Origin of the sequence: Flavobacterium praedii, from assembly GCF_026810365.1 — a bacterium.
GTDB lineage: Bacteria > Bacteroidota > Bacteroidia > Flavobacteriales > Flavobacteriaceae > Flavobacterium > Flavobacterium praedii.
Genome location: NZ_CP113948.1, coordinates 1,877,746 through 2,108,431 on the forward strand (window position 1 = coordinate 1,877,746; position 230,686 = coordinate 2,108,431).

The window sequence follows — 230,686 nt, forward strand, 5'->3', positions numbered from 1 at the left end:
CTGCCTTTTTTGAAGGGAAAGGTATTTGCTTTTTACACGAATTAAATTCAGACAAAAAGTTTTCTTTTTCTAATAATTTTGAATTGGACGGAATTACTTTTCTAGAACCCAACGTTCATTTATTTAGCTTCAACAATCCATATGGAGCTTGCCCTGTTTGCGAAGGTTACGGAAATATTATAGGAATCGATGCCGAATTGGTCGTTCCCAATACTTCACTTTCTGTTTTTGAAAATGCCATTTTCCCTTGGCGTGGCGAAAGTATGGGTTGGTTTCGTGATGAATTGGTCAACAACGCCTACAAATTTGATTTTCCAATTCACAAGCCTTTTTTTCAACTTACTGAAGATCAAAAAGACTTGATCTGGACCGGAAACAAATATTTTCAAGGTCTAAATAGCTTTTTTAAAGAACTTGAAGAAAAAAATTATAAAATTCAAAATAGAGTGATGCTTTCGCGTTACAGAGGCAAAACCAAATGCCATGTTTGCAAAGGTAAACGCTTGAGAATTGAAGCTTCGTATGTGAAAATCAATGGTAAAACCGTATCCGATTTGGTAGATTTACCAATACAACATTTGGTTACTTTTTTCAAAAATATTGATTTGGATGTGTATGAAAAACAAATAGCCAAGAGATTATTAATCGAAATCAACAATCGATTGTCTTTTTTAACCGAAGTAGGTTTGAATTATTTGACTTTAAACAGAAATTCTTCAACACTTTCTGGAGGAGAATCCCAACGAATTAATTTAGCGACTTCACTGGGGAGCAGTTTGGTGGGATCGATGTACATTCTAGATGAACCAAGTATCGGTTTACATCCAAAAGACACCGAACGATTAATTAAAGTTTTACTCTCTCTACGAGATTTAGGCAATACTGTAATAGTAGTTGAACATGATGAAGATATAATGAAAGCGGCCGATATGATCATTGATATCGGACCCGAAGCAGGTACTTTGGGAGGTAATCTAGTCGCTCAAGGAACTTATGATGAAATACTCAAATCAAGCTCGCTAACCGCAAAATATTTGAATGGTGAACTTGAAATTGCTGTACCTAAAAAACGCAGAGCATTCAAGAATTTTATTGAAATAAAAGGGGCTAGGGAAAATAATCTACAAAATATAGATGTTACTTTTCCGCTCGATGTTTTAACGGTAATTACAGGAGTTTCTGGAAGTGGAAAAAGTACTTTGGTCAAGAAAATACTTTTCCCTGCTATGCAAAAAAAACTGGACAATGCAGGAGAAAAAGCGGGACAATTCAGCGAAATTTCAGGCTCATTTTCACAAATTAAACATATTGAATACGTAGATCAAAATCCAATTGGAAGAAGTTCACGCTCTAACCCTGTTACGTATATAAAAGCCTATGACGATATAAGAGAATTGTATGCAAAGGAAAAACTTTCGAAAGTAAGAGGGTATCAAGCCAAACATTTCTCTTTTAATGTAGATGGAGGTCGTTGCGAAACCTGCAAAGGAGAAGGATCAATAAATGTAGAAATGGTATTTATGGCAGATGTGCAATTGCCTTGCGAAACCTGTAACGGAAAACGTTTCAAAAAAGAAGTTCTCGAAGTCGCTTTTGATGGCAAAAACATTCACGACATTCTAACAATGACCATTGATGATGCTATTGCTTTTTTTGAAAAAAATAAGCAAACAAAAATCACTCAAAAGCTACAACCGTTGCAAGATGTTGGTTTGGGTTATGTACAATTAGGACAATCCTCATCTACACTTTCGGGAGGAGAAGCACAACGTATCAAACTTGCCTCTTTTTTAGTTAAAGGAGCGACCAAAGAAAAAGCCCTTTTTGTATTTGATGAACCTACAACTGGATTACACTTTCATGATATCAAGAAATTATTGAAGTCTTTTGACGCTTTGATAGAAAAAGGACATTCTATCCTTGTGATCGAACACAATCTTGACCTTATAAAATGTGCCGATTGGGTTATTGACCTTGGTCCAGAAGGAGGCGAAAACGGAGGTTTATTACTCGCAGTGGGAACTCCAGAGGAGATTGTGAAAAACAAAAAATCGATTACAGCCAAATATTTAAAAGAAAAACTATAAAATTAAAATCTAATTTATTTCAAACTAAAAAGCCACTGAACAATTAATAAATTATCGTGGCTTTTTATGTATTATACCTTTATATAATATTCCTTTAAAATTTATGATTCTTATCCCAAATAACAATTTTCTTCAAATACTTTACCATCCTCATCTATAGCTATCAAAATTTTTTTATCCTTTGCTGCCACTTGAGATAAATATAGCCATGGCAAAGACCACATTCCTAATGTTGCGCAACAAACTAAAAAATTCAACTTATGATTTACTTTCATACCTTGTTTATACAAAATGGTAAAAGGCATTTTATCATTTCGTTCTACAACCACAAAACCATCTTTAATTTTGTTTGAAATCACTTTAGTAAAGAGATTCAACCTTTTTTGATTAAGTAATTTACTTTTCATATTTAGTATATCAATTTTTATTATGCATTAAACAAATACTTGAAAACATTGCAAATTTAAAGCCAACATAAAAACTACACAATACCCACTTTTGGTGATATTAAAATAATAAAATACTAAATTACTCAAAAACAATAGGTTACAATCAACAAAAACAACAACAGGTCAATATACTCGTTGGAATGTCTATAAAATGAAAATAAGGAATAAATTACTTGCAAAAAAAAAGAGTACAAATTAAATATTAACACGTATATATGTGTGAAAAAAATTATTTTTCAGATTTAAAATTAAATGAAGGAGATTCATAGTCTTTATTCAAATAGTTGCCAGGTATAGTAGTTTTATTCCCATCTCGTAGAGAATTATAATGTGGTGACATAATTTCAATCCCAGCTTCATTAAAACAATCTTGAATATTTTGGTGCAAATTGGAATAAATTAATGGTTGTTGGTTGGGATGTTTAGTATACACATTAATTTCATAAGAAACATAAAAATCATCTAGACTGTTTTGCAAAACAAAGGGGACTGGAGTTTTCTCTACTAAATCTGTTCTCAAAGCTGCATCAATTAGCGCTTTATGAATTTCCTTCCAAGGACAATCATAACCAATTGTTACATTGGTATGAATCAGTAATCCATTACCATTTTCATAGGTATTTGCAGAATAGTTAACACTGGAGCTTGACAAAACTGTTGCATTTGGTATTGTAATATCTTCCTGTTTTGCAGTTCGAATCCTTGTTACCAAAGTAGTTTTTTCAATTACAGTTCCTTTAACATCCCCAATTTTTATAAAATCTCCAATTTTAAAAGGACGCATATAGGTAATAACCAATCCAGCTATCATATTGGCAATTGCATTTGAAGAACCTAAAGAAAATAAAACTCCAACAAAAACTGATACCCCTTGAAATACAGGAGAATTAGAACCTGGTAAATAAGGAAAAATAACAACAACCATAAAAGCATAAATCAATACTCTTATAATATTAAAAGTTGGTTTAGCCCAATCACTATAAAAACCTTCAATTTTTATCTGACCCTTCTGTATCTCATCTACAAAAAATTTAATAGCTTTTAACAAATAATGGAATAACCCTACAATAACCAAAATCGAAAATAAATTGGGCAGAAAATCAACAAATCCTATTAAAGCAGCCCTGGCAGGAGAAAAAATCCACTTTAAAAGAGTAGATGCATACGCTTTTGTCTCAGGAAAAACACTAAATATAGCAGGCAAAGAAATATAAAAAACAAAAAGTAAAACCAGCAAACGAATCAACAAAATGAATTTTATAACAAAATCTAATTCTTTTTCTGGTGTAAAAATATAAGATTCCTTAATTTTAATTCCCGCAAAATAACGCTCTTTTCTCTTTCTAAGAAAAAATTGAATCCATCTAAATAATTTATTGATTGCAAATACGATTATTCCAACAAACACAACTAATAACAAAACAAGTCCAATTCGTTTTAACCAATTTTCAGCAGAATTGTTTTCTTTTTGAAAAAGAATCGATTTCAGGATAATCGAAAGATTTTTATGTGCAAGTTGAAATTTTTCACTCCCAACAGATTTAGCATCTAAATCAGTTACCGACATCACTACAAAATCATCATTATAAACAATATCAACGCTGATATCAGATTTTATCAATACTATAGAATCGGGATAAAAATAGGGTTCCTCATATAAGGATTTTATTCTATCGCTAATTGCTTTTGCGCGTTCCTTAGCAGTAAATGAACCAATTTTATTATATATTAAAAACAGAGTGTCTTTAAATGGTACAACTGGATAACCACTTAATTCAGGATTTATTTTTTCTTTTTCTATGCTATCTGTAACAGTTCCTTTTCTGATCTGATTTTGAGAAAAAAGAACTGTCGAACTAATAAGTAACAAACAAATTAATTTTATTATAAATTTAATCATCGCTATAATATATTAGTATTAAATCCTAAATAAGAGCCCATCACTATAGACACATATAAGAAACATCCTTACAAATATAAAAAAACTAAGCAACTAAATTTAAAAAAACAACTAGAAGATATAATAATCAATTAGTTAGTTATTTGATTATTCTCAATTTTACAAGTAATTTATCAAACGTTTGATTAATTTCAGGCGAAACTATCATTTTATAATTGATAAAACCATATACAATTGTTACCAGAATAGATTTTAACACTATACCAACGATTGGATGCAAAGGAAACTGCCAAAAGTAAAACAGCAAAAATACGAACAAAGAAATTCCTGCTGAAATCAAGTTTTGTTTAGTAAAAGGAAACAAATGCATGCGTTTTACAACAAAAAGCAATTTAGCTAAACTATAACATGTTATCGATAATAAAGTAGCGAATGCGGAGCCAATAATTCCAAATAACGGTATAAAAATCATATTCAAAACTACTGTTAAAACTACTAAACCTACACCCAAAAACAATACGGCACGATAATATTTTGAATTAAAGATGATCGCATTATTATTGCCTAATATCAGATCAAAATATTTTGAAAGCCCAATCATAAAAACTACCAATATACCTCCACAATACTCTTTCGGCATCATTTCATACAATTGATCGATATTAACAAAAATACACAACATAACAAAACCTCCTACAATTTGAAGATTAATCGAAGTTTTTTTATACAAAACATTTAGTTCATCATGCTTGTTTTCATGCATCAGTTTTGCTGTAATAGGATATACAATTTGGTGCATCGCTCGACTTGGCACCGAAATTACTAATGCAATATATGTGGCTACAGAATAAAAAGCAATGTTCCCAATATCCATATATTGATTAAGCATTATTTTATCGCCATCAAGAAGCAAATTTGCAACACTACCCGACAAAATAATATACGAAGTATACACTAAAATTTCTTTTACATTCCAAGGTATTGTAAATTGAAAAACAGGCTTTTTTATCCTAAAAGCATAAAACATGGTAACCAAAAATGCTACAAAGTATATTCCAGCAGTCAAATAAATAAAGTCAACAACTGTAATCCATTTAAAATATATTCCCAAAAGAGCAATTAATGAAAATAAACGCAAACCTACCTCCTTTATAAAGTTACCAAAAACGGAAAACATATGTACCCTAGCCCAAGCATAAAAAATCTCAAAATAAGCCATACAGATACCTACAAAAGGAATAAGCCAAATAAAATCTTTTACAATTGGATTTTTCTTTGTTACAAAAAAGGCAATTTCATCATAAAAAAACAATCCAATTAAAAGGATTGGAATAATTAACAAAATAGGGAACAAAACCGTAAATGACAGAAACTGATTTTGCTCTTTTTCAGATTTGCATTGCGAATAAAACTTCACCAATGTATTTTGCATTCCAATTGCAAATAATGGCATAATTACATTGGCACATGATAAAATATAATTAGACAATCCATAAAATGTTTTACCTAAAATTGGAGGAAACAAAAACAGTGTACTTATTCCCCCTATTGCAAAACCGATATAGGTTATTATTGTATTTTTTAAAGACTGATTTAATACTATACCCATTAATAGGAGTTTAAAAGTTTAAAGTTGAAAAAGTTTAAAGTTGAAAACCTTAAACCTTTGAATGTATCAATTTTGATAATTCTTTGGTTAAATTTTTTCTGGAATATTTTTGCAAACCTACACCATAAGATTGTAATTTCCCTTCCAAAAATTGATTGTAATACGATTTAATGGTGTGTTTTAGTTTTTCCTTCTCTGTATATTCAAAAAATACACCTGTATTGGTTTCTGTTATGATTTCGGCAAAATCAGAATCTTTTGGGCCAATTCCAATAATTGGTCTATTAGAAACCATATATTCAAATAATTTTCCGGGAATAATACTTTTGGTTTCCGCAGAGTCAATTTCGATAAGCAACAATACTTGAGAATTCCTTTGGTGCGCCACCGCTTCCGAATGGGAAACATATCCTAAATTATTCAAATACCTTTCCAAATTAAATCGTGAAATAGTATCTAACACTTCCTGACTAACGGCTCCTATTAATTTAAGTTCTAAATGATTTTTAAAATCAGGTATTTCCTGAAGCAATTCGGTTAAAGATTCCCACAATATAGTTGGATTTCGTTCTGACAAAAAAGAACCTATATGCGCCAAACTGAATTTAGAATCTAAAGTAACGGGTGTTAGGGGTTCTGTATCAAATCCATTGGTAATAACAGCGATTGGTTTGTTTGTTATTGCTCTAAATTCAGATTTAGTTGTTTTACTGGTGACAATAATAGTATCGGCAGTATTCAAGACACGAAATTCCAATGCTTTGTGTTTGTTTTCTGCTTTGGCTGATAATTTTAACGATTTATGATAACCGATAGTTGTCCAAGGATCCCTAAAATCAGCAAACCAAGTTACTTTTAATTTTTGCTTTAAAACCAATCCAATTAGATGTAAACTATGTGGAGGCCCAGATGTAATTATGGTATCAATTTTATTCTCAACAATGTATTTTTCCAAGTACTTTACAGATGGTTTAACCCAAAAAACTCGTGCATCAGGAATAAATAGATTGCCGCGAACCCACAACATAGTCTTTTCCAGAAAAGTTTGTTTCTTCTGATTTGGAATAATACCCGAACTAATTTTTTTGGTTTTATTTTTAGAAAAAACCGAAGCCAATTGATACGGCTCGAAAATTTTTTGCTTTAAAACAATCGCTTTATCCGATACTTCTTTTCCTAAATTGGCATCAACAATTGGATAAGTTGGATTCTCAGGAATATAAACAATGGGCTGAATATCAAAATCCGGCAAATATTTTACAAACTTAAGCCAACGCTGAACACCAGGCCCTCCAGCTGGTGGCCAATAGTACGTTATAATAAGGATTTTTTTTGTGTCCAAAATGATAAGGATTTGTATTAAATAATTAAATCAAGAATCAATTCCGAAAATAATCGGGAAGTTAATTCATGTTCTTAAATCCATTCTTTTTCTCAAAGTAAATCCCACCAATCAAAAGAAACAACATTCCAATCGAACTAACAAGCGTAATTACACTTCCTGTTTTCACTACTTGAGGCTCAAACTTGAATTCGATGCTATGTTTTCCTGCTGGAACTACAATAGCTCTCAAAGCATAATCAGCTCTCATGATTGGAGTCTCTTTACCATCAATTAAAGCTTTCCAGCCTTTTTCATAATACATCTCAGAGAAAACAGCTAAACCTTCATTAGAATTGTTTGATGTATATTTCAATTTATTAGGCTGATAGTCATCCAAGGTTATGGTAGCCGAACTGTCTTTGGCGAAAGCCTTATTCTTTATTTCCGAAAATTCATTCCCATTGATAATAGCTAGGTTTTTAGAATTCACTTTATCCAAAGCTTTCATTTCTTCATCTGGATTAGTTACCAATTTAACTCCACTTACAAACCAAGCGTTTCCATTGGCATCTGGGTTAATAATTGGATATTCCTTTCCATCTTTATCTAATTGAATCACATACTTTACATTCAACATATTAAGTATTTCCACATTGTTTTTGGCAATTTGATAATCAAATAATTGTTGCATTCTTTGAGGCTTGACAGCACTATATCCTCCAATTGCTTTATGAAAATAAGAAGTTCGTGCTTGCATTAGACCTTGTATATCAAAAACACGATAATTAGTAGTGTCTTTTAGAATTTCTGTATCAGTTGGTGTTTCTTGAAAAGGCACTTCAACTTCTCTAGCGCTTATAAAATCTTTGTTCGAAACATAATTTTTGTCCACAAAAAATAAATCAGACACCATAAATAAGCCAACCAAAATAATAGCCGTGTTTTGGGCAATTTTATTTTTAACGAACAGCCATAAAGTACCAGCAGCTATCAAAATAAAAAAACCAGATCGTAATAAATCTGCACTATACAATGATCTTCTATCTGCTTTTAAGGCATCTACAAAACTCGGCCCATAATTTTCAAGAAAAGAACTATCATTTACACCTGAAAAAGTAAATAAACTTTTGGACAAGAACAGAATCAAAATCAATCCTAATCCAATTGCCCCTGATTGCAACAACGGTTTTAATTGTTTCTCTTTTTCTAATTTAAAAAAAGATTGCAACCCCATAATTGCCAAAACCGGAAAACACAATTCCAGAATAACTTGAATAGATGATACTGCTCTAAACTTATTATACATAGGAATATGATCGATACAAAAATCCGTCAAAGCAGGAAAGTTTTTCCCCCAAGAAAGAATTAAAGTAACTAGAGCTCCACCTAAGAATGCATATTTAATTTTCCTTTCATCAATAAACAAAGCCAAAATTCCCAAAAAGAAAACCACTGCTCCTATATATGCTGGCGCAGATACAATAGGCTGATCCCCCCAATACGTAGGCATACCCGAAACAAAATCGGTGGCTTGAGCTTCTGGTACTCCCTGTGAAATCATAAACTCAAACATTTCACTATCTGTTCCAACCTTTTCATTATTAGATCCTCCAAATAATCGAGGTGCAATAAGATTAAAACTTTCCGCGATACCATAACTGTATTCTGTAATATAGTCACGAGACATTGCAACATCAGTAGTTCGTTTTGAACCGTCTGGGTTAAAGCTTAAATCGCTTTTTCCACGAGTACTAAAATTGGCATATTCGACGGTCGCCAATAAATTTGTTGCGTTGGAACCAATGGCTATAATACCAGCACCTATTAGAGTTCCTATCGAATACAATAAAGACTTATATTCTTTTGATTTAATCCCTTCATAAATAAAATATCCCGAAAGAATTAATAATAAAATCAATAAATAGTAAGTCATTTGAAAGTGATTAGCATTTATTTCTAATGCCAAAGCAAACATGGCGAGCAATCCACCTAAAATATATTTCCGTTGAAAAACCATTACAAAACCAGCCACAACCATCGGCATATAGGCAATTGCATGCGCTTTGGCATTATGTCCAACTCCAAGAATTATAATTAAGTAAGTAGAAAAACCAAATGCCAATGCACCAAAAAAAGCTTTTAACGGATCCGCTTTTAAAACCAACATTAAAATATAAAAACTAAGAAAATATAAGAATAAATAATCCGCTGGTCGTGGTAAAAAACGCAATACATCATCAATGGCGCCTACATAATCGTGAGGATATTTAGCCCCCAATTGATAGGTTGGCATTCCCCCAAATGCAGAATTTGTCCAATAAGGTTCTTCGTGATGAGTTGCTCTAAAATCATTTTGCTCTTTGGCCATTCCAGTATATTGAGCAATATCCGATTGAAAAATCTGTTTTCCTTGTAATACTGGAAAGAAATAAAGTGTAGAAACTAGAATAAAACCAAAAATGGCTAGTGCGTGCGGAAAGAACTTTTGAAGTTGCTTCATTAATATGGGTTTTGGATTGTGGATTTTGGTTTGTAAGTTATAAAAAGTAAAGCTATTTTAATTTAAATTTAAACTATCAACACTTTACAATCCCCCTTTGGGGGTTAGTGGGCTAATCAATTTCTTCATAATCGACATAATCACCCACTTTTTTGGTCTCACGTGGGTTTTTACTATTGGCAGTGTCAATTATAATTTCATCATTATTCGATGTTTTCTTCCAAGTTGTTTGCTGAGAGCGCTGTTGCTGTTGTTGCTGAAAATTTTGACCAGCCTTTTCTACAACTTTTTTTACTACTATTGGTAAAAATAGTTTAGCCAAAAATTTAAATATATAATAGAAAGCTATCATATAAAATATCATTTCTATAAAACCCGAAAAAGAGGCTGTTTGCATAATCTAATAATTTTTAGGCAAAATTAATAAATCAATATGGAAACTTCGGAGCATTTTAAAAATATCATTCTTAAAGAAATGATAAAAAATGAAGAAAAGGTGCAAAAAACAATTAAAACCCAATCACTCTAACGCAAATTAAACTCAACAACAAATTGTAATACAAATTAAAAACATTTTTTTATTCCTTTTTTTAACAAAAAAAATAAAATTCAAGACATAATTTCACAGTAAAAATCAAATTTAAAAATCAAAAATCAAATTTAATATTATAATAAACTGATTATCAAAAGCTAATAAAAACCCAATTCTTAAAATACCATTAGTTTATATGGATTATAAACAGTAATTTTGCACCCTATTTTAAAAATATATATGAATAAATTTGAACAATTAGGATTGAGTGAATCGTTACTGAAGGCGATTTTAGATCTAGGATTTGAGAATCCGACCGAAGTACAGGAGAAAGCGATTCCCCTATTATTGGAAAAAGACACAGATTTAGTTGCGTTGGCTCAGACAGGGACAGGGAAAACGGCAGCATTTGGTTTTCCAGTTATTCAGAAAATTGATGCCAACAACAGAAATACGCAAGCATTGATTTTATCTCCAACACGTGAATTGTGTTTGCAGATTACCAACGAACTTAAAAACTACTCTAAATACGAGAAAGGTATTAATGTGGTAGCAGTATACGGCGGGGCTAGCATTACAGAACAAGCGAGAGACATTAAGAGAGGCGCACAAATTATAGTAGCGACTCCGGGTAGAATGCAAGATATGATTAATAGAGGATTGGTAAACATTTCTCAAATTAACTATTGTATCCTTGACGAAGCAGACGAAATGTTGAACATGGGTTTCTACGAAGACATCGTAAACATCCTTTCTACAACGCCTGACGAAAAAAGCACATGGTTGTTTTCTGCAACTATGCCTGCTGAAGTGGCACGAATTGGAAAACAATTCATGACGGATCCTATTGAAATTACAGTAGGTACCAAAAACTCTGGTTCTGCTACCGTATCACACGAATTTTACTTAGTAAACGCACGTGACCGTTACGAAGCATTGAAACGTTTAGCAGATTGTAATCCTGATATTTTCTCAGTAGTTTTCTGTAGAACAAAAAGAGACACACAAGCTGTTGCCGAAAAATTAATCGAAGACGGATACAGCGCAGCTGCATTGCACGGAGATTTATCACAAGCACAACGTGATGGTGTAATGAAATCGTTTAGAGGAAGACAAATCCAAATGCTTGTAGCGACTGATGTTGCTGCACGTGGAATTGACGTTGACAATATTACTCACGTAGTAAATTACCAACTTCCTGACGAAATCGAAACCTACAATCACCGTTCTGGTCGTACAGGTCGTGCAGGTAAATTAGGAACTTCTATCGTAATCGTTACAAAAAGCGAATTGCGTAAAATTTCTTCTATCGAAAGAATTATCAAACAAAAATTCGAAGAAAAAACAATCCCTTCTGGAATTGAAATCTGCGAAATCCAATTATTACACTTAGCTACTAAGATTAAGGATACCGAAGTGGATCACGAAATCGACAACTACCTTCCAGCAATCAATAATGTTCTTGAAGATTTATCTAAAGAAGAATTGATTAAGAAAATGGTATCAGTTGAATTTAATCGTTTTATCAACTATTACAAGAAAAATAGAGACATCTCTAATCAATCTTCTGGTTCTGAAAGACGTGATCGTGACGATAGAGATGGCGCTCCAAGAGAAAACAATAATGGTGGTGCTACAAGATACTTTGTAAACATTGGTTCTAGAGACAATTTTGACTGGATGTCATTAAAAGATTACTTGAAAGAAACATTAGACTTAGGTCGTGATGACGTTTTCAAAGTAGACGTAAAAGAAGGTTTCTCTTTCTTTAACACGGATCCTGAACACACCGATAAAGTAATGGAAATATTGAACAACGTACAACTAGAAGGACGTCGTATCAATGTTGAAATTTCTAAAAACGATGGTGGCGGAAGACGTGACCATAACGGAAGAAGCTCTGGTGGTGGATTCGGTGGTGGAAGAAGTTCTGCTCCAAGAAGAGAAGGAAGTTTTGCTCCAAGAAGAGAAGGATCAGGCGGATTTAGAAGCGACAGAGGTACTGCTCCTAGAGAAGGTGGTTTCAGATCTGAAAGAAGTTCAGCTCCAAGAAGAGAAGGTGGTTTTTCATCAGACAGAACTCCTAGAGAAGGTTCGTCTGACAGAGCACCAAGACGCTCTGAAAGCTTTGGTGATGCACCAAGACCAAGAAGACCAAGAAGAGACTAAAGAAAATAGAGGTTAGAGGTTAGAGGCAAGAAGTGAGAAGTGAGAAATAAGATTTAAATCGTATTTTTCTAATTTCTAACTTCTATTTTCTGACCTCTAATTTTTTTTCGATTGTTAATTTTCTTATAATTATACAAGAACTACAAAATATTTAATACCGTTTTACTACTTTTAAAGTTTTAAATCAGTTTATGAAATATTTTGTAGTTTTTTTATTTTTAGTCACATCCATAAAATCAATTGCACAAACAATTGATACTCCAACAAAAGTCTCTGGTTCTATAATCAGCGATAATACCGGCACCCCATTAGCCAACGTAAACATCATCAATATCAATCAAGTCACAGGAACCACCACAGACAACAAAGGTAATTTTGAAATTACTGTAACACAAAGTGACACTTTACACATAACACTTTTAGGCTACCAATCTTTACGTGTAAGAGTGACCAATGACTGGATAAAAAACAAAAAAACAACCATACAACTTACCCAAAAAGCTATTCCCTTAAATGAGGTCGTAATTAGCCCATACTATCTTACCGGATATTTAGAAATCGATTCCAAATTAATTCCAATAAAAGAAGATTATCGCTATAGTATTTCGGGCTTAGGACAAGGATACGAAGCAGGTCAATACGCTCCAGAAGCCTTTGGAAAAGTTTTAGGCTCTATATTCAACCCTGCAGATATGCTTTACAATTTCTTCGGAAAAAAACCGCAACAGCTCAAAAAATTAAAAGAGATGCGAAAGGATGATACTGTTAGGAATCTACTGGAAACCAAATACGACAGAGAAACCATCTCGCTGCTTCTTGGCGTTTCACAAGATGAAATCGCCGAAATATTAGGACGATGCAGTTACTCAGAAGCTTTCATAAAAACCGCCAACGACCTTCAAATCATGGACGCCATAAGCGGTTGCTACGAACAATACAAAGTCTTGAAGAAAAAGTAAAGTTAGTTTTCAACGACAACTTTAAACATCATTTGGGCGTGTCACCATAAAAAAAAGGGACCAACTAATCACACTAATTAGTCGGTCCCTTCTTTTTATGCTGCCGGGCTATCTGGGCTACTTCGGTAGCTTCCGTCTATCCCTCACGCGTATTTTCGTAATCTAACAGTTATAGTATAAATACAGAAAATAAATTTATATTAAAGCAATAATTCAAAAACTATTACAATTATTTTTAGGTCAAAATCAAAGATTTATCTAAAAAATGATCGAAACATATTTGAAAACATTCAAAATCAATCTTTTTTGTGTTGTTGCTCAATGTGATTTTGATTACCGTTAATCAGAGTATCACCGCCATTCATACTGTTTGACATTCCAACCATAAGCGCCGTAATAACAAGAATAATTTTTCTTTTTAACCAAAGAATAGGGCGTTTAGATTCCTCCAAACGTGTTTTGTTAGGTTTATACATTTTGTAAATGATAAATGATTAGACATTATAATATCATCTTATGCATTGAGTTGCATAAATGCTTAAAAAATATTTTTAAGCTATGTATAAATTTTTATAAGTTATTCTCGAAGTAATCATCTCATTTATAAAGATGGACTGAGATAAGATTGAACTTACTTCTTGATGAAGCAACTTCTGAGTTTTTAAAAGAACCCAAACTTGAAGACTATAACTATCTTTAAATTCGAGGCAAGCAAATAAAATTGGAGACGAACCCTTTTTAGATGAATTTACCTCACCGAACACATATAATTTGGAATCTTTATTATTCGATTCTCCTCTAAGAATTACGCTCGAAAATTGATAGTAATCTACTGAATTGGATTGAAAATATAAATCACAATCATTAACCATCAGGCCAAAAACCAGAAAAAGAGAAATCAGATATTTAAAACATTTTTTCAATCTATATAATTCGAATTATCAATTTTGGCAAAACTGGAAACTGTATCGCTTAGTATTTTTTTCCTAAACGAAAATACAAATAAAACTAACAATACCAGACTTAAAATTTCAATGGCAATACTAAAATGTACTTCAAACTAAAACAGCTTTATAAGTTTTAGAATTTGTAATTGCTCTTGAAATTGAATTTGCATTTGAAATAGAATTTTAAATTTGTGGATTCTCTTCATAATATCTTGCTTCAATCCTTTTTATATCTTTAATAGACTTTCTCGCCCAATCCAATCTTTTCACCAAAATCTCTTCTTCAGTCAATTGCCAATCAACATCCGAATTGCGCAAACGATTCGTTAGATTCTGAATAATAATCGATGCCGAAACTGAGATATTCAAACTCTCCGTAAAACCAACCATCGGAATTTTAAGAAAACCATCCGCTCTCCTGAGAATCTCTTCTGACAATCCATCTCTCTCGGTTCCAAAAAACAAGGCGCTTGGTTTCGTGATATCAAAATCCTCCATCAAACAATCATTCTCATGTGGTGTAGTCGCAATAATTTGATAGCCTTTACTTTTTAAAGTATCAATACAATTCGTAACACTATCATAAGTCGAAATATCAACCCATTTTTGGGCACCCATTGCAATTTCTTTATCGATCCGTTTTCCATAACGTTCCTCGATAACATGCAACTCCTGAATTCCAAAAACCTCACAACTGCGCATCACGGCACTAGCATTATGCATCTGAAAAACATCTTCAACCGCAATGGTAAAATGTTTGGTTCTGTCTTTCAAAACTTTTAAAAATTTTTCCTTCCTATTATCTGTCAAAATATTTTCAAGAAAAGCAAGGTAATCGAGATCAATCATTGTATATTAGTTTTGGCAAAAATACTAAAAAAGAGTAGTTTTATTTTCTATAAAAATTTCAAAAAATGAAAAAGAAATTAGTTGTTCTTACTGGCGCTGGAATTAGTGCCGAAAGCGGCATCAAAACATTTCGTGATAGCGACGGATTATGGGAAGGCCATAACGTAATGGATGTCGCAACTCCAGAAGGTTGGTATAAAAACCCTGCACTGGTTCTTGATTTCTACAACCAAAGACGACAACAACTAAAAGAAGTACACCCCAATTTAGGTCATCAGATTTTGGCCGAATTAGAAAATAATTTTGACGTTTATATCATCACCCAAAATGTAGATGATTTACACGAACGAGCTGGAAGTTCGAATGTAACGCATTTGCATGGCGAATTATTAAAAGTACGAAGTTCCAAAATCGAAAACTACATTTTGGATTGGCCCAACGATTTGAATTTTGGTGACGTTGACCAACAAGGCAATCAGCTTCGTCCTCATATAGTATGGTTTGGAGAACAAGTACCCGCTTTGGATGAAGCGATAGAAATCACAGAACAAGCTGATTATTTTGCAGTAATTGGTACTTCATTACAAGTTTACCCTGCTGCTGGCTTAATAGATTTTACCAAAAGAGAAACACCCATTTATTATATCGATCCAAAACCCATAAAAATTCCAAATCTTAAAAACCCTCTCGAAGTAATCCCAAACATCGCTTCCGAAGGTGTTCGTATTTTAAAAGAAAAACTACTCGCTAATCCATAAGGACTTTATCAAACGAATTTAACAGACCCAAATCCAGAATGGTACTTTTGTTATTATCACTTCGAGTATACATTGATTTAAATTTGGCACCATAAACGACTTCTTCAAAAGTATAGGATGTGCGCGTTGCAACCGTAGTACTGAACATGTCATCAAAAGTTTTAATAATCACAATAATTTCGCCCAAAATCGAATCATAATCCGAAGCAACCAATTCCCACAAAGGACTTTCACTGGTTATCGGATGAACCAAAGTCCAACTCAATGCCAACGAATTTATTCTTTGATATTCCAAATCCAAAGTGTAAAATTTATTGGTCATCACTCCATTTTCTTCAATTCGCATTCCAAGAGTTACATTCACTTCGGCATCAATATAATTGGTATTTTTATAAGGAGCCAACCGAAACATTAATGCTTTACCGTCATTAAAAGGAGCAATGACCGCATTTTTTGAAAATTTTATAAAAATAGAAGGCTTGCTAAATCTCCCAAAAAACAAACCTGTAGCAATAGCAAAACTCAATAAACCAATTAGTGCTTCTGCCGAGGACAATGCGCTGGTATAAAAACCAGTCGGACTAATATGCCCATAACCAACTGTGGTAAACGTTTGCGCACTAAAGAAATAAGCCTGCCCAAATTGTACCCATTCATTATCGGTAGTTGCAATTCCATTAAGATGTTCAATCCCAATTGCAAAATACAGCAACGCAAACACAAAATTAATAGTAACATAAAACAACAACAGTATCGAAAGGAATTTCCACGAAGACATATCCAGCATCGTATGATACCAACTAATTCTATCTAGAGCACCAACTCCTTTTTTCACCGCATTGACCGAGCCGTCCTTATTAATAAATCGCCCACCATAACTGGATGCGCTGCTACCAAAGCCCGTATTTACAAGAGCCTTTGCCTTTAAATTTAAACGATTAAATAATGCCATAAGATTAATAACTAATAACCTGCAAATTAGTCAAAAAATCCGAAACTCTAGTCTGCCATAATACTTTGGGCGTGACCCCATTGAAAAAAGGGGCTTACTTATAGCACCGCCCATTAAGCCCCTTTCTTCAACGCGGTCGGGTTATCACGAGCGCTTTGGCGCCTTGCTCTACCCCTCACGCAAACCCGTATCTCAAGATCAGAATTATACTTTTCAAATCAAAACGAATGACAACAAACTGAACAAAAACAGAATGAAAATTAGCATCAAAAAAGTTGAAAAATACTTCAAAATAAGAAACTAAAAACAAGAAAAATAAATTATGTTTGTAATCTAAACCTTAACCGCTATGCTATTTTTTCTTACCTACTGGTGGATATTCTTAATTGTATTATCCTTTCTTTTTTACAAATTTGTTTTACGTGTTTTCTTCGGAATGGTTATCGTTCCAGAAAACAAAATTGGCTTAGTTACCAAAAAATTCGTGCTTTTTGGCGCTGATAAATCATTGCCAGACGGCAGAATTATCGCAACCAAAGGAGAAGCTGGTTACCAAGCCAAAACGCTTGCCCCAGGATTATATTGGGCGATGTGGCCATGGCAATATTCGATAGACATGGCATCCTTTACTATTATTCCAGAAGGTAATATTGGATTGTTGCTAAGCAAAGATGGAGCAGAAATTCCAACTGGTCGTATTCTTGCTCAAAAAGTGAGTTCAGACAATTTTCAAGACGCCACTTTATTTCTTGACAATGGCGGACAAAAAGGAAGACAATCTGCTTTTATTACAACGGGATCGTATCGTATCAACACCCATTTGTTTGAAGTGGTTATTTCTCCACAAATAGTAATTTCCGAAAACATGGTCGGTATTGTAACTGCAATGGATGGAGAACCTATTCCGATTGGACAAATTGCCGGTAAGTTTGTGGACAATCACAATAACTTTCAAGATTTTGATCAATTCTTAAAAAACGGTGGAAACCGTGGATTGCAACCGCAAGTAATGCTGGCTGGTTCTTACTATATCAATACATGGGCGATTCAAATTGAACAAACCCCTATGACAGATGTGCCAATTGGTTATGTTGGTGTAGTTATATCCTATATTGGAGAAGATGGCCAAGATGTAACCGGCGATACCTTCAAACACGGAAATATAGTGTCAAAAGGACAACGTGGTGTTTGGATGGAACCTTTTGGCCCTGGAAAATATGCACTTAATAAATACACTACCAAACTCGAACCAGTACCTACTACTAACTTGGTATTAAACTGGGCAGATGCCAGAAGTGAATCTCATAACTTGGATCAAAACCTTTCAACAATTACGGTTCGTTCCAAAGATGGTTTCCCTTTTAATCTAGATGTATCACAAATCATTCATGTTCCTGCTAATGAGGCACCAAAAGTAATTGCCCGTTTTGGAAGTATGAATAACTTGGTTTCTCAAGTATTAGAACCAACGATTGGAAATTATTTTAGAAATTCGGCACAGGAAAGTGATGTAATTTCATTTCTTTCGACTAGAAAAGAACGTCAGGAATCAGCAAAAAATCACATCAAAGTGGTTTTAGACGAATACAATGTTAACGCAGTTGATACATTAATTGGAGATATTGTTCCACCTGAATCGTTAATGAAAACATTGACAGATAGAAAAATTGCCGAAGAAGAGCAAAAAACATATCAAACCCAAAAAATGGCACAGGAACAACGCCAAGGAATGGAAAAAGAAACCGCCATTGCTGATATGCAAAAAGAAATCGTAAAAGCATCTCAAAGTGTTGAAATTGCACAACGTACTGCAGATGCAACTGTTAAGAAAGCAGAAGGAGATGCAACAAGTTTGAAACTTAATGTAAATGCCGAAGCAGAAGCTACAAAAATGCGCGCCAATGCAGAAGCCGAAGCTACCAAAGCAAGAGCAGGTGCACAAGCTGAAGCAACCAAATTGACAGCTAGTGCCGAAGCCGAAAGAATCTCCAAAACGGGTCTTGCCGAAGCCGAAAAAATTATGGCAATTGGTAAGTCAACAGCAGAGGCCTATCAACTGCAAGTTTCCGCAATGGGTGGAGATAATTTTACAAAATACAAAATCACCGAAGAAATAGGAAAAGGAAAAATCAAAGTCATTCCAGATGTCCTTATTTCCGGAAGCAACGGAACAGACGGATCTATGAGCGGATTATTGGGTCTAAAACTCATGGAAATGATGGATACTGAAAAAAGCAAAGTAGTTATCAAAAAAGAGCTATAAAAATTGCAATTCCATTTTTAAAAATCTGCTGTAAAAAGCAGATTTTTTTATTTAATAAAAACACCTTTTTTAATTTTTTGTTATTAAATAAAAATAAAATCCTATAATACATAGTTTAATTGTAAGACTTGTAAATTAAAAAACATATAAATTTAAATTTTAACCAAATTTAAAAATAAAACACACATAAAAAGTTAAAAAAATGAAAAAAAAGTTATATTTGTAAAATCCAAAATTAACCATAACTAACCAAATACCACATTATTATGAATATAAAGGTACCATTTGTAATTATTTTTCTTTTACTAACACAAACTTTCTTTGCTCAAGAATCCAAAAATGAAACTGTAAGTTCCGAAAGTTCTACAGCAACAACAACTGCTCCAATTGATTTTAAAAAACAAATGCAAGATTTAAAAGATCAAGAAAAAGCATATTTAGCAAAAATTGAAGCCGAAAAAAAAGCAGTTGCAGAAGCTAAAATAGCCGAAGAAAAAGCGGCTAAAGCAAAAGCCGAAGCAGACAAAAAAGCAGCAGAGCAAGCAAAAATAACTGCGGCAAAAGAGGCTGCCATAGCTGCTAAAGTAAAAGCTGAAGCTGAAGCTAAAGGTGCCGCTGAGGCAAAAGAAGCTGCAAGAGTAGCTGCCATCGAGGCAAAAGCAAAAGCCGAAGCTGAAGAAAAAGCAGCAAAAGAAGAAGCAATAGCATTGAAAGCAAAAGCAGAAGCCGATAAAAAAGCGGCTGATGAAGCTGAAAAAATTTCTAAAGAAAAAATAGCGGCTTATGAAAAAGAAGCTGGGAAAGCTAAAGATGCACAAGAGAAATTAATCAAAGATGTTGAAAAACTAAAAAAAGAAAAAGCAGAAGCTGACGCAAAACTAGCTGAATCTGCGAAATTAGCTTTACAAAAATCTACAATGCTAGATGAACAAATTGCAAAAGCAACAGCTGAAGCAGAGAAAAAAGCTGCTGCTGAAGCAAAAATTGCTGCTGAAAAAGCTGTTAAACCAAACTAAACATTGCTCTGAAATAAACACTAATACCCAAACAATAACATAAAAATATCCATTGAAAAATGGATATTTTTTTTTCTTTTTTACGAGCTCCAAACCAAGAACTACAGTTTTTTAAAAATGTTTATATTTGCTCAAAAATAAATACCATGCAACATATAATTGACCGTTTCATAAGTTATGTAACAATCGACACTGAATCAGATGCAAATTCAAGTACCACTCCAAGTACTTCAAAACAATGGGATCTAGCCAATATACTAGTTGAAGAATTAAAAAACATTGGTTTACAAGATGTAACCATAGACGACAAGGCTTATATAATGGCAACATTACCCAGTAATGTAGATCATGATGTACCAACAATTGGTTTTATTTCTCACTTTGATACCACACCAGATTTTACAGGTGCGAATGTAAAACCACAAATTATTCCAAATTATGACGGTAAAGACATTGTCTTGAATGCTGCACAAAATATAATTTTATCACCTACCTATTTTAAAGATTTACTCCAATACAAAGGACAAACCTTAATTACAACAGACGGAACGACTCTCTTAGGTGCTGACGATAAAGCAGGAATCACCGAGATTGTAACCGCAATGGAATTCTTAATCAAGAATCCTGATATCAAGCATGGCAAAATCAGAATTGCTTTTACACCTGACGAAGAAATTGGCCGAGGAGCGCATCACTTTGATGTGGAAAAATTTGCCGCAGAATGGGCTTATACTATGGATGGAAGCCAAGTAGGTGAATTAGAATATGAAAACTTCAATGCAGCAGGAGCCAAAATAACCTTTAAAGGAAAAAGTGTTCACCCAGGTTATGCTAAAGGAAAAATGATCAATTCAATGCTAATCGCTAATGACTTTATCAATGAATTACCAAAAGACGAAACTCCACAGGAAACCAAAGGATATCAAGGTTTTTTTCATGTGCATCAGTTAACAGGAAGTATTGAAGAAACGGTTTTAGAATTAATAATCAGAGATCATAACAAATTAAAATTTGAAAAACGAAAAGATTTAATTGCTAAAATCGCAAAAAAAATCAACAAAAAATTTGCCAAACAATTTGGTGAAGATATTGTGATTGCAACTGTTAAAGACCAATACTATAATATGAAAGAAAAGGTAACTCCCGTAAAACATATTGTTTTTATTGCAGAAAAAGCGATGAGAGAATTAGGCATAAAGCCACTTATAAAACCTATTCGTGGCGGTACTGATGGCTGTCAATTATCATACAAAGGATTGCCCTGCCCTAACATTTTTGCTGGCGGACATAACTTTCACGGAAAATACGAATATGTTCCAGTAGAAAGCATGCAAAAGGCAGTAAATGTCATTATAAGAATTGCAGAATTGACTGCCAAAGGTGAATATTTAAATAAAGAAATCATATCAAGAAAAAAATAAATAAAATTATATATTCCTATAAAGCCTATCTATTTTAAGTTTAATTAAAAGTTTACACTTGACCCCATTGCATTTTAAACAATAAAAAAACTTTTAATCATCATAAATAAGAGTAAGCGCTTTATTAGAAAATGAATTTAGCTATAGTAGATTTCTAATTCGAAATCTATGTTTAAATACAGGCTAAAAATGAATTTAAAACAAAAAAGAGTTTCGAAATTAATTAGATTAATTTTGAAACTCTTTTTTGTTAAAATATGTATTTAGAATCACCATAAAAATTATACCTCCTAAACTAAACACACAAAATAAAAAATCAGCAAAACCTTAACATTACAACATTCATATATTCATTATATTTGTTAATGTAAAACTAACAATTTATTAATATTGAGATATTTACAAACCACTTCCTGATTTTACAAAAATACCAAAATAAAAATAAAACATTAACAATATACAATTATGATAGAAAAAAAAGATGAAAATGTAGTGACTGAGAAAACAGAGAATACAGACATTTCAAAAACCGAAAAAACTGAAATAGTAAAACCTGCAATAGCAAAACCATCCGCCGTTAAATCGACAACTGCAAAGACAGCTGTTACTAAACCAACTGCTGTTAAAGCAATCAGTACAAAACCAGCTGTTGCAAAACCAGCTGTTGAAAAATCAGCTGTTACAAAATCAAATTCTACAAGGACCACTCCAAAATCCAACAAAACAAAAATTCCATCTACATCAACTGGAGTTATAGCTAGCGCAGCTAATGAGCCAATTATTGAAAAAATTAAAACTCAGGATAAAGCAATTATTTCTGAAGATGAAGAAAAAAAGAAAAGCAAAAAGAAAAAATCCAAAATGAAAGAAAAAGAAAAAGAAAAAGCTAAAAAGGCAAAAGAAAAAGCGAAAGCAAAAGCAAAAAAAGCTAAGAAAGCCAAAAAAGACAAAGCAAAAAAAGCAAAGGTAAAAGCGAAAGCCAAGGAAAAAAAGATGAAAGCAAAAGCAAAAAAGAACAAAAAAAATAAAAAAAACAAAAAGAAATAAGTTTTTTATTTTAAAAATAAAAACCCCAAATTTCAGTCTGAAACAGACAGAAGTTTGGGGTTTTTGTTATTATATCGAATAAATTATGCCTTTTTATTCAAAGTAGCACTAAATTCCATTGAAATAGAAGAACGTTCCATTTTTATTTTTCCAGCCATAGTTTCAATAATTACTGTTGAATCTCCTAGCTCAGCAATCTTACCGTGAATACCACTTTTTGTAATTATTTTATCTCCTACTTTTAATGCGCTTTCAAATTCTTTTTCATTTTTAGCTCTTTTTTGTTGTGGTCTTATCATAAAGAAATAAATGACTACGAACATTAATAGAAACGGCAAGAACTGTTGTAATTGTCCCATAATTTAAATATTTAGTTTTTATGTTAAAAAATTATTGCGCAATTCCTATTCTCGGAATTACGTTTGCTTTTATGTTTAAAATTTCAGTGCCTTTTGTTGTATTTGCTGTAATTGTAACAGATTTATTTTGTATCCCCGATCTATTAGTAGAATTAAATAAAACTTTAATACTACCGTTTTCACCAGGCTTAATGGCATTTTTCGGAAATTCCGGAACTGTACAACCACAAGATCCAACAGCGTCTGTAATTATTAAATCCACATTTCCCGAATTTGTAAACTCAAATTCTGTACCTACTTTATCTCCTTGATTCACGGAACCAAAATCATGCATTTTTTCTGAAAAATTCATATCGGTTACTCCACTATCTCTATCTAAAACATTACTGTTCTTTTTACAAGAAAAAATGGTTATCAATACAAAAAAAAGTAGTGTGGGTATTGCTTTTTTATCCATTATAATAGAAAAATTAAAATTACATCAATCCTCTTCCTATCTTAACAATTCTTTTATTTCCTTCAAGTTCTTTAACCAAATTATCCAATATTCCATTAATAAAAATACTGCTTTTTGGAGTTGAATATTCTTTAGCCAATTCTAAATACTCATTCAAAGTTACTTTTACAGGAATTGATGGGAATTTCAAGAACTCACAAATGGCCATCTTAAGGATAATCGTATCGATTTCAGCTATACGCTCACTATCCCAATTAGGTGTTTTATCTACATATTCCTTAGCCAATTCGGTTTCGTTTAGAATTGTTTTTCTAAACAAGTCTTTTACATAAGCTTTATCTTCATTGTCTTTGTATAATTTCGGAACTCTAAAATTATCATCTTCACCTTGCTTAATTGCTTTTAGTTGCTTAACAATATGAGTATTTACCAAAGGAATATCATCAATCCAAGTTAATTTATCGTCTTCTAAATAATCATACAACTTTTCGTTAGGAACAATAACTTCCGAGAATATGTCAACAATAAATTCTTTATCTTCTTCAAAAGTAGAAGCAGGATTACTCATGTATTTTGCATACAATTCACTTTCCTTTATTGCATTTAGTAACAGAATTATATAATCATCATTTAATTCCCAATTATTGATGGAACGATTTTCAAGCGCAATACTTAATGAATTGTTTTCGGCAAGAATTTGAAAAATTCTGTTTTTAATGAATTTTTCATTTGGGTTACGCTCTTCTTTTGTAGCCAAATGTTTTTGGCTTGATAAATGTAAAAAAACTGTTTCTTTTTTACATATCTCTATCAATGAAGAAAGCATTATTAGGTATAAATCTTGAATAGCGTCAATACTATACATAAGGAATTTCTCTTCCTTTTCTAGATTGTCAGAACCATTTTGATGCATTGCATAAATGGATTGCATGACTTTAACGCGAATGTGTCTTCTATTTACCACCTTGTAAGAACTTTTAAAATTAGTTGGCAAAAATAAGAATTTCATCTATTAAATGAAAATTTATACCTGCTTTATTTGAGAAAATAATCAGTGATCAGTGGTCAGTTTTTTAGTGATCAGTATTTACACGTAAAAAAAGTGTTCAGCATTTTCAAAATAAAAATACTGAACACTCTTTCAAAACTGAATACTAAGAAACTGAATACTGACTACTTCTTTTCGTTTTCTATCTTTCTTAAATCAATACGATTTTGTGCAATTGTCAACGCTGCTTGATGCGTTGTAATTCCATTTGCAACAGCATAATCAAAAATCTCTAATGTCGTATTATAAATATTTTCTGTTTTGCGCATTATTTCTGCTTTGTCATAATGAGCCAATTCAGCATACACATTGATAATACCACCAGCATTGATCAAGAAATCTGGCGCATAAAGAATTCCTCTTTCTTGCAAGATCAAACCGTGAGTATTTTCGTTTGCCAATTGATTATTTGCAGCACCAGCAATTACTTTAGCTTTAATTTTGTTTACGGTAATATCATTTATGGTTGCTCCCATAGCACAAGGTGCATAAATATCGACATCAGCACTATACAAATCGTCGCCTGTAAAAATTTGAGCATTATATTTCTTTGCTACTTCGTATAATTTCTCTTCATTAATATCAGCAATAAATACAACAGCTCCTTCTTTTGTTAAATAATCTACCAACGTCTCCCCTACGTGTCCAATTCCTTGAACCAATATTTTTTTACCTTCTAAATTATCGGTTCCAAATTGCTGTTTCGCAGCAGCTTTCATACCCATATAAACTCCAAAAGCAGTAACTGGAGAAGGATTTCCCGCACCACCTCTTTCTTCAGAAATCCCAGTGACATAAGGTGTTACATCTCTAACCAAATCCATATCTGAAGTTTCCATTCCAACATCTTCAGCTGTAATATATCTTCCACTTAAAGAGTGAACAAATTCGCCAAATTTACGCATTAACTCAGGTGTTTTCTGTGTTTTTGCATCACCCATAATAACAGCTTTTCCACCACCAATATTCAATCCCGTGATTGCAGCTTTATAGGTCATTCCTCTAGAAAGACGCAAAACATCATTCAAGGCATCCCATTCATTTGCATAATTAAACATACGAGTCCCCCCCAATGCTGGTCCCATAACCGAATTATGAATACCAATAATTGCTTTTAATCCTGTATCTTTGTCATTGCAAAAAACAATTTGTTCATGATCATTAAAAGATAATTGTCCGAAAACAGGATCCATTTTTTGAAGTTCTTTCCCCGTGGTAACAGTAGCATTCATAGTACTATTTGTTTTTAGTTAAAAATTACGAATTTATCAAAAAGACATCTCAAACATACGTAAAAAATAAATATACTTTATTAAAATTATTTAAAAATAAATATATCACAACAAAAACAAAACTACAAATTGACAAAACAATTGTTAAATTTTAAACATTTAATAAATAACAAAAACAATTCAATACTGAATACATCAAAATATGAAAGAATTACGCTATTTAAACAAATATTTCATCAAATACAAATACAGCTTTTTACTTGGAATAATTATCACAATAATCGCACAAATATTTTCATTATTTACACCTAAACTCATCAGTAAATCATTTAATGAAATTGAAGCTTTTTCAAAAAGTAAAGCAGTTGATACCAGTATAATAAGTCAACAATTGATTTCAAATATTTTATTGATAATTGCCACTACAATCGTTGCTGGATTCCTAACATTCTTGATGAGACAAACACTAATCGTGATGTCTCGCCACATTGAATTTGATTTAAAGAATGAAGTCTTTCGTCAATATGAAAATCTTTCTCAAAACTTTTACAAACAAAACCGAACAGGTGATTTGATGAATCGCATCAGCGAAGATGTTTCTAAGGTACGTATGTACGTAGGACCAGCTGTAATGTACACCATCAATACTTTTATTCGCTTTTCGATCGTAATTGGCTACATGTATAATGTATCTCCGCGACTTACTTTGTACACTATTTTACCTTTGCCTATTTTATCTTTTTGTATTTTTAAATTAAGTTCTGAAATCAACAAAAGATCTACAACTTTTCAGCAGTATTTATCAAAAGTTTCCAGTTATACCCAAGAAGTATTCTCTGGAATACGCGTTATAAAAGCGTATTCACTAGAAGACCAAAATCAAACACTTATAACCAATTTAGCAAATGAGAGCAAAAGCAAAAGTTTAAGTTTAGCCAAAGTACAATCACTATTTGGACCGCTAATGCTTGCACTTATAGGAATAAGCAACTTAATTGTAATCTACTTTGGAGGATTAATGTATATAAATGGAACTATAAAAAATATTGGAACCATTGCTGAGTTTATTTTATACGTAAATATGCTGACATGGCCAGTTGCTTCTCTAGGATGGGTCTCATCAATGGTTCAAGAGGCTGAAGCATCACAAAAAAGATTGAATGAATTTTTGAAAATTGTGCCCGAAATACAAAACAAGAATACCAATAGATCTAAAATCGAAGGAAGTATTTCGTTTGAAAATGTGAGTTACACGTATGAAGACACTCATATAAAAGCACTTCAAAACGTAACTTTTACAGTTAAGAAAGGAGAAACCTTAGCTATTTTAGGAAAAACGGGGTCTGGAAAATCTACTATTATATCTTTAATCTCCAGATTGTATGACACTACCACTGGTAAAATTTTGATTGACAATAAAGAAATCAGCCAACTCAATTTATTTGATTTACGAAACAGTATTGGAGTAGTTCCACAGGATGCTTTTTTATTTTCAGATAGCATCAAGAACAACATCAAATTTGGAAAAGAAGATGCAACTGATCCAGAAGTGGAAGCTGCCGCAAAAAGCGCTGTTGTTCACGACAATATCGCTAGTTTTAACAAAGGGTATGACACCATTTTAGGAGAAAGAGGCATAACGCTTTCCGGAGGTCAAAAACAACGTGTTTCGATAGCAAGGGCGATCATAAAAAACCCGGAAATATTACTTTTTGATGATTGCTTATCCGCGGTTGATACTGAAACTGAAGAGGCGATTTTGAACAATCTCTACCAAATTTGCAAGAACAAAACCACCATAATTGTCAGCCATAGGGTCTCATCAGCAAAAAATGCGGACAAAATAATTATTCTGGAAGATGGCAAAATAATCGAACAAGGTTCTCATAATCAATTAATAAACCAAAACGGACACTATTCAGCTCTCTACACAAAGCAACTTTCAGAAAAAGAATTGCTTTAATTGTTGTATAATACATATATTTTTATGATTTTTGATTGCTATTAAATAAAAAAAATGACGAAAAGATTATGAGAGAAAATGATATGTTAGAAAAAGAAGAAATATTTTCAAAAGTTTTAAGAGCTGGCAGAAGAACCTATTTCTTTGATGTAAGAGCTACTAAAGCTGATGATTATTACATTACAATTACCGAAAGTAAAAAATTCACTGAAGAAGACGGTTCTTTTCATTTCAAAAAACACAAAATCTATTTATATAAAGAAGATTTTACCGCATTCTCAGAAATTTTAGAAGAAATGACTTCTTATGTTTTAAACCACAAAGGCGAAGAAGTAATCTCTGAAAGACACCAAAAAGATTTCAAAAAGGAATATGCTTTAGATAAAACAAACGAAGATAATATTCCTAGTACCTCTAGTTTTACCGATATCGAATTTGACGATATTTAAATCAAAATTAAAACAAAAAAAAGACCGACAAGAAGTTCAAATCTTGTCGGTCTTTTTTATTTATAGTAAATAGAAGCACTATTTTTAAAGCGCTATTCGAAACGTTTTTCTTCGACAATGAACTACTGGATTAAAATTTTTCCATAGCAACTGAATAGCAATATTGTCTGCCAATTCTGGAGTCCTAAAACAGTTTTCAATTCCTTTTTCAGTAAATGTTTTATGGTATTCATTAAAAATAATAGCCGTAACCCCTTTGTTTTGATAATCTGGATGCACTCCGATAAGGTAGAAAACAACATCTTTACTATTGCGTCTTGCATTCAATAAATGAAGAAAGCCAAAAGGAAATAATTTACCATTAGCTTTTTGAAGTGCTTTTGAAAAACTCGGCATCACAATGGCAAATGCCACTAAATTTCCATTTTTATCTTCGACATATTTTATGTATTCCGGATTGATGAAACTGATGTATTTTTTCTTGAAATATTCCTTTTGAATGTCGGATATTGCTACAAATGAAGACAAGTTAGCATAGGATTCATTAAACAAATCAAACATTTTATCCACATACGGCATTACTGCTTTAGTCGATTTGAAATTTATGGGTTTGAGTTGGTATCTGGTTTTGACTAACTCATTTATTCTTTCAAAAAATTCCGGTTTAGCATTAGCGAAAGGAAATTTATTTTCAACATATTCTTTCTCGGTACTATAACCCAATTGTTCAAAATGAGCAGCATAATAGGGATGATTGTACCAAGTAATCATAGTTCCCAGTTCATCAAATCCTTCTGTCAAAACTCCAACTTTATCCAGATTTGAAAATCCCATAGGGCCTTCTACATATTCCAGATTATTTTTTTTTCCCAGTTCATATACTTTTTCCAGCAACGCTTTGGTCACTTCAATATCATCAATAACATCAAACCAGCCAAAACGAACTTTCTTTTTTTGTTGGTAATTGACTTCGTCCCAATTTATGATTGTAGCAATTCTACCGACCAATGCATTGTTTTTATATGCAACATAAAAATTGGCTTCAGCACTATTAAACGCCGGATTTTTTGTTTTATCGAAAGTTTCCAACTCATCCGCAATTATAGGAGGAACCCAATACGGATTGTCTTTGTATAAGGCAAAAGGGAATTTTATAAATTCTATTAACTCATTTTTGGTCTTGGCTTCTTGTATGGTAATCATTGTTGTTTATAGGGAATTGCTATTACTTTTTATTAAATATTCTAAATCCTTTTTTGGTTTTTGTTTTTTTTGCCATTTTTTGTGCGGCTTGCTCTTCTTTGGTCAAAAGTTGGACTTCTTTATATCGGCCATCCCATCGCCAAGACATTCCAACCCCTCCATAAAGAATAGAGGGTGTATCTTTAAAATTAGTACTTATAGAAGCATCAACTTGCAAATTCTTGTTGATTAAATAAGCTGCTCCACCTCTTACAATGGCATCACTATAAAAATCACTTTTAATACCTTGATTTTCCACAAAGGCAGACCATTTATCATTAATTCCTTTAGTCAAAGTCAAGATATAACTCAAACTTGGATAGTCCGTAGTCATATAGTTTGAAATAATATTGGTTACAAATACCCAAGAACCATCACCTAAATGATTTTGCAAAATAACAGCTACTTTTGGAGAAATACTTGATTCTGGAGAAAAATAAAATGGATTGTCAGCTCCTGTAAAATTGGCACCGGCAAAAACAGCGACAGCGGGAATTACTTGATGCCAATTGAATTTATGGTTGGCATTCCAACTGTATATATTCACCTCTTTTTTATATCCTTTATTAGGATCATAAATTAAGTATTTCGCTCCTAAAACAGTTTGTTTAAAATCGGCTCTATCGTCAATTTGCATCGGATAGGTAAATCTTTCATTTACAAATTGAACATCTGCAATGAATTCTAAATTTTCTAGAAAAGCACCATATCGCACCTCAAAATCAATTCCAAAACCATTGGCATCATATTTCAAAAGATTATGATTTTCTTGAATTCCAAACACTCCTGTCTCTACTTGAAGTACTGTTTTTCCAACAGCAAAAGCCGACATAGATTCACCCGGTCTATTCGAATTGATCTCGTCTGTGTGTTGACTATAATGAATTGTTGGAATTAAAAAAAGAGATACTGCAACTACTGTTTTGACATTGAACATACTGAATTATTTGAGTGAAAAGCTATAACGCATTTCAAATGTACTATATTTTATTGTAACTATCATTTGGTTAAAAAATTCTTCAGAATATTAACTTTAAAAAAGTATTATTACAAAATACCCAATTATCTAAAACAGATTTTACATCGGATTTTGATTCAAAAAAGAAATCAATTCCTGAGTCGCTTTTCCTCTGTGGCTAATTCTATTTTTTGTGTCTAATGACAATTGAGCAAATGTTTCTTGGTACCCTTGTGGTCTAAAAATGGGGTCGTAACCAAAACCTTGATTACCATTTTTTTCTAAAGTTATTTCACCTTTCGCAATTCCAGTAAATAAATATTGTTTCCCTTTAAGGTTTAGTGTTATTACAGTTTTAAACTGAGCATTTCTATTGGTTGAATTTTCTAAATTCAAAAGTAATTTATCCATATTATCTTCGGAAGAACGTTGTTCACCAGCATACCGAGCGGAATATACCCCAGGTTCGCCATTTAAAGAATCAACTTCGAGTCCAGTATCATCTGCAAAACAATCATAACCATATTTCTCTGTAATATAATTGGCTTTCATAATCGCATTTCCTTCAATGGTATCAGCAGTTTCCGGAATATCTTCTAGACAACCAATACTTTCTAAACTAATAATTTCGATACTTTCTGGAAGCATACTTTGTATTTCGAGAATTTTATTTTTATTATTGGTAGCGAAAACAATTTTCATTTATTAGAATATTAAAATTTTAAGAATGCAAATGTATTGGTTTATTAAATTCTAATAGACTTCGAATTAAAAATAGTTCCATTCTAAAAACAGATAATAAGACGCCGATTCTAAAAACAGTTATTATCCGAGTTAAACTACTGTTAATCTACTAATCTTTAATAATTTATACAGCATTTAATTGTATATTTGATTGTGGTTTTGATTAATTACTTGAGGTATAATATCATAAATATTTCAATATTAGAAAAAGTATCTCAATAGTCAACTATACGACATATTGTATAAGTTTGATAATGATAAATCAGAACTTACAAATTAGAGGGTCTTGAAAAAGCCCTCTTTTTTTGCTCAATTTTTAAGTGTATCTTAATCTAACATACACGTGTTTGATGCCTTTTTTATCCGAATCCCTTTCGTCAATTTCTAAAATATCGGTTAGGGATTTAAGCATTGGAGTAAGTTTGGTAAAACCATAACTTCTTGGATCAAATTCGGGTTTATTTTTTACAATTAGATTCCCCACATCACCCAAAAATGCCCATCCAGCATCATCACAAATAGCATCAATGGCATCTTCAATCAAATCTATTGTTGGATTATCTATTTTTATCGATGGTTCTTTTTCAGGAATCTTTTTGGCATCTTTAGTTTCTGTATTTGAATTTGCAGCTGAAGGTTTAGGTTTTTTCTTTTTGATAGCACCATCCAAAACTTCAATATAAATAAATCGGTCACAAGCTACAATGAAGGAATTCGGTGTTTTTTTCTCGCCAATCCCAATCACTTTCATTCCCGATTCTCGCAAACGAATAGCCAAACGTGTAAAATCACTATCACTGGAAACAATACAAAAACCATCTACTTTGTCTGAATACAACAAATCCATTGCGTCAATAATCATCGCCGAATCAGAGGAATTTTTCCCTACGGTGTAACTGTATTGTTGTATTGGTGTTATAGCATGTTCGAGCAAAACCGATTTCCAACCGTTGGCATTGGGTTTCGTCCAATCAGCATAAATACGTTTGGTGGTAGGTGTTCCATACTTTGTGATTTCCTCCATCATTCCTTTGACATTACTATAAGGAACATTGTCGGCATCAATAAGCACAGCGAGTTTTAGTTCTTTTTCGATTTGAGACATCTCTTTTTATTTTAGACTTTGAATTGTAGATTTTAGATAATTGATTTTATCCTTTTTATATTACTATTTAACCTGATTCAAATATACGTGTTTTTATTAAAGAAAGTTGTTGCATGTGCTTTAGCCCTGATGGAAATGGAAAGCCTCAACGGAATAAACCTATTTTTTCTTTTGGCGCAAGAGCGACTGGAAGAAGCTCCTTGCGACACAATAGAAAAAAAGGTTTATGACGGAGAGCTTGTAATGGACAGCAGGAAATAGCTTCACCTTTCGACTTCGCTCAGGATGACAGGATTGCTATTAATAATGGCTTTGTTTTAGAAAAATAAATATACTTTCAAGATGTTAATACATTATAAATATTTATTTTTGCTCCCGATTCCGAAACTTAGGAACGGGACTTAAAATTAATAGTAGTACAGACATATATTATGGTAAAAGATTTATTCGAAAGAATTCAAAACAATAAAGGACCATTAGGAAAATGGGCGTCACAAGCAGAAGGTTATTTTGTATTTCCAAAATTAGAAGGAGACTTAGGACCGAGAATGAAATTTCAAGGAAAAGAGGTATTGAACTGGAGTTTGAATGACTATTTAGGTCTGGCAAACCATCCAGAAGTGCGTAAAGCAGATGCAGATGCTGCTATCGAATATGGTGCTGCTGCCCCAATGGGAGCCCGTATGATGAGTGGCCACACGAAATACCACGAACAATTAGAGAACGAATTGACTGCTTTTGTAAAGAAAGAATCGGCTTATTTATTGAATTTTGGTTACCAAGGAATGGTGTCTATTATTGATGCTTTGGTAACTCGAAATGATGTGATTGTGTATGATGTAGATGCGCACGCTTGTATCATTGACGGTGTTCGTTTGCATAGCGGAAAACGTTTTACGTACAAACACAACGACATCGAAAGCATGGAGAAAAACTTGGATCGCGCTACAAAACTAGCCGAAACAACTGGCGGTGGTATTTTGTTTATTACTGAAGGTGTTTTTGGAATGCGTGGCCAACAAGGAAAGTTGAAAGAGATTGTAGCCATGAAAGAAAAATATAATTTCCGTTTGCTTGTAGATGATGCGCACGGTTTTGGTACACTTGGTGAAACAGGTGCCGGAGCTGGTGAAGAGCAAAATTGCCAAGACGGAATTGATGTTTACTTCTCTACTTTTGCCAAATCAATGGCGAATATCGGTGCATTTGTTGCTGCTGACAAAGACATAATCGATTATTTAAAATACAACTTACGTTCTCAAATGTTTGCCAAAGCATTGCCGATGATTCAAACTATTGGTTCTTTGAAACGTTTGCAGTTGTTACGTGACAACCCAGGGTTGAAAAACAAATTATGGGAAAATGTAAACACTTTACAAAATGGTTTAAGAAGCAAAGGATTTAATATTGGAGACACTAATACTTGTGTTACGCCAGTTTACTTGGAAGGAAGCGTACCAGAAGCGATGGTGATGGTAAACGACTTAAGAGAGAATTACGGTATTTTCTTGTCAATAGTAATTTATCCAGTTATCCCAAAAGGAATGATTTTATTGCGTGTTATTCCTACTGCTTCTCATACATTGGAAGATATTGCGGAAACACTTACTGCTTTTGAAGCGATTCGTGAGAAATTAGTAAACGGAACGTATAAAGAAATTGCAAGCAGAACTACAGTAGATTTGGACGCTTAATAGTTAGCAGTTCTTTTGAATATAGAAAATCCATTGGTCGAAAGGCCGATGGTTTTTTTTTGGAGCAAACCACTGGTATATCGCATCACGTTCAGTCCCGCTGTCCGTTGCAATTCCCGATCAAGAAAAACTACGGCTAAAAAACCTTGTTTTTCTAAATCGGGAGATTTTCCCTCCCATCGGGGCTATGCTACAACTTTAAATTTTCATAAGAGCCAATGCAAACAACATATAAAAAATCTGTATTTTTATGATTTCAAAATAAAACCATAAAATGAAAAAAATAGTCCTTTCATTAGTACTCCTGTTGTCTGTAACATTAGTTTCTGCCCAAAAAACAGAATATACCACCGTTAGCAATATCCATTATTACAACGAAGCAACAGCCAATAGTGATGCGTACATCAAAGAACGTTGTGTTCTCGATATCTATTACCCAAAAAACACCAAAGGATTTACCACTGTAATTTGGTTTCATGGTGGTGGTTTAACCTCAGGCAGTAAAGAACTTCCAGAAGGACTCAAAGACAAAGGATTTTGTGTGGTTTCGGTAAACTACCGATTGTCCCCCAAAGTAAAAGCACAAAAATGTATTGAAGATGCAGCAGCAGCCGTAGCTTGGACATTCAAGAATATTACCACTTACGGCGGAGATGATTCTTTAATTATGGTTTCAGGACATTCGGCGGGGGCGTACTTATCATTGATGGTGGGATTGGACAAAAAATGGCTGAAAGCTGACGGAATTGACGCCAATTCCATAGCAGGATTGATTCCGTTGAGCGCTCAAACCATAACCCATTTTGAAATCCGAAAAGAAAGAGGTATTCCAGAAACCCAACCCATAGTCGATGAATTTGCTCCGTTGTATCACATTCGCGCTGATGCGCCCCCTTTATTGCTAATTACAGGCGACCGAGAAAAAGAAATGTTGGGTCGTTATGAAGAAAACGCCTATATGATGCGAATGATGAAAATTGCCGGCCACAAACAAACGACTTTGTATGAATTACAAGGTTTTGGACACAATATGACAGAACCCGCTTTTCCGTTGGTTGTTCAAGAAATTAAAAGAATTACAGCTTTAAAAACAAAATAAAATGACACCACACTTATTAATTATACCTGGACTTGGTGATTCTGGCGAAAAACACTGGCAAAGCTTTTGGTTACAAAAATTCAACAATTCGACCAAAGTCATACAAGACAATTGGGACGAACCTCAACTCGACGAATGGCTGGACCGACTTGACAATACCATTCAGAAAATTGATGAACCGATTATTTTAGTGGCTCATAGTCTAGCGGTTTCCCTAGTGATGCATTGGGTTTCCCAAAACAACAATCCAAACATTGTGGGTGCTATGCTTGTCGCTCCCGCCGATGTGGATTCTCCTGAACACACACCCGATTTCCTAAGACACTTTGCTCCCATTCCAACCCAAACTGTTCCTTTTCCGTCGCTGGTTATAGCGACCGAAAACGACACGTATATGTCTTTGGAAAGAGCACAAGAATTGGCAACGTACTGGGGAAGTGATTTTATAAACGTTGGTTTTAAAGGACACATCAACTCCGATTCCAATTTAGAATACTGGGAAGAAGGGCAAACTTTTTTACACCAACTAATCGCAAAAATAAATTAATTCTATAAATAACGCTATTCAGTCAAATACATTGACAAACATAGAAGTCATATAAGTTTTTAATTTAAAAAATCAAGTTAAATCAAAAGTTCATTTAAGCAAAGGCACTTAAGCCTATAAAGATTTTTTTAGCTTATATTCCCTTTAAATCACTGTTTTGACAAACTAATAACTTTATACTTATATGACTTATATGTTTAAAATTAAATACTGTTTATTTAGAATATAACTACAAAAACAAAAAACTAAAATGACAAATCCAATAGTATCCGCAGCCTGGCTTCAAGAACATTTGAATGATTCAAATCTAATAATTCTCGAAGCAAGATTAGACCAAAACCAATCTAACTTAGAGAATCAAAATCCCGATTTACAAATAAAAGGTGCCCGCTTATTTGATATCAAAAATAATTTTAGTGACACCAGCAATCCGTTACCAAACACTTTCCCTTCTGAAGAAAAATTTACAGCGGAAGCCCAAAAATTAGGTATCAACAAAAACAGCATCATTGTCGTTTACGATACGTTAGGAATTTATTCGAGCCCGAGAGCTTGGTGGATGTTCAAAGCAATGGGACATTCTAATGTTTTTGTTTTAAATGGAGGATTGCCGGAATGGATTAAAGAAGCATATCCAACAGAAAAACAACAACCTAGAACTTATCCGAAAGGAGATTTTGAAGCTAAATTTCAACCCGAATTAATCCAAAACAAAGAACAGATTCTGGAAAACATCACTACCAAAGAGGCAGTATTAATGGATGCCAGATCTTCAGACCGATTCTATGCCAACAACGAAGAACCAAGAGCAGGTTTAAGAAGTGGACATATCCCTGGTTCCATAAACATTCCTTTCACTGAGTTGCAACAAGACGGAAAGTTCAAATCAAACGAAGAATTAAAAGAAATCCTAAAACTAAACGATCAGCCATTACTTTTTACCTGTGGTTCTGGAATTACCGCTTGTATTGTTTTATTGGCCTGTGAATTGATTTCGGACAATCCAAAAGCCGTTTATGATGGTTCTTGGACCGAATGGGGTTCTAGTAATTTGCCGATTGAAAAATAGACAAATCGAAAACATTGATAACCTGAACGCTATTAATCATTAATCTTTTATTCTTTGAAAGTCCTGCAAGGTTTTTTTAACCTTTTAGGTATAATCACTATTGACAAAATACCTACAAGGTCTCGAAAAAGACCTCGCCGGAATAGTAAAGCACATAATTTACTATCCATTTTTTATGCAACCTTTATCGAGCTAAGGTTGATAGTTTTTCACTTTGCCCAACACTACCCAATTCGCAATCCGTTTTCTATTTTAAAATCAGGAGCCAACAAAATAACATCTCCCTCCTCGCCTACTGCGCCAAGCACTAGACATTCGCTCATAAACTTTCCGATTTGTTTTTTGGAAAAATTGATAACCGCCACAATTTGTCTTCCAACCAAAACTTCTTTGGTATATCTTTTGGTTATTTGCGCAGACGTTTTCCGAATTCCAATAGCGGAACCAAAATCAATAGTTAATTGAAAAGCGGGTTTTCGCGCTTCGGGGAAATCTTGAGCTTCAAGTATCGTTCCCACTCTCATTTCTACTCTTTCAAATTCTGACCAAGTTAAATCCATAATGATATGATTATTATTTAATTATAAACAAACATATCAATTTTACAACTATAGCAACAAATTATATAACTTTTTTTTTAAAAGTTCGCTCTAATTTTACTGTAGAACAAATAGGTTCTTTTAATTTACAAAAACATGGAAAACATTCAAATCAAACCAGATGAGTTCATAAAAGAATCCAATGCTGCTATTTTAACGCTTAATACGGATAAATATATAGAAACTGCTCCAAACGTAAAGCTTTACCTGAAAGATTACGGAGAAGGCAAACCTGTAATTTTAATTCATGGATGGCCATTGTCTAATGAAATGTGGGAATACCAAATTGCCTCATTAGTCGAAAATAATTTTAGAGTAATTGCTTATGATCGTCGAGGTTTTGGTAAATCCTCACAACCCTGGGACAGTTATAATTATGATACATTGACAGATGATTTACAGTCAATTATTGAACAATTGGAATTAAAAGAAGTTACACTTGTGGGATTCTCGATGGGAGGAGGAGAAGTCGTTCGGTATTTTAGCCGTTATGCCGGAAAACAAGTGGTAAAAGCGGTATTGATTTCTTCAATAATTCCTTTTTTATTACAAACAAAAGACAATCCTGAAGGACATCCAAAAGAGAAAAACAAAGCGACAGCTCAAAAAATTAAAGACGATAGAATTGGCTTTATAGATAATTTTGGCAAACTTTTTTTTGGAGTAAACATTACAAACAACCCAATAAGCACTCCATTACTTGAATATTATAGAATGTTATGTTCATTTGGATCTCCACGAGCTACATTAGAATGTGCAAATTCTTTTTCTACAACAGATTTTAGAGACGAACTGAATACCATAAATGTTCCCACATTAATCATACATGGAAGTGCAGATGAAATTGTTCCAATCGAAATTTCTTCTGATAAAACCGCAAAATTAATAACAGACAATACGTATCTGATTTATAAAGATGCTCCTCATGGATTATTTTACACTGAAAAAGACAAATTAAATAAAGATTTGGTTGCCTTTTTAAAATTATAATTTGAGAAAAGGCTAATTAATTCCAATAAAAAATCCCAAAACATCTTACCGTTTTGGGATTTCCTGTTTATTACAATGATTTCTGAATATTATTCAACGTCGAAAATCAATTATTGATCTATAGGTGGGATTTGAGCTTCGAGTAAATCTTGAGTTTCGAATATCGTTTCAACTCGATTTCAATTCGTCTAAATTCAGTCCATTTTCATGAAATTAGAGTATCAGTAGTCTTATTTTTTTTAAATAAAAATAATTATTTTAAAAATAATCAAAAAAGAGTTTTGTAAAAATAAAAAATAAATTATAATTTTAGAAAGAATCTTAAATATTTAATTATGAGTAATTTACAACAATACCCTCGAGTATTTTCACATATTGGAATTTCTGTTCCCAATATCGAAAAAGCGATTGAATTTTATAAAAATGTGATGGGATGGTACATTATTATGAATGTCACTACAGTAAATGAAGAACAAGAAACTGCAATTGGTCAAATGTGTATTGATGTTTTTGGAACAGGATGGAAAACATTTAAGATTGCACATTTATCTACAGGAGATCGTATTGGAATCGAGTTGTTTGAATTTCCACAAAACATAAAACCACAAGCTGAATTTGAACCATACAAAACTGGTATTTTCCATTTTTGTGTTCAAGACCCCGATGTAGAAGGTCTTGCCAAAAAAATTGTTGAAGCAGGTGGAAAACAAAGAATGCCAATAAGGGAATATTATCCAGGCGAAAAACCGTATCGAATGGTCTATATGGAAGATCCTTTTGGGAATATAATCGAAATTTATTCGCATTCGTATGAACTACATTACGGAGCAGGAGCTTACCAACATGATATCAGTTAGAATCAAATACAATCTTTTCAAAGATTAATTAAAAGATTTCCGAAGAAACATCATGCTGTCATTTTTTAATATTTAACAATTGAATTAAAAGTAATACTTCTATTTTTTTTAAAATAGTCTATTTTATCTGTTGGAGTACAGTCGAGAAACAGTTGTACATATCAAGTACGCTCGATAATACAAAAATAGGATTGAACTATTTTGAATTCATTGGTAAAAAAAATCCCAAAACGTTAATAAAACGTTTTGGGATTCCTGTTTTTAGTCTTACATACTCGGACCATAAAATAAGGACCAGTAAAACTTTTTATTTCACGTCCATCAATTCAACATCGAAAATCAAAGTAGCGTTTGGTGGAATAACGCCACCCGCTCCTGCTGGTCCGTATCCTAAATCAGATGGGATCACAAAACGAGCTTTGTCTCCAACTTTCAATAGTGCAATACCTTCGTCCCAACCTTCAATTACCTGACCTTGACCCAAACGAAATTCGATTGGTTTTTTTCTTGGGTACGAAGAATCAAAAACTTTACCGTTCTCCAATGAACCTTCATAGTGAACTGAAACAGTTTTACCACTTTCTGCTTGTTTTCCTTCACCTCTTTGGATGAATTGGTAACGCAACCCACTTTCTGTTTTTTCAAAACCAGCTGCTAATTGTTCCATTTTCGCTTCAGATTCTGCTTTCAAAGCGGCTAATTTTTTCAAACGAGCTCCTTTTAAACCAACGAAAGCTTCAATAGCATTCCATTTTTGAGCTTCTTCACCAACTCTGATGATTTCAACTGAATCTAATGAATCCCCTTGAGCAATGGCATCTACAACATCTTGTCCTTCTACAACATTACCAAAAACGGTATGTTTGTCATCTAACCAAGGTGTTGCAATATGTGTGATAAAAAATTGAGAACCATTAGAACCTGGACCTGAATTTGCCATAGACAAAACACCTGGTGCGTCATGACGCAAATCTTGATGGAATTCATCATCAAACTTGTAACCTGGATCACCAGTTCCAGTTCCTAGAGGACATCCCCCTTGAATCATAAAATCTGGAATAACTCTGTGAAAGTTTAAACCGTCATAGAATTTTTGACCTTGAGGTTTAATTTTGTTTTCCATATTCCCTTCGGCAAGAGCAACAAAGTTACCAACTGTTCCAGGAGTTAAATCGTGTGTTAGTTTTACCAAAATCGCCCCTTTTGCGGTGTTGAATTTAGCGTATATTCCGTTTTCCATTGTGTATATTTTTTATTGAGGTGCAAATTTACGAATAAAATTATAGAATGAGAAAATTTGAGGATTTGATTGCTTCAAATGTATTTTTCCTAATTATTTTTAAAAACATTGATTAAACAAAATCCGATTTTAAAATCGAGTACAAATTCAAATCAATAAAGGTATCATACAGCAATTCACCTTGTCGAATCACTCCTTCTTTGGTAAAGTTTAATTTTTCGGGAATGGTTTTACTTTTGAAATTTTCGGTTCCGCATTTAATTTCGATTCTATTTAATTGCAATTCCGAAAAACAAAAATCAATAATCGCCTTGCAGGATTTGGTCACACTACCTTTTCCTTGAAATCCTTCAATAATCCAATATCCAATTTCTCCAATTTTGTTTTGACCGTCTATTTTATACACGCCTATTCGGCCAATTACAATTGAATTTTCAACAATTACAAAAGCATATTCGTTTCCGTCTTTATTTCTTTGCATCGTTCCATTTACAAAATTTTGAGCAAATTCAACAGTTTGCATTCGGTCAACGAAAGGCAACCAAGGACGCAAATGAGTTCTGTTAGCGTCAACCATTTCAAAAATGGGTTGTGCATGATTTTCGTTAATCAATTCAAGTTTTAAGGTATTATCGATGATAATTGTCATTTTACAATATTTTAAAATTATTAAAATATAAATATTTTATATTGGAATAAACAAATTTAGAAAAAGTAATAAATTTCAAATAAATTCTCACTAATCGTCAAACCCAGATTCTGTATTAAAAATTTTCCGCATCTGAATCCAGACACCTTAAAAAAATTACTCAATATATTCCAATATATCTCCCGGCTGACAATTTAATGCTTTACAAATTGCCTCAAGAGTACTAAAACGAATGGCTTTTGCTTTTCCAGTTTTTAAAATGGAAAGATTAGACAGAGTCACCTCCACTTTTTCGGAAAGTTCGTTTAGTGAAATTTTACGTTTGGCCATCATAACATCTAAATTAACTACTATTGCCATAACTTAAATGGTTAATTCGTTTTCAGCTTGTATTTCTGCTCCTCTTTTAAAGACTTGTGCAATAACCAAAAGTATGATCCCCATAAACAACCAAACGTCTGCGCCTCCTAATCGTAAACTCTGAATATCAGGCATTGTTATCCCTTTTGCAATTAACCATTTTGTATATTCAACTCCCCAGTTAGAAAACAAACCAATTCCTAATGCCAAATAAGACATATTAGAAATAAAATGCTGTATTTCGGTACTAAATGGTTGAGTTACATTTATTTTTTTGTTGTTCAGGATTTTCACAATTAAATAAAAAAGAAAGGCTTGCATGATTGCAACGATACTCATTAGTGAAATTTCAGTAATAAAAAAGCCTTTATCAAAATCATATAAGCTTGACAAATCAACATGTTGCCAAAAGTTTTTTGCAGCAATAGAGTTGATAAATAATGCAAAAAAAGCATTGAATAAAACTCCACCAGCGTTTATACAAAGACCTATAAAAATAATCCATGAAAGCACATGCAGCACTTTCAACATCTGTTTTGTTGTGATTTTAATTTCCATAATTACTTTTTATGTTTAAAATTATAGAACAAAAATAACATATATTTATTGATAAACAATAAATATATAATGATAAAAAACAAAAATGTTTTATTTTTTTTTTAAATATGCTCATTTATTATTTAAGTCTTAAGCCATGATTCCGCATTAGAAATCTACTGTATCTTAATTCTTCTCCAAAACAAAGCACTTAATCCTGTTTTAAAATTCGATAGAAAAAAGTCTCCTTTCATCAAATTAGTTCGTAAGCATTTGCTTTTATTGAAATATCCAACTACAGTACGAAGTCTAATACTGAATCTGGATTAAAAGTAGAATAGTACTTTTTACATTTAATTCCACTAAAGCCTAGCCCAGATGGTAATGAAAAGCCCGGAGTGCAAAAAGCTAATTTTTCTTGTCCTAAAAGAGCGACCAAAGGAAGCTCCTTTTAGGGCTTAGAAAAATAGTTTTTTAAGCGAGGACTTGAAATGAACAGCTGGATTAGCTACTGAATGGTATAACTTTTAGAGTCAATTTCGGAAAGATGAAAATAGCCAAATGGGTAATCATCGGGATTGGTTTTATTGATTATATTTCCACGCAATGTGGCTGGGGGAGTTGAAAAAGGATTACCGCCCTCTGAACCTGCAATATTGATTAATTTAGACATGTAATTGCTGTATTTTTCAGTGATTCCTTCTACACTATAGGCTAATACATCGCCTTTTTTGAGTTTGTCATCTTGATAAATGGCAAACATTAGATTTCCTTGAGTAAATTCATCAGTAAGTACACCATATTCAGGATGAACGAGGTTGCTGTTTTTTAATCCTACGAGATAAAAATTATTTTCAGTTGGATTGTCTTGAAAATAATATTTGATTTCATAAATGTCTTTCCCGCCAAAACCTGGTTTTATGGTTTGTTCTGTTTTTTCTATTATTGGAGTAGACATGAATTTGGACGAAGAGGTGTAATTTTGTCCTTTATAGGCTACACTAAGTTCATATACATCATCGATAATTGGGTTGAAATTGGTGCAAATGTATTCTCCTGTTTGCCCGTCTTCAATAAATTGATAGGTAACTGGAGTACTCAAGGTTGTATTAGTGACAGTAACTATAGCTCCTGTTGCTACTGGGATTGTATTGGAATAAAAATCTGTAGAATTTGTTAATTTAATTTTTTGAAGACTTCCTGTGGTTCCCTTTTGCCATTGTATAGAGGCATCGATCACTAATTTTGGAGTACCTGTTTCTAAATTGACATTGACAACATCTTCACAACTTATTAGGGATATTGATGTGATTAGTATAGCTATGTAAAGTTTTATCTTTTTCATTTTTTAAAATTTAAAATTATAAGAAACAGATGGGACAATTCCAAAAATGGATAGTTTGACAGCTTCGTTTACACCTGTTTCTGCATTTTCTCTAAAACTGATAGAAGCAGCATTTTTTTGATTGTAAATGTTGTAAATACTAAAAACCCATTCGCTTTGCCAGCCTTTCTTTTTGTATGGTTTTGGGATGTAAGTAGCTGAAACATCCAAATGGTGGTATAAAGGAAGGCTATTTTTGTTGCGTTCCCCATAATCGGGTACTACAAGGTCTTTGTATTCATATTGCATATTTGGATATGTCACGGGTTGTCCGCTTTGTAAAGTGAAGTTTCCTCCAAAATTCCATTTTTCATTTAAAGTGTAATTGGCTGTAACGGCTATATTATGCAATTTGTCATAGGCAGAACGATACCATTGGCCGTTATTGATTCCTATTTCGTCAGGGGTTCTTCCCGGTGTTCTTTGTTGGGATTTTGATAAAGTATAAGCAATCCAACCATTAAATTTTCCTGTGTTTTTTCGAAGTAATATTTCTAAGCCATACGAGCGCATTTCGCCATTAAGAATTACTTGTTCAATGGCTTCGTTAGCGATTAAATTGGCGCCATCTATGTAATCCATTCTATTTTTAATTTTTTTGTAGAAACTTTCTACTTCTAAGGTGTATTTGTTGGCCGAAAAATTATTGAAATACCCAATCGCTACTTGATCTGCAATTTGCGGTTTGATGTAAGAATCACTTGGCGTCCAAACATCAAGCGGAGTCGGAGAGGCCGTGTTAGAGACCAATTGAAGGTATTGCACCATGCGATTGTAACTTGCTTTTACGGATTGGTTTTCGTTTAACTCATAAGCTGCTGAAAATCGAGGTTCAAGATTGTCAAAACTGGCAATGGTTTTGTTTTTGTTGTAATAAGTAGTTCCAATGGGTTTTGCTTTTTCGTAAATTTTTAAATCAGAATCATAGAATACAGGCTGATTGTTTTGATATACATTAACGGTTGAATTTCCCAATCGGTTAAACATACTATACCGAAGACCATAGTTTATGGCTAATTTATCGGTTAGAATTTGTTCGGCTTCAAAATAGATCGCATTTTCAAAAGCATATTTTCGGTCTAATTGTTTGTATTTAATATTAGAACTTGAATTGATAGGATCTATAGTTCCAGGGTTAAAGTCGTAATAAATAGAGTTAAACCCGTAGTTTAGTTTTAGCTTATTGGATAAATAATGCTTGAAATCATATTTTAAATTATAATTTTTAATACCAGAATCCCAATTAAATCCAATGAAATCAAGTGTTAATCCATAATAATAATCGCTATAGATTACGGATAAATTTGAAAATAATTTGTCACTAAAAAGATGGTTCCATCTCAAATTCAGTGTTGTATTGCCGTAAGTATTAGAAAAGCTTTTGTTTAATGAAAATATATCACGACCAAAATATCCAGAAAGAAATAAATTATTATTGGTATCGAGTTTGTAATTCAACTTTGTATTAAGATCATAAAAGTAAGCGGAATTCTTATTGTCAGTTAGTTTTAAAAACAGATGGGCATAAGATGCGCGACCTCCAATTAAGAACGAGCCTTTGTCTTTTACAATAGGGCCCTCGGCAAGAATTCTACTTGAAATCAAGCCAATTCCCCCATTCATGTGAAAGTCTTTGCTATTTCCATCTTTTTGATAAATATCCAAAACCGAAGAAGCACGACCTCCAAATTTGGAAGGTATTCCGCCTTTGTATAATTTTAAATCTTTAATGGCATCGGGATTAAATACAGAGAAAAAACCAAAAACGTGTGAAGAATTGAAAATAGTAGCTTCGTCAAGAAGAATTAAATTTTGATCCGCACCTCCACCTCGGACATTAAAACCAGATTGCCCTTCACCAGCATTTGTAACTCCCGGAAGAAACAAAATGGACTTTATTACATCAACTTCACCTAATACAACTGGCATTTTTTTGATAGTCGAAATTGATAGTTTATTGACGCTCATCTCTGGTTTTCGAATGTTAGCAGTGGTTTTTTCGGTAGTAATTACAACTTCTTTAAGTTCTTGACCAGATTCACTTAACGAATAATTTTTTTTGATGTTTTGTGTCAAAGAAATTTTTTCTGAAATACTGGTAAAACCGACATAGCTTATGACAATTTCGTAATCTCCCTTGGGTAAAGTAAGGGAATAAAAACCATATTCATTGGTAATCGCATACGACTTTGTTCCGTTTGCAATGATGTTTACACCAATCAACGTTTCATTGTTGTTTGTGTCTGAAATAGTTCCACTGATAGTGTATTTCTCTTGTGAAAAGGAATAAAAATGAAAAGTTATAAAAAGAAGGAATACGAATATTTTTTTTATTGAAATCATTGATTGGATTTTGAGGTACAAAATAAATGAATTAACATTTGTTAAGTAGAAAAACAAGTGTTAATCTAACGTTAAGATGCAAATTTTTGATTGAACACGGATTCAGCATTAGACATTATTACGCAGAGTCACACGAAGAATTCGCGAAGAATCACAAAGTTTTTTAAGCCATTCAAAGAATTCGATTTCCCTTTGCGTGTCTTTGCGAATCCTTTGCGCATCTTTGTGAAATTTTTCCTATTGCGGAATCTCGGTTGAACTTACGTTGTAATTCATTTTAAATGGGATCTGATTTTTATCTTCTATTCCAAATAATAGTATATGGAATTATGTTTAAAAGTGTTAGTCAATAATAGTAGTAAAAAGTTACATTTTGAAGAAAGTAAAAAAAAAGACAACCGTTTCTGGTTGTCTTTTAAATATATAAAATAGAATAAACGAATTGAATTAAGCAATTTTAGCCAAAATACTATTGAAAGTTTCGCTTGGACGCATAGCTTTGTCCGTTAATTCTGGATTTGGTTGGTAATAACCGCCTATGTTTTGAGGTTTACCTTGAGATCCTATTAATTCGGCATTGATTTTAGATTCATTAGCAAAAAATTCGGCAGCGATTGGCGTGAATGTTGCTTTTAATTCGGCATCTTTGTCTTGAGCTGCCAAAGCTTCTGCCCAGTACATTGCCAAATAAAAGTGTGATCCACGGTTGTCAATTCCTCCAACTCTACGAGAAGGAGATTTGTCTGTTGCTAAGAATTTTTCAGTAGCTGTGTCCAATGTTTCAGCCAAAACCAATGCTTTTGGGTTGCGTAAAGTTTGTCCTAAATGCTCTAATGAAGCGCCTAGTGCTAAGAATTCACCAAGAGAATCCCATCTTAGGTATCCTTCTTTTATGAATTGCTCAACGTGTTTTGGAGCCGAACCTCCAGCGCCAGTTTCAAATAAACCTCCACCATTCATTAATGGAACAATAGAAAGCATTTTGGCTGAAGTCCCAACTTCTAAAATTGGAAACAAATCGGTTAAATAATCACGCAATACATTTCCTGTTACCGAAATAGTATCCAATCCTTTGATGATTCGATCTAAAGTAAAATTGGTAGCTTCAATTGGGTTTAGGATTTGGATGTCTAAACCAGTTGTATCATAATCTTTTAAGTATTTCTGAACTTTAGCGATAATTTCTCTATCATGTGCTCTGTTGTTATCCAACCAGAAAACGGCAGGAGTATTAGATAAGCGAGCTCTGTTTACAGCTAGTTTTACCCAGTCTTGAATAGGAGCGTCTTTAGCCTGACACATTCTAAAAATGTCGTTTGCTTCTACTTCTTGTTCCATCAAAACATTTCCGTTTGTATCGACTACACGAACAACACCATCGCCTTTTAATTGGAACGTTTTATCGTGAGAACCATATTCTTCTGCTTGTTGTGCCATAAGTCCGACGTTTGGAACACTTCCCATTGTTGTTGGAACAAAAGCACCGTGTTTTTTACAAAAGTCAATAGTTGCTGTATACACACCTGCATAACATCTGTCTGGAATAATAGCTATAGTATCTTGTTGTTTTCCGTCTTTATCGTACATCTGTCCCGATGTACGGATCATGGCCGGCATAGACGCATCCACAATTACATCTGAAGGTACGTGAAGATTGGTAATTCCTTTGTCTGAATTTACCATTGCTAATGCTGGTCCATTCTCGATAGCTTCTGTAATTGCAGCTTCTACTTCAGCTTGCATTGGGTGACCTGCTATTTTTGCATATACATCACCTAAACCATTGCTAGTGTTGATGTTTAATTCTGCAAATAAAGCAGCATATTTTTCAAATACATCAGCAAAGAAAACTTCTACTATTGCACCAAAAATAAGTGGATCAGAAACTTTCATCATCGTAGCTTTCAAGTGAACAGAAAGTAAGATGTTTTGTTCTTTTGCCTCTTTTATTGTTTTAGCAACAAAAGTTTTTAATGCGTTTAAGTGTAAAACAGAACTGTCTATAATTTCACCAGATTTCACAGGAGTACTTGCTTTTAAGACTGAAGCCGTACCGTCTTTGGCAACAAATTCAATTTTGACATCTGTTGCATCATTTAATGTGATTGATTTTTCACTTCCGTAAAAATCACCACTTTCCATAGATGCTACTCGAGTTTTTGAATCTGCCGACCATGCACCCATTGAATGCGGATTGGCTTTAGCGTAATTTTTAACCGCTTTTGGTGCTCTACGATCTGAATTTCCTTCACGTAAAACAGGATTTACAGCAGAACCTAAAATTTTTGAGTATTTAGCTTTGATTGCTTTTTCTTCTTCACTTTGAGGGTCTTCTGGGAAATCTGGCAAAGCATAACCATGTGATTGTAATTCGGAAATGGCAGCTTTCAATTGTGGTATTGATGCTGATACATTCGGTAATTTTATGATATTTGCTTCAGGTGTAGTAGCTAATTTTCCTAATTCTAGTAAAGCGTTTTCCGTTTTTTGATCTTCTTTTAAAAACTCCGGAAAATTGGCAATGATTCTACCTGCAAGAGAGATGTCTCTTTTTTCTATTTCTATATCCGAAGTAGCGGTAAATGCCTGAACAATAGGTAAAAAAGAGTAGGTTGCCAATAGTGGAGCCTCATCTGTTAGTGTGTAAAAAATTTTAGCTTTTGATGTCATTTTTTTATTTTTTAAAATCTAAATCACAATTTATAAACGGTATTTTGCCCAATTACAACGATTGAGTTAAGGCGGGCAAAGATATGAAAACAAGTTGTAATAGAGATTGAAATTGTCTATAAAAAAATAATTATACAAAGGTATTCTGTGATATTTTTAAATATTTAGAATTTGATATTTTTAACGCCTTTTAATTTCTAAATTCTAAATTCTGAGGGGGTATAATTGTCAAAAAAAAGTCCCAATTTCGATTTTCATCGTATTGGGACTTTTTGTAATAAAGAAAATAATATAGATTATCTTCTTTTATCTCTAATTTTAGCTTTTTTACCAGTAAGTTCTCTGAAGTAGAAAATTCTAGCTCTACGTACAGCACCTTTCTTGTTGATTTCAATTTTTTGCAAAGCTGGCAAGTTAACTGGGAAGATACGCTCTACTCCAACTGCTCCTGACATTTTACGAATTGTAAAAGTTTCTGTGTTTGCAGAACCTCTTCTTTGAATAACAACACCTTTAAAAAACTGTGTTCTTGTTTTTTCACCCTCTTTAATTTCGTAGTAAACTGTGATAGTGTCTCCAGCTCCAAATACAGGGAATTCTTTTCTTGTTACGAATTCGTCTTGAACGAATTTCATTAAATCTGCCATGATGTTTTTTTATTATGGTTTTTATCAAATCAACATTCGCGGACTTCGCCAGAGGTTAATCTAAATTTGGGTGCAAATGTAGAAAAAAATGTTTAAAGTTTAAAGTTTAATGGTTTAAAGTTTAAAAAAAAATCAGGCTAGTTTTTTATTCCCCCTTCGGGGGTCAGGGGGCTTATTCCTCAAGCAAATCCGGTCTCCTATTCTTCGTATGTTCGTAAGCGGTATCTTCTCTCCATTTGTCAATTTTGGCAAAATGGCCGCTCAATAAAACATCGGGAACTTTCCAGCCTTTGTAATCGGCAGGTCTAGTATATATTGGACCCGAAAGTAATCCGTCTTGAAAACTATCTGTCAATGCAGAGGTCTCGTCACTCAAAACACCTGGAATCAATCGAATTAAAGCGTCGGATAAAACCAAAGCGCCCAATTCTCCTCCAGACAAAACATAGTCGCCTATTGAAATTTCCTTGGTGATAAAATGATCACGTACCCTTTGATCCACTCCTTTATAATGTCCGCACAATATGATAATGTTTTCATACATTGACATGGTATTGGCCATTTTTTGGTTTAATGTTTCCCCATCAGGAGACATATAAATGATTTCGTCGTAGGTTCTTTCACTTTTAAGGTGAGTGATGCAAGCATCTATGGGCTGAACAGTCATTACCATTCCAGCACCTCCGCCAAAAGGATAATCATCCACACTTTTTTGTTTGTTGGTTGTATAATCTCTTAAATTATGAAAATGAACTTCAACAATTCCTTTGTCTATAGCGCGTTTCATAATCGAAGCTTCAAAAGGACTTCTTAATAACTCAGGTAATACAGTAATGATATCAATTCTCATGTTGCTTTTTTAAGAATGGCAAAGGTATAAATTTTTTAGCCGAAAGCTACAAGTCCTCAACACACAAAGCTTGGCGAACTTAGCGCAATTCTTTGCGGGCTTTGCGGTTAGATTGAAGCTATCTAAAACTCCAATCTTTGTAACTCATTTCTTTTTGTATTTTTTCTTCTATTTTTTCAGATAGTTTATGATTGAAATCAATTCCAGTGATTTGTTCAATGGCATCAATGGTTGTGGCAAAAGTGTAAAGTGGTGCATCCGATTTTTTATTGGGAACTAAAAATGGAATCATAACCAATCCTTCATTTTGAACCCGAACCACAATTTTAAAAAAATAATCGGGAACGGATACTTCTTCTTCGCCAATAGTAATCAAGTTATCATGCAAAATGCTACCTGTTACAATAAAAAGGGCGCTGTATTTATCGGCCCAATACCTTATTTTTTGTTCCAATCTATTCCAGACACCAGCATTGAATGCTCTATTTTGAGGTGCTACATTCGAAGTTAAAAAGGTTTCTTGGTAGGCTTCTTCAGAGAATTTCATATCTGCTGCCGGAACGAGATGCCCTTTGTCAAAACCTGTATCTTTATAGTTTTTCCAATGTGCTGAATCAGTATCGACTAACGGATCTTGTTTGAAATAAGGTCTTTCAAGATGATGTTGTGATTTAGAATTGGCTGTTAAATAATAGGCAGCCCACTCTGCTTGTTCGTGTTTTTCGGAGTACGACAGGAAAAAATGTTTATGTCTAATAATAGTCATCGACTAACTTGTTTTTAAAGAAATGTAAACTAAACTCCAAACTGTTTTAAGTGGTGATCCACATGTTTCCACATTAATTTGTCCCAATCTTCATAAGTCATTTTGCCCCAAAACGGATGGTCCATTATTTTGATTGCTTGATGTCCTTGCGCAAATTGACTAAAGCTTTCAATAAATTCCTTTTTGGCAATTTCAAGATCATACTGATTGGTAAAAACAAACTCTTTGGCAGTAGGGCTGTTTTTTTTGAATTCACTATTAAAAACTTTGCTTTTAAGCGTTTTGCCAAGAAAACGCATCAAGAAATTCACTTTTACATCTTGTTTGTCAAAAGCTACATTAATAGCGCTGGTACAATGTTTGCACATTTGGTCGACTGTCATTTTCCCCCATAATGCTTTAGATTCAGTAGTAAGCGAATTAATTCTGGCAATTATAGCATCATTATCTGATTTGTTAAAAATAGAGCTCATATTGTTTCCTTTTGTTATTTTAACAAATATAGGAGATGTTATTTAAAATTTATTCTTAATTTTTTATACATACATTGTTTCGGTTCTAAATTAAGAGAATATTTTGCATTAATTATTTTTTTTAAACAGTTAAGTTCTTTATTTAGTTAATTTTATAACCAAAAATTAAACTATTATTAACTATGCAAATTTTTTCAAAACTATTTATTACTAGTTCGCTGTGTTTTGTTTTGTCGCTCCAAACACAAACAACTAGTGCTCAATCCAATGAAGTAAAAATGACAAATCCATTATTACAAAAAAGTACTTTACAGTATCAAGCGCCTGATTTTAGTCTAATTAAAGACGAACATTTCAAACCAGCTTTTGAGTATGGCCTTAAAATTCACGATCAAGAAGTTGATGCTATTGCAAATAATGTTGCAAAACCTACATTTCAAAATACGGTTTTGGCCTTAGAAACGTGTGGTGTTGACTTGACAAGAGCAGTTGGTCTTTTTTATAATCTAACAGGATCAAATACAAATCCTACCTTACAAGCTATTGAAGCAGAATATGCTCCCATATTTTCAGGGCACAACGATAAGATTTATTTAAACAGTAAATTGTACAATCGATTTAAAGCAATTGATTTGAATAAATTAAAAGGGGAAGACAAAAAACTAACTCAATATTATTTGCAACAATTTGAATTGGCTGGAGCTAATTTGTCTGATGCAGATAAAGAAAAAATGAAAAAAATTAATGAAGAGTTAGCTACATTAAGTACTCTTTATGGAAATAAATTATTACTAGCTCGTAAAAATGCTGCTGTTGTATTTGATAATGTTACCGATTTAGACGGACTTGGAGCAGATGAAATTGCAGCTGCCAGCGCAAAAGCAAAAGAAGCAGGTCTTGAAGGGAAGTATGTAATTGGTATCATGAATACTACGCAACAGCCGTTATTGTCAAGTTTAAAAAACAGAGCGTCTAGAGAAAAAATCTTTAAAGCCTCTTGGTATCGTGCCGAAAAGAATGATGAAGGAGATACTCGAGAAGTATTAGAGAAAATAGCAAAATTGCGTTTGCAAAAAGCCAATTTAATGGGTAAGAAAAGTTTTGCCGAATGGAAATTGCAAGATCAAATGGCCGAAAAACCAGAGGCTGCAATGGAGTTATTAGCCAAAATTGCTGGTCCAGCAGTTGTAAAAGCCAAAGTGGAAGCTAAAGAAATACAAGATTTAATAGATTCTCAAAATGGAGGGTTTAAACTGGAGCCATGGGATTGGAATTTCTATGCAGAACAAGTACGCAAAGCCAAATATGACTTAGACGAAAGCCAAATTAAACCGTATTTCGAATTGAATTCTGTTTTAGAAAATGGGGTTTTCTTTGCTGCCAAACAAATGTATGGGATCACTTTCAAAGAAAGAAAAGATCTACCAGTTTACAACCCAGACGTAAAAGTGTATGAAGTTTTTGATGACAAAGGAACTTCAATCGCCATATATTACCTTGATTTTTATACCAGAGACAATAAAAATGGAGGAGCTTGGATGAATAATATCGTGAGCCAATCCCATTATTTAAAACAAAAACCGGTAATCGTAAACGTGTATAATTTCTCCAAACCTGTCGATGGAAACCCATCATTAATCAGTTTTGATGATGTAATTACCATGTTTCATGAGTTCGGACATACACTTCACGGATTGTTTGCCAATCAACAATATGTTACTTTATCGGGAACATCGGTTCCTAGAGATTATGTAGAGTTTCCTTCTCAAATCAATGAACATGCAGCATTGGATCCGGTAGTTTTGAAGAATTATGCATTGCATTACCAAACCAAACAACCAATACCACAAGAGTTAATTGATAAAATTAAAAAAGCAGAAACATTCAACAAAGGATATGATGTAACCGAATTGCTAGCTGCCGCGACTCTTGATATGGCTTGGCATAGTGTCGAAAAAGAGTCTGATTTCAAACCCGCTTTAGTATTCGAGAAAGAAGCACTAGAGAAATACGGATTATTGGTCAATGAAGTGCCTACACGTTACCACACGCCTTATTTTGCACATGTTTGGGGAGGCGGATACTCAGCTGGGTATTATGCTTACACTTGGTCAAAAACCTTAGATTACAACGCCTTCGACTGGATGCAAGCCAATGGTGGTATGACAAGGGCAAACTGCGAACGTTTCAAAAAATACATTTTGTCAGTAGGAAACAGTGTTGATTTAAACAAAGCTTTCAAAGATTTTATTGGTCATGACATGCAAACAGAACCGTATTTGAAAAACGCGGGACTATCAGCAAAATAATTTTAAAATATTCATAATATCAAAATGGCATTCGAAAGGATGTCATTTTTTTTTTGGAGCAATTTCCAGCTATCCGTTGCAATCTTTTTTGGTCTCGTTAGAAAAAAACGAGACCAAAAAAGGATTTCCTCTTCTATCTGGGCTATCGAGATCCGTTAGAAAATTAACACCTTTAGAATTTAGATTTTTTTATACTTTTACAAAAAATAAAACGCATTTGTATTAACTCTTTTTTCTATCTTCTAACCTCTACCCTTAAATGTCTTCACACCATATCGTTCGCGACGACCAAGAACCCGCTTTAATAATTGCAAACGGAGCTGCTTGTCACCCAGAATTACTAGGACAATTACTCGAATGGTCTCCTTTGGTTATTGTATTGGACTCCGCTATGGAACGCGTCATGGAATTAGACATCAAAGTCGATGTGTTATTGGGTGATTTTGATAGAGGATTTGAACCCGAAAAATATCAAACCACACAATATCCAATAGAAATCATTCACACTCCTGATCAAAACAAAACTGATTTGGAAAAAGCCTTAGATTACCTAATTGAAAGACAAATCCCAGCTGTAAATGTCATTTGGGCAACAGGCAGAAGAGCCGATCACACCATTACTAATCTCACCAATATCGTTCGTTATAGAAATTTAATCAAAATTGTTATTCTCGACGATCACTCCAAAATATTTTTACTCCCCAATACCTTCGAAAAATGGTACACCGCAGGAACGCCAATTTCCCTAATTCCTATTGGAGTTGTAAACGGAATTTATTCTAAAAATTTAGTTTATCCTTTAGAAAATGACACCTTGACCATGGGCTATCGAACAGGAAGCAGTAATGAAGTTGAAAAAGACGGAATTGTAACTATTAATCATCGCGATGGTGATTTGTTGTTGATGGAATGCATAGATTAGTAAAAATCTAGAAATCAAAGCACTAAAACGGCAGTGATTTTAAACTTTATATAAAAAAAATCAATCAAATAAGTAAACTTTATTTTTATTTGAAAACATTTTTTTCAAACACATAATTCTTAACACATTTACTTTCAAGTACTTTAAAATAATCATTCTAATATATACAAACAAAAACAGCTGTATATAGACGTTATAACGATAACAAAAAAGGATTGACTATCTTTGCAGCGAAATTTAGGAAATGAAATCAACAAAGAATACCGAAAAAACAACTTTACATCCAAGAAATCTACATAGATTCGGATATAACTTTGAACAATTAGCACTAAATTACCCCAAGTTGGGCGAATTTGTTTCTATCAATGAACATGATATTGAAACAATCGATTTTAGTAATCCAGAAGCGGTAAAAGCACTAAATAATGCTTTATTAATTACTAATTATGAGATTCAAAATTGGGATATTCCAAAGGATTTTTTATGTCCTCCCATTCCTGGCAGAGCAGACTATATACATTACCTTGCCGATTTATTGGCAACAACCAATAATGGCGTAATTCCTGAAGGAGAAAATGTAGTTGGACTTGACATTGGTATTGGAGCCAATTGCATTTATCCTATTCTTGGGAATGCTATTTATGGATGGTCATTCGTTGGTACTGATATTGATGAAAATGCAATTCAGAATTGCAAAAAAATTATCGAACAAAATCCAAAATTAGTAGAAGCGGTAAGCTTACAATTACAAGTAAACTCCCGTTTTATTTTCAAGAATATAATTGAACCCGAAGACAAATTCACTTTTACTATCTGCAATCCTCCTTTTCATTCTTCCTCCGAAGAAGCAACAAAAAGCAGCATTCGAAAAGTTAATAATTTGACTCCAAATACTCCCAAAACTGCAAAACCAGTCCTTAATTTTGGTGGACAAAATGCAGAATTGTGGTGCGAAGGCGGTGAATTGGGTTTTATCAAACAGATGATTTATGAAAGTGCCAAATATCCAATGCAATGTCTTTGGTTTACGACTTTGGTTTCCAAACAATCCAACTTGAATACAATCTACAAAACGCTGAACAATGTAGCCGCTATTCATAAAACTATTGAAATGGCTCAAGGCCAAAAAACAAGCCGAATCGTTGCATGGACATTTATGACCGAAGCACAACAAAAAGCTTGGAAATTTTAAAAAAATCCCATAACACAAAAAAAACAGAACCCAAAGATTTCGAATTTTTCAATTTTATTTTTAACCCATATTTATGAAATCTAGGGTATAATTTAAACTGAAAACTTAACAAATTAAATCGTTTTCTTTATAAACATTAATAATAGGCATTAAAAACAAAAACCCTTCGAGTGCAAGACTTCAAAGGGTATAAAATAAATCATTTCGAACTAAAAGTTCCATATAATTGTAAAGCAAATTTAATCTAAAAGGTTATACAATTTTAATTGACTACAGATTAAAAATATTACACAAATTAATCGATGATAATACATTTAATCTGTAGTCAAAGATTTTTTTATTATAATTTAACTGTCAATCCAAGCCCTCCGGTTCCTCCTGAAGCACTTCCTCCACCAAGTTCCAAGTAAACACCCCATTTATCATTCCAAAACCATCTTCCACCAACTTGAAGCCCTACATCAATATCATTGTCTTTATTGTCATTTCCATTGTAAATTGCATAACCTGCAACTGCTCCACCATAAACGTCCCAAGAACTGTTGGTAATTCCAAATAAATTATCAAAATAATAATTAGCTTTAAGATGTAATGTTAACCAGTCAAGATTAAAATTGGTTGATGCACCAGGAGCAATGGTTATGTCCTTATGAACTGGAATTTCATAATTAGCACCTACAAGTCCAAAATTTAATTCCTTCCTAGCTTGACTAAATACATTAATAGTCAAAAATGCAAAAATTAACGAGCAAAATAAAGTTGTTTTTTTCATGATTACTACTGTTTAATTGTTAATACTTAGTGTTTTAACAAATTTATAAAAAAACTACTTATTAAATATATTAGTACCATTAAAATATACAAACAAAGAATGAGTTTTAGTATGTTTTAATTAGTAACTAAACTCTTTTATCAAAATTTCATTTGTAACTTTGTTTTTCGAAAAACACTAAATGAAATTCCAAGTCGTATCCGAATACCAACCCAAAGGTGATCAGCCACAAGCCATTGAAAAATTAGTTCAAGGCATTGAAGCAGGCGAACAATTTCAAACTTTACTGGGTGTTACTGGTTCTGGAAAAACATTTACAGTGGCCAATGTCATTCAGGAAATACAACGCCCTACATTGGTTTTGGCACACAATAAAACCTTGGCAGCTCAATTATACTCCGAGTTCAAACAGTTTTTCCCCAATAATGCGGTGGAATATTTCGTATCCTATTACGATTATTACCAACCCGAAGCTTTTATGCCTGTAACTGGTGTTTTCATCGAAAAAGATTTATCGATCAATGAAGAGCTAGAAAAAATGCGTTTAAGCACCACCTCTTCCCTACTTTCTGGGCGAAGAGATATTTTGGTAGTCGCTTCCGTTTCTTGCATTTACGGTATTGGAAATCCTGTAGAGTTCCAAAAGAATGTGATTGCAATCGAAAGAAACCAAATGATTTCCAGAACCAAATTATTACACAGTTTGGTTCAAAGTCTGTATTCTAGAACTGAAGCCGATTTTACACCTGGAAATTTCCGTATCAAAGGAGACATTGTTGAAATATATCCAAGTTATGCAGATGATGCTTTTCGAATTCACTTTTTTGGAGATGAAATCGAAGAAATGGAAAGCTTTAATGTAAAAACATCCAAAGTCATCGAGCGATTCGAAAAACTCACCATATATCCCGCCAATATGTTTGTGACCTCCCCTGATGTGTTGCAAAATGCGATTTGGGAAATCCAACAGGATTTGGTCAAACAAGTGGATTATTTCAAAGAAATTGGCAAACATTTGGAAGCCAAACGACTCGAAGAACGCACTAATTTTGATTTGGAAATGATTCGGGAATTGGGTTATTGCTCTGGAATTGAAAATTATTCTCGTTACCTTGACGGAAGAGAATCGGGATCAAGACCTTTTTGCTTATTGGATTATTTCCCAAAAGATTATTTGATGGTTGTGGATGAAAGTCACGTAACCCTTTCGCAAGTGCACGCTATGTACGGAGGTGACAGAAGCCGAAAAGAAAATTTAGTGGAATATGGTTTTCGTTTGCCGGCAGCAATGGACAACCGCCCTTTGAAATTTGACGAATTTGAAGCGATGCAAAATCAAGTCATCTATGTATCAGCAACACCGGCTGACTATGAACTACAAAAATGTGAAGGTATATATGTAGAACAAGTTATTCGCCCAACAGGATTATTGGATCCTATAATTGAAATACGTCCTAGCTTGAACCAGATTGATGATTTGATTGAAGAAATTCAACAACGTTGTGAATTGGATGAACGAGTTTTGGTCACCACTTTAACCAAAAGAATGGCAGAAGAACTCGCCAAATACTTAACGAAAGTTTCTATTCGTTGTCGTTACATCCACTCTGATGTCGATACATTGGAACGAATCGAAATCATGCAGGATTTACGAAAAGGATTGTTTGATGTTTTGATTGGAGTCAACTTATTACGTGAAGGATTGGATTTACCGGAGGTTTCCCTAGTAGCAATACTCGATGCTGACAAAGAAGGTTTCTTGAGAAGCCATAGATCGCTAACACAAACCATAGGTCGTGCCGCGAGAAACCTTAATGGAAAAGCCATAATGTATGCTGATAAAATCACCAACAGTATGCAAAAAACCATTGATGAAACCAATTATCGTAGAACCAAACAAATCAATTATAACACTGAAAATAATGTAGTTCCACAAGCATTGAATAAAAAAATTGAAAGTGCCTTTACCAATAATAAATTGGTAGAATATGAATTAGGACATATTATGAATGCAGCTGCTGAACCTGAAACAGCGTATATGTCTAAACCTGATTTAGAAAAACTCATTCGCGAAAAACGAAAAGCAATGGAAAAAGCTGCAAAAGATTTAGACTTTATGCAAGCTGCAAAATTTAGAGATGAAATTAAAGCTTTACAAGCAAAAATCCATTAATTCAACTGCTCTTGAAAATGATTTAATAATACCTGAGGTGAAATTAATGCACTTGGAGATGTTTTCATTAGTTTAAGAATACGATTGGTGGCACTTGGATTCAATCCCATATTAATTGCAATTTGACGTATAGCCTCTTCTTCTTTTTGATGTAGCACACCATCAACGTGCATCAACAATGCCAAACGATAAAATTGTTGAATCCTTTCAAATTCAGATTTTATAACACCAGTTGGTAATTCTTGATGAAACAACTCGTTGAACTCTTTTTTGCTGATTCCTAATTCTTGAGCAACAATCCATACAAATTGATATTCGCGTTCATGTAATCTACCATCAACAACTGAAAATGCAATCATTTCAGACAATAAATTGATTTTTTGTTCGTGTGTATTCATACTTATCATTAATTTTAGCTAAAATATTCTTTTTTTCTAAATCTAAAAATTAAATCGCCTTGAAATTAATTTACTTCCTACCACTACTTCTATTTATTTGCAAAACTAAGGCACAGGAAAGCACCGCGTCTAAACAAGTTTCTACTTTTACAATTGAAGCTCCACAATTGAAAACGAGTAGAAAAATTTGGTTGTACTTACCTAAAAACTACGAAACTTCTACCAAAAAATATCCTGTGATTTACATGCATGATGCTCAAAATCTTTTTGATGCTAAAACCTCTTTTGCAGGCGAATGGAATGTAGATGAAAAGTTAGACAGTATGAGCGCACAAGTAATTGTGGTTGGTATTGAAAACGGAGGAGAGAAACGCTTGGAAGAATTAACACCTTATAAAAATGAAAAATACGGTGGAGGAAATGCCGATAAATACCTTGAATTTATTGTCAATACCTTAAAACCTGAAATTGACAAAAAATACCGAACCAAACCCAATGCCAAAAACACCATCATTATGGGCAGTTCTTTGGGTGGATTAACTTCTTTTTATGCCGTTGTCAAATATCCTGAAGTGTTCGGGAAAGCAGGTGTTTTTTCTCCCGCTTTTTGGATCAACCGAAAAGACATAAATGATTTTATGACAGACAGCAAAAAACTAAAAGCTAAAATTTATTTCCTTTGTGGGGATTCTGAAGGAGATGATGACGATATGGTAAATGATCTCAACCACATGGAATTACTACTGAACACTAACCGTTGTTATTGCTTAAATTTAAACAAAAAAGTAATTGTAAAAGGCGGCCATCACAACGAAAAATTATGGCGGGACGGTTTTGCAAATGCCATTGTTTGGTTGGGATATTAATGACTTTCATTTATTTCCAAAAAAAGATCTTGAAATGTGCGTGAAGGATAGAAGCAAACTACCGAAGTAGTGCGTATAGCCTGACAGCATAAAAAGAAAGGGCCAACTCATCAGTACGAAGAGTAGGCCCTCTCTTTTTATGGTGGCACGCCCAAAAAAACATTCAATGAGTAAATAGTTTACTTTTTGGTTGAATATTCTTTTTCCATTTGGGTAATGATACTTTTTATGGCTTCGGAACCAATTCCTTTGGCTTTGATTACTTTGTTTTTATCCAAAATATAAATCACAGGAGTGGTTACCACATCATATTTATCTTTGAGATTATTGATATGAACGCCATCGTAGACATTGATCCAATCGATTTTATTGTCAATTATGTATTTCTTATATTTCTCAAAATCGTTTTGAGTGTAGACTCCAAAAATCTTGACGTCTTTATTTTCTTTTAGAAAATCGTGGTACATTTCTAGAATTTTCGGCACTTCTTTTTGACAATGTCCACAGTCCACATCCCAAAAAAGTAAAATCAAATAATCGGCTTTTATGCTGGATAAAGTCACATAGGATTGTTCAATTTCCGGTTTATTATCATAGTAGATTTTGGTTATTTCTTCGCTAGTTTTGGCAGTATCAAAACCCATTTTGGCAATTTTATCATGAGTAGGAACATCTATCATGTAGAGTTCCGGAGCTATTTTTCCGAGTTGTAATGGTGCCAAAACGTTGCCTCTATCAATAATAATTTTGATCACACTATCATCATAAACCCCTTTGGCTTTGCCTGTTTTAAAATAATTATCAACCATGTACACAAAAACTTTATCCATTCCCATGATTTTTGGAATTTCATAAGTTTGGGTAAAATAGGCCAATAAAAGCATATTCATTTTGGTATCTTGTTTGGTTTTGAGCATCATTCGATCAATTTCAACACAAATAGAATCAGGATGTTGCACCACAACCGTATTGAAATATTGTTTTAATTTATTGGTAAAAAAGGGATTACGCAACATGGCATCATCTTGAAAATTGACACCGTCCCAAAAATGTTTTTTGTAATAATGATAGGCAAAAATACTGTCAGGTCTGCCATTGGAAGCTTTTGGAATGTCTTTGGTTGTTTTATCCGTTTTTAAATTGATGATTTCAGAAAGATAAGTTCCTCTATTTTGACCTATAAAATTCAAATCATTTTCTAGAATTGCGTCATTTAATACTTTGAATTCTTTGGTCAAAAGTGCCGTAGAATCAGGTTTCTTTTGCTCTTTTATATTTTTTTTAAAAGCATCAAATTCCTTGTTTTTGGTAGTTACAAAACGAATATAGTTAAAGAAACTTTCGTTTTGTTTGGAATTAACCGCTTTTAAATTCTCTAGTAAATTGTTTTTATCCGAAATTATTTGTTGCTTTTGGGTCTGCTCATCAACAATAAAATCAAAATAATTTCCTTTTTCCTGACTTAGCAGAAAGTAAACTCCTTTGTCTAAATTTTTTTTTCCTTTGAAAACAATATTTCCGTTGACCACTTTTTTGCACGTATCGGAAACGTACAATTTGTCAAACTGATAAAAGGCAAGATAAGCAACTGTATCTTTACAATTGCGCAAATTAATTTTAATTTCATGACCTGATTGTGCTTGCAAAGAGGTTAGCGTCAATACAAGGATAATACTCCATACCATTTTCTTCATAATTCTGAATCTTCGTAATACTATTAAGGTTGATAAATCAAATTTTATATTTTGAAATCAAAAATAAACCATTTAGAATTTATTTTCAAATTATTGGCTTTGTGTTTTTTTATTGGGAAGCAAACAATAAGAAGTAATTCACTTTGTAAATGCTTATCTTTGCAAATTAAATACAAATAAAATGACAAATAACGATATATTCAAAAAACTTCGAGTAGCCTTGATGTTACGCGACGATCAAATAGTAGAAATTTTAGAATTGGTAGATTTTAGAATTACAAAATCAGAATTGGGAGCTTTTTTCCGTGATGAAAAACATGAAAACTATATGGAATGTGGCGATCAAGTATTGCGTAATTTCCTCAATGGTTTGGTAATTCATTTGAGAGGAACCAAAGAAAACCCGAAAAACCCAAATGAAGTTTTGGCCAAACACAAAGCTCAAATTCCAGCAAAAGATAGCGATTCTAAAAGAGCAGAATTCAAGCCAAAACCGAAAGATGAAGAAAGAGCAAGAGGTGATCAAGCCCCTGGAAAATCTAGCGCAGCCAAAAAACCAAGTAAAAAACAATTTCCAAAAGGAAATGATAAAATACAAGTGGTAGAAAAAGTGAAATACAATTTTGGTAAAGGAAAAAAACAATAAGGTATTTTGAAAACCGCTTTAATTATAGGCAGTACCGGTCTTATTGGTTCACAATTACTGCAACTTCTTTTGGAAAGTGACCAATATTCTAAAGTTATCACTTTCGTGAAAAGAGATGTGGGCATACAACACCCAAAATTAAAACAACATATTATTGATTTTGACAAACCCGAAAGCTATCAGGATTTAGTTGAAGGTGATGATTTCTTTTGTACCATTGGAACAACCATAAACAAAGCTGGCAGCAAAGAAGCGTTTAGAAAAGTAGATTTTGAATATCCTGAACAATTTGCAGAAATTGCTATCAAAAACAAAATCAAACAATTCCTGATTATTTCTTCCCTTGGCGCAGATGCAACTTCCTCTAATTTTTATTTGAAAACAAAAGGCGAAATTGAAAATTTTCTTAAAGCTTCAACACTTGAAAAAGTGAGTATTTTGAGACCTTCCCTACTTTTAGGCAATCGAACCGAATTTAGATTTGGAGAGAAAGTTGGTGCTTTTTTTATGAAAACATTTTCCTTTTTATTTATTGGAAAATTAAAAAAGTACAAACCTATAGAAAGTGCAATAGTTGCAAAAGCTCTTTTTGCAATAGCGCAAAAAAATAATAAAGGATTTACAATTTACGAATCGGATTGGATTCAAGAAATTGGAAAATAACAAACAATAAAGCCTGAACATTCGGGCTTTATTATTTATTATTAAAAAATTTAATAATAAATAATAAAAATATTCTTCAGCTACTTTTCAAAAACAAACGCTATTAGATACGAAATAAAAAATCTTATTTATGATTTCTCGTAGATTCCTAAAAAAATAGCAATTATTGGATTTAATAGAATAACAATTCAGTTAAAGGTTCAATTTAAAAGAATATTATTTCTTTATTAATTTGAAAATCAATTTATTTCATTCCATTATACATTAAAATAAACCTAAAATTCCTATCGTGGATATTTATTTTTTATTTATTTTTAATCAAAAATGGTTTTGCTATGCTACTGTTTTTTTTTTATCTGAGAATTTAGTCATTCACTTTAAAAAGAAATCATGAACAATTTAAATAAATTTTTGCTATTTACTTTTTTATTTGTGGTATTAAACACTTGGGCACAAGGCACCCCTTCTTCAGTTTTACAAACGAAATTCCAGAAAGAGAAAAAACTAGATTCCTTAATGCAAATACTTCATGCTGAAAATTTAAAAGAAAATAGGGAAAACTATGATTTAAATGTATTACTGAGTGAGCAAAATTCGAGCTTTAACGGGATTAATCAACAAATTCAAAAAGCAAAAGTAATACTCAAAGAAGGTATAGATTATAAAGGTTTTACATCTGAATTAGCATTACTTATTGAATGGAAAGAGAAGTGCGTTAAGGGAATAATAAATGATAAAAGCAAAATACAAACGGTACGTGAGCTTACCACTACATCAATATTATTGAATGAATTGCTTAAAAGAACTAATTTTCAATTGCAACAAATATCAGTAAACAATCAAGCACTTAGTGGAATTCAAAGACGAATTGATTCAATGGCGATTAGCAAAGTATTTTATCAAATTCCCATTCAAGAAGTTCCTAAAAAGAACTATTATCAGCAAATGGCATTAATGACTAAAGATTTAAGTTTTGCGAACCAAAACTTAAAAAATGCTATTGACAGCATACAAAAGTTAGAAGTAAAAGGGAATAAATTTAAATTTGATTTAGAGTCTGATATTGCATTAGTCAATTTTGCTAGAAAGGAATTGAATCTGAAAATGAAAAGTGGAATTTCTGATGTAGTGGAATCTAAAGAAGCATATTTGAGTTTAGTAGAGAATTTTAAACACTCATTTGTAAAAGGCTATTTGTTGTTTGTTTTTTATGTGGCCAACCAAAGTGGAATTCTTGGTCTTTTAGTATTTTTTATAATTGGTTTAACTTTTTATCTAAGAGTTATACGTTCAAAATATAAAGAAGTAAATCTTTTTGGAAATTTAAAATATCCAGTCCATGCTTTAAATTATCCTTTACTTTCAGCAATATTGATTATGATTTCAATCTTTCAATTCTTTTTGCCATCACCTCCATTTGTTTTCATGGCTTTCTTGTGGATAATTTGTGGAATTGCATTAACAATTATTTTAAAAAAAGCAGAAAATAAATATTGGTATTGGATCTGGATAGCATTCTTCATACTAAACAATATAGTATTTCAAGACAATCTTTTACTGCTTTATTCACAAAACGAAGCTCGTTTTATCGCTTTTTTAAGTCTAATTGGTATAATACTTGGATTATTTATTTTTTCAAACAGAAAAAAAACAGGGAAAGAAATTACAGAAAAAAGCCTTCGTGTAGGTCTAATCATTTTTATAGTCTTTGAGTTTATTGCTCTTATTCTTATTCTATTTAATAATTACAATTTGGGTAAAATTTTGATGGCTAATGGCTATTTTACGATTTTTATTGTTTATCAATTAAGATGGGCATATCGTATTAGTAACGATATTTTGAATTTGTCTTTATATTTTTCGAAAAGTGAGGAAGATTTAGAAAAAGATCCTAACAACGAACTTAATGCCGAAAAAAACTTAAAAGTATCAGGTTTTACATATGCATTATTTGCGGTGGGTTGGTATGTTTTGATAAGTAGAAATTCGTATTCCTTCCAAAATTTCACCGAACCTATCATTGAAAGTATTTATCAAAAAAGACAGTTTGGAGAATTTACATTTTCATTTGACAATCTCTTTCTATTCTTTTTTATACTGTTCATGTCGGGACTAAGTACAAGAATCGTTTCATTTTTAACAACCGAAAGTAATTCAAATGGTAGTAGTGCAAAAAAATCAGGTTTAGGAAGCTGGTTATTATTAATTCGAATTGCCATTATCACTTTAGGCGTTTTAATTGCATTTATTTCCATAGGAATCCCAATGGACAAAATTGCTTTAATGATAAGTGCCTTAAGTGTTGGTATCGGATTTGGTTTGCAAAATGTAATCAATAATTTAGTAAGTGGTTTAATTATTGCCTTCGAAAAACCAATCAATCTCGATGATATTGTTGAAGTTGGTGGAAATATGGGTAAAATGAAGTCTATTGGTATTCGAAGTAGTGTCATTACAACTTGGGATGGAGCAGATGTTATAATACCAAATGGCGATTTATTAAGCCAGCATTTGGTAAATTGGACAATGGGTAGTAATAGACGTCGCTTTGAAATTGATTTAGGGGTGGCATACGGTTCCGATTTAAACCAAGTTAAAACGATAATAACAAACGTATTAATGGAACATGAATTAATCTTAAAAAATCCTACACCAATGGTTTGGGTAACTAAATTTGGAGAAAGTTCTATTGATTTTGTGATAAAGTATTGGGTGCCCCACTTTAATTTCGGTAACGATGTTCGAAATGATATTATTATTGCAATTGATATTGCGTTTAAAATTAATGGAATTGAAATTCCCTTTCCACAACAAGATGTACACATTCAATCAAATATAGGAATTGATACTGAAGGAGATACGAAAGAAACAGAGAATTAAATTAAAACTAATAAGTACACTAAATAGCTTTTTATAAATATCATAGGAACATAATATTAAACTCTTTAAAAGCATTATATCTCATCATACACAAGACAAACTAAGGATTTATTTTTAAAATTTATCCTAATTTTAAATATAGAGATGGGTAAACTAAACAAAAAAAAATAGACTGTAAAAATTTAGACAGCCTATTTTTTTTGTAAATACCAGATAGATTGAAAAGACTTTTATAAAAAGCTCTTTTTTAACTATTCAACTTATTTTTATTGATTACAGTTCGAAGAAGGCTCTATTTTGGCAATTAATTTGTTTCGACTGGTTGTTTTTAAACATTGATTGGAATTATCATTAAACCAAATTTTATAAGTATTGCCACCTTGTTGATGTGTCTTTTGAAGCTGAAAACCATTATTTGACAATTCTCCATAAGCCCAAACTGCCTCTTTTTGAGATAAATAACCGTAATTAAAATTACCTTTATTATTGTTGTATTTGTTACTATTATTATGATTATTATAGTTGTTATTATAGTTATTACCATTACTGTATCGCCCTTTCCCACAATCTTCTAAAGTGGAATTCACAATGGATTCTATACGACCGTCATAAACTTTTACAGTAACACATTTATTCTTACTACTATTGTACCAATTTTGGTAAGCACTATCACCAGATTTATCTGTTTTAATAAATTGATAACCTCTGTCTCTCATTTCTTGATCGAGATATGAAGCTTTCATATCAATTAAGCCGTTGAAGTCTCTTTGTGCGAATGAAATCATTGTAATAAAAAACATTACGCACACACATGTCAATTTTTTTGTGATAGTTTTCATAATTGATTTTTTTTAATTTATTAAATAAAGTTACTATTTTTTTTCAACACAAAACAATAGTAATCAGTGATTTAAAAATATATCTTTAGTGTTTTTGAACTCAATAAATTATTAAATAACTAAATTGAATACAATTTAAAAAATCGAAGTTGTAAAACTTTTAATTATTTAATGAATAAATTTTGTGGTATTGCCTCTTCATTAATACATAAAAAAGTCGAAAGAGAAAACTTTCGACATAAATAAACTTTTAAACGTATTAAAAAAGTAAAATAGAGATCCTACATAGTTTTTATTTATTTTTACAACAAAACAGTTAAAATAAAAATGTTACTTTATTTCAATATCTAATTAATATCCTAAATAGTCAAATACTTTTTCTGAAAAGTCTCTATTTATTTGACGGCATTCTTCAAGTACTCCAGAATATCTTTCTGCCTTTTTAAAATCTTTTTCAAAATTTTGAAAACTGGAAAAAATAGGATTGTATTTAAAACTATAAAACTTTGAGGATATAGGAACTACAACTACTTTTTTTTCCATTAGTATCCCCCAATACATTGCATGATAACTATCCGTTACGATAGTATCGGTTTTTGAAATGAATTCAATTATGGATTCCAAACTAGAACTATTGGATATAGAAGGAAAATCTTTAAACTGTTTTTGAATCGTTTGATTTGTCATTGATTTTCGATGAAAAATTAAGCCAATTTCATTTACAACGGATGACTTTGTATCTAAAATGGGATGCATACAACTCACACATGGCACCCATTGTGCTTTCATATTATAATCACGAACTCCCACTAATCCAAATTTTGATATATCTATATTGTAGTTAGTAACTTTTCCGAATGTCTTTTTATTTTTTTCATTATGTCCAACCCCCCATAAAACTGATTTCTTCCCTTTTTGACCAAGTGCTTCAAATAATTTTATTTGGTTTTCAAAACTTGACCTATTCAATAGTCCTCCTCCTCCTATGATTAAAGAATTGTCACAAACTTTATTGATAAAATTATCCTTTGAAGAAAGATCCAATGTTTTATAATCAAAAATATCTAAGGAGTGATTTATTCTTTCAAAATAATGATGTGGACCACAATAAAAATCACCAACATTGTTTTCATCTAGACGATGAATATTAACCACCCCTGTATTACATTGACTGCTTGTTGCAATTTTTTTCAGTACAGATCTTTTAGAAAAAGATTTTAAAACAGAATTTTTAATTTTTTGTAATAACATCGCAGGAAATTTAAAGAGTAGTAATGGCTATTAAAAAAAATTGTTTTTTAATATACCACCAATGAACTCATACTGATTATTTGAAAAAATTTTAACTATCTCAATGATAAATTTATAAAATTTTATCTATTAATAAACATTTTTATTTTATTTTTTTTACATTCCATTATTTATAAAACACAAATAGTAACTTCACTGAGATCTGAAGTGTTTTTAAATATTATCAATCTCTTTGAGCTATTATCCTAAATAAATAAACTCTATTGAGTTTTCATATAAAAATTATCCTTTCCAGCATTTTTCTCTTAATTCCATTTTAGATGGATTTAAAAAAATATAACCTAATGTATCTACATAATTTATTTTTGCTTTTACTCTTAATTATATTTTACCCATTACGATCTACTTTTATAACCATTGATTTTCCTTCCTTTTGTTTATATACGCCTCCAAAAATACTCATCAGATCTGAAGTTTCTAATTTCACATCGTTTATACTTAGTATAATGTCATTATTTTGCAGCCCCATCGCATTAATAAATTCATTTTCATTATCTGGAACCTATGCAACTCCTTGATTATTTTCTTTATCGATTTTCACATAAGGTTTCTTGCCTACTACAAATGCAAACATAACAGGAGTTTTCACAATTACTTCACTAACACCAACTAATTTCAAGTATTGATTATAATCAATTTCTTCTCCTTTTACCACATATTTTTGTAAAAACTAACCCACTTCTGGATAAGAAATTTTAGTCTCAACCGAAATTAATTCATCGTCATCAAAAGACCTCTTTTACCATTTTTTTTTAATTTTAATATCTACAGACATTGCCAAAAAATTCCTTTTTGATACACATTGGGATAAATAACTTTCATTTTGGGATTTACTATATTTTTACTCATTTCAGTAAACGATACTTATTTTGGAAATTGAGATTTAGAAATACTATTTTTTTAGTCATTTAGATAAAATTTTTTGATTCGAAACAAAACCTTCATTAACTTGGAGTAATTGTACAAAATATTCTGTTTTAGATAAAACTCATAATATTTCCCAAAGCAGAGTAATGTCACTATTTTTTTTTACACTTTAATCTACTGAATTTCATAATTTTACATCTATTTATAAAAAATATTGTAATTCAATATAAACATGAAAAAGTGTTTTATCTTTTTTATAATTTGCTATAGCCTTAAAGCTCAAATACCAAATACTAAGAATGTATATAATACCGATATTGTAATTTATGGCGGAACATCATCAGCTATTATAGCTGCTGTAAAAGCTAAACAATTAGGACATTCCGTTCTGGTAATCTCGCCTGAGACTCATTTAGGAGGAATGACTTCTTCTGGGCTGGGCTACACCGACTCGGGTAACACGCGTTTAATTGGAGGCTTAGCAAAAGATTTTTATAAAAGAGTATATTCAAAATACCAATCAAATACAGCATGGAAGTGGCAAAAAAAATCAAGTTTTAAAAGCAAAGCCCAATCAAATTCTGCCGTGAACAAAGAAGATAATACAATGTGGCTTTTTGAACCCCATGTAGCCGAAGCCATTTTCGAAGATCTTGTTAAAGAAAATAATATACAAATACTTAGAAACGAATGGCTAAACAGAAAACAAAAATTAGAAAAAACAGATAACACAATAACATCGTTTTATACACTAAGCGGAAAAAAGATAACCGGAAAAATTTTTATTGACGCAACCTACGAAGGTGATTTAATGGCATTAGCAGGTGTTACATATCATGTGGGTCGAGAATCCAATACGGTTTATAACGAAACTTTTAATGGAGTTCAAAAAAACATTTTTCAACACAGTCATAACTTTCACAAATTTCATATTGATCCTTTTCGAATTAAAGGGGATAAAAATTCAGGTTTATTACCAAAAATTGGACCAACAACTTCAGAAAAAAATGGAGAAGGTGACAATCGGATTCAAGCCTATTGTTATCGATTGTGTTTAACAAAAAAAGCGAAAAATAAAATTCCGTTTGCAAAACCTACAGTTTACAATCCTTTCGATTATGAACTATTAGTTCGTTTGTATAAAGCAGGATGGAATGAAACTTTTAAAAAATTTGATGCAATACCAAATCTAAAAACGGATTCTAATAATCATGGTCCTTTTAGTTTTGATAATATTGGTATGAACTATAGTTATCCCGAGGCTACTTATGAAGAGCGTAAAAAAATTGCCGAAGAACATGAATTATATCAAAAAGGCTGGCTTTATTTTATTACTACTGACCCAAGAATACCTAAAAAAATACAAAATAAAATGCGACAATGGGGGTATGCAAAAGATGAATTTGTTGATAATGGAGGATTCCCTTTTCAATTATATATACGCGAATCAAGAAGAATGATTGGAGAATATATAATGACTGAACAAGATGTTTTAGGCAAAAAAAGCAACTCAAGATCCATCGGTATGGGATCCTATAGTTTAGATTCACATAATACACAACGTTTTGTTACTGAAAAAGGATTTATTGAAAATGAAGGAGATATTGGCGTACGTACCCCAGAAGCATATTCAATTGACATGGGAGCAATATTGCCCAAAAAACAGGAATGCTCTAATTTAATTGTCCCCGTTTGTCTGTCTAGTTCCCATATAGCTTACGGAAGTATCCGTATGGAGCCTGTGTTTATGATTTTAGCAGAATCAGCCTCTCAGATCGCAAGCTTAGCTATTAAAAACAAAAGTTTTGTTCAAGACGTTTCTTATGATGAACTACAAGTGCATCTGCTTGAATCAGGACAGATATTAAATAAAAATTAATTGATTTTTTAACCTAATAAACAAACCTGCTTTAAAGTTTAATTATTAGATTTTTTATAAAATTACGCCTCTTAAAAAATCTTAAATAACTTACTATAAATAGATTACACTTGTTTTTTATTATATTTACTATGAAATAAAAAAATTAAAAAAGATGAAAAAAGTAATTTTAACTATACTTTGCGGATGTTTATTTTACAATTGCAATAAAAAACCAGAAGTAACGCCAAAGATTAATAATTCTGATACTATTGTTTCTACAGAAATAAAGACAGATACTGTTCCTGCTTTTACAAAAGAACTGAGCTTAAACAAAATTTCATTCAAAATAGCGGTCACTGGAAATCAAATGACTATCACTCCTACCGGATTGTCAATAGATAATAGGCCTTTAGTGCGAAAAATTGAAGGTAAAATCACAAACGCAGAAATAGGCGATTTGAACAGTGATACTTTTCCAGAACTTTTTGTTTACACCATTTCCGATGATAGCAACAAATATGCAAAAGCATACGGCTTTTCTGTAAATAACGGAAAATCAGTAAGCGATATCAGCATTCCTAATATTACTGATGACCCCAAATTAAGTAAAGGTTATAGTGGACACGACGATTTTGCAATCGTAGAAGGAATTCTAGCACAACGCTTTCCTATTTATACTGAAGAAGGGGCTACTAGCAAACCTACAGGCAAAACACGACAAATACAGTATAAACTTCGCAACGGAGAAGCCTCAAGAATTTTAGTAATAGATCAAACAATTGAATTTTAATTTAATATTTTACAACATGAAAAAAGTCTTTTATTTAGCCGTTTTATTCCTAGGAATAAATACATTAGCAACTGCTCAAGACGATGCGCTTAGTTCAATTAAAAAATTCTTAAAAACTACTTATCCGACAACACCTGAAGACAGCAGAAATTTTATTTACAATGAGATAGACCTCAACGATGATGGTAAAAACGAATATGTTGTTGGTCTTATTGGTGGTGAATGGTGTGGTTCTGCAGGTTGCACAATGTTAGTCCTTACCAATGCATTTAAACTAAATACTAAAATGACCGTGGTAGAATTCCCCATCTATATTGGAGCACCTGCATCAGCCGAAGTAACAAAAAAATATTCTAATCTTTATATCGTAAATAGAGATGGAAGTGTTGCTAAAATGGCATGGAACGGTACAAAATACCCAACTAATCCCTCTATAGCACCAAAAGTAAATAAAAAAATTATTGAAGGTAAATACAAGTTTTTAAATGAAACAGAGTTAGCCAAAAATAAATTTTAATCTTTTAAAACTATGAGAAAACTATTTACATTTATTTCGCTACTTGCTTTTTTGGGAATGAATTCCTGCAAAAATGAAGTTAAGGCTAATGAATCCATTTCAGACTCAACAGCAGTTATGATAGACACTTTACAATCCAAAAAAATGATTGATCCGGATCCAACTGATTCAATTTCTGCAGATCAGTATGGTATAAATTCATCAAATCCAAAAACTACAGAACTAGTTCGATTAACTTTAAATAATCGCTACAAAGAAGATTTAAAGAAAAATTTTATTAATGATTTCAGCAAAAAATTTATCTTTTTTGAATATGATTTAAAAGAAGATGATAAAAATGAAATTCTTGTAGGCTTAAGAGGCCCATACTTTTGTGGATCTGGCGGATGTACCCACCTTTTGCTCGATTACCAAGGAAATGTTATCACAACTTTTTCAGTATCAGGAAACCCGATTATAATTGACACAAAAAAACCAATGGATGGAAAGATTTATTCATTTGGAGTGGAGGAAAAAATAGAATTGTAAAATTCGATGGAAAAACATATCCATCTAACCCATCTACCCTACCAGAATTAAAGTTGATTCCGGGTGATGGCTTACCAAGAGCACTTGATTTTGAAAATGAACCCTATGCTTGGTTTTCATTTTAACACAAACAAAACCTGATTGAATCAGGTTTTGTTTTTTTGGCTTTATTCTATGATTAACAGCATTAAATTTTAACCATATAAGCCATATAAGTTATTTTTTACTGTGCTTTAAGCGAGCACCCTAAAGAGAATATAAGTTAAAACCCTTGATCCGACTACGAGCTTTGACTTAAATGAACTTAATTTTATGCGCTTTCTTAAAAAAGAAAACTTATATGACTTATATGGTCGAAAAATAGTAAACAAATGCTGTTGTTTATAGAATTAAGCGATTTTTTTTACAATTCGCAAAACAAAAACAAATTAAGAACTACAGCTTAACATAGAACAGCCCACTTTATCTCTGGCCCAATCGGGTCTTTTGGCAAACCATTTTTGGCTTTCAGGTTGTTCATCATATGGTTTTTTGAGCAATTCGAAAAGTTCATTTACCAAAGAATAATCACCTTTATCTGCAGCATCAATACTCAATTGAGCCATATAATTTCGCAATACATATTTGGGATTTACCAAATTCATTTGCGCTTTTCTTTCAACATCCGTAAATGATTCTTGTTTGATTCGATCAGTATAATGATTCAACCAAGCATACCATTTGTCCAAAACAGATTTGTTACCCTCTTTTTCATTATAAAAAGCATCTTTAATGCAATCCAAAGCAACTTCTGCGTTATCGTCTTTTTGAACATTGCCCAGATTTCTAAAGAAAATAGTCATATCGGTTTCAATCAATTGAAGCAGTTCTGTCAGACTTTCGATTAAAATAGCATCTTCCTCAGTTTCTGTTTTTAATCCGAGTTTATTACGCATCATATTCAAATACTCCTTTTGATAATCACTGCCAAAAACATTCAAAATAGTTTCAAGAGGTTTAGCATCATTAATCAAAGGGTACAAAGCATTGGCTAATTGATACAAATTCCACAAAGCAACATCAGGTTGATTACCAAATCGGTATCTTTTATGTTGTATATCGGTTGTATTGGGAGTCCAATCGAGGTTGTAATCTTCCAACCATCCATAAGGCCCATAATCAATAGTGACACCATGAATCGACATATTATCGGTATTCATAACACCATGAACAAAACCCACGCGTTGCCAATGCACAATCATATTTAGAGTAGTTTGAGTTACTGCTTGAAAAAAGTCTAGATATTTTTTTACACCTTCACTTTTAATATCTGGAAAATGATGTTTAATAGTATAATCGGTTAATAACTGTAGTGTACCATGATCTTTCCTGGAAGCAAACAATTCAAAATTTCCAAAACGGATAAACGAAGGTGCCACTCTACAAACAATAGCTCCTTTTTCATAAGCGGGATTTCCATTGTACATTACATCTCTTAATACTTGATCGCCAGAAAGCATTAGTGAAAGCGAACGGGTTGTTGGAACTCCCAAATAATGCATAGCTTCTGCGCACAAATGCTCGCGTATGGAGGAACGCAATACAGCAAAACCATCTGCTGTACGGGAATATGGCGTAGGACCAGCTCCTTTTAATTGCAAAGTATATAACTTATTATTATGAGTAACTTCGGTTAGATTAATGGCGCGACCGTCTCCTAATTGACCCGCCCAATTCCCAAATTGATGCCCCGCATATGGCATAGCATACGGTTTGGTGTTTGGATAAACCGTATTCCCAGAAAAAGTATTAAAAAAATCATCCGAAAGAATATCATCATTAGACAATCCTAAAAAATCAGCAACCTCAACAGACGCGTGAATCAAAGAAGGATTCGAAGGCTTTTTGGGTTCTACATAAGAAAAACAAGCTTGCTCAACCTGTCTCGGTATATTGTTTTCAATAGGATCAGCAGGTAATTCGGCGGTAAAATTATTTTGTATGTGAAGTTTCATTGAAAAAACGCTTTTATATAAACTAGTAATAGTCTTCGTAAAGATATTCGATACCGTAGACATAAAAGGGTTCTTATGATAATTTTAATTTATAACCTAAATCATTTTATTTATAAAAATATAAAACAAAAAAACCTGAGCTTTCACTCAGGTTCAAATAAATATATAAATTGTACTAATTAAGAAAGCGCCGCTGTAACTTGATCTGCAGCCTCTTGAAATTCAACAGCAGATAAAATTGGCATTCCTGAATTATCAATTAATTCTTTTGCAATTGCAGCATTTGTACCTTGTAAACGAACAATGATTGGAACATTTATTGCATCACCCATATTTTTGTAAGCATCAACAACTCCTTGTGCTACACGGTCACAACGAACAATTCCACCAAAAATATTAATCAAAATTGCTTTTACGTTTGGATCTTTCAAGATGATACGGAAAGCAGTTTCTACACGTTTTGCATCTGCAGTTCCACCTACGTCAAGGAAGTTTGCAGGTTCAAAACCAGCATACTTAATTAAGTCCATAGTTGCCATAGCAAGACCTGCACCATTTACCATACATCCTACAGTACCGTCAAGATCTACGTAGTTCAATCCTACTTCTTTTGCTTCAACCTCGATTGGATTCTCCTCACGAATGTCACGCATATCAGCATATTTCTTTTGTCTGTATAAAGCATTATCATCGATATTTACTTTAGCATCTACAGCCATTATTTTATTATCAGATGTTTTCAAAACTGGGTTGATTTCAAACATAGAAGCATCTGAACCGATGTATGCATTGTATAAAGAAGTGATAAATTGAGTCATTTCTTTAAAAGCATTTCCAGAAAGTCCTAAATTGAAAGCAATTCTTCTAGCTTGAAAACCTTGTAATCCAACAGCTGGGTCTATTTCTTCTGTAAATATTAAATGTGGAGTATGTTCTGCCACTTCTTCAATATCCATTCCACCTTCAGTAGAATACATAATCATATTACGACCTGTAGCTCTATTCAAAAGAACAGACACATAAAATTCTGAAGTTTCACTTTCGCCAGGATAGTAAACATCCTCAGCAATTAATACTTTGTGTACTTTTTTACCTTCAGCAGAAGTTTGAGGCGTAATCAATTGCATACCAATGATTTGCTCTGAAATCTCCAATACTTGATCTAAGTTTTTGGCCAATTTCACACCACCACCTTTACCACGTCCACCAGCGTGTACTTGTGCTTTTACAACGTACCAACTTGTACCCGTTTCTACAGTTAATTGTTTTGCAGCAGCAACAGCTTCTACAGGGCTATTAGCCACAATTCCGCGTTGAATGCGAACTCCGTAACTTGCTAAAATTTCTTTTCCTTGATATTCGTGTATGTTCATAATATAGAATTTGTCTGGATTCTGAATTTATTTCAGAATAAAAGTGGGACAAAAATAGCAAAATTTAATTTAATTGAAATTATTTTTAATTATAATAAAATTAATTGAGTAAAATTTAATTATTTCAACCACTCAATCGATGTAGGGAGTAAATTTTAAAAATAAAATGAAATTTTGTTATAATAATCACCTCAAAAAAGTATAGCACTATATTTATTACAAAATATGAAGGTTTTAAAATTTTGAGTTTTGTTTTTTTGACGATATATCAATTCCGAAGTGTAAAATCAATATTATTATCATTTATACATGATTTTTTTACTTTTATAGCAAAAATATAACCTAAACGACGTATTCATTCCATATATGTTATGAAATATTTAATTTTGTAAAAAAAATATCAAGCATGAGAGTTAAAGAACAAGGCCTTTATTTACCCGAATTTGAACACGACAACTGTGGCGCCGGATTTATCTGTAATTTGAACGGAATTAAGTCTAATGACATTATCCATAAAGCTCTAGACATCCTTATAAAGTTGGAACATCGTGGAGCAGTTAGCTCTGATGGACGAACTGGAGATGGTGCCGGAATCTTATTTGATATCCCACATGCTTTTTTTAAGAAGGTTTGTGATTTTGAAATTCCGGAAGTAAGGGAATATGCAGTAGGAATGGTTTTTATGCCTAAAAGCCAAAATCAAGTAGATTTTTGTAAAACTAGTTTTGAAAATGCAATAAAAGATCAAAACCTATCTATTTTAGGATGGAGAGACGTTCCTGTGGATGTTTCTAATTTAGGTCAAATTGCAGCAGAAAAAGAGCCAACCGTTAAACAAGTATTTGTTGGTAAAAACGGCTTGGATATTACCGAACAACAATTCAATGCCAAATTATTCTTGGCTAGGAAAATAGCAGAACATACCATTCGTAATTCTAGAACTTCGGAAAGTCATATGTTTTACTTTTCAAGTTGTTCTACTACGACTATTATATATAAAGGACTATTGATGCCAGAAGACATCAGCAGATACTATACTGATTTATTAGATAGCGATTTGGTAACCCGTTTGGCTTTGGTACACCAACGTTTCTCTACAAACACTTTCCCTTCTTGGGATTTGGCACAACCATTTAGATATATGTGTCACAATGGAGAAATTAATACTTTGAGAGGAAACGTGAGCAGAATGCGTGCTCGTGAAGAATTGATGAAAAGTGATGTTTTCGGAGAAGATTTGAAAAAATTATTCCCAATTATATTAGAAGGAAAATCGGATTCCGCTTCTATGGATATGGTGGTTGAGTTATTATTAATGACCGGACGTTCTCTTCCGGAAGTTATGATGATGGTCGTTCCTGAAGCATGGGAAAAACACAAAACCATGTCGGACGAAAAGAAAGCATTCTATGAATACAATGCTTGCATCATGGAACCATGGGATGGTCCTGCATCTATTCCATTTACAGATGGAAATGTAATTGGAGCATTATTAGATAGAAATGGATTGCGTCCATCTCGTTATACTTTAACTAAAAGCGGATTTGTTATCATGTCATCAGAAATTGGTGTTCTTGATATCAAACCAGAAGATGTTGTACAACACGGAAGACTCGAACCAGGAAAAATGTTCCTTGTTGATATGAACGAAGGCCGTATTATTGAAGACGAAGAAATCAAACATTCAGTGGTGACTAAACGCCCTTATAGAGAATGGCTTGATAAAAATCTATTGCAGTTGGCTCAAATCCCATATACCAATAATCCAATTCCAACAGAGAAAATTGATTTTGAGACCAGACAACGTTTATTCGGTTACACAATCGAGGACTTAAAAACCATTATCAACCCAATGGCTGCCCAAGGCAATGAGGCATTGAGTTCAATGGGTAACGACACTCCTCTTGCAATATTATCAGATCAACCTCAATTATTGTACAACTACTTCAAACAATTATTTGCACAAGTTACCAATCCTCCATTGGATGGTATTCGTGAAGAAATAATTACAGATACCAGTTTGGCAATTGGAGGAGATTACAACATCTTTGACATCACTGATATTCACTGTAAAAAAATTAAAATTCAAAATCCCGTTATATCAAATGAGGATTTAGACAAAATAAGAAGCATCGACCATGCTGACTTCAAATCGGTTACTATTTCTACTTTATATAAAATAGAAAAAGGTGTTAATGGATTAGAACGTGCTTTAGAAAAATGCGTGCAAGCCACTTTCAAAGCAGTATCAGAAGGATGTAACATTGTAATACTTTCAGACAGAGGAGTTACTAAAGAATTAGCACCAATACCTATGTTGTTGGCTACTTCTTATATTCACCACACCTTAAACATCTTAAAAGTCCGTTCTAAATTTGGAATCATAATCGAATCCGCTGAACCACGTGAACCACATCATTTTGCTTTATTATTTGGTTACGGAGCAAGTGCCATTAATCCATATATGGTTAATGAAATCATCCACAATCAAGTTAAAGAAGGATTTATAACAGGTGTAAAAGCTGATTATGCAATTACAAACTATAATAAAGCGATTGCAAAAGGAATTCTAAAAATCATGAACAAAATTGGTATCTCTACTTTACATTCGTACAGAGCGGCACAAATTTTTGAGATTTTAGGTTTAAACAAAGCATTTACTTCAAAATATTTCCCATATACTCCGTCTAGAATTGAAGGTATTGGTCTAATGGAAATTGAAAGAGAAGTTAAGAAAAGATACCAAAATGCTTTTCCAAAATCAGAAATTGCAAACCTACTGCCATTAGAAATTGGAGGTATTTACAGATGGAGAAGAAATGGCGAAAAACACATGTTCAATCCAACTACCATTTCAAAACTGCAACAAGCGGTTCGATTAAATAGTCCAGAAAGTTATAAAGAATACTCTAAAATGGTAAATGATCAAAGCGAAAACTTGATGACCATAAGAGGTTTATTCGAATTTAACAATTTGGATCCAATTTCAATTGACGAAGTAGAACCTTGGACCGAAATTGTAAAAAAATTCAAAACTGGCGCCATGTCTTATGGTTCTATCAGCCAAGAAGCACATGAAAATCTAGCAATAGCTATGAACAGAATTGGAGGTAAATCTAACTCTGGAGAAGGAGGAGAAAATCCAAAACGTTTCCAAAAAGAATTAAATGGTGACTCTAAAAATAGCGCTATCAAACAAGTTGCTTCTGGAAGATTTGGTGTTTCTATCAACTATTTGACAAATGCTCAAGAGATTCAAATAAAAATGGCTCAAGGTGCAAAACCTGGGGAAGGCGGGCAATTACCTGGAGAAAAAGTAGTGCCTTGGATTGCTGAAACAAGAAATTCTACTCCTTATGTAGGTCTTATTTCACCTCCTCCTCACCACGATATTTATTCTATTGAAGATTTATCACAATTGATTTTTGACTTAAAAAATGCCAATCGTGAAGCAAGAGTTAACGTTAAATTGGTTGCCGAAGTTGGTGTTGGAACAATTGCTGCGGGTGTTGCTAAAGCAAAAGCGGATGTTATCTTGATTTCAGGATATGACGGAGGAACTGGTGCAGCACCATTGACATCCTTACAACATACTGGTATTCCATGGGAATTAGGACTTGCGGAAGCACAACAAACTTTAATCTTAAATGACTTAAGAAGTCGTGTAGTTTTAGAATGTGACGGTCAATTGAAAACAGGTCGTGACGTAGCTATTGCTGCCTTGCTTGGAGCTGAAGAATTTGGTTTTGCGACTGCACCTCTTGTTGCTTCAGGTTGCATCATGATGAGAGCTTGCCACTTGAATACTTGTCCTGTAGGTATTGCGACACAAGATCCTGAATTGAGAAAAAATTTCAAAGGAACTCCAGAACATGTTATCAACTTCATGTACTTTATTGCTGAAGAATTAAGAGAAATCATGGCTCAACTTGGCTTTAGAACATTAAAAGAAATGGTTGGACAATCACAAAAATTGAATGTTAACAAAGCGATTAAACATTATAAAGCAAATGGATTGGATTTATCTACCATCCTTTATAAACCAGAAAAAGCAAAAACGGTACCAAACCACAATACTTCAAATCAAGATCACGCATTAGAAAATGTTCTTGACTTTGACATTATAAAAGCTGCTATTCCTTCTATTTATAGAAAAGAAAGAACCAGAGTCACATTCGATATCAAAAACACTGACCGTTCAGTTGGTGCCATTTTGAGTAATGAGATTTCAAAAATATATGGTGCGCAAGGATTACCAGATGATACCATACTTGTTGATTTTACAGGTTCTGCTGGTCAAAGTTTTGGTGCATTTGCAACAAATGGATTATCGTTTAAAATACACGGAAACTGTAATGACTATTTAGGAAAAGGACTTTCTGGAGGGAAACTAATTATAAAAGTCCCACCTACAGCTACTTTCGTTCCTGAAGACAATATTATCATTGGTAATGTGGCTCTTTATGGCGCAATAACTGGTGAGGCTTATATCAATGGAATGGCAGGAGAACGTTTTGCTGTTAGAAATTCTGGTGCAACCGCTGTTGTCGAAGGAATTGGAGATCATGGTTGTGAGTACATGACTGGTGGAACTGTAGTTGTTCTTGGAAAAACGGGTAGAAATTTCGCAGCAGGTATGAGCGGAGGTGTTGCTTACGTTTACGATGCCAAAAAGAAATTTGAAAATGGATTGTGCAATATGGAAATGGTTGCCCTAGAAACATTGGAAGAAGAAGATTTAGACAAATTAAGACGTTTGATCAGAAATCATTCAATGTATACCAATAGCCCTTTAGCAAAACGTCTTTTAGGAGATTGGGAAAACGAAAGCAAACATTTCATTAAAGTAATGCCAACTGATTACAAAAAAGCATTGCAAAGATTGGCAGCAGAAAAGCAAATTGAAGAATTAATAGCACAATAGTCATGGGTAAAATAGGTGGATTTAAAGAATATAATAGAGCCGACGAGAGTAACGTTGCTGTTCTAGAAAGAGTATCAAATTATAATGAATTTACGATTCCATTATCAAAAGAAAAAATCAAAGAACAAGGTTCTAGATGTATGGATTGCGGAATTCCTTTTTGCCATAGCTCCTGTCCATTAGGAAATTTAATTCCTGATTTTAATGACATGGTACATCAAGAAGAATGGGAAAGCGCTTTGCGTATTTTACAATCAACAAACAATTTCCCTGAATTTACAGGTCGTCTATGTCCTGCTCCCTGTGAAAAATCATGTGTATTAGGCATCATTAAAGAGCCCGTTGCTATTGAGAATATTGAAAAAAACATTATCGAAAGAGGTTTTGCTGAAGGTTGGATTAAACCACAAACTCCAGAAAAAAGAACTGGTAAAACAGTAGCAGTAATTGGTTCTGGCCCTGCAGGATTGGCGGCAGCTCAACAATTAAATCGTGCCGGTCATACCGTAACAGTTTTTGAAAGAGATAACGCAATTGGTGGCTTATTACGATATGGAATTCCAAATTTTAAATTAGAAAAAGGAATTATAGACAGACGTGTAAAAGTTTTAGAAGCAGAAGGGATAACCTTTAAAACAAATGTAAACGTAGGTGTAAACTACAGTGTAGACCAATTAAACGATTTTGATTCTATCGTATTATGCGGTGGAGCTACAGAAAGAAGAGGTTTACCTACAAAAGGGGCTGATAGCAAAGGTGTTGTTCAAGCAATGGATTTTTTGACACAACAAACTAAAGTATTGTACGGAGAAAAAATCGAAGATCAAGTAATGGCAACTGGAAAAGACGTAATCGTTATTGGTGGTGGAGATACTGGATCGGATTGTGTGGGAACTTCAAATAGACACGGAGCAAAATCGGTTACAAACTTCGAAATCATGCCTAAACCTCCTGTAGGAAGAAGCGAATCTACTCCATGGCCTTTTTGGCCGTTACAATTGAAAACATCTTCTTCACACGAAGAAGGTTGCAATAGAAACTGGTTGATTAATACCAAAGAATTTCTTGCCAATGAAAAAGGAGAGCTTGTAGGATTGAAAACCGTAGAAGTAGAATGGAAAATCGTACCAGGCCAACGTCCTGAATTAATTGAAAAAGAAGGTTCAGAAAAAATTTGGCCTTGTGATTTGGCTTTACTAGCACTAGGATTTACAGGTCCAGAAAAAACCCTTGCAGAACAATTAGGATTAGAAATTGATGCCAGAAGCAATTATAAAGCAACTAAATTTCAAACTAATGTACCTCATATTTTCACTGCAGGTGATATGAGAAGAGGCCAATCCTTAATTGTATGGGCAATTTCAGAAGGACGTGAAGCCGCTAGAGAAGTTGATTTATACTTGATGGGTTATACCAATTTACCAACAAAAGGTAATGGTGACTTACCTAGTTTATAACAATTGAAATAATTTTATAAAATCCCTTGATATCATTTTTATCAAGGGATTTGTTTTTTAAAACCTATCGAAATTCTAAATTTGTTAAAACTTTAATTATTTAATAAAATAAATGTTAACGAATCAGAATTCACACAACTAATAGGCATGCATACTAAATTAATAACACAAAACCTGATTTTTAATAAAAGTTAAAAAAAAGCACAAACAAGAACTATTTGTTGTATTTTAAACAATTTGTTATAATTTGTTAAATAACAACAAATTGTTTGGTCGTAATACGAAAGAATAATAAATTTGTCAAAAATAATAAGCAATAACAAGATGCAAGCAAACGATTTACTACACTTAGCAGAACAATTTGGAAGTCCACTTTATGTGTATGATGCCGAAAAAATACAATCTCAGTATAATCGATTAACGAAGGCTTTTTCTAAAGTACCTAATTTACGCATCAACTATGCCATGAAAGCTTTGTCTAATGTCGCTATACTCCAATTATTGAGAGATATGGGATCTGGACTAGATACTGTTTCTATTCAAGAAGTTTTATTAGGATTACATGCAGGTTATGCTCCCGAAAAAATATTTTACACTCCAAATGGTGTTTCTTTAGAGGAAATTGAGGAAGTACATGCCTTGGGAGTACAGATCAATATTGACAACTTATCGATATTAGAACAATTTGGTGCAAAACATCCTCACGTACCAGTTTGTATACGTATCAATCCACACGTAATGGCGGGCGGAAATGCCAATATCTCAGTAGGACACATTGATAGTAAATTTGGTATTTCAGTACATCAATTACCACATTTAGTTCGTATCGTAGAGAATACAAACATGAACATTGTAGGGATACACATGCATACGGGTTCAGATATTTTGGATATTGAAGTATTTTTATACGCTGCCGAAATTTTATTTGACGCTGCTAAAAACTTCAAAAATTTAGAATTTTTAGATTTTGGAAGTGGTTTTAAAGTACCTTACAAAAAAGATGATATTGCTACCGACATTGATGAATTAGGTAAAAAATTATCCAAAAGATTCAATGCTTTCTGTGTAGAATATGGTAAAGATTTAACCTTGATTTTTGAACCAGGCAAATTTTTAGTAAGTGAAGCAGGTTTCTTTTTGGCTAAAGTTAATGTCGTAAAACAAACGACTTCAACGGTTTTTGCAGGTATTGACAGCGGTTTCAATCACTTGATTCGACCAATGCTTTATGGATCACAACATTTTATCGAAAATATCTCAAACCCAAAAGGAAAAGAGCGTTTCTACTCTGTTGTAGGGTATATATGTGAAACTGATACTTTTGCAACAAACAGAAGAATTTCAGAAATAAAAGAAGGGGATATTTTGTCTTTCCGCAATGCAGGAGCTTATTGTTTTTCAATGTCTTCTAATTACAATTCCAGATACAAACCTGCAGAGGTTTTGTGGATGAATGGAAAAGGTTATTTAATAAGAGCACATGAAAAATTTGAAGACTTGCTTCAAAATCAAATTCCATTGCCTGTAGAAGTTAACGCTACAGTTTAAAAAATATATAAGATTCCCATTCAAATTTGAGTGGGTTTTTTTTTAATCAGTGATACAAAAACTAATTAAAACATACTACAATAGTCAACTATTTTAAAATCAAACAAATATCTCTATACTAATACTTTCTCTCATCCTTCCTAAAATGGCATAAACCCTAGCTACTTGAAATGCAATATGTTTATTTTATAACGTAAATACTATTCGCATTGTTTAAAATTCAGATTTTACAAACTTCTTCTTATTTATTTAAAAAAATTGAGTTATATCATATTTATTACACTTTAAATTAATTAGTTTTACATAGAAACCTAAATAATTTAAAAATGAAAAAATTTATAATTTGGAGCGTTACAGGTATCGTAACACTTATGACTTTCATACAATGTAAACCTAATAATGAAAATCCAGAACCAATAAAGAAAATTGAAACTTCAAATTCGCACAAAATTGTAGTAAAAGAAATTTTAAATGCAACAGCATATACTTATGCTTTAGTAACCGAAGAAAACAAAGAATATTGGATAGCAATTCCAAAAGCAGAGGTGAAAATCGGAAAAACTTATGAGTATGAAGGCGGAATGGAAATGAAAAAATTTGAGAGCAAAGATTTAAAAAGAACTTTTGAATCTGTATTTTTTGTAGAAGGATTAATAGATCCGTCTATAATCCAAGCAAGTACAATTCCACAGGAAGATAAAACGAAGAAAGTAACTAAAACAGAATTATCTAAAGGAATTACTTTAGCCAAAGGGGCAATATCATTATATGATTTGTTTTCTAAAAAAGACAAATTAGCTGGCACAACGGTTATTTTAACAGGTAAAGTGGTGAAATTTATGCCAGAGATTATGTCAAAAAACTGGATACACATGCAAGACGGATCAAGCTTCAATGGAATAAATGATATTACCATAACCACTTTATCCAAAGTAAAAGTGGATGAAATTGTTACTTTTAAAGGTACTGTTGTTTTAAATAAAGACCTAGGAGCAGGCTATAAATATGATGTTCTTATAGAAGACGCTACCATTTTAAAATAGAAACAAATTATATACGAGAATTTTAATATAGACCAACTAAGAGTTTCTATTATTGTCTCCAATAAAAAAACCCATTCTACAATTAGAATGGGTTTTTGGTTTTCAAAATTACTGGATTATTTTTTCACTAGAAGTTCTTCCAGAACTTCAGCTTCTGTACCATTAGGAAAAGTAATTTTTAACATTTTAGAAAGCGTAGGAGCGATTTTTGTAATGTATTCTTTTTTATAGGATTCACCAATAGGGACATTCCAGCCGTAAAAAAGTAATGGTACATTCGTATCATAACTATTAGGAGTTCCATGTGTAGTTCCTGTAGCAATACTTTCTAAATATCCAGTACCTTCAAGAATAACAAGATCTCCATTTTGCTTTGGATCATAACCTTTAAAAATAAAATTTAGATAATAATCTTGTCCTGTAGCGGCCAAAATCTCTTCTTGAGTATAGACTCTTTTTATTTGTACTTGGGTCATCAAAAAGTCTTTAAAACTTTGCTTCACTTTTGTTAATTCCAACCCTTTGTCCTTTATAACATCCCTGTCTAAATAAACATTAAAGTTAGAGTAATTCAAAACTAAATTAACTCCATATGTATCTGTTGAAAACTTGCTCAAAGAACTAAAAATATCTTTCGCTGGAACATTAGTAACATTGTATTTATGATCATTCAAATAAATTGGGTTTTCGGCAACTGCGTGATCAGCAGTTAAGAAAAGTAAGTAATTGTCTTTTCCAACAGTGGCGTCCAAATAATCCAAAAATGTAGCAATTGTAAGATCCAAACGCAAATAAGTATCTTGAATTTCCATAGATCTAGGTCCAAAAGTATGTCCTACATAATCTGTTGAAGAAAAACTTACTGTCAAGAAATCTGTAATATTATCTTTTCCTAATTCTTCTTTATCAATAGCTCTCATGGCAAAATCAGCTAATATATCATTCCCAAATGGAGTAGATTTTATAACTTCTAATCCATTTTCTTTATATATTTTATTCAAATCATAAGGAAAAACAGGTTTTGTAGTTTTATCTAATCTTCCTTCATAAGGATTATCATCAGGAAGACTTTCATTGTAGGTATCTAGAGGACGCAACAAATTCCAACCTTTCTCAACATATTTCATATATGTTTTTTCATTATTATAATCAGTTACCCAATTTGGCATTTTATCTCCATAAAAAGAACTAGAAATAAACGAACCTGTTTTTGTATACCAAAATGCCCAATTAGCAAAATGACCCGCAGGCAAAATAGCACCACGGTCTTTGATGCTCAAACCAATGACTTTCCCTTTGAAATTTGTCGCCATACGCAATTCATCAGTAATAGTAGTACTCAAAAGATTTTTTGGAGACATTGCACCCTCTTTTTCTGTACCTTCAACTAGCGTCTTCACACCAGCATCATCTGTACAATACATACTTTTCCCAATTGAACGAATGTACCAATCGTTACCAATAATCCCGTGTGTTGCAGGAGTTGTCCCAGTATAAATAGATGCATGCCCTGGAGCAGTAAATGTGGGAACGTAATTATAATTCATGTTATAAAAAGTAAAGCCTTTATCCATTAACCTTTTAAAACCTTTAGTTGAAAAGTCATCCGAAAAGCGATACAAATACTCCATTTTCATTTGATCGACAACAATACCAACAACCAATTTAGGACGCTGTTGTGCTTGACCTTGAATTGAAAAAACAAATACTAAAAACAAAACAATTTTTCTCATATTACATTTTATATAGTACACAAAAATACACTTTATCCTTTAAAAAAAGAAAAAACGCAACAAGCAATGCAATTATTTAATCTATTCTTAATCAAAAAATAGTAAATCATCAAAATCATAAGGGCGTGACCCCATTTGAAAAAGAGGCCAATTTTACTATGCGCTCATTCGGCCTCTTTCTCAAATACGGTCGGGCTAACCATGCTACTTCGGTAGCTTATTTTTATCCCTCACGCTCACTGCGACCTAGAACTTTTGTTTAAAACTAGAACTTTTGTCTTCTTAATTTTAAAATAAAAAAAAGAGAGACAACATTAAAATACTCACTTTAATTAATACCATTACATTATTCTATATTCTATTTATAAAAATAAATATGTTAAATTTGATAATTAAAACACTGATTATGAATATGTACGACAACGAAAATACGGTTCAAAAATCATTTAACGACAAGTATCTGTCCGATGATTTATTACAAGCACAATGGGCTGAATTTACAGCACTCAAAAAAGCCATCGCAGAAATATATCAAAAAAAAGGAAGTCCACTCACCCTATTAGACATCGGAATAGGAAATGCTAGAATTGCACGTCACTTGAGTGCAATTCCCGAAATGTGGCAGATGATTGAACATTATGATGGGACAGATAATGCTGAAACTTGCATAAAATTAGCTAAAGACACTGCTAAAGAACTACAAATTGAAGACAAATTAAAAATATATCTACTTGAAGCTACCCATTTAGACCAATTAAGCAAAAGATACGATGTGATTATTTGCACATGGTTTACACCTGGCAATTTTTATCCTGATAGTTTTGCATTCGATAAATACAATGACAACTGTACCAGATTAGACTTATCCCACAATGAAAAATTTACGAATATTTTTTCAAAAGCATATTCATTGCTTCATAAAAACGGAGAAATAATTCTTGGCGCCTGTTATATTGACAATGATAACACCCGAAAAAAACAAGAGCAATCGTATATTAGAATGGGAATGAAGATAATTACAAACGAAAATGATAGTTTTATAGCTACCAAAGAAAATTTTTGGTCACAACGTTTTACTGAAAAAAAAATTAAAACCTATTTACCTTTTGTAAGTCCAAAAAAAATAGATTTTTATCTGCTTGATCCCTATAATTATGCTATGCAAATTAGAATTAAAAAATAAAATACAACCTATTCAAAATTAACAATATTATAAACCAGTACTCTATCTTCATATTTGATATACAACTGTTTTCTATTTTCTTGATTTTTCCTAGTAATAATTGAAAGACTACAATCTTCACCATTTGTATCTTTACAGACAAAAGAATAAATTAAATCCGTATTTGTATTTTCTTCAGGTAAGTAATCTATGATTTCAAAAAGCTGAATTACTTCAGAATAAATAACAAATCTATTTTTATTGGTGTCTAAATTGATCAAAATATTCACCAACTTTAATTCGCTCCAATCTCCAAATTTACCATTAGCTTCTTTCAATGCTACACTCAATCCCGTTGTTTTAAATTTGTAAGTTTGACCAAAACTTTGATTCAATCCGATAAAAAGAAACAACACTATAAATCCAATTTTTAACTTATTCATTATCTGAAAATTTGTATAAAAACAAAGGTAACTATTTTAAAAATCAAATAAAACTACTTCACTCTTTGCTTGCTCAAATTCGGCTATCATTTTGTCAATTATTTCTTTTGCAGGCAAAACATCTTTAATTAACCCTGCAATTTGGCCAATCTCCAATTCTCCTTCTTTCAGATCTCCTTCAAACATGCCGCGTTTGGCTCTAGCTCTCCCTAATAATGCAATCAGATCTTCTTTAGTTGGACATTTTTCATATAGTTGTTGCACATCTTGATAAAATTTATTTTTGATTAAACGAACAGGAGCCAGTTCTTTTAATGTCAATTGTGTTCCTCCTTCTTGAACCTCAATAATAGTTTTTTTGAAATTTTCATGCGCCGAAGATTCAACAGAAGCAGCAAATCGACTCCCTACCTGCACACCATCAGCCCCGAGAACCATAGCAGCTAGCATACCACGACCCGTTGCAATTCCACCAGCAGCAATAAGAGGAATTGAAATCTTTTCTTTTACCATCGGAATTAAAGTCAGCGTAGTCGTTTCTTCTCTACCATTATGACCACCGGCTTCAAAACCTTCGGCTACAACAGCATCTACACCAGCGTCTTGAGCTTTTAATGCAAATACCGAACTACTCACTACATGAACTACGGTTATTCCATTTTCTTTCAAAAAAGGAGTCCACGTTTTAGGATTACCGGCTGACGTAAACACAATTTTCACTCCTTCGTCAATAATAATTTTCATTATTTCTTCAACATTTGGATACAACATCGGAACGTTTACTCCAAAGGGATTATTTGTTGCTTTATGACACTTTTGAATATGCTCTCTTAATACTTCAGGATACATAGACCCAGCACCTATGAGACCTAACCCTCCAGCATTACTAACGGCGCTTGCTAATTTATAACCACTATTCCAAATCATTCCGCCTTGAATAATTGGATATTTGATGTTAAAAAGATTTGTAATTTTATTCATAAGAAGCTATTTATTGATTTTTATGAATCATATGCAATTCACATATCTTCACGGGTGTATGCCACCAATTTACTGACACACTCCTTTCGTAAAAAATCAAACTTATTGTTTTATTAGTTTTCCGGTAGTTATGGTTCCATTACATTCCAATTCATAAATATAGATTCCGTTTTGAAATATTTTCAAAGAAATTGACGATGCAGTTTTGCTGATATTTTGTTCCATAATTTTTTGTCCCAACAAAGTAAAAACACGAATAATTCCTGAGTCAAAATTTCCAGAAAAAGAAATTGTACCTAAATCTGAAATTGGGTTTGGATAAACAAAAAAATCTTTATTTGTAAACTCAGTTACTTTTAAACCATTGGACAAAGCCAAACTAAAATCAGGAATTCCATACCCATATTGATTATTTGCACTAGCATATCGATCTGCTGATTTTATAATTAAATCTTTAATTTCAGCATTGGTTTTGTTGGGAAAAGCTTGCCACAAACTGGCTACCAATCCCGCTGTAATTGGACTGGAAAAAGAAGTCCCATTTGCAGTTATAATATTGCCGGAAGGATCAGATAAAACAGCCAATTGACCTTGCGCCATTACATCTGGTTTTATTCGCCCATCATACGAAGGGCCAATGGAACTAAAACCAGTAACTGTTTTGGTAGCATTCACTGCACCAATGGTGAGTACTGAAACACCATCTGCGGGAGCAGCAATATGCGGATTTGTGGTTGCTCCTTCATTTCCTGCAGACACCACTACAATCATTCCTCGAGAAAAAGCAATATCGGCTCCTCTAGTTATAAAAGCAGTTTTACCATCCATTTCATTATAGGTATGACTGTATGATGAATTATCATAATCAAAATAACCCAAAGAAGTATTAATGACATCTACCCCCAAACTATCTGCTTTCTCTGCCGCTTCTACCCAATAGGATTCTTCTACTGGGTTTTCGGATACAGCATCTTCTGTTCGAAACAAATAATACGAAGCATCTGGAGCTGTCCCAACCAAAGAATTTTCTTTATAGCCTCCCATTGAAGACAAAACCATTGAGCCATGAGAATTACCCGAATAAAAATTAGGACTTCGATTCACAAAATCATACCCTCCTAATATTTGATTATTATCTCTTAATCGTTGAAAGGGTTGAGTTGTATTTACTCCAGGAAAACCAGCATCTATAACAGCAATAACTACACCTAAGCCAGTATAATTTTGTTGATGCAACACATCACCATGAAGCATTTGAATTTGATTGGCAGAATTACCATAAGCGAAATCAACTTTAGTTTCCAATGCTTTATTTACGGCCTTTGTTTTAAAAACAACTGTATTCTTCCCTGTAGAATTAAGTACTTTATTCGCAAAATCGATTTTATTAACAAAGGATAACGATTTCAAAGAGTTAATATCGGATATGCTCCCTCTAATATGCAAAGCATTAAGCCATTTGGATTGTGCCATAACGACAATTCCTGTAGCCCATTTTATTTGATTAATAAGATTTATATCAATAGGAATATCTTTGGAATCTAAAGGAATATTTTGTCTAACTCTTCGATCAATTGCCTTTTGCGAAAGCATTAATAAAGGATTGTCTAAATAAGCTTGAGAATTATTTTTGGCGTTGAAATATACCCAAGCATCTTCTTGGGAATACCCAACAAAACAAGAAAAGAATAAAATAAAAAAAAGTATTTTTTTCATGCCATGTTCAATACTAAGGTTATAATTTAAGAGATAACTCCAGAACCTATTAATTCATCATTTAAATACCAAGCTGCAAATTGACCTTCCGTAATTGCAGATTGTGGTTCTTCGAAAGAAATATACATTCCGCTTTCAAATTGATATAAAATAGCTTTTTGCAATGGTTGTCTGTATCTAATGCGAGCCATTACATTCATCGTTTCTCCATTGGCCAAAACCAAATCTTCGCGAATCCAATGCACTTCAGATTTCTCTATAAACAAAGCCCTTTTAAACAATCCCGGATGTGAACTCGACAAACCAGTATAAATGGTATTAGTCTCGACATCAGTAGCAATTACAAACAACGGATCTGTGGTTCCTCCTACATTCAATCCTTTCCTTTGTCCTACCGTAAAATAATGAGCCCCTTGATGTTTTGCCATTATTTTCCCCATCTTTGGAGTATAAGGCAGTCTTCTGGACGCAAAAAGCAACTGTTCTTCAACCGTTAATTCATCTTGCATTTCATACGCATAAACAGGATCATTTTTATCAATTTGAATAATCAAACCTTCTTTTGGCTGTAATTTTTGCTGCAAAAACTCGGGTAAACGAACTTTTCCAATAAAACAAAGGCCTTGAGAATCTTTCTTTTCGGCAGTAACCAATTCCATTTGAGCAGCAATTTCTCGAACTTCTGGTTTGGTCAATTCTCCAATAGGAAATAAAGATTTTGATAATTGCTCTTGCGACAATTGACATAAAAAATACGATTGATCTTTATTATCATCAACACCAGCAAGAAGTTGGTAGACTATATTACCTTCAACTTCAATTTCTCCTTTTCGACAATAATGACCTGTAGCCACAAAATCGGCACCAAGACTTAATGCAATTTTCATAAAAACATCAAATTTTATCTCGCGATTACAAAGTACATCGGGATTTGGAGTTCTTCCTTTCTCGTATTCGCTGAACATATAATCAACAATTTTTTCTTGATATTGCTCACTTAAATCAACGGTTTGAAAAGGAATCCCTAATTTCTCAGCTACTAACAAAGCATCATTACTATCTTCCAACCAAGGACATTCATTCGAAATGGTAACCGAATCATCGTGCCAATTTTTCATAAAAAGACCAATTACCTCATACCCTTGTTGTTGCAACAAATAAGCAGCAACACTTGAATCTACACCACCAGAAAGACCTACAACTACACGTTTCATTATCAAAAAAATTGAATGTTTACATTTTATTCTTTTGCAAAAGTACAAATAATAAACCTAGTTCAGGCTAATTGAGATTGATGAAAACAATACTACAATAACATGAACTAATACAACATGAAATCGAGATAATACCATTAGCACATATAAAATAGTCCAATCTACTTGTTCTTTTTCTCAATCCATTTTAACTTTATCTTTTTTGAATTGTGGTTTTTTAGGTTTATCCATATTCTCTTGACTCGTTAATTTTCCATTGACAAAAAACTGCCACATACCAACTTTTTTACCATTTTTGAAAATTCCTTTAGCAATAACAAGATCATTTGGATCTTTGTAAATTGCTTCACCTTCATATTCTCCGTTTTTAAAAAAACTACTTTCTAAAACGATGCCTTTTTCAGAATATTTCTTATAAACGCCTTCTTTTAATCCATTTTTATAAATAGTCTCATCTACAATTTTACCACTTGGGTAATATACCGTTCGGATTCCCTCAAGTTTTCCTTTTTTATAATTCTCTAAAGTCATAATAGATTTTGAGGACTTATGATAATATTTCCATGGACCTTCTCTCCATTTATTCACCTCCTTACCTTCGCTTACAACATTTTTATTTTGATCGTAAAAGATTGTATAACATGAATTTTCCTTCGCATTAAACGTACGGGTTGCAATTACTGATTTCGCTTTAGTATCATCAAAAAAGTTAAAAACACCAATTTCTCGGCCATGTTCAAAAGTTCCTTCGTATCTAGGTCTTCCAGATTCTTGATAGAACCCTTTCCAAACTCCATGTTTATTACCCCTATCGTCAAGTGGATTTGATTCTACTTGAGAAAAGACAGTTTGAAAGCATAAAGAGACAAGTAAAACTCTAAAAATAAAATACATACTATTCTAATTTATTTTAATAAAAAACACAATACACATAATAGAAAACTAAATTTTACTATGATATATTATCATATAAAAGTACACAAATAATTTTATTTCGAATTCAATAAAAAAACATAAACTTTGATACAGTAATTTGTGAAAAAAATAAAAATTACAACAATTAAAGTATTTTTTTCATGAGAAGTTATCGCAATAAATAAATTCTAAAAAAAATATCAGGAAAAGAAAAACCCTAGATGAAATTTTTCATCAACAATATCCTATTTTTTAAAGACCTTACGTTTTTTATTTAACACTTAAAAAAAGTCATTCTATTACAATCTAGATTCTAAAACATAATCCTTTCATACTAATAAAAAAATCTATTTGTAAATCATATAAATATAAATATAAAGCAAACTAGTGAAAACTAACCCTAATCATAGCGTTAACTTTTTAATCTAAAACTATAAACACAATTTTTAAATACTGTTTAATATACTTACTATTAAAAAGAATAAAAAAACTCAAATATTACCTTTTTTACTTATAATCAATTAGTTATGTGTCTTTTTATTCTATTTAAACAAAATTAAAAAAAATCATAAACTTTTATTTTTGTTCATCATTTATCGCTTTTAAATAAACAATATTAAAATTTAATTCAATAGTTTTGTTCTAGTATTTAAAAACAATTAACAAACAAAAAACAAACAACAAAATGAAAAATCTATTAAAAATCAGAAAGTTAGCCCTTATTGTATGTATTATCGCATTCGGAATATCATGCGACAATGACGACGACAAACCTGTAACACCAGTTGCAGATACAACCATAACAGGAATTGCTGCAGGAAATAAAGATTTCTCACTTTTGGTTGAAGCTTTAACAAAAGTAGATTTAGCAAAAACACTACAAGGAGTTGGTCCATACACCGTTTTTGCACCCACAAATGCCGCTTTTACCGCATTTTTAAAAACCACACCTTACACTTCAATAAAAGACGTACCAGCAGCAGCATTGACTCAAATACTATTAAACCATGTAGTAAGTGGAAAAGTAAAATCAACAGATTTAAGCACAGGATATATAAAAACCCTTGCCAAAGGAAGCGCATCTAGTACCAATACTTTAAGCATGTATGTTAACACCACATCTGGAGTAAAACTGAATGGCATCTCAAAAGTAGTAACTGCAGATGTTATGGCTTCAAATGGAGTTATTCATATTGTAGATGCAGTAATCGGACTTCCTACGATTGTGGATCACGCTGTAGCAAACCCAAACTTCACCACATTAGTTGCTGCATTAACTTACAACCCTGCATCGGGCTTTGCAGGAATATTATCTGGAACAGCAAGTTCTCCTTTTACCGTTTTCGCACCAACAAATGACGCCTTTGCAGCATTCTTGACAGAAACTGAATATTCTGGATTAGCTGCTATTCCAGCAAATGTATTGGAAAAAACATTAAAATATCACGTAGTTGCCGGTGCCAATGTACAATCAAGTCAATTGACAAATGATCAAATTGTAACTACTTTTTCTGGACAAAATGTTACCGTCAAATTTACTCCAACACGTTTGTTAGATGTAAGTGGCAGAAATTGTAATATCATTGCAACAGATGTCCAATGTTCCAATGGAATCATTCATGTACTAGATAAAGTTTTATTACCTACATTCTAAAAAAATATTAATTGGTTGTTAATTTAATTTGTTAAAAACGAAAAAGCTCCTATTTTACTAGGAGCTTTTCTATTTATATTCGATTTATTTTTTATTTCTTCTTTGCTTTTTGAGCTTCTGCCTGTTCCATTGCTTCTTGCAATTTTTGTTGGAATTTACCCGGTTTTTTAGGCTCTTTCAATTTATTTTCTTGAATTTGGGCATGAATTTTATCAGGATCAACAATGTGATTTTTGATTACAAACATAATTCCTATTGTAATTAAATTCGACATAAAGTTATACAAACTCAATCCTGCACCATATCCATTAAAGAAGATTAACATCATAAGAGGCGAAATATAAATCATATACTTCATCATCTTTGCCATATCTGGCATTCCTTCTTGCTGTGGAGCTGCCATTTGTTGGTCACCAGAAGTCATTTTCATATAAAAGAATATCGCAACAGCTGCCATTAAAGGAAATAAACCGATATGATCCCCATACATTGGAATATGAAATGGTAATTTATAAATAGAGTCAAAGGAAGACAAATCATCCGCCCAAAGGAAACCTTTTTGTCTCAACTCAAAAGCAGATGGAAAAAACTGAAATGACGCATACATAAATGGTATCTGAATCAAGGCTGGTATACATCCCGCCATAGGATTCACTCCCGCTTTATTGTATAATTTCATAGTTTCTTGTTGCTTCTTCATTGGGTCTTTTTTAAACTTCTCTCCCAATTCTGTAATCTCTGGTCTCAATACTTTCATTTTGGCCTGAGACAAAAATGATTTATAAGTAACTGGAGACATTGCTATTTTGATTATTATTGTAAAAATAATAATCGCTATACCATAGGAAATATAACTACTTAAAAAACCAAATAGTGGAATAAAAATAAATCTATTAATCCATCCAAAGATACCCCAACCTAGTGGTACTATATGCTCAATATCTTTATCATACGCTTTTAAAGTATCATAATCAGTAGGCCCAAAATACCAATTCATTTTATAATCCAACTCACCATTTTGAAAAGCCAATGGTACCGTAGCATTGAATTGTTTGGTGAAAACTGTGTCTTTAGTTTCGTCCAAAACCAAATTATTTGATTTTAAACTTGCTTTATCAAACGCTTTATTAGTCAACAAAATAGTAGAAAAGAAGTGCTGCTTGAAAGCTATATAATCGACTTTTTCAGGAGTTTCTTCTTTGTTTTTCCCGGCCCCAACATAATCATACTTTCCTTCATTATACTTAAAACGTAATTCTGCAAATCTATTTTCATAAGAAACGCTTTTCTCATTTCTATATGCTTTCATATCCCAAACCAAATCCAATGGTTTTGCAGTGTTTAAAACTTTATTCAATCCTTGAGAACGAACATCAAAACCAATCATATAATCGTTTGGTTTCAAACTGTATTTATATTCTAAATATTCATTGGCTCCGGCTTTCAATTTCATCGAAAGAACCTGATCAGCTCCCACTTTAGTTAATGTAGGCTCAAAATACAAGTCTTTTGTATTCAAAACTCTATTATCACTAGTTTGCAATTGAATATTCAAATCGGCATTATTATCTTTTATCAAAGAAACCAATTGACCAGAATTTTTTTTGAATTTCTCAAAATTCTTCAATGTCGCTTCTACAATATAACCTCCTTTATTGGCAATTTTTAATATTACATAATCATTTTCGATTGTTGTAATATTATTTTTTGCAGATGGTAAAGTAGCAGAATAAGCAAAACCACCTAATGTTTTTTGCAACTGAACCAATTGAGTAGAATCACCCGCTACGATTGCAGTAGGCAATACAACTGGCTTTACCGCAGAAGCTTTTGCCAACGCTTCTTTTGCAACCAATTCCTTTTTAGCCTTTTCTGCGGCAAGAGTTGCCTCGGAAGGTTTGTTTTGGTACATCATCCAAAGAAAAATACCTATAATCAATACAATACCTATAACCGAGTTAAGGTCTAATTTTTTTTCTTCCATTTTTATTTATAATTATTTTTCTTCTTTCTAAATATTGATGAATTAGAAATTGAATCCATTAGTCATTACAACAACTATATTGTTACATCTTGACTACATTCAATATTAATAAATCTAATTTTTATTTTTTTTTCCTTTAACAGCCGCAGCTACAAAACTCACAAAAATTGGATGTGGATTAGCAACCGTACTTTTATATTCTGGATGGTATTGCACGCCGATAAAGAAAGGATGGTCCGCTAATTCTACAATCTCAACCAAACCAGTATCAGGATTTACACCCGAAGAAATCAATCCTGCTTTTTGTAATTGATCTACATATTCGCTATTGTATTCGTAACGGTGACGGTGACGCTCTGAAATTTGTGTCTTTCCGTAAATCTTAAATGCTAATGAATCAGGGGTAATATCACATTTCCAAGCACCAAGACGCATTGTTCCACCTTTATCAGTTACTGTTTTTTGATCTTCCATCAAATTCACTACAGGATGAGTAGTTTTTTCATTCATTTCGGTAGAATTGGCATCCGCATAACCGAGTATATTTCTGGAATATTCGATAATAGCCATTTGCATTCCCAAACAAATTCCGAAAAACGGAACTTTATTTTCACGGGCATAACGAATTGCTTCGATTTTACCTTCAATTCCTCTTTCTCCAAAACCTGGAGCAACAAGAATGGCATCCAATCCAGATAATTTTTCTTTAATATTCTCAGGATCTATAAATTCTGAATGTATCGAAATCACATTTACTTTGGTTTCATTAGCAGCACCGGCATGAATAAAAGCTTCTAGAATTGATTTGTAACAATCTTGCATTTCAACATATTTGCCAATCAAACCGATATTTACGGTATGTTTTGGAAATTTCAATCTGCGCAAGAAAGTATTCCAGTTTTTTAAATCTGGAGCTGCTTTTTTAGGCAAGTCTAATTTTTTCAAAGCCACAACATCCAATCCTTCTTCCAACATTAAATTAGGAACTTCATAAATAGTTGCTGCATCTATAGATTGAATAACTGCCTCTCTTTTTACATTACAAAACAAGGCTAATTTATTGCGAATTTCATCTGAAATTTCGTGTTCTGTTCTACAAACCAAGATATCCGCTTTTATACCGCTTTCCATCAAAGTTTTTACAGAGTGTTGTGTTGGTTTTGTTTTTAATTCACCAGCAGCAGCCAAATAAGGAACCAATGTTAAGTGAATAACAATTGCATTATGCTCCCCTAGATCCCAAACTAACTGACGAACCGACTCTATATAAGGTAAAGATTCAATATCCCCAACTGTACCACCAATTTCAGTAATAATAATATCGTAATCACCCGAATTACCAAGCAATTGCATTCTTTCTTTAATCTCGTTGGTGATATGAGGAACAACTTGAACCGTTTTTCCTAGAAATTCTCCTCTACGTTCTTTTTCAATAACAGAAAGATAAATTCTTCCAGTCGTAACGTTATTAGCTTGAGAAGTAGGAACATTCAAAAAACGTTCATAATGTCCTAAATCCAAATCTGTTTCTGCTCCATCATCAGTTACATAACATTCCCCGTGCTCATAAGGATTCAATGTGCCTGGATCCACATTTAAATAAGGATCAAATTTTTGAATAGTCGTTCTGTACCCTCTCGCTTGTAACAATTTTGCCAAAGATGCTGCAATAATTCCTTTTCCTAAAGAAGAAGTCACACCGCCTGTAACAAAAATATATTTCGTTTGATTCATTCTGTTGTTGTTTGTTGTAGTTGTATAAAAAACGTGGCAAAAGTACAAATTTAATTGGAATACTAAACTTCTTAGCGCACTAGATTTTAAGACTTCTTAGAATATTGGACTCCTTATTTTTTTATAATAATTAGAATTTTAAACATTTTATTTTTTTGGGCTTTATAAAATATTAGATAATTATTGATAAAATCTTAAAAATAGATTTGAAACAATTCAAAATTTGTAAACTATTATACAATTTTCTAAGAAAGAAACCAAAATTATAAAAATCTAAGATAACTGAAATTCTTAATTATCTACACTACGGTTTTGGATATTTCTTTTTTATGTTTCGGATCAATTCTTCAAGTCCGTTGAGTTTTAGTTCATAAATCAATTTCAGTTGATCTCCCAGCTCTCCTTTTGGAAAACCTTTGTTACTGTACCAAACAATATAATATTCGGGAATATCGATAAGAAACCAGCCTTCGTATTTCCCAAAGGGCATTTTGGTATGCGCTAGTTTTATAAGTTGTTTTTGGTTTTGATCCATTTTTTAAGAGAAAAGAAAATAGAGAATAGACGTAATGAAGAAATCTTTATTCTATACTCTGTTTTCTATATTCTTAATTTTATTTAATTCCAATTAAAAGTAATTCGTTTTTCGATATCTGTATTCAAACTCAAGAAAACTGGACAAGTCATTGCGGCTCTTTCTAGAATTGTTTTGTCTTTTGGATCGGAAACTCCAACCATTTCAAAAACAATTTCGATAGCTCCAATTCGTCTTGGTTCAGCATTCATACTTTTGGTAACCGCTGCTGTTGAACCTTTAAAATCAATATTCATTTCTCTTGCTTTTATTCCTATAATTGTCATCATACAGGTTGCTAAAGCGTTGGCAACAGAATCCGTTGGAGAAAAAGCTTCTCCTTTTCCGTTATTGTCTACGGGAGCATCTGACAAAATTTCACTACCCGATTGTATGTGTATAGAGGAAGTTCTTAAATCCCCTAAATAAGTTACTTTTGAAGTCATTCTATTGAATTGTGAGTTATGATTTTTTTTTGAATCTCAATAATTTGCTAACTGAATACTATTTTCACTTCGCTTCTTTGACGGTCAAATCAGTGTCATAATACAGAATGTAAACTCCTTTATTAGCATATCCACCCTCTTCTTTTTTATAATACTCAAACTTGTTTTCTATCTGTTCGGTTATCATAGTTTCAGCAGTTTCTTGATAGGTCTTGTATTGTGCCAAACGCATCATCGTATCAAAAGTGATATCAAAACCACGTATGGCAAATGTGCTTGGATTTACTTTATTTTTCTTTCTATAACTCTGCATAAAAATCTGTGCTTCTGGTGAATTATTATCTCGAGTAGCAGAAGGATACATTAAATTTAATTTAGTTAAATTTTCAAAACTTATTTCATCAGTATCCAACGTTTCATTGGGTTCTAAAATGACCAATTGTACTTGAAAAGTATTTCTAACACTCAGCATTGCATTCATAGTGTATTTTATCATACCTGTATTTGCTGTTTCTAGAATTACATAATTCATCTTTCCTTTGACCATTAATCGTTTAAAACTTTCAACATCCAAACCACCTGATGCCGTCAAAGGCGCTATTTTAACTTCCTTTTGATTTTCAAGAATATACTTTCTGATCGTTTCTTTTTTCTTATCAATCACAGCAATCATATTCCCTTCTTTTGATTTCATATATTCAAACATTGCCGTTTTTAGAACCGCTGATTGAACTATAGATTGATACAAATTTGGCATCGGATTACCGATATCTTTTGATAATGGAGAAATTACAGGCACATTATTGGGCGTAAACAAACTAGCTGCCTTTTCGACATTACTTTGATAAAAAGGCCCTACTACAGCATCAACATCGGCAAGATTATTGTTGTTATAAATTGACACCACATTTGATGTGCTTTTTATTTCATTGGAATCAAATATTTTAACATCCAAATTAACGCCTATTTGTTTAGCAGAGTCAATAGCCATCATGGCACCCGAATAAAAATCCAAAGTCATATTTAGAAACTTATCACTGTTCAATCGATTTACCATTGAACTAATAGTATCACTACTGCTTCTACCAATATTAAATGGCAATAATAACACTAAAGTTTTTTTACTATTATTGTTTATTTTACTTAAATCCACTTTTTGTTTTACTGAATTTAATGTAATCTGATTTGGTTTTGAAGGCACTTTCAACACCATTCCTTCTTGAACTCCACTAGATAGAATAGGATTTAGCTCAATTAATTGTTGTTGTGTTAATCCAAAAAATTTAGACAAACTATAAAAAGTTTCTTTTGCCTTTACAACATATTCGACATAACTTATTTCTTTGGGTTCTAAAGCTTCCATTGGCTTTTTAACCGACACTTTTGTTTCACTAGAAGCAATTTTGGCAACTGGTTTTGCACCATTACCTTTAATTAGCAACTGAAAACCAACCGGTAAATTTACTGCTATTTCTGGATTTTTTTTCTCCAACTCTTCAACAGTCATATCATATTGTTTGGCTATAGAATACTTTGTTTCTTTTGACAAAACAGTATGATAAACCACTACATTCTTAGCAGCTACAGCCGTTTTTACATTATTATTGGAAGGAATATTCAAAATTTGACCTACCTGCAAACCATTTTTTTCTAGATCTGGATTTATTTTTTTTAAAGCATCTTCACTAACATTGTATTTTTTTTCTATTCCAAATAAAGTTTCTTTAGCAAGCACTTCATGCGTTTTCGGATTCGGTTTTGTTGCATTTGAAGATGCAATCATACTCTTACTACCTTTTTTAGGAATTAACAAAATACTATTAGGTTTCAAACCCTTTTGAGCATCTGGATTGAGTTTGTAAATATCATAAGGAGTAACATTAAATTTTTGTGCAATTTGATTTACTGTTTCCCCTTTAATAACAACATATTTTTCAATTTTTTCTTGACCGAAAATTGACGAGACAGAAAACAAGATTGTACAAAAGATTATTGAAAAATAATTCATATTAGAAGTATTCATTTGTGTTTTTTAATTTCAGTAAAAATACTGTGTTTATTATAAATATCCCTTGATAGACTTGTTAATTTATTCTTCTGTAATTTTAACATCCAGAAGCAATAAAAAAACATATAAGTAATCTTAGTGTATTTTAGAAAAGCACAAATTACTTCTCTTGAACATTTCTAATTTACTTATATGCTTTAATTATAATTGCTTTGATTCTAATAAAACGAAAGGATTAATTTATTCCTTATCTAACACTTCAGGAATTACATGTGCTATATACATTTTCTCAAAAAGAGGCTTTCCTTGATTTTTAATACATTCATATTGTGCTTCTACCTTGGTTGGCAACATTTTGGAATATACTTTATAGGAAAGTACATTTATATCGTAAAAAAAGTTAGCATCCAATGAGCCTGAATCTGTTAATTTTCTAAAAAATTCATCTCTTTCACTTGCTTCTTGAAAAACTCCCACAATTAGATAAAAACCTTCTTTAACATCTTTTAAATTGTCTAAGGTTATTATTTTAATAGCTTTTACTTTAGCAGGTTGCTTAGCTAGTTCTTTTTTCATTTGATCCAAAGTAAGGGATTTTGAAACAACACCTCCTTTGGCAAAAGTTTGAGACTCATATGCTTTATTCTGATAGCTTTGATTTTTCACTTTCGCTAAATTATCGTCAAACATACGAGCTTGTTTACTATAAAAAGTAGCTTTACTGATATGCAATCTCAATTCTGCTTTGCTTTCATTGTTTAAGGAGTCCAACTTTGAAATTAATCGAATATTCTTTAAATCACGAACACGTTGTTCTACTTCCATGTTAGTCAATTCTTTTGTAGACAATTTTACTTCTTTTGCATCAGTTGGTTTCGATTTACTATTTTCACGAATACTTTTTTTGTACTCTTGATTTTCTTCAACAACAATGCGCTCTGCTTTGTCCATTAAACCAGTATACACTTTTCTGTTATCCGCTAATTGTTTTTTGAGTTGGTAAGAAAGCATATTTGTTTTTTGAATATTCTCATTTGATATTTTTTGTAAACGTACCGATTCATCTAGGTCGACTAACTCTGTTTTTTTCAAATCAATTAAATCTTTATTCATGGTACTGACTAAAGAATCTAATTTGACCAAAAGAATTTCTTGAATGTTTTTATTGGCTTCCAAAACCAATTTTAGTTTTTCAGCAGAACCTTCTTTCGTATTTTCAATCTCTTTTAGATTTATCAAGAGTCCGTTTACATTAATCACCTTTTGATTAATTTCTTCTTGCAATACTAATTTTTCTTTTAAAGTATTGATCTCTTTTGTATTGGCTTTCGATTTTTCGACAACGACTTGTTTTTCTGCTAAAGCAAGCATTAACTCTTCGTTTTCGTTGGTTGGTTTTACTTCTCTTACATTAATTGCCAATTTGTTTCCTTCTGTCAAACCGCTGACAATCTCAGGATTTTGAGATTCTAATTGTTCGACTGTAATTCCAAATTGTTTGGCAATTGAATATTTAGTCTCTTTTGCTTTTACCACATAGAAAACTGTTTCCGAATTGATGACTCTCACTCTACCGTCTAAGGTTTTCTTTTTATTAGGGATTTTAATTTCCTGCCCAACCTGTAATCCATCTTTAATTAGAACCGAATTTTCTTTATCTAAATCTTCAACAGACACATTATAAAGTCTAGCAATACTAAATAATGATTCTTTAGGCTGAACTAAATGGGTGTTTTTAGAAGTTGTATTTTCTGTTTTTAGATTCTGAGGAATAACTAATTCCTGCCCTACTTTTAGTCCATCAATAAGTACAGCAGCATTAGCATTTTGAATATCTTCAACTTTTAGATTGTATTGGGTTGCTAAACCAAAAAGAGTTTCTTTTGGAGCGACGATATGTGTGATGGTATTTTTAGTTTGAGGAAGTAATTCTGGAATCGTTAGAATTTGGTTTTCTATGATTCCGTTTTGAGCTTCTGGATTTAGTCTATAAATTTCAGAAGGTGTAGTTTTGTAATTTTGGGCGATTTGGGTAATCGTTTCTCCTTTTAAAACAGTGTGATTTGCTAAAGATTGCTGTGCAAAAGACACATTAGAGACAAAACTAATAAATAATAAAACTCTTAAAAATCCTTTCATAAATATAATTTTAAAAAATTAAGTCGCTACAAATGTAACGACTTAATGTTAAAAAACTAATATTATTCCCACTCAATTGTTGCTGGTGGTTTAGAACTTATGTCATAGACAACTCTATTGACACCTTTTACTTTATTGATAATATCATTAGAAACTTTCATTAAGAACTCATAAGGAAGGTGTACCCAGTCAGCGGTCATTCCGTCAGTAGATTCTACAGCACGTAGCGCAACTACTTTTTCGTAAGTACGCTCATCCCCCATAACCCCTACACTGTTTACAGGCAACAAAATAGCTCCTGCTTGCCATACTTTATCGTATAAACCCCAAGATTTTAATCCGTCAATAAAGACTTTATCAACATCTTGCAAAATTTGAACTTTCTCTAAAGTTATATCTCCCAAAATACGAATAGACAATCCAGGCCCTGGGAAAGGATGTCTTCCTAATAACTCTGGATCAATACCTAATGTTGCTCCTACTCTACGTACTTCATCTTTAAAGAGCATACGCAAAGGTTCAACAATTTTAAGTTTCATATAATCTGGCAAACCACCCACATTATGATGTGATTTGATTGTTGCTGATGGTCCTTTTACCGAAACAGATTCTATCACATCTGGATAAATAGTTCCTTGAGCTAACCAAGTAACATCTTCAATCTTATGTGATTCATCATCAAAAACTTCGATAAATGCGTTACCAATTGCTTTTCTTTTTAATTCTGGATCAGTAACACCAGCTAAGGCATCATAAAAACGTTGAGAAGCATCTACTCCTTTGACATTCAATCCCATTCCTTCGTATTGATCTAAAACGCTTTGGAATTCATTTTTTCTAAGCAATCCGTTATTAACAAAAATACAATATAGATTTTTACCAATTGCTTTGTGTAATAAAACAGCAGCTACTGTAGAATCTACACCACCCGAAAGTCCTAAAACAACTTTGTCATTTCCAATTTTTTCTTTCATTTCGGCTACTATCTCTTCAACGAAAGCATTTGGAGTGAAATTTTGAGGAACTTCGGCAATTTTTACCAAGAAATTCTCTAGCATTTTTGATCCATCGGTAGAGTGAAAAACTTCAGGATGGTATTGAATTGCATAAGTAGTTTCTCCTTCAATTTTATAAGCAGCAAATTCTACATCATGAGTACTAGCAAGCTTTACCCCATTAGTTGGTAATGCTTTGATACTATCACTATGGCTCATCCAAACTTGGCTGTTTTCTGAAACTCCTTCAAAGAAAACCTCACCTTCTTTGATATAAGACAAATTAGCCCTACCATATTCTCTAGTATTCGAAGCTGCTACTTCACCACCACTAAAATGAGATAAGTATTGCGCTCCGTAACAAACTGCTAAAACAGGAAGTTTACCTCTAATTTGTGATAAATCTGGATGTGGAGCATCTTCTCCTCTAACAGAAAAAGGGCTTCCTCCAAGAATTACGGCTTTATAACTTGACAAATCACTCGGAAAATGATTGTATGGGAAAATTTCGCAGAATATATTTAATTCGCGAACTCTACGCGCAATAAGCTGTGTATATTGCGATCCGAAATCTAAAATAAGTACGTTGTGTTGCATGCGCAAAAATACTTTATATATTTTGATTTCAAAAATTGTATTTTGAAAAATTTTAGATTAATTCTATTCAACACCTTTTTGAATAAATAAAGTAATGATTTTAAATGCAAATTTACTTACTCTTTTATTATAACAAACCTCCCTTTAACTCCTGCATCCCAATTATCCCAATAATCATGTCTAATCAATTTTCCTTCAGCATCATATATATAAAATTCGCCTGTATTACCTCCTAAAGTACCTTTATTCAATGCTTCTAGTTCAAAAATATTTATTCCATCTTTAAAATAAATACGAAATTCTTTGAAATAGCTTTCCAATTCCAAGCTACCCCTTATTACGTTTTCATTAAGAGTAGACTTGATAAAATCTCCATCAATCTCACCGTAATCTCTGCATTTTATCAAAAAATACTCTGATTTTGTCCGTATATCACCGAAATTAACATCAATCTTTACCAAATATCTAGAATCTTCTTTTAGACCTTCCTTAATTAACTGCCCATCTAATCCCTTACTTAGTCTGTCCCTTACTTCATCTCCAGGATTGACAAACTCATTTTTGGGAATCATAGAAATTTCACTTTTTATATCTAATTTATAATCCGTAATAGGATTGGTTGGGTTTGGATTTTTATATACATTAGGCGGTATTATAACCGGAAAATCAGTTGTGGCTGGAGGAACTAGCTTTTTTTCTGTTTTTGGATTTACTTTTGCAGGAGGTATAGCCTTAAACTTCGTATTAAACTCACTTTGAGCATTCGCCGAAGAGGCAAAAACAATTAGGAAAATAAAAAAATAAAATTGCTTCATAGTATTAAAAAAGTAGGTTTTTATTTTTAAAACATTTTCAAAAATAAAAAAACCGCTTTTATATTATCACAAAACTAACATAATTTATGTTTCTTGATTTGTTAAGAGATTCTAAATATACAAAATAAGAATATTAACAATTAAACAAAACTCTTAACAATTTATTACCCTTTTAATTACAATCTATTTGAGAAACTATTCATTTTAAAATATAGATTTGAAAAAAAATTAAAAAACAAAAATGAGAACTTTTACATTTAGCATTTATACATTGCTCTTCTTCTGCAGTTCCTTTGGACAAACAAAAAATGAAATTAATTTTCAAGCGAAAATAGAAAACAGAAATTGGGATTATCTCTATATCAAAGACGCCAATTATAATACCGTACAAATTATTGACATTGATACAGATGGTTTATTCAAAGCAACATTAAACATACAAGATGGTATTTATTTGCTTTTTGATGGAGTTGAATATTTTAAAATTTACCTAAAAAAAGGATATAATCTTCAACTTACGATGAATACCAATAATTTCCGAGAATCTATTGTGTTTACTGGAATAGGGGCTGAAGAAAATAATTATTTAGCCAAAGAATCTATTTTTGAAGTGAATTATAATTATGGAATATTATCGAATGCCAAAACGCCTAAGAAAACACAGAAATTAATTGAAGAAAAGGAAAAAACCTGTATTCAAATGTTAAAAAATAATACTTCGTTTGATAAGACATTTGTTGATCTTGAAATCGGTTTCTATAAAAATCATTCAGAAGAATTAAAAAAATATTACGGTGAACTTCGGGAAATGAATTAGCCTCAGAAATTAAAAGAAATCTATTATTTTGTTATAAAAAACACAATACAACCTCAGGAAGGCCTCTATTAAAAAAGAGGTCTTTTTTTTAAATCTAAATTTTATAAATTGCGGTCTCTAATAACAAAACCAAAAGAATAAAAGGAATCAAATCTGACCTTTTTTTTTAAAACTAAAAAATTAAATTAATGAAAAGAGAAAACATATTAACAGGTTCTCCGTGGGAAGACAAAATGGGATATTGTCGTGCAGTTCGAATTGGGAACATTATCGAAGTCTCAGGAACTGTAGCTATAATTGATGGAGAAAAAGTAAAAGCTGATGATGCTTATGCTCAAACTTTCAACATTTTAGAAAGAGTAGAAAAAGTTCTTCAAGATCTTAATGTAGGAATGAAAGATGTAATTCGCACACGAATTTTCACTACCGATGTAACTACTTTTGAAGAGGTTGCAAAAGCACATGCTACCTTTTTTAAAGATATCAAACCTACGACTGGATTTTATGGTATAAATCAATTAGTAGCACCCGAGTATTTAGTTGAAATTGAATTTACAGCCATTGCTTCTGAATAATTCTGACAATTGTAATACTTTAGCATAAATATTAGTTTTTAAAAAGGTATTATAGTTCATGGATTTTCAAAAAATAAAAAAAACAATGCTTATCCTACTCAAATGGTTATCTATTTGTGGTTTGATAGGCATTTTTTCTGGATCGGCTTCTGCTTTTTTCTTGGTTGCATTAGAATATGTTACCCAAGTTAGAAATCACAATAGTTGGATTATTTGGTTTTTACCATTTGGAGGTTTACTAATCGGTTACTTGTATTATTATTTGGATGCAAGAATTACTAAAGGGAACAATCTATTATTAGAAGAATACAATAAACCCGAAAAAAAAATTCCCTTTTTGATGGCTCCAGTTGTTCTATTGGGTACATTAATCACGCATCTTTTTGGAGGATCTGCTGGTAGAGAAGGAACTGCAGTTCAAATGGGAGGAGCAATTGCCGATTTATGTACTCCCCTTTTCAAATTGAAAGATCCCGAAAGACGAATCCTAATTATACTTGGGATAAGTGCTGGTTTTGCATCTGTTTTCGGAACGCCATTAGCAGGAGCGTTATTTGCCTTAGAAGTTGTGTTTTTCAGTAAAATCAATTTCAAAAGTATTATCCTATCTTTTACAGTTGCTTATGTTGCTTATTTTACAGTTGAATTTTGGAATATAAAACACACCCATTATTCTATTCCTTTACAACCCGAATTCAATTTTACTTCTTTGTTTTGGATACTAAATGCGAGTATATTATTTGGATTTGCCGCTTTGCTTTTTTCCAGAACTACTCATTTTTGGGGAAAATTGTTTTCTAAAACAATAAAATATCCTCCATTAAGACCTTTCATTGGCGGAATAATAATAGTTTTGGCGGTCTATTTCTTAGGAACTACAAAATATATTGGATTGGGGGTTCCCATGATTGTTGAAGCCTTTTCTATACATAATGCTCCTTACGATTTTCTCTTAAAAATTTTATTTACTGGTTTTACACTTGGAGCTGGATTCAAAGGTGGTGAAGTAACCCCATTATTCTTTGTAGGAGCAACATTAGGTAGTGCATTGTCAGTAATCATACCTTTACCAATTGCTTTTTTGGCAGGATTAGGATTTGTGGCAGTGTTTTCTGGAGCTACCCACACTCCAATCGCTTGTACCGTAATGGGAATAGAACTCTTTGGATTGCATAGTGGATTTTACATCGGATTTGCTTGTATCATCGCCTATTTTTTCTCAGGTTCAATCGGTATTTACAAATCGCAAATTGTAAAAGGTCCCAAATCCATTTTATATCAAAGCATTCGAAAAAAAGGATTGAAATATTTATAAATCTATAATATTCGTTAATTTCATAAATGATTTCAACTTTTAGTTTAAAAAATGTAATTTCGCAAACTATGAATACACTAGACATACAAGCGATACAGTTGTTATTATCAACTCCAAAAAAAATTGCCATAATTCCGCATCGAGGTCCAGACGGAGACGCCATGGGTTCTACATTAGCATTATATCATTTTTTACTAAAAAATAATCATTACCCTACAGTAGTTTCTCCTAATGATTTTCCAGATTTTCTAGCCTGGATGCCAGGTTCTGAAACGGTTAAGATTTACGAAAAAGACAAAGAAAATTGCACAAAAATTCTACAAGAAGCTGAACTTATTTTTACTTTGGATTTTAACACACTTCATCGAGTAGGCGAAATGGAACAGGTTTTAGAAAAACTCACTGCACCATTTATCATGATTGATCACCACCAGAAACCAGATGATTATGCAACATACACGTATTCTGATGTTGCATTTGGTTCTACTTGTGAGATGGTTTATAATTTTATTTCTTTTTTGGATAAAAAACAAGATTTAGACAAAACTATTGCAACCTGTATTTACACAGGAATATTAACAGATTCTGGCTCATTTCGTTTTCCAAAAACAACAGGAACAACCCACAGAATTATTGCAGAGTTAATAGATCTTGGCGTAGAAAATACCGTAATTCCAACATTATTATTTGACAACAGCTCATACAATCGCCTACAATTACTTGGTAGAGCATTGCAGAACATGAAAGTGATGATGGATCACAAAACGGCATACACCACATTAACCCAAGATGAATTAAATTCATTTGATTATATAAAAGGAGATACTGAAGGCATTGTCAATTATGGATTAAGTATAAAAGGAATTGTATTTGCAGCAATTTTTATCGAAAATAAGGAAGAAGGAATTATCAAAATATCCTTTCGTTCGCAAGGCAATTTTGATGTCAACCAGTTTGCCAGAGACCATTTTCAAGGAGGAGGACACAGTAATGCAGCTGGAGGAAAATCTGAAGTTTCTATGGAAGAAACTTTAACTAAATTTGAAAGTTTAGTAAACAATTTAAAAATAGAATAGCCCATGAAAATTTTTAAAATCTTAGTAATTCTAATTTTTACAACTTTATTATTTTCGAGTTGTAAACAACAACAAGAAGCCAGAAGACCTATATCGCAATCATCGGGAAGCTTTATGAAGCAATCAATTGCCAGAAATAAAAAAATGATTGCTGGAGAAGAAGATCAAATTCAAGCCATCATAAAAAGCAACCCAAAAATACAATATATAGCATCCAAAAAAGGGTATTGGTATTACTATGAATCTAGAAATTTAACGAATAGTCTTACTCCAAAAAAAGGTGATATTGCTTTTTTTGATTATGAAATAAAAGATTTACAAGGTAATATCATTTACTCTCAAGAAGAATTAGAACCGCAAATTTACAAAGTAGACAAGCAAGAAATCATGATGGGATTAAGAGATGGTATAAAATTGATGCGAAAAACAGAAAAAGTAAACTTCCTTTTTACCTCACATATGGGGTATGGCTATCATGGCGACAACAACAAAATTGGCACGAACCAACCCTTAATTTGCACTGTAACGCTAAATGATTTCATGCCCGAATCTGAGTATACAGAGCAAATCCAAACCAATACTGTCGCAAAAATCAATACTCCTATTAAAGTCAAAGCTATAAAAAAAGACACCATAACTAACTAATAAGAATAAAAAACTAATAGTAATTAAACATGAAAAAAAATATTTTATTTGCACTACTACTAATTACATCATTCTTCTCTTGCAACAAAGAACACAGCAATTTACCTGACGGGTTATATGCCGAAATAGAAACAAATAAAGGAAGTATTTTATTAGTATTAGATTATAAAAAAGCACCTGTAACTGTAGCTAACTTCATAACATTAGCTGAAGGTGAAAATAATTTTATTGTAAATGATACTTTAAAAGACAAACCTTTTTACAATGGATTGAAATTTCACAGAGTTATCAAAGATTTTATGATTCAAGGAGGAGACCCTTTAGGTACAGGATCAGGAGATACTGGTTACAAATTCAAAGATGAGATTACTGATTTAAGATTTGACAAAGGTGGTATTTTGGCTATGGCGAATAATGGTCCTGGAACTAATAGTAGTCAGTTCTTTATAACACATTTAGAGACACCGTGGCTTGATGGCAAACATACTATTTTTGGCCATGTAGTAGATTATAATCTTGAAGTAGTAAATAAAATAGAACAAGATGATTTTATAAAAAGTGTAACCATTATTAGAAATGGAGAAGAAGCCAAAAAGTTTAATGCTAAAAAAGTTTTTTCTGACTATTTCAAATTAGAATCGGAAAGCCAAAGGCAAAAAGTAGAAGCTGAAGCATTGGCAAAAAAAGAATATGAAGCTAAATATAAAGCAGTTTGTCAAGAAAAAGTAGCTTATTATAATTCTATAAAAGGAAAATCTATTAAAACTTCAACTGGCCTTCAATATGTGATCACCAAAAAATCAGGCGGCAAAAAGCCAGCTAAAGGTTCAAATATTTATATTCATTATGCTGGATTCTTAGAAAATGGAACATTATTTGATTCCAGTCTTGAAGATGTTTCCAAAACTTTTGGAAAATTTGACCCAGCACGAGCAGCTGCAAACCAATATACCCCAATTCCTTTTCAGGCAGGAAAAAAAGATGGATTGATACCCGGTTTTATTGAGGGAATAGAAAAATTGGCAATAGGAGACAAAGCAGTACTATTTATCCCATCCCATCTTGCGTATGGTGAAGCTGGAGCTGGAGATGTAATTCCTCCAAATTCAAATATCATTTTTGAGATTGAATTATTAGACAAAATGCCTAATTAATTCAACAAGGCTAATATACTAATTATCTTAATGCATATTTAATATCAAAAATAAATCCATTAATTTTTAAAAAAAATGAAATCTAAAATCGTATTATTATTCTTTTTAGGGCTATTTAATTTACATGCACAAAATGCGAAGAAAACCGTAACTGCAAAAAAACCGAGCACAAACGTAAAAGCCCCAGTTACAGAAGGGATTTTTGCAACAATCGCTACCAATAAAGGCAACATTACTATTCAATTATTTTATACAAAAGCACCTATCACAGTTGCCAATTTCATAAGTTTAGCAGAGGGTAAAAATCCATTTGTAACAGTTGAAAGATTAAAAGGAAAACCTTTTTTTGATGGTTTAAAATTCCATAGAGTTATAAAAGACTTTATGATACAAGGTGGAGACCCAGACGGCAATGGTTCTGGCGGACCAGGTTATGCTTTTAAAGATGAATTTAACGAATCTAAATTTGATAAAGCAGGAATTCTTGCCATGGCCAATTCTGGTCCTGCCACCAATGGAAGTCAATTTTTCATTACTCATAAAGACACTCCTTGGTTGAATGGAAAGCACACAATTTACGGACAAGTAACTCAAGGAATGTCAGTCGTAAACAGTATTGCCCAAGATGATGTTATCGCAAAAATCACTATTGTAAGAAAAGGCGAAGCCGCTAAAAAATTTAATGCTGCAAAAGTATTTACTGATTATTACGCTAATAAAGCGATTGAAGAAAAAGCCAAATCAGAGAAAGAAGATAAAGAAAGATTAGCTACAAATGAAATTGCACTAAAAGAATTTGTAAACGGACAAACAACTACAAGTGGTTTAAAATATATTGTTTTAAAAGAAGGTACTGGCGCAATCCCAACATTAACAAGCAATGTAAAAGTTCATTACACAGGAACCTTTACAAATGGAACTATTTTTGACAGCAGTGTTAAACGTGGAGAACCAATTGATTTTAATTTAAACCAAGTAATTAAAGGTTGGACAGAAGGCCTTCAATTGATGAAAGAAGGTTCTAAATACAAATTTTATATACCTTATACTTTGGCTTATGGAGAACGAGGCTACCCTGGTGCAATTCCTCCAAAAAGCGATTTGCTTTTTGAAGTGGAATTGATTAAAATAAATCAATAAATACAAAAAACAAACCCTTTCAGAGTTTAAAACTTTGAAAGGGTTTTTTATAGGAAATAAAAGGAATGACTACTTTTTAAACTTCCAGTCAAATTCATCTTTGGCATTTATTATAGCTCCAATTTCGAATTTAACAACTTCTTCGAATTCTGTTTGTAGAATTATCCAATTTTCTTCATTGAAATAATTTTCAAAAGTATCAAACTCTTCTTGAGTAAATTTAGTTATGCCTTTTTGAGCCAAATCTTTTTTTACTTCTGTAATTTTTCTATTGATTACTTTATTACCAAACAATTCCAAATCTGGGCTTGACGCAACAAGATATCCCAATTTCAAATCTTCCTCTTTATAGAATGTCAAACGAATTTTAAGTGCATTGTAAGCAAAAATCACATTATCATCTTCGTCTTTGTAGTTTCTATTAGGTTTACCATAAATGGCAATAACATCATTTTGTTTCATTCCAAAAATGAGTTTATCAATACCGTTTTTAGGATTTATTTTCATTGTATACTTTTTTCTAATTACTTTATTATTTCAGCAAAGGTATTCTTTTTTAAATAAAATATATTCTTAAACTTACTCGTTACCATTAATTTCAAAATCCAATTACAGGCAATCGAATTACTTAAAAAACAAGATTAAAGTTTATGAAGCTTCAATAATTAAACCAGAGAGAAAGATAAAAATTCTACTTTAACGCAGATTTCAAAAAAGGTAGCCATCATTTGTTAAAGATACTCATTCACTTGAAAACTGGGTTTAAAAAACAACAATACTATTAAATTACAAAGAATATACAATTAAGAAATTAACATAAGGAAAGTTCAAAATAGTAGTCTATTAAAAAAAATTAAAATCTCTAAATTTATAATTGAAATTCAAAAAGTAGAAATAAACAATATTAACATAAACAATATTATATTAAGATATTAAACACATAATCTTATAAAAAAAAATCCAGGATGAAGTTAAAAATTACAAAAATGCAATTTAAAACAAACACAACAGAAGATTCGGATTTAAATTGTAAAAAATAAATTTTAACCATAAAAAAATAGATACTATGATCTGAAAATGAGGAGCAAAAATGTTCTACTTTTTATATTAATTTTAAACATGCTATTTCATAAATTAGTGTATTTTTGAAAAAAATATCATTAATGATTCAAAAAAATACTTTAATATTCCTTTTCACTCTCCTGTTTATAATTACTCAAGCCCAAAGTCAAAATACTAACACCAAGACAATTGATTCTTTAAAATTAGAATTAAAAAAAACAAATAGTATTTCAAAAAAAACAGATTTATTATTATCTATTTCTTCCTATCCTGATTATATTGATACTGATGAATCATTAAATTACGCAAAAGATGCACTTATTTATGCAAAAAAAGAAAATAATCTATTAAAAATGGGAGATGCCTATGGGAAAATGGGCATTACTTATGAAATCAAATCTGATTTTGTTAGCGCATTAAAAAACTTTTATAAAGCACAAGTTATTTTTGAAAAATTAAATGACACAAAAAGACTTGTCGGTTTATACAATAACATTGGACTGATATATGTTGATCTCAAAAATTACAATCAGGGCCTTTATTTTTATGACAAAGCACTTCAACTAAGCTACAAATCAAAAGTTCACCGTAACATTTCTTTATTATTAAATAATATTGGTGATGTTAATTTACAGAAAAAACAATATAATAAAGCGCTTAATTATTTTTACAAAGCGCTAATTATGAATAAAAAATTGAATGATATTGAGGGTATAAGCTTAAATCTGACTAACATTGGTATTTGTTATGTGAATTTGAAAAAATATGATAAAGGATTGGAAATGATAAATCAATCTGTTTTGACATACACGGATAAAAACAATTTTTATACAACCTATAATACTTACGAACTTGGTAGAGTTTATTACTTCAAGTCGCTAGAAGAACAGAATAAAGTTGACAAAAAAAAGTACATTGAAAAATCTATTGGCTACTTTAATCAAACACTGGTCAATTTTAAAAAATATAAATCTTTAAAAGACATTCAAGATACCTATTTTTATTTAGCTAAAGTGAATAAAGAATATGGTAATCCAGTTATTGCATTAGATTATTATGAAAAATATTTTGCCATAAAAGACTCTTTGTTTTCAAAAGAAAGTGAAAAAAGACTAGCTAATCTAGAGTTTCAAAGAGAAATTGATTTAAGAGACAATCAAATTGAAATTCAGAAACTAAAAATAAATAGAAATTCCAGACAAGTATATTTTCTTATTACAATAACAATTTCAGTACTGTTACTTTTGATATTGCTATTATGGCTGTATTTATCTAAAAGGAAAGCAAATAAAATAATTTCGAATATTAATACACAAAAAGACCGGTTTTTCTCCATAATTGCACATGATTTAAGAGGTCCTTTTAATGGTTTTCTGGGTTTAACCGAATTAATGGCTGAAGAAATTGAGAATATGTCTTCAGAAGAAATAAAATTTGCCGCAATAAATATGAGAAGTTCTGCCAAGAATCTTTTTAACCTGTTGGAAAATTTATTGGAATGGTCTCGTATGGAACAGAATTTAATTCCATTTGATCCAAAAAATTTAGAATTAATTCCTCTTTTATCTGAAAGTATACTAACAATGTATGACAATGCTTTTAAAAAAGAAATAACCATAAATACTGATATTAAATCAGTTAAAATGATTTATGCAGATAAAAATATGTTTCAAGCATTAATTCGCAACATTGTAATGAATGCTATAAAATTTACGCCTAAAAAAGGGAGTATTGATATTTACACAAAAGAAAACTTTACTGACACCATTATCTGTATTAAAGATTCTGGAATTGGTATGAATCCGAAAATATTACATAATTTATTTAAACTAGATATTCAAAACAATCGAATAGGGACAGAAGAAGAACCAAGCACAGGATTAGGATTGATTTTATGCAAAGAATATATTGAAAAACATAAAGGGAAAATTTGGGCTGAAAGCATAGAAGGAAAAGGAAGTACTTTTTATATTAGCTTTCCAAAAAAGTAATAAATCAAGGTTATTGATTCCATTTCACTTCATGCTATAACTTTCGTTTTAAATTTTCTTTTACCTCATCAAACCATTCTTTTTTGAGGATACTCAATACAATACTATCTCTACGAATATCACTATCTAGCGTTGGCATGTGACTTCGAAGAACTCCTTCGATTTTGCAGCCAATACTTTTCATTGCCGCAATACTTCGCTGATTGTTGTTATCGGCACGAAACTCTACGCGCTCCATTCCAAGGGTTTCAAATGCAAATTGTAACAATAGGAATTTGCAATGTTTATTAAGACCAGTTCCCCTAAAGTCTTTTCCGTACCAAGTATATCCCAACTGCAGGGTTTTGAATTCCAAATTAATATCATAAAACCGAGTACTTCCAGCATATTTTTGCGAATTTTTATCGAAAACAATAAAAGGGAATTCGGTTTGATTCTCTTTATTTTTTATGGCTAACTGAATATAGTTTTCTAAATTTTCTTTCCCATTGGCGCGAACTAAAGAGTATTCCCAAGTTTCGGGCTCATGAAGTGAAATATCCAGAAGATTATTGACATCCGTTATTTGAAGTGGACGAAGCAAAACCATTTCGTCTTCGAGTATAGTATCTTGAATGAAAGGAGAAGTTGTCATTATTCTTTTTTGGGCTAATGTATAAAAACAAAGACAAATCACAGCCTTTTTTGCTATTGTTCACTGATGCCATAGCCCAGATAAAAATGGAAAGCCCACAGTATAAAACACTAATTTTTCTTGTTATAAAAGAGCGACCAAAGGAAGCTCCTTTTATGACATAGAAAAATAGTGTTTTATACGCGGACTTGTAATGGATAGCTGGATAAGCTCCTGAAAATATTATTCACTCATTTCATCATAACGCTCGGGAACTTGAGGGTCATATAGCGGGCATTTGAATTCGGCCATGGTATCTACAAGAAGATTCATGGTTTTTCCTTCGGTCCCGTAACAATCTATTTTGATGCTTTGTGGTGTTGTTTTTATTTGAAAAGCGCCTTTTCCGTTGGTGTTTTTCCAACTATTGTCATCTACTTTTTCCCATTTTGAAAAAACGGTATTGAATCTATTAAGAATTACCTCAATTGGAAGTATTTCCAGACCTTCAACTTCTAGTTGCTCATCGATGGCTTCATACACTTCATGATGGTTTAAGTACACTTCTTCTAAGTATTTCCAAAACAGTAATTCGTACATTTTAAAAAAGTTTAATGGTTTAAAAGTTTAAATCGTTTAATCTATAATACAGTTAAACCTTTAAACGATTTAACAACTAAGCGATTTAATATTTTTTAATACTCAAAAGTACCGTATTCACTTGTAATTGTAAGTTTTTTTGAATCACAAGCTTCTACCCTACCTACTATTTGTGCCTCTACATTGAATGATTTTGAGAGAGCAATAATGTCCTGAGCAATGGATTCCGGTACATAAATTTCCATACGATGACCACAGTTGAAAACTTGATACATTTCTTTCCAATCAGTTTTGGACTGTTCTTGTATCAATTGAAACAAAGGCGGAACTGGAAATAAATTATCTTTTATGATATGCAGATTTTGTACAAAATGCAAAATTTTGGTTTGAGCACCACCACTGCAATGTACCATTCCGTGAATATCTTTGGACGTATATTTATCTAAAATTTTCTTGATTATTGGTGCATAAGTCCTGGTTGGAGAAAGCACTAATTGGCCTGCATCTATAGGTGAATTTTCAACAGCATCGGTCAATTTTACTTGGCCTGAATAAATTAATTCCTCTGGAACGGCTGCATCAAAACTTTCTGGATATTTGGTTGCTAAATATTTTGAAAAAACGTCATGACGAGCAGAAGTTAATCCGTTACTTCCCATTCCGCCGTTATATCCTTTTTCGTAAGTTGCCTGACCAAAAGAAGCCAATCCTACGATAACATCCCCTGCTTTTATATTTGCATTATCAATTACTTTGGAACGTTTCATTCTAGCTGTTACGGTAGAATCTACGATGATCGTTCTGACCAAGTCGCCCACATCGGCAGTTTCACCACCTGTGGAATGAATGGTAACGCCAAAAGAATTCAACTCTTGGATCAATTCTTCGGTTCCGTTGATAATTGCTGATAGAACTTCACCGGGAATAACGTTTTTATTTCTTCCAATAGTCGAGGAAAGCAAAATATTATCAGTTGCTCCTACACACAATAAGTCATCAATATTCATAATTAAAGCATCTTGAGCAATGCCTTTCCAAACCGAAATATCTCCAGTTTCTTTCCAATACATATATGCTAAAGAGGATTTGGTACCAGCGCCATCGGCATGCATAATCAAGCAATAATTTTCATCCTGCGTTAAATAATCAGGAACAATTTTACAAAATGCTTGAGGAAATAATCCTTTGTCTATATTTTTGATGGCATTGTGTACATCTTCTTTGGATGCCGAAACACCGCGTTGTGCATATCTTTTTGAAGTATCTGAACTCATTTTTATGTTGTGTAGTTGTGGGACAAAGATAATTTTAATGTGACAATTAAACAATTATAAAAGGAATCAATTTCAATGGCAATAAAAACGGCAATATCAATTGAAATTTCAATAGCAATTGCAATGGAAATAGCAATGGTAAATTTCAAAAAGGCTAAGATTAGCAATCTGTAATCTTTAATAATCTGCTAATTGGCAACAATTTCAATCTCTACACGACGATTTGCTTCCCGTTCTTCTTCCGTTTTTTCGGGCAAAGGAAACAATGGTTTTGAGCTTCCAAAACCTATAAATGTCATCCTACTTTTATCAATTCCGTTGAATTCTAAAAACTTATAAATCGCTTTGGCTCTTTGAGTACTTAAATCCCTAATATCTTTTTGCACACAACAAATATGGCCTTGTATTTGAATTTTTAAATCGGGACAACTTTTCATTACGGTCAGAAGTTCAAACATAACTGACCTGGATTGAGGCATTATGGCAAAAGTATCGACAAAAAAATTCATGCTTTCTAATTTCAGCTTCTCCCCAACATTGGCTAGGCTTACTTTTTTCATAAAGACGGTATCTATTTTAATATTCAACGTTGAACCATCTGGGTTTTCGAAAACATAAACATCTGAGAATTTAACTTTAGGTCTTATCTTTTCAACTACAACTTCTTTCTTTTTTGCAATTATTTTTTCTTCATTTACAAAATCTTTTGGCTGAATGAAGTAAAGTGTAACTTTTCTATTTTCAGCTTTAATAGCAGATGAAGTATGTTGCTCCCCAAAGTTAATTGTCTTGAAATCCTCTCTTATTTTTACTCTGTTTTTTATGATACCAAAAACGTAATCGATTCGTTTTCTGGCCAAAGTATCATTGTACCCAACGGATCCTTCTTCATCACAAAAACCATATACACCTATTACTTTAATCTCTTTATTAACAGTCAACCATTTGTTTAATTTTGATAATTCTTCTTTTTGCAATACAAACTTATTACTTTCAAAAAAATACGAAACTTGTTCTTGTGCCATGACACATGATACTGAAAAGCAAACGAACAAAGTGATAAAAAACTTCATAATTTGAGGATATTTTACTCAAATTTACAATAAAATTAATTGAAAAATAATTAGCCAAAATAAAATTCAAATTTAGCTCTATTACTAACCAAAAAAGAAATACGTCTAAATTATTCTTGACTGCACAAGAAAAACTCAAACGTATTCCAACCTTTATATTCTAATAATTTAAACTATATTTACTTCCATTCTGGCATAGATCCTCCTGTAAAAAGTGTCGTTCTACTGTTACTTGTATTCCCACTACTGGAAGTTGATGTTTTCAAAATATTTTTTATGGATATTCCGTCATTCGATGTGTTTGTAAAAATGACTTCGGCTTCATTTGGTGAAAACTTCACATCCAAATCATTATATCCATTTGCTTTACTGCTGTTTAATTCCGTTGATGTATTTGTAGCTTTATCGTAGATAAATATCCTTGAATCGAATCTTCTATAGATTGAATTTTCATTACCCGAAACGTCTCTTGTGTACACAATTTTCTGCATATTAAAAGACATATTCAAACCACTAACAGCACCTGTTATCCCTGACAACACACTATACAGAACTTGACCATTCCACTTAATTACATAAATTTCTACATTATAACCTGATATATCATTTACTTTTAATACAATTTCTTTACCATCTTGACTCCAATCACATTCTGAAATAAATTTACCATTTGGTGTTTTAAACATTTCAATTAAACCACCACCATCAATATTTATTCGGTATAATTTATCAAAATTGGGATAAATAATCTGACTTCCATTCGTACTCCAACAAAAGTTAATATTCTCCATATTGAAGCCTGCGATAGGAACCGTATTTGTAATTTTCTTTACACCCGAACCATCAAGTTCCATGGTATAAATTTGATTTTGAGATCCATCGGAACTAATATATGCAATTTTATTGGTTTGCAAATTTTTTCTTGGTCTATAACTATTTACAGAAGACGAAGTCAATTGCAATTCATTACCTGCTTCATCAGCTGTAAAAATCACATTATTAGTGTTTACTTTTTTGATATATAAAAACCTAGGATTTGGGAAAGGTAACGTCGTAAAAGAACTTGTGAGACTATTAGTTGGAGTATTTATAGCATCAGATGAAGCTACTTGCCAATAATATTTGGTACTGTATTTCAGGTCTTTCAATTCCAAACTTCTTGTTGTTAAGTCTTTATACGTTTTAATTTCGTCTGTAGTTCCATTTTTAACTGTAACTACATAGGTTAATGAATCTTTATCCACATCGGTTGCGGTCCAAGTTAACTTTAGATTTATGGCTTGATTTTTTGATAAATCTGTTGGCGAAGTCAAAACTGGAATATCTGGCGGCCTATTATCGGCAGTAGAAACTTTCAATTCAAATATAATTTGATTGGTTTTATTCAACTCTACAGTTGCAGCTTCAAACTTAGCAATGTATTTATCTTTTCTGGCTTCAAATGTGTATTTTCCAATTGCTATTTTATCAAAAGTAAAATAGCCATCTTTATCTGTAAAATAGGTACTTGTTGAAGGATTTGAAGAAATCCTTGCATTCTCAATAGGTGCAAAAGTAACAGCATCAACTACTCTTCCTTTTACAGTACCAGTTCCGCCATCTGAAATTTTTTCTTCAGAACAGGAAGTTACGATAACTAAGCATATTAAAATTCCAATTTTTAACTTTTCCATTTGTAGGCTTTTTATAAATAGTATAGACTTCACTATAATCGAATTACAATCACTTTACTTAAAAATTCTATTTGCTTATCCTTTTGCTAAATCGCTGCGGTAAATAATAGCTCAACCCTAATCCGAAACAATAAAAATAATCGTCTCTTTTACCTGCTTTCATATAATCAACATTGTCTGAAAAACACATATTAAACTCGCTATATGCATTAATACCCAAATTATTTGTAATTAAATATTCCAAACCTAATCCCCCTTGTATTTTACCTTGTATATTTTCGTAAGCACTATTAAAAAAAGTACCAGTTCCTACATAAACAAAAGGGCTAAAACTATCAAAAGGGAGAATTAAAAAATTTAGATTAATGTCAATTGAACCATAACCAACATCCAATCTGTCTTTATTTCCAACACGAAAAACACTGGCAGCTCCATTAATGCTAAAGTTTGGGGTAAAAAAATATTTGACACCTGCTTTTACTAATGGTTTAGGAACAGGATTAACATAATCACCATCAATATAGGCCGCACCTCCATCAATTTCGAATCCTACTTTACCTCTTTTTTCATAACGATCACGACCATAAAGCAATGCTAAATCTGCAGCTTCTTTTTCTTTTTCATACGCTGTTAAAAAATCTGTAACTTCTTTATTTGTAGCTTTAACTTCCCAAATTTTATCTTTTATACCATCAACAACTAGTCCTTCAACCGCTTTTTCTATAGCTTCAGTCACTGCTAATTGTACAGGCTCATTTCTGGTAAATCCAGTTTCAACTTCTAAAAGCCTATTGAGATTTACATATCGAAACAAACTAGCATCAATACTTTGGGAAAGTATAGTCTTAGAAACATACACAGTGTTAAGAATTTTACCGTTTGATGTTGATACTAATCGAAGATAAATAGAAACTCGATCTTGCCTGTATTGTGTAGAAGCTCCCGCGCCAAAATATCGTGCTCCATATCCCCCCGTAATAATATTGGAATCATAGGATATAATTCCTCCTTCCAATAGTACTCCCGCAAATAATAGAGGGGTTAACGGTGCATCTTTTGTATTGGCATCTGTTGCATATTCTTGACGAGTAGACCGAATTATATTTCTCTCATTTAAGAGATTACTCAAATTCTCTCGCTCAATAGGAACAAACCAATTTGAATCCTGAAGGGCTTTAATTAATATCGAAGTCGCTCCTTGAGTTACTGCTGTACTAAAGGTGCTTCCTATCTCTGTAGGTTTATATTGACCCGTTTGATCTTTAAACTTATAGACACCAACAACTACTTGTTCTTTTGGTGGTGGTAAATTTTTTAAAGTAATTGTTGCCGGAGTGTTTTCTCCAAAAACAGCTTTTTGAACTCCAACAGGCTGATTAAAGTAAGCACCACAACTTGTTAAAAGAAGTACATAAAAATACAGTATAATAATTTTTTGTTTCATGAATAAGGCTATTAAAAATGAGGCTATAGAACAGTATCTTAAATATTCATAAATTAAAAAATCAATTACCTGGAACAATCACCTGTGTTTGTTCTCCCGTTTCTATGTCCAGAATATCCACAATCAATCCTAGATTTGAAGGATAAACATCAACAGATAATGTTCCAAAATCATAGGTTCCTACAGAAATTCCATTACTTCCAAACTGTTCATCAAATAAAGAATTTGAAATTTTATTCAACAACTGATTGTTTAAATTTTCTTTGAATCGTTCCAATTGCGTGGGCTGTTTGAATCCAGAATTTGCGGTTTCTTTAAAATCATTCTGAGCTTCAGCCGAACTCATTAACATTTGATAATTAAATGTATCACCTCCAAAATTTGGATTCATCGGTTTATACACTAAAGCTTGAGCGTTTACATTAAAATAGAATCCTAGAATACAAACTAAAAATAAATATGATTTCATGATATTCTGATTAAGTAATTAAAACAATACTAGTTTTTTTTTATGTGAGTTACTATTTTTCAATACCTCATTATCAATTTATTTTGTTTCTCAATATTTTTAAAATATTTAAAAACATCAGAAGAAACTGTTTCCGCCATGTACTTCAAGTAATCTTCATCAGGTCTTGAAATAAACTCATTGATAACTTCACCATCCACCAAAACCATTATTTTTGTAGTTCTACCAAATGTTAATTCTTCCTGAACAGCCACTATTTTACTTGAATTTAGCTTTAGCTTTGTGTATTCTTTATAAAATAATTCATAAAAATCATTCCCTAATTTTGTCTTAGTATCATTGGACACAATACCCATCATTTCTAAACCATCTTTAGGCTTAGTTTCTCCAACTTTAGATTCATCATCAATTCCTATTTCAATTCTATCTTTCCCAACAATCGCATTATTCTCATCATAGATAATCAACAGTATAATAATTTGATCGTCTTTACTTTCATTTATTTGTGTTTTTGACAATGTTACTTTTTGTTGCGGATCTAAAATTACTCTCCCATCTTGAGCATTTTTCGAACTATTTGAATTGAGTTTGTTTTTTTTAAACACGGTCAACTTATAGGATATACTCTTATAAACAGTTTTTAAATTCTCTGCAGTTCCACGTATAAAAAGAATATTTTCAATTTTTTCTACTTCAATTTTGGCTTTAACTTCTTTATAAACAACCTGAGAATAACTAAGTTGGCAGCAAAATAGTAAAGCGAATAAAAAATATTTTACTTCAAAAAGTTTCATCTTTTATCTATTATAAATGTAAACCGTTCCAGAATTTCCTGTTTGATTGATTTGCAAGTTTTTAGAAATTGAATTGGACCCATTACTAATAATGGTCAAATTATTACCTTCTTGATTGTATGTGGTATTTATTGGATCTTCTGAATACATAGAAAAATCACTAATAAAATTATTGTTACCGGTTTGAATAATATTTTCATTTAATTCATATGCATTTTTATAGACAGATGCATAATTATTGTTACCAAATTGATTGACATCCACACTCCCATTATAGGTACGGACACTTATATCAGCATAATTGTAATTACCAATTTGTTTGATCTGAACTAAATTATTATTTTGAAGAAATTGGTTGGTATTTTGAGACTTATCTAAGTATATTTTATTTTGATTATCCAAGTATTCTTTTGTAATCAAATTTGTTTCGTTTAATGAAGTACGAATAATTTCTTCTTGTGCATTTATTTGAAATGTACAAAAAGCTAAAAGAAAAAATAAGATTATTTTACATTTTAATCTCATGACTTTTTATTTATCTAACAGTTTTTATTTATGATTTAAAAAAAACCACAAGCCTTATATATTATTATTTTAAAGTATTCTTCAAACATTGTATACTGTAAATATTTATTAAAATCCTGTTTTATCTGTTTTTATAAAATTATTAAAAACAAAAAAAGGTAGAACCTATACAATTCTACCTTTTTTCTACAATTTTAAATTAGTTTGATTGATAAACCAATGCATAATTACCTTCACCAACTTGAGTAATAGTACTTACATGACAATCTCCATATTGAAGTGTCAAAGCATTATTATCCATTCCCCACTGAGTAACTTCAGAAAAGTTGTCAGTACCAAATTGACCAGTACCTGCTCCATTATCTTCTCCAGTTTGTGAGATGTTTGATGTATTAAACCAATCTCCTTGCAAAGAATAAGCATAATTACCATCACCATCTTGTACTATTGTAGAAGAGTTTCCTACCCAAAATTGTAATGAAGTTGCATCATTATCATTTCCAGTTTGAGTAATAGAAGAATAGTTAAAACCTCCTAATTGGCCTATAACTGCATCATTGCCTGTACCAGTTTGATCAATCATTGCTAAGTTTGCCAATCCTAATTGTCCTACATAAGCATCATTTGAAGTTCCATCTTGAAAAACTGCAGCTGCATTAAACAGACCACCTTGATTAATGTCGGTTTCATTTGAATCTCCAGTTTGATCGACCAATGCTAAATTTGCAAGCCCCATTTGCAATATATCAGAATCATTCATTGTTCCTACTTGAGAAACTGCTGCTCCGTTAATAAAGCCATACTGACTCACATTACTTACGTTTGCTTGTGCAAAACCTACTACTGAAACGAGCATCGCGGAGATGCTTAAAATAACTTTTTTCATAATAAATATATTTAATTGGTTGTTAATACAAATTATTATGTAGGTTTTTATATAATAAAAATTGGGTAATTTTATTATAATACAAGTAGGTTTATGAACAATGAAATTGGGTTTTTCACTATGGTAATCTTAACTATAAAATTGCTTTTATCGAATTATTACATGACAAATTTATAAAATGTTTTGAATAAAAAGAAAAGATAATACGCTATTTAATAGATAGTTATTACTTTTTCGATGAAGTGCAAAACTAAACCGATGAAGGGTTAAAGCATCAAAAATAAAAGTAATCATTACCTTGTTAATGCATTTGGTTTGCAAAAATAAAAAAAGAGGCATTTCTAAAAACACCTCTTTAAAATAATAAATAGAAATTATTTAGTCAATAATAGTTCTCGGTATTTTGTTAATGTCCACAATTCATTATCTACCAATAACTCTAGTTTATCACAATGGTTTCTAATAATTTCGAAATATGGTTTAACATTATTGCAATACGCTTCGGCCATTTCTTGAGCATCAGTCATATTATTGGCTTTTTTTCTTTCTTCAGTCATTTCTTCTACTTTAGAATTGATGCCTTCTATATGTCCTGAGATTTCTTTAATCAATACAATTTGCTCTTTGGCAATAGATTCAAATTCAGAACCAAAAATATCTTTTAATCCTTTTACGTTTTCAATCAATGTATTTTGATATTTGATTGCCGTTGGAATTACATGATTTTTAGAGATATCACCAAGAACTCTACCTTCAATTTGAATTTTCTTAGTGTATTCTTCCAATTCAATTTCATATCTCGCTTCAACTTCAATATGATTCATAATACCCATTTCACTAAACAAATCGATAGCTTGTTTAGATGCTCTTGCCTTCAATGCTTCAGGAGTGGTTTTAAAGTTGCTCAGCCCTCTTTTGGCTGCTTCCTTTTGCCAAGCTTCGCTGTATCCATCTCCTTCAAATAAGATTTTCTTAGATACTTTTATATATTCTCTTAAAACATTGAAAATAGCATCATCTTTTTTCATGTCTTTCGATTCTATCAATTCATCAACTGCCACTTTAAAATCTCTTAATTGTTTTGCAACGATAGTATTCAAAGTAGTCATGGCGTTCGAACAGTTGGCAGAGGAACCAACAGCTCTAAACTCAAATTTATTACCAGTAAATGCGAATGGCGAAGTTCTGTTTCTATCGGTATTGTCCAAAAGAACATCTGGAATTTTACCTACTACATTTAGTTTCAAATCGGTCTTTTCTTCTGGAGACAATTTCCCTGTAGACACGCCTTCTAGTTCTGCCAATACTTTTGTTAATTGTTCTCCAATAAAAACAGAAATAATTGCTGGCGGAGCTTCATTGGCTCCCAATCTGTGGTCATTACTTGCTGTGGCAATAGAACCTCGCAACAAAGCTTCATAATCATTTACCGCTTTTATTGTATTGATAAAGAATGTCAAAAACTGCAAATTAGTCATTGGTGTCTTACTAGGACTTAACAAATTAACTCCGGTATCTGTTGCTAATGACCAGTTATTGTGTTTTCCCGAACCATTTACACCTTTAAAAGGCTTTTCATGAAGTAACACTTTTAGATCATGACGCTCAGCCACTTTTTGCATAACATCCATCAACAGACAATTATGATCGACGGCTAGATTTGTTTCTTCAAAAATAGGGGCAAATTCAAATTGATTGGGAGCTACTTCATTATGACGCGTTTTTACAGGAATCCCCAACAACATACATTCTTGTTCCAAATCTCTCATATAAGTTAAAGCCCGAGTTGGAATTGAACCAAAATAATGGTCATCTAGCTGCTGCCCTTTTGCAGAAGTGTGTCCTAACAAAGTTCTTCCTGTCATTACAATATCGGGGCGAGAATTTGCCAATGATTTATCAATAAGAAAATATTCTTGTTCCCATCCTAAAGTAGCTGTCACTTTTTTGACATTTTTATCAAAATATTTACAAACCTCGGTAGCAGCCTCATCCATTGCAGATAAAGCTCTTAACAATGGAATCTTATTATCCAAAGCCTCTCCAGTATAGGAAATAAAAATAGTAGGAATACATAAAGTTGTTCCAAAAATAAAAGCTGGTGATGTAGGGTCCCACGCTGTATATCCACGAGCTTCAAATGTATTTCTTATTCCACCATTAGGAAAACTAGAAGCGTCTGGTTCTTGTTGAACCAATTGAGCTCCGCCAAATTTTTCTAGCGGATCGCTTCCATCGTAAGAAGTTTCAAAAAAAGCATCATGTTTTTCGGCAGTAGTTCCGGTCAGTGGCTGAAACCAATGTGTATAATGAGTCACACCTTTAGACAAAGCCCACTCTTTCATCCCCATGGCAATATAGTCTGCTAATTTTCTATCAATTTTAGTGCCATGTTGTACAGCACCTTGTACTCCTTTAAAAGCATCTGAAGTCAAATAATGCTTCATTGCTTTATCATTAAAAACATTATTCCCAAAAAGAATTGATTTTCTACCTGATTCATGAAAATCGATTAACTTTCTATTGGAAGCTTCTTTTAAAGCTTGAAAACGAATTGACGACATAATTATATAATTTTTAATTAATACAAATTTCTAATACCCTCACAAATATAATTCATTCTTTTTATAAATAATGACACTTTGAAATAACTCAAACTTAGTTTTCTAAAACTAAAGCGGAATAACATTTAAACACCATTAAAAAGCACAACTCAAATAAATTAGCAATACAAATCTTAACTTTTTATTAATATATAAAAATTTACTATTATGAATTTAATTTTATAACCCCTCTAAAATTATATTTTTTTACAATATACCCTACCTAAAATGCAGTAATGTCAAAAATAACAAAGAGTATAATAAAAATCACCCCCTAATTTCTAGACCTAAACAAAATATTTTATATTTGCAAAAGAAAAAAAAATCAAAAAACAATTTATAATATTATGGCTAAAATAAAATTAGAATACCTTTGGTTAGATGGTTACGAACCAACACAAAATTTAAGAAGCAAAACTAAAGTTGAAGAGCATGAAAATTTTCAAGGAACTTTAGCAGAAATAGGAAACTGGTCTTTTGACGGTTCTTCTACAAGACAAGCAGAAGGTGGTTCATCTGATTGTTTATTAGTTCCTGTTGCTATTTATCCAGATCCAACTCGTATCAATGGTTACCTAGTAATGACTGAAGTTATGAATGCAGATGGTACTCCCCACCCTTCAAACGGTAGAGCAACTATCGAAGATGATGGAGATTTCTGGTTTGGATTCGAACAAGAATATTTCATCATGGATACTAAAACTTTATTGCCATTAGGATTCCCAATTGGAGGCTACCCAGCACCACAAGGAATGTACTACTGTTCAGTAGGTGGAAAAAACACACACGGAAGAAAATTAGTTGAAGAGCATGCAGATTTATGTATCGCAGCAGGAATCAACTTTGAAGGAATAAATCAAGAGGTTGCTTGTGGACAATGGGAATTCCAATTATTCGCACAAGGAGCTAAAAAAGCGGGTGATGAAATCTGGGTTGCTAGATATTTATTAGACCGTTTGACTGAAAAATATGGTTACTATATTGAGTACCACCCAAAACCACTAGGAGATACTGACTGGAACGGTTCTGGAATGCACGCTAACTTCTCTAACAATGTATTAAGAACTTGTGGTTCTCAAGAAATTTATGAGAAAATATGTGAAGCTTTCCGTCCAGTTACTGCAGAACACATTGCAGTTTATGGCGCATACAACGACCAACGTTTGACTGGTAAACACGAAACTGCTTCTATTCATGATTTCTCTTACGGAGTATCTGATAGAGGATGTTCAATCCGTATTCCATTAATGACTGTTCAAAAAGGATGGAAAGGATGGTTGGAAGACAGAAGACCAGCATCTAACGGTGACCCATACAAAATTGCTGCAAGAATCATCAAAACTGTAAATTCTGCATTATAATTGTAATCAAATAATACTAAAAGTGCCTTCCAATAAGAAGGCACTTTTTTTATACAAATAAATCTATCAAATCTTTACTCATTTCTATAGTAATTTAGAAAATCAAATCTACATTTGCACTACATATATAAAAAATACAATTATGACAGTTTGGATCTTATTTATAGTTTTAATTTTAATTTTTCTAGCCTTAGATTTAGGAGTATTCAACAAAGACCCTCATATTATAAGCTCCAAAGAAGCCAGTAAATGGACCGCAATTTGGTTTACCTTATCCATGTTATTTTCAGGTGTAGTGTATTGGCTTTATTCAACAGATTATGTTTTAAATCCAACACAAATAAAACCATCTGTAGCTGCAATGAAGTTTATAACTGGATATCTTATAGAATTGTCTTTAAGTATTGACAATATATTTGTTATAGCATTAATTTTTGCTTCATTTAAAATTCCAAAAAAATACCAACATCGCGTTTTATTTTGGGGTATATTGGGAGCGATAGTCTTTAGAGGATTAATGATTTATTTTGGCGTTTTAATCATTAATAAATTTACATGGGCAACCTATATATTCGGAGCGTTCTTGTTATTTACCGCCATAAAAATGCTTTTCACAAAAGATGATGATGAATTTGACCCAAAAAAATCTATAGTATATAAGATCCTAGGAAAAATAATTCCAATCTCGACACATACAGAAAAGGAACATTTTTTTACAAAAACAGAAAGAGGCAATGCAGCCACCCCTCTATTTGTTGCATTAATTATAATTGAAGTAATGGACGTAGTTTTTGCGGTAGATAGTGTGCCTGCTATTTTAGCCATTACCTCTGATCCTTTTATTGTATTTAGTTCTAATATCTTTGCAATATTAGGATTGCGTTCCTTATATTTCTTTTTAGCTAATATGCTAGAGAAATTCAGTCATTTAGAGTATAGCTTAATTGCTATTTTGAGTTTTGTGGGCTTGAAAATGATATTCCACGATTACATTGAAGTTCCCGAATGGGCTTCATTGGGTTTTATTGCTTTGTCCCTTATTATCGGAGTAGTTGTTTCTTTACAAATTAGTAAAAGCGAAAATAACTTAGAATAGGAAATTGTTTGAAATCTAATCTATATGCATTTTATAAAAAAAAGGAAATCTCTCGATTTCCTTTTTTTTATTCTAAAAATCGGGTATTATAGATCAATTTTTTGAATTTGACTTTCACTTATTTTTAAAACTGACATCACTTCATTATAATTATTTTTATTAACAGCTGATGCTAAATTAGAAGGAATGATTACAACTCTAAAAGTTTGATTATTTATATAACTTGGAGTATTCAACAAATTATAATTCCCCCTAGCGGTAATTATAAAATCTACTTTACTAAAATCATAATCATAATCCAATTCATCACCATTACTAAAATAAATTGTTCTTGGAATCAATTGCCAAATCGGGGTATTTGAATTAATAAGACCTGTTAGTCTGTATACCAAAACTGTTTCATCATCAAATAAATTTCCTCCAATTTCAAATTGAAAAGTACTTTTTAAATTATACTCATTATCAGCAACCTTCCCTAAATTAACATTTTTAATTTCGAAAGCTTCTGGCACTAATGCATCCGATCCCGGAGGCCCTTCTGGTCCCTCACAACCTTGAAAACCAAACATTCCTATAACCGCTAAAAGTGTAATTATTTTTTTCATCTTATTTATATTTTAAAGTTCTATAAAGGTATTTCAAAAATCAAGCCAAAAAAATTATTTTTTAGAATTTCATTCAAAATAATTCAATATTTTTTTATTTATAAATACAATAATGAGTCAAAACCTAGAATTAATTATGAAAATGGTTTTTGGTAAAACTCCTTGTTTATTTGTAACTAATTCATATTTAAAATTTTAAAATACAAAACTATGAAAAATTATGCTTTTCAAAAAGTAACTTCTTAATTAACAGCAACTCCATTACTTTTTAAAATTTTACTAAAAAACAAAACTTGATAGGACAACGCATTTTCCCAATAGTCCCATGTATGTGCTCCAGGACGTTCGGCATAATCATGTGGAACCTTATTATACACTAATCTTCTGTGTAATTCCCTGTTGGATTCTATAAGAAAATCATCAACGCCACAATCAATAATTATAGCTAGTTTATTGGTTTTAATTTTATCAAGCATTCCCATTACTGCATTTTGTGTGTATAATTCAGGATTATTGCTTTGATCACCAAAAACAGGCTGCATTAATTTTATAACTTGGTCATTTGGTTCCCGCCCTAACATTGTTCCCATATCTACAGCTCCACTCATGCTTCCTGCTGCGCAAAACAATTCGGGGTGTTTAGCAGAAAGAGACAAAGCGCCATGACCTCCCATAGAAAGTCCAGCAATGACGCGACCTTTTCTATCATTTACCGTTCGATACGTCTTGTCAATCTTTTGGATGACTTCTTCTGTTATATAGGTTTCAAACTGACTTCCTTTATTTACAGGACTATTGAGATAAAAACTAAACGTTTCTCCTTCAGGCATCACAATAATAATATTATATTGGTCGGAAAGATTTTTTACGGTATTCTTATTTGGAGTACTTGACAACCAATCCGAAAAATGTCCATAAGCACCATGCAAAAGATAAAGTACAGGGTATGTTGCCTTTCCCTTTACATATGAATTAGGAAGTACTACCGCAGCCTTATAGGTTTTATTCATGGCAATACTAGGAATTTGCAAAGTATCAACTGTTGAAGCGTAAGACAATATTGTATTGCAAAATAAAAATGCAACACACACAATTAGTATTTTTTTCATAACAATCATTTATATTGATGAATTGTAAATATACAATTTCAAAAAATGAAAAGATAGCATACTCCTTTTTTGATTTCAAAACAAAAAAACAGTAACATTCTAAATTACAACACCTTCCTTTAAAATTGATTTGTTTTTGTAGTATAAAAAATTTGAAACCTAAATTCTATTTCATTTTAAGCTTTTCCTAAAAAACATATTAGATTAACCCAATGTGGTGCAATTATTTTTTAACACCTATAATTTTTAGTATTTAAAAGAATAAAATATGGATATAACAATTCACATAGCTACTCCATGTAAGAAAAAAAGCTTATTCCCTATTTATTCTTTACATTTTTAGATTAAATCTATACTCCTTTTTGATTTCATTTTATTTTAATTTCAACGAACGTGTTATGTTACTACAAAATTAGTTCATAAAAGTTTTCAATTCTTGTCTGTATTGAGAAGCGCTTTTACCGGTATACGCTTTAAACGATTTATTAAAATGACTAAAATTATTAAATCCGCTTTCAAAACAAATTTCAGTTATACTTTTTTTATTCTCTGCCAAAAGTTTTGAAGCATGAACCAAACGGTATTCATTGACAAAAGTGGTAAATGTTTTTTTTGTGATTTTTTTAAAATAGCGACAAAAAGAAGGGGAAGTCATACTCACCATTTCCGATACTTCATCCAAATGAATGGGTTCTTGAAAATGGTCTTTTACATGATTAAAAATAACATTAATTCGATCATTATCCTGGACTTGCAATTCCAAAGAAAACCCATCTGCGTTCAAAATAGTATATTCGTTGGTTGTTTCTAAGGTATTGAGCACTCTAATCATTCTCAATAATCTATCAAAATGAGATTGATTTTCCATGTCTTCCATTAAAGTTGCTACAAGCTTTTTGGTATTAGGTCCAAAAGCAATTCCACCTTTAGCTTTTATTAATAGATTTTGAATGTTTTTTAATTCTGGGATACTCAAAAAATCATTTCCTAGAAAATCAGGAGGCATCTGAATTACGGTTTCATTTTTATTACCCGTTTGCTCATTTGTAAATCCACAATGTGGCAAATTACTCCCAATAAGCACTAAATCACCATCTGAATAATAAGAGATATGACTACCTATTTGACGTTTTCCAGAGCCGCCATTTACAAAAACCAATTCGATTTCAGGATGGTAATGCCATAAATCGGATTTGCAATTGGAGTTTTCGACAAACCTTGAAAAAGAAAATGAACTCCCAAAAGTAGGAGTAATAACTTCGAGTGTTGGATTCATTTTTTTCATTTGCACAATTTTAAAACTATTCAAATTTAGCTAAAATAGAATCTATATTATCATATTTTAACATACAACGTTTTCGTAAAGACAAAATAACACATAAATAAGAAAAAACAGTTGTGTTATCAATTGAATATAGTCTCTAAGTTTGTATCAGAAATTTAAATACAAATTTAAAACAACAGTATTATGAAAACGATCTTAAAATTAAGTCTAGCAGTATTAGTAGGATTGACTTCTATTAATGCTTTTGCAATCAACGGTGATTTTTTACTAAACGTAAAAAACGGAGCAAACAACGAAATTAGTTTTTCAGTAAATGAAATTCAAAAAGCTAATATAACTATCACAGATAAATTTCATAATGTAATTTATACTGAAATAGCAACTGGAAAAGGCGGAATATTAAAAACATATAGCCTTGAAGAATTTCCAGAAGGAGTTTACTTTTTGGAAGTAGAAACAAATTCAAAAAAAGTAACACACGAAATTGTTGTATCTAAAGAAAAATCAATATTATCAAGAAAATCTGTAGCTGAAGTACAAAAAACAGATTTAAAAATGAAAAATCAAAACGTAGTTATCAACTAATAAAATATTTTCCACTTACTAATTCAGGAATATTTATAGTTATTAAAACAGCTCCAATAACGGAGCTGTTTTTTTTTATACAGTATTGAAAATTTTAATATTTAAAAAAAATAACACCAAAAAACAGTCTTAAAAATTACTAGCCCATAAAAAAACACATTCAGTCAACATTAGTCAACCAAATGTGTTTTTGAATATAATTTCGATCCCATAAAGCAACAAACATTACTTTATCGTATAAATAATCAATTTTACATATTCCTTCTGTACTGCCCGCCTACTTCAAACAAAGCTTCGGTGATTTGCCCCAAAGAACAAACTTTAGTTGCTTCCATCAAGTGTTCAAATAGATTTTCGTTTTTAATGGCTGCTTCCTGTAAAGTATTCAAATGTTCAATCACTAAATCCTGATTGGCTTTATGCAAATGATCCAACATTGTAATTTGGTATTGTTTTTCTTCTTCGGTGGCGCGAATTACTTCGGCTGGAATAACCGTTGGTGAACCTTTTGAACTCAAAAAAGTATTTACACCTACAATTGGGAATTCCCCAGTATGTTTTAATGTTTCGTAGTACAAACTTTCTTCTTGAATTTTAGAACGTTGATACATCGTTTCCATGGCACCAAGAACTCCACCTCTTTCTGTAATTCTGTCGAATTCCAATAAAACTGCTGCTTCAACCAAATCTGTCAATTCTTCTATAATGAAAGAACCTTGAATAGGATTCTCGTTTTTGGCAAGCCCCAATTCTTTATTGATAATCAACTGAATCGCCATAGCTCTACGAACAGACTCTTCGGTTGGAGTTGTAATCGCTTCATCATACGCATTGGTATGCAATGAATTACAGTTGTCATAAATTGCATATAACGCTTGCAAAGTGGTGCGAATATCATTGAAATCAATTTCCTGTGCATGCAAAGAACGTCCCGAAGTTTGAATATGGTATTTCAACATTTGGGCTCTTTCGTTAGCGCCATATTTATTTTTCATGGCTTTCGCCCAAATTTTACGAGCTACACGACCAATAACAGCATATTCAGGATCGACACCATTCGAGAAAAAGAAAGATAAATTTGGTCCAAAATCATTGATATCCATTCCACGACTCAAATAATATTCCACATAAGTGAAACCGTTGGAGAGTGTAAATGCCAATTGCGTGATTGGATTAGCACCCGCCTCTGCAATATGGTATCCTGAAATAGAAACCGAATAAAAGTTTCTTACTTTTTTGTCAATAAAATATTCCTGAACATCTCCCATTAATCGCAAGGCAAATTCGGTAGAAAAAATACAAGTATTTTGAGCTTGGTCTTCCTTTAAAATATCGGCTTGAACCGTCCCTCGAACTTGCGAAAGTGTTCTAGCCTTGATCTCATTATAAATATCAAGAGGCAAAACTTGATCACCTGTTACACCCAAAAGAAACAATCCCAAACCATTATTCCCCTCTGGCAAATCACCTTGATAATGGGGTCTTTCAACACCTTTTTGGGTATAGATTTTGTTGATTTTTTCAGCAACCTCATCTTCTAGATTGTTTTCTTTTATATAATATTCACACTGCTGATCAATGGCTGCATTCATAAAAAAACCAAGCAACATAGGTGCTGGGCCATTAATTGTCATACTTACCGAAGTCATGGCATGTACCAAATCGAAACCGGAATATAGTTTTTTGGCATCGTCCAAGCAGCAGATAGAAACTCCTGCATTTCCGATTTTCCCATAAATATCAGGACGAATGTGTGGATCATTACCGTATAAAGTCACACTATCAAAAGCGGTTGACAATCTTTTGGCTGGTAAACCTGCACTTACATAATGAAAACGCTTGTTGGTTCTTTCTGGACCACCTTCACCAGCAAACATTCGCGAAGGATCTTCTCCTTCTCTTTTAAAAGGATACAAACCAGAAGCAAAAGGAAATTCACCAGGAACATTTTCCTGTAAACACCAACGCAAAATATCACCCCATGCTTTATACTTTGGCATGGCTACTTTTGGAATTTGAGAATGAGAAAGTGACTTGGTATGCGTTGCCATCTTAATTTCTCGATCGCGAACTTTAAACGTATAAACTGGATTTTTATATTTATTAACTTTTTCATCCCAAGTCAAAATCATTTCCCAATTATAAGGATCCAAATCCATTTTTACTTTATCGAATTGATTCAGTAAAAGATTTAAAAAGATTTTATTCTCAGCCGCACCTTGCTTTTCTATTTCTAAAGCATTTGGCAAAACCGAATCTTCATCAATTCCAGCTTTTGTTATTACTGGAATTTTTCCAGAAACACTTTCTATGGTTTTGAAGATTCCGTAAAGTTTTTGAGCCACTTGTTCTTGACCCAAAGCCGTAGCATCGTATTTTCTGTTGCTTTCGGCAATCTCAGATAAATAACGTGTTCTATGTGGCGGAATAACGTAAATTTTCTCACTCATTTCACGCGTAATTTGAAAAGTCGATTTCAAATCAGAATTGGTTTTTTCAACGATTTTATCCATAATAGATTTATACAACGTATTCATCCCTGGATCATTGAATTGAGAGGCGATTGTTCCAAAAACTGGCATTTCATCTGGATTGACATCCCAAAGATTATGATTGCGCTGGTATTGTTTTTTTACATCCCGAATAGCATCGAGAGCACCACGTTTGTCAAATTTGTTTAAAGCTACCAAATCGGCAAAATCAAGCATGTCAATTTTTTCCAATTGGGTTGCTGCACCAAATTCCGGAGTCATTACGTATAAAGAAACATCGGAGTGATCCATAATCTCCGTATCGGATTGACCTATTCCTGAAGTTTCAAGGATGATGATATCGTATTTAGCCGCTTTTAAAACCTGAATGGCTTCCGCTACGTATTTTGACAAAGCCAAATTGGATTGGCGAGTTGCCAACGAACGCATATAAACTCTAGGATTATTAATAGCATTCATACGAATTCTATCGCCAAGTAATGCTCCACCTGTTTTACGCTTTGATGGATCGACTGAAATCAATCCGATGGTTTTTTCAGGGAAATCAATCAAGAAACGACGCACCAGTTCATCAACCAATGATGATTTTCCTGCGCCACCAGTTCCTGTAATTCCAAGAACTGGAGCCCCGACAGCCCCCTCCGCCCCCGAAGGGGGAGCTGCTGATAGTGGTGTAAAAACTTTATGGAAATCTTCTGGATTATTTTCTGCTAATGAAATTAATCTTGCAATTGTATTTACGTCTTTTTTAAGTAAATTATCCGCAATCTGAGAAACTCCCCCTTCGGGGGCTGGGGGGCTAGTATCAGCTCTTTGTACCAAATCATTGATCATTCCTTGCAATCCCATGGCTCGACCATCATCTGGCGCATAAATTCTGGTGATTCCGTACCCTTGCAATTCGGCTATTTCCGATGGAAGAATTACTCCTCCTCCTCCACCAAAAATTTTGATATGACCCGCTCCTTTTTCCTGAAGCAAATCATACATGTATTTAAAGTATTCATTGTGTCCTCCTTGGTAGGAAGTCATCGCAATTGCGTTGGCGTCTTCTTGAATGGCGGTATTGACCACTTCTTCGACACTTCTATCATGACCCAAATGAATTACCTCAACTCCTGTGGACTGAATAATTCTTCTCATTATGTTAATTGCTGCATCGTGACCATCAAATAGCGATGCGGCAGTTACAATTCGAACTTTATTTATGGGTACATACGGTTTTACTAATTCCATTTTATGAATATGATAATTTATGGGTGCAATTTACATAATTTTTAAAATAAAAATCACTAATAACAACATAAAACACAAAATATGATAATGATGTTTTTTATGTTAAAAATAAGCTTAGTTTTCATAAAAATTTGGTATTTTCGAGGAATAGCCCCGATGGAAACGAAAAGCCCGGAATGGGTAAAATTAATTTTTCTTGGACCAAAAAAGCGACTAACAGAAGCTCTTTTTGGAACTTAGAAAAATAATTTTACCCATGAGGACTTGCAGTGTACAGGGGGATAAAGCTCCTAATTATTTTTTAGAAAACTTAAACAAATGCAAAAGATTACGATACTTATCCATTGTGAAGACAAAAAAGCAATTATTGCCTCGGTGACCAATTATATTGCTTCAATAGATGGAAATATTATTTACCTAGACCAACATGTGGATGCCGATGAAAATGTGTTTTTTATGCGATTGGAATGTGAATTCAGTAAAGCCACTTGGAATCTAGAAGCCATAAAAGAACATTTTCAGGCCAATCTTGCAACTCCCTTTAATATGACTTGGGCAATGTATCCACAAGCACAAAAACCAAAGATGGCGTTGTTTATCTCGAAATATGACCATTGTTTGTATGATATTTTGGGACGATATTGCGCAGGTGAATTACCTCTAGAAATACCATTAATTATAAGCAATCACGAAGATTTGAAACCGATTGCACAGCGTTTTGATATTCCGTTTTTTCATGTTCCTTTTACCAAAGACAACAAAGAAGAAGGCGAAAAAACCCAAATTGAATTATTAAAAAAATACGACATCGATTTTATTGTTTTGGCGCGCTATATGCAAATTATCACGCCCAATTTGATAGCCCTTTACCAAAACAAAATCATCAATATTCATCATTCTTTTTTACCGGCTTTTCCAGGAGCCAAGCCTTACCATTCAGCTTTCAAGCGTGGAGTCAAAATTATTGGTGCTACTAGTCATTATGTTACAGAGGGTCTAGATGAAGGACCAATTATTGAGCAAGATATTTCGAGAGTTTCGCACAGCCATTCGATAGAAGATTTTATTATGAAAGGGCGCGATCTCGAACGTATGGTTTTGGCAAGAGCAATAAAACTGCATGCAGAGCGAAAAACGATGGTGTACAACAACAAAACGGTTGTATTTTCTTAGGGATATGGCCGTTTATTTTGTCCGATTCCGTAAAAAATTGAAAAACATTTGCATTTTTTTGGGAAAATTTCAAATTGACAGAACCCTTCATTTCCCTACTTTTGAAAAAAATTAAAACCCAAAATGAAAAAAGCCTTAATCCTACTCCTTATTCTTCCTGCAATAAGCAATGCACAATTCAAAAGCATTCTGACAAAAGCTAGCGAAAAAATCAATTCGGTTTCAAAATCCAATAGTAGTCTAGATATTGCAGCTGGATTAAAAGAAGCACTTAACAAAGGAATCACCGAGCAAGTTTCCAAACTAACAGCTACCGATGGATTTTACAAAAATGAAGCCGTGAAGATCCTAATGCCCGAAGAATTAGCCAAAGTCGACAAAACCCTTCGAAAAATAGGAATGTCAAAATTGGCCGATGAAGGCATATTAGCATTGAATAGAGCCGCAGAAGACGCTGTAAAAGAAGCAACACCCATATTTGTATCGGCTATCAAAAACATAACAATAACGGATGCCAAAAGCATTTTGCTTGGAAAAGAGAATGCCGCAACAGCATATTTGCAAACAGCAACTACAACACCTCTTTATGCAAAATTCAGTCCTGTAGTCCAACAATCCATTGGAAAAGTTGGAGCCGATGTGGTTTGGACAACAATTATCAAACAATACAATACAATTCCTTTTGTATCCAAAGTAAATCCAGACATAACCGATTATGTTACAAACAAAGCACTGGATGGTGTCTTTAAAATGATTACCGTGGAAGAAAAAAACATCAGAACCAACTTGAATGCCAGAACATCGGATGTTTTAAAGAAAGTTTTTGCGATGCAGGATAAGAAATAAAAGGAGAACCCATTTTTAATACCAATTTCCAATCTTTAGGAAACACAATAAAGGACCGAAAAAAGAATAAACAACTATCAATCAAACAATTAAGCAATCACATATCTAAATGTTAAAATTGATTTGCAAAACTTAACTTTTTTCAAATAACTAATAACAATTCCTTAACAACAAAAATTAAACATTATGCTGATCTTTGCAATGTAATAAACTGGTTATTTATTACTTTGGTTTTGGTTAGTTATAAAAATGCCTGCTATCGTTAAGATGCAGGCATTTTTTAGTTGGTGTAAATTGTATTTATTTAGTGGTATGTATAAAAGATAAAACAGCCGAATTAAAAGCATTGGGTTGCTCCACATTGACTACATGTCCACAGTTTTCAATTACAAATAACTTTGATGATTTATAATGACTCTCCACCACTTTGCGAACTGAAGGCAAAAACATATAATCTTCTTCTCCCATGACATAAAGAGTTGGAATATTCAACTCTACTTGTCGGAACCATTTTAATACTGGGTTAATTTCTGCTGTGAGTTTAAACCATTTGATAAATTCTTTTTGATATAATTTTTTGGCTTCGTTTATAAAAAGTGAGCGGGATTGTTTGTGACTTTTTTTGGGCATGATCACAAAAGCGAAAAACTTGTATAAAACCAAATAAGGCAATACATATTTGAACGTATTTCCCAAACGCATTAATATTTGAGATCTAAAATTCATTTTCAGGATAGCCCCTCCCAATATCATACTTTGCACTCTGTTTGGATACATTTCTGCCAATTGTCGGATAAGAATGGTACCTAATGAAATTCCAACAAAATGTGATTTTTCAATTTTAAGATGATCCAAAACCTCCAGAATATCATTGGCAAGAGCCGAAAAAGTATACTTTTGTTTGAAGGCCGTTTTCAAAGTCGCTTTGGATTCTCCATGTCCTCTTAAATCCAATAACAAAATATTGTAACTTTTTTTAAAATCTCTAATTTGTTTGAACCAAATAGATGAACTTCCACCTGCGCCATGCACAAAAGTGACCCATTCCGTACTATTTTCGTTCTTATATATTGTGTAATTAATCACTTAGCTTTTTTTTATTCGACAAATATAGTTTTTTTTCAGACTTAATATCGACTTCTTCGTTTTTTAGACTTTAGGATTTGATTGACTAACTATCAATATTTGATTCACTTTTTTGCTATTTCCAATATTAAATACTCGTATGCAAATATTTAAAATAATCAAAAGCTTTGAGCAGCCTACTTCCATACCAAGAAAACATTTCACCATCTACTAGAATCGTTCGGGTATTATTTGTGTAACTGGCAATTTCATAACCGTCATCGGCTTTAAAAGGATACGGTTCTGAGGAAAGTAAAATTAAATCCAAAACACCTTTATCATCCATTTTTTCAAGATCAATTTCAGGATAGCGCTCTTGGTTTGAAAAGTGGTTTTGAAAATGATTCAATCGTAATAATTCGTCTATAAAAGTCCCCGAACCAGCCGCCATATATGGATTTTTCCAAATAAAATAAGCAACTTTCTTAACTGGAATGTCTTTGATAAAATGTTTAAAATCGCTCAGGGCAAAAGTCAATTTGTCGTTCCACTTGCGTGCTTCAATTCGCTTATCAAAAAGCTGACCGAAGTCGGTTATCATTTGGAAATTATCCTCGAGAGTAAAAATATCGGTTACCCAAACTGGACAAATTTTACGCAACTCTTCTACTATTTCCTGTGTGTTTTCTTCTTTATTGCAAATGATAATATCGGGTTCTAGCAAACGGATTTTATCATAATTAACCTTCTTGGTCCCTCCTACTATTTTCTTGGTTGACTTGAGATGGTAGGGATGCACACAAAATTTAGTGATCCCCACTATATTTTCTTCTAAGCCTAAATCGTATAACAATTCGGTTTGGGATGGCACAAGAGAAATAATTCGCTGAGGCGAAAATTCAAAAGAATGCGAAGTTCCAAGTTGATCTGTAAATAGTTTCATTTTTTTTTACCGCAAAGAGCGCAAAGGTTTTACGCAAAGTTCACAAAGCTTTAAATTATTTCGTTTAAAATTCAATACAGAACTACTTTAAACAATTTAAATTCTTAAAACTTTAAACCCGTTAAAATCTCCTCCATCTCCTTTTGCATTTTCAAGGCTTCGGCTCTCGCTACTTCGACATAATCAGTTCCATTGGAAGCATAAATAATCGCTCTTGAAGAATTAATCAACAAACCTACAGTATCATTCATACCATATTTACACACTTCCTGAAGACTTCCTCCTTGCGCTCCAACTCCCGGAACAAGCAAGAAACTATCCGGAACAATTTTACGAACTTCGGTAAAATATTCGGCTTTGGTCGCACCAACCACATACATTAGATTTTCGGAATTTTTCCAAGTTTTGGATGTTTCTAGTACCTGTTTGTACAATTCTTTACCATTCACTTGTAACGTTTGAAAATCAAAAGCACCTTCATTTGAAGTTAAAGCCAACATAATGGTATGTTTATTTTCGAATGCCAAAAATGGCTCCACTGAATCTTTTCCCATATAAGGAGCGACAGTTACGCTATCAAAGTTTAAGTCTTCAAAAAAAGCTTTCGCGTACATTGACGAAGTGTTTCCAATATCTCCACGTTTAGCATCGGCAATGGTGAAAATCTCTGGATATTTTTCATTGATATAGTTAATGGTCTTTTGTAATGACATCCATCCTTTTATCCCATAGGCTTCAAAAAATGCAATATTGGGTTTATAAGCAACCGCCAAATCATGTGTGGCATCAATAATAGCTTTGTTAAACTCAAAGATTGGATCTTCAGTTGCTAATAAATACTGTGGAATTTTATTTAAATCTACATCTAAACCAACGCATAGAAATGATTTTTTTATTTTAATTTGATCGATTAATTGTTGTGTAGTCATTTCTATATATGTTAAATGCTATTATTTTACGAGAATTGGTTCTCTTTTTGAAAGCATGCAAAAATAAAAAAAGCCATTCAATAATGAATGGCTTTTTTTTAGAATTAAAAACAAATTTACAATTTGCCTTCATATATAGTTCCTACGTGTATCACTTCGGTTCTTCTGTTTTGGGCTCTTCCTTCGGCAGTTTTATTATCTGCCACCGGCTTAGTCTCTCCATAACCAACATAGGTTAAATTTGCGGGGTTAACTCCTTTGGCTACTAAAGCGTCCATTACCACTTTGGCTCTAGCTTCAGAAAGTTTTTGATTTGCCTTGTCATTTCCTACACTGTCGGTATGCCCTTCAATAGAGAATTTTGCATTTGGATAATTTTTGATAATATCTTTAATTGCATCCAATCTACCATCTGTTTCTCCTTTGTCAGCCGTTTTCAAAATCGCTTTTCCAGTTACAAAGAATACGGCTCTTGCCTGAACTTTAAGTTCTTTCAACACTTCTTGAGTTACTTCGGGACAACCTTTATTACTTACAGGACCAGGAACTGTAGGACATTCATCCTCTTTGTCCACTACACCATCTTTGTCTGCATCATTTTCTGGACAACCAAAATTAGCTACCAATCCTTTTTCGTTTGGACATTTATCGTCTTTATCCAAAACAGAATCTCCATCCGTATCTGGCCATGGGCAACCTTTGTTTTCAACAGGCCCTGCAACGGTTGGACATGCATCAACATTATCCATCACAGTATCTTTGTCGGCATCTCCCCAAGGACAACCTTTGTTCTCAACTGGTCCAGCAACCGTCGGGCATGCATCATCTTTATCAACTACAGTATCCGCATCGGTATCTGGCCATGGACAACCTTTGTTTTCAATAGGTCCAGCTACTTTTGGACAATCGTCGTATTTATCTAAAACTCCATCCTCATCGGTATCTTTAAATTTATGCTGATATACTGGAATTTTCAAACCAAAATACACATCTGCTCCTTTTGATTCTTTCGAAAGCCAGTTGGTAATTACAGAGCTTGAACCCACAAACATTGGTCCAAATCGCAATCCCGTCCCAACTTGCATTCCGCTGTATTCCATATAATTTACTGGAAGAGAAAACGTAAACCATTTGGTTTCGTATCTTGGTGTCAAAATATAAGTATTTGCTGAACTGGTTTTACCCATAGCTGATTTGTCTACCATACTAATATTCCCATTCAAGTTCAAATAGAATTTTTTGTACATATTCCAATCTGCATCCAAGTGCAATACGGTTGGCAAATTGGCTTTTATATTTTTATAAACCGTTTCAGGAGTTCCATAATGAAGTTCAAGAAAATCACCAAGATTATCTGCGTCATCAATTTCTTGTTGAGTAACCACACCATTAATAGTATACAAATCTTCTTTCGAATTTTTATATGTAATAGAACCAATATCTGTAATAGACAAACCAAAACGCAATTTGTATTTATTTAGGTCTTTAAAATTATTATCTACCGCTTTTGCATTATTCAAATCATAAGATGCATAATCCGGTCTCCATTCGTAAATAAAACCCAAATCAGCTCCGAAACCAGTTGAGTTTGTATCAAATTTATAATCTGCATCTCCAACTATAACATCCTGACTGCTTCCTATTGTAAGAGTCCCTGTTGTAGCCAAAAAACTTGTCAAAGGATTGCTTGTCTGAACAAATGCTGATGTTACGTTACTCCCTTTTACATACGAATTAAAGCCACCGATCAAATATTTCGCAGTCAAACCACCTTTTAGAAAATGTTGATTATTTTGCCATAGAACTGCTGCATAAGAAGCTCCAACCTCACCCCATGTTTGACCTGCCGTATTTGGGCTTCCTACATTAATATTAAAGCTATTGGCATCATCCAAACCATCTTTTAATTGATTGTATAGATCCCCATTGATATCCGTTGCATTCACTACTGCTCTAGCTCTAGTAAAAATAGCAATCGCATGTTTTGGCGCAATATTAAACATGAAAGAAGGTCCCATCACATCTGAATACAAAATTCCTCCATTTTTTTTCAAAGGCGTTTGAACACCGTCTTTATTGGCATCATAACTGCTTTTTGACAAATCAAATAAGCTTAGCCCATAAAAATCATTGTTTAAGGAACCGCTAACAGAAAAAATATTAATGTCGGTTTTAAAACGAGAATCTACAATAGACGCTGGGTTAAAAAGTACGCCTTGCACTCCAGCATAATTATCCGGAATATAACCCATATACGACTGGGCATTTATTTGCAAAACTGAAAATAGAACGATTAAAAAAAGTAATGATTTTTTCATCAAGTTGATTTTAGGTTAATTTAGATTTAATTTTGTAATTTATTTAGTAGGAATTTATACAAAATGGACAAAAAAAACACTTAATTGATTTTTTCTTCAATTAAGTGTTTGGTTTGAATACGGCTTAGTATTAAAAAACTTCGCTCGCTTCTTTTAATTTTTCCATGTTGTTCACCAATTGTAATTCGTCAACAATTTTCTGAATATCACCATTCATGATGTTACCCAAATCATATAATGTCAATCCTACACGGTGATCTGTTACACGACCTTGCGCATAATTATAGGTACGAATTTTAGCCGAACGGTCACCAGAACTTACTTGCGAAGTACGTTTTGTGGCATCTTCTGCTTGTTTCTTGGCTAATTCTTGTTCGTATAAACGGGAACGCAATACACCAAAAGCCTTGTCTTTGTTTTTGTGTTGCGATTTTTGATCTTGACATTGCGCCACCAAACCAGTTGGAATGTGTGTCAATCGTACTGCCGATTTCGTAGTATTTACTGACTGTCCACCAGGTCCTGAGGAACAAAAGAAATCCACACGTACATCATTCATATCAATCTGTACATCAAATTCCTCTGCTTCCGGAAGCACCATAACCGTTGCTGCCGAGGTATGTACACGCCCTTGTGTTTCCGTTTGAGGCACACGTTGCACACGGTGCACACCAGCTTCAAACTTCAACGTACCGTATACATCTTCTCCTGTAACCTCAAAGATCACCTCTTTGAAACCACCAGATGTTCCTTCGTTCATATCCACAACCGAAGTTCTCCATCCTCTGCCTTCACAATATTTAGTGTACATTCTAAATAAATCTCCCGCAAAGATACTTGCCTCATCGCCACCAGTACCTGCACGAATCTCCACCATCACGTTTTTAGCATCTTCCGCATCTTTAGGAATCAACATAAATTTGATTTCTTCTTCCAATTTTGGCAAACGTTCTTTGGCTTCTTCCAATTGCATTTTGGCCATTTCGGTCATATCCGCATCACTACCATCGGCAATAATTTCGTTGGCTTCGTCTATATTGGCCAATAACAAAATGTATTCTTCTCTTTTATCTACTAATGCCTTAATACTTTTGTATTCTTGGTTGAGTAGTACATAACGTTTTTGATCTGCGATCACATCAGGCTGAATAATCAAATCTGATATCTCATCGAAACGTTGTTTTGCATATTGAAGTCTATCTAACATCTTTATAAATCTTTATTTCTTCTAAAATATATTTTTTTAGCCAAAAGGCTGAAGGAACCTCGAATAGGATTTTCGTATATTCATTACATAAAAAACCCTAATTCAGTTCGGACTGCAAAAGTACAAAAAAAAGCTTTCCTTTTATAGTGTTCTTTTCTGGAAATTTAGCAGGCCAAAACACCCCACTTTTTTTAAAGCTCAAGACAGGAAACCGTTTGCCATTCCTATAAAATCTGTTACAATTTCAATTTCAAAATCACATAAAAAACAACTTAAAACCGCAACTTCTCATTCCGCACATCACATAACTTAAAATTAAAACACCCTTTTTTCGACACAATCAATACCAAAACAACAATAAGGAGCTTTTTCCCATCATCCGTTGCAAGCTTTTCGGTTTCAAACCCTTTTTCTAGGCGCTGGCAGGAGCTTCCGTTGGTCGCTCTGCCACCACCAGAAAAAAGTGGTTTTCAACTCTCAAAGGCTTTCCACTACTACTGGGGCTAGGCATTTTTGGTCAAAAACAACATTTGAAAAATATCAAAATCAGAAAATTTAAAAGGTACTGTCTAAAAAAAACAAATGTACCCCTTTAGACAATCGTCATTAAATTATACCTTTGGAGCAATGCAAAAATTTTAAAATTTAGTGATCGTAAAACAATTAAAGTCAAATTCATTATTTTACAATTAGACTCAACATCATTTCAATAAAAGGCAATCCAAATCAAGAAAAATAAACAGGAAGTGAAAAAGGTAAAAAATTCAGCCACAAGCTGGACTATTTGTCCCGAATGTCAGGGACGCGGCAAAAAAAGTCGAGGACTTAGCAGCAAAGCACGCCGCCAATACCAGATAGCATTCGAGCAATTTGAAAAATCGAATGACGAAGGAACTCCACCCGTTCGTCCAAAAGGACACCTGCACACCTGCACAAACTGCTCCGGATCTGGATTGATTCCTACCGATAATCCCCCACTGGCAGACAAAGAAAACTACCCACACATTGCCATCATTGGTGGCGGCATCGGAGGAGTAGCTTTGGCTGTGGCTTGTTTGCACCGCGGAATCCCTTTTACCCTTTATGAACGCGATACCCATTTTGAGGCTCGATCTCAAGGCTACGGACTTACTTTGCAACAGGCCAGTAAAGCAATCGAGGAATTGGGAATTTTTTCGCTTGAAGAAGGAGTCATTTCGACAAGACACGTAGTTCATACAACAGAAGGAAAAGTAATTGGGGAATGGGGAATCCGAAAATGGATACAGTCGGAAGTAAAACCAGCTCCCAAACGCACAAACATACATATCGCTCGGCAGTCCTTGCGTTTAGCTTTGCTGGAGCAACTCGGCGGGCATACCGCAGTACAATGGGGACATCAACTACTCGGTTTTGAGGAACGGGAGGGTGATGGTGTTGATTTGAGTTTTCAAGTCAACGGTACAATAAAGAGCGCCAAAGCAGATCTTGTGGTGGGTGCCGACGGTATTCGGAGTTCGGTGCGAAAATTACTGATTGGTGATGACAGCACCCCATTACGTTACCTAGGATGTATTGTGATTTTGGGTATTTGCCCGTTGCAAGCGCTTGAAGAATTTTCTAGTTCTTTACTGGATTCGGCCACTGTATTTCAAACGGCCAATGGCCATGAGCGCATCTACATTATGCCTTACACATCAGACACGGTGATGTGGCAACTGAGTTTCCCAATGCCAGAAAAAGAGGCCAAAGCCTTAAGCGCCAAAGGACCTCGAGCACTCAAGGAAGAAGCATGTAAAAGAACGCAATGGCACGAGCCTATCCCGGCCATTTTGACCGCAACTTTAGAAGCCCAGATTTCGGGCTATCCGGTGTACGATCGCGAATTACTGACTACCGATTTATTGGCGACAGCAGGACAAGTGACTCTAATTGGTGATGCGGCTCACCCAATGAGCCCCTTCAAAGGTCAGGGAGCAAATCAAGCGTTGCTGGACGCGCTCTCACTGGCTCGTGAAATTTCAAAAGGATGCAACTCTTCATCGCATTGGCGATTGTCCGGAATACGAAAAAGTGTCTTAACCGCATTTGAATCCGAAATGGTCGAGCGTTCTGCTTCAAAAGTGAAAGGTTCAGCAGAAGCCGCCGCATTCCTGCATTCCGAAATCGTGCTATATGAAGGTGACGAACCCAGAGGACGCTGCATCACGAAAAATGAAAATGAATAAGGCTATAAAACTACTACTACAGTTTCCCGTAATCTCCTTAGAACAAAAGGACTAATTTTAAAAAAAACAATTCAGTATTTCCTACACTGGTATTCGTTCGCAACTCGGATACTTTGTCCTAAATTTAATACGTTCAGTTTTTTTTATATTTAGAATATAATGTTATAAAAAAACTAGAATATTGTTTTTAAAACACTTAAACTGTAGTGAGCTGCTTTGCAAACACTACAATTTATCTTTACAATTTATACAGGTACTCTCTGCACAAGCCACCAGAAAAAAAGAACAAAAGATTACTAGTCTGAAGTATATCATTCTGAATCTATATGAAAAACATTTTTTTATAGCATATTCTTATTGTAAAAATGTATTTTTAAGTTAGCCAAAAATAAAAAGGTACTCGTATTAAACGAGTACCTGAGTGAGCTTAATAAAATTGCAGTGCAATTAATCCAATTCAAAAGTGATTTTTAGATTTACACGAAATTCAGTTACTTTTCCATTTTTAACTGAAGCACTTTGATCTTGTACATAAACAGAGCGGATGTTTTTTACAGTTTTTGATGCTTTTTCAACTGCTGTGCTAGTTGCATCTTCCCAGCTTTTTTCTGAACTAGAAAGTACTTCGATAACTTTTAATACTGACATAACTTTTTGATTTAGAATTAGAACATTAAATTTAAATAAAAAAAATAAATTATTAGCATTTTTTCTACCTAAATCACTACCATTCAATATGATATGTTTACCCCTGCTGCTGCAACGAATACCTATTTCAATTAAAAGTTAAATCATTATTTTAATAAAGTGGATCGCTAAAATAGAAGTGTTTTTAATAACTATGCTTCTATTTGTCATTTTTTCATAAATACAACATTTAAAATAAGACAATATCAGAGAACATAGCACTTTTGCTCCAAATTAAATATCTGGAGAATACCAAGATTAGCATACAAAAGGAAATTGCTATTCTGTAAAAACGAACAGTAGTGGAAGAATTAAATTTTCCCTAAATAAGATAGTCCTTTTTTAAGGCAAAAATTTACGTTGACTCAGCATCCAATTGTAAATTTTGTCTTCTCTAAAAAAACGTTCTACACTACCGTGATTACCGCCTTTAACAATGGTAAAAGTAAGGTTAGCATCGGGCTTGCAGGTCTGAATCGCTTTGACCATTTTTTTGGATGCCGAAATTGGCACTATGTAATCTCTGTTACCGTGAATCACCCACAAAGGAAGTGTGGCCAGATTGCAAGCATCTTTTGTGTTACCGCCTCCACAAATTGCGACTGCAGCAGTAATTTTTTCGGGATATTTCCCTGCAAAATCAAAAGTACCGTAACCACCCAAACTCATTCCGCATACATAAACGCGAGACAAATCGGTATTGTAGTTGTTCTGCACATATTCTAAAAGTTTCAAAAGCTTGTCTGGATTCCAAGCTCCCGACGACACTTGTGGAGCAACGACTATAGCAGGAATTTCTTTTCCGCTTTCGATGGCTCGAATGACTCCGTACCGTTTTACACGATTCAAATTTGTGCCAGACAAACTTTTCCCGTGCAAAAATAAAATGATAGGCGCTTTGTTATCCAAAACCTCCTGATTGGGCAAGTTAATCCAAAAAGGATAATCGGTCTTATCTGTAATTGCTTGTAATTGCGCTTGGACTGTAGGAATGGAACCAAGGATAAATAGGTAAAATAAAAAATAAAATCGCATTAATTTGGGTTGTTATTTTGGTATGGGTGCGCAAATTAAGTTTTTATAATCAATGGCACCAATTTTTTTGAAATTTAATCCGGATAAACAGCGTATACCATCGCTAATTTTTCCAAAGGTGGTGTCTAATTTTATACATAGTTGTATTTAAACATTGTAATGTTAGAGTTTGATTTATTGCATTCACCTAATTTTATTGCATTTCCTATCCCAATTATAACGTACTGCTTGCCAAAATATCATTTATCCAATCGATTTTATATTGTGGATTATCGCTTTTTGAGGACTATAAGATTTGAAATCAAAGACCATCAATTATTTTATCATTTAAAAAACATTGACCTATCCCAGTTCATAACTCCATAAAATTTCATTTCAATACCAATTTCTAAATTCCTAATTTGCGGCTTCAAATAAGAAGTAAAAAATGAAGGTCTGTATTGCCGAAAAACCAAGTGTAGCACGCGAAATCGCATCCGTTTTGGGAGCCAATACCAAACATGATGGGTATTACGAAGGCAATGGCTATCAGGTCACTTATACTTTTGGGCATCTTTGTACCTTAAAAGAACCGAACGATTACAAACCCCACTGGAAAAGCTGGGACTTGAACAACCTGCCCATGCTTCCCGACAAATTTGAAACCAAAGTTGTCGAAAATTCAGGAATACAAAAGCAATTCAGAATCGTAAAATCTTTATTTGACAAAGCCGAATTGGTTATTAACTGCGGGGATGCTGGACAAGAAGGAGAACTCATTCAGCGCTGGGTCATGAATGAAGCCCATTATAAAGGCGAAGTAAAACGCTTGTGGATTTCATCCTTAACCACCGAAGCCATCAAAGAAGGTTTTGACAACCTAAAACCATCTGCCAACTACGATAATTTATACTATGCAGGGTTTTCTAGAGCCATTGGCGACTGGTTATTGGGTATGAACGCCACGCGTTTGTATACCGTAAAACATGGTGGATACAAACAAGTGCTGTCTATCGGACGGGTGCAAACGCCAACCTTAGCCATGGTGGTAGACCGCTTTTTGGCCATTGAAAATTTCAAACCTCAACCCTACTGGGAATTACAAACTTTATATAGAGAAACACTTTTTAGTTATGAGGAAGGTCGTTTTCTAAATAAAGAAGATGGTGAGCTTCTCGCCGATAAAGTTAAAGAAAGTGACTTTGAAATTGTTGCTGTCGAAAAAAAGAATGGTAATGAGTATGCCCCAAAATTATTCGATTTAACAGGTTTACAAGTATATTGCAATACCAAATTTGGTTTTACAGCAGATGAAACACTAAAAATCGTTCAGACATTGTATGAACAAAAAGTAGTCACTTACCCGAGAGTCGATACCACGTTTTTACCAAACGATATCTATCCAAAAGTACCTGGTATTTTGCAAAATTTAACCAATTACGCTACGTTGACACAGCCACTTTTGGAAAAAAAAATAAAAAAATCGCCTAAAGTTTTCAACGATAAAAAAGTAACGGATCACCATGCAATTATCCCGACTGGCATACAAAGTAATTTGCAATACAATCAGCAGCAAGTGTATGATATTATTACAAAACGTTTTATTGCGGTCTTTTATGATGATTGTTTAGTAGCCAACACTACTGTAACTGGAAAAGCAGCCGATGTATTATTTAAAACCACCGGAAAAGAAATCTTAAAAAAAGGATTTCGAATTGTCTTTGAAGACCCAAACGCCAAAGAAAAAGAAGCCGATATTCTGCCAAGTTTTGTTGTGGGTGAAAAAGGGCCGCACGAACCCTCCTTTTTAGAAAAGGAAACCAAACCACCCAATCAGTTTACCGAGGCTACCCTATTGCGTGCCATGGAAACTGCTGGCAAGCAAGTCGATGATGAAGATTTGCGTGAACTGATGAAAGAAAACGGTATCGGACGACCATCTACACGGGCCAATATTATTGAAACTCTTTTTAGACGCCAATACATCATTCGAAACAAAAAACAAGTTTTGCCAACACCAACAGGGATTCAGTTGATTGAAACCATTCAAAATGAATTAATAAAGTCGGCAGAGCTTACCGGTTCTTGGGAAAAACAATTGAAAGATATTGAAAAAGGGGAGTTTACCGCTGGTGCATTCATAAACAATATGAAACAGATGGTAGAAGCCTTGGTATACGAAGTACGAAGTGAAACTAAGCGTGCCAATATTTCGCATGCAGGAAGTATTCAAAAACAAGTTGCCACCATAGAGAAAAAGAAAGCGGCCGGAATTCTGGCGGAAATCTGTCCGAAATGCAAAAAAGGAAGCTTGATAAAAGGGAAATCGGCTTATGGTTGCAGTGAATACAAAGCGGATTGTAGTTTTGTATTGCCGTATAGTTTTGCCGAGAAAAAAATATCAGAGAATCAATATTTGAGATTGCTTCAAAAAGGTTCTACCGTAAATTTAAAAGATTTCAAAACCGATATCGGTACTGTGGAAGGTTTGCTCCGTTTTGATGAAAATTTCAAATTGATATTAGAACCAAAGAAAACTGCCCTAAAACCAACACCTGATGAATTAACGTGTCCGAAATGCAAAAAAGGAACAGTTCTAAAAGGAAAAACGGCTTATGGCTGCGGCGATTATAAATTGGGATGTGATTTTAAAGTGACTTTTGATGTAGTTAGAGAAAAACTAAAAGACCAAAAACCAACTAAAGAACTGGTTTACAAAATTTTAATAGACAACATTTAAAACATATAAGCCATATAGGTAAAAAACAAGTTTGTTAGATTGTCCAAAAGAAAATAGAAGTGAATACCTTGATTGTAATAGGTAACTTTTATTAAATGAACTGTTTTTACCTTTATTCTATTCAAATTAAAAACTTATATGACTTATAGAGTAAGCCTTTGATTCAAAAATTTAAAGACATCACTAATCTATTTTTTCTTAATTTAGCCTTTCTAACAACATTAAATAGTTACTCAAATGTTTCAAAAAATAACCCTTATATTGCTTTTATTAGCCATTGTTTCCTGTAAAAACTCGGAATCAAATGAAAAAGACAAAATAAAATCGGCCAACTGGTTGCTTGGAAAATGGGAAACCAAAACCGCTGATGGCACGCTTTCCGAAAGCTGGAAACAACTCAATGACAGTACTTTTCAAGGAGAATCTTTTTTCATCAAAAACAAAGATACTTTGCATTTTGAGACAATAAAATTGCAACAAAAAAGAGAAGAATTATTTTATTACGCCAAGGTAAAAGGACAAGACAATGATAAACCTGTTCCTTTTAAAATGACAATTGCAACCGAAAAACAACTGGTTTTTGAAAATCCTAAACACGATTATCCGCAAAAAATCAACTATAACCAAATAACAAAAGACAGCATGATTGCTGAAATTTCTGGAGTTCAACTCGGGAAACCAACTTCGGAAAAATTTGGAATGAAGAAAATAGAGTAAAAGACAACTTTTTAATCCAGTACCAAAACGCAACTACACAACACTGTTTTTTTTTATAAATAAAATTAAAAAGACGTTTATGTATGCTTTTTTATTTTTTTTAAAATCTTTTAAAATACCTTCTTATTTTAAATCACTTGTTTTTAGTTAAAATTAACTCGTTGGGTGTAATTCATAAAATTTTTATAAAACACATAAAAACATAGACTTTATTTTAAAAAAGAATATCAAAAAGAAATATATTTCTTACGCATAGATCACTATGTGTGTTTAAAATAAGTGAAACGCCTCTTTTTTGAACTTAGAAAATCTAAGTTTTTAAGTGTTTAAAATAATTGCACCCAACGGGTTAAACTTAGCTTTCATTAATGACAAACAAAAAATGCAAAAATTGTTTTTAAAATAATAAAGAACAACCAAATTACCAATAATTCCATTACAACTTTAAACCTTTTTATTTTTTAGTAGTCCAAAACAAAAAATTAAACCCATAAAACAATTGTCAATGTATTATTTATTTTTACATTTGTATTATTTTTATTTATTCTAAATAAGAATATTATCGATTTAATTTTTTTCAAACAAAGAAGAAAACCCATTTTATGAGCTATCTCAATTAAGGGCAATTCTTCAAAAAAAATAACTCTTATGAAAAATATTTTTTTAATTTCTTTTTCCATTTTCATCGTTGTATTTGCAAATGCGCAACAAAAAAATACGCTTTTGGAACAATCCTTTTGGAAAACGTCCCCGGATGTTGCAACAGTACAAACTGAAATCGCAAAGGGCAACAATCCTTCTGCATTAAATGACAGATCCTTTGATGCAGTAGTCATGGCAATTAACAACGATGCTCCTAACGCCACTATAAAATTCTTATTGGAACAACCTGGAAATGGAGTCAATAAATCGACACACGATAATCGTATTTACTTGCACTGGGCCTCTGGAAAAGGAAATCTAGAAATCATAGAATACCTTATCGCCAAAGGTTCAGATCTTACTTTAGAAGACAGTCACGGTGCCTTGCCAATAACTTCCGCAGCAAATAATGGCGTAAACACTACCGCTGTTTATGAAGCTTTTTTTAAAGCTGGGGTAGACCCAAAGAAAAAATACGCCAATGGAACCAATTTGTTACTAATGGCTATTCCTTTTGACAAAGACTTAACACTTCCCAACTATTTCGTTTCCAAAGGAATGTCTTTCAAAGATATAGACCAAGATGGCAGTACAGCATTTGATTGTGCTGCAAGAACTGGAAACTTAACTTTATTAAAATTAATTTTAGAAAAAGGGGTTCAACCAACCGATAATGCAATACTATTTGCTGCTCAAGGTTCACGAAGAGATGCTAATACATTAGAAACCTACAAATACCTGATTGAAGACTTAAAACTTAAGCCAACTGTTACTAACAATGACGGACAAAATGCACTTCATTTTTTAGTAACAAAAGCGAAACAAACAGAAATCATCAATTACTTTCTAGCAAAAGGAATAGAGGCAAACAAACCTGATAATGATGGCAACACACCGTTAATGATTGCCGCTTCGGTAAGAGATTACAATGGAACTTTAGAGCAATTACTACCGATTATAAAAAACATAAATGCACAAAACAAAAAAGGAGAATCGGCTTTGACTAAAGCCATACAAACTGGAACTCCTGAAAACGCATCGCTACTTTTGGATAAGGGTGCAGTTATAAATGTTTTGGACAAAAACGGTAATAATTTAGCCTTTTATCTGATTGATTCGTATCGACCACAAATGGGAATGGGCCGAGGTCCTGAAACTAGTAATGGTCAAAAGCAAGATCCTTTTACTTCCAAAATAAAACTACTTCAAGATAAAGGATTAAACTTGGCAACTCCACAAAAAGATGGCAATACATTATACCATTTTGCAATTATCAAAAATGATATAAATTTACTTAAAAAAATAGCTGATCTAAATATAGATGTAAATGCCAAAAACAAAGATGGTTTAACCGCATTGCACAAAGCTGCAATGATTTCTAAAGATGATAGCATTCTAAAATACCTACTAACTATTGGAGCAAAAAAAGAAATTAAGACCGAGTTTGACGAAAGTGTATATACTTTAGCAAAAGAAAATGAATCCCTTACAAAAAATAAAATCGATTTAGAATTTTTAAAATAACAATGAAAAAGTACTAAATAAAAAATACGTTCCAAACTCAAAATCCATAATTCAAAACATAAATGAAATCAATACTAAAAATAAGCCTAATTGCATTAATCTGCATTTCATCTTTCCAAGCCTCAGCACAAACCAGCAAATACAAATGCATGCTACAAATGTCTAATTATATGGGGGAAGGAGCCTATATCGTGGTTTCAATTGTTAATGCCAAAGGCGAATACGACAAAACCCTTTATGTAATGGGGGATAACAAAAAATGGTATAAAACCCTTAAGGAATGGCATAAATTCTATTCTAAAAAACCAACGGATATCAGTGCGAAAACTGGCGCCTCTGTTACTGGTGGTGACCGTAGCATTACAACTCTGGAAATTGAAGACAACAAAATTAACAAAGGATATAAATTACGCTTTGAAACAGCAGTAGAAGACAATAAATACTACACATCGGATCTTGAAATCCCATTAACTACCGAAGGAATTGCGGCTAAAACTGAAGGTAAAGGTTATATTCGCTACGTAAGATTGAATAAAATATAAATGTTTAACTTTTTTATCTGCTAAAATTTGCTAAATCTGAGTGTTATTGTTTTTACTAAGATTTAATAGATTTTAGCAGATTTTTTTTCCAACCAATAATTCCTAAAACACAATTTATCAATGACTCTTTCTTTTTGGCGTTATTCACACTTGGCTTTGGCTTTGTTTTCATCTTTGTTTTTGATATTGGCATCCATTACAGGAACCTTGCTTGCGCTAGATGCTATTCAAGAGAAAACACTACCCTACAAAGTTGAAAATTTCGAAAAAATAACACTTGGCGAAACCTTACCGATACTACGCAAAACCTATCCAGAAATAACCGAATTAAGCATTGACCACAATCAATTTGTTACACTTCAAGCCATTGATCAAAACGACAATGATGTAAATGCATATATTGACCCAAGAACGGGCAAAATAATAGGCAGTCCCATAAAAAAAAGTGAATTTATCCATTGGGTTACAGCGCTACATCGTTCTTTATTCCTCAAAGAAACTGGGCGGTTTATTGTCGGGGTTATTTCGTTTCTGTTAGCTCTCATTTCTATTTCGGGATTTGCATTACTACTTAACCGACAAAGAACTATTCGCGGGTTTTTCTCAAAAATCATAAAAGAAAACTTTGCTCAATATTATCATATCTTTTTAGGAAGATTATCATTAATTCCCATTCTAATTATTGCACTTTCAGGAACATTTTTAACTCTGGAAAAATTTAATTTCTTTATCGAAAAAAAAGAAACCAATTCAGAAGTCAAAACTAGTGTTTCAAAACAGGCTCCTGTTCTCAATAGTATCTTATTGTCAGATATCCAGAAAATAGAATTTCCTTTTTCAGACGATCCCGAAGAGTATTATAATATTAAATTAAATGACCGTGAAATCGAAGTCAATCAAATCACTGGGATAATCATTAGGGAAACAACACCTTCCATTACAACTCAATTATCAAACTTGAGCCTTGATTTACATACAGGTCGAGCCAGTATTTTATGGGCTTTACTTTTAGGAATAGCGAGTTTAAATATTCTCTTTTTTATCTACTCCGGTTTTGCCATGACCCTAAAACGAAGGTCGAATCGCATTAAAAACAAGTTCAAAGCCGAAGAAAGTAAATTCATTTTATTGGTTGGTTCAGAAAACGGCAGTACACTTCGATTTGCAAATGCCATTCAAAAACAATTACTGGCCTATGGAGAAAAAGCTTTTATTGCGGAGTTAAATGCTTATTCGTCTTTTCCAAAAGCGGAACATCTTCTCCTATTTACCTCGACACATGGATCGGGAGACGCGCCTTCGAATGCAAGTAAATTTTCAGAACTGCTTAACAAAATTGAACAAAAGCAAAAAATCAAAGTTTCGGTGATTGGTTTTGGTTCAAAAGCCTATCCTGATTTTTGCGGTTATGCTCGTGAAATTGACAACTTGTTGGCTAAACAAATTTGGACCGAACGCATTTTAGAATTACAAACGATAAACGATAAATCGGCTGTAGAATTTGTAAGCTGGGTTAAATTATGGAGTGCCAAAACTGGAATTCCCCTTTCTACTACCCCGTCAATATACAATGATGTTCCGAAAGATTTGGAAAAATTGGTGGTACTAGAAAAAACAACTATTGCAAGTAACGGATTTACCTTTATACTAACTCTTAAGACGATTAGAAATACAAAATTTGAATCAGGTGACTTACTGGCTATTTATCCAGAAAATGACTCCCGAGAGCGTCTCTATTCCATCGGAAAGAGCAATGGCAACATACAATTGGCAGTCAAACTGCATCCTTCTGGTATAGGTTCTGGCTATTTATACAATCTCGAACCCGGTGAAGTCATAAAAGCTAGAATCATCAAAAACCCCACTTTTCATTTCCCAAAAAAAGTTACCAAAGTAGCGTTGATTTCAAACGGTACTGGCATCGCACCATTTTTAGGAATGATTGATCAAAACAAGAAAAAAACAGAAATTCATTTGTATTCTGGGTTTCGAAAAGCAACTGAAACCGTTTTAGGATATAAAAAGTTCGCCAATAAAATGATTGAAAAACAGCAACTCAAAAGTTTTAATTTGGCTTTATCCCGAGAAGAAGAACATCACTATGTAATGGATTTAATAAGACGAGATGCCCAATTTTTTATCGATTTGTTAATGAATGGTGGTATTGTAATGCTTTGCGGATCGCTTGCTATGCAAAAGGATGTGGAATCTGTACTTGATGAATTGTGTTTAGCCAAATCAACTACTGGAATTGCATATTATAAATCAAATGGACAAGTGCTATCGGACTGTTATTAGTTTTAAAAATATTGCCACAGATTTAAAATATACTTTATGTCAGTCAAACACCAATTTCTATGTCTTTTTTTAATCCTTTGTTCCTTCACAAGCAACTGCCAAGTCTTACGTAAAAGAACTACCTTACTCATGGGCGGACGATTCGACATTACGATTGTAGCCCAAGATTCGCTTTCGGCAGAACAAAATATAGACGAAGTTATTGCCGAAATCACCCGAATTGAATATTTAATATCCGATTGGAAATCGACCACCCAAATATCCGAAGTAAATCAAAATGCGGGAATTCGTCCTGTAAAAGTAGATCGAGAAGTTTTTGAAATAACACAAAGAGCCATTCATTTTTCTGAAATTACAAACGGAGGCTTCGACATCAGCTTTGCGGCAATGGACCGAATCTGGAAATTTGATGGCTCGATGACCGAAATGCCTTCTGCGGATGCGATTCAAAAATCGATTGAAAAAGTGGGATATAAAAACATCATATTGGACAGTGATCATTCTACTATTTTTTTAAAATTAAAAGGCATGAAAATTGGATTTGGCGCCTTAGGAGAAGGATATGCAACTGATAAATGCAGAGCTATGATGCGGGAAAAAGGAATCAAAGCCGGAATTATAAATGGATCTGGAGACATGAGCACTTGGGGAAAACAGCCTAATGGAAAAGATTGGAATATTGGCATTACAAATCCCTTTAAAACTGATAAACTTATCGCTATTGTTCCAATAAATAATGGTGCAGTTACCACCTCAGGAAACTATGAAAAATTTGTGGTTCTTGATGGGAAACGCTATTCTCATATTATCAATCCAGCAACTGGCTACCCAGCAACAGGCCTATGTAGCGTGACAGTTATCGGTCCAAATGCTGAAACAGCAAATGGCTTAAGTACTTCAATAATGGTATTGGGGATAACTGCAGGTTTGGAATTACTCAACCAATTTCCAGATTATAGTTGTGTAATGATTACAGATGATGGAAAAGTAGTAAAATCAAAAAACTTCCGCATCAAGAAATTTAAGGCAAAACTTTAATATTCGCTTTATCTACTTTCTGTTTTATAGCTTATACTGAATCAAAGATTAAACTAAAATAATCTTATTGTTCAATCTCAATAGAACACCTTTAAAAAATCCTTTTGGTCTTCAGTAAAACCCAAAAGTCACATCCTAACCTTTGATAGGTATTATTCACTTTTTTTTTATTGAAAATCATATAAAAAAACATTATCTATCAGTAACTACTTTCCTTAAATACTAGGGTTTTGAAAGTAAAACTCCAAAAAATAAAATGGCCAAATATTGAAATTCAACAATACAATTTCAATCACACCTCTCATATCCTTGAATTCAAAGCTCAAAAAAAAAAACACAATATCCTGTTTTTCAGTAAACTAAATAATTTATAAAATATTATTAATATTTAGTCTAAATAAGTTTGCTGAATTAAAATGTAGGTTTTATATTTGCATTATTATTTTTACTTATTCCAAATAAACGATATGAAATATATTTTACTACACACCATTTTAATACTTTTTAGCTTTTCTCTACAAGCCCAAGAAGTAGCAAATAATACTTCCAAATCCAATGATAATGAATTGTATTATTTCTCAAATGATAGTTTAAAATCAATTAATGATACTGTAAAAAACAAAAAAGGAAATCAATTAAAAGAAGTTATAGTTACAGCAAACAAACTACCAAAACCAGTTAGCGCAATTCGTTCCGGTTTAAAACCAATGGACACACCACAAAGCGTACAAGTAATTGGATCCGAAATTATCGAACAACAGCAATCTATCCGCTTGAGTGAAGTTTTAAAAAATGCCAATGGAGTTTATGTTGGTTCCGCACGTGGTGGTGCTCAAGAATCATTTTTTTCAAGAGGCTACGACATGACTGCTAACAACATGTTCAAAAATGGTTTCCGATATAATGCAGGGTCTATTCCAGAAGTTTCTTCCCTTGACAAAGTAGAATTTCTAAAAGGGAGTTCGGCTTTATTATATGGAAATGTTGCTCCGGGAGGCATCTTGAATTTGGTTACCAAAACACCTTCTTTCAAAAGTGGTGGCGAAATTACAATGCAGTCAGGAAGCTATGCTTATTACAAACCTTCAGTAGATTTTTATGGTCCTTTAAATAAAAATATTGCATACCGTTTTACAGGTTCATACGAAAATGCTGAAAGTTTTAGAGATGTTGTCAAAAGTGAGCGTATCTATTTTAATCCTTCATTTCTTTTTAATGTTAGTAAAAAAACACAAATTACATTGCAAGGTGATTATTTAGATGCCGATTGGACACCTGATTTTGGAACTGGAATTATTGGAAAAGAAATTTTAGATTTACCTAGATCTAATTTTTACGGAGCGCTTTGGTCAAATGGAAAAACTAAATCATCAAGTGCATCATTACTATTAAATCATGACTTTAATAAAAACTGGAAACTAAATTTTAATACTTCGTTTCAAAATTACGATAGACAATCAAAATCGACGGCACAATTATCTGGTCTAGAAACTTATCCAACACCAGGTGACTGGAACAGATCATTAGTTCAGAATAAAAACTTAGAAAAAATATTTGGCAACCAATTAAGCTTACAAGGCACATTCAAAACTGGAAGTATAAATCACCAAGTATTTACTGGTGTTGATTATGAAAATTCATTTGCTACTGCTTATACTTTTCTTTTTGATGAAAAAGCAGTAATGGTTAATGGAAAATATGTTGCCAATCTTTATGACACCATTAATCTTTATACTTTCGATCCTTCAACACAAAGAAACGATATTCCAAATGCTAGAGTTTCAGCAATAGCAAACACAAACACAGATCGTTTTGGTATTTATTTTCAAGATTTAATTTCTTTTTCTGAGCAAATCAAACTTTTAGCTGGTATTCGTTGGTCTTGGCAAGAATCTCAAGTAATTACAGATACCTATACTATTAATCCAACTTCTGTAACGACAGTAGAGGCTGAAAAGCGAAAAGACCAAGCCTTTACTCCAAAATTAGGATTGGTATATCAACCTACTAAAGAGTTATCATTGTTTGCAAGTTATTCTAGCTCTTTTACCCCAAATACTGGGCTTACAGTTGATGGTGATGTAATAGAAGCTTCAATAATTGACCAATTTGAAATCGGAATAAAAAAAGATTTCTGGAAAGGTATAGTAAGCACCAACGTTACAGTATATCAAATTAACAACAATAATCTAGCACAAACCGCACCTTTTTTGGCTGATGGAGTAACGGTAAACACAAATTCTGCAATTAAACTTTTAGGAGGAGAAACCAAAAGCAAAGGAGTTGAAATTGACATTACAGCCAGACCAATTGAAGGACTTGATATAGTGGCAGGATATAGTTATAATGACATGCGATACACCAAAACTTCAGGAACGAGCGGAAGTTTTGTCGAAGGAGATCGCGTAGCAAGAACGCCAAAAAATACCGCAAATTTAAGTTTCTTCTATACGCTACCATCAGGTATGTTAAAAGGTCTTTCATTTGGAGCCATTGGGAATTATATCGGTGACCGATTAGGTGGTTGGAATGACGATTATCTTTGGACAGAAAATAAACCATCAACTAACCCAAAAACCTATACAGTAACAATCAGAGACCGTGATATTCCACTTCAAGGATATGCTACAATAGATGCAACTTTAGGATATACTTGGAAAAACATCTCTATCCTATGTAAGTTATCAAATATCACAAATGAATTGAATTATACCGTTCATGAAAATTACAGTGTAAACCCAATTGCACCACGTCAGTTTTTAACAAGTTTGCGATATAGGTTCTAAAACCTCAAGTTTAGTTATATTTTTTTTTAAACTTTTTCTGTCCCTTTCATTTTTTTGAAACACAGAAAAAGTTTTTTTTTAATATTATTTTAAAATGATTTACAATTCTCAAAGCTCAGATTCTAGATTAGACTTAACAGACAAAACTAAATTATTCAATAAATGCAATAGCTAACGGACTATTTAAAAAAAAGAAACAAAGTTTATCGAAAACCCAATAAATTAAACCACTATAAACTTAAAGTCCATAGATTGGCTTGGCCAACTGAAAGTCTGCGATGTTGAAAAGTAAAATCCACCGCAAATTCGCAAATTTAAAGACTTTGAAAGAAAAAAAAATTGCGAATTTGCGGTGGATATTTTTATAACCTGAAAGGAAAATACACTAAAGTACATAGTTTCAACTATTTTTGAGACCAATAAAAACTAATGTGTTATTACAATTGCTTTTTGAAATTAAAAACTTGATTTTGAATAATGCATCGAAGATTCCTTTTGACTAAATAAAAAAGCAAATAATTCAGTTGCAATAGATTTCCAATACAGTTCTGTATCTAATCCATAGCAGATTATAAGCCAAAAAAAATCCCAATCCTGAAAATATTCAGCATTGGGATTTTAAGTTTTAAAAAAATATAGCAACTATTTCAATCCAGCTAAACTATGCTCGATTGTCTCAATTTTTGAAAGGGCATCTGCTTCTTTTTGTCTTTCGTTTGCCAAAACTTTCTCTGGCGCACCAGCCACAAATTTCTCATTTGAAAGTTTATTTTGAACGGATTTTAAGAATCCTTGCGTATAAACCAACTCAGCAGTAAGTTTTGCAATTTCTTCTTCTACATTGATATTCCCTGTAATAGGTATAAAATATTCATTCGATTTTACTCTAAACGATAATGCTCCATCCACTTTATCCGCTACATATTCCAATGAAGTAATGTTCCCTAATTTGGTGACAACCGAATCAAAATAAGTTGAAACTTTATCGTTGTTCATCACTTTCAATTCGATAGTATCTTTAAATGGAATGTTCTTGTCCTTACGAATCGTTCTAATTCCAGAAATCACCTCGATTGTATTTTCAAAATCAGTAATTAATTTTACATCAAACGGTTTCATTTCTGGCCAAGTCGAAACAATTAATGCTTCCTCTGTTGTTCGTTCTGCCAATATTTGCCATATTTCCTCTGTTAAGAATGGCATAAATGGATGCAATAATTTTAGATTATTTTCTAACATTTCTATCGCTTTCGCAAATGTTACACTGTCAATTGGCTGTTGGTATACTGGTTTAATCATTTCTAAAAACCAAGAACAGAAATCATCCCAAACTAATTTGTAAATTCCCATTAAAGCATCGGAAATTCTGTATTTTTCAAAATTATCTTCAATCTCTAAAAGAGTTTGTTGCAATTTTGCTTCGTACCATTCGATAGCTACTTTTGAAGACTCCGGTTGAGAAATAGTTGCAGATACTTCCCAACCTTTTATCAATTTGAAAGCATTCCATATTTTATTGGTAAACCCTTTTCCTTGGTTACACAATTCTTCATCAAACATAATATCATTTCCAGCAGAAGCACTCAAAAGCAACCCAACACGAACTCCATCGGCTCCAAACTTTTCGATTAACTCTAATGGTTCAGGTGAATTCCCTAAAGATTTAGACATTTTACGTCTTTGTTTATCACGAACCAAACCAGTCAAATACACATTCGTAAAAGGTTTTTTTCCAGTATATTCATATCCTGCAATAATCATTCGCGCCACCCAGAAAAACAAAATATCCGGACCAGTCACTAAATCATTGGTTGGATAATAGTATTTAAAATCTTCACTCTCCGGATCCATAATTCCTCCAAAAACGGACATTGGCCATAACCAAGATGAAAACCAAGTATCTAATGCATCCACATCTTGTCTTAAATCAGAAACTTGAAGTTGAGAATTAGAAGTTTTCAATTTCGCTAAAACCAAAGCTTCATCAATAGTTTCTGCAACTACAAAATCTTCTTTTCCATCTCCGTAGAAATAAGCCGGAATTTGTTGTCCCCACCACAATTGACGAGAAATATTCCAATCACGAATATTATTTAACCAATGTGCATACGTGTTGTTAAAACGAGCAGGATGCAATTTAACATCGCCATCTACCAATACGGATTTAATGGCCGGTTTTACTAATTCCTCCATTTTCAAAAACCACTGATCAGACAAACGTGGTTCAATCACAGCTTTGGTTCTTTCTGAAGTACCTACTTTATTTAGATGTGTTTCAGTTTTTGCCAAAGCACCAGTATTTTCTAATTCTTGAGTAATTTCGTTACGAACTACAAAACGGTCTTTTCCTTGATAGTGTAATCCAAAACTATTTAAAGTCGCATCTTCATTGAAAATATCGATAATCTCCAAATTGTGCTTCTCTCCTAGTGTCTTATCATTCATATCATGAGCTGGAGTCACCTTTAAACATCCAGTTCCAAACTCAACATCTACATATTCGTCCTCGATAATCGGAATCACTCTTCCACAAATAGGAACAATCGCTTTTTTTCCTTTCAAATGAGCAAAACGTTCATCATTTGGATTGATACAAATAGCTGTATCCCCAAAAATAGTCTCTGGACGTGTAGTTGCAACTGTCAAAAAATCTTCGCTCCCTTCAATTTTATATTTTAGGAAATATAATTTTCCTTGTTGCTCTTCATAAATTACCTCTTCATCAGATAACGTTGTTTTGGCTTCGGGATCCCAGTTTACCATTCTATACCCACGATAAATCAATCCCTTGTTGTATAAATCCACAAAAGATCGAATTACTGAGGAGGACATATCTGGATCCATTGTAAACTTAGTGCGTTCCCAATCACAAGAACATCCCAATTGTTTCAATTGATCTAAAATAACTCCACCGTATTTATCCGTCCACTCCCAAGCATGTGCCAAGAATTCTTCACGAGTTAAGTCATTTTTATTAATTCCTTCGGCTTTTAATTTGGCTACAACTTTTGCTTCTGTAGCAATAGAAGCATGATCCGTTCCAGGAACCCAACAAGCGTTAAATCCTTTCAAACGGGCTCTTCGAATCAAAACATCTTGAATGGTATTGTTCAACATGTGTCCCATATGCAATACACCTGTCACATTGGGTGGCGGAATTACAATAGTATATGGTGTTCTATGATCAGGCTCCGAATGGAAATAGTTATTTTTCATCCAGTAGTCATACCACTTATTTTCAATAGTTTTAGCGTCAAATTGTGCAGGAATTGTCATAAAAAAGCAACTTTTAAAACCAAAATTATACTTTGGTTTGATTTTTGTTATTCATATAGAGGACAAAAGTAAATAATTAAGTACAGTATAAAAAGAGAAATAAAAGATTGTGTATTAATTAAAAGATACTATATTTACTTAGCCCACAAAAAACAACAAAATGAAAAAAATAACAGCTTTTATCGTATTGCTATTTTCAAGTAGCTTTATCTTTGCTCAAAGTGGACCAAAAATTGACATTCATCAATCTGAAAACACAGTTGACTATGGAAAAGTGTACAAGTCTAATGACAATGGAATTCGAAACTTTACTTTTACAAATACAGGAGATGCTCCATTGAACATCACTGGAATTCAGTCAACCGCTAGTTGTACCATATTATACAAACCAACTCAAGCCATTGCTCCTGGTAAATCAGATCGAATTGAAATAAAATACAATATGGTTCCGGGGCCAATTCGTAAAACTATTACAGTCGAAACTAACGCTGTGAATTACGAAGAAGGGCGTGTACCTTTAAAAATCAAAGGAGAAGTACTTACAAACTAAAAAAAAGTAAAAAACGTTTTTCAAACTAATTGAAAAACGTTTTTTTTTACAACACATCTTTCAATTGAAAAGAAAATTTCAAAACTTGATTATTCCTTTCCACTTCTAAATAAATCCATTTATCCTCTTCTGTTTTAAATAACTCATTAATTTTAGACAAGGAATACAGGTAAGTTGGTTTTTTATTTATTGAAATAATAACATCCCCCACTTTTAAACCACTACTGTCTGCTGGAGAATTTTTCCGGACTTGTGCAACCTCATATATAGGTTTTAAGACAAATTTATACTTGAACTCATTGGTTATGTTTTTACCTGTATTATCAAAAGTAATTCCTTTATCAACAGCTACTGTTTGCATTTGAACCGTTTCTTTTACCCACTGCAAACCATTATGTTGTATTTCGACACCACTTTCATTATAGGTAAATGGATCATTGTAATTAGCATTTTTCTTTAAATAAAGTTGTTCGTTTTCATAATCAAAAACTACAGAAAACCTTCTTAAAATTTCACCACCAACAGAGCCAATTCGATCCTTAACCATTCTCACACTTTTAATAGAACTGGAATCTGGAAAAGCAACAATTGGCAAAATAAATTGATTATTATCAAATGAAAAACGTTTTATTCTCGCCCTTTTCCCTTCTATATCACCACTGAAACCTTTTCCCAAAAAATCATCAAAATTCTTTGTCGGTACAACAATATTTGAGGAAATATTTTGAAACAACCAAATAGAATCACTATTTCCAATATCAATTAATAACTTTACAGAAACAACTTTATCATTTAATAACACCTCCCCTTCCAAATAGGGTTTAAATCGTTCAATTTTGATTGGTGTTTTTTTAAATTTTTTATCTAACTTTTTTCGAACATCAATACCGCTTTTATAAACCACTAACTTTTTACTGGAATAATCAATTCGAATCAAATTATTTTTAAAAAATTGATATCCTATAATGCCATTCACGGGAATTCCAATATGGGACGACAGATTAAAACTTTGATCCAAAATAACATAAACGACCTGTTTTATAGACTTAACACCTGGCAATTCCAATATATTATTTGTTGTTTTCAAACCTTCGATAGCAACATCACTACCTAAGCCTTTTAAAAATATTTTTTCGGAATTGTAAAATTTAACATCCGGATTATCATTTAAACTAAAAAGAATCGTTTCCTCAACTCCAGTATCCAATAAAAAATTCAATTCTACTCCATTTACTTTTATTGGTATAAAAACTAAATTATTGATTAAGATCAGAGGAACAGTTACTTTTTCAATTCCTTTGTCAAATACAAATCCATCTTGCCCAAATACAGGGACAATTGTTAGTATTAAAAGATAAAACACACATTTTATTTTCATTTAGTTATATTTCGATAATATTACCCAATTATACGATAATAATGGATGAAAAACAACAAAATAGATACATTGTTTACAGTGATTTTCAAAAATAAATTGCAAATTTGCACCTCAAATTTTACAATCATGCCTGAAATTTCAATCAGAGGTCGAAGAATGCCGGAATCGCCAATCCGAAAATTGGCTCCTTACGCAGACATAGCTAAAAAAAAGGGTCATAAAGTCTATCATTTAAACATTGGTCAACCCGATATAAAAAGCCCAGAAATTGCAATCAAAGCGATAAAAAATATTGATTTAAGCATCATAGAATATGGTCCTTCCGAAGGATACGAAAGTTATCGAAAAAAACTAGCTGATTTTTACACCAAACAAGATGTAAAAGTAGGCTTTGAAGATATAATGATTACTACTGGCGGTTCTGAAGCCCTTTTGTTTGCTCTTGGAAGCATCATGGATCCCGGAGATGAAGTCATAATTCCAGAACCTTTTTATGCCAATTACAGTGCTTTCTCAGAAGAATCTAGTGCAAAAGTAGTACCTGTAATTTCTACTATTGAAAGTGGATTTACACTCCCTACTATTGAAGAATTTGAAAAAGCAATTACACCAAAAACAAAAGCCATCTTAATTTGCAACCCAAATAATCCAACAGGGTATTTATATTCAGAATCTGAAATTAAACAACTGGGAGAATTGGTCAAAAAACATGATTTGTTTTTAATTGCAGACGAAGTGTATCGTGAATTTATATATGACGAAAGAGACCTTCACTTTTCTGTGATGAATCTAAAAGGAATTGAACAAAATGTAATCATGATTGATTCGGTTTCTAAAAGATATAGTATGTGTGGCGCTCGAATTGGTTGTATGGTAACAAAAAACAGAGACGTTATTGCTGCTGCAATGAAATTTGCACAAGCGCGTTTATGTCCACCAACAATCGAACAAATAGCTTGTGAAGCTGCAATTGACACCCCTCAAAGTTATTTTGACGAAGTAATAGCAGAATACAAAGAACGAAGAGATATTTTAATTAGCGAATTGAATAAAATCGAAGGCGTGGTTGTAAAGACCCCAAAAGCGGCTTTTTATTGTATTGCACAATTGCCTATTAAAAATGCGGATGATTTTGCGCAATGGCTTTTAGAACAATATGAATTAAATGGTGAAACGGTAATGATAGCACCTGCTGCAGGATTTTACTCGACGCCTGGAGTTGGTTTGAATCAAGTTCGTATTGCTTATGTACTAAAGAAAGAAGATTTAATCAGTGCCGTTCGAATTTTGAAAGAAGCATTGACAGCATACAATTCAAAATAAAGAATAAAATTCACAATTATCAAAAGGCAATATCATTTTTAAGGTATTGCCTTTTTTGATTTGATATCAATTTAATCAATCTTTTCATCAATTATTGCAATAATTAAAAGGCGAAACGATAGAAAATGTTTCCTTTTTATTAATTATCTTTACCCCTTAAAAATAGACACCCATTATAATAGTATCTTTTAATGATAAACAACGAAGAATTTCAAGACGAAATAGGAAACAATCATATTAGTACGAATGCTCAAAATCCAGTAAGAGAGGATGCTTTTGACATTACAGATGAAGAAAAGATTGAAAAAATAAAAAAAGACGTTGAAAACATCCTGCAAACATTGGGAATGGATTTGAATGATGATAGTATAAAAGGAACGCCAAATCGTGTAGCCAAAATGTTTGTAAAAGAAATATTTGGCGGATTGAATCCAGACAAAAAACCAAAAGCTTCTACTTTTGAAAACAATTACAAATATGGGGAAATGTTGGTTGAAAAAAACATTACCCTCTACTCTACTTGCGAACACCATTTATTGCCCATAATCGGGAGAGCACATGTTGCTTATATTTCGAGTGGAAGAGTTATTGGTTTATCAAAAATGAATCGAATCGTTGAACATTATGCAAAAAGACCTCAAGTACAAGAGCGCTTAACAATGCAGATTGTTCAAGAATTGCAATTAGCATTAGGAACAGAAGATGTAGCCTGTGTTATTGATGCCAAACATCTTTGCGTAAATTCTAGAGGAATACAAGACATTGAAAGCAGTACAGTAACCTCTGAATTTGGCGGTAAATTCAAAGATCCTCAAACCAAAAGAGAATTTTTGGATTATATCAAATTGGAAACTAAATTTTAATATTTAGAAAAAATCTCATTATTACCCTAAAGCTCTAGCCCTGATTGAAGTGAAAATCCTTTTTTATCGTTTTTTTCTAACGATAAAAAAGATTGAAATGGAAAGCAGGATAAAGCTCCAAAAAAATAAATTTTATGTCCTTATATAAAAGTCAAACCTTAAAAATATACAATTCTCTTTCGGGAGAAAAAGAAACATTTACACCAATCAATGAAGGAAATGTGGGGATGTATGTTTGTGGACCAACTGTTTACAGCAATGTACATCTTGGAAATGTTAGAACTTTTATGTCATTTGATGTAATTTTCAGATACTTATTGCATTTGGATTACAAAGTGCGTTACGTTCGTAATATTACAGATGTGGGGCATATTGTGGATGATGTAGATGAAGGGGAAGATAAAATTGCCAAAAAAGCACGTCTAGAGCAACTGGAACCTATGGAAGTAGTGCAACGCTACACCGTAGATTTTCATGATATTTTGAATGCTTTTAACTTTTTGCCGCCGAGTATTGAACCCACAGCAACGGGACATATTATTGAGCAAATTGAAATCATCAAAACCATTATTGATAAAGGAATTGGTTATGAAGCTAATGGATCGGTTTATTTTGATGTAGTCAAGTTTAATGAAACCAATCATTATGGTGTATTAAGTGGCCGTAATATAGAAGATATGCTTTCTAACTCACGCGATCTTGACGGACAAACAGACAAAAGAAATCCACAAGATTTCGCACTTTGGAAAAAAGCCGAACCGCAACATATTATGCGTTGGCCTTCGCCATGGAGCGATGGATTTCCCGGTTGGCATTTGGAATGTACCGCTATGAGTACCAAATATTTAGGAAATCATTTTGATATTCACGGAGGTGGAATGGATTTGAAATTTCCACATCATGAATGTGAAATTGCACAAAATGAAGCTTGTACTGGACATACTCCCGTAAATTATTGGATGCATGCCAATATGTTGACTTTGAATGGCAAAAAAATGGCAAAATCGACTGGAAACAATATCTTGCCAGGTGAAATTTTGACTGGAGACAATGCTTTTTTAAGCAAAGCTTTTTCAGCATCAGTAGCTCGCTTTTTTATGTTGCAAGCACATTACAGAAGTATACTTGATTTCTCTGACGAAGCAATTGTGGCAGCCGAAAAAGGTTATAAAAGATTGATGGAAGCAATGGATTCGATAAAAGGGCTTTCTACAAGCACAACTAGTTCGTTAGACATTGCTAGTTGGAAACAATTGTGTTATGATGCCATGAATGATGATTTCAATACGCCAATTCTAATTGCGCAATTGTTTGAAGGAGTGCGTTTTGTTAATTTATTAAAAGACGAAAAAGAAACCTTAAATGCAACCGATTTAAAATTACTCACAACAACGATGGAAGCTTTCGTTTTTGATGTATTGGGATTGGAAAAAGAAAAAACCAATGGCAACACTGATAAACTAGAAGGTGTGGTAAATATGCTAATTGGTATGCGCAAGCAAGCCAGAGACAATAAAGATTTTGCATTGTCTGATCAAATTCGGGATCAATTAATAGCTTTAGGCATTCAATTGAAAGACGGAAAAGAAGGAACAACATTTAGTGTTCAGTAGTCAGTTTTTTAGTATTCAGACTGAACACTAAAAACTGAACACTGATCATTTATAAAATATGTTAAATAAAATCCTCATCTATCCATTTGTATTACTCGTTAGGTTTTATCAGGGAGCTATTTCCCCTTTTACTCCAGCAGCTTGCCGATTTGAACCTACTTGTTCGAGTTATATGATTCAAGCATTGCAAATTCATGGATTGTTTTACGGAGGTTATTTAGGCATAAAAAGGATTTTGAGTTGTCATCCCTGGGGTAGAAAAGGGTATGATCCTGTTCCTAAAAAAAAATGCGATCACAATCATTAAAAAGTGAATTCTTACCTTTTAGTTAACACAATTACTCAAATCAAAATAGTATTTTCACAAAAAATAAAAAAATAAATGACACACGCTTTAAACATTGTTTGGAATCCTTCTGAAGGAATTGATTTAGGTTTTTTCATTATTCGCTTTTACAGTTTGATGTTCGTAATTGCTTTTGGATTGGGTTGGTACATTATGAAACATATTTTTGAAAGAGAAAATGTTGCAATAGACAAACTAGACTCTTTGTTTGTTTGGACAGTACTAGCCACCTTAATTGGAGCTCGTTTGGGACATGTTTTCTTTTACGATTGGGAATATTACCGCAACAATCTGGCAGAAATCATTTTACCTTTTCGATTCAGTCCTGAATTTAAGTTTACTGGTTATCAAGGACTAGCAAGTCATGGAGCCGCGATATCGATTATAGTTGCCATGTACTTTTTTAGCAAAAAAGTATTACATAAACCAATATTATGGATACTAGACCGAGTAGTAATCCCAGTTGCTAGTGGAGCTATTTTTGTGAGATTAGGCAATTTTTTTAATTCTGAAATTGTGGGTAAAGAAACTACTTCTGCATTTGGTATTCGTTTTGTGAGAGATCAATTTACTCCAAACGAAGCTGTGAATGCAACACAATTAGCTACTCCAAAAGAAGCCTACAATGCTATAGCCACCAATCCTCAATATGCTAATTTACTAGAACAAGTTCCTGCTAAACATCCAGCTCAATTGTACGAAGCTTTTTGCTACATATTTGTTTTTGCAATATTATTTTTCTTGTATTGGAAAACGGATGCTAGAAAAAAAGCAGGCTACTTATTTGGTTTATTTTTAGTACTATTATTCACAGTCCGTATCGTTGTTGAATCAGTAAAAGAAAGTCAAGGAGGATTTGAAAGCGATTTAGGAAACATATTATCAACCGGACAATGGTTGAGTATTCCTTTTATAATCGTGGGATTGTATTTTGCTATTACTGCAAAGAAAACAAGTGAAATATAAACTAAACATTCATAATACAAAAAAAATAGCCACTGAAAATTATCAGTGGCTATTTTTTTAACCTATCCTTGAAGTCTTATATATCATTGGCTTTTTTTCTAAGAAAAGATCAGTCTTTTGAATAAATTCCAGCAAATAAGGTTGCCTATTATGCAGATCCAGTCCTTCTTTATTTTTCCAAACCTCGTGAAAAATAAAAATATTTGGGTCATCACTATTTTGATGTAAATCATACTGTAGACATGCAGTTTCTTTTCTAGATTGGCCAACTAAGTTTACCAAAATCAACTCCAATTCTGCTCGATATTCTGATTTACTTTGAATAATTACTGTCAAATTTATTTTCATAATTAACTTAAAAATAATTGAGTTAAATGATTTTCATACAATTTCAAATCATTGACAACATCGGCATTTTTTTCTATGTCATGAAAATGCATACTTTTTAATGGAGTCATTCCGGTAAAAGCATTCATACGATGAAATCCAAATAAAGGACCATTGTCAACATTGGTTTCACCAAAGAACTCGCCAGGCAATGTAAATGCTTCTTTGGGAGCATTCCATGAAGTTGTAACCATATATTTTGTTCCGTGCAACATTCCTCCAGTCCCATAATTAATTGCTGGGTTCTTAGAGGAACGCCCATCACTTTTGTAAATACCTTTGTCATGACCTTCGGTAAATACGACATCTATGTATTTTTTAAAACCGTGAGGCAATTGAAACCACCAAATTGGAGTATGATAAATTACCACATCAGCCCAAACAAATTTTTCAACTTCTAGCGCTGGATCATATTCATCATTAATATCTGTACTTTTTACTTCAAACCCATCTTTGCTTTTAAAAAACTCAACAGTAGCATTTGTTATAGTTTGATTGAATCTTCCTCCAGAATGACCAAATTTTTGACCTCCGTTTATTATAAATATCTTTTTCATTTCTATTAGTTTAATTTGATGAGGCAAAATTACAACAGAAATCATTATTATTAAAATAACATAATTCATACCTTTATATCATAATTATAATACTTATATACAATGGTAAATTTAGAATGGTACCGGACTTTTAAATACATATACAAAACTGGAACCTTAACGGGTGCGGCAGAAGCATTATTTATCTCTCAACCAGGTGTTAGTTTACATTTAAGCTCTTTAGAAAGCTATGTCGGATATAAATTATTTGACAGAACCAGCCGAAAAATGATTCCAACAGAAAAGGGAAAAGTGTTGTATAATTTCATTACAGAAGCCCTCAGCAAACTAGAAGAAGCTGAAAAAAATTTCCAACGCAGCACAGAGAAAGATACACCAACAATTAGTATCGGAATGTGTTTTGAAACTTTTCAAATTACTTTAGAACCTTTTTTATCAACGTTTCCTTTTAATGTAATTATTCAATTCGGAGAATATCCAGAAATGATTGAAAACCTAGACAAAGGAATTTTAGATTTAATTATAACCCCTCAAATGATCATTAAAAATTCAATCGATTATCAAGCTTTTTCTTCAGAAACAATAGTTCTTATTGGAGGAAATGAAATAGATTCTGAAATATTTTATAATTTAGAAAAGCAAAATAACTTTGCAGCAATGGAACTTTGGCTAAAAGAGCAAAAATGGTATGGAACAACTGGAGACATGGAGCATTTGAGACGCTTTTGGCAGCTAAATTTCAACAAATATGCTGATTTCAGACCGAATTACATTGTTCCAAATTTAAACTCTATAGTGCGCTGTTTAAGCAACAGCAAAGGATTAGCAGTCTTACCAGACTTTTTGTGTAAAAATGAATTAGAAAGTGGAAAAATAAAACTTTTATGGAAGGGTAAAACTCCATTAAAGAATACCCTTTATTTTGCAAATAAAAAGAAAACTATCTATACCAATCAAATACAGTTAATAAAAGACACCTTTATAAAAATAATGTAATTTTCAACTTTTCAAATTAATCCAATTTGGTATAAAAAATGCAAATACTAAAATAAACTCTTCCAGTTATTATATATAAAAAAAAGATCCAACTTTCGTTGAATCTTTTTTTTTGACCTATTGCCAATTACTAGCTTTCTTGATGTTTTATTTCAACATTTTTCTTTTCTTCTCTAGAAATGGTATCCACCAATACTGGAGTAGCAATAAACAATGAAGAGTAAGTACCAATGATAATACCAATAAGCATAGCAAAGATAAATCCTCTAATAGATTCTCCACCAAATACAAACATTATTAATAATACCATAATCATAGTCAAAGAGGTATTAATCGTTCTAGACATGGTAGAGTTAATAGATTTATTAACAATTTCAGAGAATGAACCTTTAGTTTTACCATCCAAGAATTCACGTACTCTATCATATACAATTACAGTATCATTCATAGAATAACCAATAACAGTTAAGATAGCCGCAATAAAGTGCTGATCAATCTCCATACCGAAAGGCATATATTTCCAAAGCAAAGAGTAAACTCCTAATACGAAGATAACGTCATGCGCAACCGCTGCGATTGCACCTAAACTATATTGCCATTTTCTAAAACTAATTACTAAATATAAACCAACAATAAGCATAGCACCTAAAACAGCCCAGTATGCATTTGTTTTAATATCTTCAGCCACAGTTGGACCAACTTTTGAAGCCTGTACAATACCTAGTTTTTTACCATCGTAAGCATTTACAAACTTATCATAAGTCATATCAGAACCATAATGTTTTTTCAAGCTTTGAAACAGCATTTTGTTAACTTCTTCATCTGCAGCTCCACCAGTTTCTTGTATTTTATATTTTGTAGTGATTTTCAATTGATTGTCTTCACCAAAAATTTTAACCTCAGCACTTCCAAAAACAGCAGTTAATTCTTCTTTAATCTCTTCAGGTTTCATTGATTTGTCAAAACGAACTTGAAAAGTTCTACCTCCCACAAAATCAACACCTTGATCAAATCCATGTGTTGCAATCGATGCGATACTTACAATTGTAACTACAATAGAAAAAAGATACGTCCATTTTTTAATTCCTAAGAAATCAAAATGGAAATTAGTAAAGAAATTTTTAGAAAATTTAGTTACAAAAGATAAATCATTTTTACCAGCGATATTTTTGTCAATAAAAATTCTAGCAATAAAGATAGAAGTAAATAAAGAGGTAATAATACCAATTAACAAAGTAGTTGCAAAACCTTTGATTGGTCCAGATCCGAAAATAAATAATACAGCCCCCGTTAAAATGTGAGTTACATTCGCATCAACAATGGAACGCATTGCTCCAGTCCAGCTGTAAGAAGCTTTTACTGCTTCATCCAAAGTTTTACCTGCTCTTAATTCTTCCTTTGCTCTTTCATAAATAATGATATTGGCATCAACCGCAGTACCCATCGTTAAAACGATACCTGCAATACCAGGCAAAGTAAGTACAGCACCTAAGCTTGCCAAAATACCAAACATAAACAATAAGTTGACTGCTAAAGCAATATTGGCATACCAACCCGCTTTACCATAATAGATCATCATCCAAAGTGCAACTAAAAGCAATCCAATAACAGCCGAATTTGTACCATGATCAATTGCTTCTTGACCAAGGGATGGTCCTACCACTTCTGATTGGATTATTTCTGCAGCAGCTGGCAATTTACCTGCTCTTAAAACGTTAGCTAAATCTTTAGTTTCAGTAACATCAAAAGAACCAGAAATTTCAGATCTACCTCCAGCAATTGGTCCACTTGAAACTCCAGGAGCAGAATATACAATATCATCAAGAACGATAGCAATATTACTTTTTTGAGTATAAGCTCTACCTGTTAATTCTTCCCATTCTTTTGCACCAATGTTATTCATTTGCATAGAAACAGCTGGCTTACCCAATTGATCAAATGTATCACTAGCATCTGTTACAACACCACCACCCATTGAAGCAACATTATCTCTATTTCCTTTTAAAGCATACAATTCTACAACTTCAACTTCTTTTTGTTTTGCATCTTTAATAGTAGTTGGTTTTCCCCATACAAATTTTACATAACGTTGATCACCTGCTAATAAAATTCTGATGTCTGCCCTTTTAAAATAAGAATTAATTACAGCAGTATCTTTTGGAGAGAAAAGACCTAAAACTGGTCCACCACCTTGAGCAACAATTTTGTCAATAATAGGATTATTTCCTTTTTTAGTTGCTGTAGAATCTTTTCCGTCAGTTAACAAAGCACTTAATGAATCCTTTGCTACAGTTTTAGTTTCAACTTTAGCTATTTCAGTTTTTTTCAAAGCCTCATTAGCAGACATGATGAAATTCCCAATTTCTTCAACTTTATAAGTTTCCCAAAATTCTAATTGAGCAGTACTTTGCAATAATTTTTTGATTCTATCGATATCTTTTGCACCTGGAAGTTCTACAAGAATTTGTCCAGACTCTCCTAATTTTTGTATATTAGGTTGAGTTACACCAAATTTATCGATACGTTTTCTCAATACACCAAAAGCACTTTCAACTGATTCGTCAACTTTTCTTTTGATTACTTTTTGAACTTGAGCATCTGTCATTTGAAAAGTAACACCACCTTCACCTTGCAAACTTCTGTTAGCAAAAATATCAGGAGACGCCAATTTCACTGTTCCATTTGAATTTGCTTCAAATGCTTCGAAGAAAGCATCAAGATAGGCTTGATTTCCTTTTTTATTTGCAGTGGCATCAGCCAAAGATTTATTAAAAACTGGATTTTTCGAATTATTTGATAACCCTTTCAAAATGTCTTTTACAGAGATTTGAAGAGTCACATTGATTCCTCCTTCTAAGTCAAGACCTTTGTTAATTTGTTTATCTTTTACTTCATTGAATGTAAAATCAGTAAACCCTAAGCTAAACACTTTTTCTTTACCAATTGAATCTAAATATTTTACTTCTTTTTCTGGATTGTTACCAGCGAAAGTTTTTGCATCATTTTTCACTTTGCTAGAAACAAAAGTGAATGAAAGTTGGTAAATACTTACCAATGCAAATAGAATTGCGAAAAATTTAATAAGTCCTTTATTCTGCATTATTACTAAAAATTAATTATTTTTATTTATTTATTTTTGTTTTAAACCCTATAAAATAAGCCATTACATCATTTTTGAAAAACAAAAAAGAACTGCACGATCTATATCATTTTTTTTAAACCGAGCAAATATATAATTAACGGAAAGATTAACCAATTTATTTATTAATTAAAATCAAAAAAAAGACTGCAGAAATTGCAGTCTTCTTTCTTTATACGCAAATTATTATGCTAAAACAGTTTTCAAATCAGCATTCATGCTTTTTACAGCCTCTGCACTTTTTGCAAAAGCAGCTTTTTCAGCATCATTTAATTTAATATCAACTATTTGTTCTACTCCGTTTTTACCAATGATACAAGGCACTCCAATACAAATATCGTTTTGACCGTATTCACCGTCTAACATAACGGAACAAGCAATCATTTTCTTTTGATCATTCAAAATACTATCTACTAAATAAGCAACAGAAGCTCCTGGAGCATACCAAGCTGAAGTCCCCAATAAACCTGTTAAAGTTGCTCCTCCTACCATAGTGGCTGCTGCAACTTTTTCTAATTCTTCTTGAGATAAAAACTCAGAAACTGGGATACCATTATAAGCTGCCAATCTAGTTAAAGGGATCATGGTAGTATCTCCATGCCCTCCAATAACCATCGCAGAGATATCATTTTGTGGTTTATTCAATGCTTTAGATAAATAATATCTAAAACGTGAGCTATCTAAAGCCCCACCCATACCAATAATTCTATTTTTAGGCAATCCAGTTGATTTCAATGCCAAATAAGTCATTGTATCCATTGGATTTGAAACTACAACTACAATACAATTTGGTGAATGTGCTAATACATTCTCAGCAACTGTTTTAACAATTCCAGCATTAATTCCTATTAATTCTTCTCTTGTCATTCCTGGTTTTCTAGGAATTCCTGAAGTGATCACAACCACATCACTGTTTGCTGTTTTAGAATAATCATTTGTAACTCCAGATAAATTTGTATTAAACCCAGTATTTGTAGCACACTGCATAATATCCATTGCTTTACCTTCGGCAAAACCTTCTTTAATATCTAATAATACTACTTCACTTGCAATTCCTCTATAAGAAATTGAATCTGCACAGGATGCTCCCACATTTCCTGCTCCAACAATGGTAACTTTCATTTTTATTTGTTTTTATTAATTTCAAATTAAAAAAGAAAAATACAGTTCCTTTAATAAATTACGCATCGATATTTGCGTAAACTGCATTTTTCTCGATAAAATCTCTTCTTGGCGGTACCTCATCGCCCATTAACATAGAGAAAACTCTATCTGCCTCTGCTAAACTATCAATATTCACTTGACGTAATGTTCTGAATGACGGGTCCATTGTAGTTTCCCACAATTGCTCTGCGTTCATCTCTCCAAGACCTTTATAACGCTGTATACCAGCACTACCACCCATTCTATCATTTGCTTGATCACGCTGAACATCATTCCAAGCATATTCTTTTTTATTTCCTTTTTTAACTAAATACAAAGGAGGCGCCGCAATATAAACATGTCCTTCTTCTATTAACTCTTTCATAAAACGGAAAAAGAAAGTCAATATTAAAGTAGAGATATGACTACCATCGACATCGGCATCACACATAATAATTACTTTATGGTATCGTAATTTTGAAATATTCAATGCCTTACTGTCTTCATCAGTTCCAACAGTTACTCCAAGTGCTGTAAAAATATTTCGAATTTCTTCGTTTTCAAACACTTTATGATGCATTGCTTTTTCAACATTTAGAATCTTACCCCTCAAAGGCAAAATGGCTTGAAATGCACGATCACGACCTTGTTTTGCCGTACCCCCTGCGGAATCTCCCTCGACAAGATATACTTCACATTTTGCAGGATCTTGTTCCGAACAATCGGATAATTTTCCAGGCAATCCTCCGCCACCCATAACGGTTTTGCGTTGCACCATTTCGCGTGCTTTTTTAGCGGCATGACGTGCTTGTGCTGCAAGAATTACTTTTTGAACAATAATGCGAGCATCATTTGGATTTTCTTCCAAATAGTTCTCGATCATTTCACTTACCGCTTGACTCACTGGAGATACTACCTCACGGTTTCCAAGCTTAGTTTTGGTTTGCCCCTCAAATTGAGGTTCAGCTACTTTTACAGAAATAATTGCTGTTAGTCCTTCACGGAAATCATCTCCAGAGATATCAAACTTCAATTTATCCAACATTCCAGAAGCATCTGCATATTTCTTCAACGATCTTGTTAGACCCGTCCTAAAACCTTGTAGATGTGTTCCTCCTTCGTGAGTATTAATATTATTTACATAAGAAAAAATATTCTCCGAGTAACTTGTATTATATATCAAAGCTACCTCAACTGGAATTTCTCCTTTTTCATTATCCATCGAGATTACGTGCGCTATAATTGGCTCACGATTTCCATCAAGGTAACGAATATATTCTTTTAATCCTTCAGAAGAATGGAATATTTCAGAAACGAAATTTCCATCTTTATCCACTTCTCTTTTATCAGTGAAAGTAATTGTAATCCCTTTATTCAAATAAGACAACTCACGCATACGAGATGACAAAGTATCATAAGAATACTCTATTGTCTGAGTAAAAATCGAAGGATCTGGGTAGAAAGTTACTATTGTACCTCTTTTGGTTGTTTCGCCAATTTGTTTTACTGGATAAAGCGCTTTTCCTTTTTCATATTCCTGTTCATATACTTTACCATCACTACTATGAACAGTTGCTCTTAAATGATTTGACAAAGCATTTACCACCGAAACCCCCACACCGTGAAGTCCTCCAGAAACTTTATATGAATCTTTATCGAATTTACCTCCAGCACCAATTTTAGTCATTACAACTTCTAATGCGGAAACACCTTCTTTTTTATGAATTCCTACTGGAATACCACGTCCATTATCTTCTACAGTAATAGAACCATCTTCATTAATATCTACCCTTATCGTATCACAATGGCCTCCCATTGCCTCATCGATTGAGTTATCTACTACTTCATAAACTAAATGATGTAACCCTCTTACACCAACATCTCCAATGTACATCGATGGACGCATTCTCACATGCTCCATTCCTTCTAAAGCCTGAATACTGTCTGCTGAATAATTGTCCTTCTTGATTTCTTCGCTCATATATTTTAATCTAAAAAAATGTGGTTTTCGTCTAACACGCAAATATAGAAAATTGTTACCTATTTAACCTCTTAATTCTCGTTTTAAGCTCTTAAGTTATTAACATTTATGGTTTATATCCAACAAAAAAACGCCTTCAAAATAGAAGACGTTTTTATCATTATTTATTAAAATTAATTTCTAATTATTCGAACATTCATTTCTTCTACCTTTTTATCAGATAAAAGTGAGGGCGCACCAAATAATAAATCTTCGCTAGTTCCAGTTTTCGGGAAAGCCATCACTTCTCTAATGGATGCTTTTTTCTCTAAAATCATCATTAAACGGTCAATTCCCCAAGCAATTCCTCCGTGTGGCGGTGCGCCGTATTGAAAAGCTTTATGCATCGTTCCTACACTTTTCATCATCTCTTCTTTGTTGTAGCCCATATTTCTATATGTCGCTTCCAGAATTTCCGATTTATGCGCACGAACTGATCCTCCTCCAATTTCGTAACCGTTTAAGATTATATCGTATTGTTGCGCTATAATGGTTCCAATTTCGTCATCATCCCCTTTCATGTGCTTTTGCAAATCATAAATCGCAGGCATCGAGAATGGATTGTGCGTAAAAGTCCATCTACCCTCATCTGTTCTTTCAAACATTGGAAAATCAATTACCCAAGCTGGACATAATTCCTTCGGATTAATTAAGTGCAATATTTTACCCATTTCTTGACGAACAGCATCCAAAGCTTTGTTGGCAGTGGCGTAATCTGCTGCTGAAAAGAAAACAATATCCCCAACTTGTGCGTCAGTTGCTTTTATAATTCCAGCCGCAATATCTTCACCTAAAAACTTAATAATTGGCGATTGCAATTCATCCTCATTCACAATAATATAAGCCAATCCGCCTAAGCCGTGCTGTTGAGCAATAGCGGTTAGGTTTTCGATCTGCCCTTTAGACATACGCTTGTTTCCTTGCTCTTTGGCCGAGACTTTAATACATTTTACAATTCCACCGTCTTCAATAGGCTTACTAAATACTTGAAAAGTGGTATCTTTTACAATATGGGTAATGTCTTGCATCTTTAAGCCGTAACGTAAATCGGGTCTATCACAACCGTAGAAATCCATCGCGTCTTTGTATGTAATTACTTCAAAAGGACGTAAAATCCACTTATTGCCATATATTTTCTTCACTACTTCATTAAACATTTTTGTGTTTAAATCTATAATCTGTTGCATACTCGCATAGGCCATTTCCATATCCAATTGTGTAAATTCCGGTTGACGATCTCCACGAGAATCTTCATCTCTAAAACAACGCGCAATTTGGAAATACTTTTCATACCCACTCACCATCAACATTTGTTTGAACTGTTGCGGCGCTTGCGGCAAAGTATAAAAGAAACCAGCTTGTTTACGTGTAGGAACAATAAATTCTCGTGCACCTTCATCGGTTCCTGCACTTAAAATTGGGGTTTCAATTTCTAAAAATTCTTCTTCATCCAAAATGTCACGCAATAATTTAATTACTTTATGACGGTTTACGATTGCTCGTCGCACTTCTTCATTTCTATGATCTAAGAACTTGTATTGAAAACGAATTGCTTCGTTTGTTTTTGCCGCTCTCTTGATTTCAAAAGGTAACGTCTTCGATAAGTTTAAAATCTCTAATACTGAAGTTTCCAATTCTATTTTACCAGTACGCAATCCTGCATTATAATCATCTTCATTACGACCTACTACTTTACCTGTCACTGAAATTACCGATTCCGGTTTTAATTTCACCAACTCATCTATATTAGGGAATGATTCCCTGCTGATTCGCACTTGAAAAATTTCATAACTGGAATCACGCAAATCAATAAACATCAATTCTCCGTGGTCACGAACACTGGCAACCCAACCAGACAAAATCACTTCTTGCTGGATGTTTTCTTCGGATAATTGTGAAATTTTATGTGTTCTATACGTATCCTTTATAATAATAGGAATTTCAGGAAGCGATTCTTCTTGACTTTCTTTATTTTCTGCAATAATTTCTTTGGAAACTTTTTCGGAGGCTTCTTTCTTCTCTAAAATAGCGGCAGCACCCAATTTATCTAAAATAATCTGACGAATTACTTTACCATTCGCTCCTTTTCCAATAATTCCTAAAACTTTACCAACTAAAATACCCGCTTTTCCTTGGTCTCCAGCTTTAATATCATTGGCAACAGCCTCATTTTCTGAAATTACTTTAGCAATAACTTCTTGTACTTTATCTTCCGAAATGGTATTTTCTTCAAAGTACTTGTTGTAGTCAAAAGTTCGATCTTTCAAATAACCTGTAATCGCATTTTGAACTAAAACTGCCGTAATTTTTTCAGCTTTAAATAATTTAAAAATATCCGTTAAATGGGCAATACTATGGATTTCCGAGTAATCTTCTGCCTTAATATTGTTCGCCAAAGTTTTAGCAACAAACGAAGGATCTTTAATTTCATTATTTATTTCTACAAATATTTGCGAACGCAACTTATCTGCCGTAAAAAACTTAGCGTCTTGCGGTAAAACGCCTCCATTAATTAAAATAGACTCAACAGCATAAGGCAAAGCGCTAGTATCGACTTTAATAGCTTCAATTTCACTTTTAATATTTACAAAAGGCAAATCCGGTTCCGAAATAAAACGGTAATCGGCTTCAAATTCTTTTTTACGCATTACTTTGGTTTGCTTTAAATCTGCATCCCACAACACCGTAGTTTGATCTGGTCGAAACTCTTTATTTTCAATATAGTAATTAAATTGTTTCTCCACTTCTTCTTTCAATGCTTCCACCATAAACTTAAACGAGTTCAAGTTTTTGATTTCCGTTCTTGGATTTAATTCGTAACTGTGTTTTTTACGTAAAGACACCGAAACATCCGATTTGAATTCTCCTTTTTCCAAATTCGCTTCAGAGATTCCTAAGTTTTGTACAATACGCTGAATGTACTGAGCATAGGTCGAAGCATCTTCAATATTACGAATACAAGGTTCTGTAACAATTTCGATCAACGGAACACCTGCTTTGTTAAAATCAACTAACGAAATTTTCTTTTCGTGCATCAATTTTGCAGCATCTTCTTCAATATGAACCTGAGTTAAATTCACAGTAAACTGAGTACCATCATTTCGGTAACAAGATACGTGTCCATCAGGAATTATCGGATTATGAAATTGCGTAATTTGAATATTCTTTGGATTGTCTGGATATTCGTAATGCTTTCTATCCCATGAGATCACTTCATTACTAAATGAAGAACCAACCGCTTTTCCAAAATAAATCGCCTTTGTAATTGCTTCTTTATTTAAGGCCGGTAAAACGCCCATTTGCCCCGTACAAACAGAACATATATTTTCGTTAGGTGTTTCTATTTCTTGATTTGGACAAGAACAAAACAACTTGGTTTTGGTATTCAATCGAACGTGTGTTTCCAGTCCTATTACCAATTCTAAATCGTGGGCTTTTATCGCCGCTGTTAATTGCTCCAATTCCATTATATCAATTCTTTTAAGAAGTTAGCAAACTTCAATACTAATTCATCATTATTTTTTGCTGCAGTAATTTGCAATCCGGTGCTTGTTCCTTGCGGTACCGTTAAAGTTGGCAATTGTCCCAAACTAAAACCAACCGTATAGGCATCCGATAAATACATCGCCAAAGGATCTTTTAAACTGTCTCCAATTTTAGGAGGAGTACTTGGTGTAACTGGCGATAAAATAATATCAACTTCTTGAAAATCTTTACTGAAGTTTTCAGAAATTTGGTCTCTTAAAGCCAATCCTTTTAAATATATTTCATCCGAAAAACCTTGTGACAATACTTGGTTTCCACCTACAATTCTACGTTTTGTTTCTTCTGAAAAGTTTTCAGAACGGGTCACAGCGTAGGTTTCAATTAAATTCTCTGCTTCGATACGGTTTCCATAATTGGTTCCGTCTAAACGAGATAAATTAGAAGCCGTTTCAGCCATTGCCAACGTATAATACGTTGAAACTAAAATATCAGATTTAAAGAAATCCAATTCTTTTACTGCAATTCCTTTGGCTTTCAGTTTTTCGATAGTAGCTAAGAAATCAGCTTTTATTTGAGCATCAATCGCATCACTTTCAATAAAGTTTTTAAAATACCCAATTTTACCCAACCCTTTCAGAGTTTTAAACTCTGAAAGGGATTTTATTGCATCTTCACTAATTTCTGTTGAAGTAATTGAAGTTTGATCTTTTGGATCTTTCCCGCTCATTACGTTTAACACAATTCGGATATCCTCAATTGATTTAGCCAATGGACCAACGCAATCTGTAGAAGATGCATAAGCCATAAGACCAAATCTGGAAATTCTTCCGTAGGTTGGTTTGAAACCATAAATATGATTGTATCCAGCAGGCTGACGAATCGAACCTCCGGTATCTCCACCAATTGAAAACGCAGAATATTCTTTTGCTACGTTTACAGCAGATCCTCCGCTTGAACCTCCTGCAACCAATGTTGGATCAATTGCGTTTTTTACAGCACCAAAAATCGTGTTTTCGCTAGAAGAACCATGACCAAAACTATCACAGTTTTCTTTTACTAATGGTATAGCGCCAGCGTCCAATAATTTTTGAATTGCAGTAGCAGTGTAAGGCGATTTATAATTTTTTAACAAATCAGAACTTGCAGTAGCGTAAGTTCCCTGCAACATATATACATCTTTAATTCCAAAAGGAATTCCTTCTAACAAACCTATTGTTTCTCCATTTGCAATTTTAGCATCTACTTTAGCAGCTAAATCTAAAGCCAAAGTATCTAACAAAGAATTTACTGAATTATAGGTATTTTGTTTAAGTAAGTCTAATTTTTCTTGTACCAAAGCCGTACAAGTTATTTGTTTTGACACCAATTGTTGGTGTATTTTTTTTATCTGAGAATCCATTTTTTATCCTTCTATAACTTTAGCAACTACTAAAAAACCATTTTTCTTGTTCGGGAAGTTTTCCAAAATTATTTGTTTCTCAATAGCCGAACTCTCTATCACAACATCTTCTCTTAAATTATTTACAGACACACAATTACGATTGACATTATTTGCAGTATTGTTATTTGAAGGAAGTGCATTTTTAATTACATCAAATAATTTGTTCACGCTCTCGGAAGGCTGTGCTCCTTTAATACTCGACAATATGTCGACTGTCATCGTTTTGCTCATAATTTTATTTCGTTTTAAAATCAAACTTTTAAGGTGGCGAATTTACAAAAGTTTTATTTGGGAATCCCATTTTTTTCAATGATTTCGATAGTTTTCAGTTAAAGAACCTTACTATTTAACATTATGTTAGAATTAAATGTATTTTGTAGCACTATTGTGAAATGAACCGACAGAATGATAAAAAAATATAACAAATAACCAGATGAGTGTAATTATTTTTAACCTATAAAGCTAAAATTTTATACCTTCAAAAATTATTTCACTTTTACTCCTTTCAAAAACACCTGACTCGGTTTTAATTTTACCATTTGCTTTTCATCAATTTTCATCAAATCCTGATCAAACAGAACAAAATCAGCCCATTTACCCACCTCAAGACTTCCTTTTTCTTTTTCTTCAAAATTGGAAAAAGCTGCCCAAATGGTCATTCCTCTAAGTGTTTCTTCTCTAGTCAAAGCATTTTCCATCTGAAAACCTGCCGTTGGATAATTCTTGCTGTCCTTTCTCACCACAGCGGCATGAAAAGTGAGCATTGGATTAACCTCCTCAATAGGAAAGTCGGTGCCTAAAGCAACAATACCGGCCTTTTGAAGTAATTTTTTATAAGCATACGCATTTTTTAATCTTTCTATCCCCAATCGCTCCCCTGCCCAATACATATCAGACTTAGCATGTGTTGGCTGAACAGATGGAATAATTCCGGTTTTAAAATAATCGAAATCGGCTTCCTGTATTACTTGCGCATGCTCAATTTTCCATCTTCGGTCTTTTTTACCAGTCAATACTTCTTTATATATTTTCAATAACGCCGTATTGGCAGAATCTCCGATAGCATGCGAATTCAACTGAAAAGGGGAATTGGCAATTTGCTTGGCCGTATTTTTTAATTCTTCCACAGAAGAAAGCATCGCCCCATATTTTTTTGGGCTATCCGAATAGGGTTTGTGCAAACAAGCACCTCGAGAACCCAATGCTCCATCTCCATACATTTTAAAAGAACATACATTTAAATTGTCTGTTTTGTAAATTCCTTTTTTTAGATACAAATCAATATTCTTTTGATTAGCCGTAATCATGGCATAAATATTAATTTGTAGCGCTTTTGCTTTTTGCAGACTATCCATTAAATTAATAATATCAGGATCTAAACCCGCATCATTAACAGTTGTCAACCCGTATTGAAACATCACTTTTTCCGCATCCAATAATGCGGCAATTTGTTTTTTACGATTGGGCTTCGGTATTATTTTAAAAACCAATTCCATCGGGTTATCAATTAAAACACCTGTCGGTTCTCCATTTTCTAAAACAATTTCGCCACCAACGGCTTTTGTCTTTTTGTAATTCCTGCCAATTTCAAAGCCACAGTATTTACAACAATAGCATGACCATCGATGCGATTTAAAACCACAGGAATAGTTGGAAAAGCTGCATCTAAATCTTCTTTGGTTGGAAATTGGGCCACTTGCCAATCGTTTTGATCCCATCCGTTTCCAACAATAAAATCAGGATTTTTTTCTTTCTGAAATTTCTTTATTCGATCGATAACTTCCGACATGCTTTTAGTTCCTCTTAAATCGACTTCTTGCAGGCTCAGTCCATAACTATAGAAATGACAATGTGCATCATACAAACCAGGGTAGATAAATTTCCCTTTTGCATCAATAGTATTTTTGGAATCATAGGCTTTTGCGATTTCATCATCGGAACCAATTGCTACAATTTTACCCGATTGAATTGCCATAGCCGAAGCTTTATCAAAATCCTTGTTTACAGTATAAATAGTAGCATTCGTAATAATAGTATCTACAGTAATTTTATTGTTTTGATTACAGGAAATCAAAAAAATCAAAAAAAGGAGGGGAGAAATTCTCTTCATAATAAAAAGTTTAATTATTGAAGCTAATATAAAGAAAGAGCTTCAATAAACGATAAATTATAAAATGAATTAAACTATAAAATTTCGTCTATTATATATGTAGTAGTGTTAATTTCAAAACTGAATCCAATTTGGTTCCCCATTAATTTATTTCCTAAAGGAGATTGTGGAGACAAAGCAATAACATTGACTCCATCGATATTAATTTTTGGAAGTGCAAGACTCAGGTACAAATAAATCCCATTGGCTTTGACCAAACTTCCTAAAACAATAGTTTCAGCAATTATAGAAGCGTCTATTTTATCCAAGACTGCTTTTTGCGTCAATACTTCTTTGAGTTTTGTATTGAGTTTTTCTTGTTCAATATGCATCATCGACAACGCGGTCTCATGCTTATCCCCTGCCGAACCTTTGGCATCATTCTTTGAATCTTCGGTCAAAGCTACAATCATGTCTTTGAAAACATCGATTCTGTCTTGAACTAATTGATGGTATTGTTGGTATATTTTTTGTTTGAAAGTCATAAAAAAAGTTTAACCGCAAAGTACGCAAAGAAGTACGCAAGGTTCGCAAAGCTAATTTAAAATTTAATAAAAAAGTCCATAAATACCGTTTCCATGTATGTTTAACCTCAAAAAAAGACAAAGAAACATAGCGCCCTTTGCGTAATTCTTTGCGAACTTTGCGGTTAATTTACTTTAGAAATCAAATTTATAATTTCCTCCCAACATTACTTGAAAACCTTGAACAGGATAATTCAACCATTTTTGATATCCATTATTCATAATGTTATTTACTTTTAAAAAAGTGGTAAATCGTTCACTGTATTTGAATCTCACATTGGCATTCAAATCAAAATAACCGTCTAAAGTTATTGATCCCGGAGCAGTAACATAAACAATGTCTGTATTCAACTGTTGATCTTTTCGTTCACCTACGTAAAACAAATTGATCCCAGCGAACCATTTGTCGGTAACGGCGAAATCAACTTTAGAATTGAATTGAAGCTCTGGTAAATTCCAAGCTTCTGATTGTGTTTTATTGGTATAACTGCTCATCGTTGCATCGGCTTCGACAGTTACTCCTTTCATTAAATCCGCTTTTATTTCTCCGTATAAACGCATTATTTTCATATCATCGTAAATTACCTGAAATGAATTTCCGAAAGCATAATTGGCATTCGTGTCATTTTCATTGTAGTCATTACTTTTGAATAATGCTTTATTTTCATCATATATATATGACGCTTTTATATCATAACTTACCGTACTGGCTAATTTTCCTTTTAATCCTGCGTGAACATCATACAATTCATTTGTTGGTTTAATATATAATGTAGGCGACACGAATGGATTTCCATCCACAAAACTATTATAAGTATTTTGCTGTAAATTCCCAATTGCACTCGCATAAAATATCATCAAATCACCCACTATTTTATAGGAAGCAGTCACCGATGGATAGATATAAAATTTGTTGGTATTATTTTCCTTTCCCATACTGTACAACAAGCCTGCACCAATATCAATCGTCCAATCATCTCTTTTCATTACAAAACTGGGCACTATGCCCAAATTAGTAAAACCATAATTAATGTCTGCAGTATTGGTTTCTAGATAATTTTTCTTAAAACTGCCATCAAGGTAATCAACTATTAATTTGGTTTTTATAGCTTCGTCCATCACGTCAAATTTAAATGTTGGTGTTAGCAAAAAACGATTCTCACTAGAACTAAAAGCATCTGTAAAATGAGTAAGCTCAAGATTAGCCTCTTTTACAATTCCTTCTTCAAACGCAAGATTTCCCCCAGCCGTAATCGTATTGTACGATTGTTGTGGATTAATACCATTTACTAATGCCATACTCTCTGGAAGCGTTAATGAATTTCCAAAACCAGAAGGTAAACCATACCAATTGTAAATTTGATTTTGATAACCCAACTTTACATTCCAATTCATTTGTTGCTCATTAGACCCATAAATCAAATCGATTTTGGTATCATAAAATGAATCGGCAAGATTTACTCCTTTTATTCCGCCTTGAGAAGAATTATGTCGAAACATCCCACCTACATATTCATTATTATTAAGGTCTTCGGTAATATACAATTCAGCGTTCAAAGCACCGTAATTTCCAACACCAAGAGTTGCATAATTTTTGAATAAACGATCTTGTTTTGTCTTTTCAACCCCTTGCGCATTTCCTTTGGAAGGAGAAAAAGTGGATGCCACTGGAAAAGGCAAAATAGAGTATTTCACAATCTCTTTTTTTGCGTTTTCATCCGTTGTAATTACGGGAACTTCTTTTACTTTGAAAGCATCAGAAATTGTTGGAGTAAAAGGCTTTACCACATTTACTACCTCTGTTCCAATATTATCTTTTTTGTCTTGGGCAAATGAAAATTGAGAAAATAGCAAAAGAAAAACCCCGACTCTTCCCGAGAACCTAGATTGCTTATTTACGAATGCTTTTATGTTTTTGATTATCATCTTTGTTTTTTCTCTATTTTCTGACTTCTAATTTCTAATTTCTAACCTCTATTCTCTGCCCTCTCCTCTACACTTCCCATTCTCCTTTTGCAATAAATTGCGTTTTTCCACCAATCTTTATATCAAAATTTCCCTCGGACAATTTCCCTTCAAAATAAATCCTAGAAGGTCTATTAATAAAGTCTCCTTGATGATTAACCATTTTAATTTCAGGTGAATGGTATTTCAAAAGATAGGCTTGCAAACAAGTACTTGCACTCCCAGTGGCTGCATCTTCAATCAATTGATTGTGCTCTATGCAAAACATTCTACTGTAAAGATTTCCTTTTTCAAAACAATAAAAATACAATGCTCTATGGTTCGTTTTGCAATGCCACTGTAACCATTCATTCATTTCACTCAATTCAAAACGTAAACTTTCTAAAGCCTTTATACTATTCAAAGGAACAATTACGAATGCACTTCCAGTAGTTACTTCTTGAATAGAAAATGTATCATCAAAATCAGAAAGGTTTAAATTACTAAAAGATAAAAAATCGGATTTTGAAAAAATATCCAAAAAACGAGGCTGAGCTGATTGCAACCAAACTAAATCTTCTGATTGCTGAATTGGAATTTCACCAATTGGAACTGACAATGTAAAATGCTGAACTTGATTTTCACTCATTTTATTCATCAAAACCCACGAAGTCCCAATAATAGGGTGACCTGCAAACTGCATTTCCTGAGCAGGAGTAAAAATCCTTATAGTTGCGCAATTCTTTTCAGGTTGAATCTGAGTTATAAAAGTACTTTCGGCAAAATTAATTTCGCGCGCTATTTTTTGCATCTCTTCCGTACTCAAACCATCTGAATCCCTAAAAACGGCCAATTGATTTCCAGCATATTTTTTCTCTGCAAAAACATCAACTATATAAAAAGGTATTATCATTGTATTTTCTATTTTGTTATTGATGAATTTGTTTTAGACTCTTCTAGTTTTATTCTATTCAATTCGGTTTTAGCTTCTTCCACCACATCCGAATAATCCGTGAAATTTTCGATTACATTTTCTAAAACATAAGTCGCTTGATAACTGTCTTTCAATCCGTAATAGTTTTTCGCCATTAGAATCAAACCTTTGGCACCAAAATAGCGGTAACTCGAATAGTTTTTGGCTAATTTCTGTATTGCGGCATTCGAAATCTCAAATTTTCCGTCTTTGTTTTTAAAGTAAGCGTCATAATACAAAGCTTCCGCGGCCAATTCGCCTTTGCTTACCGTAAGTAATTTTGCGTAGGCAACTTTGGCTTTGGCTTCATCACCCGATTGCATGGCAGAACGGGCAACAATAATCTGAGCATCGCTTTTTACATTTTCCTCTGCTTTGGGATTGGCCAAAACTTTATCGGCATACACCACCGAATTGGAATAATCATTTGTCTCATAATAACATTTCATCAAATTGGCTTGTGCAAATGTTTTATTTTGGGCAAAATCAGCTTCCTTTTCTAATCGAACTAAATTTGGAATTGCTTTGTCACAATTTTTATCTTTCAAAAATATCTGAGTCAATCGAACCAAGGATTGTTCTGTATATTCACATCGAGGTTGAGCAATAACATATTCATAATTCGGAACCGATTTACTTTCTGAGCCTTCTCCGTAGTACAATTGTGCCAACTGAAAATTAGCCTTAAGAATATGAACACCGTTTGAAAATTTAGTAACATAATTACTGTATCCTGAAATAGCCTGCTTGGTATTATTTAATTCTAATTGTTTTTCGGCAGCTTCAAAAGTATCATTGTCTAAGTCCAAATCGGTAACGGCTACAAAATCCAATGTGCGTACCCAAGTAGCATATTCATCTACTTTTCCATTGTCAACATAAATTAGTCGAGCGGTTGATACTGCTTCATATGCTTCAGGTGTTTTAGGGAAATCAGAAGCTACTTTTTTAAACTTAGTTATAGCCAAATCATCACGATCTGAATTATAATAAATCAATCCTTGACGCAAAATAGCCCTTGAAGTGTACGAACTGTTTTTGAAGCTATTCACTAATTTATCATAGGCTTTTATAGCCAAATCTTGTTTGTTTTCGGCTACATACGTATTTCCTAATTCAAACAAAACATCGTCTTGGTAATCTGATTTTGGATACAATGTCAAAAACGCATTGAGTTCTTCAATTTTTTTGCTGTTCTTGGAAAGAAATCCATAACAAAGCGCTTTTTGAAAATAAGCATAATCAGCGTCTACACTTTTGGATTCTATTACCTTTATATAAGCATCTAAAGCAGATTGATATTTGGTTGTTACAAATCGGCAATCAGCCAAACGCAAGTAAGAATCATTCAGTCGAAATTTATCTATTTTATTATTATCAATCTGATTTTGAAAAGAATTTCCAGCAGAATCGTATTCTTTCAACTTGAAATTGGCGTAAGCAATATTATAATTGATGTTTTTAAATTCAACCGTTTCTTTGGCTTTTGCCAAATCTAAAAACTGCTGATAACTCAACAAAGCTTCTTTAAAATCATCTAAATTGTATTGGGATTCTGCTTTCCAAAAAGTAGCTCGGGTAGTAATAGTAGCTTCCTTTGATTCTTTTACGGCTTTTTCAAACAATGACAATGACTCGTTATAATTTCCCTCATTATACAATTCTAAGCCTCTATAAAAAACCACTTTTTGATAAACAATTCTATTTTCTGGGGTTTTGTTTTTTTCTAATAAAACCAAAGCTTCTTTATAATTTTTGGATGAAATATAAGAATCAATCAACAGTTTTTCAATTACATCGTTATTTGGATTCGTTGGATATTTAGCGATGAAACCCAACAACACTTCAGGTACACTTTGATAGGAATTCCCAATTTCGTAGCTCAATTTAGCATAATTAAAACTGGCGTCTTCTTGCAATTTTAAGTTAAAATTCATTTCGGAAGCATTCTTAAAAGCATTCAAAGCCTGTTGTTTTTTTCCCGATTCCAAATAACTTTCACCCAAATGGTAATAGGCATTTTGGGATATAAAGTCGTTCCCCTCAATAATTTTATTGAATTGTGAAATAGCATTTTCGTAGTCTTTTTGAACATAATAGGCATATCCCAATTGATAAAAATCGGTATTGCTCCATTTTCCTTTTTTTCCTTTATAGGCTACTAAATAAGGAATTGCTTTGTCGTATTGTTTTAAATTAAAGTAGCTTTCGCCAATGATTTTATTTAATTCTGATTTTTCCTCAAGGGTTGAATTTGGCATTGCTTTGATTCCTAAATCAATGGCTTTTTGAAAATCGCCCGATTTGAAACTCATATCCGATTTGAAATAGGATAATTTTTCAGCATATTTTTGATTACCGGAAACTTGATCAAATTGCTTGTTGGCCTCGGTATAATCATCCGATTCATAAGCCATGAAACCCATATAGTATTTGCTTTGGGTTCCGTATTCTTCAGACTTAGTTACTTTACTAAAATATCTTTTTGCTTCTTGAATTTTTTTAGCATTAAAATAAGTGTAGCCTTTTTGAAAATTAAATTTATCCCGATTGCTTTCTACTAATACGCTTTCATCAACTTTATCAAACCATTCCAGTGCTGGTTTATAATCCCCATGATCAAAATAATAGTAAGCTACGTCAATGAAAGCCTGATTTTGTTTTCGACTGGCAGGATAATTTTCTACAAAAGCATTGATAAGTTCTTCGGCATTTTCCTGTTCGGTACGAATGGCACAATTGGCAATATAATAGGCACAATCTGATTGTAGACCATCAGTTGTTGCAGTTTTTTCAACTTGTTTAAAAAGAATTTGCGCCGATGCATATTGCTTGTCTTCGTATAAAGAAAGCGCTTTATCAAAATCTTTTAAAGAATAGGTATTTATCGAAGATTGTTGAGAATAAAGGGACGTTAATTGAACAAAAAAAAGCAATAAAAAAAGTCCAGAAAGTTTACGCATTGTTATTTTTATTTAATGTTCAAATATATTTAATCTGTTTCTATAACGAAAGGCTCGTTGCTTTTATTATAAAGTATTTTTTTAAACGGAATTCATATCAAACAGCGGCATCCAAAGGACAGAATAGTCTGAATTATAATTTGAAATTTAATTTTTGCATTTTACTTTTGAATTTGGATTTTATCTTTTTACTTTTACCCAATAAACAATTTCTATTATGTCACAATCAGTTCTGTCTTTAAAAAACGTAAACATTTACCAAGAAGGAAAAATTATTTTATCTGATGTTAATTTAGAAGTCAACCATGGCGAATTCATTTACATCATAGGAAAAACAGGTTCTGGAAAAAGTAGTTTATTAAAAACATTATATGCTGATTTACCATTAACAGAAGGAGAAGGCAAAATTGTAGAATTTGATTTGGCTACTTTAAAAGAGGATGACATTCCTTTTTTGAGAAGAAAAATTGGAATTGTTTTCCAAGATTTTAAATTATTACCAGATCGTTCCGTAAAAGACAATATGCTTTTTGTTTTGAAAGCAACGGGTTGGGTTGATAAAGAAGAAATGGATGCCAAAATTGAAGAAGTACTTTCTAAAGTAAACATGAAAGATTTTGCCAATAAAATGCCACACCAACTTTCTGGAGGAGAACAACAAAGAGTTGCTATAGCAAGAGCTTTATTGAACGATCCAGAATTTATTCTTGCAGACGAACCAACGGGAAATCTTGACCCTCAGACTAGTATTGAAGTGCTAGAAGTTTTAAGAAAAATCAATGCCAACGGCAAAACAGTTATTATGGCAACTCACGATTATGCCTTGCTAATGAAATTCCCTAGTAAAACCTTAAAATGTGAAGATGCTACCATTTTTGAAGTGGTACAAAGAACGGTGTAATGCTATCGATTCTTATTCCTACGTACAATTACAATGTATATCCGCTTGTTTTAGAATTACATAAGCAATGTTTAGATTGTGGAATTGAGTTCGAAATTTTGTGTCAGGATGATGCATCGAATTCAAATTGGAATATAGATAATCAAAAAATAGAATTCATAAATGATTGTTCTTTTTTTATAAATAATTCCAACCTAGGAAGAGGAGAGAACATCAATTCATTAGTCAAAAAATCGAAATTCGACTGGTTGCTCATCATGGATTGCGATACTTTTCCAACCCAAAATAATTTTATTCAAAAATATTGTGCAGTCATTCCAAATACATCAGTTGTTTTTGGCGGAATTCAATATGTGAATGAAAAACCCAGCAAAGAAGAACTTTTACGTTGGGTTTACGGTAAGAAAAGAGAATCGCTTTCTGTTGAATTTAGAAATAAAAATTCCAATTTCAGGGCATTAACTTCTAATTTATTGATCAAAAAAGAAATTATAGAACAAAATCCTTTTGAAGCAACTATTACAAAATATGGTTATGAAGATCTTTGTTTTTTATCCGAATTAGAAACCAAGAATATTAAAATTTCTCATATTGACAATCCAACTTTTCATTTGAATTTAGAAACTTCTATTCTTTTTTTAGAGAAAACAAGAACAGCTATTGAAAATCTAGTTTACATTGTCAATTCAGATAAATTTTCTACTATTGACAGCAAGATCAATTCGGCTTATATTATTTTAAAAAAGTTAAAATTAGTTACGATAACAACTTTCATTTTCAAGAAAACAGAATCAAAGATAATAGTTAATTTACTTTCTAAAAATCCGTCTCTTTTTCTATTTGATCTTTATAAATTGGGGTACTATTGCAGTATGCAGTCCAAGTAATTATTGCTTTACCAAACTTTCAAAAAGCATTTTCCATTGTTTCATTATAATCTCTAAATCATATTTTCTTACACTCTCTTTCGCATTTTCACCCATTTTTATTCTCCAATTTTCATCATCAATAAGCAGTTCCAGTTTCTTAACGAATGAATCAACATTTCCATCTTCAATCAAAAAACCATTTTCTCCTTCATTTATAATTGCTCTGGGACCAATTGGGCAGTCATAAGCAAGGCAAGGCAATCCTGAAGCCATTGCTTCAAGCAAAACCATTGGAAATCCCTCGGAACGTGAAGTCATAACAAATAGCGCCGAAGACAAGTATTCTTCTGAAATATTTTTTACAGGTTCGTTTAAATTCACATTAAATTCCAATCCTTGTTCTAAAATTGTTTGCTTTAAATCCGTCACCGAACCTCCATAAATATCCAAAATCCAATCGAAATGTTTATCTATCACTTTTTTCCAAATAATTAGTAATCGATCGAGTCCTTTCTCATAAGAATTCCGGGCAACTGCAATTACTTTTTTAGACTTTAAATCTGATAACTCTCCGTTTTGTATCCACGATGGATTAGAAATAACCAAACTATTATTCACATTCCATTCCAGCAAACCTTCATTGGACAACGCTACTAATTTCGAAAATTTATTAGCACTAAAATCTTTGAATTTATACTTGAGCGAACTTTTAAATCTTGAAATTAAATTCGACTTTAATGGTCTTTCTTCAATGTATTTTGAGCCGTGACATTCCAAAACAATTGGGATTTTAGCAAATAGAAAAAATGGAATTGTAAAGGCTTTTAAACCATTATCCGAAACAATAATGACATCGGGTTGAATGGTTTGAATTTTCGATTTTAAAGAGTTCCGATAAGAATTAAAGAAATTAAAAATCGTTCCCTCCAGCATCATATCATGAAAAACAATCTTTTCGTTGAAAGAATAGAATAATGGAAAGTTCCCATGATTTTGGGTAAGAACATGAACTTCATACCCAAAATTCTCGATAAGGTAATTTAGTTTTAAAGACAAAACTCTGGCGACCCCACCTTCATTATTTAATTTAGGAACTATATACAGCAACTTCATTTTTTGGAAATCAAGAATTCATCAAAGTCTCTTATATAATCCTCTTCCAAAAAATCATCCGAAGCCAAAACCAAACACACAGCACCCGAAGAAAAATTTTCAAGCTCCCGCCAAATCCCCGTTGGAATCAATAGGCCAACATTCGGTTTATTCAACAAATAACGCTTCTCTTCAATTCCGTCATTTACGGTTACTTCAAAACTACCACTCAAAGCGATTAGTACTTCCTGTTGATTGATATGAGCATGCCCTCCTCTAAAAGCAGTACTTGGCACATCAAAAAGATAATAAACCCGCTTGAATTCAAAGGGCAAAAAATCACTTTGAATGATTCCTAAATTCCCTCTTACATCTTCAACAACCGGTATTTTTAATACTTGAATCTCATTTATCGTTTCCATATTAAATTGTCTTGATTTGCATTAAATCCAACCATTGTTTTCCTATTGTATCCAACAAAAAGCGAGTTACACTTTCTTTTGCATTTTGTTTACAATGTTGATATACTATTTCATTCTCCACCAATACATTCATTGCTTCGGTTAGTTTTTCTGTATTTTGGTCTTCTACGAGAATTCCATTTTTATAATTAATAATCATTTCACCTGGTCCACAAGGACAATCAAACGAAACAACTGGAGTACCGCAGGCCAATGATTCCAATATAACATTTGGCAAGCCCTCATTTTTACTACTCAAAACTAAAAATCGAGCGTTTTTTAAATAGTTGAAAGGATTATTTTGGTACCCTAAAAAGTGAACAAAATCAACCACATTAGATTCTTTTGCTACTTTTTTCAATCCTTCACTATCTCCTTCGCCCACTATTACAAGATGAATTTGTTTGTTCTTTAAAACAGAATTGGCATAACTCAAGATCAATTTGTCAAACTGTTTTATATTATTTTCATATTGTCCAATTGCAATTATAAAGTCAAAATCTACAGCAATTGGTTCATCATACTTTTCATAAATCTCTTCTAAATTAACTGGATTTGGAATCCTAATTACATTCTTCAATTGATGTTTTTTGACTATCAATTCTTCCATTTGATTGGTTATTGCCACATTGGCATAACAATGGTTGTACATTAATCGTGTCAACCAAGAATTATTGGGCATATAATGGTCAATCAAAAAACTGTGAACTGTAAAAATTGTTTTAGCATTATACATAAATCTAGCCAAAACCAATTCCTGTATGACTTTGGTTCGAAATCGAAAATCAATTATAAAATCAAAATCATTTTCTTTAAGATACTTTCTCAAGGAATCCAATCGTTTCATCTTATTGAAAAAGCCATTACTTTTATTCTTCAACAAACCCAAATTGACCAATTTCCCAGAATACGGATACGAAACTTCATCCAAAACAATGATAATATGAACATCAATATTGTTTTTAGCAAAGAAAACAGACAAATTCGCCATCACTTTATCACTGCCGCCACCACTTAATCGATAACCGATTAATGCAATTTTATGTTTTTTGTGCCGCAATATCATTTTCGTTTTGTTATTTTCGTTTCAAATATAACTATTTTAAAAAATAATGCAGAACAATCCACTCGTTACTATTATTTGTTTGTGCTACAACCACGAATCTTACGTAGTTGAGACTTTGAATTCTGTCATTAACCAATTGTATCCTTCTATTGAACTTATTATTGTTGATGATTGCAGTAGCGATAACTCAAAAACAATTATTACAACTTGGCTTGAAAAAATTCCTGAAATTCAGTTTATCGCCAATGAAACCAATTTAGGAAATACAAAATCATTCAACAAAGCGCTAAAACTAGCCAAAGGAGAATATGTAATTGACTTGGCTGCTGATGATGTGCTATTGCCTAATTGTGTGGCGTTGCAAATTAATGCTTTCAAAAATAGTCAATACACAAACCTTGGAGTTGTTTACGGTAATGTTGAATTAATTTCGGAAAAGGGAACCTTTGACTCTTATTATTTCCCTGTAAACAATCAAAAAAAAGCAATAGAAAACCGAATTACGGGAGACATTTATCAATCGGTTCTTTCTGGTGGTAATAGTATTTGTTCGGTATCGGCAATGATTAAGAAAACCGTATTAGATCATTTACAAGGTTATGATGAAAAACTTGCATATGAAGATTTGGATTTTTGGATACGGGCTTCTCGTGTTTATGAATTTGATTTTATCGACGAACCTCTTGTTCAAAAACGAATAGTTGCTAATTCACTTGGAAGTGATTTCTTTAAAAAAAGGGATAACCGAGCCAGAAAAATAAATCATTCTACTTACTTAATCCTAAAAAAAGCAATAGCACTAAACCAAACCAGAACTGAAGATTTGGCTATTCAAAAAAGAGTTCATCACGAAATTATTCACACCTTACGAATCAATGATTTTGGCTTGTTTCTAAAGCTTATCGAATTGCGGGTTTTGTTGATTAAAAGAAAAGTATTTCGCCATTAACCCCTTTTTTTCAATCTAAACAATCAATATTTCATCCAAAGCACTTCTTTCCCCTTCCCAATCTCTTGAAATATTTTTTCTAATTAATTTTGCAGGAATTCCTCCAATTAGAATATTGGTTCCCCCTTTAGAATAATCTGAATTGCACAAACTATTAGAAGCAATTGTACAATAATCTGGTGTTTGGGTTTTTGACATTATAGAAACTCGATTCCCGAAATAATTGTAATTCCCTAAACAAATTGGAGCTGTAATCGGGAATCTTTCGCCTGTAAGTGTATCTATCATTTGATGGAAATTGGTGTCCATTATTTGTGACTCGGAACCAATACGGCAATAATCCCCTAAGACTATTTTTTCGATACAAATCAATTTACCATTGGAACCTAAAGACGACATATGCCCAAGTTCACAAGAACCTTTTTCTCCTACGTAAACAAAATAATCTTTCCCAAATTGCACATGACCCTTAAAAATCATTTTCCCCTCAATAAAAACTTCGGCAATTCCTTTATGCAAGGTATTCATTTCATAAGGCTGACCAAAACCTATCATTCCACGTTTCACATTTCCTTGAATTATAATTTCTCCTTTTATCGAACTGAATTTTACTCTCCCATAGAAAAAAACTGGAAGCTTTTTTGCAATTGAAAAAGGGAATTTTTTCCAATTGAAATAAAGCGTTTTCATCCAATTTACTTTAAAATAAAACCTGATTTTATGATAAATCGTTCGCAGTTTTCGATATTTATTTTTAGCAAAATCAATCATTTTTTCTCTTAGTTATCGAATTAAATAAAAATTTAAAACCTATTTTTTTATTCAAATGATATAAAACAAATCCTAAAGACAGTAATATCATTACTGCCATCAAGCTATATTTTAAAATTGGATTTGGAATAAATCGCATAAAAAAAGTGGCAACACACATGATGATGCAAATCAAATAAGCACAATAAAATTCAGCATCAAAATAGAAATCATACCTCATCTTTGTAATTATTTTTATGGCAATTAAGTGTATCAAGTAGTAAATCAAAAAACTAAACCCCAATCCTTCTAATCCATAAAAATAATACCCAAGCATATTTAAAATAACAGACAAAAAGTTAAATCCTAAAGCGGTTTTAATAAATACATTCGAATCACCTTTGGCGATTAATATATAACCCATTGACCATGAAACTGCCCGAAACAACATCGCCAGTATTCCAAAACACACCATCGGTATAATCGAAACAAACTTTGAAGTGTATAAAATTTTTATGATAAGCGGAACAAAAGTCAAAAATAGAATTATTATTGGAGTTATGATAAAGATGGACATGTAAGATTGTTCCATTACGCTAACTCTGATTTTTTTGTTATCGTTACAAATTGAAGATAATTTTGGAAAATAATCGGTACTCATAACTGTAAAAACAATTCCGACATACGAATTCAGTAATGTAAAACCCGCATTATAAAAACCGACTTCTTTCAGTCCTCCACTCTTTCCAACATAAATCTGAATGAGGTATGATGCCAATAAAGTCAATAATCCACTTAATGTCAGCATTATTCCGAGTTTGATAATGCTTTTTCCCTCAACGAATAATTGAGCATTAGAAATAGCTGTTTTCTCAATTTTAATATTTCTGGAATAATAAAAAGACACCAACAAAGAAGAAACAGAAGTTACCACAATCGTTGGCACAATAGCGTCAATTCTATAAAAGTAAAACAACGGGATGGAGAACAACAATCCTATCAAATTTCCATAAAAATTAGCTTTCGCTAATATTTTTAACTTCCGCAATCCTTGAAAGACCACCATTTGTCCAACAGACAACTGCTTAAACAACAAAGTTATTGACAAATAAATAAACAAATAGGTATAATTTGAATTCCCAAAAGTAAGCTCACTCAAACAGCTTGAAAACGATGCAACCACCAAGCTTCCAAAAATTCCAGTTACAAATGCAATTTTTTTAACTATTGCAATTATTGGCGAAACACTGTTTATATCGGCTGAATTATACAGTTCTGAAATATGTTTTATGGCGCTGGTTTCAATTCCTAAACCAGTAACACCGCTGACCATATTCAATGCCGAATTCAACAACGAAATAATTCCCATTCCTGCCGGACCAATAAATATCGCAATCAGTTTTGTTCTAACAATTGAAATAATAATATTTAAAAATTGCATTCCACCAAAAATAGAGGTTGCTTTTACAATTTGCAGGTATGAAGATTTACTTTCCGTCAAAATTTTAATATTTATTTAAAATTGTGACAAAGTAACTCACCTCATCCATTGTCAAAACAGGACTTATTGGCAAACTCAAAACTTCCCGATGTATTTTTTCGGTTATGGGAAAAGATAAATCATTCCAAGATTCCATTGCCTTTTGTTGGTGAGGTGGAATAGGATAATGAATCATGGTTTCGATATTGTTTTTTGCCAAATACTTTTGTAAATCCTCTCTATTTTGGGTTCGAATAACAAAAAGATGAAAAACATGATTGCTGCTTAAATCCCAAAAAGGCAACGTAATTTTATCATTTTTCACTTCAGACAAATAACGTTTGGCTATAATTCTACGCTTTTGATTATCGGAATCCAAATTGGGTAATTTCAAGTTTAAAAAAGCGGCTTGCAATTCATCGAGCCTAGAATTTACGCCAATAAAATCATTGTGATATTTAATTTCTGAGCCATAATTACGAAGTGCTTTTATTGTTTTGGCAAGATCGGCATCATTTGTCACTACTGCTCCACCATCACCAAGAGCTCCAAGATTTTTTCCGGGATAAAAACTATAGGCAGCAGCCCCCCCCGCCCCCGAAGGGGGAGCTTTTCTAAACTTTTCCATTCCTGCTTTGGGGGTTAGGGGGCTTTTTGCTCCAGCCGATTGCGCAGCATCTTCGACTACAATTAAATTATTTTGAATGGCTATTTTATTTATGGCATCCATTTCGGCCAATTGACCGTAAAGATGAACAACGAGAATAGCTTTGGTTCTCGGTGTTATTTTGTTTTGAATTAAACTTGGATCAATATTATAGGTCTCCAACTTTGGCTCGACCAAAACTGGCACTAAATCGGCTTGAAGGATAGCGAGTATGCTGGCAATATACGTATTGGCGGGCACAATAACCTCATCGCCTTTCTGTAGTTTACCCAGTTGAATATAGGCTTTAAAAATAAGTGTTAGTGCATCCAAACCATTCCCAACTCCAATGCAAAATTGAGCTCCACAATATTGAGCAAAATTGGTTTCAAATACCTGAACTTCTTTTCCTAAAATATACCAACCGCTGGCTAAAACCGATTTCAATTTTTCTTGAAAAGCGGTTTCATAGGGTTCGTTTATTTTTTTTAAGTCTAAGAATTGTATCATTTTATGGCGCTCTCGATTTTACTATAGTTTTTTGTGCTAATTTTTATAAAATTTTGTATCATCGATTTTGCTCCAAAACTTTCTTTCCAATAGGCCAAACCTGTATTTAAAAAACATCCGTTTTCTTCAGAACAATTTCCGAAACTAATGTATTTTTTATCAGAATATTTTTGAATAATAAAATCAAAAAGCGCATCCAAAGAGGCGGTATCATTCCGATCTTCATCACCAGAACTATATTGAAAATGAACTACGTTTTCCATTACGAAAACAACAACTCCTGCTTTTATAATTCCTGATAAGTAAGCATTGTATAATTTGATTTGATTAGGAAATAATGCTGCTAGAAGACTTATTTCAGTAAGTGTATGAACTGGTGCAACATTATACCGTGCCTTTAAATTCGGTATTAAAATTTGATTCCAAAAATCTTCATAGTCATTTTCCAATCGAACTTCGATTCCCTTTTCATTTGCTACTTTTAAAGCACGTAATCTATTTCTATTCGGTTTATAACCTTGCTCGTTATCTATTACCATATGCAAATCGGAACGATAAATTTCTCCTTTCATTAAATAAGTAACATAATCAAATTCCTCAGAAAAAGCTTTATTATAAATTTTTGGCAATTGTTTCAAATAAATAGACTCTATTTCATTTGAATTTAAAAACCGCATCAAAGTCGCTACAAGAATCAAATACTCTTTTATTTTGATATTTTTTTTTATCACAATTGAACCATAACTCAAACCCTGATGGGAATAAATAACCTTACCAACTCTATTGGCTGGCAAAACCGCAACTAACTTTTTTTCCTCAAAAACCATTAGGGAATAATCCTCAAAACGATCATTATGATAGTCCATGAAATCACGATGAAACAAGAATGTAGCATTTTTGGCTCGACTAATAAAATCATTCCAAATGCTATAGTGTTCCTTTTGGTAACGTTTTACGATGTAGTTTTTCACAGGTAAAGTTTAAAGACTGGAAAAGTACACAATTAGGGTAATATTTTGAATAGGAAAAGTAAAAAACTACTTTATCAGCACAAAATTTCTTGTTTACTTGCGAGAGGGATAGCGCCAAATTACCGAAGTAATGGCAATAGCCCGACCGCATTAAGGAAAGTGGCCGAATAAGCGGGTTGTATATTGGGCCACTGTCCTTAATGTGGTCTCGTCCAAACGTTTTTTATCGTTTATGATTTATAGGTGATAATTGCCATTTGTATTTTTTGGCTAATAAACGAACCATGATGATGAACAAAGAGGTGATTAAATACAGAATGTCATTATCTATATTCATAGTTCTGAGGGTAAAAAAAACAATTCCACCAAGAATACAGATGGTAGCATATACTTCTTTGCGAAAAATAACTGGGATTTCTGTACACAATATATCTCGTATTACGCCCCCAAAACAAGCTGTTAGGGTTCCTAATGCTATACAAATTACAGGATGAAGATTGTATTCTATTCCTTTTTGTATGCCGATAAGTGTAAAAACGCCCAATCCGATGGTATCGAATAATGCGAGCGATTTGCGTAATTTATCCAATCTTTTTCGGAAAATTATGGTCAAAAGAAAACCCAAAGTAATGACGTAAACATAATTTAGATCTCGCATCCAGCCAACTGGAGTTCGGCCAATTAAAACATCACGTAGCGTTCCTCCTCCAACTGCAGTTACAAATGCAATTATAAAAACACCAAAAGGATCTAATTTTTTGTTCATTGCTGTTAAAGCGCCTGACATAGCAAACGCCATAGTTCCTATGATGTCAAGTAGATAAAACATGGAGATTTCTGTTTATAGATTGCAAATTTTGTTTTAACAAATTGTTTTTTTTTAATTATAAAAATCTGTTACATATTTTGGGTATAAAAATTATAATCTTTTAAAATTGTTTTTATAAATGCAATTTGATTTGTTGTTTGCATTTTGATACCTGTTACACTTTGAATTTTATTGGATAATTTTTGAATGGTTTCTAAATCGCCATTTTTTTCTGCAATTAAAAAAGTTTCTTTTATTATTCGCATATCGTTATCTGAAAGTTTTATCACTAATGGATAAACGGGCTGATAGGCATCTCCTATTTCTTCAAGAATTGTACTATCGATTGTCACATTGTTTTTTAGTGTAATCACTGCTGTACCTGCTGCAATATCACCCATACGACGTGTTTTGTCATTGACTATCATCGCTACTAATCCTATTAGTCCTCCTAGCATATTATTTTCTATAATTCTAAAAAGCCAACGAATAAGATAATCTCCGAAACTGGCTTGATAGCCTTCTATTTTTACAACTTTTATTTTTAATAATTTTTTACCGATGGTTTGCCCTTCAAAAATGCTTTCGAGGGTTACCGAATAAATCATTACTGGAAAGAAAAAAATGATAATCACCGCCATTCTAGACCACATGTCAACAGATTCCAATAATTTGGAAAAGCCCAACAAATTAAAGAAAAAATAAATAACAACAATACAATAGGCCACCTTTATAAAAAAATCCAACATACTAGCCGACATTCTTTCACCAACAGAAGCGGCTTTAAAATTTATAGCAACATTTTGTGTAGTACTTATGGTTAATTCTGACATATTTCCTATTTTAGCCTTTCTATGAGAGAAATTGCATTTATTAAAACTAACAAAAACAAATGGCTTGAATTTGAACAAGCTATTTTTGGTAAAGCTAAAAAAAATCCAGATGAAATGGCAAATTTATACATTCAATTAATGAATGATTTGTCTTATGCTCAAACCTATTACTCCAAAAGCAAAACCGTAGTTTATTTAAATTTCTTAGCATCAAGTATTTATCAAAAAATATACAAAACTAAACGAACGGAAAGTAATCGTTTGCTTTTTTTCTTCAAAACCGAAGTCCCTTTAATTGTTTATGAATATCGCAGGTATTTAGTTTATGCTTTTACACTGTTTTTTGTAACCGTTTGCATTGGCGTTGTCTCCGCAAAATATGATGAAAATTTTGTGCGTTTAATATTGGGGGATGGATATGTAAATGAAACTTTAGAAAACATCAAAGGTGGAAACCCAGTAGCAATTTATAAATCAGGAAGTAATTGGGGTAGTTTTATTGGTATTACTTTTAATAATTTAAAAGTTGGTATGACTTGCTATATTTTTGGAATATTTGGTGGTATTGGTACCTTTTATATTTCGCTGCAAAATGCTATTATGTTGGGATCATTTCAATATTTTTTCTACCAATCAGGTGTTTTTTGGAAAAGTGTCAGAGGCATTTGGATTCACGGTTCTATGGAAATTTTCGGCATCGTGATCGAAACGGCTGCAGGATATATACTAGGAGCTTCTATCCTTTTTCCTAGAACCTATTCTAGATTTAACTCTTTTAAAATTGGTTTTAAAAATAGCTTCAAAATTCTGTTAAGCACCATTCCTTTTACAATTGCAGCAGGCTTTCTAGAAGGATTCATCACCAGATATTCTATTGATATGCCCAACTGGTTAAGCAGTTTTATAATTTTATTTACCCTAGCCATTATTTCCTTTTACTATTTAATTTATCCTTTCATTGTTTACAAAAAAAACCAATCTGCCTAATGTTTGAACTTTACAAAGAGCGTGACTTAAGCGCCAATATCTCTGACACCGTTACTTTTTTTAAATCGTTTGGAAAACACTTTTTTAAAAACTTTTTTATTATAAATGGAATATTCTTAATGATTCTAATGGTTTTGATCTATTTTATTTCAAAAATATACATGGAAGTGCTTTTTTCAGGCGCCAATAACCTCAATAACAATCCAAATTATTTTTCCAATTACATCAGTGAGAATATTACTCTTGTGGTAGGAGGTTTTATAACAGCTATTATAGTCATCGCTATTTTATCAATGCTCAACATTACTTTTCCAATTGTTTATTTGAAATTATTTGAAAAAGAGAATAATACTAATTTTTCTACTCCAGATATTACTAAAGAACTAAAGAAAAACATTGGCAAAATGTTCGTTTTTTTATTAGGAATTACATGTATCATTATGCCTTTGGCTTTTATTGTTTTTGGAATCCTAGTTGTTCTTTGTTTTATACTCATCGGATTCCCATTGTTTATCATTATCGGAATTGCTTTTTTTTCGTGGGTAATGCTATCCTACCATGATTATATTCTAAATGATGTGGGCTTTTTCAAAGCGTTGTCAAATGGATATTACTTACTCAAACTAAAATTCTGGACTATTGTTGGTACGACTTTTTTGATGTTGATGTTAATTCAGATTATTCAAGGAATTATCACAATTATCCCTTATTTATTTACAATTGGTTCTATGCTAGTATCTACTCAAGATGGAAGTTCACAAACGGATAACTATTCTACTTTTGGTATTGTTATGGCTGTTATAATGGTCCTTTCGGTATTGATAAGCTACATCTTTAATAATTTTATTGTCATCAATCAAGGGCTTATTTATTACAGTTTACATGAAGACACCGAAAATTTTACCACAAATAACCAAATCGATTTAATTGGTACCGAAATTGAATAAATTCATAATCCTTATACTCTTTTTCTTTTGTTCCAAAATTGGAACGCAAGACACTTTGGTTGAAACTAAAAAAGAAAAAGCAATAATAGCTCAAAAAGATATTAAAATCGATACCGCTTTTGTGGAATTGAAACCTTTTGCAAAAAATTTTAAAACAAAATATACTAGCACTCCTTTTATTTATGAATTTAAAACTCCTGAAAAAAACGCTTGGGATCGATTTAAAGAATGGTTGGCTAATTTTTTTAGTAAATTATTCGAATTCAAAAACAACAAAGCAGCATCTGATTTTGTAAACGTTTTACTTAAAATCATAGCTATTAGTATAGTTGTTGCAGTAATTTATATGATTGTAAAAGCCATTATGAATAAAGAAGGCCAATGGGTATTTGGAAAAAACTCTGATAAAAAAATCATTAATTACGATGAAATTGAAAAAAACATCCATTTAGTAGATTTTGAAAAACTAATCAACCAAAGCTTGCAATCTGACGAAAAGAGACTTACGATACGGTATTATTATCTTTGGTTGCTTAAAAAAATGTCTGAAAAACAAATCATTATCTGGGATATCGAAAAAACAAACTCAGATTATCTTTATGAAATAAAAAATCCTGTGCAAAAAGAAGATTTCGCATACGCATCTTACCTCTACAACAACATTTGGTATGGCGAATTTGAATTGAACGATGCCATTTTTGCCAAAACTCGAAAGACTTTTGAAAAATCAATACAAACAATATCTAAGACTTAATGAATAGAACACTGCAAATTTACATCTCCATTTTGGTGTTACTTCTAGTGACTATTGTAGTTATTGATAGTAATCGTCCCAAACCTATTGATTGGACACCAACCTATTCGCTCAAAGATAAAATCCCTTTTGGACTCTATGTTTTGGACAACGAAATTGGATCACTTTTGAAGAATCAAAAAATAGAAAAATTTAATAGTACTCCTTACGAATTTTTTCAAAACAATTCTTCTTATGATGATAATCAAGAACAGGGTACGTTTTTGAGTATTTCAAAAATAGACCACTTTGACAAACAGTCGGTTAACGAAATTTGTTCGTATGTCGGCGAAGGAAATACGGCTTTTATAAGCGCCGAAACGTTGCCAAATGAATTATTGGATAGTTTGAATTTAAAAATGGATAATGAATACAAGTACGCTGACAGCATATACAACTGGGTGACAAACAAGAGACTTGGCAATAAAAAATACAAAATAATTGAAGGGGTAAACAATAATTATTTTTCAAAAATTGACTCTCAAAACACCACTGTTTTAGGATGTCAAAATGGGGACAGCACTAGGGTAAATTTTGTAAAAGTAAATTACAAATCCGGTTCCTTTTATCTTCACACTCAGCCGGTGGCATTTACTAATTTTCACTTATTAAAAGGAAATCATTATGAATATGCCCAAAAAGTATTGTCTTATATCCCAATGGGGAAAGTCTTTTGGTGTATCAATGAGCAAAATGGCGAAGTGATTTCGCAATCTCCTATGCGGTATATTTTAAGTCAACCCGCTCTAAAATGGGCTTGGTATTTATTTTTAATCGGAATGATTCTTTTTATATTATTTAATGCCAAAAGAAAACAACGAATTGTTCCTATAAAAATCCCGTTAGCCAACACTACAGTAGATTTTACAAAAACCATTGGAAACCTATATTATCAAGAAGGGGATCACAATACCATTATCGATAAAAAAATCATCTATTTTCTTGAAAAAATCAGAAACGAATACTTGATGGAAACGCTTAAATTAGATCACGATTTTATACAAAAACTTCACCATAAATCTGGAAAGAAACGAGAAGATATCCAACATGTTGTTGCATTAATAAATGCTTACCGAAAAAACAGTTTTCATAGTGTCGAAGAAGACTTAATACAAATCAATAATGCGATCGAAAAGATTGTAAATTAACAAATTATAGAGCATATATAATTCGGATTAAAATACAAAAAACACCCTCTGAAGCCAAAAAACAATTATTAAAAAATATGGAAGAAACTACCACTCTAGAAAACACAAACGAAAATGTAAATTTTCAATCCAGAATAAATTTAGAACCGCTTTTAGAAAGTATCAACGCCATAAAAGAAGAATTAGGCACTGTTATTGTAGGTCAAAGCAAAATGATTGATCAATTGCTTGTTGCTATTTTATCAAATGGTCACGTTTTGCTCGAAGGAGTTCCTGGAGTAGCCAAAACCATAACCGCCAAACTTTTGTCTAAAACCTTGAATATTGATTTCAGCCGAATTCAATTCACTCCAGATTTAATGCCTTCGGATATTTTAGGAACCTCCGTATTCGATTTAAAAAAATCAGAATTCGAATTCAAAAAAGGTCCTATTTTTTCCAACTTGGTCTTGATTGACGAAATTAATCGTGCTCCTGCAAAAACTCAGGCAGCTCTTTTTGAAGTTATGGAAGAACGTCAAATTACAATTGATGGCACGACTTATACATTAGACACTCCTTTCTTGGTAATTGCCACTCAAAACCCAATCGAACAAGAAGGCACCTATCGTTTACCCGAGGCACAATTGGATCGTTTTTTATTCAAAATATCCATTGATTATCCAAAAATAGACGAGGAAATCCTGATTATTCAAAGAGAACATTTGCTTCGTGATCACGGAAAACTAGACCATATAAAAACACTGCTGTCATCGGATCAAATCAAATACTACCAAACTTTGGTGAAACAAATCATAGTTGAACACAACTTGCTAGAATATATTGCGAAAATTGTGGTGAATACTCGAGAGAACGCTTTCTTATATTTGGGCGCTTCCCCACGTGCTTCAATTGCAATTCTGAATGCTGCCAAAGGTTTCGCAGCTATTCGTGGACGCGATTTTGTAACTCCAGAAGACATTAAAGAAGCAGCAATTCCTGTTTTGCAACACCGAATTATTGTTACTCCAGAACGCGAAATGGAAGGAATAAGTAGTATAGAAATTATTAAACAAATTCTCGAAAGCGTAGAAATTCCAAGATAATTTTAGTCCTCAGATTCCTAAAATATGAAACTATTCAAAAGTTTATACATCAATAATTTCTTTTTCTATTCCCTTTTAAGCATAGTGGGATTGTTCATCTGTGCTTTTATTTTCCCTGCACTTTACAATGGTACTTGGTATTTATTACTTATACTTTTGACTTTTGTATTCTTAGACATCTTAATTATATTTTTTACAAAAAGCGGAATCGAAGGAACTAGAATCCTGTCTGAAAAACTGTCCAATGGAGATGACAATGAAATAAAAGTCAGTATTAAAAACTTTTATACTTTTCCAATAGCTGTTAAAATAATTGACGAAATTCCGTTTCAATTTCAAATTCGAAATTTTGAAATCAAGCAAAAAATAAAGGCTTCTTCAGAAAATGAAATCAATTATTTTTTGCGACCTACTGAACGAGGCGAATACCATTTTGGTAATTTGAATGTGTATGTTTCTTCACCATTACATTTAATATCCAGACGCTTCCAATTCGATCATAACAGAATGGTTCCCACATATCCATCTTATATTCAATTGCGAAAATACAGTTTGATGGCTTTTTCTAATACTTTATTTCAATATGGAATAAAGAAAATTAGAAAAATTGGTCACACTATGGAATTTGAACAAATCAAAGAATATACACAAGGCGATGACATTAGAACCTTAAACTGGAAAGCGACTGCCAAGAAAAATGCTCTTATGGTCAATCAATTTCAAGACGAAAAATCACAGTCCGTTTATATGATAATTGACAAAGGCAGAGTCATGAAAATGCCTTTTAACGGACTTAGCTTACTTGATTATGCCATCAATGCAACACTAGTATTATCAAGTGTAATCTTAAAAAAACAAGACAAAGCGGGAATGTTTGCTTTTTCTAAAAAAGTAGAAAATCGTGTTTTTGCCGAGAGACGTTCCTCTCAAATGCAAAAAATTCTAGATTCTTTATACAATATTAAAACCGATTACTTTGAAAGTGATTTCAGCAGATTGTATACCGATATCAAAAAAAATATCAACCAAAGAAGTTTAATTATTTTATACACCAATTTTGAAACAATGGATGGTTTACATCGACAATTACCTTATTTAAAAGGAATTGCCAAAAATCATTTGTTAGTTGTTATTTTTTTCAACAATACAGAACTCAATGAAATCATAAACAACAAAGCCGAAAACATTCAAGAAGTTTATGATAAAGTAATTGCTGAAAAATTTGCCTTCGAAAAACGATTAATTGTCAATGAGCTCAAAAAATACGGCATCTATTCTGTACTTACACAACCTGAAAATTTAACATTGGATACCATAAATAAATACTTAGAGATCAAAGCTAGAGGTATTTTGTAATTTTTTTTATGGCGTCCCATTTTGTTTTCGAGATTGGATTTGAAAGAGTGAGATTAAAAAAAAGGTAGTAACTTTGCTTACTTCTAACATTTCAGATCTTAAAATGAAACAAATCACTTCCGTACAAAATCCTTTTATAAAATCCTTAGTGCTCTTGCAAGAAAAAGCAAAAGCCCGAAAACAATCGGGTACTTTTTTAATTGAAGGAAAAAGAGAAATCGAAATTGCGGTAAAAGGCGGATACGAAATAGAGACCCTTTTATTTTTGCCCGAAGTTTGTTCTGAAACTGAAACTAGAAAACTTTGGAATAATGCTGATTTAATAGAGATTAACAAAGAAGTCTATCAAAAATTGGCTTATAGAGATACAACAGAGGGCATTTTGGCTGTTGCCAAAGCAAAATCGATGCAACTATCCGATTTACAATTATCCAAAAATCCACTAATTCTTATAGCAGAAGCACCCGAAAAACCAGGAAATATAGGTGCTTTATTGCGTACAGCCGACGCTGCCAATCTGGATGCCGTTATTATTGCGAATCCAAAAAGCGATTTGTACAACCCAAATGTTGTGAGATCCAGCGTAGGTTGTTTGTTTACCAATCAAATAGCGACAGGATCAACAACTGAAATCATTGCTTTTTTGAAAGAAAGAAACATCAATTTTTATTGTGCTACACTACAAAACTCGACTTCCTACCACACTCAAGATTACACCTCTCCAACGGCTTTAGTAGTAGGTACAGAAGCTACTGGATTAACACAAGAATGGCGAGACGCAGCGACTCAAAACATTATTATACCTATGCAAGGAGAAATAGACAGTATGAATGTATCCGTTGCCGCAGCGATTTTGATATTTGAAGCCAAAAGACAAAGAGGTTTTTGATGACAGATTACGTATTTCAGATTTTAAAACCTGTGGTCCTAAAATCTAAAATCCAAACATTAAAACCTTGTATATTCTTTAAAAATTTCTTATTTTTAAGAATTGAACCATGCCGTTATGATAGAAATCGATATAGAAAAAGAAAATAAAGCAATTGCTCAAGAATACAAAGAGCTATTACGCATCAGTTATCAAACTTTGACTACAGAGGATAAAAAACTGATACGCAAGGCTTTTGACGTGGCTGTTGATGCCCATAAAGACCAACGCCGTAAATCAGGAGAAGCCTATATTTTCCATCCCATTGCAGTAGCCAAAATTGTTGCTTCTGATATTGGTTTAGGTGCAACTTCAATCGCTGCGGCCTTAATGCACGACGTTGTCGAAGACACCCCAATTACAGTCAAAGACATTGAAAAAATGTTTAATCCCAAAATCGCTCAATTGGTTGAAGGATTAACCAAAATATCTTTGGTACAAAAAGACCTTAATGTTTCCATGCAAGCCGAGAATTTTCGTAGAATGCTTTTGACACTCAACGATGATGTTCGGGTAATCCTCATAAAAATAGCCGATAGATTGCATAACATGCTCACTATGGACTCTATGGAAGATCACAAACAAGTGAAACTAGCTTCTGAGACTTTATACATTTATGCTCCTTTGGCACATCGTTTAGGCCTTTATAAAATAAAAAACAAACTTGAAGATTTAGGTTTAAAATATACCGATCCTGAACGATACAATTCGATAGTTAGTAAAATTAGAGAAACCAAGGAAGAACAAGATCTTTATATCAAAGACATTTCTGAAGTACTCAAAAAAGCACTAAACGAAGAAAATATAGATTACATCATCAAAGGACGACCAAAATCTATTTATTCCATCAACAGAAAAATGTTGGCGCAAAATGTAAGTTTCGACGAAGTCTATGATAAATTTGCTTTACGTATCGTTTATAAATCCAATCCTCACGATGAAAAATTCCTAGCTTGGAAAATATATTCCATCGTAACAGACCATTATAGACCAAGTCCAAGCCGACTACGAGACTGGATTTCATCTCCAAAATCAACTGGTTACGAGGCTCTACACATTACCGTAATGGGACCAAAAGGACGTTGGGTCGAAGTACAAGTTCGAAGTGAGCGAATGGATGAAATTGCCGAAAAAGGGTATGCGGCACATTACAAATACAAAAACGGAGCCACTGAAGAAAATGGTCTCGACGTTTGGTTAAATCTTTTAAAAGAAGCCTTAGAAAATTCGGAAACAAGTGCAGTCGATTTTGTCGAAGATTTTAAAATGAATTTGTACTCCAAGGAAATTTACATTTTTACCCCAAAAGGAGAAATCAAATCTTTACCCAAAGGTGCGACCTCTCTTGATTTCGCTTTCAGTATTCACTCCGAAATTGGAATAAAAACAAGAGGAACCAGAGTCAATGGTAAACTAGTCCCCTTAAATTACGAATTAAAAAGTGGTGATCAAGTCGAAATAATAACGTCTCCCAATCAAAAACCTACCATCAACTGGCTGGATTATGTAACAACCTCAAGAGCCAAAAATAAAATTAGAAATGTCCTCAACGAGAACACCAAGAAAATTGCCGAAGACGGAAAAGAGCTTTTAACCCGCAAACTCAAACACCTAAAAATAACGCTAAATGAGCAATCAATAAACGAGCTGGTTAACTTTTTTAAATTAAAAACAAGCCTAGATTTATTTTACAGAGTTGGTGTTGGATCTATCGACAACCAACAATTAAAAGATTATGCCGCTCAAAAAAGCAACACCTTAATCAACTTTTTCAAAAATAAAATCAAGCGAAACAGTAGTACAGCCGACGAAGACATACACAAGCAAGTCATCAGTAGCAACTATGATATGCTTGTTTTTGGAAAAACCCAAGACAAACTCGATTACAAACTTTCAACGTGTTGCAATCCCATTCCAGGAGACGAAGTTTTTGGATTTGTAACCATCAATGAAGGTATAAAAATCCACAAAAAAGACTGTCCAAATGCCATTTCGTTACAGTCTAATTATGCATACCGCATCATGCAGGCCAAGTGGATTGACTCAACGCAACAAGATTTTAAAGCCACCATAAATATCATGGGAATGGACACTTTGGGATTGACAAACGAATTGACAAAAGTAATTTCGAACAACATGAATGTCAACATTCAAAGCATATCGCTTAGTGGGGATGCCGGAATTTTCAAAGGGCAATTATCCGTTATTGTCCCAAACATCACTATTTTGAAAAAATTAATGGACAACATAAAGAAAATTGATGGAATTGACAAAGTAACTCGTGTGTACAAAACCAACAATCACAAATAAAACTTTTACACACAATATTGTTAAAATCACAATTAAATCAAATAGTTACAAAAATCATTTGGGCGTGACCCTATTAAGCAATGGGGCTTACCTATAGCACCGCTCACAAAGCCCCTTTACTCAACAGGGTCGGGCTATATGCGCTACTTCGGTAGCCAGCGTCTATCCCTCACGCGGTCGGACAGAAAACACAATTCACAAAAAACAATATTTTTTTAATTAAAAAGTCAACAATAAATCAAATACTGAATTAGAATTAAAACTCTAATTTTTTACACATTAAAAATAAAAATTTATCTTTGCAAGATATGACACTCATTTCCACAGATAACAACAAAAATCAAGAGATTGTAAAAAACGTTTTTACAATGTATCTTGAAAACAAAGGACATCGCAAAACACCCGAACGTTATGCTATCCTAAAAGAAATATACGAAAGTGAAGAACATTTTGATATAGAAAACCTATACCTCAAAATGAAAAACAAAAACTACCGTGTCAGTAGAGCAACCTTATATAATACCATCGAATTATTATTAGACTGTGCTTTAGTTCGCAAACATCAATTTGGACAAAATCAAGCCCATTACGAAAAATCATATTTCGATAAACAACACGATCACATAATCATGACCGATACTGGAGAAGTAATTGAGTTTTGTGATCCAAGAATTCAAACCATCAAAAAAACAATTGAACAAATTTTTGATATCGAGATAACCAACCATTCCCTATACTTTTACGGAAACAAGAAAAAAGAAAACACAGAAAATACAATAGAAAATTAACTACAAATAAAACATAGAATGACTGTAGATTTATTATTAGGATTACAATGGGGAGATGAAGGAAAAGGGAAAATTGTTGACGTTCTTACCTCAAATTACGACATTATTGCTCGTTTTCAAGGAGGTCCAAATGCCGGACATACTTTAGAATTTGACGGAATTAAACACGTCCTTAGAACCATTCCTTCTGGGATTTTTCACAAAACAGCCATAAACATTATTGGAAACGGAGTGGTAATTGACCCCGTAGTTTTTCAAAAAGAATTAGAAGGTTTAGAGAAATTTAATTTAGATATAAAAAGTAAATTAATCATCTCTAGAAAAGCACATTTAATTTTACCAACACATCGATTACTGGATGCCGCTTCTGAAGCTTCAAAAGGAAAAGCAAAAATCGGATCTACACTTAAAGGTATTGGACCAACATACATGGACAAAACTGGAAGAAACGGTATTCGAGTTGGAGATATTGAACTAGAAGATTTTAAAGAACGTTACAGAGCATTGGCTGACAAACACGAAGAAATGATTAAATTCTACGATGTTAACATTCAATACAATCTAGCCGAAATGGAAATAGAATTCTTCGAATCTATTGAAGTATTAAAAACATTAGATTTTATTGATAGTGAAGAATATTTAAACCAAGCACAAAGAGCTGGAAAATCTATTCTTTGCGAAGGTGCTCAAGGTTCATTATTAGATGTTGACTTTGGAACCTATCCATTTGTTACTTCTTCAAATACTACTGCAGCAGGTGCTTGTACAGGTTTAGGAATTGCTCCAAACAGAATCAAAGAAGTATACGGAATTTTCAAAGCATACGTAACTCGTGTTGGTAGCGGTCCTTTTCCTACTGAACTTTTTGACGAAGATGGTGCAACAATGGCCAGCGTAGGAAACGAATTTGGTTCAGTAACTGGAAGACAAAGACGTTGCGGATGGTTGGATTTGGTAGCCTTAAAATATGCTGTTCAAATCAATGGCGTAACACAATTAATGATGATGAAAGGTGATGTCCTTTCTGGATTTGAAACCTTGAAAGTTTGTACAGACTACAACTACAAAGGAAAAGCAATCTCTCATTTCCCTTACAATATAGAACCAGAGAATGTTACTCCAATATTCAAAGAATTCAAAGGATGGCATCAAGACTTAACAGGAATGACTACTTATGAGGAATTACCTATTGAACTAAAAGAGTACATAGAATTTATAGAAAAAGAAGTTGAAGTACCAATCAAAATTGTTTCTGTGGGACCAGACAGAAAGCAAACTATATTAAAATAAAACACCAAACGCTCTGAAATTCAGAGCGTTTTTTTATACCCTTTAAAACAAAATAATGGACAATCCCAGATTCAAAATAAAAAAAACAGAATTACTGTCAGACAATTGGTACACTCTTAATAAAGTCACTATAGATTATCAAAAAAAAGATAATACATGGGCTATCCAAGAACGAGAAGTTTACGACAGAGGTAATGGTGCTGCAATTTTACTGTACAATACATTAAAAGGTACAGTTATTTTAACACGACAATTTAGACTTCCAACTTACTTAAACGGAAATAAAAGCGGACTATTAATCGAAGTTTGCGCTGGTCTATTAGACGAAGACAACCCAGAAGCTTGCATCATCCGTGAAACTGAAGAAGAAACCGGATACCGCTTGCATAGTGTAAGAAAGATCTTTGAAGCATACATGTCTCCTGGAGCAGTTACAGAAATCCTGCACTACTTTATAGCAGAATACAATTCAAGCATGAAAGTGAGTTCTGGAGGTGGATTAGAACATGAGCATGAAGAAATAGAAGTAATTGAAATTCCTTTTGCTCAAGCATATGTTATGATAGAAACTGGCGAAATAAAAGATGCCAAAACCATAATGTTATTACAATATGCCAAAATTCATAATTTAGTTTAATATGAAAGTAGTTTTTAAATCAATTGTAAAATTAAATACCAAAACAACAAAGTCATAAATGAAATTGGAATACCAAAACCAATCATCATACTACTTAACCTTGGTTTCAATCCATATGTAGAAGCCAATATACAGCCCGTAATCATCGGCGCCATAGCGGATTCTAATATTGAGACTTTGATAGCATCCGAATGTTGATGCAAAATTATAACGTATAAAAAAAAGATAATAGCTGGAGTAATAATTAATTTATAAAGCAAACCTAAACTAAGAAATCCCCAATGCATACTTCTCTTTTCAAATTTTAATTGCAGTCCAACTGAAAGCAATGCCAAAGGTGTTACCCCACTTCCGATAGTCTTAAAAAATAATTGTACCCAATTACTAAAATCGAATTGGAAAACATTCATCAAACAAGCAACACAAAAAGTAATAAAAGGAGGGAAAAATGCAATCTTTTTGGCAATTTGAAAACCACTTAAATTCCCTTTAGAATAGACCGTAGCCACAAGAATTCCGAGTGTAGACAATACTACAAAAGAACCTGGCTGATCAACTAAAAGTGCTGTTTTCATACCTTCTTCCCCATACAAAGCTTCAATTATTGGAAAACCTAAAAAAGATGTATTTCCTAGTCCTGCACAAATAATCAAACAACCTGTCAGTTTTCTGGACCAACCCAATCTTTTACCCAAATAACCAAAAAAGAAACACGAAATAATAAATCCTATCCAAGCGACTCCAATAGGATACAACAATTGATTGTCCCATTTAATTTTCGGAATATGATATAATGCCAAGGCAGGAAGGCAAATATAAATGACAATCCAATTTAAAATTTTATGGGTGTTTTTGGGTATTTGCTTTATATTTTGCAAAATAAAACCAAAAAATAAAAATACAAAAATGAGAATAAAGTTGTTCATCGTATAAAATAGAAAACAAAAATACCACTAAAAAAAAAATTAAACCCCAAAACCAATAGATTAAATCAATAAAACCAACAACAAAAATATTCAACCAAAGAAATACATCAATTCAAAAATAAATTCTATATTTGCAATATATTTTATTACAGTATGATTTCAGGTAAGTTTGCCATAACAATACATATTCTCACATTACTTTCTAAATTTCCTGATGAATATTTATCATCAGACTTTATAGCAGGAAGCATGAACTTGCACCCTGTTTTGGTCCGCAAGGAAATAGCAAATCTTAAAAAATATCATATTGTAGAAAGTAAAGAGGGGAAAAATGGCGGGACACGACTATTGAAAGCGTCATCAAAAATCACTTTGGATGCTATTTTCAAAATGACTTTTGATACCGTAACATTAGGTTATTCTAAGAATGAGCCAAACCCAGATTGCCCAGTTGGCAAACAAATCAATAAAAACTTAGATAATTTATACAAAGACATTAATCAAACCATCAGCTTGCAGTTGAGCGACATTACATTGGAAGATTTTTCAAATAAGTTCTAATCTATTTTTTTAAACTAAACTGTAACTTTTTTTATTACTTTTAAATATAACAATTATGAAAATCGCACTTATCGGAGCCACAGGATTTGTAGGTTCCAACATTTTAAACGAATTAGCAAACAGAAATCACGAAATTACAGCCATTGCAAGAAATCCAAAAACAGGATCAAATGCAAATTGGATTGCAGCGGATATCTTTGACACAGATGCATTAGCCGAAATTTTAAAAGGGAATGACATTGTAATAAGCGCCTACAATCCAGGTTGGACAAACCCAAACATTTATGATGATTTCATCAAAGGATCAAAGTCTATTCAAGAAGCGGTGAAACAATCAGGAGTAAAAAGATTTATAACTATTGGTGGCGCGGGAAGTTTATTTGTTGCTCCAAATTTACAAGCTGTTGATACTCCAGATTTTCCAAAAGAATATCATGCTGGCGCAACAGCCGCAAGAGATTATTTGAACATCCTTAAAGAAGAAAAAGAACTGGATTGGGCATTTTTTAGTCCTGCATTCGAAATGCACCAAGGAATTACAACTGGAAGAACAGGAAAATATAGATTGGGTTTAGAAAATCCAGTTTTTGACGAAAATCAAAGAAGTATATTATCTGGAGAAGATCTAGCCGTTGTCATAGTTGATGAAGCTGAAAACCCAAAACACCATCAAATACGTTTCACTGCTGCCTATTAAAAGTACAAATCTATTTGTAATAAACAGTTTCAAAGATTCGTCTTTTGAAACTGTTTTTGTTTTGATTACTTTTACTTTCAAAAATAAATATTTTGTCTGTCAAAAAAACAAATAAAAGTGCTTTAAACGAAAAAGCTGGAATTTCGCAACCCGAAATAATCAGTTCAAGCGGTATGCAACACATCAAAGAATCCAGAAAGAAGCAACCCACTGCACAAGAATTAATAGAGGGTATTTTGGCTGGAAACATAACATCTTTAAGTCGTTCCATCACTTTAATCGAAAGTACAAATAGCAATCATTTAGCGAAAGCAAATGAAGTCATCAATAATTGTTTACCATTTGCCAATAAGTCTATTAGAATTGGAATTACAGGGGTACCTGGAGTTGGAAAAAGTACTTTTATTGAAGCTTTTGGAAAATATTTAACCAACATCGGAAAAAAAGTCGCAGTTCTTGCTGTAGATCCAAGCAGTACGATTTCGCATGGAAGTATTCTTGGTGACAAAACCCGAATGGAAGAATTGGTAAAAGACAAAAATGCATTTATTAGACCATCAGCATCAGGAGAGACTTTAGGTGGTGTGGCTCGGAAAACTCGAGAAACTATTACACTTTGTGAAGCTTCAGGTTTTGATGTCATTCTAATCGAAACCGTTGGTGTGGGCCAGAGCGAAACAGCGGTTCACAGTATGGTTGATTTCTTTTTACTACTAAAAATTGCAGGTGCCGGCGACGAACTACAAGGTATCAAACGTGGTATTATGGAAATGGCAGATGCTATAATAATCAATAAAGCCGATGGTGATAACATCAAAAAAGCACAGTTGGCAAAAGTAGAATTCAACAGAGCCTTACATTTATTTCCCGCAAAAAAATCAGGTTGGATTCCAACAACTGCAACTTGCAGCGCAATAACACAAGAAGGAATTGGCACCGTTTGGCAAACTATATCGAACTATATCGAATTGGTCAAATCAAATGATTATTTTTTTGAAAAACGAAAAGAACAAAATCAATTTTGGATGATGGAAACCATAAACGAGCAATTGAAAACTCATTTTTACAATCAACCAAGCATCATTGATTTGTTGGAAAAAACAAAAAAAGCGGTACAAAATAATGAATTATCACCTTTTGTTGCCGCTCAAATTTTACTGGACAGTTATTTTAAAAAATAATATTGTTTTTATAAATTGCTATAAAAAATTATCCTGATACCATTGCACCTGTTCTTTCAAACCTTCATACAAACTGGTTTTCGGGTTGTAACCTAATAATCTTCGAGCTTTTTCAATTACAGCTTTGGTTCTTAATTGGTCTCCAGTTCTAGCATCGACAATTTGTAAGTCTATTTTTTTATTTAAAATTTGCTCTACAATTTCAATTCCTTGTTGCGTTGTATTTTCTTCTTCGGTACCCAAATTGATGATTTCATTGTTGACCAAATCTGCTTTACCAATAACACTAACCACTCCATCAACAATATCCTGAACATAAGTAAAACTTCTCAAATGATTTTCACTTCCCTTAAACAACGGAAAAGGCACATTATTGAAAGCATTTGCAATTAGTTTTGTATATAACTTTTCTGGTCTTTCACGAGGGCCATAAACGGAATACAAACGTAATGAACAAGCCTTTAATTGCCCTAACCTACTGCTTGCCAAAATTAATTGCTCGGCTGCTAATTTAGTCACCCCATAAAATGAAGCAGGTGATGGAACCACAGTTTCATCAAAAGTAGCATGAATTCCATAAATGGATGAAGTCGCTATATTTACAAAAAGAGCTAACTCTTTATTTTTTAATGCAAAATCAAGCAAATTCTTGGTTCCAATAACATTGTTTGACAAATAATCTTCAAAACTAGAAGTAGCAGAAATTCCAGGTTGAGCAGCAAAATGAAAAATATAATCAAAATCAACTGGCAATGTTTGAAGCTGCGCTACATCCCTCAAATCGATAGTATTAATTTTAATTCCTTTTACATTCAATGCATTGGCATTCATTTGTTTCAAAGAAACGTCATAATAATCTGAAAAATTATCTAAACCAACAACTTCATGACCAAGGGAATGTAAGCGTTCTGCAGTATGAGAAGCAATGTACCCAGCGGCACCAGTAACTAATATTTTCATGTTCGAATATTTACGGTTCAAAAATAGAAATAAAAAACCCCAAATTCTAAAAGTCATCAAAAATTTTAATCCTATTTTAAGCAATTTCTTCTCAAAATGAAATACTTTTGCGTAAATTTTACCAAACTATGAGTTTTGAATTAACAATTATAATACCCGTCTATAACGAGGAAGACAATCTAAATCGTGTACATCAAGAAATGAAACAATACTTGAGTATTGCTAAAAAAAAGACAAAAATCCTATTTGTCAATGACGGTTCCAAAGACAATAGTCAATCCCTTATTGAAAATATCTGCAAAGACAACGACGAATTTACTTTTATTTCTTTTGAAAAAAATGCTGGTTTAAGCGCTGCCATTAAAGCAGGTTTTGATTACGCAGATACTACTTGGGTAGGCTACATTGATGCCGATTTACAAACAGCTCCTGAAGATTTTAATATTTTGATAGAATTTGCTGGAGAATATGATCTTGTAACTGGAGTACGTTCGAATCGAAAAGATTCTTTTACTAAAAATATGTCTTCAACTATTGCTAATGGCATTAGAAGAACTTTTACTCATGACGGAATGGATGACACTGGTTGTCCCTTAAAAATTATCCGTACAGATATGGCCAAGAGAATACCAATGTTCAACGGTTTACACCGATTTTTACCAGCCATGATTTTATTACAAAACGGCAAAATCAAACAAACACCTGTAAGACATTTCCCCAGAATAGCAGGCCTTTCAAAGTTTAATCTTTGGAATCGATTATTAGGCCCTCTACAAGATTGCTTTGCTTATTTGTGGATGAAGAAAAAATACATCAATTATAGCGTAGCAAAACAAGGTTAATGAACAACATCATCATTTATTCGATAGGTTTTATTGCTCAAATTTTGTTTTCCAGCAGAATGATTTTGCAGTGGATTATTTCTGAAAAAAACAAAAAAGTTTTGACGCCCGTTTTATTTTGGGAAATCAGTTTGTTTGCATCCTTTTTACTGTTTGTTTATGGCTATTTTAGACACGATTTCTCAATCATGCTTGGACAAACGATTACCTACTATATTTACATTCGAAACATACAATTGCAAAATGATTGGAAAAAATTGCACGTACTAATAAGATGGTTTGTACTACTTTTTCCCTTTTTCATAATTGGTTACGGTTACAATAACAATGTCTATGATTTAGACAACCTATTGCGAAACGAAGCGATTCCTAAATGGTTGCTTTGGACAGGTATAATTGGGCAAGTTCTATTTACATTGCGTTTTGTATACCAATGGATTTATTCTGAAAAAAAGAAAGATTCTGTTTTGCCTTTAGGATTCTGGATTATTAGTTTGAGTGGATCACTTATCATATTTATTTATGCCATAATCAGAAAAGATCCCGTATTATTAGCTGGTCATGCTTTGGGCTTAGTCATTTATACTAGAAATATAATAATTATAAAAAAAGATGTCAAAATTAATTCATAATTATACTTTTTGGCTTTTCATAGTAGCCTGTCTAATGCTTTTTTCACATTTAGATGTTATAGAAGTTAATATCATGGAAGCCAGAAATTTCATTACTGCAAGAGAAATGGCAAACAATAACCATTGGATATTGACAACAATTAATGATATGCCACGATATGAAAAACCACCATTACCAACATGGTTAACAGCCATTTCTGGAATTATTTTTGGTTTTGATTGTCTTTTCGGCATGCGTTTACCAGTTGTATTCATTACCTTATTATTGGTTTTTGGCACTTTTAAACTTTCCGAAAAATTAGGTTTATCAAAAAAACAAAGCTTTCATAACGGACTTATTCTTATAACCTCTTTTTATATTTATTTTGCTGGAAGAGACAACCAATGGGATATGTACACTCATAGTTTCATGATGATTTGTATTTTGTTTTTATGGGAAGTATTGAATGAACAAAAGAAACTACTTTTCAATGCAATCATGGCCGGATTATTTTTCGGTTTCTCTTTTTTAAGCAAAGGACCTATTTCAGTTTATGCTTTATTATTGCCTTTCTTAATTGCTTATGGATTTACATATAAATTTCAATTAAAGAACAAAAAACTATATTTAATACTTGTAGTGGTTTTAGGTATAATTATCGGTTTATCATGGCCACTATACGTAAAATGGGCTGATCCAGCAACCTATTTAAAAGTCACCAAAATAGAAAGCAGCCGATGGGGAAATTACAATACTAGACCATTTTATTACTATTGGAGCTTTTTTACTCAAAGTGGTATTTGGACAGTACCAGCATTTATTGCCTTACTATATCCGTACTTGAAAAACAAAGTAAGTAATTTAAAAGCCTATCAATTTACGTTGATTTGGACATTAGCTTCTGTAGTATTATTGTCAATAGTACCCGAAAAAAAATCAAGATACTTGTTGCCAGTTTTGATTCCGATGGCTTTAAACACTGGATTCTATATTGAATACTTGATAAATAATTTTAAAAATATTAGTTTAAAAAAAGAAAAAGGAATTATTTATTTTGCTTTTGGCCTTATTGGAATCATTTGTATTGTTATTCCAGTTGGTATTTTTGTTAAAGTAAAAAATGATATCGCAGGATTCGAAATTTGGTTCCTTGGATTAACTTTATCATTGTTTGGTATTGGATATGTTCTTTTTACAAACCTTAGAAACAAAAACTTTGTAAAAGTGTTTTATGCCGTAATTGCAGTTCAAGTTGCAGTAGTGGTATTCGGAATACCTTTTACAAAACTCATTTTAAAGAATCCTGATTACGCTAGTGCAAAAGCAATTAGAGATTCGGAAAAAAGTTTGGCTGTTAAAACGTATGAATTAAATTCATTTACTCCTGAAATAATTTGGGATTATGGATACAGCATGCCCATTCTTTTAAATAATGAAACCAACAAACTAAATTTACCTTTAGAAAATAAATTTGGCTTATTGGTTACAGATATTGACAGTATCAATTCGATTAAAGAATTGAAAAACTATACTTTGAATAAAGTTTCAAATATTGATTTGAATCATATTCCAAAAGATTCTAAAAAACACAACATTCGATTGACTAGAACTTATTATATCGTTTCAAAGAAATAAATTATTCTTTCTCGTATCGTTCCATTTCACGATCATAAAATTCATTGGCTAAAACGATAAGACCTTCCATTTCAGCATTCAATTCGGCTTCGTCTAGGTCTTCTGCTTCTTCCATAAATTCAACTTCATCATCTTTTAGGTTGATGATAAATCTTGGATAATCCAAGTGAATGATGAAGATGTCATCTGGAAAATCGGTATTGTCCCCCAGTAAAAATTTTGGTAATTCCATGTTTAAAAATTTAGATATTAGAAAATAGAGAATAGAATTAAGAAAAACAGAAAACTTTTAAAAGTCTATTCTCTATAAGTCATTTTAATTTATTTATCAGACAAAATAACCGGTGCGCTTCCTTTTCCATTCATAAAAATAATTTTAGTGTTTGGAGACGCAGCCAATTCTTTTTGGGCTTTAATTTGTTCGTATTGCAATTGTTTGTCTGTTAATCCCAAAGAGATTATTCGTTGATAATCGGCAATACCTTGTGCTTCCACACGTTTACGTTCGGCTTCTTGTTTTTCTTTTTGAAGTACGAAGGTCATTTTTTGTGCATCTTGTTCGGCATTGATTTTACTTTCTATCGATTTTTTAACCGAAATAGGAAGATCAATATTTCGAATTAATAATTGTTCCAAAACCAAACCTCTCGTTTTAAAATCTGCTTCAATATTTTTGAAAATACGATCTTGAAATTCGTTTCTTTTTGTCGAATACAAAGCTACTGCATCATAAAAAACTGCGTTGTCTCTAATACGGGTTCTCGTAATTGGTCGCACAATTTTATCTGTGTAATCAACTCCAATATTTTTATAAATCTTTGGAGCATCTATTGGTACTACACGATACAAAACGGTCAAATCAATAACTACTTCCAGTCCATCATTAGACAAAACCCGAATAGCATCATCGCCTTCTTGCGCACCCTCACCATGAACGGCAGACATAGTATAGTTTTGTGTTTGAATATCAAACTCTGTGATATCCAAAAGTGGATTTATAACATGCAAACCACTTTCCAATACTCCTGATTCAACACTTCCGTAAAGCGACTTTACCCCTACTTTACCAGCGTCAATTTGTTTAAACATAGAAGAAAAAACACCCAAGGCGATAAGAATAAAACCTACAACTCTTAATATGCCAGCGAATTTAGAAAACGGATTTGCATTATGGCTTAAAGTAAATCCAAGAATTAATAAAATTATTCCAAGAATAATAAATAGTATCATTTTTTAGTTTTTTAATTGGTACAGTGATTATACGTTAAAACCAATTATAAGTTACATTCTTACAAGTACTTTATTTTTCAGAATTTTCCAAGACCAACTTTTTAGTCAATCGAGCAAACCGAATGTACAAAAACAAAGCAGCCGCTGTTAAACCAGCCAAAAGTCCAATCCAAACTCCAACAGCTTTTAATTCTGTATATTTTCCTAAATAAAAAGAAATTGGAAAACCAATAACCCAATAAGCAACAAAAGTAATGTACATTGGAACTTTCACATCTTGCAGACCTCTCAAAGCTCCCAAAACCACAACTTGAATTCCATCTGAAATTTGAAAAATAGCAGCAATTAGTAATAATTTTGAGGTAATTAAAATTATTTCATGATTATCTATCGCTTGTGTTGAATCAGACATATTTAAAAAGAAGTGTGGCAAATAATTATGAAAAACAACAAAAATAAATGCAAAAAACGATTCCAATATTATAGCCAATAAAAAAATAGAACGCGCTACAATAATTAAATTTTTAAAATCACCGGCACCTTTAGAATGACTCACACGAATCATTGCTGTAACACTCAATCCCATTGCTACCATAAAGGTTGAAGAAGCAAGTATTAACGCTATTTGATTGGCCGCTTGACTATTTTTTCCTAATGTTCCAGAAAGCCAAATAGCTGCTGTAAACAATGTCACCTCAAACAACATTTGCATAGCTGAAGGAAAACCAAGTCCAATAATCTTTTTTACAATTGACTTTTTTATTTCTTTAAAAGTAAAATTTTTAAAAAACTTTTTCATCACTGTATTGTGCTTCATTAGATAATGCATAAAAACCACCATCATAATTCTTGAGATAACAGTTCCAAGTGCAGCACCCGTAACTCCTAATTTTGGGAAAATCCAGAAACCATAAATCAATACATAATTAAAAAAAACATGTACAACGTTAGCCAGAATAATAGAATACATCGAATATTTTGTCAAAGATAAACCATCGGCAAATTGTTTATACCCTTGATACATCACCACAGGAATTAAAGAAAAAGCAACCCAATCAATATATGGTGCTGCAAGTGCAACAACTGCGGGAGGTTGATCCATAAAATACATTAATTGTTTGGACAAAACCGTAACTATAAACAAAGAAACACCAAGAATTGTGCATAATAATAAACCATGATGAAAAGTAGTTCTAATTTTTTTATCGTTTTGCTCAGCATCAGCCTCAGCAGTCAATGGTGTTATAGCTGTAGAAAAACCAATTCCTATTGACATCGCCAAAAAAATAAAACTATTCCCTAATGAAACGGCAGCCAACTCAGTTGATCCCAAATTCCCAACCATATAATTATCTACAATTCCTATCATTGTATGGCCAAGCATCCCTAGAATTACAGGGTAGGCCAGTTTAATATTATAAGAGAATTCTTGAGTATATCGGGAAAGATTCATTTTGTATTTATTAAGTCGGCAAAGATAAATAGAAGCTTTCAATTGTATCGATACTATTAAAAATATAACACCCATTTTTTAGATTTTTTTTCCGTAAATGAAGTAATTCTGTAAATGTCCTTTATAATTCTATAACATATCAACCATACTCGAACGGTACATTTGCACTGTTGCTCTGAAACAAATAAACAGAACAATAAAAAATTAAACAAAATTTCAATTATGAAAACTACAATGAAAATTAAAGTGTTATTTGTATTCGCAATAGCATTATTATTTGCAAACAATTCTCAAGCCCAAGAAACAAAAAACTTCGACAAAGGATTCCGTTTAGGAATTGGTCTTAACGGAGGACTTCCAACAAACAACGATTTTTATAACTGGTCATTGGGTGGTGATGTTCGCCTACAATATGATTTAACTCCAAAAGCATCTCTAACGCTTACAACGGGTTTTACGAACTTATTTATTGATCAAAATGTCAAAGATTTAGGCTTCATTCCTGCCAAAATTGGATTCAAAGCTTTCATTTGGGAAGACCAATTTTACGTTTTAGGTGAAGTAGGTGGAGGTTTTGCCGTAACCAACGGTTATGATCAAAACACTTATATTTGGTCACCTGGAATTGGATATGCCAATAAAAATATTGACGTAAGTTTACGTTATGAAGGCTATACTGACTATGATACCAATCAAATAGCATTGCGTGTGGCCTATGGCTTCAAATTATAAAAATAAAATTTCTTCGAAAAAATGTCCTGAATTTCAGGGCATTTTTTTTGTTTTAATGTTTCAAAATAGAGCTTCCCCTTTTCCTTTCCCAACAAAATAGATTACTTTTGAAGGAGCTTAATCCAGCTGTTCGTTTCAACCTTTTTCAAGAACTGCTTTTTTCTAAGTCCTAGAAGTAGCTTCCTCTGGTCGCTCTGCTAGAACAAGAAAAAATAGCTGTTCTTTTCAAAAGGATTTCCACTACCATCTGGGCTAGGGCTGTCATTTTCAAAACAACTTTTAATGGAAAAATTCACACTCGAAATCCTATTTCACATCATCGGAATTGGTTCTGCTTCCGGACTCATCTACAAAGACAACACGCTTTTTATCATTGGCGACAACAGCGGATTTTTATACGAATATAATATCGAGTCCAAAAACCTACAACGTCAGGAAATCATAGAAAAGGCCAAAGAAAATATCACAAAAAGTGAAAAACCCGATTTTGAAGCCATCACCCATTTTGGAGACAATCTCTATGTTTTTGGTTCCGGATCTACCGAAAAAAGAAACAAAATGATTCAAATCAATACGCTGGAAAAAGAAATTTCGACCAATGATCTCACCGATTTATATGGTGTGATGCAAAGTTTTGGCGAAATAAAACCCGAGGATTTCAATATTGAAGGTGCAATTTACACTGGAGAAGAATGGTATTTATTCAATCGTGGCAACGGAAAATCAGCCAAAAATGTACTATTTACTGTCCAAGGCAAAAACTTGGTCAACGAGTTCAATATGCTTTCCAACAATTACAAACTACCCAAAATAAAAGGAGTCCGTAGCAGTTTCACCGATGCAGTAGTACTCGACGATAAAATTTACTTTTTATCAACTGCCGAAAACACAAATTCTACTTACAACGATGGAGAAATACTAGGAAGTTTTATTGGCTGTATTGACACCAAAACCATGAAAATCGATTTTACTAAAAAAATTAGTGACACCCACAAATTTGAAGGGCTAACCGTTTATCAAAATTCCGCCGATACAATTGAGTTCTTACTTTGTGAAGATAACGATACAGAAGCATTAGAAGCAAATATTTATAAACTGACATTTAATAAAAAACATTAAAACACAAATAATGAAAAACTTAAAAAACAAAACCGCACTTATTACAGGAGCTGGTAAAGGAATTGGTAAAGCTGTAGCCATTGCTTTGGCCAAAGAAGGTGTAAATGTAATTTTATTGGCACGAACACAATCAGACATTGATGAAGTAGCCAAAGAAGTAAAGGCGCTAGGAGTAAAATCACTTGCTCTTACCGCTGATGTTGCCGATATCAACTCGGTAAATTCTGCTGTAGAAAAAGCCTTAGCCGAATTCAAATCGATTGATATTTTAATCAACAACGCCGGAATTGCCGCTTTTGGTAATTTTTTGGAATTGGAACCAGCAGCTTGGGAACGCATCATTCAAGTAAACTTAATGGGAACCTATTATGTGACTCGTGCCGTTTTACCAAATATGATTGAAAAACAAACAGGTGACATTATCAATATTTCTTCAACTGCGGGATTAAACGGAAATGCACTTACTAGTGCTTATAGTGCTTCTAAGTTTGCCGTTTTAGGATTGACAGACTCGCTAATGCAGGAAGTTCGCAAACACAACATACGAGTTACAGCATTAACTCCAAGTACCGTAGCAACTGATTTAGCAAAAGAATTAAACCTCACAGATGGTAATCCGGAAAAAGTAATGCAACCCGAAGACATAGCGGAGTTAATCATTGCCCAGCTCAAATTAAACCGACGCGTGTTTATTAAAAACAGCAGTATTTGGTCAACAAATCCTTAAATAATTTCAGACCTATAAGTCATCTGAGTTTTTTAACCATTAAGAGATTAAGAAAAATAAGCATAGAGCTTACTAAATCTTAATCTCTTAATGGTTTTATTTTAGCATTTTATTAAATGCCTTTATGTTTAATAATTGATTTTAAACCTCAACATTCAAAAATTCCATTCGAACGCTTCCGTCTTCATCAATTTTTGTCAAATTGATATCGTGCAAAGTGTTTACTAATTCAGGATTCCAAGGTGTTTTTACTTTTACGTAATTCTCCGTAAACCCGTGAATGTATCCTTCTTTGTTTTCACTTTCAAAAAGTACGGTTCTATTCGTTCCCAACTGACTTTCATAAAATGCACGACGCTTTTTAACCGATAATCCGCGTAGCATTTTACTGCGTTTGGCTCTAAC

General features: G+C 32.7%; 188 protein-coding genes and 1 pseudogene (2 of these 189 running past the window's edge). 85 read left to right on the top strand and 104 right to left on the bottom strand.

Translation table 11 applies throughout. The annotated features are described in order from the left end of the window. Nucleotides 1–2,087, top strand: the 3' portion of a protein-coding gene (gene uvrA / locus OYT91_RS07985; RefSeq protein WP_281240218.1) for an excinuclease ABC subunit UvrA. The gene continues 709 nt to the left of window position 1, outside the view; 2,087 of the gene's 2,796 nt are visible here — the last part of the coding sequence; its start codon lies beyond the left edge, outside the window; its stop codon occupies nt 2,085–2,087. Nucleotides 2,088–2,197: 110 nt separating this feature from the next. Here uvrA and OYT91_RS07990 read toward each other — a convergent pair whose 3' ends face one another. From OYT91_RS07990 to OYT91_RS08015, 6 genes are all read right to left on the bottom strand, one after another. Next, nucleotides 2,198–2,494, bottom strand: a complete 297-nt coding sequence (locus tag OYT91_RS07990) for a hypothetical protein (RefSeq protein ID WP_269222263.1) — start codon at nt 2,492–2,494, stop codon at nt 2,198–2,200. Between the two features lie 271 nt (nt 2,495–2,765). Beyond that, on the bottom strand, nt 2,766–4,436 hold the full coding sequence (locus OYT91_RS07995; RefSeq protein WP_281240219.1) for a mechanosensitive ion channel family protein: 1,671 nt from the start codon (nt 4,434–4,436) through the stop codon (nt 2,766–2,768). Nucleotides 4,437–4,575: 139 nt separating this feature from the next. Next, nucleotides 4,576–6,045 (bottom strand): oligosaccharide flippase family protein, encoded by a 1,470-nt coding sequence (locus OYT91_RS08000; RefSeq protein ID WP_281240220.1) that lies wholly within the window; start codon nt 6,043–6,045, stop codon nt 4,576–4,578. Nucleotides 6,046–6,094: 49 nt separating this feature from the next. Further along, nucleotides 6,095–7,387, bottom strand: a complete 1,293-nt coding sequence (locus OYT91_RS08005) for a glycosyltransferase family 4 protein (protein WP_281240221.1) — start codon at nt 7,385–7,387, stop codon at nt 6,095–6,097. A gap of 61 nt (nt 7,388–7,448) precedes the next feature. Continuing rightward, entirely contained in the window at nt 7,449–9,869 is a 2,421-nt protein-coding gene (locus tag OYT91_RS08010) for a YfhO family protein (RefSeq protein ID WP_281240222.1), read from the bottom strand. Between the two features lie 112 nt (nt 9,870–9,981). Continuing rightward, nucleotides 9,982–10,266 (bottom strand): DUF4834 family protein, encoded by a 285-nt coding sequence (locus OYT91_RS08015; protein ID WP_281240223.1) that lies wholly within the window; start codon nt 10,264–10,266, stop codon nt 9,982–9,984. 375 nt (nt 10,267–10,641) lie between these two features. Here OYT91_RS08015 and OYT91_RS08020 point away from each other — a divergent pair, with 375 nt between their 5' ends. Both OYT91_RS08020 and OYT91_RS08025 read left to right on the top strand, forming a co-directional pair. After that, complete coding sequence (locus OYT91_RS08020) at nt 10,642–12,570, top strand: DEAD/DEAH box helicase (RefSeq protein WP_281240224.1); 1,929 nt, start codon at nt 10,642–10,644, stop codon at nt 12,568–12,570. Between the two features lie 191 nt (nt 12,571–12,761). Beyond that, the gene (locus tag OYT91_RS08025) at nt 12,762–13,529 is read left to right on the top strand and encodes a carboxypeptidase-like regulatory domain-containing protein (RefSeq protein WP_281240225.1); all 768 of its coding nucleotides are present in this window, start codon (nt 12,762–12,764) and stop codon (nt 13,527–13,529) included. Between the two features lie 1,130 nt (nt 13,530–14,659). Here the strand turns inward: OYT91_RS08025 and OYT91_RS08035 are convergent. Then, nucleotides 14,660–15,325 carry a TrmH family RNA methyltransferase gene (locus OYT91_RS08035; RefSeq protein ID WP_281240227.1) on the bottom strand — a complete coding sequence of 222 codons (666 nt, stop codon included), beginning with the start codon at nt 15,323–15,325 and terminating at the stop codon, nt 14,660–14,662. 65 nt (nt 15,326–15,390) lie between these two features. On the opposite strand from OYT91_RS08035, the gene OYT91_RS08040 reads away from it, so the two are divergent. After that, entirely contained in the window at nt 15,391–16,083 is a 693-nt protein-coding gene (locus OYT91_RS08040; RefSeq protein WP_281240228.1) for an SIR2 family NAD-dependent protein deacylase, read from the top strand. Here OYT91_RS08040 and OYT91_RS08045 read toward each other — a convergent pair. After that, the gene (locus OYT91_RS08045; protein WP_281240229.1) at nt 16,073–17,035 is read right to left on the bottom strand and encodes an ion channel; all 963 of its coding nucleotides are present in this window, start codon (nt 17,033–17,035) and stop codon (nt 16,073–16,075) included. The genes OYT91_RS08040 and OYT91_RS08045 overlap by 11 nt on opposite strands. A 349-nt stretch (nt 17,036–17,384) precedes the next feature. Between OYT91_RS08045 and OYT91_RS08050 the strand changes: the two genes are divergently transcribed. From OYT91_RS08050 to OYT91_RS08065, 4 genes are all read left to right on the top strand, one after another. Next, complete coding sequence (locus tag OYT91_RS08050; RefSeq protein ID WP_281240230.1) at nt 17,385–19,298, top strand: SPFH domain-containing protein; 1,914 nt, start codon at nt 17,385–17,387, stop codon at nt 19,296–19,298. Between the two features lie 266 nt (nt 19,299–19,564). Continuing rightward, complete coding sequence (locus OYT91_RS08055; RefSeq protein WP_281240231.1) at nt 19,565–20,314, top strand: hypothetical protein; 750 nt, start codon at nt 19,565–19,567, stop codon at nt 20,312–20,314. A gap of 146 nt (nt 20,315–20,460) precedes the next feature. Next, complete coding sequence (gene pepT, locus OYT91_RS08060; protein WP_281240232.1) at nt 20,461–21,735, top strand: peptidase T; 1,275 nt, start codon at nt 20,461–20,463, stop codon at nt 21,733–21,735. Nucleotides 21,736–22,200: 465 nt separating this feature from the next. After that, nucleotides 22,201–22,782: a hypothetical protein gene (locus OYT91_RS08065; protein ID WP_281240233.1), complete on the top strand. Its 582-nt coding sequence runs from the start codon at nt 22,201–22,203 to the stop codon at nt 22,780–22,782. 83 nt (nt 22,783–22,865) lie between these two features. Here OYT91_RS08065 and yajC read toward each other — a convergent pair whose 3' ends face one another. The 4 genes from yajC to OYT91_RS08085 all read right to left on the bottom strand — a co-directional run bounded on the left by yajC (nt 22,866) and on the right by OYT91_RS08085 (nt 25,878). After that, nucleotides 22,866–23,141, bottom strand: coding sequence for a preprotein translocase subunit YajC (gene yajC, locus OYT91_RS08070; RefSeq protein WP_269222249.1), 276 nt, complete (start codon nt 23,139–23,141; stop codon nt 22,866–22,868). Between the two features lie 31 nt (nt 23,142–23,172). Continuing rightward, complete coding sequence (locus OYT91_RS08075) at nt 23,173–23,598, bottom strand: DUF1573 domain-containing protein (RefSeq protein WP_281240234.1); 426 nt, start codon at nt 23,596–23,598, stop codon at nt 23,173–23,175. Between the two features lie 19 nt (nt 23,599–23,617). Then, complete coding sequence (nusB, locus tag OYT91_RS08080) at nt 23,618–24,529, bottom strand: transcription antitermination factor NusB (protein WP_269224614.1); 912 nt, start codon at nt 24,527–24,529, stop codon at nt 23,618–23,620. A 242-nt stretch (nt 24,530–24,771) separates the two neighbouring features. After that, nucleotides 24,772–25,878 (bottom strand): Glu/Leu/Phe/Val family dehydrogenase, encoded by a 1,107-nt coding sequence (locus tag OYT91_RS08085; RefSeq protein WP_281240235.1) that lies wholly within the window; start codon nt 25,876–25,878, stop codon nt 24,772–24,774. A 202-nt stretch (nt 25,879–26,080) separates the two neighbouring features. Here OYT91_RS08085 and OYT91_RS08090 point away from each other — a divergent pair, with 202 nt between their 5' ends. Next, nucleotides 26,081–27,841: an ABC transporter ATP-binding protein gene (locus OYT91_RS08090; protein WP_281240236.1), complete on the top strand. Its 1,761-nt coding sequence runs from the start codon at nt 26,081–26,083 to the stop codon at nt 27,839–27,841. 68 nt (nt 27,842–27,909) lie between these two features. Then, nucleotides 27,910–28,290, top strand: a complete 381-nt coding sequence (locus tag OYT91_RS08095; protein ID WP_281240237.1) for a PUR family DNA/RNA-binding protein — start codon at nt 27,910–27,912, stop codon at nt 28,288–28,290. An 84-nt stretch (nt 28,291–28,374) separates the two neighbouring features. On the opposite strand, the gene OYT91_RS08100 is transcribed toward OYT91_RS08095, so the two are convergent. From OYT91_RS08100 to OYT91_RS08115, 4 genes are all read right to left on the bottom strand, one after another. Further along, nucleotides 28,375–29,493, bottom strand: coding sequence for a GTP cyclohydrolase (locus tag OYT91_RS08100; protein ID WP_281240238.1), 1,119 nt, complete (start codon nt 29,491–29,493; stop codon nt 28,375–28,377). 22 nt (nt 29,494–29,515) lie between these two features. Next, on the bottom strand, nt 29,516–30,469 hold the full coding sequence (locus OYT91_RS08105; RefSeq protein WP_281240239.1) for a transporter: 954 nt from the start codon (nt 30,467–30,469) through the stop codon (nt 29,516–29,518). 141 nt (nt 30,470–30,610) lie between these two features. Then, nucleotides 30,611–31,192 (bottom strand): non-canonical purine NTP diphosphatase, encoded by a 582-nt coding sequence (locus OYT91_RS08110; RefSeq protein WP_281240240.1) that lies wholly within the window; start codon nt 31,190–31,192, stop codon nt 30,611–30,613. A gap of 358 nt (nt 31,193–31,550) precedes the next feature. Beyond that, a complete protein-coding gene (locus OYT91_RS08115; protein WP_281240241.1) occupies nt 31,551–32,339 on the bottom strand; it encodes an NYN domain-containing protein in 789 nt (262 codons plus the stop codon). A gap of 431 nt (nt 32,340–32,770) precedes the next feature. Between OYT91_RS08115 and capB the strand changes: the two genes are divergently transcribed. From capB to OYT91_RS08135, 4 genes are all read left to right on the top strand, one after another. Beyond that, nucleotides 32,771–34,033, top strand: a complete 1,263-nt coding sequence (capB, locus tag OYT91_RS08120; protein WP_281240242.1) for a cysteate-C-fatty acyltransferase — start codon at nt 32,771–32,773, stop codon at nt 34,031–34,033. Nucleotides 34,034–34,307: 274 nt separating this feature from the next. Further along, on the top strand, nt 34,308–35,132 hold the full coding sequence (locus OYT91_RS08125; protein ID WP_281240243.1) for an alpha/beta hydrolase: 825 nt from the start codon (nt 34,308–34,310) through the stop codon (nt 35,130–35,132). A gap of 1 nt (nt 35,133) precedes the next feature. Continuing rightward, the gene (locus tag OYT91_RS08130; RefSeq protein ID WP_281240244.1) at nt 35,134–35,679 is read left to right on the top strand and encodes an RBBP9/YdeN family alpha/beta hydrolase; all 546 of its coding nucleotides are present in this window, start codon (nt 35,134–35,136) and stop codon (nt 35,677–35,679) included. Nucleotides 35,680–35,929: 250 nt separating this feature from the next. Then, nucleotides 35,930–36,748 (top strand): sulfurtransferase, encoded by an 819-nt coding sequence (locus OYT91_RS08135; protein ID WP_281240245.1) that lies wholly within the window; start codon nt 35,930–35,932, stop codon nt 36,746–36,748. A 224-nt stretch (nt 36,749–36,972) separates the two neighbouring features. Here OYT91_RS08135 and OYT91_RS08140 read toward each other — a convergent pair whose 3' ends face one another. Next, on the bottom strand, nt 36,973–37,308 hold the full coding sequence (locus OYT91_RS08140) for a tRNA-binding protein (RefSeq protein WP_281240246.1): 336 nt from the start codon (nt 37,306–37,308) through the stop codon (nt 36,973–36,975). Between the two features lie 135 nt (nt 37,309–37,443). Here OYT91_RS08140 and OYT91_RS08145 point away from each other — a divergent pair, with 135 nt between their 5' ends. Continuing rightward, nucleotides 37,444–38,337: an alpha/beta fold hydrolase gene (locus OYT91_RS08145; RefSeq protein WP_281240247.1), complete on the top strand. Its 894-nt coding sequence runs from the start codon at nt 37,444–37,446 to the stop codon at nt 38,335–38,337. A 335-nt stretch (nt 38,338–38,672) separates the two neighbouring features. After that, entirely contained in the window at nt 38,673–39,194 is a 522-nt protein-coding gene (locus tag OYT91_RS08150) for a lactoylglutathione lyase family protein (RefSeq protein WP_281240248.1), read from the top strand. A gap of 307 nt (nt 39,195–39,501) precedes the next feature. Here the strand turns inward: OYT91_RS08150 and OYT91_RS08155 are convergent, their stop codons facing one another. The 11 genes from OYT91_RS08155 to OYT91_RS08205 form a co-directional block, all read right to left on the bottom strand. Further along, nucleotides 39,502–40,434 (bottom strand): peptidylprolyl isomerase, encoded by a 933-nt coding sequence (locus OYT91_RS08155; RefSeq protein ID WP_281240249.1) that lies wholly within the window; start codon nt 40,432–40,434, stop codon nt 39,502–39,504. Nucleotides 40,435–40,546: 112 nt separating this feature from the next. After that, nucleotides 40,547–41,083: a GNAT family N-acetyltransferase gene (locus OYT91_RS08160; protein WP_269222234.1), complete on the bottom strand. Its 537-nt coding sequence runs from the start codon at nt 41,081–41,083 to the stop codon at nt 40,547–40,549. A gap of 156 nt (nt 41,084–41,239) precedes the next feature. Beyond that, on the bottom strand, nt 41,240–41,443 hold the full coding sequence (locus OYT91_RS08165) for a helix-turn-helix domain-containing protein (protein WP_269222233.1): 204 nt from the start codon (nt 41,441–41,443) through the stop codon (nt 41,240–41,242). A 3-nt stretch (nt 41,444–41,446) separates the two neighbouring features. Continuing rightward, entirely contained in the window at nt 41,447–42,001 is a 555-nt protein-coding gene (locus OYT91_RS08170; RefSeq protein WP_281240250.1) for a DUF2975 domain-containing protein, read from the bottom strand. Between the two features lie 487 nt (nt 42,002–42,488). Then, entirely contained in the window at nt 42,489–43,325 is an 837-nt protein-coding gene (locus OYT91_RS08175; RefSeq protein ID WP_281240251.1) for a DUF4249 family protein, read from the bottom strand. Nucleotides 43,326–43,328: 3 nt separating this feature from the next. Next, entirely contained in the window at nt 43,329–45,707 is a 2,379-nt protein-coding gene (locus OYT91_RS08180; RefSeq protein WP_281240252.1) for a TonB-dependent receptor, read from the bottom strand. A gap of 447 nt (nt 45,708–46,154) precedes the next feature. Continuing rightward, nucleotides 46,155–48,377, bottom strand: a complete 2,223-nt coding sequence (locus OYT91_RS08185) for an NADP-dependent isocitrate dehydrogenase (protein ID WP_281240253.1) — start codon at nt 48,375–48,377, stop codon at nt 46,155–46,157. A 296-nt stretch (nt 48,378–48,673) separates the two neighbouring features. Continuing rightward, a complete protein-coding gene (gene rplS, locus OYT91_RS08190) occupies nt 48,674–49,024 on the bottom strand; it encodes a 50S ribosomal protein L19 (RefSeq protein ID WP_269222229.1) in 351 nt (116 codons plus the stop codon). A 172-nt stretch (nt 49,025–49,196) separates the two neighbouring features. Then, the gene (trmD, locus tag OYT91_RS08195; protein ID WP_269222228.1) at nt 49,197–49,874 is read right to left on the bottom strand and encodes a tRNA (guanosine(37)-N1)-methyltransferase TrmD; all 678 of its coding nucleotides are present in this window, start codon (nt 49,872–49,874) and stop codon (nt 49,197–49,199) included. Between the two features lie 118 nt (nt 49,875–49,992). Then, nucleotides 49,993–50,640 carry a DNA/RNA non-specific endonuclease gene (locus OYT91_RS08200; RefSeq protein WP_281240254.1) on the bottom strand — a complete coding sequence of 216 codons (648 nt, stop codon included), beginning with the start codon at nt 50,638–50,640 and terminating at the stop codon, nt 49,993–49,995. Nucleotides 50,641–50,669: 29 nt separating this feature from the next. Next, nucleotides 50,670–51,113, bottom strand: a complete 444-nt coding sequence (locus tag OYT91_RS08205) for a DUF1569 domain-containing protein (protein WP_281240255.1) — start codon at nt 51,111–51,113, stop codon at nt 50,670–50,672. Nucleotides 51,114–51,295: 182 nt separating this feature from the next. On the opposite strand from OYT91_RS08205, the gene OYT91_RS08210 reads away from it, so the two are divergent. The 3 genes from OYT91_RS08210 to rlmF all read left to right on the top strand — a co-directional run bounded on the left by OYT91_RS08210 (nt 51,296) and on the right by rlmF (nt 55,536). After that, nucleotides 51,296–53,422, top strand: a complete 2,127-nt coding sequence (locus OYT91_RS08210) for a M3 family metallopeptidase (protein WP_432419419.1) — start codon at nt 51,296–51,298, stop codon at nt 53,420–53,422. 259 nt (nt 53,423–53,681) lie between these two features. Then, nucleotides 53,682–54,344, top strand: coding sequence for a thiamine diphosphokinase (locus OYT91_RS08215; RefSeq protein WP_269222224.1), 663 nt, complete (start codon nt 53,682–53,684; stop codon nt 54,342–54,344). Between the two features lie 244 nt (nt 54,345–54,588). After that, nucleotides 54,589–55,536 (top strand): 23S rRNA (adenine(1618)-N(6))-methyltransferase RlmF, encoded by a 948-nt coding sequence (gene rlmF, locus OYT91_RS08220; protein WP_281240257.1) that lies wholly within the window; start codon nt 54,589–54,591, stop codon nt 55,534–55,536. Nucleotides 55,537–55,876: 340 nt separating this feature from the next. Here the strand turns inward: rlmF and OYT91_RS08225 are convergent, their stop codons facing one another. Further along, nucleotides 55,877–56,308: a hypothetical protein gene (locus OYT91_RS08225; RefSeq protein ID WP_269222222.1), complete on the bottom strand. Its 432-nt coding sequence runs from the start codon at nt 56,306–56,308 to the stop codon at nt 55,877–55,879. A gap of 181 nt (nt 56,309–56,489) precedes the next feature. On the opposite strand from OYT91_RS08225, the gene uvrB reads away from it, so the two are divergent. Then, entirely contained in the window at nt 56,490–58,481 is a 1,992-nt protein-coding gene (gene uvrB / locus OYT91_RS08230) for an excinuclease ABC subunit UvrB (protein ID WP_281240258.1), read from the top strand. Here the strand turns inward: uvrB and OYT91_RS08235 are convergent. Continuing rightward, entirely contained in the window at nt 58,478–58,879 is a 402-nt protein-coding gene (locus OYT91_RS08235) for a TerB family tellurite resistance protein (RefSeq protein ID WP_269222220.1), read from the bottom strand. The genes uvrB and OYT91_RS08235 overlap by 4 nt on opposite strands. 53 nt (nt 58,880–58,932) lie before the next feature. On the opposite strand from OYT91_RS08235, the gene OYT91_RS08240 reads away from it, so the two are divergent. Beyond that, nucleotides 58,933–59,745, top strand: coding sequence for an alpha/beta hydrolase (locus OYT91_RS08240; protein WP_432419421.1), 813 nt, complete (start codon nt 58,933–58,935; stop codon nt 59,743–59,745). A 179-nt stretch (nt 59,746–59,924) separates the two neighbouring features. Here OYT91_RS08240 and OYT91_RS08245 read toward each other — a convergent pair whose 3' ends face one another. Continuing rightward, a complete protein-coding gene (locus OYT91_RS08245) occupies nt 59,925–61,439 on the bottom strand; it encodes a thioredoxin-like domain-containing protein (protein WP_281240260.1) in 1,515 nt (504 codons plus the stop codon). Between the two features lie 181 nt (nt 61,440–61,620). Here OYT91_RS08245 and OYT91_RS08250 point away from each other — a divergent pair, with 181 nt between their 5' ends. The 3 genes from OYT91_RS08250 to OYT91_RS08260 all read left to right on the top strand — a co-directional run bounded on the left by OYT91_RS08250 (nt 61,621) and on the right by OYT91_RS08260 (nt 65,628). Further along, entirely contained in the window at nt 61,621–62,085 is a 465-nt protein-coding gene (locus OYT91_RS08250) for a DUF1456 family protein (RefSeq protein ID WP_281240261.1), read from the top strand. 6 nt (nt 62,086–62,091) lie between these two features. Next, entirely contained in the window at nt 62,092–62,748 is a 657-nt protein-coding gene (locus tag OYT91_RS08255) for an NAD(P)H-binding protein (protein ID WP_281240262.1), read from the top strand. A gap of 390 nt (nt 62,749–63,138) precedes the next feature. Beyond that, on the top strand, nt 63,139–65,628 hold the full coding sequence (locus OYT91_RS08260; RefSeq protein ID WP_281240263.1) for a mechanosensitive ion channel family protein: 2,490 nt from the start codon (nt 63,139–63,141) through the stop codon (nt 65,626–65,628). A gap of 266 nt (nt 65,629–65,894) precedes the next feature. Here the strand turns inward: OYT91_RS08260 and OYT91_RS08265 are convergent, their stop codons facing one another. The 3 genes from OYT91_RS08265 to OYT91_RS08275 all read right to left on the bottom strand — a co-directional run bounded on the left by OYT91_RS08265 (nt 65,895) and on the right by OYT91_RS08275 (nt 68,433). Then, nucleotides 65,895–66,467 carry a hypothetical protein gene (locus OYT91_RS08265; protein WP_281240264.1) on the bottom strand — a complete coding sequence of 191 codons (573 nt, stop codon included), beginning with the start codon at nt 66,465–66,467 and terminating at the stop codon, nt 65,895–65,897. A 351-nt stretch (nt 66,468–66,818) separates the two neighbouring features. After that, nucleotides 66,819–67,718 carry a polysaccharide pyruvyl transferase family protein gene (locus OYT91_RS08270; protein ID WP_281240265.1) on the bottom strand — a complete coding sequence of 300 codons (900 nt, stop codon included), beginning with the start codon at nt 67,716–67,718 and terminating at the stop codon, nt 66,819–66,821. A gap of 562 nt (nt 67,719–68,280) precedes the next feature. Continuing rightward, a complete protein-coding gene (locus OYT91_RS08275) occupies nt 68,281–68,433 on the bottom strand; it encodes a hypothetical protein (protein ID WP_281240266.1) in 153 nt (50 codons plus the stop codon). A gap of 444 nt (nt 68,434–68,877) precedes the next feature. On the opposite strand from OYT91_RS08275, the gene OYT91_RS08280 reads away from it, so the two are divergent. The 4 genes from OYT91_RS08280 (at nt 68,878) to OYT91_RS08295 (ending at nt 72,341) form a co-directional block, all read left to right on the top strand. Continuing rightward, nucleotides 68,878–70,524, top strand: a complete 1,647-nt coding sequence (locus OYT91_RS08280) for an FAD-dependent oxidoreductase (RefSeq protein ID WP_281240267.1) — start codon at nt 68,878–68,880, stop codon at nt 70,522–70,524. Between the two features lie 154 nt (nt 70,525–70,678). Continuing rightward, a complete protein-coding gene (locus tag OYT91_RS08285) occupies nt 70,679–71,296 on the top strand; it encodes a hypothetical protein (RefSeq protein ID WP_281240268.1) in 618 nt (205 codons plus the stop codon). 16 nt (nt 71,297–71,312) lie between these two features. Then, a complete protein-coding gene (locus tag OYT91_RS08290; protein WP_281240269.1) occupies nt 71,313–71,813 on the top strand; it encodes a COG3650 family protein in 501 nt (166 codons plus the stop codon). A 12-nt stretch (nt 71,814–71,825) separates the two neighbouring features. Then, the gene (locus OYT91_RS08295; protein WP_281240270.1) at nt 71,826–72,341 is read left to right on the top strand and encodes a hypothetical protein; all 516 of its coding nucleotides are present in this window, start codon (nt 71,826–71,828) and stop codon (nt 72,339–72,341) included. Nucleotides 72,342–72,769: 428 nt separating this feature from the next. Here OYT91_RS08295 and OYT91_RS08300 read toward each other — a convergent pair whose 3' ends face one another. Beyond that, complete coding sequence (locus tag OYT91_RS08300; RefSeq protein WP_281240271.1) at nt 72,770–74,335, bottom strand: protein adenylyltransferase SelO; 1,566 nt, start codon at nt 74,333–74,335, stop codon at nt 72,770–72,772. 179 nt (nt 74,336–74,514) lie between these two features. After that, on the bottom strand, nt 74,515–75,708 hold the full coding sequence (sucC, locus tag OYT91_RS08305; protein ID WP_269222200.1) for an ADP-forming succinate--CoA ligase subunit beta: 1,194 nt from the start codon (nt 75,706–75,708) through the stop codon (nt 74,515–74,517). A gap of 406 nt (nt 75,709–76,114) precedes the next feature. On the opposite strand from sucC, the gene gltB reads away from it, so the two are divergent. From gltB to OYT91_RS08325, 4 genes are all read left to right on the top strand, one after another. Next, nucleotides 76,115–80,632 (top strand): glutamate synthase large subunit, encoded by a 4,518-nt coding sequence (gene gltB / locus OYT91_RS08310; RefSeq protein ID WP_281240272.1) that lies wholly within the window; start codon nt 76,115–76,117, stop codon nt 80,630–80,632. A 2-nt stretch (nt 80,633–80,634) separates the two neighbouring features. Next, nucleotides 80,635–82,089 carry a glutamate synthase subunit beta gene (locus OYT91_RS08315; RefSeq protein WP_281240273.1) on the top strand — a complete coding sequence of 485 codons (1,455 nt, stop codon included), beginning with the start codon at nt 80,635–80,637 and terminating at the stop codon, nt 82,087–82,089. A gap of 324 nt (nt 82,090–82,413) precedes the next feature. After that, nucleotides 82,414–83,637, top strand: a complete 1,224-nt coding sequence (lysA, locus tag OYT91_RS08320; protein WP_281240274.1) for a diaminopimelate decarboxylase — start codon at nt 82,414–82,416, stop codon at nt 83,635–83,637. A gap of 326 nt (nt 83,638–83,963) precedes the next feature. Next, nucleotides 83,964–84,680, top strand: a complete 717-nt coding sequence (locus OYT91_RS08325; protein WP_269222198.1) for a hypothetical protein — start codon at nt 83,964–83,966, stop codon at nt 84,678–84,680. 116 nt (nt 84,681–84,796) lie between these two features. Here the strand turns inward: OYT91_RS08325 and pafA are convergent, their stop codons facing one another. Beyond that, complete coding sequence (gene pafA, locus OYT91_RS08330) at nt 84,797–86,413, bottom strand: alkaline phosphatase PafA (RefSeq protein WP_281240275.1); 1,617 nt, start codon at nt 86,411–86,413, stop codon at nt 84,797–84,799. A gap of 406 nt (nt 86,414–86,819) precedes the next feature. Between pafA and OYT91_RS08335 the strand changes: the two genes are divergently transcribed. Then, complete coding sequence (locus OYT91_RS08335) at nt 86,820–87,596, top strand: methyltransferase domain-containing protein (protein ID WP_281240276.1); 777 nt, start codon at nt 86,820–86,822, stop codon at nt 87,594–87,596. Between the two features lie 8 nt (nt 87,597–87,604). On the opposite strand, the gene OYT91_RS08340 is transcribed toward OYT91_RS08335, so the two are convergent. The 5 genes from OYT91_RS08340 to OYT91_RS08360 all read right to left on the bottom strand — a co-directional run bounded on the left by OYT91_RS08340 (nt 87,605) and on the right by OYT91_RS08360 (nt 92,823). Beyond that, nucleotides 87,605–88,018, bottom strand: a complete 414-nt coding sequence (locus tag OYT91_RS08340; protein WP_269222195.1) for a hypothetical protein — start codon at nt 88,016–88,018, stop codon at nt 87,605–87,607. A 36-nt stretch (nt 88,019–88,054) separates the two neighbouring features. Further along, the gene (locus OYT91_RS08345) at nt 88,055–88,999 is read right to left on the bottom strand and encodes an NAD(P)H-dependent flavin oxidoreductase (RefSeq protein ID WP_281240277.1); all 945 of its coding nucleotides are present in this window, start codon (nt 88,997–88,999) and stop codon (nt 88,055–88,057) included. A 102-nt stretch (nt 89,000–89,101) separates the two neighbouring features. Then, entirely contained in the window at nt 89,102–90,715 is a 1,614-nt protein-coding gene (locus tag OYT91_RS08350) for a S8 family peptidase (RefSeq protein WP_281240278.1), read from the bottom strand. 26 nt (nt 90,716–90,741) lie between these two features. Beyond that, nucleotides 90,742–91,929: a tRNA 2-thiouridine(34) synthase MnmA gene (gene mnmA, locus OYT91_RS08355; protein WP_281240279.1), complete on the bottom strand. Its 1,188-nt coding sequence runs from the start codon at nt 91,927–91,929 to the stop codon at nt 90,742–90,744. Between the two features lie 177 nt (nt 91,930–92,106). Continuing rightward, on the bottom strand, nt 92,107–92,823 hold the full coding sequence (locus tag OYT91_RS08360) for a toxin-antitoxin system YwqK family antitoxin (protein WP_281240280.1): 717 nt from the start codon (nt 92,821–92,823) through the stop codon (nt 92,107–92,109). Nucleotides 92,824–93,529: 706 nt separating this feature from the next. Between OYT91_RS08360 and OYT91_RS08365 the strand changes: the two genes are divergently transcribed. Then, the gene (locus OYT91_RS08365) at nt 93,530–94,498 is read left to right on the top strand and encodes a fasciclin domain-containing protein (RefSeq protein ID WP_281240281.1); all 969 of its coding nucleotides are present in this window, start codon (nt 93,530–93,532) and stop codon (nt 94,496–94,498) included. Between the two features lie 91 nt (nt 94,499–94,589). On the opposite strand, the gene yidC is transcribed toward OYT91_RS08365, so the two are convergent. The 8 genes from yidC to OYT91_RS08405 form a co-directional block, all read right to left on the bottom strand. Beyond that, nucleotides 94,590–96,482, bottom strand: a complete 1,893-nt coding sequence (gene yidC / locus OYT91_RS08370; RefSeq protein ID WP_281240282.1) for a membrane protein insertase YidC — start codon at nt 96,480–96,482, stop codon at nt 94,590–94,592. Nucleotides 96,483–96,596: 114 nt separating this feature from the next. Beyond that, complete coding sequence (gene pyrG / locus OYT91_RS08375) at nt 96,597–98,216, bottom strand: CTP synthase (RefSeq protein ID WP_281240283.1); 1,620 nt, start codon at nt 98,214–98,216, stop codon at nt 96,597–96,599. A gap of 304 nt (nt 98,217–98,520) precedes the next feature. After that, nucleotides 98,521–98,751 (bottom strand): DUF3820 family protein, encoded by a 231-nt coding sequence (locus OYT91_RS08380; RefSeq protein WP_116795759.1) that lies wholly within the window; start codon nt 98,749–98,751, stop codon nt 98,521–98,523. Nucleotides 98,752–98,834: 83 nt separating this feature from the next. Next, on the bottom strand, nt 98,835–99,236 hold the full coding sequence (locus OYT91_RS08385) for an OsmC family protein (protein WP_281240284.1): 402 nt from the start codon (nt 99,234–99,236) through the stop codon (nt 98,835–98,837). Between the two features lie 64 nt (nt 99,237–99,300). After that, a complete protein-coding gene (locus OYT91_RS08390) occupies nt 99,301–101,259 on the bottom strand; it encodes a PBP1 and LysM peptidoglycan-binding domain-containing protein (protein WP_281240285.1) in 1,959 nt (652 codons plus the stop codon). Between the two features lie 225 nt (nt 101,260–101,484). Beyond that, nucleotides 101,485–103,383, bottom strand: a complete 1,899-nt coding sequence (locus tag OYT91_RS08395) for a lytic transglycosylase (protein WP_281240286.1) — start codon at nt 103,381–103,383, stop codon at nt 101,485–101,487. A 62-nt stretch (nt 103,384–103,445) separates the two neighbouring features. Next, the gene (gene guaA, locus OYT91_RS08400; RefSeq protein WP_281240287.1) at nt 103,446–104,975 is read right to left on the bottom strand and encodes a glutamine-hydrolyzing GMP synthase; all 1,530 of its coding nucleotides are present in this window, start codon (nt 104,973–104,975) and stop codon (nt 103,446–103,448) included. Between the two features lie 116 nt (nt 104,976–105,091). Beyond that, entirely contained in the window at nt 105,092–105,790 is a 699-nt protein-coding gene (locus OYT91_RS08405; RefSeq protein ID WP_281240288.1) for a hypothetical protein, read from the bottom strand. 241 nt (nt 105,791–106,031) lie between these two features. Between OYT91_RS08405 and OYT91_RS08410 the strand changes: the two genes are divergently transcribed. From OYT91_RS08410 to bamJ, 7 genes are all read left to right on the top strand, one after another. Continuing rightward, the gene (locus OYT91_RS08410; protein WP_281240289.1) at nt 106,032–106,607 is read left to right on the top strand and encodes a hypothetical protein; all 576 of its coding nucleotides are present in this window, start codon (nt 106,032–106,034) and stop codon (nt 106,605–106,607) included. A gap of 188 nt (nt 106,608–106,795) precedes the next feature. Next, nucleotides 106,796–107,182 (top strand): RidA family protein, encoded by a 387-nt coding sequence (locus OYT91_RS08415; RefSeq protein ID WP_269222178.1) that lies wholly within the window; start codon nt 106,796–106,798, stop codon nt 107,180–107,182. A gap of 58 nt (nt 107,183–107,240) precedes the next feature. Beyond that, nucleotides 107,241–108,497, top strand: a complete 1,257-nt coding sequence (locus OYT91_RS08420) for a chloride channel protein (RefSeq protein WP_281240290.1) — start codon at nt 107,241–107,243, stop codon at nt 108,495–108,497. A gap of 68 nt (nt 108,498–108,565) precedes the next feature. Continuing rightward, nucleotides 108,566–109,573 carry a DHH family phosphoesterase gene (locus OYT91_RS08425; RefSeq protein WP_281240291.1) on the top strand — a complete coding sequence of 336 codons (1,008 nt, stop codon included), beginning with the start codon at nt 108,566–108,568 and terminating at the stop codon, nt 109,571–109,573. Nucleotides 109,574–109,576: 3 nt separating this feature from the next. Then, complete coding sequence (gene gldI / locus OYT91_RS08430) at nt 109,577–110,218, top strand: gliding motility-associated peptidyl-prolyl isomerase GldI (protein WP_281240292.1); 642 nt, start codon at nt 109,577–109,579, stop codon at nt 110,216–110,218. A gap of 29 nt (nt 110,219–110,247) precedes the next feature. Beyond that, the gene (locus tag OYT91_RS08435; RefSeq protein WP_281240293.1) at nt 110,248–111,372 is read left to right on the top strand and encodes a peptidylprolyl isomerase; all 1,125 of its coding nucleotides are present in this window, start codon (nt 110,248–110,250) and stop codon (nt 111,370–111,372) included. Nucleotides 111,373–111,447: 75 nt separating this feature from the next. Continuing rightward, nucleotides 111,448–112,512 (top strand): BamJ family beta-barrel-assembly machinery protein, encoded by a 1,065-nt coding sequence (gene bamJ, locus OYT91_RS08440; RefSeq protein WP_281240294.1) that lies wholly within the window; start codon nt 111,448–111,450, stop codon nt 112,510–112,512. Between the two features lie 69 nt (nt 112,513–112,581). Here the strand turns inward: bamJ and OYT91_RS08445 are convergent, their stop codons facing one another. Further along, nucleotides 112,582–113,019 carry a hypothetical protein gene (locus tag OYT91_RS08445; protein ID WP_281240295.1) on the bottom strand — a complete coding sequence of 146 codons (438 nt, stop codon included), beginning with the start codon at nt 113,017–113,019 and terminating at the stop codon, nt 112,582–112,584. Nucleotides 113,020–113,657: 638 nt separating this feature from the next. Here OYT91_RS08445 and OYT91_RS08450 point away from each other — a divergent pair. Next, a complete protein-coding gene (locus OYT91_RS08450) occupies nt 113,658–115,565 on the top strand; it encodes an ATP-binding protein (RefSeq protein WP_281240296.1) in 1,908 nt (635 codons plus the stop codon). 34 nt (nt 115,566–115,599) lie between these two features. On the opposite strand, the gene OYT91_RS08455 is transcribed toward OYT91_RS08450, so the two are convergent. The 12 genes from OYT91_RS08455 to OYT91_RS08510 all read right to left on the bottom strand — a co-directional run bounded on the left by OYT91_RS08455 (nt 115,600) and on the right by OYT91_RS08510 (nt 127,480). Further along, nucleotides 115,600–116,199: a GNAT family N-acetyltransferase gene (locus tag OYT91_RS08455; RefSeq protein ID WP_281240297.1), complete on the bottom strand. Its 600-nt coding sequence runs from the start codon at nt 116,197–116,199 to the stop codon at nt 115,600–115,602. Nucleotides 116,200–116,421: 222 nt separating this feature from the next. Then, nucleotides 116,422–116,778: a hypothetical protein gene (locus tag OYT91_RS08460; protein ID WP_281240298.1), complete on the bottom strand. Its 357-nt coding sequence runs from the start codon at nt 116,776–116,778 to the stop codon at nt 116,422–116,424. Nucleotides 116,779–116,873: 95 nt separating this feature from the next. Then, a complete protein-coding gene (locus OYT91_RS08465) occupies nt 116,874–118,052 on the bottom strand; it encodes an AIR synthase related protein (RefSeq protein WP_281240299.1) in 1,179 nt (392 codons plus the stop codon). A gap of 2 nt (nt 118,053–118,054) precedes the next feature. Continuing rightward, entirely contained in the window at nt 118,055–118,201 is a 147-nt protein-coding gene (locus OYT91_RS08470; RefSeq protein WP_281240300.1) for a hypothetical protein, read from the bottom strand. A 39-nt stretch (nt 118,202–118,240) separates the two neighbouring features. Then, complete coding sequence (locus OYT91_RS08475; protein ID WP_281240301.1) at nt 118,241–119,125, bottom strand: OmpA family protein; 885 nt, start codon at nt 119,123–119,125, stop codon at nt 118,241–118,243. Between the two features lie 179 nt (nt 119,126–119,304). Then, nucleotides 119,305–120,798, bottom strand: a complete 1,494-nt coding sequence (locus OYT91_RS08480) for a carboxypeptidase regulatory-like domain-containing protein (RefSeq protein WP_281240302.1) — start codon at nt 120,796–120,798, stop codon at nt 119,305–119,307. 67 nt (nt 120,799–120,865) lie between these two features. Next, nucleotides 120,866–122,242 (bottom strand): CsgG/HfaB family protein, encoded by a 1,377-nt coding sequence (locus tag OYT91_RS08485; RefSeq protein ID WP_281240303.1) that lies wholly within the window; start codon nt 122,240–122,242, stop codon nt 120,866–120,868. 61 nt (nt 122,243–122,303) lie between these two features. Continuing rightward, nucleotides 122,304–122,711 carry a curli production assembly/transport component CsgF gene (locus OYT91_RS08490; RefSeq protein ID WP_281240304.1) on the bottom strand — a complete coding sequence of 136 codons (408 nt, stop codon included), beginning with the start codon at nt 122,709–122,711 and terminating at the stop codon, nt 122,304–122,306. A 59-nt stretch (nt 122,712–122,770) separates the two neighbouring features. Continuing rightward, nucleotides 122,771–123,505, bottom strand: a complete 735-nt coding sequence (locus OYT91_RS08495; RefSeq protein WP_281240305.1) for a CsgE family curli-type amyloid fiber assembly protein — start codon at nt 123,503–123,505, stop codon at nt 122,771–122,773. A gap of 3 nt (nt 123,506–123,508) precedes the next feature. Beyond that, nucleotides 123,509–124,030: a hypothetical protein gene (locus tag OYT91_RS08500; protein WP_269222164.1), complete on the bottom strand. Its 522-nt coding sequence runs from the start codon at nt 124,028–124,030 to the stop codon at nt 123,509–123,511. A gap of 199 nt (nt 124,031–124,229) precedes the next feature. Beyond that, nucleotides 124,230–124,916 (bottom strand): hypothetical protein, encoded by a 687-nt coding sequence (locus tag OYT91_RS08505; RefSeq protein WP_269222163.1) that lies wholly within the window; start codon nt 124,914–124,916, stop codon nt 124,230–124,232. A 374-nt stretch (nt 124,917–125,290) separates the two neighbouring features. Further along, a complete protein-coding gene (locus tag OYT91_RS08510; RefSeq protein WP_281240306.1) occupies nt 125,291–127,480 on the bottom strand; it encodes a glutamine synthetase III family protein in 2,190 nt (729 codons plus the stop codon). 386 nt (nt 127,481–127,866) lie between these two features. Between OYT91_RS08510 and OYT91_RS08515 the strand changes: the two genes are divergently transcribed. Together OYT91_RS08515 and OYT91_RS08520 are read left to right on the top strand one after the other, a co-directional pair. Beyond that, nucleotides 127,867–128,880: a glutamine synthetase beta-grasp domain-containing protein gene (locus OYT91_RS08515; RefSeq protein ID WP_077377029.1), complete on the top strand. Its 1,014-nt coding sequence runs from the start codon at nt 127,867–127,869 to the stop codon at nt 128,878–128,880. 142 nt (nt 128,881–129,022) lie between these two features. Then, the gene (locus OYT91_RS08520) at nt 129,023–129,976 is read left to right on the top strand and encodes a TerC family protein (RefSeq protein WP_269222161.1); all 954 of its coding nucleotides are present in this window, start codon (nt 129,023–129,025) and stop codon (nt 129,974–129,976) included. Between the two features lie 86 nt (nt 129,977–130,062). Here OYT91_RS08520 and OYT91_RS08525 read toward each other — a convergent pair whose 3' ends face one another. The 3 genes from OYT91_RS08525 to OYT91_RS08535 all read right to left on the bottom strand — a co-directional run bounded on the left by OYT91_RS08525 (nt 130,063) and on the right by OYT91_RS08535 (nt 132,975). After that, a complete protein-coding gene (locus OYT91_RS08525; protein ID WP_281240307.1) occupies nt 130,063–130,581 on the bottom strand; it encodes a hypothetical protein in 519 nt (172 codons plus the stop codon). Nucleotides 130,582–130,823: 242 nt separating this feature from the next. Continuing rightward, nucleotides 130,824–131,690 carry an alpha/beta hydrolase gene (locus OYT91_RS08530; RefSeq protein WP_281240308.1) on the bottom strand — a complete coding sequence of 289 codons (867 nt, stop codon included), beginning with the start codon at nt 131,688–131,690 and terminating at the stop codon, nt 130,824–130,826. A gap of 412 nt (nt 131,691–132,102) precedes the next feature. Beyond that, entirely contained in the window at nt 132,103–132,975 is an 873-nt protein-coding gene (locus tag OYT91_RS08535) for an AraC family transcriptional regulator (protein ID WP_269222157.1), read from the bottom strand. Between the two features lie 183 nt (nt 132,976–133,158). On the opposite strand from OYT91_RS08535, the gene OYT91_RS08540 reads away from it, so the two are divergent. Then, the gene (locus OYT91_RS08540; protein WP_269222156.1) at nt 133,159–133,560 is read left to right on the top strand and encodes a T9SS type A sorting domain-containing protein; all 402 of its coding nucleotides are present in this window, start codon (nt 133,159–133,161) and stop codon (nt 133,558–133,560) included. 251 nt (nt 133,561–133,811) lie between these two features. Here OYT91_RS08540 and OYT91_RS08545 read toward each other — a convergent pair whose 3' ends face one another. Continuing rightward, a complete protein-coding gene (locus OYT91_RS08545) occupies nt 133,812–137,288 on the bottom strand; it encodes a methylmalonyl-CoA mutase family protein (protein ID WP_281240309.1) in 3,477 nt (1,158 codons plus the stop codon). Nucleotides 137,289–137,606: 318 nt separating this feature from the next. Between OYT91_RS08545 and purU the strand changes: the two genes are divergently transcribed. Both purU and OYT91_RS08555 read left to right on the top strand, forming a co-directional pair. Beyond that, the gene (gene purU / locus OYT91_RS08550) at nt 137,607–138,461 is read left to right on the top strand and encodes a formyltetrahydrofolate deformylase (protein ID WP_281240310.1); all 855 of its coding nucleotides are present in this window, start codon (nt 137,607–137,609) and stop codon (nt 138,459–138,461) included. Nucleotides 138,462–138,584: 123 nt separating this feature from the next. Next, nucleotides 138,585–139,307, top strand: coding sequence for a DUF4197 domain-containing protein (locus OYT91_RS08555; protein ID WP_281240311.1), 723 nt, complete (start codon nt 138,585–138,587; stop codon nt 139,305–139,307). A 300-nt stretch (nt 139,308–139,607) separates the two neighbouring features. On the opposite strand, the gene OYT91_RS08560 is transcribed toward OYT91_RS08555, so the two are convergent. From OYT91_RS08560 to prfA, 5 genes are all read right to left on the bottom strand, one after another. Beyond that, nucleotides 139,608–140,393 (bottom strand): alpha/beta fold hydrolase, encoded by a 786-nt coding sequence (locus OYT91_RS08560; RefSeq protein ID WP_269222154.1) that lies wholly within the window; start codon nt 140,391–140,393, stop codon nt 139,608–139,610. A gap of 127 nt (nt 140,394–140,520) precedes the next feature. Further along, nucleotides 140,521–141,315 carry an ABC transporter substrate-binding protein gene (locus tag OYT91_RS08565; protein WP_281240312.1) on the bottom strand — a complete coding sequence of 265 codons (795 nt, stop codon included), beginning with the start codon at nt 141,313–141,315 and terminating at the stop codon, nt 140,521–140,523. Between the two features lie 104 nt (nt 141,316–141,419). Continuing rightward, nucleotides 141,420–142,244, bottom strand: coding sequence for an orotidine-5'-phosphate decarboxylase (pyrF, locus tag OYT91_RS08570; protein WP_281240313.1), 825 nt, complete (start codon nt 142,242–142,244; stop codon nt 141,420–141,422). A 116-nt stretch (nt 142,245–142,360) separates the two neighbouring features. Further along, entirely contained in the window at nt 142,361–144,562 is a 2,202-nt protein-coding gene (locus tag OYT91_RS08575; protein WP_281240314.1) for a DUF5723 family protein, read from the bottom strand. Between the two features lie 130 nt (nt 144,563–144,692). After that, nucleotides 144,693–145,769: a peptide chain release factor 1 gene (gene prfA / locus OYT91_RS08580; RefSeq protein ID WP_269222150.1), complete on the bottom strand. Its 1,077-nt coding sequence runs from the start codon at nt 145,767–145,769 to the stop codon at nt 144,693–144,695. A gap of 746 nt (nt 145,770–146,515) precedes the next feature. Here prfA and OYT91_RS08585 point away from each other — a divergent pair. Beyond that, nucleotides 146,516–147,976 carry an FAD-dependent oxidoreductase gene (locus OYT91_RS08585; RefSeq protein WP_281240315.1) on the top strand — a complete coding sequence of 487 codons (1,461 nt, stop codon included), beginning with the start codon at nt 146,516–146,518 and terminating at the stop codon, nt 147,974–147,976. A gap of 447 nt (nt 147,977–148,423) precedes the next feature. On the opposite strand, the gene OYT91_RS08590 is transcribed toward OYT91_RS08585, so the two are convergent. After that, entirely contained in the window at nt 148,424–148,624 is a 201-nt protein-coding gene (locus OYT91_RS08590; protein WP_281240316.1) for a dodecin family protein, read from the bottom strand. A gap of 381 nt (nt 148,625–149,005) precedes the next feature. Further along, a complete protein-coding gene (locus OYT91_RS08595) occupies nt 149,006–149,698 on the bottom strand; it encodes a carboxylesterase family protein (protein WP_281240317.1) in 693 nt (230 codons plus the stop codon). 427 nt (nt 149,699–150,125) lie between these two features. Between OYT91_RS08595 and OYT91_RS08600 the strand changes: the two genes are divergently transcribed. The 7 genes from OYT91_RS08600 (at nt 150,126) to OYT91_RS08630 (ending at nt 161,964) form a co-directional block, all read left to right on the top strand. After that, a complete protein-coding gene (locus OYT91_RS08600; RefSeq protein WP_281240318.1) occupies nt 150,126–152,417 on the top strand; it encodes a DNA topoisomerase 3 in 2,292 nt (763 codons plus the stop codon). Between the two features lie 237 nt (nt 152,418–152,654). After that, on the top strand, nt 152,655–153,134 hold the full coding sequence (locus OYT91_RS08605; RefSeq protein ID WP_281240319.1) for a DUF6265 family protein: 480 nt from the start codon (nt 152,655–152,657) through the stop codon (nt 153,132–153,134). A gap of 648 nt (nt 153,135–153,782) precedes the next feature. Continuing rightward, nucleotides 153,783–155,300: an ankyrin repeat domain-containing protein gene (locus tag OYT91_RS08610; protein WP_281240320.1), complete on the top strand. Its 1,518-nt coding sequence runs from the start codon at nt 153,783–153,785 to the stop codon at nt 155,298–155,300. 62 nt (nt 155,301–155,362) lie between these two features. Next, nucleotides 155,363–155,842 carry a DUF2271 domain-containing protein gene (locus tag OYT91_RS08615; protein ID WP_269222145.1) on the top strand — a complete coding sequence of 160 codons (480 nt, stop codon included), beginning with the start codon at nt 155,363–155,365 and terminating at the stop codon, nt 155,840–155,842. Nucleotides 155,843–155,962: 120 nt separating this feature from the next. After that, nucleotides 155,963–158,140: a PepSY domain-containing protein gene (locus OYT91_RS08620; RefSeq protein WP_281240321.1), complete on the top strand. Its 2,178-nt coding sequence runs from the start codon at nt 155,963–155,965 to the stop codon at nt 158,138–158,140. A 36-nt stretch (nt 158,141–158,176) separates the two neighbouring features. Further along, a complete protein-coding gene (locus OYT91_RS08625) occupies nt 158,177–159,178 on the top strand; it encodes an FAD:protein FMN transferase (RefSeq protein WP_281240322.1) in 1,002 nt (333 codons plus the stop codon). 467 nt (nt 159,179–159,645) lie between these two features. Then, entirely contained in the window at nt 159,646–161,964 is a 2,319-nt protein-coding gene (locus OYT91_RS08630) for a TonB-dependent siderophore receptor (RefSeq protein WP_281240323.1), read from the top strand. Nucleotides 161,965–162,606: 642 nt separating this feature from the next. Here OYT91_RS08630 and OYT91_RS08635 read toward each other — a convergent pair. Continuing rightward, on the bottom strand, nt 162,607–165,240 hold the full coding sequence (locus OYT91_RS08635) for a valine--tRNA ligase (protein ID WP_281240324.1): 2,634 nt from the start codon (nt 165,238–165,240) through the stop codon (nt 162,607–162,609). Between the two features lie 160 nt (nt 165,241–165,400). On the opposite strand from OYT91_RS08635, the gene OYT91_RS08640 reads away from it, so the two are divergent. Then, a complete protein-coding gene (locus OYT91_RS08640) occupies nt 165,401–165,790 on the top strand; it encodes a DUF1573 domain-containing protein (protein WP_281240325.1) in 390 nt (129 codons plus the stop codon). 46 nt (nt 165,791–165,836) lie between these two features. On the opposite strand, the gene OYT91_RS08645 is transcribed toward OYT91_RS08640, so the two are convergent. Continuing rightward, a complete protein-coding gene (locus tag OYT91_RS08645; RefSeq protein ID WP_281240326.1) occupies nt 165,837–167,168 on the bottom strand; it encodes a PDZ domain-containing protein in 1,332 nt (443 codons plus the stop codon). A gap of 126 nt (nt 167,169–167,294) precedes the next feature. On the opposite strand from OYT91_RS08645, the gene OYT91_RS08650 reads away from it, so the two are divergent. The 5 genes from OYT91_RS08650 (at nt 167,295) to lgt (ending at nt 172,279) form a co-directional block, all read left to right on the top strand. Next, nucleotides 167,295–168,491 carry a pyridoxal phosphate-dependent aminotransferase gene (locus tag OYT91_RS08650; RefSeq protein WP_269222138.1) on the top strand — a complete coding sequence of 399 codons (1,197 nt, stop codon included), beginning with the start codon at nt 167,295–167,297 and terminating at the stop codon, nt 168,489–168,491. A gap of 191 nt (nt 168,492–168,682) precedes the next feature. Beyond that, nucleotides 168,683–169,354: a GTP cyclohydrolase I FolE gene (gene folE, locus OYT91_RS08655; RefSeq protein ID WP_269222137.1), complete on the top strand. Its 672-nt coding sequence runs from the start codon at nt 168,683–168,685 to the stop codon at nt 169,352–169,354. Between the two features lie 134 nt (nt 169,355–169,488). Then, nucleotides 169,489–170,967 carry a cysteine--tRNA ligase gene (gene cysS, locus OYT91_RS08660; RefSeq protein WP_281240327.1) on the top strand — a complete coding sequence of 493 codons (1,479 nt, stop codon included), beginning with the start codon at nt 169,489–169,491 and terminating at the stop codon, nt 170,965–170,967. Nucleotides 170,968–171,025: 58 nt separating this feature from the next. Next, the gene (yidD, locus tag OYT91_RS08665; protein WP_281240328.1) at nt 171,026–171,274 is read left to right on the top strand and encodes a membrane protein insertion efficiency factor YidD; all 249 of its coding nucleotides are present in this window, start codon (nt 171,026–171,028) and stop codon (nt 171,272–171,274) included. Nucleotides 171,275–171,349: 75 nt separating this feature from the next. Then, nucleotides 171,350–172,279 (top strand): prolipoprotein diacylglyceryl transferase, encoded by a 930-nt coding sequence (gene lgt, locus OYT91_RS08670; RefSeq protein ID WP_281240329.1) that lies wholly within the window; start codon nt 171,350–171,352, stop codon nt 172,277–172,279. 57 nt (nt 172,280–172,336) lie between these two features. On the opposite strand, the gene OYT91_RS08675 is transcribed toward lgt, so the two are convergent. Both OYT91_RS08675 and OYT91_RS08680 read right to left on the bottom strand, forming a co-directional pair. After that, entirely contained in the window at nt 172,337–172,627 is a 291-nt protein-coding gene (locus OYT91_RS08675) for a putative quinol monooxygenase (RefSeq protein ID WP_281240330.1), read from the bottom strand. 2 nt (nt 172,628–172,629) lie between these two features. Continuing rightward, nucleotides 172,630–173,223, bottom strand: a complete 594-nt coding sequence (locus tag OYT91_RS08680; RefSeq protein WP_281240331.1) for an NAD(P)H-dependent oxidoreductase — start codon at nt 173,221–173,223, stop codon at nt 172,630–172,632. Nucleotides 173,224–173,325: 102 nt separating this feature from the next. Between OYT91_RS08680 and OYT91_RS08685 the strand changes: the two genes are divergently transcribed. Beyond that, the gene (locus OYT91_RS08685) at nt 173,326–174,219 is read left to right on the top strand and encodes a LysR family transcriptional regulator (RefSeq protein WP_269222131.1); all 894 of its coding nucleotides are present in this window, start codon (nt 173,326–173,328) and stop codon (nt 174,217–174,219) included. A 130-nt stretch (nt 174,220–174,349) separates the two neighbouring features. Here the strand turns inward: OYT91_RS08685 and secDF are convergent, their stop codons facing one another. The 11 genes and pseudogenes from secDF to OYT91_RS08740 form a co-directional block, all read right to left on the bottom strand. Next, nucleotides 174,350–177,319, bottom strand: coding sequence for a protein translocase subunit SecDF (secDF, locus tag OYT91_RS08690; protein WP_281240332.1), 2,970 nt, complete (start codon nt 177,317–177,319; stop codon nt 174,350–174,352). Nucleotides 177,320–177,544: 225 nt separating this feature from the next. Beyond that, nucleotides 177,545–178,480 carry a malate dehydrogenase gene (locus tag OYT91_RS08695; protein ID WP_269222129.1) on the bottom strand — a complete coding sequence of 312 codons (936 nt, stop codon included), beginning with the start codon at nt 178,478–178,480 and terminating at the stop codon, nt 177,545–177,547. 58 nt (nt 178,481–178,538) lie between these two features. Next, nucleotides 178,539–180,482: a DNA topoisomerase (ATP-hydrolyzing) subunit B gene (gene gyrB / locus OYT91_RS08700; protein WP_281240333.1), complete on the bottom strand. Its 1,944-nt coding sequence runs from the start codon at nt 180,480–180,482 to the stop codon at nt 178,539–178,541. A gap of 173 nt (nt 180,483–180,655) precedes the next feature. After that, on the bottom strand, nt 180,656–183,988 hold the full coding sequence (gatB/aspS, locus tag OYT91_RS08705) for a bifunctional amidotransferase subunit GatB/aspartate--tRNA ligase AspS (RefSeq protein ID WP_281240334.1): 3,333 nt from the start codon (nt 183,986–183,988) through the stop codon (nt 180,656–180,658). Beyond that, nucleotides 183,988–185,406 (bottom strand): amidase, encoded by a 1,419-nt coding sequence (locus OYT91_RS08710; RefSeq protein WP_281240335.1) that lies wholly within the window; start codon nt 185,404–185,406, stop codon nt 183,988–183,990. The genes gatB/aspS and OYT91_RS08710 overlap by 1 nt, the downstream gene beginning before the upstream one ends. A 3-nt stretch (nt 185,407–185,409) precedes the next feature. Further along, nucleotides 185,410–185,679 carry an Asp-tRNA(Asn)/Glu-tRNA(Gln) amidotransferase subunit GatC gene (locus tag OYT91_RS08715; protein ID WP_264565168.1) on the bottom strand — a complete coding sequence of 90 codons (270 nt, stop codon included), beginning with the start codon at nt 185,677–185,679 and terminating at the stop codon, nt 185,410–185,412. 254 nt (nt 185,680–185,933) lie between these two features. Beyond that, a pseudogene (locus tag OYT91_RS08720) lies at nt 185,934–187,558 on the bottom strand (amidohydrolase). Nucleotides 187,559–187,632: 74 nt separating this feature from the next. After that, nucleotides 187,633–188,082, bottom strand: coding sequence for a hypothetical protein (locus OYT91_RS08725; protein WP_281240336.1), 450 nt, complete (start codon nt 188,080–188,082; stop codon nt 187,633–187,635). A gap of 174 nt (nt 188,083–188,256) precedes the next feature. Then, nucleotides 188,257–190,047 carry a TonB-dependent receptor gene (locus OYT91_RS08730; RefSeq protein WP_281240337.1) on the bottom strand — a complete coding sequence of 597 codons (1,791 nt, stop codon included), beginning with the start codon at nt 190,045–190,047 and terminating at the stop codon, nt 188,257–188,259. A gap of 67 nt (nt 190,048–190,114) precedes the next feature. Further along, nucleotides 190,115–190,978 (bottom strand): PhzF family protein, encoded by an 864-nt coding sequence (locus tag OYT91_RS08735; protein ID WP_281240338.1) that lies wholly within the window; start codon nt 190,976–190,978, stop codon nt 190,115–190,117. An 8-nt stretch (nt 190,979–190,986) separates the two neighbouring features. Next, on the bottom strand, nt 190,987–194,001 hold the full coding sequence (locus OYT91_RS08740) for a tetratricopeptide repeat protein (protein WP_281240339.1): 3,015 nt from the start codon (nt 193,999–194,001) through the stop codon (nt 190,987–190,989). A gap of 217 nt (nt 194,002–194,218) precedes the next feature. Here OYT91_RS08740 and OYT91_RS08745 point away from each other — a divergent pair, with 217 nt between their 5' ends. Further along, complete coding sequence (locus OYT91_RS08745) at nt 194,219–194,902, top strand: cell division ATP-binding protein FtsE (protein WP_281240340.1); 684 nt, start codon at nt 194,219–194,221, stop codon at nt 194,900–194,902. Further along, nucleotides 194,902–195,789, top strand: a complete 888-nt coding sequence (locus OYT91_RS08750) for a glycosyltransferase family 2 protein (RefSeq protein WP_281240341.1) — start codon at nt 194,902–194,904, stop codon at nt 195,787–195,789. The genes OYT91_RS08745 and OYT91_RS08750 overlap by 1 nt, the downstream gene beginning before the upstream one ends. Here the strand turns inward: OYT91_RS08750 and OYT91_RS08755 are convergent, their stop codons facing one another. From OYT91_RS08755 to OYT91_RS08765, 3 genes are read right to left on the bottom strand one after another with little or no spacing between them, the layout of a single operon-like run. Next, nucleotides 195,790–196,884, bottom strand: coding sequence for a glycosyltransferase family 4 protein (locus tag OYT91_RS08755; protein ID WP_281240342.1), 1,095 nt, complete (start codon nt 196,882–196,884; stop codon nt 195,790–195,792). Then, nucleotides 196,881–197,285 (bottom strand): sugar 3,4-ketoisomerase, encoded by a 405-nt coding sequence (locus OYT91_RS08760; protein ID WP_269222118.1) that lies wholly within the window; start codon nt 197,283–197,285, stop codon nt 196,881–196,883. Before OYT91_RS08760 ends, OYT91_RS08755 begins: the two co-directional genes overlap by 4 nt. A 1-nt stretch (nt 197,286) precedes the next feature. Continuing rightward, nucleotides 197,287–198,390: a glycosyltransferase gene (locus OYT91_RS08765; protein WP_281240343.1), complete on the bottom strand. Its 1,104-nt coding sequence runs from the start codon at nt 198,388–198,390 to the stop codon at nt 197,287–197,289. Nucleotides 198,391–198,436: 46 nt separating this feature from the next. Here OYT91_RS08765 and OYT91_RS08770 point away from each other — a divergent pair, with 46 nt between their 5' ends. After that, the gene (locus OYT91_RS08770) at nt 198,437–199,339 is read left to right on the top strand and encodes a glycosyltransferase family 2 protein (RefSeq protein ID WP_281240344.1); all 903 of its coding nucleotides are present in this window, start codon (nt 198,437–198,439) and stop codon (nt 199,337–199,339) included. 15 nt (nt 199,340–199,354) lie between these two features. Here OYT91_RS08770 and OYT91_RS08775 read toward each other — a convergent pair whose 3' ends face one another. The 6 genes from OYT91_RS08775 to OYT91_RS08800 form a co-directional block, all read right to left on the bottom strand. Continuing rightward, nucleotides 199,355–200,029, bottom strand: a complete 675-nt coding sequence (locus OYT91_RS08775; RefSeq protein ID WP_281240345.1) for an acyltransferase — start codon at nt 200,027–200,029, stop codon at nt 199,355–199,357. A gap of 73 nt (nt 200,030–200,102) precedes the next feature. After that, nucleotides 200,103–201,590, bottom strand: coding sequence for an oligosaccharide flippase family protein (locus tag OYT91_RS08780; RefSeq protein ID WP_281240346.1), 1,488 nt, complete (start codon nt 201,588–201,590; stop codon nt 200,103–200,105). Nucleotides 201,591–201,594: 4 nt separating this feature from the next. Then, the gene (locus OYT91_RS08785; protein ID WP_281240347.1) at nt 201,595–202,725 is read right to left on the bottom strand and encodes a DegT/DnrJ/EryC1/StrS family aminotransferase; all 1,131 of its coding nucleotides are present in this window, start codon (nt 202,723–202,725) and stop codon (nt 201,595–201,597) included. Next, nucleotides 202,722–203,696: a GNAT family N-acetyltransferase gene (locus tag OYT91_RS08790; protein WP_281240348.1), complete on the bottom strand. Its 975-nt coding sequence runs from the start codon at nt 203,694–203,696 to the stop codon at nt 202,722–202,724. Before OYT91_RS08790 ends, OYT91_RS08785 begins: the two co-directional genes overlap by 4 nt. Before the next feature lie 223 nt (nt 203,697–203,919). Beyond that, on the bottom strand, nt 203,920–204,525 hold the full coding sequence (locus OYT91_RS08795; RefSeq protein ID WP_281240349.1) for a trimeric intracellular cation channel family protein: 606 nt from the start codon (nt 204,523–204,525) through the stop codon (nt 203,920–203,922). Nucleotides 204,526–204,593: 68 nt separating this feature from the next. After that, nucleotides 204,594–205,337, bottom strand: a complete 744-nt coding sequence (locus OYT91_RS08800; RefSeq protein WP_281240350.1) for an RDD family protein — start codon at nt 205,335–205,337, stop codon at nt 204,594–204,596. A 21-nt stretch (nt 205,338–205,358) separates the two neighbouring features. Between OYT91_RS08800 and OYT91_RS08805 the strand changes: the two genes are divergently transcribed. The 11 genes from OYT91_RS08805 to nudK all read left to right on the top strand — a co-directional run bounded on the left by OYT91_RS08805 (nt 205,359) and on the right by nudK (nt 217,606). Beyond that, nucleotides 205,359–206,324 carry a stage II sporulation protein M gene (locus tag OYT91_RS08805; protein WP_281240351.1) on the top strand — a complete coding sequence of 322 codons (966 nt, stop codon included), beginning with the start codon at nt 205,359–205,361 and terminating at the stop codon, nt 206,322–206,324. Beyond that, nucleotides 206,324–207,271, top strand: coding sequence for a hypothetical protein (locus OYT91_RS08810; RefSeq protein ID WP_281240352.1), 948 nt, complete (start codon nt 206,324–206,326; stop codon nt 207,269–207,271). Before OYT91_RS08805 ends, OYT91_RS08810 begins: the two co-directional genes overlap by 1 nt. Then, a complete protein-coding gene (locus tag OYT91_RS08815) occupies nt 207,264–208,025 on the top strand; it encodes a DUF4129 domain-containing protein (protein WP_281237669.1) in 762 nt (253 codons plus the stop codon). The genes OYT91_RS08810 and OYT91_RS08815 overlap by 8 nt, the downstream gene beginning before the upstream one ends. Then, on the top strand, nt 208,025–209,212 hold the full coding sequence (locus OYT91_RS08820; protein WP_281237670.1) for a DUF4350 family protein: 1,188 nt from the start codon (nt 208,025–208,027) through the stop codon (nt 209,210–209,212). The genes OYT91_RS08815 and OYT91_RS08820 overlap by 1 nt, the downstream gene beginning before the upstream one ends. Before the next feature lie 77 nt (nt 209,213–209,289). Continuing rightward, nucleotides 209,290–210,297 carry an AAA family ATPase gene (locus OYT91_RS08825; RefSeq protein ID WP_281237671.1) on the top strand — a complete coding sequence of 336 codons (1,008 nt, stop codon included), beginning with the start codon at nt 209,290–209,292 and terminating at the stop codon, nt 210,295–210,297. A gap of 24 nt (nt 210,298–210,321) precedes the next feature. Next, nucleotides 210,322–211,653 carry a DUF58 domain-containing protein gene (locus OYT91_RS08830; protein WP_281237672.1) on the top strand — a complete coding sequence of 444 codons (1,332 nt, stop codon included), beginning with the start codon at nt 210,322–210,324 and terminating at the stop codon, nt 211,651–211,653. A 103-nt stretch (nt 211,654–211,756) separates the two neighbouring features. Next, nucleotides 211,757–212,542, top strand: coding sequence for a TrmH family RNA methyltransferase (locus tag OYT91_RS08835; protein ID WP_281237673.1), 786 nt, complete (start codon nt 211,757–211,759; stop codon nt 212,540–212,542). Nucleotides 212,543–212,659: 117 nt separating this feature from the next. Beyond that, a complete protein-coding gene (locus OYT91_RS08840) occupies nt 212,660–214,891 on the top strand; it encodes a RelA/SpoT family protein (protein WP_269222101.1) in 2,232 nt (743 codons plus the stop codon). Nucleotides 214,892–215,199: 308 nt separating this feature from the next. Beyond that, complete coding sequence (locus OYT91_RS08845) at nt 215,200–215,679, top strand: Fur family transcriptional regulator (protein ID WP_269222100.1); 480 nt, start codon at nt 215,200–215,202, stop codon at nt 215,677–215,679. An 18-nt stretch (nt 215,680–215,697) separates the two neighbouring features. Beyond that, nucleotides 215,698–216,969 carry an adenylosuccinate synthase gene (locus OYT91_RS08850; RefSeq protein WP_269222099.1) on the top strand — a complete coding sequence of 424 codons (1,272 nt, stop codon included), beginning with the start codon at nt 215,698–215,700 and terminating at the stop codon, nt 216,967–216,969. Between the two features lie 55 nt (nt 216,970–217,024). After that, nucleotides 217,025–217,606: a GDP-mannose pyrophosphatase NudK gene (gene nudK / locus OYT91_RS08855; RefSeq protein ID WP_281237674.1), complete on the top strand. Its 582-nt coding sequence runs from the start codon at nt 217,025–217,027 to the stop codon at nt 217,604–217,606. 14 nt (nt 217,607–217,620) lie between these two features. Here nudK and OYT91_RS08860 read toward each other — a convergent pair whose 3' ends face one another. Then, entirely contained in the window at nt 217,621–218,532 is a 912-nt protein-coding gene (locus OYT91_RS08860) for an AEC family transporter (RefSeq protein WP_281237675.1), read from the bottom strand. 153 nt (nt 218,533–218,685) lie between these two features. Here OYT91_RS08860 and OYT91_RS08865 point away from each other — a divergent pair, with 153 nt between their 5' ends. The 3 genes from OYT91_RS08865 to meaB all read left to right on the top strand — a co-directional run bounded on the left by OYT91_RS08865 (nt 218,686) and on the right by meaB (nt 220,971). Next, on the top strand, nt 218,686–219,093 hold the full coding sequence (locus tag OYT91_RS08865; RefSeq protein WP_281237676.1) for an RrF2 family transcriptional regulator: 408 nt from the start codon (nt 218,686–218,688) through the stop codon (nt 219,091–219,093). Between the two features lie 55 nt (nt 219,094–219,148). Then, complete coding sequence (locus OYT91_RS08870; RefSeq protein ID WP_281237677.1) at nt 219,149–219,790, top strand: NAD(P)-dependent oxidoreductase; 642 nt, start codon at nt 219,149–219,151, stop codon at nt 219,788–219,790. A 92-nt stretch (nt 219,791–219,882) separates the two neighbouring features. Beyond that, nucleotides 219,883–220,971, top strand: coding sequence for a methylmalonyl Co-A mutase-associated GTPase MeaB (meaB, locus tag OYT91_RS08875; RefSeq protein WP_281237678.1), 1,089 nt, complete (start codon nt 219,883–219,885; stop codon nt 220,969–220,971). A gap of 18 nt (nt 220,972–220,989) precedes the next feature. Here the strand turns inward: meaB and OYT91_RS08880 are convergent, their stop codons facing one another. After that, complete coding sequence (locus tag OYT91_RS08880; protein WP_281237679.1) at nt 220,990–221,931, bottom strand: NAD-dependent epimerase/dehydratase family protein; 942 nt, start codon at nt 221,929–221,931, stop codon at nt 220,990–220,992. A 128-nt stretch (nt 221,932–222,059) separates the two neighbouring features. On the opposite strand from OYT91_RS08880, the gene OYT91_RS08885 reads away from it, so the two are divergent. The 3 genes from OYT91_RS08885 to OYT91_RS08895 are packed head-to-tail and all read left to right on the top strand — an operon-like array spanning nt 222,060 to nt 225,020. Continuing rightward, nucleotides 222,060–222,773, top strand: a complete 714-nt coding sequence (locus OYT91_RS08885; protein ID WP_281237680.1) for a glycosyltransferase family 2 protein — start codon at nt 222,060–222,062, stop codon at nt 222,771–222,773. Further along, nucleotides 222,773–223,405 carry a lipid-A-disaccharide synthase N-terminal domain-containing protein gene (locus OYT91_RS08890; protein WP_269222094.1) on the top strand — a complete coding sequence of 211 codons (633 nt, stop codon included), beginning with the start codon at nt 222,773–222,775 and terminating at the stop codon, nt 223,403–223,405. The genes OYT91_RS08885 and OYT91_RS08890 overlap by 1 nt, the downstream gene beginning before the upstream one ends. Next, nucleotides 223,386–225,020, top strand: a complete 1,635-nt coding sequence (locus OYT91_RS08895; protein ID WP_281237681.1) for an ArnT family glycosyltransferase — start codon at nt 223,386–223,388, stop codon at nt 225,018–225,020. Before OYT91_RS08890 ends, OYT91_RS08895 begins: the two co-directional genes overlap by 20 nt. 1 nt (nt 225,021) lies before the next feature. Here the strand turns inward: OYT91_RS08895 and OYT91_RS08900 are convergent, their stop codons facing one another. The 3 genes from OYT91_RS08900 to OYT91_RS08910 all read right to left on the bottom strand — a co-directional run bounded on the left by OYT91_RS08900 (nt 225,022) and on the right by OYT91_RS08910 (nt 227,703). Next, on the bottom strand, nt 225,022–225,252 hold the full coding sequence (locus OYT91_RS08900) for a DUF8828 family protein (protein ID WP_116795862.1): 231 nt from the start codon (nt 225,250–225,252) through the stop codon (nt 225,022–225,024). 89 nt (nt 225,253–225,341) lie between these two features. Continuing rightward, nucleotides 225,342–226,250, bottom strand: a complete 909-nt coding sequence (locus OYT91_RS08905) for a prohibitin family protein (protein ID WP_269222091.1) — start codon at nt 226,248–226,250, stop codon at nt 225,342–225,344. A 70-nt stretch (nt 226,251–226,320) separates the two neighbouring features. Next, nucleotides 226,321–227,703: an MATE family efflux transporter gene (locus tag OYT91_RS08910; protein WP_281240375.1), complete on the bottom strand. Its 1,383-nt coding sequence runs from the start codon at nt 227,701–227,703 to the stop codon at nt 226,321–226,323. 222 nt (nt 227,704–227,925) lie between these two features. On the opposite strand from OYT91_RS08910, the gene OYT91_RS08915 reads away from it, so the two are divergent. The 3 genes from OYT91_RS08915 (at nt 227,926) to OYT91_RS08925 (ending at nt 230,281) form a co-directional block, all read left to right on the top strand. Next, complete coding sequence (locus tag OYT91_RS08915) at nt 227,926–228,435, top strand: hypothetical protein (protein WP_281237682.1); 510 nt, start codon at nt 227,926–227,928, stop codon at nt 228,433–228,435. 282 nt (nt 228,436–228,717) lie between these two features. Further along, the gene (locus OYT91_RS08920; RefSeq protein WP_281237683.1) at nt 228,718–229,554 is read left to right on the top strand and encodes a DUF6929 family protein; all 837 of its coding nucleotides are present in this window, start codon (nt 228,718–228,720) and stop codon (nt 229,552–229,554) included. A gap of 10 nt (nt 229,555–229,564) precedes the next feature. Further along, a complete protein-coding gene (locus OYT91_RS08925) occupies nt 229,565–230,281 on the top strand; it encodes a 3-ketoacyl-ACP reductase (RefSeq protein ID WP_281237684.1) in 717 nt (238 codons plus the stop codon). 141 nt (nt 230,282–230,422) lie between these two features. Here OYT91_RS08925 and mtaB read toward each other — a convergent pair whose 3' ends face one another. Continuing rightward, a protein-coding gene (gene mtaB / locus OYT91_RS08930) for a tRNA (N(6)-L-threonylcarbamoyladenosine(37)-C(2))-methylthiotransferase MtaB (RefSeq protein WP_281237685.1) crosses the window boundary here: on the bottom strand, nt 230,423–230,686 show its end. It continues 1,065 nt past the right edge of the window; only the last 264 of its 1,329 coding nucleotides appear in the window; its start codon lies off the right edge, out of view — the gene reads right to left on this strand; it ends in the stop codon at nt 230,423–230,425.

Bases quoted from the DNA above. Each gene is read 5' to 3' on its own strand.
- OYT91_RS08040 (WP_281240228.1), top strand. From the start codon at position 15,391: ATGAAAAAGAAATTAGTTGTTCTTACTGGCGCTGGAATTAGTGCCGAA.
- guaA (WP_281240287.1), bottom strand. From the start codon at position 104,975: ATGCAACACAACGTACTTATTTTAGATTTCGGATCGCAATATACACAG.
- OYT91_RS08575 (WP_281240314.1), bottom strand. From the start codon at position 144,562: ATGAAAAAATCATTACTTTTTTTAATCGTTCTATTTTCAGTTTTGCAA.
- OYT91_RS08085 (WP_281240235.1), bottom strand. From the start codon at position 25,878: ATGAATGCTACTGTTACCACGGGGAAAGAACTTCAAAAAATGGATCCT.
- OYT91_RS08915 (WP_281237682.1), top strand. From the start codon at position 227,926: ATGAAAACTACAATGAAAATTAAAGTGTTATTTGTATTCGCAATAGCA.
- OYT91_RS08095 (WP_281240237.1), top strand. From the start codon at position 27,910: ATGAGAGAAAATGATATGTTAGAAAAAGAAGAAATATTTTCAAAAGTT.
- OYT91_RS08795 (WP_281240349.1), bottom strand. From the start codon at position 204,525: ATGTTTTATCTACTTGACATCATAGGAACTATGGCGTTTGCTATGTCA.
- OYT91_RS08745 (WP_281240340.1), top strand. From the start codon at position 194,219: ATGTCACAATCAGTTCTGTCTTTAAAAAACGTAAACATTTACCAAGAA.
- yidD (WP_281240328.1), top strand. From the start codon at position 171,026: ATGTTAAATAAAATCCTCATCTATCCATTTGTATTACTCGTTAGGTTT.
- OYT91_RS08405 (WP_281240288.1), bottom strand. From the start codon at position 105,790: ATGAAGCAATTTTATTTTTTTATTTTCCTAATTGTTTTTGCCTCTTCG.
- OYT91_RS08135 (WP_281240245.1), top strand. From the start codon at position 35,930: ATGACAAATCCAATAGTATCCGCAGCCTGGCTTCAAGAACATTTGAAT.
- OYT91_RS08895 (WP_281237681.1), top strand. From the start codon at position 223,386: ATGTCAAAATTAATTCATAATTATACTTTTTGGCTTTTCATAGTAGCC.
- rlmF (WP_281240257.1), top strand. From the start codon at position 54,589: ATGAAATCAACAAAGAATACCGAAAAAACAACTTTACATCCAAGAAAT.
- gatB/aspS (WP_281240334.1), bottom strand. From the start codon at position 183,988: ATGGAATTGGAGCAATTAACAGCGGCGATAAAAGCCCACGATTTAGAA.
- OYT91_RS08205 (WP_281240255.1), bottom strand. From the start codon at position 51,113: ATGAGCTCTATTTTTAACAAATCAGATAATGATGCTATAATTGCCAGA.
- OYT91_RS08490 (WP_281240304.1), bottom strand. From the start codon at position 122,711: ATGAAATCATATTTATTTTTAGTTTGTATTCTAGGATTCTATTTTAAT.
- OYT91_RS08735 (WP_281240338.1), bottom strand. From the start codon at position 190,978: ATGATAATACCTTTTTATATAGTTGATGTTTTTGCAGAGAAAAAATAT.
- mnmA (WP_281240279.1), bottom strand. From the start codon at position 91,929: ATGAAACGTGTAGTTGTAGGTCTTTCTGGTGGTGTAGATTCAAGTGTT.
- prfA (WP_269222150.1), bottom strand. From the start codon at position 145,769: ATGTTAGATAGACTTCAATATGCAAAACAACGTTTCGATGAGATATCA.
- purU (WP_281240310.1), top strand. From the start codon at position 137,607: ATGCAAAAGATTACGATACTTATCCATTGTGAAGACAAAAAAGCAATT.
- OYT91_RS08290 (WP_281240269.1), top strand. From the start codon at position 71,313: ATGAAAAAAGTCTTTTATTTAGCCGTTTTATTCCTAGGAATAAATACA.
- gyrB (WP_281240333.1), bottom strand. From the start codon at position 180,482: ATGAGCGAAGAAATCAAGAAGGACAATTATTCAGCAGACAGTATTCAG.
- OYT91_RS08675 (WP_281240330.1), bottom strand. From the start codon at position 172,627: ATGAAAATAAATTTGACAGTAATTATTCAAAGTAAATCAGAATATCGA.
- rplS (WP_269222229.1), bottom strand. From the start codon at position 49,024: ATGGCAGATTTAATGAAATTCGTTCAAGACGAATTCGTAACAAGAAAA.
- OYT91_RS07995 (WP_281240219.1), bottom strand. From the start codon at position 4,436: ATGATTAAATTTATAATAAAATTAATTTGTTTGTTACTTATTAGTTCG.
- uvrB (WP_281240258.1), top strand. From the start codon at position 56,490: ATGAAATTCCAAGTCGTATCCGAATACCAACCCAAAGGTGATCAGCCA.
- OYT91_RS08595 (WP_281240317.1), bottom strand. From the start codon at position 149,698: ATGCGATTTTATTTTTTATTTTACCTATTTATCCTTGGTTCCATTCCT.
- OYT91_RS08185 (WP_281240253.1), bottom strand. From the start codon at position 48,377: ATGACATCAAAAGCTAAAATTTTTTACACACTAACAGATGAGGCTCCA.
- OYT91_RS08480 (WP_281240302.1), bottom strand. From the start codon at position 120,798: ATGGAAAAGTTAAAAATTGGAATTTTAATATGCTTAGTTATCGTAACT.
- OYT91_RS08175 (WP_281240251.1), bottom strand. From the start codon at position 43,325: ATGAAAAAGATAAAACTTTACATAGCTATACTAATCACATCAATATCC.
- OYT91_RS08800 (WP_281240350.1), bottom strand. From the start codon at position 205,337: ATGTCAGAATTAACCATAAGTACTACACAAAATGTTGCTATAAATTTT.
- OYT91_RS08045 (WP_281240229.1), bottom strand. From the start codon at position 17,035: ATGGCATTATTTAATCGTTTAAATTTAAAGGCAAAGGCTCTTGTAAAT.
- OYT91_RS08015 (WP_281240223.1), bottom strand. From the start codon at position 10,266: ATGCAAACAGCCTCTTTTTCGGGTTTTATAGAAATGATATTTTATATG.
- OYT91_RS08455 (WP_281240297.1), bottom strand. From the start codon at position 116,199: ATGACAACTTCTCCTTTCATTCAAGATACTATACTCGAAGACGAAATG.
- OYT91_RS08075 (WP_281240234.1), bottom strand. From the start codon at position 23,598: ATGGATAAAAAAGCAATACCCACACTACTTTTTTTTGTATTGATAACC.
- OYT91_RS08645 (WP_281240326.1), bottom strand. From the start codon at position 167,168: ATGAAAATAAAATGTGTGTTTTATCTTTTAATACTAACAATTGTCCCT.
- OYT91_RS08860 (WP_281237675.1), bottom strand. From the start codon at position 218,532: ATGAACAACTTTATTCTCATTTTTGTATTTTTATTTTTTGGTTTTATT.
- OYT91_RS08615 (WP_269222145.1), top strand. From the start codon at position 155,363: ATGAAATCAATACTAAAAATAAGCCTAATTGCATTAATCTGCATTTCA.
- OYT91_RS08750 (WP_281240341.1), top strand. From the start codon at position 194,902: ATGCTATCGATTCTTATTCCTACGTACAATTACAATGTATATCCGCTT.
- OYT91_RS08390 (WP_281240285.1), bottom strand. From the start codon at position 101,259: ATGAATACTTCTAATATGAATTATTTTTCAATAATCTTTTGTACAATC.
- nusB (WP_269224614.1), bottom strand. From the start codon at position 24,529: ATGCAATCCATTTATGCAATGCATCAAAATGGTTCTGACAATCTAGAA.
- OYT91_RS08730 (WP_281240337.1), bottom strand. From the start codon at position 190,047: ATGATAATCAAAAACATAAAAGCATTCGTAAATAAGCAATCTAGGTTC.
- OYT91_RS08280 (WP_281240267.1), top strand. From the start codon at position 68,878: ATGAAAAAGTGTTTTATCTTTTTTATAATTTGCTATAGCCTTAAAGCT.
- OYT91_RS08270 (WP_281240265.1), bottom strand. From the start codon at position 67,718: ATGTTATTACAAAAAATTAAAAATTCTGTTTTAAAATCTTTTTCTAAA.
- OYT91_RS08765 (WP_281240343.1), bottom strand. From the start codon at position 198,390: ATGATATTGCGGCACAAAAAACATAAAATTGCATTAATCGGTTATCGA.
- OYT91_RS08165 (WP_269222233.1), bottom strand. From the start codon at position 41,443: ATGGCAATAGTAGTTAATTTAGATGTTATGATGGCCAAACGTAAAATT.
- OYT91_RS08300 (WP_281240271.1), bottom strand. From the start codon at position 74,335: ATGAAACTTCACATACAAAATAATTTTACCGCCGAATTACCTGCTGAT.
- OYT91_RS08870 (WP_281237677.1), top strand. From the start codon at position 219,149: ATGAAAATCGCACTTATCGGAGCCACAGGATTTGTAGGTTCCAACATT.
- OYT91_RS08465 (WP_281240299.1), bottom strand. From the start codon at position 118,052: ATGAGTTCAGATACTTCAAAAAGATATGCACAACGCGGTGTTTCGGCA.
- OYT91_RS08485 (WP_281240303.1), bottom strand. From the start codon at position 122,242: ATGAAACAAAAAATTATTATACTGTATTTTTATGTACTTCTTTTAACA.
- OYT91_RS08350 (WP_281240278.1), bottom strand. From the start codon at position 90,715: ATGAAAAAAATACTTTTTTTTATTTTATTCTTTTCTTGTTTTGTTGGG.
- OYT91_RS08025 (WP_281240225.1), top strand. From the start codon at position 12,762: ATGAAATATTTTGTAGTTTTTTTATTTTTAGTCACATCCATAAAATCA.
- OYT91_RS08210 (WP_432419419.1), top strand. From the start codon at position 51,296: ATGCAAATTTTTTCAAAACTATTTATTACTAGTTCGCTGTGTTTTGTT.
- OYT91_RS08590 (WP_281240316.1), bottom strand. From the start codon at position 148,624: ATGTCAGTATTAAAAGTTATCGAAGTACTTTCTAGTTCAGAAAAAAGC.
- OYT91_RS08160 (WP_269222234.1), bottom strand. From the start codon at position 41,083: ATGACAATTATCATCGATAATACCTTAAAACTTGAATTGATTAACGAA.
- folE (WP_269222137.1), top strand. From the start codon at position 168,683: ATGATAAACAACGAAGAATTTCAAGACGAAATAGGAAACAATCATATT.
- OYT91_RS08850 (WP_269222099.1), top strand. From the start codon at position 215,698: ATGACTGTAGATTTATTATTAGGATTACAATGGGGAGATGAAGGAAAA.
- pyrG (WP_281240283.1), bottom strand. From the start codon at position 98,216: ATGAATCAAACGAAATATATTTTTGTTACAGGCGGTGTGACTTCTTCT.
- OYT91_RS08640 (WP_281240325.1), top strand. From the start codon at position 165,401: ATGAAAAAAATAACAGCTTTTATCGTATTGCTATTTTCAAGTAGCTTT.
- OYT91_RS08630 (WP_281240323.1), top strand. From the start codon at position 159,646: ATGAAATATATTTTACTACACACCATTTTAATACTTTTTAGCTTTTCT.
- OYT91_RS08155 (WP_281240249.1), bottom strand. From the start codon at position 40,434: ATGGAAAACGGAATATACGCTAAATTCAACACCGCAAAAGGGGCGATT.
- OYT91_RS08740 (WP_281240339.1), bottom strand. From the start codon at position 194,001: ATGCGTAAACTTTCTGGACTTTTTTTATTGCTTTTTTTTGTTCAATTA.
- bamJ (WP_281240294.1), top strand. From the start codon at position 111,448: ATGAAATCTAAAATCGTATTATTATTCTTTTTAGGGCTATTTAATTTA.
- OYT91_RS08345 (WP_281240277.1), bottom strand. From the start codon at position 88,999: ATGAATAAAATTACAAATCTTTTTAACATCAAATATCCAATTATTCAA.
- OYT91_RS08365 (WP_281240281.1), top strand. From the start codon at position 93,530: ATGAAAAATCTATTAAAAATCAGAAAGTTAGCCCTTATTGTATGTATT.
- OYT91_RS08295 (WP_281240270.1), top strand. From the start codon at position 71,826: ATGAGAAAACTATTTACATTTATTTCGCTACTTGCTTTTTTGGGAATG.
- OYT91_RS08130 (WP_281240244.1), top strand. From the start codon at position 35,134: ATGACACCACACTTATTAATTATACCTGGACTTGGTGATTCTGGCGAA.
- OYT91_RS08385 (WP_281240284.1), bottom strand. From the start codon at position 99,236: ATGACTTCAAAAGTAACTTATTTAGGGGATTTAAGAACTTCCTCTATA.
- OYT91_RS08515 (WP_077377029.1), top strand. From the start codon at position 127,867: ATGGCTAAAATAAAATTAGAATACCTTTGGTTAGATGGTTACGAACCA.
- OYT91_RS08540 (WP_269222156.1), top strand. From the start codon at position 133,159: ATGAAAACGATCTTAAAATTAAGTCTAGCAGTATTAGTAGGATTGACT.
- OYT91_RS08335 (WP_281240276.1), top strand. From the start codon at position 86,820: ATGAATATGTACGACAACGAAAATACGGTTCAAAAATCATTTAACGAC.
- OYT91_RS08340 (WP_269222195.1), bottom strand. From the start codon at position 88,018: ATGAATAAGTTAAAAATTGGATTTATAGTGTTGTTTCTTTTTATCGGA.
- cysS (WP_281240327.1), top strand. From the start codon at position 169,489: ATGTCCTTATATAAAAGTCAAACCTTAAAAATATACAATTCTCTTTCG.
- trmD (WP_269222228.1), bottom strand. From the start codon at position 49,874: ATGAGAATTGATATCATTACTGTATTACCTGAGTTATTAAGAAGTCCT.
- OYT91_RS08260 (WP_281240263.1), top strand. From the start codon at position 63,139: ATGAACAATTTAAATAAATTTTTGCTATTTACTTTTTTATTTGTGGTA.
- OYT91_RS08360 (WP_281240280.1), bottom strand. From the start codon at position 92,823: ATGTATTTTATTTTTAGAGTTTTACTTGTCTCTTTATGCTTTCAAACT.
- OYT91_RS08235 (WP_269222220.1), bottom strand. From the start codon at position 58,879: ATGAATACACACGAACAAAAAATCAATTTATTGTCTGAAATGATTGCA.
- OYT91_RS08100 (WP_281240238.1), bottom strand. From the start codon at position 29,493: ATGATTACCATACAAGAAGCCAAGACCAAAAATGAGTTAATAGAATTT.
- lgt (WP_281240329.1), top strand. From the start codon at position 171,350: ATGACACACGCTTTAAACATTGTTTGGAATCCTTCTGAAGGAATTGAT.
- OYT91_RS08510 (WP_281240306.1), bottom strand. From the start codon at position 127,480: ATGTCGTCAATTCGTTTTCAAGCTTTAAAAGAAGCTTCCAATAGAAAG.
- OYT91_RS08035 (WP_281240227.1), bottom strand. From the start codon at position 15,325: ATGATTGATCTCGATTACCTTGCTTTTCTTGAAAATATTTTGACAGAT.
- OYT91_RS08825 (WP_281237671.1), top strand. From the start codon at position 209,290: ATGGAAGAAACTACCACTCTAGAAAACACAAACGAAAATGTAAATTTT.
- OYT91_RS08020 (WP_281240224.1), top strand. From the start codon at position 10,642: ATGAATAAATTTGAACAATTAGGATTGAGTGAATCGTTACTGAAGGCG.
- secDF (WP_281240332.1), bottom strand. From the start codon at position 177,319: ATGCAGAATAAAGGACTTATTAAATTTTTCGCAATTCTATTTGCATTG.
- OYT91_RS08525 (WP_281240307.1), bottom strand. From the start codon at position 130,581: ATGAAAAAAATAATTACACTTTTAGCGGTTATAGGAATGTTTGGTTTT.
- pepT (WP_281240232.1), top strand. From the start codon at position 20,461: ATGCAACATATAATTGACCGTTTCATAAGTTATGTAACAATCGACACT.
- OYT91_RS08265 (WP_281240264.1), bottom strand. From the start codon at position 66,467: ATGAAAACTATCACAAAAAAATTGACATGTGTGTGCGTAATGTTTTTT.
- OYT91_RS08625 (WP_281240322.1), top strand. From the start codon at position 158,177: ATGTCAGTCAAACACCAATTTCTATGTCTTTTTTTAATCCTTTGTTCC.
- OYT91_RS08865 (WP_281237676.1), top strand. From the start codon at position 218,686: ATGATTTCAGGTAAGTTTGCCATAACAATACATATTCTCACATTACTT.
- OYT91_RS08520 (WP_269222161.1), top strand. From the start codon at position 129,023: ATGACAGTTTGGATCTTATTTATAGTTTTAATTTTAATTTTTCTAGCC.
- capB (WP_281240242.1), top strand. From the start codon at position 32,771: ATGGTAAAAGATTTATTCGAAAGAATTCAAAACAATAAAGGACCATTA.
- OYT91_RS08065 (WP_281240233.1), top strand. From the start codon at position 22,201: ATGATAGAAAAAAAAGATGAAAATGTAGTGACTGAGAAAACAGAGAAT.
- OYT91_RS08905 (WP_269222091.1), bottom strand. From the start codon at position 226,250: ATGATACTATTTATTATTCTTGGAATAATTTTATTAATTCTTGGATTT.
- yajC (WP_269222249.1), bottom strand. From the start codon at position 23,141: ATGGGACAATTACAACAGTTCTTGCCGTTTCTATTAATGTTCGTAGTC.
- OYT91_RS08885 (WP_281237680.1), top strand. From the start codon at position 222,060: ATGAGTTTTGAATTAACAATTATAATACCCGTCTATAACGAGGAAGAC.
- OYT91_RS08835 (WP_281237673.1), top strand. From the start codon at position 211,757: ATGAAACAAATCACTTCCGTACAAAATCCTTTTATAAAATCCTTAGTG.
- OYT91_RS08770 (WP_281240344.1), top strand. From the start codon at position 198,437: ATGCAGAACAATCCACTCGTTACTATTATTTGTTTGTGCTACAACCAC.
- OYT91_RS08830 (WP_281237672.1), top strand. From the start codon at position 210,322: ATGAAACTATTCAAAAGTTTATACATCAATAATTTCTTTTTCTATTCC.
- OYT91_RS08245 (WP_281240260.1), bottom strand. From the start codon at position 61,439: ATGAAGAAAATGGTATGGAGTATTATCCTTGTATTGACGCTAACCTCT.
- gltB (WP_281240272.1), top strand. From the start codon at position 76,115: ATGAGAGTTAAAGAACAAGGCCTTTATTTACCCGAATTTGAACACGAC.
- OYT91_RS08495 (WP_281240305.1), bottom strand. From the start codon at position 123,505: ATGAAACTTTTTGAAGTAAAATATTTTTTATTCGCTTTACTATTTTGC.
- OYT91_RS08805 (WP_281240351.1), top strand. From the start codon at position 205,359: ATGAGAGAAATTGCATTTATTAAAACTAACAAAAACAAATGGCTTGAA.
- OYT91_RS08610 (WP_281240320.1), top strand. From the start codon at position 153,783: ATGAAAAATATTTTTTTAATTTCTTTTTCCATTTTCATCGTTGTATTT.
- OYT91_RS08475 (WP_281240301.1), bottom strand. From the start codon at position 119,125: ATGAAGTTTTTTATCACTTTGTTCGTTTGCTTTTCAGTATCATGTGTC.
- OYT91_RS08500 (WP_269222164.1), bottom strand. From the start codon at position 124,030: ATGAGATTAAAATGTAAAATAATCTTATTTTTTCTTTTAGCTTTTTGT.
- OYT91_RS08395 (WP_281240286.1), bottom strand. From the start codon at position 103,383: ATGAAAGGATTTTTAAGAGTTTTATTATTTATTAGTTTTGTCTCTAAT.
- OYT91_RS08380 (WP_116795759.1), bottom strand. From the start codon at position 98,751: ATGGATCAAAACCAAAAACAACTTATAAAACTAGCGCATACCAAAATG.
- OYT91_RS08555 (WP_281240311.1), top strand. From the start codon at position 138,585: ATGAAAAAAGCCTTAATCCTACTCCTTATTCTTCCTGCAATAAGCAAT.
- OYT91_RS08890 (WP_269222094.1), top strand. From the start codon at position 222,773: ATGAACAACATCATCATTTATTCGATAGGTTTTATTGCTCAAATTTTG.
- OYT91_RS08775 (WP_281240345.1), bottom strand. From the start codon at position 200,029: ATGAAAACGCTTTATTTCAATTGGAAAAAATTCCCTTTTTCAATTGCA.
- OYT91_RS08285 (WP_281240268.1), top strand. From the start codon at position 70,679: ATGAAAAAAGTAATTTTAACTATACTTTGCGGATGTTTATTTTACAAT.
- OYT91_RS08415 (WP_269222178.1), top strand. From the start codon at position 106,796: ATGAAAAGAGAAAACATATTAACAGGTTCTCCGTGGGAAGACAAAATG.
- OYT91_RS08650 (WP_269222138.1), top strand. From the start codon at position 167,295: ATGCCTGAAATTTCAATCAGAGGTCGAAGAATGCCGGAATCGCCAATC.
- OYT91_RS07990 (WP_269222263.1), bottom strand. From the start codon at position 2,494: ATGAAAAGTAAATTACTTAATCAAAAAAGGTTGAATCTCTTTACTAAA.
- OYT91_RS08460 (WP_281240298.1), bottom strand. From the start codon at position 116,778: ATGTACGAATTACTGTTTTGGAAATACTTAGAAGAAGTGTACTTAAAC.
- yidC (WP_281240282.1), bottom strand. From the start codon at position 96,482: ATGGAAGAAAAAAAATTAGACCTTAACTCGGTTATAGGTATTGTATTG.
- OYT91_RS08325 (WP_269222198.1), top strand. From the start codon at position 83,964: ATGAAAAAATTTATAATTTGGAGCGTTACAGGTATCGTAACACTTATG.
- nudK (WP_281237674.1), top strand. From the start codon at position 217,025: ATGGACAATCCCAGATTCAAAATAAAAAAAACAGAATTACTGTCAGAC.
- OYT91_RS08810 (WP_281240352.1), top strand. From the start codon at position 206,324: ATGTTTGAACTTTACAAAGAGCGTGACTTAAGCGCCAATATCTCTGAC.
- OYT91_RS08880 (WP_281237679.1), bottom strand. From the start codon at position 221,931: ATGAAAATATTAGTTACTGGTGCCGCTGGGTACATTGCTTCTCATACT.
- OYT91_RS08420 (WP_281240290.1), top strand. From the start codon at position 107,241: ATGGATTTTCAAAAAATAAAAAAAACAATGCTTATCCTACTCAAATGG.
- OYT91_RS08820 (WP_281237670.1), top strand. From the start codon at position 208,025: ATGAATAGAACACTGCAAATTTACATCTCCATTTTGGTGTTACTTCTA.
- lysA (WP_281240274.1), top strand. From the start codon at position 82,414: ATGCAAGCAAACGATTTACTACACTTAGCAGAACAATTTGGAAGTCCA.
- sucC (WP_269222200.1), bottom strand. From the start codon at position 75,708: ATGAACATACACGAATATCAAGGAAAAGAAATTTTAGCAAGTTACGGA.
- pafA (WP_281240275.1), bottom strand. From the start codon at position 86,413: ATGAGAAAAATTGTTTTGTTTTTAGTATTTGTTTTTTCAATTCAAGGT.
- OYT91_RS08445 (WP_281240295.1), bottom strand. From the start codon at position 113,019: ATGAAAATAAATCCTAAAAACGGTATTGATAAACTCATTTTTGGAATG.
- OYT91_RS08315 (WP_281240273.1), top strand. From the start codon at position 80,635: ATGGGTAAAATAGGTGGATTTAAAGAATATAATAGAGCCGACGAGAGT.
- OYT91_RS08920 (WP_281237683.1), top strand. From the start codon at position 228,718: ATGGAAAAATTCACACTCGAAATCCTATTTCACATCATCGGAATTGGT.
- OYT91_RS08250 (WP_281240261.1), top strand. From the start codon at position 61,621: ATGACAAATAACGATATATTCAAAAAACTTCGAGTAGCCTTGATGTTA.
- gldI (WP_281240292.1), top strand. From the start codon at position 109,577: ATGAAAATTTTTAAAATCTTAGTAATTCTAATTTTTACAACTTTATTA.
- OYT91_RS08170 (WP_281240250.1), bottom strand. From the start codon at position 42,001: ATGGAAATTAAAATCACAACAAAACAGATGTTGAAAGTGCTGCATGTG.
- OYT91_RS08845 (WP_269222100.1), top strand. From the start codon at position 215,200: ATGACACTCATTTCCACAGATAACAACAAAAATCAAGAGATTGTAAAA.
- OYT91_RS08115 (WP_281240241.1), bottom strand. From the start codon at position 32,339: ATGTCTCAAATCGAAAAAGAACTAAAACTCGCTGTGCTTATTGATGCC.
- OYT91_RS08505 (WP_269222163.1), bottom strand. From the start codon at position 124,916: ATGAAAAAAGTTATTTTAAGCATCTCCGCGATGCTCGTTTCAGTAGTA.
- OYT91_RS08110 (WP_281240240.1), bottom strand. From the start codon at position 31,192: ATGAAAATTGTTTTCGCTACCAATAATAAAAATAAAATTCTCGAAATA.
- OYT91_RS08900 (WP_116795862.1), bottom strand. From the start codon at position 225,252: ATGGAATTACCAAAATTTTTACTGGGGGACAATACCGATTTTCCAGAT.
- OYT91_RS08090 (WP_281240236.1), top strand. From the start codon at position 26,081: ATGAAAGAATTACGCTATTTAAACAAATATTTCATCAAATACAAATAC.
- OYT91_RS08145 (WP_281240247.1), top strand. From the start codon at position 37,444: ATGGAAAACATTCAAATCAAACCAGATGAGTTCATAAAAGAATCCAAT.
- OYT91_RS08055 (WP_281240231.1), top strand. From the start codon at position 19,565: ATGAATATAAAGGTACCATTTGTAATTATTTTTCTTTTACTAACACAA.
- OYT91_RS08180 (WP_281240252.1), bottom strand. From the start codon at position 45,707: ATGATTTCAATAAAAAAAATATTCGTATTCCTTCTTTTTATAACTTTT.
- OYT91_RS08600 (WP_281240318.1), top strand. From the start codon at position 150,126: ATGAAGGTCTGTATTGCCGAAAAACCAAGTGTAGCACGCGAAATCGCA.
- OYT91_RS08715 (WP_264565168.1), bottom strand. From the start codon at position 185,679: ATGAGCAAAACGATGACAGTCGACATATTGTCGAGTATTAAAGGAGCA.
- OYT91_RS08410 (WP_281240289.1), top strand. From the start codon at position 106,032: ATGAGAACTTTTACATTTAGCATTTATACATTGCTCTTCTTCTGCAGT.
- OYT91_RS08225 (WP_269222222.1), bottom strand. From the start codon at position 56,308: ATGAAAAAAACAACTTTATTTTGCTCGTTAATTTTTGCATTTTTGACT.
- OYT91_RS08545 (WP_281240309.1), bottom strand. From the start codon at position 137,288: ATGGAATTAGTAAAACCGTATGTACCCATAAATAAAGTTCGAATTGTA.
- OYT91_RS08785 (WP_281240347.1), bottom strand. From the start codon at position 202,725: ATGATACAATTCTTAGACTTAAAAAAAATAAACGAACCCTATGAAACC.
- OYT91_RS08755 (WP_281240342.1), bottom strand. From the start codon at position 196,884: ATGAAGTTGCTGTATATAGTTCCTAAATTAAATAATGAAGGTGGGGTC.
- OYT91_RS08215 (WP_269222224.1), top strand. From the start codon at position 53,682: ATGTCTTCACACCATATCGTTCGCGACGACCAAGAACCCGCTTTAATA.
- OYT91_RS08685 (WP_269222131.1), top strand. From the start codon at position 173,326: ATGGTAAATTTAGAATGGTACCGGACTTTTAAATACATATACAAAACT.
- OYT91_RS08105 (WP_281240239.1), bottom strand. From the start codon at position 30,469: ATGTTCAATGTCAAAACAGTAGTTGCAGTATCTCTTTTTTTAATTCCA.
- pyrF (WP_281240313.1), bottom strand. From the start codon at position 142,244: ATGACTACACAACAATTAATCGATCAAATTAAAATAAAAAAATCATTT.
- OYT91_RS08680 (WP_281240331.1), bottom strand. From the start codon at position 173,223: ATGAAAAAGATATTTATAATAAACGGAGGTCAAAAATTTGGTCATTCT.
- OYT91_RS08200 (WP_281240254.1), bottom strand. From the start codon at position 50,640: ATGACTATTATTAGACATAAACATTTTTTCCTGTCGTACTCCGAAAAA.
- OYT91_RS08725 (WP_281240336.1), bottom strand. From the start codon at position 188,082: ATGACTTTCAAACAAAAAATATACCAACAATACCATCAATTAGTTCAA.
- OYT91_RS08910 (WP_281240375.1), bottom strand. From the start codon at position 227,703: ATGAATCTTTCCCGATATACTCAAGAATTCTCTTATAATATTAAACTG.
- OYT91_RS08620 (WP_281240321.1), top strand. From the start codon at position 155,963: ATGACTCTTTCTTTTTGGCGTTATTCACACTTGGCTTTGGCTTTGTTT.
- OYT91_RS08635 (WP_281240324.1), bottom strand. From the start codon at position 165,240: ATGACAATTCCTGCACAATTTGACGCTAAAACTATTGAAAATAAGTGG.
- OYT91_RS08435 (WP_281240293.1), top strand. From the start codon at position 110,248: ATGAAAAAAAATATTTTATTTGCACTACTACTAATTACATCATTCTTC.
- OYT91_RS08925 (WP_281237684.1), top strand. From the start codon at position 229,565: ATGAAAAACTTAAAAAACAAAACCGCACTTATTACAGGAGCTGGTAAA.
- OYT91_RS08760 (WP_269222118.1), bottom strand. From the start codon at position 197,285: ATGGAAACGATAAATGAGATTCAAGTATTAAAAATACCGGTTGTTGAA.
- OYT91_RS08000 (WP_281240220.1), bottom strand. From the start codon at position 6,045: ATGGGTATAGTATTAAATCAGTCTTTAAAAAATACAATAATAACCTAT.
- OYT91_RS08605 (WP_281240319.1), top strand. From the start codon at position 152,655: ATGTTTCAAAAAATAACCCTTATATTGCTTTTATTAGCCATTGTTTCC.
- OYT91_RS08535 (WP_269222157.1), bottom strand. From the start codon at position 132,975: ATGAAAAAAATGAATCCAACACTCGAAGTTATTACTCCTACTTTTGGG.
- OYT91_RS08010 (WP_281240222.1), bottom strand. From the start codon at position 9,869: ATGAAGCAACTTCAAAAGTTCTTTCCGCACGCACTAGCCATTTTTGGT.
- OYT91_RS08125 (WP_281240243.1), top strand. From the start codon at position 34,308: ATGAAAAAAATAGTCCTTTCATTAGTACTCCTGTTGTCTGTAACATTA.
- OYT91_RS08150 (WP_281240248.1), top strand. From the start codon at position 38,673: ATGAGTAATTTACAACAATACCCTCGAGTATTTTCACATATTGGAATT.
- OYT91_RS08050 (WP_281240230.1), top strand. From the start codon at position 17,385: ATGCTATTTTTTCTTACCTACTGGTGGATATTCTTAATTGTATTATCC.
- OYT91_RS08425 (WP_281240291.1), top strand. From the start codon at position 108,566: ATGAATACACTAGACATACAAGCGATACAGTTGTTATTATCAACTCCA.
- OYT91_RS08140 (WP_281240246.1), bottom strand. From the start codon at position 37,308: ATGGATTTAACTTGGTCAGAATTTGAAAGAGTAGAAATGAGAGTGGGA.
- OYT91_RS08695 (WP_269222129.1), bottom strand. From the start codon at position 178,480: ATGAAAGTTACCATTGTTGGAGCAGGAAATGTGGGAGCATCCTGTGCA.
- OYT91_RS08710 (WP_281240335.1), bottom strand. From the start codon at position 185,406: ATGGATTCTCAGATAAAAAAAATACACCAACAATTGGTGTCAAAACAA.
- OYT91_RS08565 (WP_281240312.1), bottom strand. From the start codon at position 141,315: ATGAAACTATTTACAGATCAACTTGGAACTTCGCATTCTTTTGAATTT.
- OYT91_RS08530 (WP_281240308.1), bottom strand. From the start codon at position 131,690: ATGAAAAAAATACTAATTGTGTGTGTTGCATTTTTATTTTGCAATACA.
- OYT91_RS08840 (WP_269222101.1), top strand. From the start codon at position 212,660: ATGATAGAAATCGATATAGAAAAAGAAAATAAAGCAATTGCTCAAGAA.